This is a genomic window from Lipingzhangella rawalii, assembly GCF_031628175.1.
GTDB lineage: Bacteria > Actinomycetota > Actinomycetes > Streptosporangiales > Streptosporangiaceae > Lipingzhangella_A > Lipingzhangella_A rawalii.
The window spans coordinates 834243-1045838 of record NZ_JAVLVT010000001.1; the positions used below are offsets into that span (position 1 = coordinate 834243).

181 protein-coding genes, 1 pseudogene and 1 riboswitch (1 of these 183 cut by a window edge) are annotated in these 211596 nt (G+C 67.7%); of the genes and pseudogenes, 82 read left to right on the forward strand and 100 right to left on the reverse strand.

The features are described 5' to 3' along the window. The 4 genes from RIF23_RS03725 to mraZ form a co-directional block, all read right to left on the reverse strand. Nucleotides 1–955 carry the 5' portion of a peptidoglycan D,D-transpeptidase FtsI family protein gene (locus tag RIF23_RS03725; RefSeq protein WP_310910877.1) on the reverse strand. The gene continues 725 nt to the left of window position 1, outside the view, so 955 of the gene's 1680 nt are visible here — the first part of the coding sequence; its start codon is at nucleotides 953–955; its stop codon lies beyond the left edge, outside the window. Between the two features lie 311 nt (nucleotides 956–1266). Beyond that, nucleotides 1267–1563, reverse strand: coding sequence for a hypothetical protein (locus RIF23_RS03730; RefSeq protein ID WP_310910878.1), 297 nt, complete (start codon nucleotides 1561–1563; stop codon nucleotides 1267–1269). A 190-nt stretch (nucleotides 1564–1753) separates the two neighbouring features. Continuing rightward, complete coding sequence (gene rsmH, locus RIF23_RS03735; RefSeq protein ID WP_310910879.1) at nucleotides 1754–2755, reverse strand: 16S rRNA (cytosine(1402)-N(4))-methyltransferase RsmH; 1002 nt, start codon at nucleotides 2753–2755, stop codon at nucleotides 1754–1756. Between the two features lie 212 nt (nucleotides 2756–2967). Next, on the reverse strand, nucleotides 2968–3399 hold the full coding sequence (mraZ, locus tag RIF23_RS03740) for a division/cell wall cluster transcriptional repressor MraZ (RefSeq protein ID WP_310910880.1): 432 nt from the start codon (nucleotides 3397–3399) through the stop codon (nucleotides 2968–2970). A gap of 269 nt (nucleotides 3400–3668) precedes the next feature. On the opposite strand from mraZ, the gene RIF23_RS03745 reads away from it, so the two are divergent. Genes RIF23_RS03745 through RIF23_RS03755 form a run of 3 tightly spaced genes read left to right on the forward strand, consistent with a single transcriptional unit; the run spans nucleotide 3669 to nucleotide 8365 of the window. Further along, the gene (locus RIF23_RS03745; protein WP_407659373.1) at nucleotides 3669–4649 is read left to right on the forward strand and encodes an AAA family ATPase; all 981 of its coding nucleotides are present in this window, start codon (nucleotides 3669–3671) and stop codon (nucleotides 4647–4649) included. A 7-nt stretch (nucleotides 4650–4656) separates the two neighbouring features. Next, nucleotides 4657–5901: a DUF58 domain-containing protein gene (locus tag RIF23_RS03750; protein WP_310910881.1), complete on the forward strand. Its 1245-nt coding sequence runs from the start codon at nucleotides 4657–4659 to the stop codon at nucleotides 5899–5901. Nucleotides 5902–5929: 28 nt separating this feature from the next. Beyond that, the gene (locus tag RIF23_RS03755) at nucleotides 5930–8365 is read left to right on the forward strand and encodes a DUF3488 and transglutaminase-like domain-containing protein (protein ID WP_310910882.1); all 2436 of its coding nucleotides are present in this window, start codon (nucleotides 5930–5932) and stop codon (nucleotides 8363–8365) included. A 62-nt stretch (nucleotides 8366–8427) separates the two neighbouring features. Here RIF23_RS03755 and RIF23_RS03760 read toward each other — a convergent pair whose 3' ends face one another. The 10 genes from RIF23_RS03760 to RIF23_RS03805 all read right to left on the reverse strand — a co-directional run bounded on the left by RIF23_RS03760 (nucleotide 8428) and on the right by RIF23_RS03805 (nucleotide 17174). Beyond that, nucleotides 8428–8847 (reverse strand): DUF3040 domain-containing protein, encoded by a 420-nt coding sequence (locus RIF23_RS03760; RefSeq protein WP_310910883.1) that lies wholly within the window; start codon nucleotides 8845–8847, stop codon nucleotides 8428–8430. Nucleotides 8848–9080: 233 nt separating this feature from the next. Beyond that, nucleotides 9081–10433 carry a DNA polymerase IV gene (locus RIF23_RS03765; protein WP_310910884.1) on the reverse strand — a complete coding sequence of 451 codons (1353 nt, stop codon included), beginning with the start codon at nucleotides 10431–10433 and terminating at the stop codon, nucleotides 9081–9083. 40 nt (nucleotides 10434–10473) lie between these two features. Continuing rightward, nucleotides 10474–11259, reverse strand: a complete 786-nt coding sequence (locus tag RIF23_RS03770; RefSeq protein ID WP_310910885.1) for a methyltransferase domain-containing protein — start codon at nucleotides 11257–11259, stop codon at nucleotides 10474–10476. A gap of 47 nt (nucleotides 11260–11306) precedes the next feature. Beyond that, nucleotides 11307–11720, reverse strand: a complete 414-nt coding sequence (gene nusB / locus RIF23_RS03775; protein ID WP_310910886.1) for a transcription antitermination factor NusB — start codon at nucleotides 11718–11720, stop codon at nucleotides 11307–11309. Beyond that, nucleotides 11720–12283 carry an elongation factor P gene (gene efp, locus RIF23_RS03780; RefSeq protein WP_310910887.1) on the reverse strand — a complete coding sequence of 188 codons (564 nt, stop codon included), beginning with the start codon at nucleotides 12281–12283 and terminating at the stop codon, nucleotides 11720–11722. Before efp ends, nusB begins: the two co-directional genes overlap by 1 nt. A gap of 210 nt (nucleotides 12284–12493) precedes the next feature. Beyond that, nucleotides 12494–13567, reverse strand: coding sequence for a 3-dehydroquinate synthase (aroB, locus tag RIF23_RS03785; protein ID WP_310911252.1), 1074 nt, complete (start codon nucleotides 13565–13567; stop codon nucleotides 12494–12496). Nucleotides 13568–13626: 59 nt separating this feature from the next. Continuing rightward, nucleotides 13627–14157: a shikimate kinase gene (locus RIF23_RS03790; protein WP_310910888.1), complete on the reverse strand. Its 531-nt coding sequence runs from the start codon at nucleotides 14155–14157 to the stop codon at nucleotides 13627–13629. A 6-nt stretch (nucleotides 14158–14163) separates the two neighbouring features. Beyond that, entirely contained in the window at nucleotides 14164–15342 is a 1179-nt protein-coding gene (aroC, locus tag RIF23_RS03795; protein WP_310911253.1) for a chorismate synthase, read from the reverse strand. A gap of 44 nt (nucleotides 15343–15386) precedes the next feature. Then, the gene (locus tag RIF23_RS03800) at nucleotides 15387–16358 is read right to left on the reverse strand and encodes an A24 family peptidase (protein WP_310910889.1); all 972 of its coding nucleotides are present in this window, start codon (nucleotides 16356–16358) and stop codon (nucleotides 15387–15389) included. A 96-nt stretch (nucleotides 16359–16454) separates the two neighbouring features. Then, nucleotides 16455–17174: an SseB family protein gene (locus RIF23_RS03805; protein ID WP_310910890.1), complete on the reverse strand. Its 720-nt coding sequence runs from the start codon at nucleotides 17172–17174 to the stop codon at nucleotides 16455–16457. Between the two features lie 440 nt (nucleotides 17175–17614). Between RIF23_RS03805 and RIF23_RS03810 the strand changes: the two genes are divergently transcribed. Next, nucleotides 17615–18172, forward strand: a complete 558-nt coding sequence (locus RIF23_RS03810; RefSeq protein WP_310910891.1) for a YceI family protein — start codon at nucleotides 17615–17617, stop codon at nucleotides 18170–18172. A gap of 23 nt (nucleotides 18173–18195) precedes the next feature. On the opposite strand, the gene RIF23_RS03815 is transcribed toward RIF23_RS03810, so the two are convergent. Then, a complete protein-coding gene (locus RIF23_RS03815) occupies nucleotides 18196–19395 on the reverse strand; it encodes a CaiB/BaiF CoA transferase family protein (RefSeq protein WP_310910892.1) in 1200 nt (399 codons plus the stop codon). Between the two features lie 554 nt (nucleotides 19396–19949). On the opposite strand from RIF23_RS03815, the gene RIF23_RS03820 reads away from it, so the two are divergent. Beyond that, on the forward strand, nucleotides 19950–22214 hold the full coding sequence (locus RIF23_RS03820; RefSeq protein WP_310910893.1) for a protein kinase domain-containing protein: 2265 nt from the start codon (nucleotides 19950–19952) through the stop codon (nucleotides 22212–22214). Nucleotides 22215–22332: 118 nt separating this feature from the next. Here RIF23_RS03820 and RIF23_RS03825 read toward each other — a convergent pair whose 3' ends face one another. Continuing rightward, a complete protein-coding gene (locus RIF23_RS03825; protein WP_407659392.1) occupies nucleotides 22333–22923 on the reverse strand; it encodes a nucleotidyltransferase family protein in 591 nt (196 codons plus the stop codon). 290 nt (nucleotides 22924–23213) lie between these two features. On the opposite strand from RIF23_RS03825, the gene RIF23_RS03830 reads away from it, so the two are divergent. The 9 genes and pseudogenes from RIF23_RS03830 to RIF23_RS20910 form a co-directional block, all read left to right on the forward strand. Next, on the forward strand, nucleotides 23214–23516 hold the full coding sequence (locus RIF23_RS03830; protein ID WP_310910895.1) for an urease subunit gamma: 303 nt from the start codon (nucleotides 23214–23216) through the stop codon (nucleotides 23514–23516). Continuing rightward, nucleotides 23513–23845: an urease subunit beta gene (gene ureB / locus RIF23_RS03835; RefSeq protein WP_310910896.1), complete on the forward strand. Its 333-nt coding sequence runs from the start codon at nucleotides 23513–23515 to the stop codon at nucleotides 23843–23845. Before RIF23_RS03830 ends, ureB begins: the two co-directional genes overlap by 4 nt. After that, nucleotides 23842–25545, forward strand: coding sequence for an urease subunit alpha (locus RIF23_RS03840; RefSeq protein WP_310910897.1), 1704 nt, complete (start codon nucleotides 23842–23844; stop codon nucleotides 25543–25545). Before ureB ends, RIF23_RS03840 begins: the two co-directional genes overlap by 4 nt. 7 nt (nucleotides 25546–25552) lie before the next feature. Continuing rightward, on the forward strand, nucleotides 25553–26278 hold the full coding sequence (locus RIF23_RS03845) for an urease accessory protein UreF (protein WP_310910898.1): 726 nt from the start codon (nucleotides 25553–25555) through the stop codon (nucleotides 26276–26278). Continuing rightward, a complete protein-coding gene (ureG, locus tag RIF23_RS03850; protein ID WP_310910899.1) occupies nucleotides 26271–26993 on the forward strand; it encodes an urease accessory protein UreG in 723 nt (240 codons plus the stop codon). The genes RIF23_RS03845 and ureG overlap by 8 nt, the downstream gene beginning before the upstream one ends. Further along, on the forward strand, nucleotides 26990–27718 hold the full coding sequence (locus RIF23_RS03855; RefSeq protein WP_310910900.1) for an urease accessory protein UreD: 729 nt from the start codon (nucleotides 26990–26992) through the stop codon (nucleotides 27716–27718). Before ureG ends, RIF23_RS03855 begins: the two co-directional genes overlap by 4 nt. 198 nt (nucleotides 27719–27916) lie before the next feature. Then, nucleotides 27917–28333 (forward strand): hypothetical protein, encoded by a 417-nt coding sequence (locus RIF23_RS03860; RefSeq protein ID WP_310910901.1) that lies wholly within the window; start codon nucleotides 27917–27919, stop codon nucleotides 28331–28333. A gap of 126 nt (nucleotides 28334–28459) precedes the next feature. Next, nucleotides 28460–28798 carry a DUF4333 domain-containing protein gene (locus tag RIF23_RS03865; protein ID WP_310910902.1) on the forward strand — a complete coding sequence of 113 codons (339 nt, stop codon included), beginning with the start codon at nucleotides 28460–28462 and terminating at the stop codon, nucleotides 28796–28798. A gap of 346 nt (nucleotides 28799–29144) precedes the next feature. Further along, a pseudogene (locus RIF23_RS20910) lies at nucleotides 29145–29321 on the forward strand (SDR family NAD(P)-dependent oxidoreductase); the annotation flags it as partial. Nucleotides 29322–29481: 160 nt separating this feature from the next. Here the strand turns inward: RIF23_RS20910 and RIF23_RS03875 are convergent. After that, nucleotides 29482–29955: an Lrp/AsnC family transcriptional regulator gene (locus RIF23_RS03875; protein WP_310910904.1), complete on the reverse strand. Its 474-nt coding sequence runs from the start codon at nucleotides 29953–29955 to the stop codon at nucleotides 29482–29484. Between the two features lie 169 nt (nucleotides 29956–30124). On the opposite strand from RIF23_RS03875, the gene RIF23_RS03880 reads away from it, so the two are divergent. Then, entirely contained in the window at nucleotides 30125–31156 is a 1032-nt protein-coding gene (locus RIF23_RS03880; RefSeq protein WP_310910905.1) for a threonine ammonia-lyase, read from the forward strand. Nucleotides 31157–31319: 163 nt separating this feature from the next. Here the strand turns inward: RIF23_RS03880 and RIF23_RS03885 are convergent, their stop codons facing one another. After that, nucleotides 31320–32126, reverse strand: a complete 807-nt coding sequence (locus tag RIF23_RS03885) for an ABC transporter permease (RefSeq protein ID WP_310910906.1) — start codon at nucleotides 32124–32126, stop codon at nucleotides 31320–31322. Then, nucleotides 32044–33012, reverse strand: a complete 969-nt coding sequence (locus tag RIF23_RS03890; protein WP_310910907.1) for an ABC transporter ATP-binding protein — start codon at nucleotides 33010–33012, stop codon at nucleotides 32044–32046. Before RIF23_RS03890 ends, RIF23_RS03885 begins: the two co-directional genes overlap by 83 nt. Before the next feature lie 103 nt (nucleotides 33013–33115). Between RIF23_RS03890 and RIF23_RS03895 the strand changes: the two genes are divergently transcribed. Continuing rightward, the gene (locus RIF23_RS03895; RefSeq protein WP_310910908.1) at nucleotides 33116–33772 is read left to right on the forward strand and encodes a TetR/AcrR family transcriptional regulator; all 657 of its coding nucleotides are present in this window, start codon (nucleotides 33116–33118) and stop codon (nucleotides 33770–33772) included. Nucleotides 33773–34446: 674 nt separating this feature from the next. Further along, the gene (locus tag RIF23_RS03900; RefSeq protein ID WP_310910909.1) at nucleotides 34447–35337 is read left to right on the forward strand and encodes an alpha/beta fold hydrolase; all 891 of its coding nucleotides are present in this window, start codon (nucleotides 34447–34449) and stop codon (nucleotides 35335–35337) included. Nucleotides 35338–35405: 68 nt separating this feature from the next. Here the strand turns inward: RIF23_RS03900 and RIF23_RS03905 are convergent, their stop codons facing one another. The 3 genes from RIF23_RS03905 to RIF23_RS03915 all read right to left on the reverse strand — a co-directional run bounded on the left by RIF23_RS03905 (nucleotide 35406) and on the right by RIF23_RS03915 (nucleotide 38651). Then, nucleotides 35406–36638, reverse strand: coding sequence for an ABC transporter permease (locus RIF23_RS03905; RefSeq protein WP_310910910.1), 1233 nt, complete (start codon nucleotides 36636–36638; stop codon nucleotides 35406–35408). Further along, nucleotides 36635–37585 carry an ABC transporter ATP-binding protein gene (locus RIF23_RS03910; RefSeq protein WP_310910911.1) on the reverse strand — a complete coding sequence of 317 codons (951 nt, stop codon included), beginning with the start codon at nucleotides 37583–37585 and terminating at the stop codon, nucleotides 36635–36637. The genes RIF23_RS03905 and RIF23_RS03910 overlap by 4 nt, the downstream gene beginning before the upstream one ends. Nucleotides 37586–38084: 499 nt before the next feature. Next, nucleotides 38085–38651 (reverse strand): hypothetical protein, encoded by a 567-nt coding sequence (locus RIF23_RS03915; protein WP_310910912.1) that lies wholly within the window; start codon nucleotides 38649–38651, stop codon nucleotides 38085–38087. Nucleotides 38652–38916: 265 nt separating this feature from the next. Here RIF23_RS03915 and RIF23_RS03920 point away from each other — a divergent pair, with 265 nt between their 5' ends. Continuing rightward, the gene (locus tag RIF23_RS03920) at nucleotides 38917–39543 is read left to right on the forward strand and encodes a protein-L-isoaspartate(D-aspartate) O-methyltransferase (RefSeq protein ID WP_310910913.1); all 627 of its coding nucleotides are present in this window, start codon (nucleotides 38917–38919) and stop codon (nucleotides 39541–39543) included. Between the two features lie 114 nt (nucleotides 39544–39657). Here RIF23_RS03920 and RIF23_RS03925 read toward each other — a convergent pair whose 3' ends face one another. From RIF23_RS03925 to fmt, 10 genes are all read right to left on the reverse strand, one after another. Next, a complete protein-coding gene (locus tag RIF23_RS03925; protein ID WP_310910914.1) occupies nucleotides 39658–40818 on the reverse strand; it encodes an XdhC family protein in 1161 nt (386 codons plus the stop codon). Between the two features lie 3 nt (nucleotides 40819–40821). Further along, nucleotides 40822–41997, reverse strand: coding sequence for a vWA domain-containing protein (locus RIF23_RS03930; protein WP_310910915.1), 1176 nt, complete (start codon nucleotides 41995–41997; stop codon nucleotides 40822–40824). Continuing rightward, nucleotides 41994–42977 (reverse strand): AAA family ATPase, encoded by a 984-nt coding sequence (locus tag RIF23_RS03935; RefSeq protein WP_310910916.1) that lies wholly within the window; start codon nucleotides 42975–42977, stop codon nucleotides 41994–41996. Before RIF23_RS03935 ends, RIF23_RS03930 begins: the two co-directional genes overlap by 4 nt. Nucleotides 42978–43217: 240 nt before the next feature. Next, the gene (locus RIF23_RS03940; protein WP_310910917.1) at nucleotides 43218–43730 is read right to left on the reverse strand and encodes a PH domain-containing protein; all 513 of its coding nucleotides are present in this window, start codon (nucleotides 43728–43730) and stop codon (nucleotides 43218–43220) included. Beyond that, nucleotides 43714–44253 (reverse strand): 6,7-dimethyl-8-ribityllumazine synthase, encoded by a 540-nt coding sequence (gene ribH, locus RIF23_RS03945; protein ID WP_310910918.1) that lies wholly within the window; start codon nucleotides 44251–44253, stop codon nucleotides 43714–43716. The genes RIF23_RS03940 and ribH overlap by 17 nt, the downstream gene beginning before the upstream one ends. Before the next feature lie 44 nt (nucleotides 44254–44297). Then, nucleotides 44298–45524 carry a bifunctional 3,4-dihydroxy-2-butanone-4-phosphate synthase/GTP cyclohydrolase II gene (locus tag RIF23_RS03950; RefSeq protein ID WP_310911254.1) on the reverse strand — a complete coding sequence of 409 codons (1227 nt, stop codon included), beginning with the start codon at nucleotides 45522–45524 and terminating at the stop codon, nucleotides 44298–44300. A 128-nt stretch (nucleotides 45525–45652) separates the two neighbouring features. Then, nucleotides 45653–46282, reverse strand: a complete 630-nt coding sequence (locus tag RIF23_RS03955) for a riboflavin synthase (RefSeq protein ID WP_310911255.1) — start codon at nucleotides 46280–46282, stop codon at nucleotides 45653–45655. A gap of 104 nt (nucleotides 46283–46386) precedes the next feature. Continuing rightward, nucleotides 46387–46517: riboswitch (FMN riboswitch) on the reverse strand. Between the two features lie 119 nt (nucleotides 46518–46636). After that, nucleotides 46637–47311: a ribulose-phosphate 3-epimerase gene (gene rpe, locus RIF23_RS03960; protein ID WP_310910919.1), complete on the reverse strand. Its 675-nt coding sequence runs from the start codon at nucleotides 47309–47311 to the stop codon at nucleotides 46637–46639. A gap of 48 nt (nucleotides 47312–47359) precedes the next feature. After that, nucleotides 47360–48886 (reverse strand): RsmB/NOP family class I SAM-dependent RNA methyltransferase, encoded by a 1527-nt coding sequence (locus tag RIF23_RS03965; RefSeq protein ID WP_310910920.1) that lies wholly within the window; start codon nucleotides 48884–48886, stop codon nucleotides 47360–47362. A 15-nt stretch (nucleotides 48887–48901) separates the two neighbouring features. Beyond that, on the reverse strand, nucleotides 48902–49867 hold the full coding sequence (gene fmt, locus RIF23_RS03970) for a methionyl-tRNA formyltransferase (protein WP_310910921.1): 966 nt from the start codon (nucleotides 49865–49867) through the stop codon (nucleotides 48902–48904). A gap of 160 nt (nucleotides 49868–50027) precedes the next feature. Here fmt and RIF23_RS03975 point away from each other — a divergent pair, with 160 nt between their 5' ends. The 5 genes from RIF23_RS03975 to RIF23_RS03995 all read left to right on the forward strand — a co-directional run bounded on the left by RIF23_RS03975 (nucleotide 50028) and on the right by RIF23_RS03995 (nucleotide 55760). Continuing rightward, complete coding sequence (locus RIF23_RS03975) at nucleotides 50028–52127, forward strand: primosomal protein N' (protein WP_407659374.1); 2100 nt, start codon at nucleotides 50028–50030, stop codon at nucleotides 52125–52127. Nucleotides 52128–52297: 170 nt separating this feature from the next. Continuing rightward, nucleotides 52298–52741, forward strand: a complete 444-nt coding sequence (locus tag RIF23_RS03980) for a DUF3870 domain-containing protein (RefSeq protein WP_310910922.1) — start codon at nucleotides 52298–52300, stop codon at nucleotides 52739–52741. Further along, nucleotides 52725–53984, forward strand: a complete 1260-nt coding sequence (locus tag RIF23_RS03985; protein ID WP_310910923.1) for a CaiB/BaiF CoA transferase family protein — start codon at nucleotides 52725–52727, stop codon at nucleotides 53982–53984. Before RIF23_RS03980 ends, RIF23_RS03985 begins: the two co-directional genes overlap by 17 nt. Nucleotides 53985–54013: 29 nt before the next feature. Further along, complete coding sequence (locus RIF23_RS03990; RefSeq protein ID WP_310910924.1) at nucleotides 54014–55204, forward strand: acyl-CoA dehydrogenase family protein; 1191 nt, start codon at nucleotides 54014–54016, stop codon at nucleotides 55202–55204. A 97-nt stretch (nucleotides 55205–55301) separates the two neighbouring features. After that, a complete protein-coding gene (locus RIF23_RS03995; protein WP_310910925.1) occupies nucleotides 55302–55760 on the forward strand; it encodes a nitroreductase family deazaflavin-dependent oxidoreductase in 459 nt (152 codons plus the stop codon). A gap of 126 nt (nucleotides 55761–55886) precedes the next feature. Here the strand turns inward: RIF23_RS03995 and RIF23_RS04000 are convergent, their stop codons facing one another. From RIF23_RS04000 to pyrR, 16 genes are all read right to left on the reverse strand, one after another. Continuing rightward, nucleotides 55887–56660, reverse strand: coding sequence for a DNA primase (locus RIF23_RS04000; protein ID WP_310910926.1), 774 nt, complete (start codon nucleotides 56658–56660; stop codon nucleotides 55887–55889). 32 nt (nucleotides 56661–56692) lie between these two features. Further along, on the reverse strand, nucleotides 56693–58099 hold the full coding sequence (locus RIF23_RS04005; RefSeq protein WP_310910927.1) for a hypothetical protein: 1407 nt from the start codon (nucleotides 58097–58099) through the stop codon (nucleotides 56693–56695). A 501-nt stretch (nucleotides 58100–58600) separates the two neighbouring features. Then, on the reverse strand, nucleotides 58601–59794 hold the full coding sequence (gene metK / locus RIF23_RS04010) for a methionine adenosyltransferase (protein ID WP_310910928.1): 1194 nt from the start codon (nucleotides 59792–59794) through the stop codon (nucleotides 58601–58603). Nucleotides 59795–60263: 469 nt separating this feature from the next. After that, nucleotides 60264–61499 (reverse strand): bifunctional phosphopantothenoylcysteine decarboxylase/phosphopantothenate--cysteine ligase CoaBC, encoded by a 1236-nt coding sequence (gene coaBC / locus RIF23_RS04015; protein ID WP_310910929.1) that lies wholly within the window; start codon nucleotides 61497–61499, stop codon nucleotides 60264–60266. Nucleotides 61500–61521: 22 nt separating this feature from the next. Continuing rightward, complete coding sequence (rpoZ, locus tag RIF23_RS04020; protein WP_310910930.1) at nucleotides 61522–61788, reverse strand: DNA-directed RNA polymerase subunit omega; 267 nt, start codon at nucleotides 61786–61788, stop codon at nucleotides 61522–61524. Between the two features lie 121 nt (nucleotides 61789–61909). Continuing rightward, on the reverse strand, nucleotides 61910–62497 hold the full coding sequence (gene gmk, locus RIF23_RS04025) for a guanylate kinase (protein WP_310910931.1): 588 nt from the start codon (nucleotides 62495–62497) through the stop codon (nucleotides 61910–61912). Nucleotides 62498–62791: 294 nt separating this feature from the next. Then, nucleotides 62792–63112 (reverse strand): integration host factor, actinobacterial type, encoded by a 321-nt coding sequence (gene mihF, locus RIF23_RS04030; RefSeq protein ID WP_310910932.1) that lies wholly within the window; start codon nucleotides 63110–63112, stop codon nucleotides 62792–62794. A 318-nt stretch (nucleotides 63113–63430) separates the two neighbouring features. Next, nucleotides 63431–64159 carry an orotidine-5'-phosphate decarboxylase gene (gene pyrF, locus RIF23_RS04035; protein WP_310910933.1) on the reverse strand — a complete coding sequence of 243 codons (729 nt, stop codon included), beginning with the start codon at nucleotides 64157–64159 and terminating at the stop codon, nucleotides 63431–63433. 209 nt (nucleotides 64160–64368) lie between these two features. Continuing rightward, on the reverse strand, nucleotides 64369–65334 hold the full coding sequence (locus RIF23_RS04040; protein ID WP_310910934.1) for a dihydroorotate dehydrogenase: 966 nt from the start codon (nucleotides 65332–65334) through the stop codon (nucleotides 64369–64371). Nucleotides 65335–65353: 19 nt separating this feature from the next. Continuing rightward, nucleotides 65354–66286 carry a dihydroorotate dehydrogenase electron transfer subunit gene (locus tag RIF23_RS04045; protein ID WP_310910935.1) on the reverse strand — a complete coding sequence of 311 codons (933 nt, stop codon included), beginning with the start codon at nucleotides 66284–66286 and terminating at the stop codon, nucleotides 65354–65356. Continuing rightward, complete coding sequence (gene carB, locus RIF23_RS04050) at nucleotides 66283–69612, reverse strand: carbamoyl-phosphate synthase large subunit (RefSeq protein WP_310910936.1); 3330 nt, start codon at nucleotides 69610–69612, stop codon at nucleotides 66283–66285. The genes RIF23_RS04045 and carB overlap by 4 nt, the downstream gene beginning before the upstream one ends. 48 nt (nucleotides 69613–69660) lie before the next feature. After that, nucleotides 69661–70821 (reverse strand): glutamine-hydrolyzing carbamoyl-phosphate synthase small subunit, encoded by a 1161-nt coding sequence (carA, locus tag RIF23_RS04055; RefSeq protein WP_310910937.1) that lies wholly within the window; start codon nucleotides 70819–70821, stop codon nucleotides 69661–69663. A gap of 3 nt (nucleotides 70822–70824) precedes the next feature. Beyond that, a complete protein-coding gene (locus tag RIF23_RS04060; RefSeq protein ID WP_310910938.1) occupies nucleotides 70825–71358 on the reverse strand; it encodes a PH-like domain-containing protein in 534 nt (177 codons plus the stop codon). Continuing rightward, nucleotides 71355–72647, reverse strand: a complete 1293-nt coding sequence (locus tag RIF23_RS04065; RefSeq protein WP_310910939.1) for a dihydroorotase — start codon at nucleotides 72645–72647, stop codon at nucleotides 71355–71357. The genes RIF23_RS04060 and RIF23_RS04065 overlap by 4 nt, the downstream gene beginning before the upstream one ends. Next, complete coding sequence (locus RIF23_RS04070) at nucleotides 72644–73597, reverse strand: aspartate carbamoyltransferase catalytic subunit (protein WP_310910940.1); 954 nt, start codon at nucleotides 73595–73597, stop codon at nucleotides 72644–72646. Before RIF23_RS04070 ends, RIF23_RS04065 begins: the two co-directional genes overlap by 4 nt. 1 nt (nucleotide 73598) lies before the next feature. Further along, a complete protein-coding gene (pyrR, locus tag RIF23_RS04075) occupies nucleotides 73599–74207 on the reverse strand; it encodes a bifunctional pyr operon transcriptional regulator/uracil phosphoribosyltransferase PyrR (RefSeq protein ID WP_310911257.1) in 609 nt (202 codons plus the stop codon). A 687-nt stretch (nucleotides 74208–74894) separates the two neighbouring features. Between pyrR and bldD the strand changes: the two genes are divergently transcribed. Further along, nucleotides 74895–75389, forward strand: coding sequence for a transcriptional regulator BldD (gene bldD, locus RIF23_RS04080; RefSeq protein ID WP_310910941.1), 495 nt, complete (start codon nucleotides 74895–74897; stop codon nucleotides 75387–75389). A 54-nt stretch (nucleotides 75390–75443) separates the two neighbouring features. Here the strand turns inward: bldD and RIF23_RS04085 are convergent, their stop codons facing one another. Further along, the gene (locus tag RIF23_RS04085; protein ID WP_310910942.1) at nucleotides 75444–75926 is read right to left on the reverse strand and encodes an SAV_6107 family HEPN domain-containing protein; all 483 of its coding nucleotides are present in this window, start codon (nucleotides 75924–75926) and stop codon (nucleotides 75444–75446) included. Between the two features lie 223 nt (nucleotides 75927–76149). Between RIF23_RS04085 and RIF23_RS04090 the strand changes: the two genes are divergently transcribed. Next, nucleotides 76150–76674, forward strand: coding sequence for a YbaK/EbsC family protein (locus RIF23_RS04090; RefSeq protein ID WP_310910943.1), 525 nt, complete (start codon nucleotides 76150–76152; stop codon nucleotides 76672–76674). 117 nt (nucleotides 76675–76791) lie between these two features. After that, nucleotides 76792–77457, forward strand: a complete 666-nt coding sequence (locus tag RIF23_RS04095; RefSeq protein ID WP_310910944.1) for a GNAT family N-acetyltransferase — start codon at nucleotides 76792–76794, stop codon at nucleotides 77455–77457. Here RIF23_RS04095 and metF read toward each other — a convergent pair. After that, nucleotides 77381–78388, reverse strand: coding sequence for a methylenetetrahydrofolate reductase [NAD(P)H] (metF, locus tag RIF23_RS04100; protein ID WP_310910945.1), 1008 nt, complete (start codon nucleotides 78386–78388; stop codon nucleotides 77381–77383). The genes RIF23_RS04095 and metF overlap by 77 nt on opposite strands. Nucleotides 78389–78495: 107 nt before the next feature. Between metF and RIF23_RS04105 the strand changes: the two genes are divergently transcribed. The 3 genes from RIF23_RS04105 to RIF23_RS04115 all read left to right on the forward strand — a co-directional run bounded on the left by RIF23_RS04105 (nucleotide 78496) and on the right by RIF23_RS04115 (nucleotide 81943). Then, nucleotides 78496–79566 carry a polyprenyl synthetase family protein gene (locus RIF23_RS04105; RefSeq protein ID WP_310910946.1) on the forward strand — a complete coding sequence of 357 codons (1071 nt, stop codon included), beginning with the start codon at nucleotides 78496–78498 and terminating at the stop codon, nucleotides 79564–79566. 104 nt (nucleotides 79567–79670) lie between these two features. After that, nucleotides 79671–80936, forward strand: a complete 1266-nt coding sequence (locus RIF23_RS04110; RefSeq protein WP_310910947.1) for a DUF418 domain-containing protein — start codon at nucleotides 79671–79673, stop codon at nucleotides 80934–80936. A 128-nt stretch (nucleotides 80937–81064) separates the two neighbouring features. Next, nucleotides 81065–81943: an SDR family oxidoreductase gene (locus tag RIF23_RS04115; protein ID WP_310910948.1), complete on the forward strand. Its 879-nt coding sequence runs from the start codon at nucleotides 81065–81067 to the stop codon at nucleotides 81941–81943. Between the two features lie 78 nt (nucleotides 81944–82021). Here the strand turns inward: RIF23_RS04115 and RIF23_RS04120 are convergent, their stop codons facing one another. Genes RIF23_RS04120 through uvrC form a run of 3 tightly spaced genes read right to left on the reverse strand, consistent with a single transcriptional unit; the run spans nucleotide 82022 to nucleotide 86096 of the window. Next, on the reverse strand, nucleotides 82022–83038 hold the full coding sequence (locus tag RIF23_RS04120; RefSeq protein WP_407659375.1) for a gluconeogenesis factor YvcK family protein: 1017 nt from the start codon (nucleotides 83036–83038) through the stop codon (nucleotides 82022–82024). A gap of 33 nt (nucleotides 83039–83071) precedes the next feature. Then, nucleotides 83072–83971 carry an RNase adapter RapZ gene (gene rapZ, locus RIF23_RS04125; protein ID WP_310910949.1) on the reverse strand — a complete coding sequence of 300 codons (900 nt, stop codon included), beginning with the start codon at nucleotides 83969–83971 and terminating at the stop codon, nucleotides 83072–83074. Next, nucleotides 83961–86096, reverse strand: coding sequence for an excinuclease ABC subunit UvrC (gene uvrC / locus RIF23_RS04130; protein ID WP_310910950.1), 2136 nt, complete (start codon nucleotides 86094–86096; stop codon nucleotides 83961–83963). The genes rapZ and uvrC overlap by 11 nt, the downstream gene beginning before the upstream one ends. Before the next feature lie 117 nt (nucleotides 86097–86213). Here uvrC and RIF23_RS04135 point away from each other — a divergent pair, with 117 nt between their 5' ends. Then, nucleotides 86214–87326, forward strand: a complete 1113-nt coding sequence (locus RIF23_RS04135; RefSeq protein ID WP_310910951.1) for a mechanosensitive ion channel family protein — start codon at nucleotides 86214–86216, stop codon at nucleotides 87324–87326. Between the two features lie 21 nt (nucleotides 87327–87347). On the opposite strand, the gene RIF23_RS04140 is transcribed toward RIF23_RS04135, so the two are convergent. The 11 genes from RIF23_RS04140 to RIF23_RS04190 form a co-directional block, all read right to left on the reverse strand. Beyond that, nucleotides 87348–88016, reverse strand: a complete 669-nt coding sequence (locus tag RIF23_RS04140; RefSeq protein WP_310910952.1) for an RDD family protein — start codon at nucleotides 88014–88016, stop codon at nucleotides 87348–87350. 35 nt (nucleotides 88017–88051) lie between these two features. Beyond that, complete coding sequence (uvrA, locus tag RIF23_RS04145) at nucleotides 88052–90919, reverse strand: excinuclease ABC subunit UvrA (RefSeq protein ID WP_310910953.1); 2868 nt, start codon at nucleotides 90917–90919, stop codon at nucleotides 88052–88054. Between the two features lie 430 nt (nucleotides 90920–91349). Continuing rightward, nucleotides 91350–92396, reverse strand: a complete 1047-nt coding sequence (locus tag RIF23_RS04150; RefSeq protein ID WP_310910954.1) for a TerC family protein — start codon at nucleotides 92394–92396, stop codon at nucleotides 91350–91352. A 734-nt stretch (nucleotides 92397–93130) separates the two neighbouring features. Beyond that, nucleotides 93131–94174, reverse strand: a complete 1044-nt coding sequence (locus RIF23_RS04155) for a copper transporter (protein WP_310910955.1) — start codon at nucleotides 94172–94174, stop codon at nucleotides 93131–93133. Further along, nucleotides 94171–95400, reverse strand: coding sequence for a putative cytokinetic ring protein SteA (steA, locus tag RIF23_RS04160; RefSeq protein WP_310910956.1), 1230 nt, complete (start codon nucleotides 95398–95400; stop codon nucleotides 94171–94173). Before steA ends, RIF23_RS04155 begins: the two co-directional genes overlap by 4 nt. A 260-nt stretch (nucleotides 95401–95660) precedes the next feature. After that, entirely contained in the window at nucleotides 95661–97358 is a 1698-nt protein-coding gene (gene recN, locus RIF23_RS04165; protein ID WP_310910957.1) for a DNA repair protein RecN, read from the reverse strand. A gap of 36 nt (nucleotides 97359–97394) precedes the next feature. Next, a complete protein-coding gene (locus RIF23_RS04170; RefSeq protein ID WP_310911259.1) occupies nucleotides 97395–98348 on the reverse strand; it encodes an NAD kinase in 954 nt (317 codons plus the stop codon). A gap of 273 nt (nucleotides 98349–98621) precedes the next feature. After that, a complete protein-coding gene (locus RIF23_RS04175; protein ID WP_310910958.1) occupies nucleotides 98622–99431 on the reverse strand; it encodes a TlyA family RNA methyltransferase in 810 nt (269 codons plus the stop codon). Between the two features lie 3 nt (nucleotides 99432–99434). Further along, nucleotides 99435–99659 carry a hypothetical protein gene (locus tag RIF23_RS04180; protein ID WP_310910959.1) on the reverse strand — a complete coding sequence of 75 codons (225 nt, stop codon included), beginning with the start codon at nucleotides 99657–99659 and terminating at the stop codon, nucleotides 99435–99437. Nucleotides 99660–99691: 32 nt separating this feature from the next. Beyond that, the gene (locus RIF23_RS04185; protein WP_310910960.1) at nucleotides 99692–100729 is read right to left on the reverse strand and encodes a hypothetical protein; all 1038 of its coding nucleotides are present in this window, start codon (nucleotides 100727–100729) and stop codon (nucleotides 99692–99694) included. 136 nt (nucleotides 100730–100865) lie between these two features. Next, a complete protein-coding gene (locus RIF23_RS04190; protein WP_310910961.1) occupies nucleotides 100866–101072 on the reverse strand; it encodes a hypothetical protein in 207 nt (68 codons plus the stop codon). Nucleotides 101073–101276: 204 nt separating this feature from the next. On the opposite strand from RIF23_RS04190, the gene RIF23_RS04195 reads away from it, so the two are divergent. The 9 genes from RIF23_RS04195 (at nucleotide 101277) to RIF23_RS04235 (ending at nucleotide 111573) form a co-directional block, all read left to right on the forward strand. Next, nucleotides 101277–102248, forward strand: coding sequence for a bifunctional adenosylcobinamide kinase/adenosylcobinamide-phosphate guanylyltransferase (locus RIF23_RS04195; protein ID WP_310910962.1), 972 nt, complete (start codon nucleotides 101277–101279; stop codon nucleotides 102246–102248). Then, nucleotides 102245–103066, forward strand: a complete 822-nt coding sequence (locus tag RIF23_RS04200) for an adenosylcobinamide-GDP ribazoletransferase (RefSeq protein ID WP_310910963.1) — start codon at nucleotides 102245–102247, stop codon at nucleotides 103064–103066. The genes RIF23_RS04195 and RIF23_RS04200 overlap by 4 nt, the downstream gene beginning before the upstream one ends. 296 nt (nucleotides 103067–103362) lie before the next feature. Further along, nucleotides 103363–104853 (forward strand): leucyl aminopeptidase, encoded by a 1491-nt coding sequence (locus RIF23_RS04205; RefSeq protein ID WP_310910964.1) that lies wholly within the window; start codon nucleotides 103363–103365, stop codon nucleotides 104851–104853. Nucleotides 104854–104955: 102 nt separating this feature from the next. Further along, a complete protein-coding gene (gene lpdA / locus RIF23_RS04210; protein WP_310910965.1) occupies nucleotides 104956–106332 on the forward strand; it encodes a dihydrolipoyl dehydrogenase in 1377 nt (458 codons plus the stop codon). Nucleotides 106333–106483: 151 nt separating this feature from the next. After that, entirely contained in the window at nucleotides 106484–107980 is a 1497-nt protein-coding gene (sucB, locus tag RIF23_RS04215; protein ID WP_310910966.1) for a 2-oxoglutarate dehydrogenase, E2 component, dihydrolipoamide succinyltransferase, read from the forward strand. Between the two features lie 120 nt (nucleotides 107981–108100). Further along, nucleotides 108101–109024: a TIGR01777 family oxidoreductase gene (locus RIF23_RS04220; protein WP_310910967.1), complete on the forward strand. Its 924-nt coding sequence runs from the start codon at nucleotides 108101–108103 to the stop codon at nucleotides 109022–109024. Further along, complete coding sequence (lipB, locus tag RIF23_RS04225) at nucleotides 109021–109758, forward strand: lipoyl(octanoyl) transferase LipB (RefSeq protein WP_310910968.1); 738 nt, start codon at nucleotides 109021–109023, stop codon at nucleotides 109756–109758. The genes RIF23_RS04220 and lipB overlap by 4 nt, the downstream gene beginning before the upstream one ends. A gap of 56 nt (nucleotides 109759–109814) precedes the next feature. Continuing rightward, nucleotides 109815–110756: a lipoyl synthase gene (lipA, locus tag RIF23_RS04230; RefSeq protein WP_310910969.1), complete on the forward strand. Its 942-nt coding sequence runs from the start codon at nucleotides 109815–109817 to the stop codon at nucleotides 110754–110756. An 88-nt stretch (nucleotides 110757–110844) separates the two neighbouring features. Then, the gene (locus RIF23_RS04235; protein ID WP_310910970.1) at nucleotides 110845–111573 is read left to right on the forward strand and encodes a DUF4191 domain-containing protein; all 729 of its coding nucleotides are present in this window, start codon (nucleotides 110845–110847) and stop codon (nucleotides 111571–111573) included. Between the two features lie 56 nt (nucleotides 111574–111629). On the opposite strand, the gene RIF23_RS04240 is transcribed toward RIF23_RS04235, so the two are convergent. Further along, nucleotides 111630–112082, reverse strand: coding sequence for an RDD family protein (locus RIF23_RS04240; protein ID WP_310910971.1), 453 nt, complete (start codon nucleotides 112080–112082; stop codon nucleotides 111630–111632). Nucleotides 112083–112336: 254 nt separating this feature from the next. Between RIF23_RS04240 and glnA the strand changes: the two genes are divergently transcribed. The 4 genes from glnA to RIF23_RS04260 all read left to right on the forward strand — a co-directional run bounded on the left by glnA (nucleotide 112337) and on the right by RIF23_RS04260 (nucleotide 115903). Continuing rightward, nucleotides 112337–113761, forward strand: coding sequence for a type I glutamate--ammonia ligase (gene glnA / locus RIF23_RS04245; RefSeq protein WP_310910972.1), 1425 nt, complete (start codon nucleotides 112337–112339; stop codon nucleotides 113759–113761). A 443-nt stretch (nucleotides 113762–114204) separates the two neighbouring features. Next, a complete protein-coding gene (locus RIF23_RS04250; protein ID WP_310910973.1) occupies nucleotides 114205–114573 on the forward strand; it encodes a hypothetical protein in 369 nt (122 codons plus the stop codon). 475 nt (nucleotides 114574–115048) lie between these two features. Continuing rightward, a complete protein-coding gene (locus RIF23_RS04255) occupies nucleotides 115049–115411 on the forward strand; it encodes a hypothetical protein (RefSeq protein ID WP_310910974.1) in 363 nt (120 codons plus the stop codon). An 81-nt stretch (nucleotides 115412–115492) separates the two neighbouring features. Beyond that, entirely contained in the window at nucleotides 115493–115903 is a 411-nt protein-coding gene (locus RIF23_RS04260; protein ID WP_310910975.1) for a hypothetical protein, read from the forward strand. Between the two features lie 13 nt (nucleotides 115904–115916). Here the strand turns inward: RIF23_RS04260 and RIF23_RS04265 are convergent, their stop codons facing one another. After that, entirely contained in the window at nucleotides 115917–116735 is an 819-nt protein-coding gene (locus RIF23_RS04265; protein WP_310910976.1) for an AfsR/SARP family transcriptional regulator, read from the reverse strand. Between the two features lie 177 nt (nucleotides 116736–116912). On the opposite strand from RIF23_RS04265, the gene RIF23_RS04270 reads away from it, so the two are divergent. After that, nucleotides 116913–117953 carry an ArsR/SmtB family transcription factor gene (locus tag RIF23_RS04270; protein ID WP_310910977.1) on the forward strand — a complete coding sequence of 347 codons (1041 nt, stop codon included), beginning with the start codon at nucleotides 116913–116915 and terminating at the stop codon, nucleotides 117951–117953. Between the two features lie 48 nt (nucleotides 117954–118001). Here the strand turns inward: RIF23_RS04270 and RIF23_RS04275 are convergent, their stop codons facing one another. From RIF23_RS04275 to RIF23_RS04285, 3 genes are read right to left on the reverse strand one after another with little or no spacing between them, the layout of a single operon-like run. Continuing rightward, entirely contained in the window at nucleotides 118002–118613 is a 612-nt protein-coding gene (locus RIF23_RS04275; RefSeq protein WP_310910978.1) for a lysophospholipid acyltransferase family protein, read from the reverse strand. After that, nucleotides 118610–119437, reverse strand: a complete 828-nt coding sequence (locus tag RIF23_RS04280; RefSeq protein WP_310910979.1) for a phosphatidate cytidylyltransferase — start codon at nucleotides 119435–119437, stop codon at nucleotides 118610–118612. Before RIF23_RS04280 ends, RIF23_RS04275 begins: the two co-directional genes overlap by 4 nt. After that, nucleotides 119434–120072, reverse strand: a complete 639-nt coding sequence (locus RIF23_RS04285; protein WP_310910980.1) for a CDP-alcohol phosphatidyltransferase family protein — start codon at nucleotides 120070–120072, stop codon at nucleotides 119434–119436. Before RIF23_RS04285 ends, RIF23_RS04280 begins: the two co-directional genes overlap by 4 nt. Before the next feature lie 669 nt (nucleotides 120073–120741). Between RIF23_RS04285 and RIF23_RS04290 the strand changes: the two genes are divergently transcribed. Both RIF23_RS04290 and RIF23_RS04295 read left to right on the forward strand, forming a co-directional pair. Beyond that, a complete protein-coding gene (locus tag RIF23_RS04290) occupies nucleotides 120742–123057 on the forward strand; it encodes a glycoside hydrolase family 9 protein (RefSeq protein WP_310910981.1) in 2316 nt (771 codons plus the stop codon). Between the two features lie 113 nt (nucleotides 123058–123170). Then, a complete protein-coding gene (locus RIF23_RS04295; RefSeq protein ID WP_407659393.1) occupies nucleotides 123171–126203 on the forward strand; it encodes a bifunctional [glutamine synthetase] adenylyltransferase/[glutamine synthetase]-adenylyl-L-tyrosine phosphorylase in 3033 nt (1010 codons plus the stop codon). Here RIF23_RS04295 and RIF23_RS04300 read toward each other — a convergent pair. Next, on the reverse strand, nucleotides 126200–126883 hold the full coding sequence (locus RIF23_RS04300) for a TetR/AcrR family transcriptional regulator (RefSeq protein WP_310910983.1): 684 nt from the start codon (nucleotides 126881–126883) through the stop codon (nucleotides 126200–126202). The two genes, RIF23_RS04295 and RIF23_RS04300, sit on opposite strands and share 4 nt — an antisense overlap. Before the next feature lie 132 nt (nucleotides 126884–127015). Between RIF23_RS04300 and RIF23_RS04305 the strand changes: the two genes are divergently transcribed. Continuing rightward, nucleotides 127016–127969: a hypothetical protein gene (locus RIF23_RS04305; RefSeq protein WP_310910984.1), complete on the forward strand. Its 954-nt coding sequence runs from the start codon at nucleotides 127016–127018 to the stop codon at nucleotides 127967–127969. 9 nt (nucleotides 127970–127978) lie between these two features. Then, the gene (locus RIF23_RS04310) at nucleotides 127979–129259 is read left to right on the forward strand and encodes an isoprenylcysteine carboxylmethyltransferase family protein (protein ID WP_310910985.1); all 1281 of its coding nucleotides are present in this window, start codon (nucleotides 127979–127981) and stop codon (nucleotides 129257–129259) included. Nucleotides 129260–129287: 28 nt separating this feature from the next. On the opposite strand, the gene RIF23_RS04315 is transcribed toward RIF23_RS04310, so the two are convergent. After that, nucleotides 129288–131174, reverse strand: a complete 1887-nt coding sequence (locus RIF23_RS04315) for a carbohydrate-binding module family 20 domain-containing protein (protein ID WP_310910986.1) — start codon at nucleotides 131172–131174, stop codon at nucleotides 129288–129290. 146 nt (nucleotides 131175–131320) lie between these two features. Next, the gene (locus RIF23_RS04320; protein WP_310910987.1) at nucleotides 131321–133228 is read right to left on the reverse strand and encodes an NAD+ synthase; all 1908 of its coding nucleotides are present in this window, start codon (nucleotides 133226–133228) and stop codon (nucleotides 131321–131323) included. A gap of 146 nt (nucleotides 133229–133374) precedes the next feature. Here RIF23_RS04320 and RIF23_RS04325 point away from each other — a divergent pair, with 146 nt between their 5' ends. After that, a complete protein-coding gene (locus RIF23_RS04325) occupies nucleotides 133375–134736 on the forward strand; it encodes a glutamine synthetase family protein (RefSeq protein ID WP_310910988.1) in 1362 nt (453 codons plus the stop codon). Here RIF23_RS04325 and RIF23_RS04330 read toward each other — a convergent pair. The 5 genes from RIF23_RS04330 to RIF23_RS04350 form a co-directional block, all read right to left on the reverse strand. Further along, entirely contained in the window at nucleotides 134710–137682 is a 2973-nt protein-coding gene (locus tag RIF23_RS04330; RefSeq protein ID WP_310910990.1) for a helix-turn-helix transcriptional regulator, read from the reverse strand. The genes RIF23_RS04325 and RIF23_RS04330 overlap by 27 nt on opposite strands. Nucleotides 137683–138711: 1029 nt before the next feature. Beyond that, complete coding sequence (locus RIF23_RS04335; protein WP_310910991.1) at nucleotides 138712–141666, reverse strand: helix-turn-helix transcriptional regulator; 2955 nt, start codon at nucleotides 141664–141666, stop codon at nucleotides 138712–138714. A 254-nt stretch (nucleotides 141667–141920) separates the two neighbouring features. Continuing rightward, complete coding sequence (locus RIF23_RS04340) at nucleotides 141921–142475, reverse strand: hypothetical protein (RefSeq protein WP_310910992.1); 555 nt, start codon at nucleotides 142473–142475, stop codon at nucleotides 141921–141923. A gap of 963 nt (nucleotides 142476–143438) precedes the next feature. Next, entirely contained in the window at nucleotides 143439–144032 is a 594-nt protein-coding gene (locus RIF23_RS04345) for a TetR/AcrR family transcriptional regulator (RefSeq protein ID WP_310910993.1), read from the reverse strand. A 6-nt stretch (nucleotides 144033–144038) separates the two neighbouring features. Next, a complete protein-coding gene (locus RIF23_RS04350; RefSeq protein WP_310910994.1) occupies nucleotides 144039–145667 on the reverse strand; it encodes an MFS transporter in 1629 nt (542 codons plus the stop codon). Between the two features lie 160 nt (nucleotides 145668–145827). On the opposite strand from RIF23_RS04350, the gene panB reads away from it, so the two are divergent. Beyond that, complete coding sequence (panB, locus tag RIF23_RS04355; protein ID WP_310910995.1) at nucleotides 145828–146658, forward strand: 3-methyl-2-oxobutanoate hydroxymethyltransferase; 831 nt, start codon at nucleotides 145828–145830, stop codon at nucleotides 146656–146658. A 177-nt stretch (nucleotides 146659–146835) separates the two neighbouring features. After that, nucleotides 146836–147873 (forward strand): LLM class F420-dependent oxidoreductase, encoded by a 1038-nt coding sequence (locus tag RIF23_RS04360; protein WP_310910996.1) that lies wholly within the window; start codon nucleotides 146836–146838, stop codon nucleotides 147871–147873. Nucleotides 147874–147909: 36 nt separating this feature from the next. Here the strand turns inward: RIF23_RS04360 and RIF23_RS04365 are convergent, their stop codons facing one another. The 3 genes from RIF23_RS04365 to RIF23_RS04375 form a co-directional block, all read right to left on the reverse strand. Next, nucleotides 147910–148698: a helical backbone metal receptor gene (locus RIF23_RS04365; RefSeq protein ID WP_310910997.1), complete on the reverse strand. Its 789-nt coding sequence runs from the start codon at nucleotides 148696–148698 to the stop codon at nucleotides 147910–147912. Beyond that, nucleotides 148695–149375: an NADPH-dependent F420 reductase gene (gene npdG, locus RIF23_RS04370; RefSeq protein WP_310910998.1), complete on the reverse strand. Its 681-nt coding sequence runs from the start codon at nucleotides 149373–149375 to the stop codon at nucleotides 148695–148697. Before npdG ends, RIF23_RS04365 begins: the two co-directional genes overlap by 4 nt. A 178-nt stretch (nucleotides 149376–149553) precedes the next feature. Further along, nucleotides 149554–150237: a MerR family transcriptional regulator gene (locus RIF23_RS04375; protein WP_310910999.1), complete on the reverse strand. Its 684-nt coding sequence runs from the start codon at nucleotides 150235–150237 to the stop codon at nucleotides 149554–149556. A 197-nt stretch (nucleotides 150238–150434) separates the two neighbouring features. Here RIF23_RS04375 and RIF23_RS04380 point away from each other — a divergent pair, with 197 nt between their 5' ends. Continuing rightward, nucleotides 150435–150848: a DUF3291 domain-containing protein gene (locus tag RIF23_RS04380; protein ID WP_310911000.1), complete on the forward strand. Its 414-nt coding sequence runs from the start codon at nucleotides 150435–150437 to the stop codon at nucleotides 150846–150848. Between the two features lie 164 nt (nucleotides 150849–151012). Here the strand turns inward: RIF23_RS04380 and RIF23_RS04385 are convergent, their stop codons facing one another. Then, complete coding sequence (locus RIF23_RS04385) at nucleotides 151013–151273, reverse strand: hypothetical protein (RefSeq protein ID WP_310911001.1); 261 nt, start codon at nucleotides 151271–151273, stop codon at nucleotides 151013–151015. 92 nt (nucleotides 151274–151365) lie between these two features. On the opposite strand from RIF23_RS04385, the gene map reads away from it, so the two are divergent. Continuing rightward, nucleotides 151366–152217, forward strand: a complete 852-nt coding sequence (gene map, locus RIF23_RS04390; RefSeq protein WP_310911002.1) for a type I methionyl aminopeptidase — start codon at nucleotides 151366–151368, stop codon at nucleotides 152215–152217. A gap of 30 nt (nucleotides 152218–152247) precedes the next feature. Here the strand turns inward: map and RIF23_RS04395 are convergent, their stop codons facing one another. Together RIF23_RS04395 and RIF23_RS04400 are read right to left on the reverse strand one after the other, a co-directional pair. Further along, nucleotides 152248–152514, reverse strand: a complete 267-nt coding sequence (locus tag RIF23_RS04395) for a hypothetical protein (RefSeq protein ID WP_310911003.1) — start codon at nucleotides 152512–152514, stop codon at nucleotides 152248–152250. Then, nucleotides 152507–153454 (reverse strand): hypothetical protein, encoded by a 948-nt coding sequence (locus RIF23_RS04400; protein WP_310911004.1) that lies wholly within the window; start codon nucleotides 153452–153454, stop codon nucleotides 152507–152509. Before RIF23_RS04400 ends, RIF23_RS04395 begins: the two co-directional genes overlap by 8 nt. Before the next feature lie 294 nt (nucleotides 153455–153748). Between RIF23_RS04400 and RIF23_RS04405 the strand changes: the two genes are divergently transcribed. From RIF23_RS04405 to RIF23_RS04440, 8 genes are all read left to right on the forward strand, one after another. Next, complete coding sequence (locus tag RIF23_RS04405; RefSeq protein ID WP_310911005.1) at nucleotides 153749–154729, forward strand: ABC transporter substrate-binding protein; 981 nt, start codon at nucleotides 153749–153751, stop codon at nucleotides 154727–154729. Beyond that, entirely contained in the window at nucleotides 154726–155835 is a 1110-nt protein-coding gene (locus tag RIF23_RS04410; RefSeq protein WP_310911006.1) for a FecCD family ABC transporter permease, read from the forward strand. Before RIF23_RS04405 ends, RIF23_RS04410 begins: the two co-directional genes overlap by 4 nt. After that, nucleotides 155832–156674 (forward strand): ABC transporter ATP-binding protein, encoded by an 843-nt coding sequence (locus RIF23_RS04415; protein WP_310911007.1) that lies wholly within the window; start codon nucleotides 155832–155834, stop codon nucleotides 156672–156674. Before RIF23_RS04410 ends, RIF23_RS04415 begins: the two co-directional genes overlap by 4 nt. A gap of 11 nt (nucleotides 156675–156685) precedes the next feature. Continuing rightward, nucleotides 156686–157519 (forward strand): M55 family metallopeptidase, encoded by an 834-nt coding sequence (locus RIF23_RS04420; protein WP_310911008.1) that lies wholly within the window; start codon nucleotides 156686–156688, stop codon nucleotides 157517–157519. Further along, nucleotides 157512–158960 (forward strand): M20/M25/M40 family metallo-hydrolase, encoded by a 1449-nt coding sequence (locus RIF23_RS04425; protein WP_310911009.1) that lies wholly within the window; start codon nucleotides 157512–157514, stop codon nucleotides 158958–158960. Before RIF23_RS04420 ends, RIF23_RS04425 begins: the two co-directional genes overlap by 8 nt. A gap of 59 nt (nucleotides 158961–159019) precedes the next feature. Beyond that, nucleotides 159020–161137: a prolyl oligopeptidase family serine peptidase gene (locus tag RIF23_RS04430; RefSeq protein ID WP_310911010.1), complete on the forward strand. Its 2118-nt coding sequence runs from the start codon at nucleotides 159020–159022 to the stop codon at nucleotides 161135–161137. Next, a complete protein-coding gene (locus tag RIF23_RS04435) occupies nucleotides 161134–162111 on the forward strand; it encodes a S66 peptidase family protein (protein WP_310911011.1) in 978 nt (325 codons plus the stop codon). The genes RIF23_RS04430 and RIF23_RS04435 overlap by 4 nt, the downstream gene beginning before the upstream one ends. 111 nt (nucleotides 162112–162222) lie before the next feature. After that, a complete protein-coding gene (locus RIF23_RS04440; RefSeq protein ID WP_310911012.1) occupies nucleotides 162223–162705 on the forward strand; it encodes a septum formation family protein in 483 nt (160 codons plus the stop codon). A 216-nt stretch (nucleotides 162706–162921) separates the two neighbouring features. On the opposite strand, the gene RIF23_RS04445 is transcribed toward RIF23_RS04440, so the two are convergent. Genes RIF23_RS04445 through RIF23_RS04465 form a run of 5 tightly spaced genes read right to left on the reverse strand, consistent with a single transcriptional unit; the run spans nucleotide 162922 to nucleotide 168808 of the window. Continuing rightward, nucleotides 162922–163911: an ABC transporter ATP-binding protein gene (locus RIF23_RS04445; RefSeq protein ID WP_310911260.1), complete on the reverse strand. Its 990-nt coding sequence runs from the start codon at nucleotides 163909–163911 to the stop codon at nucleotides 162922–162924. Nucleotides 163912–163964: 53 nt separating this feature from the next. Next, nucleotides 163965–164993, reverse strand: a complete 1029-nt coding sequence (locus RIF23_RS04450; RefSeq protein ID WP_310911013.1) for an ABC transporter ATP-binding protein — start codon at nucleotides 164991–164993, stop codon at nucleotides 163965–163967. Further along, entirely contained in the window at nucleotides 164993–165901 is a 909-nt protein-coding gene (locus RIF23_RS04455; protein ID WP_310911014.1) for an ABC transporter permease, read from the reverse strand. Before RIF23_RS04455 ends, RIF23_RS04450 begins: the two co-directional genes overlap by 1 nt. Then, the gene (locus RIF23_RS04460) at nucleotides 165898–166935 is read right to left on the reverse strand and encodes an ABC transporter permease (protein ID WP_310911015.1); all 1038 of its coding nucleotides are present in this window, start codon (nucleotides 166933–166935) and stop codon (nucleotides 165898–165900) included. Before RIF23_RS04460 ends, RIF23_RS04455 begins: the two co-directional genes overlap by 4 nt. Before the next feature lie 16 nt (nucleotides 166936–166951). Continuing rightward, nucleotides 166952–168808 carry an ABC transporter substrate-binding protein gene (locus tag RIF23_RS04465; protein WP_310911016.1) on the reverse strand — a complete coding sequence of 619 codons (1857 nt, stop codon included), beginning with the start codon at nucleotides 168806–168808 and terminating at the stop codon, nucleotides 166952–166954. A 171-nt stretch (nucleotides 168809–168979) separates the two neighbouring features. On the opposite strand from RIF23_RS04465, the gene RIF23_RS04470 reads away from it, so the two are divergent. The 9 genes from RIF23_RS04470 (at nucleotide 168980) to RIF23_RS04510 (ending at nucleotide 177810) form a co-directional block, all read left to right on the forward strand. After that, on the forward strand, nucleotides 168980–169687 hold the full coding sequence (locus RIF23_RS04470) for a metal-dependent hydrolase (protein WP_310911017.1): 708 nt from the start codon (nucleotides 168980–168982) through the stop codon (nucleotides 169685–169687). A gap of 341 nt (nucleotides 169688–170028) precedes the next feature. Further along, nucleotides 170029–171654, forward strand: coding sequence for an ABC transporter substrate-binding protein (locus RIF23_RS04475; protein WP_310911018.1), 1626 nt, complete (start codon nucleotides 170029–170031; stop codon nucleotides 171652–171654). Nucleotides 171655–171803: 149 nt separating this feature from the next. After that, on the forward strand, nucleotides 171804–172586 hold the full coding sequence (locus tag RIF23_RS04480) for a GNAT family N-acetyltransferase (RefSeq protein ID WP_310911019.1): 783 nt from the start codon (nucleotides 171804–171806) through the stop codon (nucleotides 172584–172586). Between the two features lie 552 nt (nucleotides 172587–173138). Then, the gene (locus RIF23_RS04485) at nucleotides 173139–174155 is read left to right on the forward strand and encodes an ABC transporter permease (protein WP_310911020.1); all 1017 of its coding nucleotides are present in this window, start codon (nucleotides 173139–173141) and stop codon (nucleotides 174153–174155) included. Continuing rightward, nucleotides 174152–175048 (forward strand): ABC transporter permease, encoded by an 897-nt coding sequence (locus tag RIF23_RS04490; RefSeq protein ID WP_310911021.1) that lies wholly within the window; start codon nucleotides 174152–174154, stop codon nucleotides 175046–175048. The genes RIF23_RS04485 and RIF23_RS04490 overlap by 4 nt, the downstream gene beginning before the upstream one ends. Then, nucleotides 175048–175908: an ABC transporter ATP-binding protein gene (locus RIF23_RS04495; protein WP_310911022.1), complete on the forward strand. Its 861-nt coding sequence runs from the start codon at nucleotides 175048–175050 to the stop codon at nucleotides 175906–175908. The genes RIF23_RS04490 and RIF23_RS04495 overlap by 1 nt, the downstream gene beginning before the upstream one ends. Continuing rightward, the gene (locus RIF23_RS04500; protein ID WP_310911023.1) at nucleotides 175901–176695 is read left to right on the forward strand and encodes an ABC transporter ATP-binding protein; all 795 of its coding nucleotides are present in this window, start codon (nucleotides 175901–175903) and stop codon (nucleotides 176693–176695) included. The genes RIF23_RS04495 and RIF23_RS04500 overlap by 8 nt, the downstream gene beginning before the upstream one ends. Nucleotides 176696–176700: 5 nt before the next feature. Further along, on the forward strand, nucleotides 176701–177369 hold the full coding sequence (locus RIF23_RS04505) for an O-methyltransferase (RefSeq protein WP_310911024.1): 669 nt from the start codon (nucleotides 176701–176703) through the stop codon (nucleotides 177367–177369). A 12-nt stretch (nucleotides 177370–177381) separates the two neighbouring features. Beyond that, nucleotides 177382–177810: a hypothetical protein gene (locus tag RIF23_RS04510; protein ID WP_310911025.1), complete on the forward strand. Its 429-nt coding sequence runs from the start codon at nucleotides 177382–177384 to the stop codon at nucleotides 177808–177810. A 765-nt stretch (nucleotides 177811–178575) separates the two neighbouring features. Here the strand turns inward: RIF23_RS04510 and RIF23_RS04515 are convergent. The 3 genes from RIF23_RS04515 to RIF23_RS04525 form a co-directional block, all read right to left on the reverse strand. After that, nucleotides 178576–180603, reverse strand: a complete 2028-nt coding sequence (locus RIF23_RS04515) for a cytochrome c oxidase assembly protein (protein WP_407659394.1) — start codon at nucleotides 180601–180603, stop codon at nucleotides 178576–178578. Between the two features lie 251 nt (nucleotides 180604–180854). Further along, nucleotides 180855–182522 (reverse strand): glycosyltransferase, encoded by a 1668-nt coding sequence (locus RIF23_RS04520; RefSeq protein ID WP_310911027.1) that lies wholly within the window; start codon nucleotides 182520–182522, stop codon nucleotides 180855–180857. After that, nucleotides 182519–184504: a glycosyltransferase gene (locus RIF23_RS04525; RefSeq protein WP_310911028.1), complete on the reverse strand. Its 1986-nt coding sequence runs from the start codon at nucleotides 184502–184504 to the stop codon at nucleotides 182519–182521. The genes RIF23_RS04520 and RIF23_RS04525 overlap by 4 nt, the downstream gene beginning before the upstream one ends. Nucleotides 184505–184790: 286 nt before the next feature. On the opposite strand from RIF23_RS04525, the gene RIF23_RS04530 reads away from it, so the two are divergent. From RIF23_RS04530 to RIF23_RS04555, 6 genes are all read left to right on the forward strand, one after another. After that, entirely contained in the window at nucleotides 184791–186074 is a 1284-nt protein-coding gene (locus RIF23_RS04530; RefSeq protein WP_310911029.1) for an amidohydrolase family protein, read from the forward strand. A 133-nt stretch (nucleotides 186075–186207) separates the two neighbouring features. Beyond that, a complete protein-coding gene (gene ald, locus RIF23_RS04535; RefSeq protein WP_310911030.1) occupies nucleotides 186208–187326 on the forward strand; it encodes an alanine dehydrogenase in 1119 nt (372 codons plus the stop codon). A gap of 155 nt (nucleotides 187327–187481) precedes the next feature. Continuing rightward, nucleotides 187482–188615 carry an enolase C-terminal domain-like protein gene (locus tag RIF23_RS04540; protein WP_310911031.1) on the forward strand — a complete coding sequence of 378 codons (1134 nt, stop codon included), beginning with the start codon at nucleotides 187482–187484 and terminating at the stop codon, nucleotides 188613–188615. A gap of 296 nt (nucleotides 188616–188911) precedes the next feature. Further along, nucleotides 188912–189283, forward strand: a complete 372-nt coding sequence (locus tag RIF23_RS04545; RefSeq protein WP_310911032.1) for a hypothetical protein — start codon at nucleotides 188912–188914, stop codon at nucleotides 189281–189283. Between the two features lie 13 nt (nucleotides 189284–189296). Then, nucleotides 189297–189752, forward strand: coding sequence for a MaoC family dehydratase (locus RIF23_RS04550; RefSeq protein WP_310911033.1), 456 nt, complete (start codon nucleotides 189297–189299; stop codon nucleotides 189750–189752). A gap of 248 nt (nucleotides 189753–190000) precedes the next feature. Next, nucleotides 190001–190615 (forward strand): superoxide dismutase, encoded by a 615-nt coding sequence (locus RIF23_RS04555; RefSeq protein ID WP_310911034.1) that lies wholly within the window; start codon nucleotides 190001–190003, stop codon nucleotides 190613–190615. Between the two features lie 57 nt (nucleotides 190616–190672). On the opposite strand, the gene RIF23_RS04560 is transcribed toward RIF23_RS04555, so the two are convergent. Next, a complete protein-coding gene (locus RIF23_RS04560; RefSeq protein ID WP_310911035.1) occupies nucleotides 190673–191380 on the reverse strand; it encodes an HAD family hydrolase in 708 nt (235 codons plus the stop codon). Nucleotides 191381–191542: 162 nt separating this feature from the next. Between RIF23_RS04560 and RIF23_RS04565 the strand changes: the two genes are divergently transcribed. Further along, nucleotides 191543–193519, forward strand: a complete 1977-nt coding sequence (locus RIF23_RS04565; protein WP_310911036.1) for a Xaa-Pro dipeptidyl-peptidase — start codon at nucleotides 191543–191545, stop codon at nucleotides 193517–193519. A gap of 77 nt (nucleotides 193520–193596) precedes the next feature. On the opposite strand, the gene RIF23_RS04570 is transcribed toward RIF23_RS04565, so the two are convergent. Together RIF23_RS04570 and RIF23_RS04575 are read right to left on the reverse strand one after the other, a co-directional pair. Then, on the reverse strand, nucleotides 193597–193863 hold the full coding sequence (locus RIF23_RS04570) for a DUF2630 family protein (protein WP_310911037.1): 267 nt from the start codon (nucleotides 193861–193863) through the stop codon (nucleotides 193597–193599). Continuing rightward, the gene (locus tag RIF23_RS04575) at nucleotides 193860–194924 is read right to left on the reverse strand and encodes a hypothetical protein (RefSeq protein WP_310911038.1); all 1065 of its coding nucleotides are present in this window, start codon (nucleotides 194922–194924) and stop codon (nucleotides 193860–193862) included. Before RIF23_RS04575 ends, RIF23_RS04570 begins: the two co-directional genes overlap by 4 nt. An 823-nt stretch (nucleotides 194925–195747) precedes the next feature. Between RIF23_RS04575 and RIF23_RS04580 the strand changes: the two genes are divergently transcribed. Continuing rightward, on the forward strand, nucleotides 195748–196374 hold the full coding sequence (locus tag RIF23_RS04580) for a metal-sensitive transcriptional repressor family protein (RefSeq protein ID WP_310911039.1): 627 nt from the start codon (nucleotides 195748–195750) through the stop codon (nucleotides 196372–196374). A 405-nt stretch (nucleotides 196375–196779) separates the two neighbouring features. On the opposite strand, the gene RIF23_RS04585 is transcribed toward RIF23_RS04580, so the two are convergent. Next, nucleotides 196780–198141, reverse strand: coding sequence for an NAD(P)/FAD-dependent oxidoreductase (locus RIF23_RS04585; protein ID WP_310911040.1), 1362 nt, complete (start codon nucleotides 198139–198141; stop codon nucleotides 196780–196782). 416 nt (nucleotides 198142–198557) lie between these two features. Continuing rightward, on the reverse strand, nucleotides 198558–199124 hold the full coding sequence (locus tag RIF23_RS04590) for an SACE_7040 family transcriptional regulator (protein WP_456085731.1): 567 nt from the start codon (nucleotides 199122–199124) through the stop codon (nucleotides 198558–198560). A gap of 131 nt (nucleotides 199125–199255) precedes the next feature. On the opposite strand from RIF23_RS04590, the gene RIF23_RS04595 reads away from it, so the two are divergent. Genes RIF23_RS04595 through RIF23_RS04605 form a run of 3 tightly spaced genes read left to right on the forward strand, consistent with a single transcriptional unit; the run spans nucleotide 199256 to nucleotide 204212 of the window. Beyond that, complete coding sequence (locus RIF23_RS04595) at nucleotides 199256–200875, forward strand: carboxyl transferase domain-containing protein (protein WP_310911041.1); 1620 nt, start codon at nucleotides 199256–199258, stop codon at nucleotides 200873–200875. A 32-nt stretch (nucleotides 200876–200907) separates the two neighbouring features. Continuing rightward, the gene (locus RIF23_RS04600) at nucleotides 200908–203058 is read left to right on the forward strand and encodes an acetyl/propionyl/methylcrotonyl-CoA carboxylase subunit alpha (protein ID WP_310911042.1); all 2151 of its coding nucleotides are present in this window, start codon (nucleotides 200908–200910) and stop codon (nucleotides 203056–203058) included. Further along, on the forward strand, nucleotides 203055–204212 hold the full coding sequence (locus RIF23_RS04605) for an acyl-CoA dehydrogenase family protein (protein WP_310911043.1): 1158 nt from the start codon (nucleotides 203055–203057) through the stop codon (nucleotides 204210–204212). The genes RIF23_RS04600 and RIF23_RS04605 overlap by 4 nt, the downstream gene beginning before the upstream one ends. A gap of 73 nt (nucleotides 204213–204285) precedes the next feature. Here the strand turns inward: RIF23_RS04605 and RIF23_RS04610 are convergent, their stop codons facing one another. The 4 genes from RIF23_RS04610 to RIF23_RS04625 form a co-directional block, all read right to left on the reverse strand. Continuing rightward, the gene (locus tag RIF23_RS04610) at nucleotides 204286–204879 is read right to left on the reverse strand and encodes a GTP-binding protein (protein WP_310911262.1); all 594 of its coding nucleotides are present in this window, start codon (nucleotides 204877–204879) and stop codon (nucleotides 204286–204288) included. Nucleotides 204880–204922: 43 nt separating this feature from the next. Then, nucleotides 204923–205408 (reverse strand): DUF742 domain-containing protein, encoded by a 486-nt coding sequence (locus RIF23_RS04615; RefSeq protein ID WP_310911044.1) that lies wholly within the window; start codon nucleotides 205406–205408, stop codon nucleotides 204923–204925. 22 nt (nucleotides 205409–205430) lie between these two features. Continuing rightward, complete coding sequence (locus tag RIF23_RS04620; RefSeq protein ID WP_310911045.1) at nucleotides 205431–205832, reverse strand: roadblock/LC7 domain-containing protein; 402 nt, start codon at nucleotides 205830–205832, stop codon at nucleotides 205431–205433. 151 nt (nucleotides 205833–205983) lie between these two features. Then, nucleotides 205984–209787: a sensor histidine kinase gene (locus RIF23_RS04625; protein WP_310911046.1), complete on the reverse strand. Its 3804-nt coding sequence runs from the start codon at nucleotides 209785–209787 to the stop codon at nucleotides 205984–205986. A gap of 574 nt (nucleotides 209788–210361) precedes the next feature. Between RIF23_RS04625 and RIF23_RS04630 the strand changes: the two genes are divergently transcribed. Continuing rightward, nucleotides 210362–211596: D-alanyl-D-alanine carboxypeptidase family protein (locus RIF23_RS04630; protein ID WP_310911047.1), on the forward strand; the 1235-nt coding region annotated here is incomplete at its 3' end.

A 211596-nucleotide genomic window follows, 5' to 3' on the forward strand; every position in this document is an offset into this window, starting at 1 on the left:
GTTGGGTCTCGTGGTACTCGGAGTCGGTGAACGTCTCCCCGTGACGTTCCAACGAGTAGGGAACGGTGTACACCGTGTCCGCCGTGGTGATGCCGTTCTCCAGCGCCGCGGCTGCGGTGATCACCTTGTTGGTGCTGCCGGGCTCGAACGCGTCCGCCACCGCCGCGTTGCGGCGCTCCTCCTGGGTGGACTCCTCGAACTCGTTGGCGTCATAGCTCGGGTAGTTCGCCATACCGAGGATCTCGCCGGTCGGACGCATAACGAGGGCGCTCCCGCCGCTGGCCCCGAGTTCGTCGACCTGCTCAGCCAGGGTCTGGAAGGCATGCCACTGGATGTCCTGGTCAAGATGGAGCCGCACGTCCCGCCCCGGTTCCGGCTCCCGCTCCAGGCCGCCTGCCATGGGGATCCGGGCACCACTGGCACCAACCTCCACGTGCTGCTGCCCGGGCTCCCCCGCCAGATCCGCATCCAACACGGCCTCCAGCCCCTCCATGCCGGCCCCGTCATCCCCCACGAAACCGACCAGGTTGGCGGCCCCCGTGTCCTGTGGATAGACGCGCTCGTAGTCGAGCTGGTCCCCGACGCCGGGCAGATCCAAATCCCGCAGTTCGGCGGCCTCGGCCGGGGGAACGTTGCGCGCGATCACCTCATATCGGCCTGGGGTCGCTGCGACCTGTTCCGCCACAGCCTCCGGATCCCGGTCGAACCGGTCGGCCAGCTCGGCGCTCACCCGATCCCGGTCCTCGTCGTTGACTTCGACCGGATCGACGAACACCGTCCGCCGTTCCACCGAGATCGCCAGCGGATCGCCGGTGGCATCCAGAATCTCGCCGCGAGTTGTTGGGATCTCCACCCGTTGCAGGCGCAGATCGGAAGCGGCCTCGGCATAGGTCGCGGACTCGATACCCTGGATCTGGACCAAACGTCCCGTGAAGATCAGCACGACAGCCAACATCAGCACCAGGCCGATCTTGATGCGTCGTCGACCGTCACTCAGACGGAGGGGACGCGGCCCCCGGACCCCGGATGCGGCCGAACCGGCGGACGGTCTGCGTGGGGGCCGCCCGCCAGCGTCTCGAGTTCCCGACGATACCTGCCGCCCCGGGGATCCGGACCGGCCCCCGGGACGTCCCCGTGCCTCGGCGGATTTCCGCCGCCCGGCCGGCGGATCCCGGTCCGGGCGATCCGAGGGGCGGCGGTTGTGGCTGCTGGGACTGGTCGGACGGCCGGGGCGACGCGGTTCACGACGGCGCGGGTCCCGATCGGTCATTCGCTGCCCACCGTGCTGTCAACGCTGTCAACGATCTCACCGGTCTCCGGGTCGATGAACCGTGGCGTCGACCCGGGCTCCATACCGAGTTGCTCGGCTTCCTCCGCCAGCGCCTCGGGAGCCTCCCCGCGCAGCACGTCCTCACGGAGCTGTTCCTCCTGCTGGGACAGCTCCCGATTGTCCTGACGCAGTTCCGCGAGGACATGGGCGTCGTGGGCCAGCGCGGTGTGCAGCACCAGCCCACCGAACATGGCGCTTCCCAGCAGCCCGAGGATCAACAGGACAAAGGGCACACGTGGCGCTTGGGAACGCGTGAGCCCGCCTCGGCGCACCATCGGACGCCGAGGCTGCGGCGGCCGAGACTGGGGGCGAGTGCGCCCGCCGTTGCGGGACGGTCGCCCGGGTGCCGCAGGCCGGTTGCCGACCCTGCTAACCCCGGGGTCCTCAGTCACGCTGCTCATCGTGCCTCCTGGATCGCTGCGCCTACACGGCCGGACGTATCCGCTCCGCAGCACGTAACCGAACCGAGGCAGCCCGTGGGTTGACCTCGCACTCTGCTGCGGTGGCCTGCTCGGCCCCCCGGGTCAACAGCCGTAGCTGCGGCTGCCGTTCCGGAAGGGACACGGGAAGTTCCGGGGGTGTGGTATCTCGGGCCGCGGTGGACAACACCCGCTTGACCGCACGGTCCTCCAGCGAGTGGTAGGAGAGCACCACGATGCGCCCGCCCATGCCCAGCCATGCCACGGCAGGGGGCAGGGCTCGTTCCAGGGTGGCGATTTCGTCGTTGACCTCGATCCGCAATGCCTGGAATGTTCGCTTGGCGGGGTTTCCCCCCGTTCGACGGGCCGGGGCGGGAATCGCTTCCTGTACAAGAGTGGCCAGCCGGCTCGTGCTCTCGATCGGACGCCTGGCACGTTCCCGCTGGATCGCCTGGGCGATCCTGCGGGCGAACCGCTCCTCGCCATAGTCACGCAGAATGCGTGTGAGCTCGGCTACAGAGGCAGTATTGACGACCTCCGCAGCGGTGGGCCCCCGCGTCGTGTCCATACGCATATCCAGGGGGGCGTCATAGGAGTAGGCGAAGCCGCGGTGGGGCTCGTCGAGCTGCGGGGAGGACACGCCCAGGTCGAGCAGCACGGCACTGACCTCCGGGTGGCCGTGATCGCGCACCACGTCATCCAACTCGTCGTACACGGCGTGCACGACCTCGACCCGGTCCCCATAGGAGGCGAGTCGACGCCGGCTGTACTCGACGGCGCTGGGATCCCGATCGATCCCCAGCACCTGGACGTGGGGATGGGTGCGCAGGATCTGCTCGGCGTGCCCTCCCCGACCGATGGTCGCGTCCACGAGTAGGGGACGGCCGGAGGAGCCGCTGGAGGGCTCGAGCGCGGGAGACAACAGCTGAAGTGTCCGTTCCGCCAGCACCGGAACGTGGCCTGCGGGGCCAGTACCCTCCACACGGTCCGCGCTCGGCTCACCCATACGCACGACGCCCCCCGTCGATCGCCGCTGTTCTCCCGGATCCGGCCCGGCCCTCAGCCGTGGCATCCGTCGTGGTGGACCCACGTGATACCACCTGGCGCCGGGGAAGATGCGCCAGCTGGCACGGTGCACGCCTGACGGCCAGACCGGACTGGGATTCACCTCGCGACCCGGCTGACGTGGCCGGCGTCCGGCGCAACAGCCCACCCGGGTCACAACACTCCCGGCAACACCTCCTCTGACAACTCCGCGAATGCCTCCTCCTGCGCGGACTCGTACTCCGCCCAGGCCTGCGCGTCCCAGATCTCCAGGCGAGTGTTTGCCCCGATAACCACGCACTCCCGTTCCAACCCCGCGTACGTGCGCAGTGCGGGCGGAACGGTGACGCGTCCCTGCCGATCAGGAACCTCGTCGGATGCGCTGGCAAAGAACACTCGGCTGTAGTCCCGCACCCCCTTTGCGGTAACGGGCGCGGCGCGAAGTGCCTCGGTGATGCGCTGGAACTCGGCCACCGGAAAGACATAGAGGCAGCGTTCCTGACCCTTCGTGATCACCAGTCCCCCCGACAGCTCGTCGCGGTACTTCGCCGGAAGGAACAGCCGCCCCTTCTCGTCCAGACGCAGGTCGTGGGTTCCGAGGAACATCGGGCCCACCTCCCACGTTCCGATGGGGCAGTTCCCCGCCCCACGCTGCACCACTGTACTCCACTATCCCCCACGGTCAACAGATTCAACCCCATACAGAGAGCGATATTTGCCATGAATTCGCAGGTCACGGACTGTGGGGCGAACTGGCGGCCGCGGGGGGTGTCGCCTCGTTACCCACGGGTCCTCCCGTTCGGCTTTCCCACGCCGGCGATTGCGCCTAGGGTCGATGCCAAGCCCGGCCAGGCAGGGAGGAAAGGTAAGGACACGTGACCCTGGGCACCCCCGCGACTGAACGCGCTACGACCGGTGAGGTCTCCTCGGTGTTCGCGGTCGCCGACCGAATCCGTACCGCGGTCGAGAGCGTCATCGAGGGCAAGAACGAGACGGTGACGATCGCCCTGTCAACACTTCTCGCCGGGGGACATCTGCTTATCGAGGACATTCCCGGGGTCGGGAAAACCATGCTGGCCAAGGCCCTGGGGCGGGCCGTGGACTGCACGGTACGCCGTATCCAGTTCACCCCGGACCTCCTGCCCAGTGACATCACGGGAGTCAACGTGTTTCACCAGGGCACCCGGCAGTTCGAGTTCAAGGCCGGCCCGGTCTTCGGCAACATCGTCGTGGGTGACGAGATCAACCGTGCCGCCCCGAAGACACAGGCGGCGCTGCTGGAGTGCATGGAGGAAGGCCAAGTCAGCATCGACGGCCAGACCTGGCCGCTGGAACCGCCGTTCATGGTGGTGGCGACGCAGAACCCCGTGGATATGGAGGGCACCTACCCCCTCCCGGAAGCCCAGCGGGACCGGTTCATGGCCAGAGTCTCGGTGGGCTACCCGGATCCCCAGGCCGAGCTGGAGATGATCGACACACATAGCGCGGCCACTCCGCTGGACGACATCCGCCCGGCAACGGGGCTCTCCGAGCTGCGGCGGATGATGGCAGCAGTGCGCTCCGTGCACCTGTCTCCGGGAGTGCGGCGCTATGCGATCGACCTCGTCTCCGCCACCCGAACCTCCTCCGCCCTACGGCTGGGGGCCTCACCGCGGGCGACGCTGCACCTGGTCCGGGCGAGCCGGGCCTACGCAGCCCTGGACGGGCGCGACTATGTCATCCCCGACGACATGCAAGCCCTGGCCGGCCCCGTTCTGGCCCACCGCCTTCTGCCCAGCCCCGAAGCGCAGGTGGAACGCCGCCCACCAGAACAGGTCGTGGCCGACATCACTGCACGGCTACCGATCCCGTCGTGAGGACGGTATGCGTTACCTGTGGCAGGCCCTGACCCCACGCGGCCGCGCGCTCCTGGGCGGGGGACTCCTCGTGGTGGCGATAGCCCTGGCGATCGGGGAACGGGACCTGATGCGCGCCGGCGTCCTAGCCACGGTGCTGCCGCTGCTGAGCTTGGTGTCGGTGCTACGTACCCCCACACGCGTCACCCACACTCGTTCCCTGGAACCGCGGCGCGTGGCCGTTGGGGAACAGGCCCGGGTCCGAATCCGGCTGACCAACGTGGCGGGACGGGGCTCCACGGCCTCCCTGCGGCTCATCGACAGTGTTCCGCCCGGCGTGCAGGCACGCCCCCGGTTCACCCTGGGTCGGCTCGCCTCGGGGGAAACACGTGAGGTCTCCTACCGCGTCGCCTCCCCCACCCGGGGGCGGTTTCCGCTCGGTCCGCTCCGGCTTGCCTTCGTCGATCCCCTGGGCTGCGTCACCCTCGAACGAACCGTGGGCTCGGGGACCCACCTGCTGGTCATCCCACGCACTGTGGCGCTGGGTCCCCTCCCCACACGGCAGGACTCCACGGACAGTGGAGCCAACGATGCGCGGTTCACCGCGAGTCCCGGCGAGGATGACACCATCCCGCGCGAGTACCGCCAGGGTGACGACCTTCGACGCGTCCACTGGCCGGCCACGGCACGCCAGGCAACACTCATGGTGCGCAGTGAGGAACACCACTGGCTCCAGCGCAGCACCCTGTTGGTGGACACACGCGCGGGCGCCCACACCCGCCGTGGGACGGGCTCCACCCTCGAGCTGGCCCTGTCGGTCGCCGGTTCCATTGCATGTCGAACCATCGCCGACGGCCAACGACTACGACTCGTCACCAGCTCGGGCACCCTGGACGCCGCCAATCGAGCCGATTCGGTGCTGGACGCGCTCGCCGTGGCCGAAGCGACACGTGCCGCACCCACGCGACCAAGCACACTGCTGTCGGACATCTCGACCCCGGACACGCCCGCCATCATCGCGATTGTCGGGGCTCTGACGAAGACCGAGGTACAACGGCTGAGCCAGCGTCCCGGATCCGCCCGGCGGCGACACACGGCGGTCCTGCTCAGCGAGGCCCCGTGGCCGTCCCCGGAAGCTATGCGCGCCGCCCAGCGGACACTCCGTGATGCCGGCTGGCGGGTCCTCGTCCTGTCCGAACTCGAACAGCTGCCCGCAGCATGGTCCGCGCCGACATCGTCACCGTTCCCCCCGGATGTCGACACGCCGAAATAACGTGCCGTGGAGCGGAAGGAGGATTCCCGTGCGGGTGTGGGCCACAGTCGCGGCCACTCTCGCGACGCTGTTCGCACTCCCCCTGCTGCATCCCCTGTTCGTCGACTCCCGGTGGATCACCGGGCCCGCCATGGTTGTGGCGACCGTTGGCCTGGTCGGTGCGTTGGGGCGGTTCATCAGTCGGCCGCGGCTTCCAGCCGTCGCCGTGCTGGGGCTCCAACTGGGGGCTGTCGTCCTCGTGATCACGGTGCGGCACGCGAGCGAGACTGCGTTGCTGGGCTTCCTGCCGACCCCCTCGACACTGCGTGTACTCATCGAACTGGCCAACGAGGGACGGCTCGACCTCTACTCCGGTACGGCGCCCGTGGCCGACACACCGGGTATCGAACTCGCCGTTCTCCTCCTCGTCGCGGCGTTCGCACTCACCATGGATCTGGTCACGGTCGTTGCGCGAACCCCCACCATCGCGGGCGGGCTCCTCCTCGCCCTCCTGCTTGTGCCCCTGAGCCTGCACTACACCGGCGTGGGAACACTCACCTTCGTTATAGCCGCACTTGGGTTCGTGCTTCTGCTCGCCGTGGAAGGTCGGGACCGCTCCCGCGGTTGGCCGGTACCCCCGGTCCGCAACCCAACAGCCACCACCTCGCCTCCCCGCCGTGAGCGGCCCCCACACCCCACCCGCCCGAACGCGTCCGGTCGCCCCGACGCGCATCCGGGACTTACCTCACAGATCGCCGTTCTGGCCGTGGTGGCCGCACTCCTGATTCCCGCAGCGGTGCCGGGTTTGAGTAGCGACGCAGTGTTCACACTCACAGATCCTCGCCACGCACAGACCGGAACCGTGACCACCACCCACCCTCTCGTCAGCCTGCGCCGGGAACTGCTGTCCCCGGGCGAAGACGAAGTCCTGCGGTACACGAACGACGCGCACCAGGCCACCTACCTACGTACAGCGGTTCTCGCCGACTTCGATGGGGTCGACTGGACGATGGCGCCGGTTCATGCGGGCCGGGACCGACTCCTCGACGAGGGCAGCCTGCCTGCCCCACCGGACCCCTGGAATACCGCGGATCCCCTCCAAGCCGAAATCAGGGTGGCCGACCAGGCCAGAGGGCTGGACTTCCTCCCCCTCCCCCACCCCACGAGCGAGGTGGACATCGCCGGGGACTGGTATGTGGAACCGGACACCGCTGTGGTGTTCTCTCCCACGACGGATGCGAGTGGCAGCACTTACACCCTCGCCGCCCCTCGTCCCGACTTCGACAACACGGACCTAGCCCAGGCGCGGGAGGTGTCCAGCACCTCTGTCGACGATCGCTATCGTGCGCTCCCCGCCGACCTGACGAGCGACGTAACCGAGCTCACCCAGGAGGTGGTCCCCTTGGACGCGGGGCCGCACGAACGCGCCGTGGCGCTCCAGGAATGGTTCACCGGCGGCGACTTCGACTATGACTTGAGTCCCCAGTCCGTGCCGGACGGCACCGATCCCCTCACCCACTTCCTCATCGACAGCCGCGCGGGCTACTGCGAACAGTTCGCGGCCGCGATGGCGATCATGGCGCGAGTCTCGGACATCCCCGCCCGTGTGGCCGTTGGCTACACGGGCGGCAGCGCGGTGGCGGGCACGGACGAATGGCGAGTCACCCAGGAGCATGCCCACGCGTGGCCAGAGCTCTACTTCGAGGGGCACGGCTGGTTGCGGTTCGAACCGACTCCCGCCAGCGCGGACGGTCAGGGAAGTGCGAACATCCCCGACTATGCCACGGTTCCGTCCCCGCAGGACGAAGCGTCGCACAACCGCGGTGGGGACACTGCCCAGGACCGTGCAGGGGGCACCGGCGCCAGTGATGCCCAGGATGGCCCGATCGATGAGGACCTCCTCGAGGATCAGCTCACCGAGGGAACAGCGGAACCCGCCGACGACACGGGCACGGATTCGGACACAGCCGGTGCACTGACGTGGCCGGTCCTGGCCACCGCGGTGGCCCTACTGATACTGGGTACGGCGCCCGCTCTGCTGGGGATGCTCCTGCGCTATCTGGGCCGCGCCCGGGCCAGCACCCCCCAAGAACGCGCGCATGTTGCCTGGCAGGAGCTTCGGTTGGACTGTCAGAGCCTCGGGGTGGTGTGGAATTCGGCGGAGAGCCCCCGGAGCCTCGTCCGACGGCTGTCCCAAGAGTTTTCCCTGGCCTCGTGGGAACGGGACGCTCTGGAGCGAATCGCTCACGCCGAGGAGCAGGCCCGCTACGCTCCCACCGCGCCAGCGCCGCACACCGGAACATCGGGCGATCTGACCGCGTGCGGGCGCGTGGTCCGAGCGGCGCTACGCGCCAGAACCTCGTGGATGCGGCGGCTACGTTCCCGACTCCTGCCCGGGCCCATGGCCGGTCTGGCGTCCCGGCGGTACCGCAGCCGTGCTGTACCGCAACATCAGGGGAAAAGTCGCGGCCCGCGTTCGGCGTGACGGCGACCCACCCAGGTGCCCCCTGCGACTCCCGGAGGGGTCATTTCCTGAGCGGCTCGCGGCTACTCGCCTTCCTGCCGCTTGCGCCAACGCTCCTCGAGGCGATCCATCATTCCGGGACGCTGGGAACGACGCTGCTGTTTTCCGGAAGGTCCGGGGTCGGCGGCCTCCGGGGGTGCGCCACCGGTGGCTCGGCGCCACTCCGACATCCCCCGCACGGTGCAGATCAGCATGACGAGGAAACCGAGCATACTCAGCACTCCGCCGAGCACCAGCTGGTCGGCAACCACGCCCATGATCATGACCCCGGTCATCATCAGGATGACGCCCACTACGAAGCCGATCGAGGCTTTGACGATCCGGCGCTTGTAATGGACCTGCGGGTTCGTCTCACGAACCGTGTTCGCGAACTTCGGGTCCTCGGCATACAGCGCCCGCTCGATCTGGTCGAGCATACGCTGCTCGTGTTCAGAGAGCGGCACGGCGCCTCCCTACGACAGTCCCCCACTGGGGCGACGGGTTCCTGACGACCATTTGATAGCCACTGACATGCTCAGGATACGGCGAATTGGTATCCGGTGAAAAGAAAGGATGCGCACAGCAACAACCCACGTCCCCCACAGTACCCCGCCCGAGGAAGTGCCACACCGCGTCCGTGACCACATCCCGGCAACGGACCGGCGCCCGGGCATGATCCGCCGGGGGCAACCGGCCCTCACCACCGCTCCGGAACGTCGTGTCCGCGTGCACCGGGGTGCGACCGTTGCCCCGATGGCGCTGGGTCTCCGGTCGGCTGTGCGAGCGAGGCGGGTCTCAGTGCGAAGTCCCCGAAACGGCGGGAGGCCTCGTCCATCACCTGTTCCACACCCCGCCAGTCGGGAGCTGTGGCGTCCAGGGTGAGCTGGCGGTGTGCCTGGGTCGACACGACCAACCCCTCCACGCGGATCCCCACCAGACGCAGACGGGCTCGGGACACCTCGGCCGCCTCGTAGAGAATCCGTGCCGTCGCGTGGATCTCCCGTGCCAGGTCCGTGGGTTCCGGAAGCGTACGGGAACGGGTGATGGTGGTGAAGTCGGCGCGGCGGACCTTGAGGGTCACGGTCCGGGCTGCGTGCCCCTGCCCCTCGGTCCGCAGCCGGCGCGCCAGGCGTTCGGAGAGCCGCAGCAGCTCCCGATCGATCACCGCCGCATCCGCAACGTCCCGAGCGAACGTGCACTCCGCGGACAGGCCTCGCTCCTCCGCGGAGCTGGCCGGTTGGACCGCACGTTCGTCCCGCCCCCGGGCCAGGGCGGCAAGATGGTCCCCCAGGGCCGGTCCCACTTCCCGACGCAGTGAGGCGGGAGACACCGCTGCCACATCGGCGATGGTGTGCAGCCCCAGTCGAACCAGCCGTTGTTCGACCTTGGGTCCCACCCCCCAGAGCGCCCCCACCGGCAGTGGGTGCAGGAACGCCTGCACCTGGGCTTCGGGAACGAGGTACACCCCGTCGGGTTTGGCATGCGTCGCGGCCAGCTTGGCCACGAACTTGTTCGGAGCAATGCCCACCGAACAGGTCAGTCCCTGCTCGGCACGAATCCGGGATCGGAGGTGCTCGGCGATCCACACCGGTCCACCGAGTCTGGCGCGGGCACCGCTCACGTCGAGGAACGCCTCGTCCAGCGACACCGGCTCCACGACCGGAGTCACGGACTCCAGGATGACCCGCACCGCGGCGGACACCTGGGAGTAGCGCTCGTGATCGGCCGGGTACACCAGTGCTCGGGGGCACAGTCGGCGCGCCTGGGACATCGGCATGGCCGAATGGATCCCGTAGGCACGAGCGGCATAGTTCGCCGAGGCAACGACGCCCCGAGGCCCGGTCCCCCCGACGAGCACCGGTTGTCCCCGTGCCTCGGGGCGCTCCAACTGTTCGACACTGGCGAAGAACGCGTCCATATCCACGTGCAGCACGCCGCAACCGTGGTCAGGGACGGATTCCGCCCCGAGGTCGCTGGGCAGGGGACGACTACCGTGGTCGGTGGCCATCCCCCGCAGCGGAGTCCCGCGTTCCAGCTGACGTCGACTCATACCTCCACTGTGACATCCCGATGCAGTGTGGAGTACCAGGTCATTCCGCTGCCTCGGTAGTGCCGGGCCGCCGCGCCAGGATGTGCAGATGGGTTGCGATCGCGCTCAGCTCCGGCTGGCGCCCCGCTTGCTGTTCCAGTGCAACGAGTTCACGTACCGTCTGCGGTTCGCCATCGAAGCTTCGTCCCGGCAACAGGTCGGCTACCACCCGGATCCCATGTGTGGCGAGTACGGTCAACCCCGACTCCGCCACGAGTCCGTGCAGCTGCTCGCGGGTGAACCGTCGGGGCATCGGGTCCGTGGCTCCCCACCGTCCATCCGGGGAGCTGAGCAGGCGCCGCGCGTCCTCCGGGTGTCCGGCCAGGGCACGATGCACCACGGCGGCCAAGGCATTGCTGGCGACCAGGCTGACCATCCCGCCGGGACGGAGAACCCGCACCACATCCCGCAGCGCTGAGTCCGGATCCTCCACGTGTTCCACGACGTTGTGCACGAGCACCAGGTGCGCCTGCGCGGGCTGCACCAGCTCGGTCAGATCACTGGTTTCGCCCTGGACCGCGCGCACCCGAACCCCGGCCTCGTTGGCACGCCGTTCGAGCGCGGCCAGGGAGTCCGGGCTGGGGTCGACCACCGTCACGTCGTGACCGAGTTCGGCCAGGGGAACCGCATCCCCACCCGTGCCTCCGCCCGCGTCCACCACGACCAAAGGGGTGCCGAATTCGCGTTCCAGCTCGAGGAGACTGTCCCTGAGATCGTCCCACAGCACCACCGTGCGGGCGGCGCTGGTGGCGTGCCGAGGACGCACGGCGCTGTCGTCGTGGCCCACGCGGTCTCCTCTCGGGTCGGCTGCCCCGGGCAGGCCGGGGCAGGGGGTCAATTCGCCAGCGAGGACTTCTGTTCCAGGATGCGTGACAACAGCCCGTTCACGAAGGTGGGAGCCTCGTTGCTGGAGAGTTCGCGTACCACCGCGACCGCCTCAGCAACCGCAACGCCGTCGGGAATGTCATCATCCCACAACAGTTCGTAGACCCCCATTCGCAACACGTTGCGATCCACGATCGGCATACGCTCCAGGGTCCACCCCACGGCATACTCGGCAATCACCGCGTCAACACGATCCCTGTTCTCGTCGATGTGGGCCGCCAGCCGCCGGGTGAACTCGTTGATCGGAGGTTCGGGCTGCTGCCGCCGCCGCTCCAGGACCTCGGCCACCGACGTGTCCCGAGCCTCGGCCTCATAGAGCACCTCGACCGCACGGATCCGCGCTTTACGTCGCGAACTGGCCATCAGTTGACACGGCCGAGATACTCGCCGGTGCGGGTGTCGACCTTGATCCGCTCGCCGGTGCTGATGAACAACGGAACCTGGATGACGGCACCGGTCTCCACCGTCGCCGGCTTGGTACCGCCGGTAGAACGGTCCCCCTGAACCCCGGGGTCGGTCTGGGTGATCTCCAGCTCCACCGCGGCTGCCAGCTCGATGTACAGGGGTTCGCCCTCGTGGATCGCGACCGTGGCCATGCTGTTCTCGAGTAGGTAGTCGGCGTTCTTGCCGACGACCTCACCCGAAACCGGAATCTGGTCGTAGGTCTCGGTGTCCATGAAGATGTAGGTGTCACCGTCGAAGTAGAGGTACTGCATCTCCCGGCGGTCCACATTGGCGACCTCGACCTTGACTCCGGCGTTGAAGGTCTTGTCGACCACCTTGCCCGAGGTCACGTTCTTGAGCTTGGTGCGGACGAAGGCCCCACCCTTACCAGGCTTGACATGCTGGAACTCGAGGACGCTCCACAACGCCCCCCCATCGAGTTTCAGCGTCATTCCGTTCTTGAGGTCGTTGGTCGTCGCCACGTCTGCTCTCGTCTCTCCACCGGTTGACAACGTACGCGCGCGAGGCCGTCACACCGGAACCGACAGGTCTCCAGCCCGACTGTGGGGTCCGGAACCGTCGAGGTCCATGGTGTGACAACATCCCCGCTGCTGGTCCGAGTCTAGTTGCTCGCAGCCGAGGGCTTCACCGACGCATCCGACACAGGGCCGGCGGTGGTGGCCGCGAGGCCGTCAGCCACTCACCCGCTGGTAGGCCGCGGCCAGCATCGCCTCGTCCGGGACGGCACAACGTGCGGGGCGCGCAAGATCCTCCAGAAGAACGAACCGCAGCGTGGCTCCCCGGGCTTTCTTGTCCCGACGCATGGTTCGGAGCAGCTCGGGCCATGCTGCGGCCGGATAGGTGGTCGGCAGGCCGACACCGCCGAGGATCTCGCGGGTCCGGCGTGCCAGTGCGGGATCGGCTCCGTGGTGCAGCTGGGCGAGCTCCGCAGCGAACACCATCCCGATCGCCACCGCGTAACCGTGTCGGAAGGTGTAGTCCTCAGCGCGTTCGATGGCATGGCCGAGTGTGTGGCCGTAGTTGAGAATCTCCCGGTGGTCGGACTCCCGGAAATCCGTTGACACGACACTCGCCTTCACCGCGATGGCGCGTTCGATCAGGGTGCGGGTATACCGGCCATCCGGTGTCGTTGCCGCGTGGGGATCGGCCTCGACGAGCTCCAGAATCCTCGGGTCGGAGATGAATCCCGCCTTGATGACCTCAGCGAGTCCGGACACGTACTCGGCGCGTGGCAGGGACGGAAGTGTGGCGAGGTCACACAGCACGCCGCTCGGTGCGTGGAACGCCCCGACGAGATTCTTGCCCGCGTCGGTGTTGATTCCCGTCTTGCCCCCGACCGCGGCGTCCACCATGCCCAGCATCGTGGTGGGGACCAGCACCACGGGAACCCCCCGGAGCCACGTTGCGGCCACGAAACCAGCCAGGTCGGTGGTGGCGCCACCCCCGACACCCACGATCGCGTCGGTCCGGGTGAAGTCGGCGGCACCCAGCTGTTCCCACAGTCGGGTCGCGACCGATATCTTCTTGGCGCGCTCCCCGTCGGGCACATCCAACGACGTGACGACGTACCCGGCCGCCCGGAGGGCGTGGCATACGGGCCGCGCCAGTTCCGGCAGTGTGTCCGGATGAATCACGGCAACCTGGCGCGCCCGCGGCCCGACCAGGGACGGCAGCTCGCTGAGAATCCCACTTCCCACCACCACGTGATAGCCGTGGTTCTCGGCAGGTGACGGTGCCGTGCCCATCTCCGATCCGGATCGAATCTCACCCGCGTGCGGCCCCCCCACCGGGATGCGGGTGGCACTCACTCCTCGGCCTCCCCTACCCCGGACTGGGCGAGCCCGAGCACGATCGTGTCCACGATCTCCTCCGGATGCTGGTCGGCGGTGCTGACCGTGGTGCTGGCCAGGCGCTCATAGACGGGGGTACGTTCCTGGAGGAGCTTCTTCAATTGTGCCCGCGGGTTGCCGGCCAGAAGCGGACGGGCCTTGGCCAGGCCCACGCGCTTCACCGCCTCCTCGAACGGCACCTCCAGGTACACGACGTGATGCCCCGCCAGCTCCTGCTGTGTCTCCTCCCGCAGTGCGGCACCTCCGCCCAGTGCAACCACACCAGTGGCGGTATGCAGGGTCTCGGCCACCACGACACGTTCGAGCTCCCGGAACGTGTTCTCCCCGTCCTCGACGAAGATGTCTCCGATCGCCTTGCCGGCGCGGTCCTCAATCACGGCGTCCGTGTCCACGAACCTGACACCGAGACGTTCGGCCAGCAGCGAGCCAACGCTGCTCTTTCCCGCGCCCGGCGCTCCGATGAGGACAGCCAGGGGTGCGCCCATGTCTCCCTACCTGATGGTTAGCGTGTCCAGATAGCTCTGTGCGTTGCGTGTGGTCTCGGTGACCGAGTCCCCGCCGAACTTCTCCAGGAGTGCCTCGGCAAGGCTGAGGGCAACCATCGCCTCAGCCACCACACCGGCGGCGGGCACCGCGGTTACGTCACTCCGTTGGTGGTGGGCCTGGGCCGGCTCGCCAGTCTGCGTGTCCACGGTGTCGAGGGCACGGGGCACGGTCGCGATCGGCTTCATGGCAGCCCGGACCCGAAGTGGCTCCCCTGTGGACATGCCGCCCTCGACTCCACCGGAGCGGTTCGTGCGTCGCTGCGTTCCGCTCGGTCCCGGCTCGATCTCGTCGTGCGCGGCCGAGCCTCGCCGTGTTGCGGTGTCGAATCCGTCGCCCAATTCCACACCCTTGATCGCCTGGATCCCCATCAGGGCGCCGGCGATCCGGGAGTCGAGGCGGCGGTCCCAGTGGACATGGCTACCAAGACCGGGAGGAAGGCCATAGGCGAGGACCTCCACCACACCGCCCAGAGTGTCGCCCGAACGTTTGGTCTCATCGACCTCGGTGACCATGCGGGCACTGGCCTCGGGATCGAAACACCGCAGCGGATCGGCGTCGATGCGGTCCCGATCTCCCGGCCCCGGGAGCTCCGCGGTTCCGGCGCTGATCTCCCCCATGGCAACGACGTGGCTGAGGATCTCCACCCCAAGGACCTGGTGGCACAGGCGCCGTGCAATCTCACCCAGTGCCACCCGGGCAGCGGTCTCCCGCGCACTGGCGCGTTCCAACACCGGCCGGGCTTCCTCATGACCGTACTTCTGCATCCCCGCGAGATCCGCGTGTCCCGGACGCGGTCGGGTCAGTGGGGCGTTTCGTGCGAGATCCGCGAGCTCCTGCTCGTCAACGGGATCCGCGGACATCACCTGCTGCCACTTGGGCCATTCGGTGTTCGCGATCTGGACGGACACCGGGCTCCCCAGGGTCTGGCCGTGCCGGACCCCACCGATAATCGAGACATCGTCCTGTTCGAACTTCATTCGGGCGCCGCGCCCATAGCCGGCGCGCCGCCGCATCAGTGCCGCCGCGAGATCGTCTGAGCTCACCCGAACACCGGCCGGAAGCCCCTCCAGGATCGCGACGAGTGCGGGGCCGTGTGACTCCCCCGCCGTCAACCAGCGCAACATGCCCTCGATCATTTCATGCCACACCGGGTGCTGATGCACGGGTCTCACCCGGGAAGCAGCACCGGTATCGGGCCGGCCAACACCGCGATGAGGAGGCCGGTCAGCAGGAACGGCCCCAGGGGAATCTGGGTGGTCCGCCCAGCACGCCCGGCGAGGAGCAGGAGGAGCCCCACCAGTGTGGATCCGAGGAAGGCGCTGAAGGTGCCCAGCAGGGTGCTGGCCAGTCCGAGCCACCCGAGATAGAGCCCGAGGACTCCGGAAAGTTTGACGTCGCCCCAGCCCATGCCTGCGGGGTGGATCAACCACAGAATCAGGAAGCAGCCGCCCACCCCCAGGGCACCGATCAGGGCGTGGGCGAGCTGGGCCGTTTCGTGCGCGGGTGAGAGAGCCGCCACGGTGAGGAGGGCGAGGGCCACCGGATAGGTGGGCAGTACCAGTGGATTGGGCAGACGTCGGGTACGGGCATCCACGACCGCCAGGAGGACACCCACCGCACCCAGATAGCTGAAGGCCACACGTTCCACACCGGAGGACAGTCCGAGCGCGAGGAGCGCGAATGTTACGGCGGTGAGCACTGGCACGAGCACACCGCCCCGCAGCGAGGCGGCGCAGTGCGGGCAGGCGCGGGTCCACAGCAGACGTGGGGGAAGGGGAGCCCAGGCTGGCCATGGGATCGCACCGAAGCAGTGTGGACACTCCGGTGGTGGGGGAAGGGGTGGGTCTGGTTGTTCCGCCTCTGGGGAACCTTCGTCGGTACGATCGGCCGCACGTTCCGGGATCCGTGTGGTCGACGGGTCCGGCTCCAGCCCGACGGCGCGGGTCTGCCCGGTCTCGTCTTCGGTCACGTCGGCAGCGGTATCGTCGTAGTCCCGGAACAGGGCCACGATGGGCGCGGTCCAGATCCCGACCACCAATCCGAGGCCGGCCCACAGGACTACGAGAACTGCGGTGTCACCGCCGGCGGGTAACACGGGGGAGATGTCGGACACATAGGCACTGTAGGCACACCCGGCCACGACATCCCAATCCTGGTTGTGCGCACGGGTCCTGGCACCCCGTGAATACCCTGCCGGGTGAATGGCGTACCGGTGTGTCGACCTGCCGAGGCCGGGTCAGTCCTCGGGACGGGTCGCACGGACCACGGCACTCAGTTCCACGCCCCCGGGGAGCATGGGGCGAAGCTCCTCGGCGAGACGGTCGGCGACCCGGCGTATCGAGTCGTCGTCGCGGTGTTCCAGTTCGAGCCGCACGCCGATATCGGCGCGCTCCGAGTCCAGCACCCGTACGCGCTCGATACCGAACTCCGTGTGGGTGACCCGGTAGATGGCGGCGAGCACCCGGGTGTCGGACTTCGGTTCCGGAACCGTGCCCTGCTCGGCGAGGACGGAGAGAAAGTAACCCTCCACCGTGTACGGAACCGGGCCGGCCATATCCAGTACCAGGGCATCGGCTCCCTCATCGCATGCGGCCTGACAGGCCTCGCCCACGCTGACCGGAACGGGGCGTGCCCCGGGACGCCACTGACGCATGCTGTCCACACAGGTGAAGGCGAGCATGCCGCGACGCCCGTCGTTGCCCACGAGAATCGGGACGGCGACTGAGCTACCGTGGCCACTGTCGCCATGCTGGGTGGGGTCGGTGGCAGTCGCGGAGCTGCCCTCGGAGGTCGTGACCACGGGCACAAGCAGTCGCGCGGAGCCCAGCGCGGTGAGGACGCGTCGTTGGCTGGCCTGGCCACGCGTGTAGGCCTGAAGTGCGTCCCGCAGCTGTGGGTCCGCGTCTCCGCGGTCATCGGTGAAGCGCTGCGCCCCGGTTATGGTTGGTCCCGTCACGTCACGTGACTCTACCCGGTCTTGGCACACCCTCGGATGGGCCTCCGGGCAGGCCCCCTGGACGGTGCCTCGTTTCGCTACCGCACGCACGACTCCACCGGCCGTTCCGCGGGAACGGTATAGCCGTAGACCACCCACGTCCCCGTAGTGTCCCGCCCCCGACTGGATCCCGGCACCCGGGATAGGGCCGGCCATGTCGGCGCGCGGGTCACCGCTCTTCCCGCATGTCTTCCTGCGTGTCTTCCTGCGTAGATGTCGTTTCGTGGGCCTCGCGCCGCTCCACCCGGACTCGCCGCCATCCACTTTGTTGAAACATCAACATCTTCCCAGTAAGGTACACGCTATCGCCGTGAGGTATGGGGGAACGACCCACGGTGACAACGAAGGTATCCCCGTGACAGCGCGAGCGACTGTCCCATCGACCACAGCAGGAGCAGCAGATGACCATCGAATCCGCGGCACAGCAGATTCCCACCGGCACCTGGACGATCGACACGGCGCACTCCGAGGTGGCGTTCTCGGTTCGACACATGATGGTCAGCCGGGTGAAGGGACGCTTCGAGAAGTTCACCGCGACCCTGACCGTCCCGGAGGACCGCAGCCAGTCCACACTCACGGCCACCATCGACGCCGGCTCCATCAACACCGACCAGGAGCAACGCGACGAACACATTCGGTCCGCGGACTTCTTCGACGTGGCCAACCATCCCGAGTTCCACTTCGAGGCCACCGAAATCCGCCCCCGGGGAGAGGACTTCTCCGTACTCGGAAACCTGACCATCAAGGGCAACACGCGCCCCGTGGAGTTGGCTGCCGAGTTCAACGGAGTCACCCAGGACCCGTGGGGCAATGATCGGGCTGGGTTCCACGCCACCACGGAGATCAGCCGTAAGGACTTCGGAGTCGACATCGAAATGCCGATGGACGGGGGTGGTGTCGTGGTCGGTGACCGGATCCGGATCGAGATCGACGTGGAGTTCACCCGGGACCAGGACTGACGGCCCGCGCCCCGAGGTCTTGCTCAGGAGGCGGCCGTCTCCTCCAGACCCGCCAGCCAGGCCCGCACGCTGTCGTTGTGCTCGCCAAGCCGTGGTGGGGGCTGGTGGCCGACACGGTTTCGGGAGGCCCCACTCGCCGGGTCCTCCAAGCGCAGTGCGGATCCCGGCAGTTCGATATCGCCGAGCGCGGGGTGACGTACCGAAAGTACGCCACCCTGCGCTCGCGCCTGCTCCCACTGGTAGACCTGGTCGATGCTGCGGATGGCTCCACAGGGAATCCCAATCGCGGAGATCCGATCCAGCCAGGAATCACGCGTGTCGGTGGCCAGGACGTTCTCCATCTCGGCATTGAGGGCGGTCCGGTTGTCGACACGTGCAGCGTTGCTTCCGAACCGGGTGTCGTCGGGATCGAGCCCGAGCAGAACGGCGAAGCGCCGCCACTGCTCCTCACTGGCCACCGCCACCTGAAGCATCCCGTCCCCGCAGGTATAGGCACCGTAGGGAGCGATCGAGGGATGGTGGTTTCCGATGGGCTCCGGCCGATCACCGGCCACGCTCCATCGGGTTCCCTGGAAGGCGTGCACTCCGATCAGTGCAGACAGCAGGGAGGTACGGACCACGGTTCCCCGTCCCGTCCGCATACGCTCGTACAGCGCCGCGAGAGCTCCTTGAGCAGCGTTCATCCCGGCCAACAGGTCACCGATGGGCACTCCGACTTTGGTCGGTGTCTGTGGGTCCGGGCCCGTCACACTCATCAGCCCCGCCTCTCCCTGGGCGATTTGGTCGTACCCGGCCCGCCCCCCTTCGGGACCGTCGTGCCCGAACCCGGTGATGGAACAGATGATCAGGCGAGAATTGAGCTCGTGCAGCCGTTCGGCACCGAATCCTCGCCGGTCCAACACTCCGGGGCGGAAGTTCTCCACCAGGATGTCACTGACACGTACCAGGCGGGTCAGAAGCTCCACTCCGCTGGGATCCTTGAGATCTAGCTCGACTGACTCCTTGTTGCGGTTGCAGGAGAGGAAGTATGTGCTGGTTCGTTCGTCCTCCGGGCCAGCGAAGGGCGGCCCCCATCCGCGGGTGTCGTCCCCACGTCCCGGCTGTTCGACCTTGATGACACGGGCCCCGAGGTCCCCCAGCAGCATCGCCGCATGGGGCCCCGCAAGGGCACGGGACAGGTCGAGAACCACGGTTCCGGAAAGCGGTCCGTCTGGGTCTGCCATTGCAACCCCCTAATTGGCTAGGCCACTAGCCCAATAGGGGCACAGTAGTGAATACCGCTCCCCCGCACAAGCCCACGATGCTGGTCTAGTCTGGATACCGGTGCCGTCCACCGGCAGGCGAGCCCCAGGGCGACCCGAGCCACGGCCCACACGCGATCGGGGAAGAGCACACCGTCATCATGGCAAGCCACGACCCAACGGACCCGGATCCCACCGAGCCCACGCGCAGGATCCCCTCCCGGGGCGCACGGGCAAAGGCGACCGCGCCCACGCGTTGGGTGACCGCCCTCCTCCGGCCAGCACCCCAGGCGCACCCGGGTGCCGAGCCCGCGCCGAAACCAGGACCTGCTCCCGATCCGGCGGACACCGAAACGAGTTCCCGGGACGACCGGGACTCCGGGCAAACCGCGCTGCTGCCCCCTCGGGACCACACGCAGCGGAATCGCGGACACCGTCCGGCCGCCCGCGGCACGCCGGGGGCACAGTCGCACCCTCGGGGCATCCGAGGGTTGGCCGCCCCGGCAGAGTGGCTCTCCCGCCTGGTCTCCCGCGCTGTGGTCGGATCCCCCCATGAGCTGGCCTCGACCATCCCGCCCAGCCTGGTCGAGACCTACACCCTGCTCGAATACATCGGTTCCGGTGGGGAAGCGGTGGTCTACCTCGTGGAGCCGCGTGCCCATCCCGGCCACCGTCTGGCACTGAAGGTGTACCGCCCGGGACACGACATCAACCGCGAACTGTTGGACCGGCTGCGGGCACGCCCCACCGATTCCCCCTACATCCCGGCCATCCACGACTACGGATACGCGCGCAGCCCGTGGGGGGAGGACCTGGCCTGGGAAGCCCAGGAGTACTTCCCCCACGGATCCCTTCGACAGATCCTCGACGGAGCACCGTTGGCCGAAGAGCAGGCACGGGACACCGTGGCGGCAGTAGCGGCGTGTCTGCGGTACTGGCAGGAACAGCTCCAGTTCAACCACACCGACGTCAAACCAGAGAATCTCCTGGTTCGCCAGGTTGCCCCTCCCGTGTTCGCGCTCACCGACTTCGGCGGGGCGGTTCGCGCCACACTCAGCCGGGTCTACGGCGGCCTGGCCGTCACCGAGGACTACGCGGCTCCCGAGGTCGTGGAGGGCCGGCGCGAGGCCCCGTCCGCGTGGTGGTCGCTGGGGATCATGGTGCACGAGCTGGCAACCGGACGGCGCCCGGAACGCGGGGACAGCTGGCTGGCCGCCCGCAGTCGCGAGATCGACGTCTCTGCGATCGGTGCCGAGGAGTGGCGGCTGTTGGCTCGGGGGCTGCTGCACCCGAGCCCCGAGGCCCGCTGGGGGTACCAGCAGGTCAACCAGTGGCTCGCCGGAGAACAGCCCGAGGTGCGCCCCCAGCGCCGGTACGCCACGCTGAGCTTCGGGGATGTGGCCCATCAGGATCCCCCCAGTCTCGCCTTCGACCTCCTGGACCGGTCGGAGGCCGGCGCAGTATGGCTGCGCACCAACTGGCGGCAGCTGCGGTCGTGGTTGGATCGCGAGGTCAATGACCACATTTTCGACCGGGAGTACCTCACCCAACTCGAGTCCCATCCGGAACGCGCCCACCTGGCGATCTGTGCGCTGGCGGCCCGGTTCGTTCCGGGCATGCCTCCGCGCTACCGCGGCCACGAGATCACCGCTGAGGGGTTGGGCAGCCTCGCCACGGGAGACCCCAGCCAGCGGGCGGTCCTGCGGGAAGCACTCGAACTGGGGGCGGTCGGTGTGGCCGCCCGGCACTGGTGCGACCACCCGGCCTGCCGAGCCAGCGGCACCAACCGGTGCCGGCAGCTGGAGCGCGCCCAGCACGAGGTCCCACTGATCATGGAACGCGTGCGGGATTCGGTCCGGCAGGTCGCCGACACCGCCCCCACCCAGCCGGGCACCGCGGAATGGGACTCGGCGTGGGCCCAGGCCACGCAGCTGGTATTGGATCCGGAGGCCACACAGCGCTACCGACGACTGTTGCGTACCAGCACCTGGAACCCGCTGCGTTCCGACACGCCCCGCCATGCCTCCTGGTGGCGCGAGCAGCGGCGTAGCGGACTGCGGGGCACCGACGGGGAGGTGTCGGCGCAGGCGGCACTGGTCACCGCCTTCCTGATGCTGCCCGCGGCCAGTACGGCCGGGGCACGCAGCCGCGAACTCCAGCGCGTCGAACGTCGACACCGCTGGCGGGAGCGCTGGCAGCGCACCCGGGCGGCCGTGGCCGGAGCCATCCCCCGTAGCTCGGGCTCCCCGGCCCCCGCTGCCGAAGGAAACGCCCCCGGTGACCAGCAGATCCCCAACCGGCCGGATGAGCGTCAGCGCGCAGTACAGCAACGTCGAACCGAACGGCGGATGCGTCAGGTCCAACGTGCCATGTCGGCCGGACGGTGTCGGCGGCATGGCATCCCGCTGGCCTTCCTGGGCCTGCTGGACGGAGTGGGCACCCTGCTGTGGACAACGGTGGGGCTCTACAGCACCTCGGCCGGGATCGCCACCGCCCAGCGCGTTGCGACCGGATTCGTCGACAGCCCGGTGGGGGGCCTGCTGTCCGCGGTCGGAGGCACGGCGATGGGGCTGTTGCCGGCCGAGATCGGCTACCGGTGGTGGTTTCCGATCGTGCTAGCGGTTCTGCTGTGGTTGGCCTGCCGTACCGCCGCCGCGAGCACCCGCCCCGCGCGCCTCCGGCTGGCCGCCTCCTGGCTCGCGGTCCTCGGCTCGGTAGTCATGACACTGCGCCTGCTGGCCAGCGCCCTGCTGATGCTGACCATGGGGGTGCTCATCCCGCTGAGTCTGCTGGTGGGGTAGGGAGTGTTGCGCGACCGTCGAGGATGCGCGGCCGGACCGGAATGGTTCGCCCCGGACCCACGGCCGGCCAGCCCCGAAACAGTCGCCCCCGTGCCGGCGCGGCGGCGTTACTCATGACTCACACTGGGCGGGAATCGCCACGCGGGCCCGTGGCACGCAGGCGTTCCAGGTCCGCGAGGGTGTCGATGTCCTCCGGGCTGGCGATATCGTCACACGGAATCGGGGTGACCAGATGGGCATAGGCCGTGAGGAACGGGCGCGCCCCCACGTCGCCCTGGGCCATCTCCCGCACGCGTGGCCAGTGCTCCCGGGCCAGCAGCACGGGGTTGCGCCGCTTACCGCTGTAGGTTGCCACCGCGGCCCGGGCACCGGCGGTGTATGCCGCCAGCAGACGCGCCACTGCCTCGGAGGTGATCAACGGCTGGTCCACGAGAACGATAACGACGGCGTCGGCCCCGTCGTCCTCCAGCGCCAACAGTCCGAGCCGCAGCGAGGATCCCATACCGCTGGCCCAGTCCGGGTTGTGCACCTGACGCACCGCTCCGAGATCCGGTTGGACCGCACCGGTGACCACCACCACGGTGGCGCAGCCGGCACTGCGCACGGTGTCGACGCACCGGTCCACCAGGCGCTGGCCCGCGAACTCCACCGTCGCCTTGGGCTGGCCCAGTCGCTGCCCCTGCCCGGCGGCCAGAACCAGCGCGGCCACCGACGTCCCGGTGCTACGGTGCGCTGCCACCCGAGCGCCTCCCCTCGTGCTGCCTGGTACGCACAGTAGTCCCCTCCGGGCGCGCCGGCCAGACGAGCGGTGACAGCTCCAGCCCCCGGCGGGCTCGCCGCGTAATCTGCTCCGTCCCCCGAGCGCGAACCTCCGCAACGGGGTGCTGGATGTTCCACTCCGCGCGGTGTGCGGTTTTAACGCGGCGGGTGCGGTGTAGGAAACATCTGTGTTACACGCGTGCGGCACAGTAGCTCTGGCGTCGTCCCCGGAGGGAGCCCATGTACCTCACCCCGTCCGACACGGAGAAACTCCTTCTCAGTGTGGCCGGCATGGTGGCCCGGGACCGGCGGGAACGCGGGGTACGGCTCAACTATCCCGAAGCCACGGCCCTGCTGTCCTGCTGGGTCCTCGAGCGGGCCCGAGAGGGAGCGAGTGTGGAGCGGCTCATGGTCGAGGGCCGCCAGGTACTCGGCCGCGACGAGGTCATGGAGGGAATCCCCGAGATGGTGCGCGACGTCCAGGTGGAGGCGACGTTCCCCGACGGCCGCAAGATGGTCACACTCACGGAACCAATCCAGTGATCCCGGGAGAGATCTGCGCCGCGGCGGGCGAGCTGGAACTCAACGCGGGCCGGCCACGCCGATTGCTCGTGGTGGCCAACGACGGGGACCGTCCGATCCAGATCGGCTCGCATTTCCACCTGGCCGAGGCCAACCCGGCGCTCCGCATGGACCGCGCGGCGGCGTGGGGGCAGCGTCTGGACCTGCCGGCCGGGGGGTCGCTGCGGATTCTACCCGGCACCGAGGTGGAAGTGGCGGTGGTCCCGTTCGCCGGGGCCCGCCGGGTCCCGGGAATCCGGACCGGAAAATCCCACGAACAGACGAACACCGCAGCGGAGGCCCAGCAGTGAGTTGGATCGCGCGCGCAGAGTACGCTCACCGGTTCGGGCCCACGGTCGGGGACCAGGTGCGTCTCGGCGATACCGACCTGTGGATCGAGGTGGAGCGCGACCACTGCGTCGGTGGGGACGAGGCCGTGTTCGGCGGTGGCAAGTCCATTCGCGAATCGATGCTGCAAAGCACCCACTCTCGGCAGCGAGGCGCGCTGGACCTCGTGGTGACCAACGTGGTGGTGCTGGACCACTGGGGGGTGGTGCGCGCGGACGTCGGGGTGCGCGACGGTCGGATCACCGCGATCGGCAAGGCCGGCAACCCCGACATCGCCGACGGGGTTCACCCCGATCTCGTCATCGGCCCCGGCACCGAGGTGCTGGCCGGGGAGGGTCGGATTCTCACTCCCGGCGGAATCGACTCTCACGTCCACCTACTGAACACCGACGCGTTGCGGGAGGCCCTGGCCACCGGAATCACCACGGTTCTCGGGGGCGGGACCGGACCCGCGGAGGGCTCGAAAGCCACCACGGCCACCCCGGGCAGCTGGAACCTGGGCATGGTGCACCGGGCGGTGGACGACCTGCCGCTGAACGTGGTCCTGTTCGGCAAGGGCAACACCGTTGACGCCGCGAGTCTCGCCGAGCAGGCTCGCGGTGGTGCCGGGTCCTACAAGGTGCACGAGGACTGGGGAGCCACCCCGGCCGCGATCGACACCGCGCTGCGCGCCGCCGCGGAGTGGGGACTCCAGGTGGCGGTGCACACCGACAGTCTCAACGAGTCCGGATACGTACGCCACACGCTGGCGGCGATCGACGGGCGTACCATTCACACCTTCCACACCGAGGGTGCCGGGGGTGGACACGCCCCGGACATCATCACGGTGGCGGCCGAGCCGAACGTGCTGCCGGCCTCCACCAACCCCACCCTGCCATTCACGGTGAACACCCACGCCGAGCACCTGGACATGCTCATGGTGTGTCACCACCTCAATCCGCGGATCGAACAGGACGTGCAGTTCGCCGACTCGCGGATCCGCGAGACCACGATGGCCGCCGAGGGGGTGCTGCACGACCTGGGGGCACTGTCCATCATCGGTTCCGACGCACTCGCGATGGGACGCGGCGGGGAAGTCACCTGCCGCACCTGGCAGCTGGCGCACGTGATGAAGCAGCAGCGGGGCCCGCTGGACTCGACGCTGCCGGCGGACAACGCACGGGCGCGACGCTACGTCGCCAAGTACACGATCTGTCCTGCACTCGCACACGGGATCGAGACGGATGTGGGCTCGGTCGCCGCCGGCAAGCTCGCCGACCTCGTGCTGTGGGACCCGGCGTTCTTCGGGGTCCGACCGACGGCCGTGGTCAAGGGCGGCGGTGTGGTCTATGCCCCGCAGGGTGATCCCAATGCCTCCATTCCCACCAACCAGCCGGTGCTGCTGCGTGAGGGCCTGATGAACGCGGCCGGGGCGCATCTGGCACTGAGCTTCGTGTCCCAGACCGCGCTGGACGAGGGGCTCGGTGCACGGCTGGGCCTCCGCCGCACCCTACGGCCGGTGCTGCCCACCCGCGATCGCAGCAAGGCCGATCTGGTGAACAACACCGCCACCCCCGACATCGCGGTGGATCCGGAGACCTTCCAGGTGCGGATCGACGGCGATGTGGTACACCCACAGCCGGTGGTGGAGGCGCCCCTGGCCCAGCGCTACTCCCTGTTCTAACGCGAGCATGTCCCGCGAACCCCAGCTGCCCGACCCAGGCGCGCTAGGCGCGGCCGAGACGGATCCGGCCGGCGCCGTGGCGCGGCTGCTGCTCGCCGACGCGCGGCTGCCTGCCGGCGGGCACGCCCATTCGGCGGTGCTGGAGGGAGCGGTGGCGGCGGGACTCACCGCCGCAGAGGTTCCCGAGTTCCTCACCGCCCGGCTACGCACGGTCGCACGTACCGAGGCCGCGGCCGCTGTGCTCGCGCACCGCGCGTCCGGGCACGACCAGGTGGACCTCGCCCCGATCATCACGGCCCTGGAGGCGCGCACCCCCAGTGCGCCGCAACGGGAGGCAAGTCGCGCCCTGGGCCGCGGGCTGTCCCGGTTGGCGCGTCACCTTGCCGGAACCCACCCGGGGGTGCGGGCGCTGCCGCGGACCGCGCCGCATCCACCGCGCCCGGTGGCGCTGGGCTGTGTGGCCGCCGCGCTGGGCGTGAGCGAGCCGGACACCGCCCGCCTGTCGCTGTACGAGGACGCCCAAACCGTGGCCGCGGCGGCTCTGAAACTACTACCCGGTGACCCGGTGGCCACCACCACCTGGATCGTGCAGGCCGCGCCGCTGATCGAGGACGGTGTCGGGGCCGCCGTCGCCACGACGGCCCCGCACGAGCTGCCCGCCCGCTCCGCTCCCCTGCTCGACCAGTGGGCCGGGGAACACGCACACACCACGAGGAGACTGTTTCATGCCTGAGACCACACCCCGCCCCACCCTGCGTCTGGGGATCGCTGGACCAGTGGGCACCGGAAAGAGTTCACTGATTGCCACCCTGTGTCGCGCCCTGGCTCCGGAGCTGTCGATCGCCGTAGTCACCAACGACATCTACACCGACGAGGACGCCCGCTTCCTGCGCGCGGCCGGGGTGCTGGCCGACGAACGCATCCACGCCGTCGAGACGGGGGCCTGCCCCCACACAGCCATCCGGGATGACATCACCGCCAATCTCGATGCGGTGGAGGACATGGAGTCCCGATTCGCTCCCCTCGACCTGGTCCTAGTGGAGAGCGGCGGGGACAATCTCACCGCCACCTTCAGCCCCGCACTGATCGACGCCCAGATCTTCTGCCTGGACGTGGCCGGTGGCGGCGACGTGGCGCGCAAGGGCGGCCCCGGGATCGCCAACGCCGACCTACTCCTGGTGAACAAGACCCGCCTGGGGCCGCACGTGGGGGTGGACCCACAGTCGATGGTGGCCGACGCGACGGTGGCGCGCTCGGGAGGTCCCGTACTCGCCCACGACCGCGACGATGCCGACTCGGTGGCCGCGGTATGCGACTGGGTGCGGGCGACCTTGCGCGCCCACCGGACCGGTGCGCACGTACCACAGGATCCCGGACCCATGGCCCCGCACAGCCATGACCACGAGCATGGCCACGGGCACCAGCACGATGGCGCGGGGCGCGGTTGAGCATCCCCCAGCCCACCCGCATCGTGGTGGACGCCGACCCGTGCACGGGCCACAGCCGCACCCGGGTGTTGCAGCCCGGGCGGTTCCTCGCGCCGCGTCCGCTGCGCCCCACCGGGGCAGCGGCTCGGATCGCACTGGTGGGAACCCGCGCCTCCCTGTGCGCGGGGGACGAGCTGGAGCTGCACGTGGAGGCGGATGTCGGCAGCGCGGTGGAACTCGTGGACCCCGGCGGCACCGTGGCCTACCACATGCGGGGCGGCCGGGCCCGATGGGAGGCCCACATCACACTGGCCCGCGGATCCCGGCTGGCCTGGCGAGAGCAGCCGTTCGTGGTCAGCACCGGAGCCACGGTGCACCGCGGGATGCATGCCGAACTGGACGCGGACGCCCGGCTGCTGTGCTGGGAGACCCTGGTGCTGGGGCGCGGCGGTGAGGACGGGGGCACCCTGGACACCCGCACCCGTGTCCACCAGGCCGGTGCGGAGCTCCTGGCCGAAGATCTGGACCTGCGCGCTCCGGATGCCCGCCAGCTGCCGGGCATCCTCGGGCCACACCGCGTCCTCGGGCAGGTGACGCTGGTGGGCACCCGCCCACCCGAGGCCGCCAGCCCGCAGCGGCTGGACCTGGCCGACCCGGGCGCGCTCCAGCGTCAGCTGTGTGCCAGCACCCACGTGTGCGACGCGCAGCTCGCCCCGGTCTGGCAGCGGTGGCGGGAGCTGCTGTAGCGGCGCGCCCCTCGGCCGGCCGGGCAGTGCCCCGGCGACCGGCTCCGAACCCGGGCCACCAGCCCCGGGGCAGCGCCGAACCGTAGGGCTGCACGCGTGTACACAACGGCCACGCATCGGGGCTGTACGGGGTCGCTCTGCTGTCGTACGCTGTGCGCACGTTCGGTGCCGTCACACACTGTTTCCGCGCACACACCGATGGGAGAAGTGCACCTGTGCTTCGGGGATCTCAACCACGAGGCGCTGTGGCATGCCCGGGACACGGGTCCGGTCGTCGAGATTGCCCAAAAGGTGGTGCAGGCCTGGCCGCGGGGCCGCACCCTGGACTATCTGCACCTGCCGCTGGCCACCGGCACCCGCCCGGCCGTTCCGAACGCCCGGGCCCTGCTGCCGCTCACCCGGCTGCGTGGGCTGTCCGGCAACACCCGACTCGTCGCCGGGCTCGTCCACGAGGACCAACATCTCGACATGCAGCGGGTGACCCTGCGTCTGGTGGAGGTGGCGCTCGGGCGCCGGGTGGACGTGGCGGCCTCCTGCGGGTTGGGACACCGCTCGCCCGCCGCGGCCGAACGCAGTCTGCGCACCGCCGCGGCGCTGGCCTACGCACACACGTGACCGTCCGCACAGCGACCGAAACGCGTCCTCGGCTGCAAGCCCCTACTCCCACCACCGTCTTCGGGAACCAACGGCGCAGTTCAGGTGGTCCCACCCCGGACAGCATCCTCCGGAAAGGACGACAGCATGGACACACGTACGATTCAGGTGGGCCTGGGCACGGTCGCGGCGGGAACACTGCTGGCGCTGACAAGTGCCTGTGAGTTCGACCTGTCCTTCGGACAGCAGGCCGTCTCTGGTGACGAGGTGGCCGAACAGGCCGCCACCCAGTTGGAACAGCAGGTGGGGCAACGCCCGGACGAGGTGACCTGCCCAGAGGACCTCCCCGCCGAGGTGGACGCGACGATCCGCTGCGAGCTTACCCACGCCGGCGAGACCTACGGGGTGACCGTCACCACCACCCGGGTGAACGACGACGACGTTGAGTTCGACATCGAGGTCGACGAGCAGCCCAGCGCCTACTGAGTTTTTCGAAAGTTCGGTGGTGTCCGGGGTGGCTGTGGGAACGTCGTGCCATGCCCCCTGACCTCCGTCCCGACTCCGAACCCGGGGAACGCGTCGCATCGCCGTTGACCCGTCCGCACCGAGCCGAGGCCTAGCTGTACTGACCATGGAGGTTGGTGACACCCACCCCGGGTGATCCATACGAAGAGGGCCTTCGGTATCGGTGTGGATTGCGAGATCTACCCCGATGCCGGAAGGCTCTCGATGCCTCACGCTACCCACACCAACGCCAAACGCGCGCCCGCCGGCCGCCTGGCCCTGGCCCGCTGCATCGTCGACGACGGCTGGCCCTGCGCGGTGGGTAGCGGCGCAGTACGACCGCCTGGACGTACTGGTGAGCAACGCTGGCATCGGTGGGTTCGCCGAGAGTGCCGCGCCCAGCCAGACCCCGCTGTATGCCCTGCGCGCCGTCTACGAGGCCAACGTGTTCGGGATGGTAGCACTCACCAACGCACTGCTGCCGCTAGCGAGGTTGGCTCGATGAGCTCGGTCACGACTCCGGGCTACCCCCTGGCCGAGGCTGCACTCCGACTTGCCGGCAACCCGGGACGAAGAGATCCGATCCGTCGCGAGGAAGGACAGTCGGTGCGTAGCTGCGGGGCCCTGGTGGAGATGGCGGCGGTCCCGACCCGGGTGTTTCTGCGTCACGGCTGGGGCAGTGGAACGGTACTGCCGGTCTTGATGGAGTCCAACACGGGAAGCGTGTCGTAGCGGCGCACGTTCTGGTCGTCTCGGAACAGCCGATCCGCCAATGCACGGCATTCGGAGAGGCTTCCGGTCACGAGGACAGCCGCGTAGTCCCATTGCCCGGCCAGGTCGTAGCACTGCTGCACGTGGGACTCGGCGAGCATGCGCGCACGAAACGCGGTGTGGTGCTCAGTGGACTCGTATTCGAGTGTGACCAGGACCACCGCCAGGGTGGTCGGGCCGAGCGCCTCCGGATCCAGTACCGCGACCTCACGTGTGACGACTCCGGCAGCGCGGTAGGCACGAATACGGCGCTGAACCGCGCTGGGAGACAGACCCACCTCCTCCCCCAGGGCGCGCAGAGAGCGCCCGGAGTCTTCCTGGAGGAGCCGAAGCAGCCGACGGTCGATCGAGTCCGGAACAAATGCCACGCAACAATTTTGCGCGCTGGCGCCAAAACTTTCAATCGCGATCACCGTCCCTCGTTCTACGGTGGGCTTGCCGCACACACCCGCACCGAAAGTGTTCCGGTGCAGCCCACTGCCCACAACCGAACCGGGTATGCGGCCCACGCGATTCACCAGCAGGAAGGCCCCACACATGGACGGCACGAACCTCGATCTTGACCTTGACCGAATCGCCCAGGCGCACAGCCGCATCGATCCGGTGTTCCGCAACACGCCGCAGTTCGTCGACCCCCAACTGTGCGCCGCGCTCAACCAGCGGGTAGTGGTCAAGATGGAGACCCTGAATCCGCTTCGGAGCTTCAAAGGCCGGGGCGTGGACCTGCTCGCCCACGAGCTCGAACCGGGAACCCGTCTCGTGTGTCAATCCACGGGCAACTTCGGGCAGGCCATCGGCTACGCGGCGGCCAGGCGTGGCCTGAGCGCGGATGTGTTCGTTCCTTCGGGGGTAAGCCCGGTCAAGCTCGCCAGAATGACCTCGCTGGGGGTGCGCGTGCACGAGGTCGGAAACGGCCGTCCCAAGGAGGCCGCACGCGCGTACGCCGCCGCACGGGAGAACAGTGTGTTCGTGGAGGACGGCCAGCATCCCCGCATCGCGGAGGGTGCGGGCTCGATCGGTGTCGAGCTCCTCACGGCCGGCCCCATCGACACGGTGGTGCTGCCGGTCGGTGACGGTGCCCTCATTACCGGCGTTGCCCGGTGGATGAAGGAGCACGCCCCCCACACCCGGATTGTCGGGGTGTGCGCGCAGGGTGCGTCGAGCATGGTGGACAGCTGGCGGGCAGGTTGTGTCCGCGCGACCGGACGCGCGGACACGTTCGCGGAGGGCATCGCGATCCCCTACCCGGTTCCGGAGTCGGTGGAGCGTATGCGTCTCTTGGTCGATGACATGGTACTGGTGAACGATACGGACTTGCTGGTCGCGATGCGCACCGCCCTGGCGAACCTCGGGGTGCTGCCAGAGCCCGCCGGAGCAGCCGGACTCGCTGCTATCGCCACGCACAACCTGCCGGGCGACGTGGTGGCGACCGTCATTACCGGCGGGAATGTATCGCCGGCCCTGTTCCCCGACATTCTGGCTGCCGGCGAGCAACAGGGGACAGCCCGGAGCGAGGTTGCACAGGCCAATGCCGAACCGACGCGACCGGCGCGACCAGCGCAGTTCTAGTGGCTTGTCACACGGCCGTGGCAGGGTTCGTGCTCGCGAGTCCCGCGGACGACCGCCCCACAAGCGGGAGAAATGAGACACGCCGCTGAGGCGACGCATCCACGTCCCGAAGGCAGCCGGATACTCGACCTGGCAACCGGAGGAAGATCGATGGATTGTGGAATTATCCACGGCGGTTCATCACCCAGTGAGCCAAGGTTAGCCCGAGCAGGCACCATGCGCTCAGTACGGCGAAGGGCAGCACTGAGATCCCCTCGGGGGGCGGGGCGAGACTCTCCCGGATCACCTGGGCCATATAGGCGAACGGCAGAAACGTGTGTGCGGTTGCGAGCCAGCCGGGCAGCCGGTCTGCCGGGAAGTTGACGGGGGAGAACAACAGTGCGAGGAACAGCAGCAGGTTGGTGACCACCTGCACCACCATGGGCGGGACCGTGTAGGCGATGCCGTACCCGACGGCGAGGCAGGTCAGTGCCACGAGCACGAGCGCCGGGGCCAGGAGTGGGTGGATCTGAAGTTCCAGATCGAAACGCAGTGTCGCCGCCCACAGGCCCGCGGCCACCCCCGGCAGTGCGATCCCCACCCACACGGTGGCCTCCGCCGCCAGGGTGGCCGTGCGGGGGACCGGCAGTGCACGCTGGTAGTCGAGAATGCCCTGTGCCTTCTGCTGAGCTACCTGACCCGGCGCGATACCCAGGCCGATAGCGATCAGGGCGAGGGTTGGCGCGCCGGTGGAGAGGAACAGTGCGCCTTCCGGGTCGGCGTCGATGCCCGGGTTGAGGAACGCAAACCCGAAAACGATGCTCACCGAAAGGATGACCTGAACGATCACCATCAGCGGGACGAAGGAGCGCAGCCGCATCAGGGTCCAGCGGGCCAGCAGCCCGTAGCTACGACACCAGTGTGCCGCTTTCTCCTGGCGCGGCCGTTGTGACGTCGGCTGAGGTGGCTCCGGGACCGACGAGATCGACATAGACATCCTCCAGGCTGGTGGGGGTAAGGGAGAACTCCTCGATGTGGCCGTCCGCGCGCAGGCGTTGTGCCCATTCCAGTGCCTGTGGAGCGGTGGCGGCATCGATGGACAGCACATGGCGCCGCCCGGTGCGGCGTGTGGGTGCACGGGTGGGGATCGGCGTCTCCAGCGGCGTACCGGTGGCGACCAGCAGTTCCAGGCGCAGTTCACCGGCGGTGCCCGCTCGCAGCTCGGCAGGGGTGCCCTTGGCGACCACCCGACCGTGGTCCAATACGGCTAGCCGGTCCACGCTGCGTTCGGCCTCCGCCACATTGTGGGTGACCAGTACCACCGCCCGCCCCTCTGCGGCCAGGGTGCGCACTTGCTGCCACAGCAGGCGGCGGCGTATCGGGTCCACGTCGTTGGTGGGTTCATCCAGCATGACCACCCTGCCGGGCTCCACCGCGGCCATCGCATAGGCGGTCAGTCGGCGCACGCCGCCGGAGAGCCGTTCCCCGGTGGTGTCGGCCCAGGCGGTGATGTCCAGTGCAGCCAGCAGAGCATCGGCGCATTCGATGGCGCGGCGGCGGGAGGCCCCCCGGATGCGCCCGAGCATCTGCACGGCCTGCCGCGGGCTCAACCCGTCGAGGGGGGCGTGGGCCTGTGGCATGAGCGCACACTGACGGCGGGCGTGGGCGGGGTTGGCCACCAGATCGACCCCGTCCAGGGTGATTGTGCCCGTGGTGGGACTGAGCAGGCCCACCACCTGGTTGATCAACGTGGTCTTTCCGGCTCCGTTGTGCCCGAGCAACCCGAACACCTCACCGGGCGCCACGTTTAGCGAAACGCCGTCGTTGGCGCGGACCCCGCGGCGGTACTCCTTACTCACCTCAGACAGGTGGAGCATCTACATCCCTCCAGATACTGATTGGTATCCACATACCGATAAGTATTCAGATACTCTGGAGGATGTCAACCGGACGGACATCACGACACGTGGGCGAGGACTCATGGCACAGCGGCTGACCCGAGAGCAGCAGCGCCAGCAGAACCGGCTCAAGCTCCTCCAGGCAGCGGAGCGGGTGTTCGCAGAACGGGGTATCCAGGGCGCGTCCCTGGACGAGGTGGCTGCTGCTGCCGGGCTGACCAAAGGCGCGGTGTACTCCAACTTCGCCAGCAAGGAGGAGCTGATCCAGCAGGTGTTCTGGTACCGCCAGGGCACCCCGGACGCCGCGGAGTTCACCAAGCTGCAAGCCTCGGGACTGCCTGCCGAACAGCTGGTCCAGCGCTACGCCCAACTGTGGGCACGATCCGTCCGCGGCGGGGAACGTGACGACTTCGCGCGGTTGGCCGTGGAATTCGTCTCCTATGCGATGCGCCATCCCGACGCACGGGACAAGCTGCTCGATTTCCTCTCCCCGCAGCAGGAACAGGCAGAGGACCACCCCTTCGCCCCCGCGGGCAGCGAGCTGTCCAAACTTCCTGCCCAGCAGGTCAACACGATTCTGATGGCCCTGGATCTCGGGATGAGCGCGCTGTCCAACCTCGACTCCGAGCGCTACCCACCAGAGCTGTACGGGGTGGCGCTGCGCCTGCTGGCCGGCCTCGGCCTGGACGAGGAGAGCCTCCCCTCTGATGCGACGGGTTCCAGGAACGATCCGGCATAGGCCGGCCGCCGTTGGTGGCTGCGGCACAGCCACGCGGCGGCGAGCTCGGCCGGACAGGGGTGGACCGGGGGCCAGTACAGCCCCCGGCTGCGGTGGCTACTCAGATCCCCCTGGGCGCTGTCGCCCAGGTCCGGCCTCCTGCCAGCGCCGCGGGGATCCGGTCCGGCGCCGAGCCGTATCCCAAACTCCGTTGCCGGTATCACGACAGGTGCGGATGAGTGTCCTCGGGGGCGGCGGCGCGCCAGCAGCGTGCAGGTTCCCTCCAGGCTGCCAGAGCGGCTGTTCTCGATGGCGTTGGTGGCCGAGCTCGCTACCCACCAGTGTGCGCAGCCAGAGCGATAGTCCCGGGAGTGCCGCGTCGCGCACGTCTCCAGGAAGGCCCGCGCCAGCGACAGCATCGCGGGCATGCCCGGAGGTCAAACCGGCGGGCGGTATTGGGCGGACGCGCTTCCCGGAGGTGTTGTCATTGCCCCGGAAACCGTGCTGACTGTCACCCACGTCCGCGTCGTGGTATTGCAGCGATACTCCCCCCATGACCGAGGGCACATTCCGTGCACGCGTAACCGTTGGCTCCCGGACGTAACCCCGCCCCCGGGAGCGGTAGACACGGGGTCGTCGCCGTGGTTGTCTGGGTCGCGTTCCGCCTCAGGGTAGCCGCGAACGAGAGACCACGTATGGGAGGATCGGTGCGCCTGGTGGCCACGGGACTCGCGACGGAGGTCCTGTACCTGGACGGGGTTCGGCTGGAGTACCGGCTGCACCGGGCCGGGCCGCATACAGTGCTGGTGTTCCACGGTGGGCACATGCGCGCGGGGATCGCCCTGGGCGAAAGCGTGTACCATGCGGCCAACCAGACGGTGTTCGTGCCCTCACGCCCCGGATACGGCCGCAGTGAGCTGGCCTCTGGCCCGGGCCCGCGACAGTTCGCCGACACGATCGCCGGGGCCTGCCACCGTCTCGGGATCACCGGGAACGTCACGGTGGTGGGGGTCTCCGCAGGTGGGCCGTTCGCACTGGCGATGGCCGCACGGCACCCTGAGCTGGTGCGCTCGGTGATCCTGGTCAGCGCCGTGGGGCCGCTCCCCTGGCCCGATCCACTGACCCGCACGACGGCCCGCTTCGCATTTCACCCGAGGGTCGAGGCCGCCACCTGGGCTGCAACCCGCAACCTCCTGCGCCTCGACCCACCGGCGGGGCTGCGGGCGATGCTGGCCAGTCTGTCCACGCTGCCCAGTGGGCAGGTGCTCGCGCAGCTACCGCGCGACCACAAGGTGATGCTGGTACGACTGTTCGCGGCGCTGCGCTCCGGCCAGGGGTTTGTCAACGACCTGGACGTTCTCACTCACCCCACCAACGATGCGGACGAGGTCACCCAGCCTGCACTGGTTGTGGCCACCCGCACCGACCGCTCGGTGCCCGTCGAACACGCCGAACGGCTACACGGGCGACTGGCTGGAAGCCAGCTGGTGGAAAGTACTGCCCCAAGCCATCTGCTGTGGTTCTCCCCCGATCGGGCCCGGATCGAGGAGCAGATCCGGGCCCATCTCGCCGAGACACGCCAGTAGGACGGCTGCGCCTGGGCGGAGTGCGGCGCCGGTACCCGTCCGGCATCTATCCGGTACGGGCGACGGGCCTACCGCCTTGCGATCCGCAGGGCCTCCCGCATCGGGATCTTGGATCCGGTGCGCAGCGCCGCTCCGGTGTAGATGCGTGCGGCCAGCCACACCACCCCGATGAGGGCAGCGGCCAGGAATGCCAGCGCCATCAGGTTCTGCCACAGTGCCACCTGCCCGGTGGCCAGCATCATCGGCATCATGAACGGCGAGAACGGCGGCAGCGTGGCCAGCACGCTCACTATCGTGCCGCCGCCGGTGTTGATCGTGACCATGGCCAGGATCAGCGGCACCATGATCAGGAACATCACCGGCTGGATGGCGCTTTGCACCTCTTCCTGGCGCGAGACCAACGACGCCGAGGCGGCCAGCAGCGCGGCGAAGAACACATAGCCCAGCACGAACCAGACCACCAGGGTGATCGCCAACGTAGCGAACGACACGGGCAGGTTGGCAAGGTAGTCGGTGGCCAGGGCCACGCCCACCCCTGCGACCAACGCCACCCCCACCTGGATCAGCCCAAGTGCACCGATACCCAGAATCTTGCCAAAGAGCAGCTGCCAGGGACGCACCGTTGCGAGCAGGAGCTCCACCACGCGGTTGGCTTTCTCCTCCACCACACCCTGGGCAACATAGACCCCGAAGATCAACACGGATATGTACAGCAGGAGCGTCACCGTCATGCCCACCACGGTGCCGACCAGAAACGCCTGGTCCATGCCGGTGGCTCCATCCACGCTCTGTACCCGAACACCAGACTCCAAAGCCTGCTGCACGGCCTGTTCGTCCGCGCCGGTATCGGCCAGGGTGTCTGTGACCTGCTGCTGGATGTAGACGTCGTCGATCAGCCCCAGGATCGCCGGGTCGGGGGTACCCTCGACCACAGCGGCCAGGTCCTGATCCGTTCCGATGAGAGCGACGTCCAGCTCACCGTCCTGGACCGCCTCCTCGGCGCGGTCGCGGCCCGGCCAGTCGCTGGTCTCGACCTGGACCTCGGGTGTCTCCGCGGCCTGCTGCTCCACCTGTTCCAGCACCGGGGCGAGCTCCGGCTCGGCGCTCATCTGGCTGGTCTGGTTCTGGGTGAGCGCGGAGAAGACCATGGGGGCGAGCGCGATCAGGCCGATCGCCACCACCACCCCCAACGTTCCGATGATGAACGCCTTATTGCGTGCCCGGGTGACCATCTCTCGGCGGGCCACCAGCCACACGGCCCGGACCTCCCCCAGAGAGGCACCCGCCGGCTCCACGCTCATACGGTGCTCCGTTCTGCCTCGACGGCCTGTGAGCCGTTCGATGACGCCGCCGGGGCGTCGACCACGTCACGGAACAGCTCCGCCAGCCGTGGACGATAGGGCGCGAAGGACCGTACCGTTCCAGCACCCATCGCCGTCCGCAACAGTTCCTGATCGTCCAGACCCTCAGCCAGCTCCACGATCTGCGCGTCATCGGTAGCTCCCACCTGACGCGCTCCGGGCACCTCGGCCAGCCAGTCGGTCTGTGCCTCGGCAACCTCGACCAGAAACCGGCGCGTGCTGCCTGTGCGGAGTTGCTCGACTGTTCCCTGCGCCACCAAGGTGCCGTCGTTGATGATGCCTACTCGGTCGCACAGCCGTTCCACGAGATCGAGTTGGTGGCTGGAGAACACCACCGGCACCCCCCGGGCTGCTTGTTCCCTTAGCACTTCGCACATCACGTCGATCGCGACGGGATCTAGTCCGGAGAACGGCTCGTCCAGCACCAGCAACACCGGATCGTGGACCAGCGCCGCCGCCAGCTGCACTCGCTGCTGATTGCCCAGACTCAACGTGGACAGCTCCGCACGGCCCTGGGCGGTCAGGTCGACCCGTTCGAGCCAGTAGTCGGCGTTGGCGCTGGCCTGCCGGCGACGCACCCCATGCAGCTCGGCCAGATAGACGAGTTGCTCGCGCACCCCCATCGTGGGATACAGGCCGCGCTCCTCCGGCATGTAGCCGATGCGGCGCCGAGTAGCCAGATGCAACGGATACCCGTGCCAGGTCACCTCACCACTGTCGGCTGCCAACACACCCAGGACGATCCGCATCGCGGTCGTCTTTCCGGCACCGTTTCCACCAACAAATCCGAACAGTTCACCGGAACCAACAGACAGTGATAATTCAGTAAGGGCACGGGTGTGGGCGAAGTCCTTGGTCACACGGTCCAGTACCAGGCCGTCGTGCATCCGTAACCTCCTCGAGGGGGCGTATGGAAAATGCGCTGGGGAAATATGGACCCTACCGGAGCTCCGCTTCCCGGAAACTCCGGTGGTTCACCGTAACGCGACAGCCATGCACCAGCGACGTAGACACCGTCTCACTGTAGCTCGACAGGGAGATCACGGGATACCGCCATCCCCGTGACATCGGTTGTTGGCGGCGTAGTCCTCTATGTAGGTGAACGGGTTTGTCTTGGCGAGGGCGCTTTGTTTCCGACCGTTTCCACCTCGACCTCCCCGCAACACCAAAAAGAGAAGAAACACCGAAACAGAAAACCCCTTCAGAAACACTCAATTTCCCTGACCGTCGGAACCAGAAAATTCCCTGAATCCACAGAACAGAAAATCAAAACAAGATATCGCGTTCTATGAAACCCGGTCACCAACCAGGGAAATTCCAGCGGCACACCGGTCCAGCCCCTTCCTCTGCGATTGGGCATGGGAACACATCGGCACCACGCCCCGGCTACTGCTGCGCTTCGAGGGCGGAGCGGCACCGGGCGCGTGCCTGCCGCGCGCGCCGGGGAATCCAGACCCCGACCACCACTCCGGCAAGGAGCACCAGGAGTACCCCCGCCGCGGTCGCCACACCCAATATGTGCCACACCGTGCCCCTGACCTCAGCAGTGAGCAGCAGGCCGGCCCCGGTCGCCGACAAACCAATCCCCGTCAGGCCAATCACGAGCAGGTGCCACGGACGTCCGCGCAGTGTCTGTTCGGCCAGCAGGACGGACAGCTCGGCGGTGCGCGGATCGGTACTACCCGTGCCGCGGCGCACCACTCGTCGCGCCTGTCGCAGTCGGGCACGGTCCACGTGCCATGGTGGTAACGCCTGCGGCGTTCGCGATGCGATGAGTGTGCCCAGCGCCGCGATGCTGGCCCCCACCCCCAGCGCGAACCCCAGGGCCAGCCGCACCGGGGGAACACTCACCATCCCGAGCAGGGAGGGCACCCCGCCCAGCAACAGCAGAACCACCAGCGCGGTGAGCATCCCCAGAACCAGCCCGAACCGTCCGGGACGCTCGGCTTGCATCCGCTGGATCCGTATCGATACGGGCTCCGATCTCACCACCCCATCACGATCCCAGTACCAGGTCCGGCTCTGCGACAGCACGTACCCACGGAGGCAGCAGAGCCGTTTGTCTAGCCCGTGGAATGGCCCCAGACCGCACGAGGGCCACCCACGTCTTGGTCGCCCGCCACGGAATCCAGCCACACGGTGGCGCTGTCATCCAGAAAACCCACAATAGTGCCCAGGGGTCGAGAATCATCTGGAACCGTCACGCTCGGGAGGCGGCATGTGCGGGGAGAGCCTAGACACCCGTGCCCGCTCGGCCGGGGTGCACGACCCGCGGATTCTGGCAGCCCTAAACATCGTGCCCCGCTCCGCGTTCCTGCCAGCCACCGCGGCCGCGGCCAGCGAGAAGGATGAGGCGCTTCCGATTGGCTGCTGCGAGACCACCAGTCAGCCTAGCCTGTGTGCGCGCATGATCGAGGCTCTGGAACTAGCCGGGACGGACACCGTACTGGAGATCGGCACCGGGGCAGGATACCAGACCGCGCTGCTGTCCCGGTTGGCGAACACCGTGGTCACCGTGGAGTACTGGCCGGAGCTCGCCGAGACGGCGCGGCGGTCCCTGGCCGCCCACGGGGCCGACAACGTCACCGTGTTGTGCGCTGACGGCGGGGCGGGGGCACCCGAACACGCACCGTTCGACGCGATCCTGGTCTCGGCGGCATTTCCCACGGTCCCGGCCCCGCTGACCGAGCAGCTGCGCGAGGGCGGACGCCTCGTTCAGCCACTCGGCCCCGGCGGCGCGGAGGAAGTTACCCTGTTCCAACGCCGAGCAGGGCGACTGGTGCGCCACAGTAATCTCATGCGCGCCCGATTCGTGCGGCTTCACGGCGCCCACGGATACGGATGACCGATCCCACACCGCGCGAACACTCATGGTCTCCGTTCGGAAGGTCAGACTGCCCGAGGATGGCTGAACCCGGTGGGACTGAATCCACTGACGGTGAACACACAACCCCAGTCTTTACATTGTAGATTCGCTGATGCTGGTCTCGGCGGAGGCATCAGCGGCGATCGGCTCGCCGTGGATCCGCCCCGAGGTGACGTGCAGCGGTCGGCCAGTGCCGCCCCACCGGGACTGGATCAGCTCGGCAGCGATCGACACAGCCGTCTCCTCCGGGGTGCGGGCTCCCAGGTCCAATCCGATCGGGGAGCGCAGCCGCGCCAGCTGCTCCTCCGTCACCCCCGCCGCACGCAGCCGCCGCATCCGGTCCGCATGGGTGCGGCGAGATCCCATGGCCCCGATGTATCCGGCCCGCGTGCCGAGTGCCACCTCCAGCAGCGGCACGTCAAACTTGGGATCGTGGGTCAGCACACAAACCGCGGTTCGCTCGTCGACCTCCGCAGCGATCTCGGTCAGGAACACGTGCGGCCACCGCACCACCACCTCGTCCGCGTCGGGGAACCGCGCCGTGGTGGCGAACACACCACGCGCGTCACACACCGTGACCCGGTAACCGAGATAGGAGCCGATGCGGGCCACAGCCGCGGCGAAGTCGATCGCTCCGAACACCAGCATGCGTGGGGCCGGAGCAAAGGACTGCACGAAAACTTCCAGGTCGTCGCCGCGGCGTTCCCCCAGCGCGCCATACCGCAGTATCCCGGTACGGCCCTGGGCCAGGAGACCACGGACGTCGTCGTCCACGGCGTCACACAGGCGCTGCGACCCCAGATCCCCGCTGGCGCTGTCCGGCCAGACCACCCGATGCCGTCCGAAGGCCGACGATCCCGCATCCCCCACCACAGTGGCCACAGCCACCGGCCGGTGCCCCTCGATCCCAGCCAGAACCTCCGCCAGCTGGGGGTGGGTATGTCGATCCACCGGTTCGACCAGGACATGCAGGGTGCCGCCACAGGTCAGCCCCACCGCGAAGGCGTCATCGTCGCTAACACCATAGCGTTCCCGGGCCGGCCGACCGGTCTTGATGACCTCCTTGGCCAGCTCGTAGACCGCGCCTTCGACACACCCACCGGACACACTGCCGATGACGGTCCCGTCGGGAGCCACCGCCATCGCTGCCCCGGCTTCCCGGGGCGCACTGTGGTAGGTATCGATGACCGTCGCCACGGCGAAGGTTTCACCGGAGGCGTACAGTTCGGAGATCGCGTTACGAATGTCGCGCACGGTCTACTCCTCGACCATTCGGGGGCCGGCCGGCACCGGCGCAACGGGAGTACCGCCGATGACGACCTGAGCCAGCTCCTCCAATGCGGCCAGGCTGTGCCCGGACACGAACCGGTCCACATGGGGTAGGGCGGCACGCATCCCGGCCGTCGCCGGAACGTATCCGGGCTGAGCCCGGTGTGGATTCGCCCACACCACCTCGTGGGCCAACCGGGACAAGCGCGCCATCTGCGCTCCCAACAGCTCTGCGCCACCCCGCTCCCAGCCATCCGAGGCGATCACCACCACTGCGCCCCGGGCCATGCCGCGCTGGCCATACAGATCCAGAAACTCCTTGAGTTCCGCACCCAGACGGGTTCCGCCACGCCAGTCCGGGATCGCCGTCCCAGCGGCGGCCAGGGCGCGGGATCCTTCCCGGATCGCAAGCTGGTGCGTAATCCGGGTTAAGCGCGTGCCGAGGCTGAACACCTCCGTATGGCGTGGATGGCCCCGCATCAAGGCGTGGCCCAGCCGCAGCAGCGCCTCGGCGTACGGAGACATCGAGCCGCTCACATCCACCAGCAGCACCACCCGGCGTGGCCGGTGGCCCTGGTTGCGCCACAGCAGCCGGATGGGCTCCCCGCCGCCGCGGGCCACCGCACGCAGGGTGCGCGCGGGGTCGAGCTGACCTCGCCGCGCTATCGAACGCCGCCGTGTGGGACGCCTGCGCCGGCGCACGCGCACCAGCCCGAGAAGGCGAGCCACCTCGGCACGCTCCGGGGCGTCCAGGCGAGCGATGTCCGCGGTCCGCAACACCTCGACGCCACTGGCGGCTCCCCCCTGTTCATCCGGGTCGCGTGGTGGGCCCGCGGCGTCCGCAGCCACCGCATCGGGCCACACGGCGGGACGGGTGAGCGTCACCTCGGCGCCATGGTCGGGGCGCACTGGCGCGGTGTCCGAGAAGTAGTAGGCGAAACAGGCATCGTAACGGGCCAGATCAGCCTGGGTTCCGCACAGGGTGAGGCGCCCCGCCCAGTAGACCGCCGGGCCTACCGTGAGGTCCAGGGCGGCCACTGCCTCAAGGAATGCCTGGATGCGGCGCTGGTCGACGGCCACCCCGCTGCTGCGCACCGTGCGGGCAAAACCAACCAGCGTCGCGGTCGCCCAGTTGGCGGAATTCGTCGTGGCGAACGCGGTCACAGCCGCCCCTGCCGCGTTGCGGTGGTGTCCGTTTCGGCGGACGCACCGTTCAGGAGGGCCCGCAGCCGGCCCCGTACCGTCTCGTGATCCTCACGCTGTTTGACCAGCGCGCCCAGCGAACGGGTCGCCGCGTCTATGGCCGCCGTGTCCTCGGGATCGAGTCCGCGTACCCCCAGCGCGTCCAGAGCCTGGGCCCAGTCGATGCTCTCGGCAACTCCCGGAGGGCGTAGCAGCTCGGCATCCACGTGCTGGGGCTCTCGGAGCCGCTGACTGGCCCGGGCCACGTCCCGAGCGAGCTGGTCCGTCACCTCGGGACGCCGCCGACGGATGATCGCGACCTCGCGAGCAAAGTCGGGATGGGGCATCCAGTGATAGAGACAGCGACGCTTCAACGCATCGTGCACCTCCCGAGTCCGATTGGACGTGAGGACGACCACAGGCGGTGTCGCTGCGCGAACCGTGCCGAACTCCGGAATGGAAATCTGGAAATCCGCGAGAAACTCCAGCAGGAACGCCTCGAACTCGTCGTCCGCGCGGTCGATCTCGTCGATCAGTAGCACCGGCGGCGCCGCGGGCGGAGTCTCCGTGCCCAGCGCGCGCAACAACGGTCGTTCCAAAAGGAACCGTCGCGTGTATAGGCCGGACTCCAGCTCGGCGACCTCGTTGACGCCCGCGGCCTGGGCTGCACGCAGGTGTAGGAGCTGACGCGGATAGTCCCAGTCGTACAGAGCCTGGGTCGCGTCGATTCCCTCATGGCACTGGAGCCGAATCAGGGAGCCACCCAGCACGTGAGCGAGCGCCTTGGCCAACTCCGTCTTCCCAACGCCGGCATCGCCCTCCAGAAACAGCGGACGCCCCATCCGTAGGGCGAGGAAGCACGCGGTGGCGACTCCCTCATCGGCGAGATAATCGTTGTCGTCCAGCTGTTGCGCCAGCTCCTGCGGCGTGTGCGGTGCAAACGCTTCCGCGTCCGCGCTCATCCGGGTACCGCCCTTTCCACACTCCCTACTGTCCGTCAGGTTATGTGGTGGCGACCACACGGGAAATGAGCATGATCCTCCGAAATCCGAGCGCTGCCCTCGTAGGCACGCACGAGAATGCGGGATCAGGCACTCGCGGGACACCGGCACGTAGGGTCACGCACGAACGGAGGCGATGGCCGCACACCCCTCCCGTTGCGTCCCCCCGGATCAGGTTCGGAGTCGCGCACGGTCCCCGTCTCAGTCGGGCGTGTCCTCCGGTGCGGACGCCTCCCCCCACTCAGCGATCATGGTGCGCAGCTGGGCGAGGTGTTCCCAAGCCCGCTGCCCGTCCGCGCTCTGGATACCCATCGCCGGCAGGCAAGTTCCGTCTGCGATATCGACCGAAACCCAGGGCTCGCCCTCGGGCATCCGCGCGTCAATGATCTCCGGCCAGGCCAGAACGCGGGTGCGCACCAGATTCACCACAGTCAACCCACTCTGGGTCGCTACGATCTTGGGACGTGCCAGCAGCGACATCGCCCAGCCCAGCACTCCCCCGAAGGCGACCATGAGTAGGCGGTCGGTGAGCTGCCAGTTGTCCGGAAGGATCACTGCGAGCACGACCATCGTCGTCACCGCCGCCACGATCAACGCATACACCACGATCCGCGCCTGGCGGGGCCGCCAGGTCACGGGCAACCGGCTGTGCGAGTCTCCGGACACCGCGCTCACGTCCGCCTCACGTCCCGTGTGGTCACTGTTGGCTGGCACGCCGTTCCCTTCCCATCTCCGCGGCCGTGTCGTCGGCGCCAGGTGCGGACCCGTCACGTAGGTACTGGAGCAGCACTGCCGTGTCCAGCGCGGCAGCCACCGCCTCCGCGCCCTTGTCTTCGATACTGCCCGGCGCACCGGACCGCTCCTCGGCCTGGTCCTGGGTATCACAGGTCAGAATCCCATTGGCCACGGGCTGTCCGGTGTCCAGCGCCAGACGTGCCAGCCCGTGGGTCACCGACTGGCACACGTAGTCGAAGTGGGGTGTGGCCCCACGGATGACGCAGCCCAGCGCCACCACGGCATCGTGGGTGCGGGCGAGTTCCTGGGCGACCACGGGAATCTCCATCGCCCCGGCGACACGGACCATCGTGGGAGCCGTGATCCCACTGGCCGCGGCCGTGGCCCGTGCGCGCTCCACCAGGGTGTCCACGATCTCGGCGTGCCATCGGGTGGCGACAATGCCCAGGCTGAGGCCCGGTGCGGCAACGGCGCGCACCTCGGGACGTCCGGTTCCACTCATCTCGATTCTCGCACTCTCGGTTGGATTGTCGATCCCGGCCGGGATCAGGTGGCCGCGATCACGTCCGGCAGAGCGTGACCGAGCCGGTCCCGTTTCGTACGCAGGTAGCTGAGGTTGTCGGCGGTGACCGTCGTGGGGAGCGCCTCCCGCTGCGTCACCGCAATCCCGGCACGCTCCAAGGCCGCCAACTTCCGCGGGTTGTTGCTCAACAGACGAACCGAGTCAACCCCGATGTCGGCGAGGATCTGGGCACCGGTACTGAACTCCCGCGCGTCGGCGGGCAGCCCGAGCTGGAGGTTCGCCTCCACGGTGTCGGCTCCCTCGTCCTGGAGTCGGTAGGCGGCGAGCTTGTGCAGCAGCCCGATCCCACGGCCCTCGTGTCCCCGCAGGTAAACCAGGACCCCCTGGCCTTCCTCCGCGATCCGGGCCATCGCCGCCTCCAGCTGGGTACCACAGTCACAACGCTGGGACCCCAACACGTCCCCCGTCAGGCACTCCGAGTGGATGCGTGCCAGCACTCCCGAACCATCACCGATATCGCCAGCGTCCCCATAGACCAGGGCCAGATGTTCGGCACCGTCGACGAGGCTGCGGTATCCGAGTGCCCGCCACGGTCCGTAGGCGTTGGGAATCCGGGTCTCCACCGTGCGTTCGACGAGACGTTCCGTCTCCAGCCGATACTCGACGAGTTGTTCCACCGAGACCAGTCGCAGGTCATGCTCGTCGGCGAATCGGCGCAGTTCCGGTAGCCGCGCCATCGTCCCGTCATCGTTAACCACCTCGGCCAGAACACCAGCCGGCCGGCGGCCGGCCAATCGAGCGAGGTCGACCGACGCTTCCGTGTGGCCCCTCCGGCTGAGCACGCCGCCGTCCCGGTAGCGCAGCGGAAGCACGTGTCCGGGCCGCACCAGCTGGTCGGCGGTACTGTCCCCGTCGGCCAGAACCCGAATCGTGTGGGAGCGGTCCGCAGCCGAGATGCCGGTACTCACCCCCGACCGGGCGTCCACGGTCACCGTGTAGGCGGTGCGCATGCTCTCCTCGTTGTTGGCGACCATGAGCGGTAGGTTCAGCCGGTCCAGGTCCGCCCCGAGCAAGGGAACACAGATCACACCGGAGGTGTAGCGGACCATGAAGGCGAGAAGTTCCGGAGTGGCAGCGTCGGCCGCGAAAATGATGTCGCCCTCGTTCTCCCGATCCGTGTCGTCAACCACCACCACTGGGCGACCTGCGGCGATGTCCGCGACGGCGGTGCGGATATCGTCCAGCAGGATCGGCTCATCGTCGGCTGGCCAGGCCGGGGACTCGGCCGCGGGAGCTCGGCCGGCCCCCGACTGGACGCTGCTCCCCACGGCGTCGCCTCCTGCACTGCGCGAATCACGGAACTGGCTGTCGTGGCTGCTCACCGGGTGACCCCCTGTCCGATCGTGTGGCTCATCAGACGTTCGACATACTTGGCGAGAACGTCGACCTCCAGATTGACCGCGTCTCCCGGTTCGGCGAACCCGAGCGTGGTCAGCTCCAGCGTGGTGGGGACCAGACTTACCGTGAACGACGCGTCGTCGAGCTCGGCAACCGTGAGACTGACACCATCCACGGTCACCGACCCCTTGGCCACGACATAGCGTGCGAGGTGCGCCGGCAGGGAGATCCGCACTGCCGTACTTCCCCGGCCCGGGCTCCGCTGGAGGACCTGCCCGGTGCCGTCGACATGTCCCTGCACAATGTGGCCGTCCAGGCGATCCGCGGCACGGGCGGCGCGTTCCAAATTGACGCGCGCCCCCACCCGCAGCTGACCGAGATTGGAACAGTTCAGGGTGCGATCCATCACATCGGCCGTGAACCGGGTTCCGTCCACCCGGGTCACGGTCAGGCACACCCCGTTGACCGCGATGGAGTCACCGTGGGCGACGTCGCTGGTAACGGTTGGGCCGTTGATCATCAATTGGGTGGCGGCGACGTCGCCGCCGGCATCTGCGTGTTCGGTGACCTCGACGACTTCGCCGAGCTCCGCCACGATTCCGGTGAACACCTGGGAGCCATCCCCTCGTGCCTGGTCAGGCTCCGGGGTGGCGTGGGCGGCCGATACCGCCATAGGCCACGTGCGGGCGATACGGTCCGCCCGACCGTGACCTCACGCGCGCTTCCTCCCATCCGGACTTTCACCGTCGGCACCGGAATTTCACCGGTTCAGCCGGCCGATGGCTTCGGCCGGGTCGCGGACTGTCACCGCCGGTTCGGAGTTTCACCGACCCCGGAGCACGCGTTCATCGTGTCACTGAACAAGTGTGCCACGGCTGAGCATTCCGCGCCGCACCGGATCCACAGCCCGAAATGTAACCTGCCCCACACGCCGGGCCAGGGACCGTTCCCGCGTCCAGCGGCCTCAGGTCGTGCAGCGGTGCGCCTCTTCGGCTCGGGAACGGAGTGCACGCACGGCTTGTGCCGGATCGTCGGCGCTGTACACAGCCGATCCTGCAACGAATACGTCGGCGCCGGCGTCGGAACACCGCTCGATCGTCTCGGCGCTGACCCCACCGTCCACCTGTAGCCAAACGCTACCGCCGGCCGCGTCCACGATTTCGCGGGCACGACGCACCTTCGGCAGCACGACGTCGAGGAAGCGTTGCCCGCCGAATCCCGGTTCCACGGTCATCAACAGCAGCATGTCCATCTCCCCGAGCAGGTCCCGGTAGGGCTCCACCGGGGACGCTGGGTTCAGGGCCAGTCCGGCCCGTGCCCCGTGGCGGCGGATCTCGCGGAGGGTGCGCACCGGAGCGGATGCCGCCTCCGCGTGAATCGTGACACTGCCGGCCCCCGCCTCGGCGTAGGGGGGTGCCCACCGGTCCGGATCCTCGATCATGAGGTGGCAGTCCAACGGCAGTGCGGCCGACTTGCGTAGAGACTCCACGATCGGGAGCCCCAGGGTCAGGTTCGGAACGAAATGGTTGTCCATCACGTCGACGTGCAGCCAGTCAGCGGTCTCGGCGACGGCGGCCGCCTCCTCGGCCAGGTGCGCGAAGTCGGCGGACAGGATGCTGGGAGAGATCTGGATCGCCACGCCGGTGATTCTATCGGGAACCCGTTGTCCAGCGATAACGAGGCGGGACTACTCCCGCCGGCGTAGCAACGCCAGGAAGATCGCATCGGTGCCGTGTCGGTGTGGCCAGAACTGGGCGAACTCTCCGTGCGAACCGGCGGCCAGGCCCGTCAGCGCCTGCGCCTGCTCGGTATGCCGCGGCTGTACGGCGTGGTGCGTCGGCTCGTCCTCCGAGGGCGGAGTGTGCGACACGACCGACAGAATGTGGTCCACCGCGGGCAACCGCTCGATATCGCCACGTCTCGCCTCCACAGCTGCAACGACCTCGGTGGTCTCGGCCCGGTGTGGAGAGCAGGTGACATAGGCGACCACACCTCCCGGCCGCGCCGCCGCAACGGCCTGGTCCAGCAGGTCGATCTGGAGCGGAACCAGGTCTGCGAGACTCTCGGGGGCGCGTCGCCACCGGGCTTCGGGGCGGCGCCGCAACGCCCCGAGTCCAGTACAGGGGGCGTCAACCAGGACACGGTCAAAGGCCCCGGCCTGCCAGGGCGGCCTGGTTCCGTCCGCGACGACGACACGCCCGGCGTCCGCAACCGTTCCACGCAACGCCTCGGCGACCAGCCCAGCACGACCAGGGCGAACTTCGGCGGCCAGGAGCCGCGCGGAACTCTGCCCGGCCAGGTTGGCCAAGAGCGCCGCCTTGCCGCCGGGACCCGAGCAGACATCGAGCCAGCGCTGGTCTCTGCCGTGCAGCGGCACCCGGCCCAGGGCCAGGGCGACCAGTTGACTGGCCTCGTCCTGTACCGCGGCGTGTCCCTGCCGCACCAGCTCCATCCGAGCCGGGTCGCCCTCGTTGAGTTCGGCGGCGTAGGGCGAGTAGCGCCCGGGGTGTGCTCCCTCGGCGACCAGTTCGGAGACCGTGGCCCGTCCGGGTTTGGCGAGCAGGGACACCAGGGGGCGTTCGTTATGTGCGGTGAGGAGATGCCGGGTCTCGGTGAGGTCTGTTGGGGTGTCGGTTTGCTCCCCGAGTGCCTCGGCCAGCGCGGACACGATCCACTCTGGGTGGCTGTGGCGCAGCGCCAGCCCAGCCACCGGGTCGCGGCTATGGTCCGGAGCGAGGATCGCCAGCCACGCCTCGCGGTCACGAGCTCCCACCCTGCGCAGGACCGCGTTAACGAAACGGGCGCGCTGTTGGCCGACTATACGCCGCGCCACGTTCACTGTGGCGCTGACCGCGATATGCGCGGGTACCGCCATCGCAAGCAGCTGGTGGGCACCGAGCCGTAGCAGCGGCAGTACCTCGTCGTCCACGGATCTCAGGGAACGGTCGACGCACGTGTCGAGGATCGCGTCATAGGTGCCCTGGTTACGCAGGGTCCCGTAGGTGAGTTCTGTCGCCAGGGCCGCGTCCCGCCCGCTGAGGCCCTGTTCCGTGAGGACTCGGGGCAACAACAGATTCGCATAGGAATCGCGCTGTGCGACGGCCCGTAGAACGGTGTAGGCCACCCGACGTGCGCGATCCCGGCCTGGGGTGCGCTGACCGTCGAGGTGGGTGTTCGCGGCTGTCTGGTCACCACGTGCCACGGTGCCTCGCATTCTCGAACCGTCCGTTCAGGATGAGCCGGTCGGTGCGCACCCGATACTCCCCAATCGCTCGTCCGGATCGGGGTGGCTTCCCCGGGCCCACTCCACGGCGCTCATCCGCCGCTTCCCCTGGGGCTGGACCTCCCCGAGCACCACGGGATGACTTGCCGTTCCCACGAGGACATCCTGCTTTGTGGCCGCGACCTGGCCGGGCTCCAGCCCGTGCTCGCCTCCGGCCCGGGCGGCGGGGTCGACAGGGCCGAGTTTGAGCCGTGTTCCCCGAAACGTGGTCCAGGCCCCCGGGGTGGGAGTGCAGGCACGGATGAGCCGGTCCACGGCGGGTGCCGGATTCGACCAGTCAACCTGGGCGTCATCCGAGGTGAGCTTGCCAGCATAGGTCACCCCGTCGGGGGGCTGGGGCTGGGGAACGAGGGTTTGGGCGGCGATTCCGTCGAGGGTGCGCACCAGCAGCTCGGCCCCGCAGTTGGACAGCCGCTCCAGGAGGTCGCCACTGGTGTCCCGCGGCCGTACAGGCTCGGTGACTGTCCCGAACACGGGGCCAGCGTCCAGTTCGGGCACGATCCGAAATGTCGTGGCGCCGGTAACGTCGTCGCCGTGGAGTATGGCGTGCTGAACCGGGGCCGCGCCACGCCAGGAGGGCAGCACGGAAAAGTGGAGGTTCACCCAGCCGTATCGGGGAATCTCCAGGGCCGAGCTGGGCAGTAGGGCACCGTAGGCGACCACGGGGCAGCAGTCGGGTGCGAGCTCGCCCAGCCGCTCCAGAAAGGCGGGATCGCCGGCTCGGTGTGGCCGCAGGATCTCCACCCCCGCCCGTTGCGCCCGCTCGGCAACCGGGCTGGGACGGGGTTTGCGGCCGCGGCCGGCGTTGGCGTCGGGTCGCGTCACGACGGCAACCACCTCGTGCGCCGATTCCAACAGGGCGTCCAGGGAGGGCACGGCCACCTCAGGTGTCCCGGCGAACACCACCCGCATCAGCTACTGCCTCGTCTCCTCGTCGCAATTTTCGTCGCACGGCCGGCAGAGCCTCCAGAAATGTCGCCGGCGGCCCAAGTCTAGGCCGTAGTCAGACCGCAGTGGCCCGAACACCACAGTGTCCCGCAGGATCCGCCGGCTGGTCGGAGCGTGCGCATCGATGCCGCCCGGGGTCTCTGGTAAGACGGGAGGCGTGACCGGGACCGCCAGCGAGCCTCGGGACAGCTCCACGCAGTCGGGCGGGGACGCGTTGTTCGATCTCCCCCGGGCCAAGGCCGAGGCGCGGGCGCAGCGCCCGCAACCGCGCCAGCCGGCTGCCGAGCAGCCCGTGGCACGCGTACTCGTCGACACTCCGCTCCCCCATCTCGACCGCCCCTTCGACTATCTCGTTCCCGCGGAGATGGACGTTCGGGTGCGGCCGGGCTGCCGGGTGCGGGTCCGTTTCGCCGGGCAACAGCTCGCCGGGCTGGTCCTGGAACGGGTGGCGTGCTCCGAGCATCAGGGGCGCCTGTCCTACCTAAGCCAGGTGGTGTCCACGGAGGTGGTACTGACTCCAGAAATCGCGGCGCTGACCAGGGCTGTGGCCGACCGGTACGCCGGAACCCAGGCGGACGTACTACGTCTGGCGGTACCACCACGCCACGCACGCGTGGAGCAGGAACCCGCTCCGGAGGCGGCGGGCACCCCCGATGCTCCGTCGCCCGGCCCGTGGCTGGACTACACCTCGGGTGAGAGCTTCCTCGCCGCCCTGCGGGCCGGAGGGGCACCGCGGGCGGTTTGGGATGCCCTGCCCGGCCCCGACTGGGCGACAGCAATCGGCGTCGCGGTGGCAACCGTGTTGTCCCGCGGCCGGGGCGCCGTGGTCGTTGTTCCGGATGGCCGCGACGTCGCCACGGTCGACAACGCGCTTCGGGACCTTCTGGGGCCGGATCATCATGTCGCACTCACCGCGGATCTGGGGCCCGCCGAGCGGTACCGGCGCTGGCTGCGTGTGGTGCGCGGGCAGGTCCGGGCCGCGGTCGGAACGCGTTCCGCAATGTTCGCACCCGTACACGATCTCGGCTTGGTCGTCCTGTGGGACGACGGCAGTGACGTGCACTGCGAGCCACACGCTCCCTATCCGCACGCGCGTACTGTGCTCGCTCTCCGGGCGCACCAGGCCGCAGCGGGAGCTCTCCTCGGTGGACGGACGCGCACGACCGACACCACCATGCTGATTGCCAGTGGATGGGCGAATCCGCTGAGCGCGTCCCGGGACACTGTACGGCGGCGCGCCCCCCGGGTGCGCCCCGCCGGTGACGACACCGAGATCGCACGCGACCCGGAAGCGCGTACGGCGCGACTACCGGCGGTCGCGCTGCGGGTGGCCCGTGCAGCCCTGCGCGATGGTCCGGTTCTTGTGCAGGTTCCACGACGCGGCTATCTGGAGGCCCTGGCCTGTACCCAGTGCCGCGAACCCGCGCGATGCGCCGGATGCCACGGACCGTTGGCACTGCGCAGTGCGCACGCCATTCCGTTCTGCCGGTGGTGTGGACGGATCGCCGGGGAGTGGCGATGTCCGGAGTGTGGAAACCATCGTCTTCGGGCGGTCACAGTGGGGGCGCGTCGAACCGCCGAGGAGTTGGGCCGGGCCTTCCCTTCGGTGCCGGTCGTGACGTCGGGGCGGGAACCGGGCCACTCCCGCGTGGTGCCCTCGGTGCAGGACCGGCCGGCGCTGGTGATCGCGACCCCTGGTGCCGAACCGGTTGCTGCGGGGGGCTACTCTGCGGCGCTACTGCTGGACGGGTGGGCGTTGTTGGGGCGGGCCGATCTGCGGGCGGGCGAGGAGGCACTGCGTCGGTGGTGTAACGCGGCGGCGCTGGTGCGTGCGGCCAGCGCGGGTGGACAGGTCGTGGTGCTGGCCGAGCCTGATCTTGCCCCAACCCAGGCCCTGGTTCGCTGGGACCCGGCCACCTTCGCCGAGCGGGAGCTGGAGGAGCGTCGGGAACTCGGGTTTCCCCCGGCCACCACCATGGCGGCGGTAACCGGCCGCACGGCGCATGTCCGGGAAGTGCTGGATCAGCTTCGTCTGCCCGAGGACGCGGAGTTGCTGGGCCCGGTCTCCATCGACGACCAGGACCACCAGCGAGCGCTGCTGCGGGTGCCCCGCGCCTCGGCCTGGCGCCTGGCCCACGCTTTGAAAACCGCGGCGGCGTCCCGCAGTGCCCGCAGGGAGGAACATGTCACCCGGGTCTACATGGATCCACTGGAGGTCGTGTGACGGGCATGGCGCCCAAAGGTGGTGGCGGCCCGGTGTCCCGGCCCGAGACGGTGCTGATTGCGTGGCCTAACCACGATCGGGGAGACTGGACCTGCTGCCCTCTACGCTGAGGACTGCCGGGTACGGTCGTCCTGCCAGGCGAGAGTCTCCAGTCATCGTGGAAGACACGTATGCCTGTCGACGTGGAGGGACGCTACACAGTGACGCCAGATTCACCTTCGTCACGATACTCCCAGCCCCGGGACGTGCTCGCCGATCCCGACGTGCGGCTGGTTTCCGGGTACGCCCGTCTTCCGGACGCGGTGGCGAGCCATTCCCAGTACGAACGGCTCGGCGTGGTTCTGGCCGTGCGCGGCACCACGGGAGAGATTGTCGCCGCCGACACCACCCTGTTGACCGATCTCGCCAAGGAGTTCTTCCGCGTTCTCGTCGAGGGGTTGTCGGTATACGAGGACGTCTCCGAAATCGTGCAGCGGGTACAGACCCGCTACGCCGGGCAGTCCGGGGGTGCGCTGGCCACTGCCCTGCGTCGGTGTTTGGAGTCCTGCTACCAGCTGCGCACCGCCGACGAACCGAACCACACCGCGGGGGAAGCCGATGAGCGACGCCCATAACCCACTCGCGGGAATCCGCGTTACCGACCTGTCTCGAGTGCTGGCCGGCCCCTACGCAACGATGCTGCTCAGCGACCTCGGCGCCGAGGTTGTCAAGGTTGAGCACCCCGGCACCGGGGACGATACCCGCGCCTGGGGTCCCCCATGGGCCCAGCCCGCCGACGACACGTCCACGGCCGCTCCGCAGGCTGCCTACTACCTCTCGGTGAACCGAGGCAAACGCAGCCTGGCCGTGGATATGAAACATCCGGACGGCCTGGCTGCGGTCCGGGAGCTGTGCAACAGCTCGCATATCGTAATCCAGAACTTCCGCCCTGGCACTGCCGAACGCCTCGGCCTGGGATACACCGAGCTGAGCTCGCGCAACCCTGCACTGGTGTACTGCTCGATCAGTGGCTTCGGTCCGAATCACGATCCCCCGGCCCGCCCCGGTTTCGATGTGGTCGTGCAGGCCGAGAGTGGACTGATGAGCGTCACCGGGCCCGCGGACGGAGAGCCCAGCAAGGTCGGAGTCGCTATCACCGACGTACTCACCGGGCTCAACGCCGCAGTGGCCATCCTTGGGGCGCTCACCCAGGCGCAGGCCACCGGCGTCGGTGCGCATGTGTCCGCCTCTCTTATCAACTCGGCGCTCTCCGGGCTGGTGAACGTCAGCCAACACGCCCTCGTCACGGGAGAGGAACCGCAGCGCCAGGGGAACGCGCACGCGGCAATCGTGCCCTACCAGGCCTTTCCCACCGCGGACACGGAGCTGGTCATCGCGGCCGGCAACGACGCTCTGTACCAGCGCCTGTGTGCCGTGCTCGGCCGGGACGACCTGGCAGGCGATCCGCGCTATGCCACGAACTCGGACCGGGTGGCCCACCGTGCGGAGCTGACAGCCGAGCTCTCGGCGGAGTTCCGGCGTCGTCCAGCGGCCGAGTGGACCAAACTTCTGGTCGCGGCGGGTGTTCCGGTGGGGCAGGTACGGGGGGTGCTGGATGCGATCCGTACGGCCGACGCCGTGGGAGATGCGGCGACGATGACGGTACAGCATCCGCAGTTGGGGGCTCTGGAACTGATCCGTCCGGGGTTCCGTCTGGGTTCCGGTGAGCCCACCGAGACGGGAGCCGAGGTCGCGGCCCCGGCTCCTCCCCTCCTGGGGCAGCACTCGCGGGAGATCCTGTGCGAGCTTGGCTGGTCCCGGGACAGAATCGCCGCGTTGCTGCACGACGGCGCCCTGGGCGTCGCAGACGTCGACTGACACGAGGGACGAGAGAGAGGGACAGGTCCATGAGCACCGGCGGCAAACCCCCCGCGCCCGATCCGCAGGACTTCCTGGGGCTGGACCGGGAGCTGGACACGGACGAGGTGACGGTCCGCGACACGGTCCGTGCCTTCGCCCGTAGCACGCTGTATCCCCACATCGCGGAGTGGTTCGACGCCGGGACCATTCCGGAGCCGCGAACGCTCGCCAAATCGTTCGGAGAGCTCGGCCTGCTCGGCATGCATCTGGAGGGGTACGGCTGTGCCGGCACCAGTGCTGTCAGCTACGGGGTGGCCTGCCGCGAACTGGAAGCGGTGGACTCCGGTATCCGCAGCTTCGTTTCTGTCCAGGGCTCGTTGGCTATGGCGGCACTGTACAAGTACGGCTCGGAGGAACAGCGCCAGACCTGGCTTCCCGGAATGGCCACCGGCGATGTCATCGGGTGCTTCGGGCTGACCGAACCGGACGCCGGCAGCGATCCCGGCTCGATGCGGACCCGGGCCCGCCGCCAGGGTTCCGACTGGATCATCGACGGCACCAAGATGTGGATCACCAACGGTACCGTCGCCGATGTCGCCGTGGTGTGGGCCCAGACCGACGAGGGGGTTCGTGGCTTCGTAGTGCCCACCGACACGCCCGGGTTCCAGGCGAACGTCATCCGACAGAAACTGTCCCTGCGAGCCTCGATCACCGCGGAGCTCGTCCTCGACGGCGTTCGACTCCCCGACTCGGCGCGACTTCCCGAGGTCGCGGGCTTGGGCGCGGCCCTTTCGTGCCTGAACGAAGCTCGCTACGGAATCGTCTGGGGAGCCGCCGGCGCCGCACGCGCGTGTTATGCGGCCGCCCTGGACTACACCGGAACCCGCGTGCAGTTCGGGCGGCCCATCGCGGGATTTCAGCTCACCCAGCGCCGACTCGCGGACATGGTCGTTGACGTCACCCACGCCGACATGACGGCCCTGCGAATCGGACGGCTCAAAGACGCCGGGCAGTGTCATCACAACCATGTGAGTTTCGGCAAGTTCGCGAATGTCGCTGCCGCCCAGCGGGTGGCCAGCGCCGCGCGCGGCCTGCACGGCGCCAACGGGATCACTCTGGAGTATCCGGTCATGCGGCACATGGTCAATCTGGAGACGGTCGCCACCTACGAGGGCACCGAGGAAATCCACGCTCTGAGCGTGGGTCAGGCTGTGACCGGGCTCTCTTCTTTCCGTTAGATGTCGTGTCGTCGCCGTGTCCGTTCGTGGAACCGGTCCGGGCGTACCCGAGTCGCCCTTCTCAGTATGGTGGAAAGGGCGCGACGAGGGAGAGGCGATGACGAACGACACGAGGCGGAGGACATCGGTGCGACGGATCGGCGATGCGGTCGTGGCGGGGTTCGTGCGGTACGGAATCGGACCGCACGAGGTCCAGCTGTTGACCACACGGGGCCGCAGGACCGGATTTCTGCGCACCACGCCGGTCAGCTTGGTGGACAACCTGCAAGGAAGATTCCTCGTGGCCGCCTACGGTCCGGTCGGCTGGGTGCACAACATTCGCGCCGATGGATTCGGCACTCTGCGCCGCGGCGGCTGGATCGAACTCATCAGTGTGCGAGAAGTCCCCGCGGAGCGTGCCGCCCCGGTCCTGCGGGAGTATCTGAGTGGGCCGCGGGCTGCCGTGGTGGGTCCGTACTTCGAGGCACGCGCCGATGATCCGTTGACTGCGTTCATCGCCGAGGCGGACCGTCATCCCGTGTTCGAGATCGTGCGCAGCCAGACCATCCGGGTATAGGCGGCCGCAGATTCGCGGCGGTGGGGAGGGAGGCGCAGCCTCGCCCTCCCCACCGCCGCCCCGTTCTGGGCTCGATCCCCGGGATCCTGGCGTTGGGGGCGCGTGACCCCAGGGATGGGGACGTGACTACTCCGCGGACCCGGCCGCCCTGGTCTCGGGGGAGAACGCCGGCCTGCGGCGTCCGGCCCAGAGTGCAGCCACCCCCAGGCTGGCGGCGATGCCACCGCCCATCAGGATCTGGTGCACTGCGGTACCGGTGACCGGAAGCTGCTGACCAGCATCACTCACACTGGCTGTATCAACGGCTTGGTCGTTGCTGACCGGTGCTTCGACCACAGCTCCCGTGTCCGTTCCGGGTGCCTGTGCCTGGTCGGGCCCCGACTCTCCGTCCGGTTGCTCGACGGGGGGCGGATCCGTCGGGGGCGGATCCGTTGCGGGTGGGTCATCATCCGGCGGGGGCTCCTCGTCCGGGGGATCTTCATCCGGCGGGGGCTCCTCATCCGGAGGGTCCTCCGGTGGTGGATCCTCGGGTGGCGGGTCCTCCGGTGGTGGATCCTCCGGTGGCGGATCCTCCGGTGGCGGATCCTCCGGTGGCGGGTCCTCCGGTGGTGGATCCTCCGGTGGCGGATCCTCCGGTGGCGGATCCTCCGGTGGCGGATCCTCCAGCGGCAGTACGTCCGGCTGTGTCTCTCCCCCAGTCCCCTGAGCGTCCGGAGGCGGAACCTCCAGGTCCGGTAGCGTATCCACCTGGACTGGGGCCTCCGGCAATGGGGCCGCGTTCTGTTGAGCCTCCGGCGTCGGCTCTTCCTCGGTCGCATCAGCCGCCGCAGGCGAGGCCGACAGACCGAAGGCGATCAGTCCGGCAGCCGCCGCGCCCGCGGCGCGCGCCTTGTATGCCATGCATCTCCTTTCTCATTCACCGAGTCTCCCGACTATTCGGGAGACAGTGCATAGAGGTGGTCGTCACCAGCGACCACGGCCCGACCATCGAGTAGACCCCAGGGACGAGCCGTATCCTCGGGCAGCGCCTCTGGTTCCCCCGACGTGTCGACCGCGAACGGTTCATCGTCGATGTCGCCATAGATCACCTCACCGCTCGCCCCGGTCGGGGCGAAGCCCTCGACGACACGGGCATCCCCCCGCTCCAGATCGACCAGGAGTGGCCCATACGCTCCCAAGCCGTCACCGGCGACCCAACGCTGCTCGTGCACATCACCCACATCGACCGGGGCTGCCCCGATCGCGGCGCCGTCCCGGGCATCGTGAACGGCAATGACCGGATCATCATTGCCGTCTGTGGACTCCCACCGAGCCACCACATGCCGGGCGGAGGCCGTAAGAAGGCCCACGAGGTCGCCGGCATCGGTCGGAGCCTGTGGCTCGACAGTCCTCGTCTCGTTGTCGTCAACGGTTGTCCAGGACCATTCCCCGTCCCAGTCCAGGCTCAGCACGGCCTCATCGGTAGCTGCAAGGGCGCGCGTGTCGTCCGGAGCATCAACGGGTTCCAGTGAACCGTCGTGGGGGACGAACACCTCATCCTCACCGGAGACCAAGACGCCTGTGCCAGCGAAGCTGAGGTCGGTGCCGGGGGGAAGATCGAATCGCTCCGGTTCTCCTCCGTCGGCGGGCCACATCCACCACTGGTCGTCTCCGACCAGCACCAGGAACTGGCGATCGCGATAATCCACGAACCGCAACACACCTTCGGCCGAGGGCACGGCCACCGGCAGTTCGGTACTCCACTCCTCGGCTCCGTTGGGTCCCACGACGCGAATTCGCTCCTGGGTGTCGAGCAGGGCGAGGCGCGTCCCGTCCGCGGTGACGGCCGGCCCGATGTCGAGCCGCACCGGCAGGTGCCAGGCAGCGGTGGTCCCGAACCCGGGAGGAGCAGTACGCGTGTCGAACTCGGCTCCGGGGGGCACCTCGACCCGAACCCGTTCACCAGCGTCCTGCGATGCTCCGGGCAGGGTCCAGAATCCGGCCTGGACAGCGAACACGCCACCGGCACCGAGGGCGAGCGCAGCCACTACGGCACCCACGGCGACCGCGCGAGCGCGGCCGCTCCGATTTCGCCTCGACACCTCCGCGGCGGTGCTGGTGTCCGTATCGGACAGGGCACGCACCACCCCATTGGGGCGTGCCAGGAGCCGATATCGGCTGGTGGTGTCCTGTGCCTCAACGACCAGGTCCGCCCCCGTGCGGGCCGCGGCCTCGGTGACCACGGCAAGCGCCGCCCGACGTGTCTCCTTCGCGTTCTGTCCGTAAACCCGGTGTGTGCGACCGTCGACACGGACGTCGGCATGGCTCTCGTCTACTGCGATCGTGATCCATGCGCCCACAGGCCCGGCATCCATCAGCCGACCTCCCGGCGTTGCCGCACACCAGACGGCGCCAACGAGCGCTGTTGGCCCGGAACGGGGAGCACGGTCCTCATGGTTCACTCACACAACATTCCGCATCGCCGGGCTTCAGGGGGCGCGGGAGACCGAAGCCCACCAACCACGCCGGGAAACGACCCCTGCACGGACGGCTCCGCACGGGCCGGGACTTCCGGCACAGCGGGGCATTCACACCATCCGAGAGGATACTAACGCCGGCTACGTGGACGGGGCGCAGGCCCCCCGAACAGCGACACCGCTCCCGACACCGTCCCGCAGGGGCATCCGGGCACGGCAAGGAGACGATCCTGCTTCAACCAGCGATTTCGACCGCGGCAGGGTTGCGGATCACAGCGGTGGCCCCTGTGGCCACATCCGGCCGCGATACACGTTCGGGGCTGTGCCCCACAGTGGAACACAGCCCCGAAACTCCCCGAACTCAGCGGGGAGACGTTACCTGGCTCAGACGCCGGCGGCCGACTTCAGGGCCTCGACGCGGTCCGTACGCTCCCAGGTGAAGTCCGGGACCTCCCGGCCGAAGTGGCCGTAGGCGGCGGTCTGGGAGTAGATGGGCCGCAGCAGGTTCAGCTCACGGGCAATGGCCCCGGCACGCAGGTCGAAGACCTCGTGCACGGCCTTCTCGATGACCTCGGGAGCAACCTTCTCCGTGCCGAAGGTCTCGATGAAGACACCGACCGGGGCAGCCTTGCCGATCGCGTAGGCGGTCTGAACCTCGGCGCGGTCGGCGAGACCGGCAGCCACGATGTTCTTGGCGACCCAACGACCGGCGTAGGCGGCGGACCGGTCCACCTTCGACGGGTCCTTACCGGAGAAGGCACCGCCACCGTGGCGGGCATAGCCGCCGTAGGTGTCCACGATGATCTTCCGGCCGGTCAGACCGCAGTCGCCCATGGGGCCGCCGACCTCGAACCGGCCGGTGGGGTTGACGAGCAGACGGTAGTTGTCGGCTTCGAGACCGTACTGCCGGACGATCGGCTCGATGACGTGCTCCTTCACATCGGGCTGAAGGAGCTCGTTGAGGTCGATGTCCGGGGCGTGCTGGCTGGACAGCACCACAGTGTCCAGGCGCACCGGGCGATTGCCCTCGTACTCCACAGTGACCTGCGTCTTGCCGTCCGGGCGCAGGTAGGGCACGGTGCCGTTCTTGCGGACCTCGGTCAGACGCTCCGCGAGAGCGTGCGACAGCCGGATCGGCAGCGGCATCAGTTCCGGGGTCTCGTTGTTGGCGTAGCCGAACATCAAGCCCTGGTCACCGGCACCCTGGCGGTCCAGCTCGTCGGTGTGCTGCTCCTCGCGGGTCTCGTAGGCGGTGTCGACACCCTGAGCAATGTCGGGGGACTGGGCGTCGATCGAAACGCTGACGCCACAGGAATCGCCGTCGAAGCCTTTAGCGGAGGAGTCGTAGCCAATTTCCAGGATCTTCTTGCGCACGATCGCTGGAATGTCGACGTAGGTCTGCGTGGTCACCTCGCCGGCGATGTGGACCTGACCGGTCGTGATCATGGTCTCGACGGCGACCCGGCTCTTGGGGTCGTCCACGAGCATCGCGTCGAGGATCGCGTCACTGATCTGGTCGGCCATCTTGTCGGGGTGACCTTCGGTGACCGACTCGGAAGTGAAAAGGCGGCGGGACACGTTATGTGACTCCTTGCAGCGGCTGCTGGCTTACAGTTTGGCCACACTGACCGGCCTCCGACAGACCGGTTCTCCCGGCTGTCAGACACCGACCAGCGCGTTCGCTTTCGCCACCACTCTAGTGGGCCGCCGGTCGGCCGCACCGGCCAGGTCATGGTCAGCGGCCTGCATGAGCCGCCACCCCGTCGCCCTCAGCCTGGGCACGAGGACCGCATATCCCCTACTCAGCCGGCACTCTCGCCTTCGTGATGCAGATCACACCATTTTCTTACACCTACCCCCGAATGTCGGATTCCACCGGAAATATCCGTGCCACACTGCGAATCGAGTCGCTCTTTGCGCAACAAATAGACCGGAAACCGCCGAACACGAATATCGCCATACGCATACAGACAATCATGCGGGGTAATCACCGGACGGGCGGCAATCGCTCGATCGCCTCCGCAGTGCAGGCCCGCGAACCGGCGATTCAGTTACTCTGTGTATCCGACAGTCGGGGGATGACGAGGTCCCACACCTCGTCGGCGAGCTCTTCCTTGGGGCCGCGAGATACCGGCCGCTCCGAACCGTCCCGCCCCAGGATCACCGCCTGGTTGTCGGTGGTGCCGAAAGCCCGGCCCGCTCCCACCTCGTTGACCACGAGGAGGTCACAGCCCTTGCTCGCGAGCTTGGCCCGCCCGTTCTCCACGGCGTTGTCGGTCTCTGCGGCAAATCCGATGATGACCGGATGCGTGCGACCCGCATCGTTGCGCTCGCGGGTCAGCTCCGCGAGGATGTCCGGGTTGGCCGTCAGGGGAATCGCCTCGGGGGCTCCCACCGTCTTCTTGATCTTGCTTGAGGTCTGCGAGCTGGGACGGAAATCCGCGACCGCCGCGGCCATCGCCACAGCATCGACCGCACCCAGCACCGCCCAGACCGCGTCCCGCATCTCGAGCGCCGACTCCACATGGTGTACCTCGACACCCGCGGGATCCGGGAGTTCGCTGTTGGCCGCCACCAGAGTGACACGAGCGCCACGCGCGGCCGCTGTCGCTGCCAGCGCATACCCCTGGCGCCCGGAGGAGCGGTTACCGAGGTAACGAACCGGATCCACCGCCTCGCGGGTTCCTCCCGCGGTCACGAGAACGTGGCGCCTGCCGAGATCGGGGGCGGCCGAGCCCCGTCGCAACACGCCTCGGGCCAGGTCGAACAACACCTCGGGTTCTGGAAGCCGTCCCCGCCCGGTGTCGGCCCCCGTGAGACGCCCCACATCCGGATCGAGTACGGTCACCCCACGCGCCCGCAGGGTGGCGACGTTGCTCTGAGTTGCGCTGTGCTCCCACATCTCGGTGTGCATCGCGGGCGCGACGATAACGGGACACCGCGCAGTCAACAGCGTGTTGGTCAGCAGATCGTCTGCGATCCCGTGGGCCGCCTTGGCCAACAGATCGGCCGTGGCCGGCGCGATCAGCAGAAGGTCGGCCGTCTGCCCGAGACGCACGTGTGGCACCTCGTGGACATCGGACCACACATCACTAGCCACCGGATTCCCGGACAGCGCGGACCAGGTGGGTGCTCCCACAAACCGCAAGGCATCGGCGGTGGGAACCACCCGAACCTCGTGCCCTGCCTCAGTCAGTCGTCGAAGCAGGTCGCATACCTTGTACGCGGCGATCCCAGCACCCACCCCGAGTACAACACGCCGAGGCGCAGGCTCCGTTGTCACTGTGCTGAGCTCACTGTCCCGCTCACTGAGCCTCGTAGGGCTCCGCGGTCAGCAGCTGCTCCTTGGTCTCGCGCAAAGCGATCGACAGTGCCTTCTCCTGAACCTGGGTCTCCACCAGGGGACCGACGTACTCCAGGAGACCCTCGCCCAGCTGGGCATAGTAGGCGTTGATCTGCCGAGCACGCTTGGCGGCCATGATGACCAGGCTGTACTTACTGTCGACGACACCGAGGAGATCGTCGATGGGTGGATTGGTGATGCCTTCGGCGACGGGCTTGGTCCCTGCCACGTTGCCTACCCTTCTGTGGATGGTTGGCGGCGGCGTCTCCGGAATCGGAACGCGCGCATCGACAAGCAGGACGAATCGGCGGTGTCCGTCGGGATCGACGGTGGCCGGCGGCCGTGCGGTATCAGACGGACGGCGCCGAAATCAAGGCTAGCAGTTCGTCCCGCACCTCGCGTACATCCGTGTTCACCAGACTCACGTCGAACTCCTTCTCGGCTGCGAGCTCAGCACGGGCGATCTCCAACCGGCGGTTCACCAGGTCCGCCGACTCGGTCCCGCGCCCGGTAAGTCGACGCACCAGCTCGTCCCAGGACGGGGGGGCGAGAAACACGAGCTGCGCCTCTGGCAGGTTCTCCCGAACCTGTCTGGCGCCCTGAAGGTCAATCTCCAGCAGCACGGGCTGGCCGGCCCGCAGGCGCTCCAACACCGGGCTCCGCGGAGTTCCGGAACGATGGCCGGCGAAGGCCGCCCACTCGAGGAGCTCGCCGTCGGCCACCATCTGGTCGAACTCGGCGTCGGAAACGAAGAAGTACTCGACACCGTCCCGCTCGCCGGGGCGTGGGGCCCGTGTCGTTACCGACACCGAGAGCCACACCTCGGGCTTGTGTGCACGTAGCTCGGCTACGACAGTGCTCTTGCCCACTCCCGAGGGGCCAGACAGCACAGTAAGTCGACACGGGGGGCCTTCGGTGACGCCGGATTCAACAGACACGGACTCGCTGACCTCACGGGCGCATACGGCGCGGACGAAACTCTCCCACACTCTCCCACTGCGCGCCCGGCCATCATCGCCACGGTGACAGACGTCGGCGCGAAGCCAGGCCGGACACGGGCGTAGGCACAGGAGCACGCGCCCCGGCGCCGATGCTGGTGTCGCCCGCGGGCTCCGGCCCGGGGTCGCAGACTGGGATTGCCCTCCGTTATACCACCACCCTGGCAGTCCAAGGGCCGGGATCGTACCCCAGCAGGGTACGACCCCGGCCAACGCGCACCGGATTACCAGAGGCTAGTCAAGCTCCCCGAACTCGTTCTCCAGGGCAGCGCGCTGGTTGGCACCCAGCCCCCGGACGCGCCGGGACTCGGCAATGTTGAGCCGATCCATAATCTGCTTGGCCCGGACCTTGCCGACGCCCGGCAGGGACTCCAGGAGTGCCGAAACCTTCATCTTTCCGATGACTTCGGACTCCTGACCGCTGGTGAGGACCTCGGACAGGGAGATCCCACCGTTCTTCAACTTGGCCTTGACCTCGGCACGCTCCTTTCTGGCCTTTGCGGCCTTCTCCAGAGCGGCGGTGCGCTGTTCGGGTGTGAGGGGAGGAAGGGCCACGCCGGGTCACCTCGGATTTCTCTCGATTACGGAGGGCGGACGCATGCGCAAGTTAGTAGGTTCCCCCCTGGTTCGGCAACGCAATGTGGCCTTTCCAGCGCTTTTTCCTTCAATCCATTACTTTTAGTAATTGTTTGAATGCGCTCCGAAACCGAATCGGCCACATCTCCCATCGCTGACCATGATCAACACCGCAGCGCAGAGACCCGCGGACCACTGTGTTGCACACCACAATTGCATCGTGCAGGCAATTCTGGACCAGCCATATTCAGGGCCGCCATAACCACAATGCGTAGCGAGGGGACGGGCTGTGGAGGCTCACGCTGACGTCTGTCCAACCGATCCGGATGCGGAGGAGGCGGCCGCTCCCCGCAGTGACAGACCGATCGAGGACGCGGCCGCTCCCGGATCCGCAGCCCCGGTGATCGGGCGTCCGATCACGAGCAAATCCGCTCCCGCGGCCAATGCGGCCTCCGGAGTGGCCGTACGTGCCTGATCCTGACTCGCGGCACCATCCGGGCGCACCCCCGGGGTGATCATGGTTACATCCGGCCCCACCTCGGCACGCAACGACGCGACCTCGTGCGGGGAACAGACCAAGGCCCGTGCCCCCGACTCGACCGCCAGGACCGCCAGGCGACGGGCAGCATCCGCAGGCCCTCCCGTGATACCCACATCCGCCAGGGCAGCGGCATCGAGGGAGGTGAGCACCGTCACGGCAGCGATCTTCGTCTCGGGCGCAGACTCGACCGCGGCCCGGATCATATCCCGCCCTCCGGCAGCGTGTACGGTCAACAGCGCAGGCCCCGTACGTGCGACCGCACGTGCAGCCCAGCCGACCTGTGCCGGGATGTCATGCAGCTTGAGGTCCAGAAAGACCGACACCCGATTCGCGCCACGCAACGTCGTGACGACCTCCGGTCCATACCGAAGGTAGAGCCCCAGCCCCACTTTCACGGTACTGACATGAGGCGCCACCGCCGCGGCCGAACGGGCCGCCGTCTCGATATCCGGGGAGTCGATGGCGACTGCGATGGGTGCGACCACGTTCCTACTCCTTCGTTCTGGCTAGATGCGTGCTGTGCTGGACAGTGCGCCCCGTCGGCAACGGGGCAACGGCCCGGCGCCGACGCGCACCGAGTGACCCGTCCCCACTCGGTCCCGTCCCGGCGCGGTGACGCTGATCCGCCGCCTGTTGTGGTGCCCCCACCGGAGCGGATCATGCACTGTGGTTCGGTACGTGGCGAAGTCCGAACTCAGTGCGGACGACCGAAGCCACCGGTGCGTAGCGGGGCACCGTCATGCGCACGACCAACCACGTCACTGATCCGGGACCACCCCCGCTCCTCCAACAACCCGGTGAGCTCCCGCAGGATGCGACCACAGGCACCAGGATCATGCAGGCTGGCGGTGCCCACACCCACCGCGCTCGCACCGGCGAGCACGAACTGTAAGGCGTCGTCCCCGCTGTGAATCCCCCCCATGCCGATGACGGGGACCTGTGGCAGCGCCTGGTGCACGTCATGCACGGTCGCCAGAGCGATGGGACGGATCGCGGGGCCGGACAACCCGGCCGCGGCACCGGCTAGGGCCGGACGCGCGGTAGTGGTGTCCACGACCATGCCACGCACACTGTTGATCATGGACAGGACATCCGCTCCAGCCTCCACCACCGCCTCGGCCAGGGCAACGGTGCCCCCCACACTGTCCATCGCACTGGACAGTTTCGCGAACACCGGAAGTCCCGTCGCTGCGCGCACGGCACGGACCACGTCCACTGCCGAGGAGCGGTCCCCCACGAAGTACCGACCATGGTCAGCCTGGTTCGCACTGGCCAGATTGACCTCGACCGCCGTCACCCCGGCCTGACCGTCCAGCCGCTGGGCGAGTTCGGCATACTCGTCGGGGCTTCCCCCGGCGATGGACACCACGGCGCGGGCACCCTGCGAAACCAACCAGGGCAGATCTCGGTCCAGGAACACCTCCAGCCCCGGCCCCTGAAGCCCGATGGCGCTGAGCACACCACTGGGGGTCTCGGCGACCCGGGGGACGGGAGTCCCGGCCCTCGGCCCCGACATCAACGACTTGGTGACCACGGCGCCGAGCCGGGACACATCGGTGAAGAGGGCGAGTTCCCGGCCTGTGCCCGCACAGCCGGCCGCGGTCAGCACGGGGTTCGGCAGTCGGACACCGGCCAGGTCCACCCGCAGGTCCGGAGTCATCCGGGCTCCTCGTCCATCCTCAGCTGACCTCCCGATCCGAGCCGGTCAGCGACGGGGTGGCGTCCACGGGCTCCCGGTCGTGCTGGGGCCGGGCGGCCACCGCCCATCCCGGCGCGCCGAGAGCATCGAAGGGAATGGTCCCCACGTCGTCGAAACGCACCTGTTCTCCACGGAACACAGGGCCGTCCACACAGGTGCGCACCATGCGCGTAATCTCATCCGCATCCGTAACGGGCAGCACGCACGACATGCAGATCCCGGTCCCACAGGTCATCTGCTGCTCCACCGAAACCTGAACCGGAATGCCGTGGGAGGTGCCCATCGCGGTCACCGCCCGCAACAGGGGCAACGGACCGGCGGCGTAGACAACATCGGCCGGCGCCTCGTGCACGACTCGTTGGACCATGTCGCTGACGCGGGCCCGCTCCCCCAGCGACCCGTCCTCGGTGGTCAGGGTCAGGCTCTCCCCAAGCCGCTGTGCCGAATCACCGCCCAGGATGCGTGCCGCGGTACTGGCACCGAGAACGAAATCCACCCGGCACCCTCGACGCCGCAGTGCGCGGGCCAGGGGAACCAGGGACGCACCGCCATGCTCCTCACCGGCCAGGACACAGTTGACCGGGTCCCGCGGTAGCGGGTACGGACGTCCGAGGGGCCCGACCACATCCACCAGGTCCTGAGCCCGGCGTTCCGCGAGCCAGGCGGTTCCCGCTCCCCGCACGGCAAACCGGAACTCGACGGTTCCCCCGTGGTCGGGCCGGACCTCGTAGATGGAGAAGGGCCTGCGCAGCATCATCCCGGAGCGGTCGTCGCCCACCGCAACCGCGACGAACTGACCCGCGCGGAACCGTTCGGCAACGCCGGGCGCCACCACTGTGAGCGCGTGGTAATGATCGACAGGTCGTGCCGCCAACACAGGGACACGCATCTGCACCGGCCGGAAGTCGGTCACGCGTGTCTGCCCTCCACAGGGTTGGCTTCCCGCAGCGCCCGCGCGTGCTCCTGAAGGGAACGCACGCCGAGACTTCCCCGGGTCAGGGCCTCGATCCCCTGGACCGCAGCCGCCAGTCCCTGAACGGTGGTCACGCTGGGCACCGACCTGGCCACGGCCGCAGTGCGGATCTCGTAGCCGTCCAGCCGGGGCCCGGATTGTCCGGCACCACCGAACGGGGTGTTGACGATGAGATCGACCGCACCCTCGTGGATCAATTGGACGATCGTCGGTTCCCCGTTGGGTCCCGGACCCGCGCTGTGTTTGCGTACGGACCGGGCCTGAACCCCGTTACGACGCAGCACCTCGGTCGTACCTTCGGTGGCCAGGATCTCGAACCCGAGATCGGCGAGGCGTTTGACCGGGAAAATCATCGTTCGCTTGTCCCGGTTCGCCACGGAGACGAAAACCGTGCCCGAGGTGGGCAGGGGCCCGAAGGCTGCCTGCTGGGATTTGGCATAGGCGGCACCGAAATCGGCGTCCAGACCCATCACCTCCCCGGTGGAACGCATCTCCGGCCCGAGCACCGTGTCCACGTTCTGTCCATCGGCAGCGACGAAGCGGCTGAACGGAAGCACCGCCTCCTTGACCGAAATCGGCGCGTCCCAGGGAAGATCGCCCCCGTCCCCCGTCGCCGGAAGCATGCCTTCGCTCCGGAGTTCCGCGACGCTGGTGCCCAACATGATCCGCGCCGCTGCTTTCGCCAAGGGAACTGCGGTGGCCTTGGAGACGAAGGGCACGGTCCGGGAGGCGCGAGGGTTCGCCTCCAACACGTGCAGGACTCCGGAGGACACGGCATACTGCACATTGAGCAGCCCCCGAACCTCGGTGCCCCGCGCGATGGCCTCGGTCGCGGCGCGGATCCGGGCAATGTCCTCGTGGCCCAAGGTGATCGCGGGCAGGGCGCAGGCCGAGTCACCGGAGTGGATACCGGCTTCCTCGATGTGCTCCATGACTCCGCCGAGGTAGAGCTCTTCACCGTCGAACAGGGCGTCCACGTCGACCTCGATGGAGTCGTCGAGGAACCGGTCCACCAGGACGGGGTACTCGGGGCTCACCGCGGCGTTGCGCTCGATGTAGTCAGCCAGCATCGTCTCGTCATAGACGATCTCCATCCCGCGTCCACCCAGCACATAGGAGGGACGCACCATGACGGGATAGCCGATCTCCGCCGCGACGTGCCGGGCTTCGGTGAAGGAACGCGCGGTGCCGTGCCGTGGTGCGGGCAGGCCCGCCTCGGCCAGGACCTTGCCGAACGCGCCGCGGTCCTCGGACAGGTCGATGCTGTCCGGGGTCGTGCCAACAACGGGAACTCCGGCGGCGGTAAGTTCCCGGGCCAGCCCGAGTGGGGTTTGCCCTCCGAGCTGCACGATGACCCCGGCCACCGGGCCGGTAGCCTGCTCGGCCCGCACCACCTCAAGTACGTCCTCGCACGTGAGCGGCTCGAAGTACAGCCGGTCGCTGGTGTCGTAGTCAGTGGAGACCGTCTCGGGGTTGCAGTTGACCATGACGGTCTCGTATCCGGCTTCGGAGAGGGCCAGGCAGGCGTGGACGCAGCTGTAGTCGAACTCGACGCCCTGGCCAATCCGATTCGGCCCCGAACCAAGGATGATGACCTTGGGACGTGAACCCGTCGGAACCTCGCTCTCCTCGTCGTAGCTGGAGTAGAGGTAGGGCGTGCGCGCGGCGAACTCGGCGGCGCACGTGTCCACGGTCAGATAGACGGGATGGATCCCCAGGGCGTGCCGCAGCTCGCGGACAACGTCCGGGGACTTGCCGGTGATCTCACCGATCTGGACGTCGGAGAAACCGAGTCGCTTCGCGGACCGCAGGACCTCGGCGTCCAGTACCGCGGCGTTTGCCAGCTCCCGCGCCTGTTCCTCGAGGCACAGCAGCTGGTCCACGAACCACGGGTCGATGTGTGTGGCTTCGTGCACCTGCTCGGCGGTGGCCCCCGCACGCAATGCCTGCTGTACCTGACGCAGTCGATGTTCCGTGGGTGTGGCCGCGGCACGCAGAAGTTCGTCACGTTCGGCGGCTCCACCTGCCGGTCCAGCCCAGCTCAGCCCCACTCCGGCTTTCTCCACCGACCGCATCGCCTTCTGCAAGGCCTCCGGGAAGGAACGACCGATCGCCATCGCCTCACCCACCGACTGCATCGTGGTGGTGAGTCGCGGTTCGGCCGCGGGGAACTTCTCGAAGGCGAACCGGGGCACCTTGACCACGACATAGTCCAGGCTGGGCTCGAAGCTGGCGGGCGTCTCGCCGGTAATGTCGTTGGGAATCTCGTCGAGGGTATAGCCCACCGCCAGCTTCGCCGCGATCTTGGCGATGGGGAACCCCGTGGCCTTGGAGGCCAGCGCGGACGACCGGGACACCCGAGGATTCATCTCGATCACCACGATCCGCCCCGTGTCGGGATGCACGGCGAACTGGATGTTGCATCCTCCCGTGTCCACACCGACCGCGCGGATGACGTCAATACCGATATCGCGCATGCGCTGGTACTCACGGTCCGTCAGGGTCATGGCGGGGGCGACGGTGATGGAGTCACCGGTGTGGACACCCATGGGATCGAGGTTCTCGATCGAGCACACCACGACGACGTTGTCGTTGCCGTCGCGCATGAGTTCCAGTTCGTATTCCTTCCATCCGAGGATGGACTCTTCCAGCAGGACCTCGGTGGTCGGCGACAGGGACAGCCCTGTCCCCGCGATGCGGTGCAGCTCCGTCTGATCATGGGCGAACCCCGAACCGGCACCCCCCATAGTGAAGGAGGGACGGACGACCAGGGGATAGCCCAGCTCCTCGGCGACCCGGTCACACTCCTCCAGGTTGTGGCAGATGCGGGAACGCGCCGAGGACGCTCCCACCTGCTCAACGATGCCCTTGAACGTCTCCCGGTCCTCACCGGCAGCGATGGCCTCGACGTTGGCCCCGATCAGCTCCACGCCGTACTGCGCGAGTACCCCCGAGGAGTGCAGGGACACCGCCGTGTTGAGGGCCGTCTGGCCACCGAGCGTGGGCAGGAGCGCGTCCGGCCGTTCCCGGGCAATGATCTTCTCCACCATCGACGGCGTGATCGGCTCGACGTAGGTGGCGTCGGCGACCTCGGGGTCCGTCATGATGGTCGCGGGATTGGAGTTGACGAGGATCACGCGCAAGCCCTCGGACTTGAGTACCCGACAGGCCTGGGTGCCGGAATAGTCGAACTCCGCGGCCTGCCCGATCACAATCGGGCCGGAACCGACAACGAGAACTGAACTCAGATCACTGCGACGCGGCATGGTCTTCCTTGCTAGACATTGGTTCGGGACGGGTGCGGTTACCGGGTCTCATCCCGGTGTCACCGCCCCGGCTTCACGCTGCGCCATCAGTTCGCAGAACGTGTCGAACAGTTCGGCTGCGTCGTGCGGCCCCGCGGCAGCCTCCGGATGGTACTGCACACTGAACGCCGGACGGTCCAGCAGCCGCAGCCCTTCCACAACGCCGTCGTTAAGGTCCACATGGCTCACCTCGGCACGACCGAAGGGCGTGTCAAACGGACCGTCCGTGGGAGCGTCGACAGCGAATCCGTGGTTATGGCTGGTGATATGCACCCGCCGGGTGTGCACGTCCTGCACCGGCTGGTTGACGCCGCGATGCCCGAAGCGCAGCTTATAGGTCCCCAGTTCGAGGGCGCGCCCCAGTATCTGGTTACCGAAGCAGATGCCGAACAGCGGAACACGTGCGTGGAGGACCCCCCGAACAGCGGCAACAGCGCTGTCGGCGGTGGAGGGGTCACCCGGACCGTTCGAGAAAAACACCCCGTCCGGCTCCAGCCCGAGAATCTGGTCTGCCGTTGCTCCCGCCGGAAGCACGGTCACCGTACAGCCACGCTCCGCGAGCCGCTGCGGCGTCATTGCCTTGATCCCGAGGTCGACGGCTGCCACCCGGAAGCGGCTCGGCACTCCGGCCGGTGGGTCGACCTGGTACGGCTCGGTGGTGCTGACCTCGCCCGCCAGATCCGCGCCGGACATCTCGGGGCTCGTACGTACCCGCTCCACCAGCCGCTTCGGGTCCGTTTCCACGGTGCTGATGGCCGCACGCATCGCTCCGCGATCCCGCAGGTGTCGGGTGAGTGCCCGGGTCGCGGGCATCGCGATCCCCACGACTCCCTGGGCACGCAGTTCCGCGTCCAGCGTGCGCTGCGCCCTCCAGTTGGAGGGGATCCGCGCGGGCTCGCGTACCACGTAGCCGGCCACCCAGATCCGTCCCGATTCGGGGTCGTCGTCGTTGACCCCCGTGTTGCCGATATGTGGTGCCGTCATCACCACGATCTGGCGATGGTAGGAGGGATCGGTCAGTGTTTCCTGGTAACCGGTCATTCCGGTGTTGAACACTGCCTCTCCGAAGGTCTCCCCCGAGGCCCCGAAAGAACGGCCGTGGAACACACGCCCGTCCTCCAAAGCCAGGATCGCCGGCTGGTCCGCTGTCGCGTCGGTGCGAACAGCCACGTGTCATTCCCCCTCGTTGGGCGACGGCCGCCGCCCTGCCAGCAGGCCGTGAACCGCGGTGACCCACTCCCGAGCTCCCTGTTCCGTACGGGCGGAGAGGTGGGTCCGCAGTTCCTGCTGCTCGTGTCGCCAGTTGATGTAGATGTCCTGTTGCTGCGGTGGCACTCGCGCCGGATGGTCCCCATCCGCATTGGTTCCGCCCACCACGGTGTCAATGCGCTCCATGGGGATGAGGAAACCGCGCACGGCTGCCGCGGCAACGACCACTCCCTCGGCACGGACGTGGACAACAGCCGGTGACATGGTCCGCTGTCGACTACGCAGTACCTCCAGGATGGGTTTGAGTTCGCCCCAGCGGTCCATCGCCTTCGTGCCGAGATACCAGCCCGGCAGGGCGGGTATCAGGTCCCTGCCCGCGACGCGTTGCTGTGCGGGCAGGGACGGTATTCCCGGGTGTCGCCACGTCCGCCAGACCCCGTATGCGACGGCCACCATGGCAACCGTGCCCACGACGGCCCAGTAGACGACGTCGTTCATGTCAGTTTCCCGCCCAGAAGTGTGGGCCGGCCACGCAGGAATGTGGCGGTAACGCGCCCGGGCAGCTCGAAACCGCGGTAGGGCGTGTTGCGGCTCTTGGACGCGAACTCGGTCTCGTCGACGTCCCACGATGCCGCGGGGTCGTACAGGGTCAGGTTCGCGGGCTCCCCGACGGCCAGTGGCCGGCCATGGTCAGCCACCCGGCCGATCCGGGCCGGGGTGTGCGACATGCGGTCGGCGATCTCGGCCCAGCCCAGCAGTCCGGTGTCGACCATCGCGCGCTGGACCACCGGCAGCGCCGTCTCCAGACCGAGCATGCCCATCGCGGCGCCCTCCCACTCGGTTTCCTTGGCCTCGACCGGATGCGGGGCATGATCGGTGGCCACGCAGTCGATGGTCCCATCGGCCAGGGCTTCACGAAGAGCCTGCACGTCGGCTTCGGTGCGCAGGGGCGGGTTGACCTTGTAGCAGGGGTCGTAGTTCTCGGCCAGGTCATCGGTCAGTAGCAGGTGGTGTGGAGTCACCTCGGCAGTGACCGGGCATCCCCGACGCTTGGCCTCCCGCAGGATCTGTACCGACCCGCGAGTCGACACGTGACACACGTGCAGTCGCGAGGAGACGTGCTCGGCGAGCAGACAGTCCCGGGCGATGATCGCCTCCTCCGCGACCGCGGGCCATCCCAGCAGGCCGAGCCGGTCGGACACCACGCCCTCGTTGAGCTGTGCCCCCTCGGTCAGACGTGGCTCCTGGGCATGCTGGGCGACCACACCGTCGAAGGCACGAACATATTCCAAGGCCCGGCGCATCAGCAGTGCGTCCGACACGCACAGACCGTCATCGGAGAAGACCCGCACTCGGGCGGCGGAGTCCGCCATCGCCCCCAGTTCGGCGAGCTGGTGTCCACCCAGGCCATGGGTCACAGCCCCCACCGGACGCACGTCGCAGTACCCGGCCTCCCGTCCCAGACGCCACACCTGCTCCACAACGCCAGCAGTGTCGGCGACCGGGTCCGTGTTGGCCATGGCGTGGACCGCGGTGAACCCCCCCATCGCCGCGGCACGACTGCCGCTGGCCACGGTTTCGGCGTCCTCCCGCCCGGGCTCGCGTAGGTGCGTATGCAGGTCCACGAGGCCGGGCAGGACCACCGCGCCCTGCGCCGATACCGAATCAGCCCCGGGCGCGGTGAGTCCGGAGCCAATCTCGGCGATGAGACCATCCCGGACCAGGATGTCGGTCGCCGTGGAACCGGGGATCCGAGCCCCCGTCACCAATATGTCGGTGGCCGTCATTGCGCGCCCTTCTCCTCCAGCGTTGCGGCACCGATGCCAGATTCGGAGCCTCCCAGCAGCAAGTACAACACGGCCATGCGTACGCTCACTCCGTTACTGACCTGCTCGGTGACCGTGGCCTGCGGCGAGTCCGCCGCCTGAGCACAGATCTCCATACCGCGCACCATCGGACCGGGATGCATGATCAGTGCGTCGGAACGCAGGCGCTCCAGGCGTTCGGGTTGGAGCCCATAGCGGCGGCTGTATTCGCGTGTGGACGGGAAGAAGGCATGGACCATGCGTTCGGCCTGAACGCGCAGCATCATCACGACATCGCTTTTGGCAACGACATCGTCCAGGTCGTAGGAGACGGTGCACGGCCAGGTGTCCACGGACCACGGCAGCAGGGTGGGCGGTGCCACCACGGTGACCTCGGCTCCCAGGGTGTGCAGCAGCAGCACGTTGGAACGGGCAACCCTGCTGTGCCGGATGTCGCCGACCAGGGCCACCCGAAGGCCCGCGATCCGGCCGAGCCGTTGACGAATGGTGTAGGCGTCCAACAGGGCCTGGGTCGGATGCTCGTGGGTGCCGTCCCCGGCGTTGAGTACCGCTCCATCCACCCACGTGGCGAGGCGATGCGGTGCGCCGGAGGCTCCGTGCCGGACAACGACTCCGTCCGCACCCATCGCCTGGAGCGTCAGGGCTGTATCTTTGAGGCTCTCCCCCTTGGCCACACTGGAGCCCTTGGCCGAAAAGTTGATGACATCGGCGGACAGCCGTTTCGCGGCCAGTTCGAAGGATGTTCGGGTCCGTGTGGAGTCCTCGTAGAACAGGTTCACCACAGTCCGGCCACGCAGTGTCGGAAGCTTCTTCACGGAGCGCTCGGACAGCTGTGCCATCTCGGTGGCAGTGTCCAGAACCAGAGTCGCCTCGTCGTAGCTGAGATCCGCGGCGCTGAGCAGGTGCCGCATGTTATTCCCCTCCATCCGGCCGATGCCCTGCGGGGCCAATCAGCACCGCGTCCTGACCGTCCACCTCGTCCAGCAGAACGGTGACACTCTCCTGTAGGGAGGTCGGCAGGTTCTTTCCCACATAGTCCGCCCGGATCGGCAGACGCCGATGGCCACGGTCCACCAGGGTCGCCAGTTGGACGGCACGGGGCCGTCCGATATCACTGAGCGCGTCCATGGCCGCCCGCACCGTCCGTCCGGAGAACAGGACATCGTCCACGAGGACCACGACGCGATCGTCGACTCCGTCCCCGGGAATATCGGTGTGCCCGAGGGCACGCGGCGGCGCCAGGCGCAGGTCGTCGCGGTAGAGGGTGATGTCCAGCGATCCCACCTGGACGGTGTGCTCTGCGATCTCCGCATGGGCTCCCCCATCGGAGTCGAGCGCGTCCGCAGCGGCGGCGGTAGCGGCGTCCACGCGTTCGACACGGCGAGCCAGCCGGTGTGCGAGGGGAACGCCGCGGCTGGGGATCCCGAGCAGCGTGACGTTGTCGGACCCCTTGTTGCGCTCGATAATCTCGTGAGCGATTCGGGACAGCATCCGGCTGATCTCCGAGCTGTCCAGCACCATACGGGCCTGAACTGCGGTGGAGTCGCCGCCCGGGCCGCTCGACGATCGTGACCGCGCCTCGGCGGACTCGTTTCTGGGCGTGTCAGGACACACGAATTGGACCTCCTTGACCGCCTCACGGGACGGATCGTTAAAGGATGTCGACGATGAGAACCCACCTCGCCACAGCGTTTCCGGGGTTCCGGGGTTCCGGATGTTTCCGGGGACTTCCGGCGCGTCCAATGCTCGGGCACAGATGGGACCGCGGGCCAGGATACCAGGGCTGAAGCCAGGACGCTGCGACGACATTCCGACAGAACCGACACGATGTGTGATCCTCGTCACTTCCACTGGCGTTGGGTATGGCCGATGCGACAGACCGACCCCAGAGCCGCTGAGTATGGGAATCAGAACCGGAAGGCCCACACCACAGGGAATCCAACTCATCCACGTGGTCCACTGCGTCCCCTTTGCGGGTGAAGAACGACTTCGTTCACTTCTGTCCCTTCAGTCACCCAATGAGACGCGTTTTTCCCGAACGGCTTGACCCAGAGCGCCCAGCGCTCTACCGTCACTGTCTGTAACTAAACTCAGTGAAGCCAGACGGACCGATCCTGTAAGGCAACCACGGTTGCCCGGGCGTAGTTCCGACCAACCCAGGAACGTTCTGGCATTGCTGGCCACACATCCGGTCGGGAGCGACGAGAGATGCCATCGGAATACGCGAAATCGCTGGGTGCACGCCTACGCGCCATTCGGACCCAGCAGGGCCTGTCCCTGCACGGGGTGGAAGAGAAGTCACACGGCCGCTGGAAGGCTGTTGTGGTGGGCTCCTACGAGCGCGGGGATCGGGCCGTCACCGTACAGAAGCTGTCCGAACTGGCGGACTTCTACGGGGTCCCCATGTCCGAGCTTCTTCCCGGAGGCGCCGCACCTGCTCCCCTGGGACCGACCCCGAAGCTGGTCATCGACCTGGAGCGCATGCAGCAGCTCCCGCAGGAGAAGGCGGGCCCGCTCTCCCGCTACATCGCCACCATCCAGAGTCAGCGCGGGGACTACAACGGGCGTGTGCTGTCCATCCGCCAGGAGGATCTCCGTTCCCTGGCCGTGATCTACGACCGCTCTCCCGCCGATCTCACCGAGGAACTCATCAACTGGGGCGTACTCGACCCCGAGGCACGCCGTGCCGTGGAGTCCTTCTGACTCGCTGTGGGCACCTGCCAGACCACTCCTGGGCGTAGCGCCCTGCCCACTGTGCTACGCCCCGTGTTCCACGGAACCGTCGGGTACGGACACCGACGACCGTAGGACGTCCTCCACCACCGCCAGGAAGGTGGTGGCATCGTTCATGAGTTCTGTTGCGGCCCCCGGATTGAGGGCACTGGGCAGTCCCGCCTCTACGGCGGGCCGCTGGGCCGCACTGGCACTGAACCGGAGCGCCCAGCCGTCCAGACTCGGCTCGGCTTCGGGGAGCAGCTCCCATACGCTTCGGGGACGCTGGCGTTTGCGCCGTGTCCTGTGGCCACACTGAGCAACCACCGCTGCCGCAGCGCGCAATGCGGCGAAATGCGCGTGGAGAAACCGCGTGCTGGGATCTGGCGCCTGGTGAGCTGTACGCAGATACCAGCGAGCCGAGTCGAGGGCGGATCGGGCGGCGGGCAGCAGGGATCTCCGTGCTTTCGTACCCGCAACAGCCGGGTCGTGTTGGGACGAGGGTATCGACGGCACCGATTCGGACATGGCTCGTCCTCCCGCGATCGGTGGGCGCGTGGTTGAGCGAGAGGCTTCCCCTCCCCCCGCCCAACCACGGGATTCGAACTCTCGTTCGAATAGGTTCTATTATCGTACTGAGCACGGGGCCTGTCAACCGCCCGTCAACGCTCACAGCGGCTGTGACCTGCACGCAACCGGTTCGACTGGACTGTGGATCGTGCTTGCGGCAACCGCCCGTAGAATCGCGCCCATGCATCCGAACGCCCAGAAGGTCGCCGCTCGCCTCTCGGAGCTGGGAGTGTCCGGGGACGTGACGACGTTGGCGCAGCCGGCCCCCACCGCGGCCGCTGCCGCCGCTCTGGTGGGCTGCCCGGTGGGAGCCATCGCCAACAGTCTGGTTTTCGCGGTCGAGTATCCGGCAGGTAGCAACGAGACGGGGGGTGGCTGCGCGACCACGGCCGTGCTGGTACTGACCAGCGGAGCCCACCGTGTGGACACTGGCCGCCTCGCCGAGCTGTTGGCCGACTCCGGCCCGGCCCAACCGGTCGTGGGCAGAGCCACGCCGGAGTTCGTCCGCACCCACACTGGCCAGCCCATTGGCGGTGTCGCCCCGGTTGGCCATCCGCGCGCTCTTCCCACCGTCGTAGACACGTGGCTAGCGGACCACGAAACCGTGTGGGCCGCGGGCGGCCACCCGCACACGGTGTTTCCCACCACGTTCTCGGAACTGATCCGGATCACCGGGGGAACGGCGGCCAACGTGGGTACGGACTGAGCTAACCCCACCTCCGGACACCACCGTGATCGGTAGCCAGCCGATGCCTCCGACCGGGAATACTGGTTGGTGGACAGGGCACCGGACAACCAGGTAGGCAGGCGGGCGAACACAGCAATGTCCACAGCTCCCGGAACAGGTGACACGAACCGGTCGAACCACACCGGTGCCACAATCCCCCTGCACGAGCTGGGCGCGGCCTCGTTCGTGACGATGATTCCCACGCTGGTGGACATCTATCGCTGTGCCATGCAGCCACCGGACTACCAGTTGATCGGGCGCCGCGAGATCATGGAACGGCACACGACCATCCCGGGATTCCATGCGGTGGCTGCGGCCGGCCCCACCTCCCCAGACGCTGCGCCCAGGATCGTTGGCTTTGCCTACGGCTTTCCCGGACGTCCCGGACAGTGGTGGTTTGACACGGTCACGGCGGCACTGCGAGACCGTGATGCAGCGGCACGGTCGTCGCTGCGGGAACCGTTCGAGATCGCGGAATTCCATGTCCACCCCGACTGGCAGGGCCAGGGTGTGGGACGCCGGCTACTGGAACGCCTGACGGCGGTGCGCTCCGAGCGCACCGCCGTCCTGTCCACCCACTCGGGGGACTCACGTGCCCGAAAGCTCTATCGGGCCTACGGATTCACGGATATCCTGACGGACTTCTACTTTCCAGGAAACCCGGACCAGCCGTTCACGATCATGACTACCTGGCTGCCCCTACCGGAACTCCAGCCGCACCCAGACGCTGGTACACCTCCCGCGTCGCGGTTGACTGGTTGAAGGTGATGAAGTGGATCCCCGGCACTCCCTCACTCAGCAGCCGCTCGCACAGCTGCGTCGCGTGATCCAGGCCCAGCGCGCGCACAGCTTCGGGATCGTCCTTGACCTTCTCGAACTCCTCGGCCAGGTGCGGCGGGAACGGTGCGCCGGAGAGTTTCTCGGACATCTCGATCGTGGAGTACTTCGTCACCGGCATAATCTCCGGAATGATCGGCATGTCACAGCCCTTTGCCGCCACACGGTCCCGCAGACGCAGATACTGTTCGGCTTCGAAGAACATCTGCGTGATTGCGTAGTCCGCGCCCGCCTCGTGCTTCCGGACGAGGTAGTGCACGTCGGTCTCCACGTCGGGGGAACGCGGATGCTTATACGGGAAGGCGGCGACGCCAACGCTGAAGTCGCTGACGCTCTTGATCAGCCGCACCAGGTCCTCAGCGTACTCCAAGCCATCCGGGTGCTTCACCCACTCCCCGAGCGGGTCACCCGGAGGATCCCCCCGAAGCGCCAGAATGTTGCGCACTCCCACCGCGGCGAATCGGCCCAGGAGGTGGCGTAGTTCGGCCACCGAGTGGTTCACCGCGGTCAGATGCGCGACCGGCAGCAGGGTCGTGTCCGCGGCGATCCCCTCGGTGATGCCCACGGTCCGGTCCCGCGTTCCGCCCCCGGCACCGTAGGTGACGGACACGAACGAGGGCCGCAGTGCCTCCAGCTCGCGAATGACCTGCCAGAGCTTGCGCTCACCCTCCGGTGTCTTCGGCGGGAAGAACTCGAAGGAGAAGGTGGGCTTTCCCGCGCTGAGCAACTCACGGATGTCCCGTGGCCGCTCGAGCGGCTCGGCCGCACTGTCGGCCGCACTGTCGGCCGCACCGTCGGCAGTGCCGGAAATGTCGTTTTGGTCGTTGCGGTCAGTTCGTTCGAGAGACCCAAGCATGGTCTCTACCATAGGTCACCGCATTTTCGAGGTCACGAGCACCCCATACCCTCGCTGCGCAACGCCCCGGTCACCTGGCTGGTGTCCACGGACAGTAGGCTGCGAGCATGGCCTCTGTTGACCCTGCTTCCATCGCTGCGGTCCGCCCGTTCGTCGACGCCGAACTCAAAACCTTTCTGGACCAGCGTCGTACACACCTCCTCGAGATCGGCCCCGAGCTGGAACCGCTGCTGGACTCCCTGGAACGCATGATCAGTGGCGGCAAGCGGATCCGTCCCGCGTTCTGCTACTGGGGATGGCGAGGCGCCGGAGGGCCGGAGGTTCCAGAGATCCACACCGCCGCAGCGGCGCTGGAGCTACTCCAGGCCTGTGCCCTGCTCCACGACGACGTGATCGACAACAGCGACACCCGGCGTGGACTACCCGCGACACATCGCCAGTTGGCCGACCTGCACCACAGCTCCGGGTGGGGTGGATCGGCAACGGCGTTCGGTAACGGCGCCGCGATCCTGTTGGGAGACCTGTGCCTTGCGTGGAGCGACGAACTGTACACGAACAGTGGCCTCTGCCGGGATGCGATAGCTTCCGGGCGTCCCGCCTTCGACGCGATGCGTGCCGAGGTCATGGCGGGCCAGTATCTGGACATGCTCGAACAGGCGCGCCAGACCGAACATGTGGATGCCGCACTGCGGGTCATGCATTACAAGGCGGCGAAGTACACGGTGGAGCGTCCACTGCACCTGGGAGCGCAGCTGGCCGGAGCTTCCGATGACCTGGTCGCGGCCTACACGGCCTACGGGCGCCCCCTGGGCCTGGCCTTCCAGTTGCGCGACGACATTCTGGGGGCCTTCGGCAACCCGGAGCAGACCGGAAAGCCTGCGGGCGACGACTTCCGGGAGGGCAAGCGCACCGTCCTTGTCGCCGAGACACTGCGCCTGGCCAACCCCGACCAGGGCACAGAGTTGCGCAACCTCCTCGGGGATCCCGACCTGTCCGAGGAGACGGTCTCCTGGCTGCGGGATGTGATCGTCTCCAGCGGGGCCCTGCGGGCCTGTGAAGACCGCATCGCGAACTACGCCGCGGAGGCACAGGCCGCCCTGGACGGTATCCGCATGCCCGAGGAGGCACGCCGCGGCCTGGAGGAGCTGGTGGCAGCCGCCACCGTCCGCGACACCTGACGTCCCTGACCCACGGGCCACAGCTGTATCTCCGAGCGAGTGTGGAGCGCGGGTCGCCCCCGAGACCGAGACATAAGCCCGGACACTGCGGAAAGATGACCTCCATGGCCTCCGTCGACCCCTCCGTTCCACCACCGGACCGCTCGAGGGAATCCCCTCGCGGCCCGAGCACAGCCACCGAGCGAGCCCTGGCCCCCGACCTGGCCCGTGGCTTCATGCTGCTACTCATCGCCGTGGCGAACACGCCGTGGTACCTGTGGGGCCGCGACTACACGATGTCGTCGATCCACCCCCCGGACGGCGCCTGGTGGGACCAGCTCACCCAGATCGTGATCATCACCGCGGTGGACGGGCGTATCTACCCGATGTTCGCCTTCCTCTTCGGCTATGGGATGGTGCAGCTGCTGCTGCGCCAGGAGGCCGCGGGTGTTCCGGAACGGGCGGCGCTGGCCCTGCTGCGCCGGCGCAACCTCTGGCTGTTGGTGTTTGGGTGTGCCCACGCGGCCCTGCTGTTCATGGGAGACATTCTCGGGGCCTATGGCCTGGCCGGACTGGTGCTGGCGGCACTGTTCCTCCGCCGCAGTAACCGCACCCTCCTGGTATGGAGCGCCGTCCTGGGGATCGTACTGCTGCTGTTCCTCGCGTTCAGCCTTCTCGGCGCCTACGCCGCCGCAGTACTGGGCGAGCCGGTGGAGCAGGGCTTCACCCCCTACAAGTTCGCGGAATCCACCATGGCCGAGGACAGCTACCTCCACTCGGTCGTGGAGCGCCTCCTCGTCTGGCCACTGCTCGTCGTCATGCAGGGATTGCTGGGGCTGGCGGTTCCGATCGCCATCCTCCTCGGATTCTGGGCGGCCCGACATCGGGTCCTGGAACAGCCGGAGCAGAACCTGCGCCTGTTGGGGTGGACCGCATTCGTGGGCATTGCCGTGGGCTGGCTCGGGGGAGCCCCACACGCAGTGACGCACACCGGCCTGGTGCCGTTCCCCGAGGACGCCATGTTCGTCTTTTCCACCCTCATGCTGCCCACGGGACTCGCTGGCGGCGTCGGCTACGTGGCCCTGTTTGGCCTGATCGGCTACTGGCTACGGAACCGGCCCTCCGGCCCGGTGACAACCGCGGTCTCGGCTGTGGGCAAACGGTCCCTGTCGTGCTACCTCGCACAGTCGGTGGTGTGTGCACCGCTCCTGGCCGCCTGGGGGCTGGGTCTGGGGGCGCACCTGCACAGCAGCAGTATGGCGCTGTTCGCGGTCGCCGTCTGGCTGGTGATACTCCTCGCAGCCTGGGGGCTGGAGCGCGCAGGCCGACGCGGGCCAGCCGAAGTCCTGCTACGTCGGCTCACCTACCGCACGGCACCCGATTCCCGCTGATCCCACCGATGGCCGAACGGACGATTTCCGGGCCGGAACGGCGCAGCCGCGGGGATGGGAACACACCTCCATCCCCGTCCGCGTGCCATGCATGCGAACAGCGCCAGCGTCGCGCAGGATAGGGAGACATGGGTGACGAGACGACGCGCACGATCGGGGTGACCGGCGCCACTGGCGCCATTGGCGGACGTGTGGCCGCCCAGCTGGCTCGCGCAGGGTTCGGGCAACGGCTGATCGTCCGGGATCTGAACCGCGCTCCGGAGTTGCCGGGATCAACGGCAGCCATGGCCACCTACGGCGAAACCACCGCGTTCGAGCGCGCGGCCCGTGGCGTGGACACGCTGTTTCTCGTTTCGGCGACCGAGAGCGAACACCGGGTCGAGGACCATCTGAGCGCCGTCGACGCGGCGCTGGCCGCCGGTGTGGACCGGATCGTCTACCTCTCGTTCCTCAACGCCGGCCCCGCTGCCACCTTTACCTTTGCCCGGGACCACTTCTACACCGAGGCACATATTCGGGCGAGCGGGGTGCGGCACACCTTCCTTCGGCCCAGCCTCTACCTCGACCTGGTGCCGCATTTCGCCGACAGTGACGGTGTGATCCGAGGGCCGGCTGGTCAGGGGCGCGTTGCCTGGGTTTCCCGGGACGACGTCGCGAACGTGGCCGTGGCGGTCCTGACCGGCGGCGTCGAACACGACGAACGTAGCTACGCCATCACGGGCCCCGAGGCGGTCACCCTCTCCGAGACGGTGTCCCGGCTGTCCTCGCTGTCCGGGAGCGTGGTCAGCTATGTTCCCGAGACCTGGAGCGAAGCCCTGAGCTGGCGACTGGCCTCGGGCGTCCCACAGTGGCAGGCCGAGGGCTGGGCGAGCTCCTATGCCGCGATCGCGGCCGGTGAGCTGGACACGGTGAGTACAACCGTGCCGGATCTCACCGGATATCCGGCACAGTCGATCGAAGGCTTCATGCGCCGTCACCCCAGCGCACTCGCCGACATCCATCGCTGAGAGGCCGTTTCCCGCACCGCCCCGTGGGGCGTGGTCAACCGTTGTGCAGATGCGTCCGACTCGTTCGGGCACGCCGGGTCAGTGGGCTCGGAAGATGTGCTCGAACGCTTGGGCAAAGCGGTCGTGATCGTGGACGGGGCTCGCGGACTCGGCTGCCAGCTCGGCGAGTTCGAGTCGCCCCCCCATCTGGCGAGCGGCCCGCTCCAGCTGGTGCCGTTCCCGTTCTCCCTCCAGGATCATCGGATCAGCCAGGACGGAATCGACACGCAGATCGGGAGCGTGGGCCGCGAGCACATCGAGGTAGGTGTGTGCGGCGAAGCCGTCGGTCTCCCCCGACTGGGGTGAGAGGTTGAGCGCAACCAGCCGCCGAGCCCGGGTACCCAGGATGGCGTCGGCGAGTTCCGGGACCTGTAGATGCGGCAGAACACTGGTGAACCAGGACCCGGGACCCAGGACGACCCAGTCCGCTTCTCGCACTGCCTTGACCGCCTGCGGACAGGCCGGCGGTGCGGGCGGCACCAGGGAGATCGACCGAACCCGGCCGCGGGTACTGGCACAGGCCACCTGCCCGCGTAGTGTGCTCACCTCATCCGGGACATCCGGATCCACACCGGCTACCTCAGCCTCGATATCCAGGGGAATCGCGGACATGGGCAATACGCGCCCGTGTGCGCCCAACAACTGGCCCACCCAGTCCAGGCCCGCGACCGCATCCCCCAGCAGCTCCCACAGCGCAACGATGAGTAGATTCCCCACCGCGTGCCCGTGGAGCTCCCCCTCGGAGCGGAACCGATGCTGGACGACCTCACTCCAGGTGTGTCCCCACTCGTCGTCACCACACAGTGCGGCCAGAGCCATCCGCAGGTCCCCCGGCGGCAGCACACCAAGCTCGCGCCGCAGTCGACCGCTGGACCCCCCGTCGTCAGCGACCGTGACGACGCCCGTCACGTCAGTGGTCACGCGGCGTAGCGCGGACAGTGATGCGAACAGGCCGTGTCCGCCGCCCAGGGCCACCACGCGGGGTGGGCACGGTCCGGCGCCTGAATCCGCCGTGAAGGACAGGGAGTCCTGCTCCCAGGGGTCATCGCGTGGCATTCCGTGTGGGCACCCCCGTCCGGTGCGGCTCGGTCATTCTCGGCCAAGGTCCCGATGGTCAACCTGGACCTCAACCCCCTCATCCGCCAAGCGGGAGCCCAGCTGTTCGGCGAGGGCGACACTGCGATGCTTCCCGCCGGTACACCCCACCGCCAGGGTGAGGTAGTGCTTGCCCTCGCGTAGGTATCCGGGCACGAGCAGACGAAGCACTTCAGTGTAGGCGTCCAGCAGTTCCTTCGCGCCCCGCTGCGCCAGAACATACTCCCGGACCGCGGCGTCCTGCCCCGTGAGTGGCCTCAGGTCGGGGATCCAATGGGGGTTGGGCAGGAACCGACAGTCGATCACGAGATCCGCGTCCACCGGAAGTCCGTACTTGTAGCCGAACGAGACGACGTTGCCGCGCAGCTGTTCCTCACTGTCACCCTGGAAGTGCGAAATGACCTTGGCTTTGAGCTGGTGCACGTTCAGGTCAGAGGTGTCGACCACCAAGTCCGCGTCCCCGCGGATAGTACGGAGGACCTCCCGCTCCTCATTGATGCCGTCGGTGATGCGCCCCTCCCCCTGCAACGGGTGCCTGCGCCGCACCGCTTCAAAGCGACGGACCAGGGCATCGTCATCGGCTTCCAGGAACATCACCCGGGCGGCGATCCCTCGGTGGCGCAGCTCCTCCAACATGGTCAACAGATCCTGGGTGAAGGCCATGCTGCGGACATCCACCACAGCCGCGACTCTCGGCACGGCACCGTGGGTGCGCCCGGCGAGGTCAATCATCGTGGGTAGGAGCCCGGGCGGAAGGTTGTCCACGACAAACCAGTCGAGGTCTTCCAGGGCCCGTGCCGCTGTACTGCGTCCAGCGCCCGACATTCCGGTGACGATCACGATCTCGGTCGGTAACGTCCCGGGCAGGCCACCAGAAACGGGACTATCCCCCATCATCCCTACTTTCGTTGTCTGCTCGCGTTCGGCGTGTCCGCGTCTGGTCATCCGAGCCACCGGACTCGGTAAGGGCCTCGTGCACCGCCTGCGCGGTTGCGGGGCCGATCCCGGACACCTCACTGATCTCGGCGACGGTCGCCTCACGCAGTCGCCGCAACGAACCGAACCTCCGGAGCAGGGCCTTGCGCCGCCCCGGTCCGACTCCCGGAACCTGGTCCAGGGCGCTGGTCGTCACGGTCGCGGACCGCGCGCGCCGGTGGTAGGCGATCGCGAAACGGTGCGCCTCATCCCGAACGCGCTGTAGTAGGTACAGCCCCTCACTGGATCGGGGAAGGATCACCGGGTCTGGGTCGTCGGGCAGCCACACCTCTTCCAAGCGCTTCGCCAGGCCACACACGGCCACATCATCGATCCCCAGCTCAACGAGAGCTCGATGTGCGGCCTGGACCTGCGGCCGTCCTCCGTCCACAACTACCAGGTTAGGTGGATAGGCGAAACGCTGCGGCTGCGGCGCCGACCGCGCTGTGGACGTCGGGGCACCCGCGTCGGTTTCGGATCCAGCGGTCCCCGCTCCACCCTCGGTGTCGCCCGGCGTGTCCGATGTCGGTTTCGATGTGTCGGCGATACCAGCCGCCTCCGCTGCCTCGGTCATCCCGGCCAGCGCTCCGCTGCGCTGGCTCTCGTCCAGATAACGCGCGAACCGGCGGTGGACCACCTCGTGGATGGCTGCCACGTCATTGGGACCGGAGGCATCGTGGTTCGTTCCCCGGATCCGGAACCTTCGGTACTCGGACTTGCGGGCCAGCCCGTCCTCGAACACGACCATGGAGGCCACGGTGGCGTCCTGTTGCAGATTGGACACGTCGAAACACTCGATGCGCAGCGGGGCTTGGTCGAGCCCCAGAGCGTCGGCGATCTCGGCGAGGGCGGTGCTGCGTGTAGTCAGGTCACTCGCGCGCCGCGACTTGTGCCGGGCCAGGGTCTGCTCGGCATTGCTACGCACCGTATCGAGGAGGGACCGCTTATCGCCCCTGCGGGGCACCCGGAGCTCCACTCGGGACCCACGAAGCTCGCCGAGCCAGGCGGCAACGGCCTCGGCATCCGCGGGCAGCGCGGATACCAGGACCTCCCGCGGGACCGCCGGGCCCTCGTCCGCGGTGGTGTCCCCGGACCCGGTCGATGCCGTCCCCGGTACGCCGCCGTAGAGCTGGGTGAGAAACTGCTCGACCAGCCCCGCGGTGTCGGTGTCGTCCACCCGGTCCACCACCCAGCCGCGTTGCCCGCGGATTCGCCCCCCACGTACGTAGAACACGTGGGCTGCGGCTTCCAGGGGCTCCTCGGCCAACGCGACGATGTCGCAGTCGACGTTCCCACCGAGCACCACGGACTGCTTCTCCATGACGGTGCGCAACGCCTGGGCGTCGTCACGGAGCCGGGCCGCCCGCTCGTAGTCCTGCTCCTGTGCCGCGGCACGCATCTGCGACTCCAACTGACGTAGGAACCGGCTGGTGTCCCCGGCCATGAAGGCGCAAAAGTCCTCGGCAAGACGGCGGTGCTCCTGGGCGTCGACCCTGCCCACGCACGGTGCGGAACACTTCTCGATGTAGCCGAGCAGGCAGGGACGTCCCGTGGCGCGTGCCCGCCGGAACACCCCCGCCGAGCAGGTCCGGACCGGAAATACCCGCAGCACCAGGTCCACGGTCTCCCGGATGGCCCATGCGTGCGAGTACGGACCGAAGTAGCGAACGCCGCTCTTGCGGCTGCCGCGCATCACCTGGATCCGGGGAAACTCCTCGTTCAGGCTCACCGCGAGATAGGGGTAGCTCTTGTCGTCGCGATAGCGAATGTTGAATCGAGGGTTGTACTCCTTGATCCAGGAGTACTCCAGCTGCAAGGCCTCGACCTCGGTAGTCACGACGGTCCAGTCCACGTCGGCGGCGGTTTGGACCATCGTCTGGGTGCGGGGATGTAGTGCAGCAAAATCCTGGAAGTAGGAGGAAAGCCGCGACCGCAGACTTTTCGCCTTACCAACGTAGATCACGCGGCCGGTGTCGTCCCGGAACCGATACACGCCAGGAGAGTCCGGGATCGAGGCGGGCTCCGGACGGAAGTTCGTCGCCATACCCCCATTCTGGCGTCCGACCGTGACGACCCGCACCCACGAAGCGGCCTGACAGCAACGCTGAGTCCCCTAGGTTTGTACACAGTCACGATTCCATCTCAGAGGGGGTCGACCTCCGTGCCATTGGTGTCCTGGATCATGCTGGGCGTCTCCGTGGCCATATCGGTCCTGCTGGTCACAGTTCTGCATTGGCTGTTGACGCACCAGCTGGCCAAGGTATGGCGCCTTGCCGAGCCACTGGTGCGCCGATGCCGCTACTCCGCCTACGCGGCGGCTGTGGTCATCGGAGTCAACTTCGCACTGCCGGCTCCGGGTGAATTCGACAGCTGGGTCTGGTACCGCAACTTCGACCACGGTATGACGATCGCGATGATCGCCTCCCTAACCTGGTTGGCGCTGTCCGTGGCCTACGCCCTCACCGATGGCGTCCTGGAACGTCTGCGCGTGCACGACGACGACACCGATCGGGCAGCCCGGCGGGTGCGGACCCAGGTCCGCGTTCTGCGCCGGGTGATCTCCTCGACGATCATCGTGCTGGCCACGGCGGCGATTCTGTTCACCTTCGACGAGATCCGGGCGCTGGGCGCCGGGCTGCTCGGTACCGCTGGTCTGTTGGGCATCATCGCCGGTGTCGCCGCCCAGGCCACCCTGGGCAACGTCTTCGCCGGCCTGCAACTGGCCTTCAGCGACGCCCTCCGGATCGACGACGTGGTCGTTGTCGAGGGCGAATGGGGCCGAGTTGAGGAGCTCAGCCTGACCCACGTCGTCGTGCGGATCTGGGACGAGCGACGGCTGGTGCTACCGGTATCCCACTTCACCACCAGCGCGTTCGAAAACTGGACCAAACACGGCGCCACCGTCACCGGGAAGGTTGTCCTCCGGGTCGACTGGCGTACGCCCGTGAACGAACTGCGCGAGCACGTGGGCGGCTACATCGCAAAACATCCGCTGTGGGACGGTCGACGCTGGTCTCTACAAGCGATCGACGTCCTCGAGAGCGGCGTGGTCGAGCTGCGGGTCGTCGTCACAGCCGCCGACTCCGACGCCCAGTGGGACCTGTGTTGCGACATCCGCGAACACATGTTGGCCTACATCGGGGAACACCATCCCGAAGCCCTGCCCCGGCGTCGCGCCGAGCTCGAGGGCGAGGACACGTCCCCGTCCGCGAGCCTGGTCGACGAACGGGCCCGGAGGCAGTCCATCATCGGCGGAACCGACGTGGAGGACTGAGCCAGCTACCGGTGCAGTGGGTCAGCTACTCGGATCGTTGGCAGATCGGGACGGGAACTCCGCACCGTCCGGGGGATCGGAGCGTACGACGACGGTATGCACGATCTTGTCGTGCAGCCCCTGTCGAGCCGGATAGTCCCACAATGGCCACAGCATCGCCAGCAGGGTCAGCAGGGTCAGCACCACCACGATACTGAACGGGGCCCAGGCAAGGGCGGCGACGAGGTTGAGTAGAACGGCTCGCGATGCGGCGGTGGCGGGATCGACCCCCATCGGCACGGTGTCCTCGTGCACGGGCCGCACCCGGACGCGCATCAGCATCTTGCCCGGAGTCTGACCGCTACGGACCACGAAGAATGTCTCGTAGGCGACCCAGGCTCCAAAAACCATCAACGCCAGGACCACGTCGCCAATCAGCAGCTCGTTCGCCCCGGCACCAACCGCGTCGAACGGATCAACCTCCCCCTGGTTCAGGGCCTCCGGGTCGACGGGTTCGGGCTGGGAGACGGGCAGATTCATCACGTCCCGGACCAGCCGTTCGACCACCAGGCTCAGCACCGTCGTCATGATGAGCGTGTCCACCAGGCGAGCACCAACCCGGCGAAACCAGCCCGCCGGCGCGGAGGTGGCGCTCCGCCCCGCCGCCCACTGCCGGAATCGGGGATCGAACGGGCCTTGGCTTTCGCGCACCGGAACACCGCCTCAGGTTGGGGACGAGGCTTATGCTATCCGTCCAGCACTGACCGCAGGAACTGCCCCGTGTAACTCTCCGGAACCGCCGCGACCTCCTCCGGTGTGCCCGTGGCCACCACGGTTCCGCCACGCGCTCCCCCTTCGGGCCCCATGTCGATGACATGGTCGGCAGTTTTGATCACGTCCAGGTTGTGTTCGATGACCAGGACCGTGTTTCCGTTGTCCACCAGACGGTTCAGCACGCCCAACAGCCGCTGGATATCGGCGAAGTGCAGTCCGGTGGTGGGCTCGTCCAGGACGTAGATCGTGCGTCCGGTGGAGCGCCGCTGTAGCTCCGCGGCGAGCTTGACTCGCTGTGCCTCCCCCCCGGACAGAGTGGTTGCCGCCTGTCCGAGGCGTACATAGCCCAGGCCAACATCGTTGAGTGTCTGGAGATGCCGCCGGATCGCGGAGATCGGCTCGAAGAACTCCAGGGCCTCCTCTACCGGCATATCCAACACGTCGGCGATGCTCTTGCCCCGGTAGTGCACGTCGAGGGTCTCCCGGTTGTAGCGCGCCCCGTGACACACCTCACAGGGGACGTACACGTCCGGAAGGAACTGCATCTCGATGCGCAGCGTTCCGTCACCCGCACACGCCTCGCACCGCCCCCCCTTGATATTGAAGGAGAACCGGCCGGGTTGGTATCCGCGCACCTTCGCCTCGGTGGTCTGCGCGAACAGCTTACGGATGTGGTCGAACACCCCGGTGTAGGTCGCCGGGTTCGAGCGCGGGGTACGCCCGATCGGGCTCTGGTCCACGTGCACGATCTTGTCCAGCTGCTTGACCCCGTTGACCCGGGTGTGCCGGCCCGGGACGATGCGCGCCCCGTTCAGCTCCCGCGCCAGCGCCCGATACAGGATCTCGTTGACAAGCGTGGACTTTCCGGATCCCGAGACTCCGGTGATGGTGGTGAACACCCCGAGCGGGAACGGCACGTCGATGTCCGCGAGGTTGTGCTCGCGGGCACCCTTCACGACGATCTCGCGGCCCTTCGTGCGTGGCCGGCGGGTCGGTGGCACCGGGATGTGCCGTCGCCGGGCCAGATAGTCTCCGGTCACCGAGTTCTCGTTGGATACGAGCTCGGCCACCGGACCGGAGACCACCACGTCACCACCGTGCTCTCCGGCTCCGGGGCCGATGTCGACAACCCAGTCACTGGACCGGATGGTGTCCTCGTCGTGTTCGACCACGATCAGGGTGTTTCCGATGTCTCGAAGTCGCCGCAGCGTATCCAGCAACCGGGCGTTGTCCCGTTGGTGCAGCCCGATCGAGGGCTCGTCCAGGACGTAGAGCACGCCCACCAGCCCGGAACCGATCTGGGTCGCCAGGCGGATGCGCTGGGCCTCGCCTCCGGACAGGGAGCCCGCTGACCGCTCCAGATTGAGGTAGTCCAAGCCCACGTCCAGGAGGAATCCGAGCCGGGCGCTGATCTCCTTGAGGACTTGGGCGGCGATAACCTGCTCCCGCTCGCTGAGCTCCAGGTTCCGGAGGAACTCAGCGCAGTCAGCCAGCGGTAGTTCGCTCACCTCGGCGATGGACTTTCCCCCGACCGTGACCGCGAGGATCACCGGCTTGAGCCGACGACCGTGACACGCCGCACACGGAACCACCCGCATGTAGCCTTCCAGTCGTTCCCGACCGGAATCGGTCTCGCTTTCGGAGTGGCGACGTCGCACCCACGGCAGCACCCCTTCAAACGAGGTGTAGTACGAGCGGGTGCGACCGTACCGATTGCGGTACTGGACGTGGACCTCGGTGTCGTGCCCCTCAAGCAGGGCCTTTTGCGCCTTTTTCGGCAGGCGATACCACGGGGTGTCGAGGTCGAATCCGATCGCGTCGGCCACCGCCTGGATCAACCGACCGAAGTGCTCCTGGGCGTGCTTGCTCGACCACGGGCTCAACGCTCCCTCATTGAGGGTCCGTTCCGGATCCGGGACCACGAGTTCGGGATCGACCTCCATCCGGCTGCCGATACCGGCGCATTCCGGACAGGCCCCGTAGGGAGAGTTGAAGGAAAATGAGCGGGGTTCCAGCTCTTCGAACGACAGGTCGTCGTAGGGGCAGTAGAGGTGTTCGGAGAACACACGCTCGCGCTCCGGACTGTCCGGTGGGCTATCGACGAAGTCCAGAATGATGGTGCCCCCGGCGAGCCCCAGCGCCGTCTCGACAGAGTCGGTGAGCCGCTTCTGGACCGAACTGGTGTCGTCGCTGTCTCCGTCGCTGCCCTTGACGACGAGCCGGTCCACCACCACCGCGATGTCGTGTTTCTCGTACCGCTTGAGGGTGGGGGCTTCGTCCAGGCGAACGAGGGCTCCGTCGACCCTGGCCCGGGTGAACCCCTTGGACTGAAGGTCCCGAAACAGTTCGACGTACTCGCCCTTTCGTCCCCGCACCACCGGCGCGAGGACCTGAAACCGGGTTCCGGCCGGCAACTCCAGCACCCGGTCCACGATCGCCTGCGGGGTCTGTCGTGCGATCGGCCGGTGACACTCGGGACAGTGTGGTTTCCCGATCCTGGCGAAGAGGAGCCGCAGGTAGTCGTGGATCTCGGTGATCGTCCCCACGGTGGATCGTGGATTGCGGCTGGTGGACTTCTGGTCGATCGACACCGCGGGGCTCAGCCCCTCGATGAAGTCCACGTCGGGCTTATCCATCTGGCCGAGGAACTGCCGGGCGTAGGCGGACAAGGACTCGACATAGCGCCGCTGCCCCTCGGCGAAGATCGTGTCAAAGGCCAGCGAGGACTTGCCCGACCCGGACAGTCCGGTAAAGACGATCATCGAGTTCCGGGGAAGGTCCACCGAGACGTCCTTGAGATTGTGCTCTCGGGCGCCACGCACCACCAGCTGTTCCGCCATCGAGTCGCGCGGAGGCCGACCTCCGCTACCCCCTTCACAAGCGATCGTGCACCAACCATCGTCGGCCCACACCGCCCCCCAACGGGGCCGGCGTGCCGCCAGGCGCTACATCCCTAACTATGACCAGCAGCAACGCATTCCGCCCTCGGACGGTGCGACCGGACACACCGGCAACGTTACCGCTCAGCGCCTCCGCCCGACGGGCACGTTGGTCACCGTCGCGGCAGGCGCGGAGCCACTCTATCCGAACTTCTGTTCGATGCGCGCGCCGTTGCGGAAACTCGGTGTGCAGCCCTGCGGAGTCGCGAACGGGTCGCGTTCCCTTGAGAGCGTCTCCCGCCAGCAGTGGTCCGCTCAGGGATCTACCGGTGGGTGTCGCGTTCGCATTCCACCACCCTGCGGTGGGCCGAGTAGCGGAGTTTGTGGCTGGTTAGTCCCGCGAATCAGCGGTTGAGCAGGGCCAGCCAGAATACTCGGACTCGGAGCTCGACGCCGGGGCAAGGTCCTGGCGTGAGTCCCGCGCGGATCGCCACAGGCTGGCCACCACGGTGACGGCCATGACGCTCACGATCACCGAGAGAGACACGGGAATACCGACTTCGGGGACCGCGACGCCGTTCTCGTGCAGAGCGTGCAGCAGCATCTTCACACTGATGAACACCATGAGGGCAGCCAACCCCCAGCCGATATAGGCGAGCCGGTCCATGAGTCCGGCGAGCAGAAAGTACAGCTGGCGCAGCCCCATCAACGCGAAGGCGTTGGCCGTGAACACGATGTAGGCATCCTGGGTGAGACCGAAGATTGCCGGGATCGAGTCCAGCGCGAAGACGAGATCCGTCACTCCGATCGCGACGATGACCAGCAGCATGGGGGTGGCGAACCGGCGGTCGCCCAAGCGTACGGTCAGCCGCGCCCCGTGGTAGGTGTCGGTAACCGGCATCACTCGCTTGACCGCACGCACGACCGCACCGTTGGTGTAGTCATCCGTGCCGTGTCCGTTCGAGAGCTGTTCTCGCAGAATCTTCCAGGCCGTGTACAGCAGTAGGGCGGCGAACAGGTAGAACACCTCGCTGAAGGCGTTGACGGCCTGCGCTCCCACAGCGATGAAGAAACCGCGCATAACCAGAGCCACAACGATACCGACCAGCAGAACTTCGTGCTGGTACCTGCGCGGAACGGCGAAGCCACTGATGATCAGATAGAAAATGAAGAGATTGTCGACACTGAGGCTCTTCTCGGTGAGAAAACCCGCGTAGTATTCCCCGGCGGCGGTTGCACCACCGAACATCCAGACGCAACCGCCGAAGACCAGGGCCAATGCCACGTAGAACGTTGCCCACCAGGCGGCTTGTCGAATCCCGAACTCACGTGGACCGCGCGTCTTGCTCCACGGATGGTCAACGATCGCAAGATCCGCGGCGAGAATCCCAATGATTCCGCCGATCGTTGCCAACCACACCCACAGGGGGACATCCATCAGGCCTCCGGCAGCTCAGACCCACGTACCTCGGTACCCGGGCATACGCAACTGACCGGAGGTCTCTCCCGCTCCGACCTGAACGCCGAAGCCGGCGACACCGGGAGGCTTCTGTGCACTCCGTGATGACGAGGCCGCCGCTATCGGGATACTCCCCTCACAGGTGTGGCGCCGGGCCGCATCGGCAGAAACCCACCCGACTCCACTGCTCCCAGGATGCCATGTCCCCCGCGATCCGCAACCACTACCCCGGAGCCAGCGGCGCTCCCCACACACCAGGGTCACGACGGCGGGTACGGGTGCCCGGCCACCGACACCACAGCTCCCAACGGACCCAGCCCCGGTGGCCCTCCTACCTCCCCAGCGGATCTCGATCGCGAGTAGCCGCCACCAGAGTCCTTCCCAGGGGCGGTCGGGCCCGAGTGTCTTTCCTGCCGGCTGGCGGACGTTCAGCCACGGCAGACTCGTCCCAACGTCAACCACAGGCCTCCCGCCGTGGCGGTACCTCTCCACCTCTCCGCCTCTCCGCCTCTCCACCTCTCCACACCACGGCCAACGTGGTGGGAGGCCCGGGGGGTTGTCCTGTCCCCTGGTGAATTGGAGCCAAGGGCGGGCTCGCTCGAGGAAGCCTGGCGTCCGAACTCCGGACCAGTACCGGCACGTGCGGGGCTCAGCACCGGGGCGACACGTCGGGCGGGCACCCCAGCCCCGCCAGCACCAGCCGAAGAACCGGCCTAGGTATCCTCCACCTCGTCGGAATCATCCGCACCGTCGTGCGCCAGGGGCTCCCGTTCCGGAACCTCCGCGGGGAGGAAGGACTCGGTGTAGGGTCCCACCCCGTAGCGCCCAAGGCGCCCGTCTACCGTGCTGGCCACCGCCAGAGCTGTGGCGACGGCACCCGCACTGGTGTCCGCGGAGTCCACGGTCGTGATCCGTGTCTGGGCCTGGTAGACGCGTTCGATCAACCCCCGGTCGGCGGTGGTCGGTGGCCCCGCGACCACGGCACCGCTGGCACCGACCGTGGCAAGGGCCTCCCCCAGGGCGAGCATCGCCGTGTCCGTATCCGTAGAGGTGTCAACGGCACCGGAGTCGTCTGTTGTGGGCGCCGACGCTCCGGAGGCTACGAGCACCGCGATGTCCGCACCGGCTTGCGGGTCCCCAACCGTGGTGACCAGTCCGGCCTGGTCGAATCCCTCCACGACGGTGCCAGCGTCCAGCTGGGCGCTGCTCTCTTCGACAGCGGCATCGGTGTCCCCCTGACCGGGCTCCGCCTCGGCACCGGCCGGATCGAGGAGGGCGTGCGCCAGCTGGGTTCCGGCCCTGCGGTGTGCATCGCCATCGGGCAGGTCCACACCAGACGCCAGCTGGGTGGTCAGCTCGTCCAGAAACACACGTTCCTCAGGGTCCACATAGGTCTCCGTCAGGCGAAGCTGACCCGTCACGGTGGCCCCCGCCTGATCGAAGCGGTCGATGAGCTCGCTACTCACCCCGTCCTCGGCTCCCGGCGCCTCGACAAGGACCACACGGACCCCGTCCAGGCGCCCGCCGAGGATTTCTCCGGCGTAGGCGTCGAGGAGCTCGTCAGCCCCGGCGACACGGCTCTGGGCCAGATCCCGGTGCTCCTGCATCTCCGCAAGCTGTTCCCGCGTCTCGTTGGCGTCACTGGAAAGTCGCTGCATCACCGGGTCCTGCAACACGGTTGTTCCCAGGACCAGACCCACCGTCAGCGCGAGCAGCACGGCAACGATCGACACCACGTGATATCGGAAACCGATCACGGGATCACCTCACCCAGCCAGGTACGAAACGTCTCCCAGGAGGCGTCCTGGGCCTCGAGGTACACCTGTCCGACGGGAGTGCTGTAGCCGGCGACGAGGACCACCAGCAGCGCGGCCACCACCAGGGTCAGGAGTGCGGAGACGGACACCCGGCTGCGGTGCAGCCTGCTGGCCGCCCGCGCGTCGACCAGTGTGCCGCCCACGCGCAGCTGCGCGAGAAACGTTCCAGCCACGAGCGATCTTCCCCCGTCGAGCAGCTCCGGAAGCGAGCGGTGCATCCCCGCGGTCACGATCACCGGTGCGCCGGACCCGTCCGCCAGCAACAGGGCAGCGGCAACGCTACTGCTGGCCGAATGGAGCACCGGAACATCACGCTCCGGCCGCGCGAGGCGCTCCCGTCCGGGGACCGGCCCGTCCGCGGCCGCGTGGGCCACGATCTCCGCCCCGCAGTCCACCACCCTCTCGGAGAGAGTGGTCAGATCGGCGAGGACCAGGTCCGGGCGGTATCCGAGCTCCAGCAGTGACTCCGCCGCGTCGTCGACAGCCAGCAGTAGGGGCCGGTACTCCCGGCGGTAGGCACGCAGGAGGTCCAGGTCGTGACGAAGGTGTCGTCCCCGAACCGCGACCACCACGTGGCGACCCGAGAGTGGGGTTGTGAGCTCGGGGATTCCGACACCATCGAGATACAGGGCGCTGTCGTGCCGCAGGCACTCCCGGGCGCCGGCTGCCAGGGCCTCCAGTTGCACGCACATTCCGGCGCGGGCTTCACTGGTGGCCGCGGCGAGCCAGGCCGCGTCCCGCGGGGTGCCGCCCGCGAGTGGCACGGATCCTCGGTAGAGGGTCCCCTCTTCCAGACGCAGCCGCTCCCCGTCCACCACCCGGCCGAAGACGGACGGATCGACCTCGTCGACGAGCGGAATCCCCGCATCCATGACCACCTGCGGCCCGAGATTAGGATAACGGCCGGTCATACTGCTGGCGACGTTGAGCACCGCGGCAACCGAGTGGTCCACCAGGTACTGGGCGGTGTCCCGGTCGAGGTCGACCCGGTCGATAACCGCGATATCACCGGGACGCAGTCGACCTGTGAGGGCTTCCGTCGCGTGGTGCAGCCGAACGCGGGCGTGGATCGCCACGGTGGCCGTCGACGGCCCGTTCCGTCCCCCAGCCTCCCGGCCATGCTGCTGGCGGTGCTGCGCCTTGGTCCACCCGGTACGTAGTCCCATCACGCAGCATCGTTTCAGAACACAGGGTCATTGTCCGGAAACCGATAGTCACGGCGTGTTTGCCAGAGTGCCGCACCTGTGCCGGCATGGCCCGTGCCCAACGCCCCGGGACATCGCGCCGAGAAAGTGCCCGGGGAACAGCGGTGTGTGCGAGGTTGGAGCAGATAGTGTTGCTGCGGGGTGAGCCCTACGGGCCTTGGTCCGGTCCCCGAGGCCCCTCCCCCGGGTGTTCGCCACCACCGCGGTTCACACGCGTGGATCTAGGCTTCGCCACCGTTGGCGGCGGCGAGCAGTTCCTCCGCATGCGCGCGCCCCAGTTCGGAGTCCTCCAGCCCGGCCAGCATGCGGGCGAGCTCGCGGCGCCTCCCCTCGCGGTCGAGGCGGTGAATCCCACTTTCGGTGACGAGACCGTCATTGGATTTCTCCACCACGAGGTGGGCGTCCGCGAACGCGGCTACCTGGGGAAGATGGGTAACCACGATCACCTGTGCGGTCCGCGCGAGTTGGGCCAACCGGCGACCGATCTCCACGGCGGCCTTTCCCCCAACTCCCGCATCAACCTCGTCGAAAACGAACGTGGGCACCGGGTCGGCGCCGGCAAAAACCACCTCGATCGCCAGCATCACGCGGGATAGTTCCCCACCCGAGGCGCCCTTCTGGAGTGGCAGTGGGGGGGCGCTCGGATGCGCCGCGAGCTGCACCTCCACCTCGTCGCGCCCCTGCGGACCGAACTCGCTCCCCGTGGTCACCTGCACCGATACCGAGGCGTGTGGCATCGCCAGGGCCCGCAGCTCCGCGGTCACCGCCTCGCCGAACCGCTGGGCCGCGTCGCCGCGCAGCCGGCTGAGAGTGTCGGCCTGGTCCGTCAGCCGCTGGGCCAGGGTGTCCCGTTCGGTCTGGAGCTCGGCGATGCGTTCGTCGTCGCCCTCGAGGTCGGCGAGGCGCGCGGAGGCATTCTCCGCCCAGGAGAGTACCTCGTCGACGGACGCACCGTACTTGCGCATCAGCTGACCCAGTTCGGCACGTCGCTCCTGCACCGCCGCGAGACGGGCGGGGTCGGCTTCCACCGACTCCGCGTAGGAGGCGAGTTCGGTGGCCGCGTCGGAGAGTACATAACTCACCTCGTCGAGCCGGTCCGCGACCGCCGCGAGTGCAGCGTCATGCTCGCGCACCGCCGTCAGCGCCTGCCGGGCCGTGGCCAGGATCCCGACCACGTCCGCGTCGATCTCGGCGGCGGGATCGCCCACCAGGCCCGCATGCGCGGTTGTCGCCGCGATGCGCAGCTCCTCGGCGTGGGCCAACCGCTGCTCCTCGGCCTCGAGTTCACTGTCCTCGCCGGGTTTCGGGTCGGCAGCGGTGATCTCCTCAACCCCGAACCGCAGGAGGTCGACTTCCTGGCGACGTTCCTGCGCGCGGGTGGTCAGCTCGTCGAGCGCCTCCTGGACCTCACGGTGGCGCCGGTAGGTCGTGGCGTACTCGGCGAGGGCAGTGCGCAGCTCTGGTCCAGCGTAACGATCCAACGCGGACCGTTGCCGGTCGGTGCGCAGCAACCGATGCTGATCAGACTGGCCGTGCACGGCGACCAGTTCGTCGGCGAGCATGGCGAGCGTACTCACGGGAGTGGACCGGCCTCCGAGCGTGGCGCGGGATCGGCCCTCGGCGGAGACGGTTCGGGCGATGATCAGTTCCCCGTCCTCGACCGCCCCACCGGCCTCGGCCACTCGCTCGGCCGTGCGACCGTCGCCGGGGACAGTCAGCCGCCCCTCGACCAGCGCCCGCTCGGCGCCGGGCCGGATCCGGCGCGGATCGGCGCGCCCTCCGAACAGCAGCCCGAGCCCGGTAACCACCATGGTCTTACCGGCACCGGTCTCTCCTGTGACGACAGTCAGCCCCGGAGACAGCTCCAGCACCGCCTCGTCGATCACACCCAGGCGTTCTATTCGGACTTCCTCGAGCACCGGCCCTCCTGCTCCCGCTGTCGCTGGCGCGTGGGACTACGCGTCGTCACGCCACTCTGCGCGGCCACGCCAGCCGGCCACAGGCAGCCCGAACTTCGCGACAAGCCGGTCGGTGAACGCTGCCGTTCGCAGCCGGGCCAACCGTACCGGCATCTCTCCGCGCGACACCTCGATTCGTGCCCCGGCCGGCAATTCGACCATACGACGTCCATCACACCAGAGCACCCCATCGGCCGTGTCGGGGAGCACCTCCAATGCAACGGTGCGACTCGGTGAAATGACGAAGGGTCCGGCAAACAGTGCATGCGCCGCGATGGGAACCACCAGCATTGCCTCCACCTCCGGCCACACGATGGGGCCACCGGCCGAGAAGGCATGGGCGGTGGATCCGGTTGGCGTGGCGCACACCACACCGTCACACCCCCACCGGGAGAGGGGACGACCGTCCACCTCCAAAACCATCTCCAGCATCCGGCGTGCCGCGGCCTTCTCCAGCGTGGCCTCATTGAGCGCCCAGGTTCGCGCCGTGGGGGTGTCATGGGAACGTCCACCGTTGTAGACGACGACGTCCAGCGTCATCCGTTCCTCGACGTTGTAGTCCTGGTCCACCACGCTGTGCACAGTGGCGGTGATGTCTTCCCGCTCGGCCTCGGCGAGGAAGCCGATGTGCCCGAGATTGACCCCGAGCAGGGGGGCGCCGGACCCCCGCACCATCTCCGCCGCCCGCAGCAGCGTCCCATCGCCGCCCAGCACCATGACCAGTTCCACCCCGTCGGCCACACTGGCACCGGCTCCGGTCGGCACCGGCTCCACGGGCTTCAGGTCGATACCGGAGCGCTTCAGGTCCAGCAGCTCCGATTCCAGCATCCGTACCGTCATGCCGGCCTCGGTCAGCCGCTGGTGAACCAACTGCACGCTGCGCAGTGCCGCCCGCCGCCCCGTATGCGCCAACAGCAGGATCCGTCGGCATGACGTCTCTCGCTCCGCCACCCCCGAGACCCCGGCAGCATCTGGTGCAGCCGTGTCGGTGTGTACGTCACCCTCTGCTGTTCCGGCTCCGTGCCCGCCCGCGTCCACCTGCACCTGCCCGCCTGGTCCCGATGTCGGCACTCCCACTCCTTCTGCGTCCCCGGTATCCGCCTGGTGACCGCCTACACGACCGTGGCCCACGGTGCGGCGCCGTTGAGCACGCGTGTCGCTGCGGGCACGTCCCGCACCGGCCAGGGTGTGGCCTGCCGGGAACACGAGCACGATCCCAGCGTCTCACTGTGGACCGGTGGCGACAGCCCGGTCCAGGTCCTGCTCCCGGAGCGGTCCGGCACCGTCGGCACGTTCGGCGAACCAGACCAGATACTCCACGTTTCCGGACGGCCCCGGCAGGGGGCTCGCCGTCACGCCCCGCACCCCGAGCCCCAGCTCCGCGGCGGCACGCGCCACCTGCCGCACCGCACTCGCGCGCAGTTCGGGGTCGCGGACAACCCCTCGGGCTCCCACCTGCTCCCTGCCCACCTCGAACTGTGGTTTGACCAGCAGAACATAGTCAGCCCGTGGTCGTGCGCACCGGTGCAGGGCGTCGAGGACCAGGCGCAAGGAGATGAAGGACAGGTCCGCGACGACGAGATCCACCGGGTCGCCCACCTGACCCGGATCCAGATCACGAACGTTGCACCGCTCCAGCACCGTCACCCGGGGGTCCGAACGCAGTGACCAGTCCAGCTGCCCGTACCCCACATCCACCGCCACCACGTGCGCGGCACCGCGCCGCAACAGCACATCCGTGAAACCACCGGTACAGGCGCCGGCGTCGAGACACCTGCGTCCCACAACGGGAAATTCGAAGGCCGACAGCGCGCCGAGCAGCTTATGCGCGCCACGGGACACATACTGTGGCTGTGCGCTGTCCTCGGCCGAGACGACGACCGGCTGATCCAGGCGGACCTGAGTGGCGGCCTTGGTGGCCACCACACCGTTGACCCGGACCCGCTGCTGTTCGATGAGCTCCGCGGCGGCGGAACGCGAGCGCGCGTAGCCACGCCGGACGAGTTCGGCATCCAGTCGGCTGAGCCTGGGCATCGGTCAGGTGTCCGTCCCAGGACCGGAGCGATCCTCGACCTCGGACAGGGCGTCGACGAGATGTCGGTGGATTTCGTCGAACACCGCCACATGGTCAGCCGTGGGACGGTTCCCGAGCTCCGCGAGGCGCTCGCGGGTAGCGCGTGTCACGGATCCGTCGGTGTTGGCCGACTCCTGTTCCACCCCGTCCCGCACCGGGCATCCACCTTCCTGGCTCGTCGTCGCCACCAGGGGCGCTCCGGGCACCAACCTACCTGGACTCAGGTTGAGTCAGCGTCGCCGCGGGATCCGGAGGCACCCGTGCCGCCGGATCCGCCTGCCTGCCCGCTGCGCTTGCCCGTCCCCTTCGTGGAGCGGGCCTTTCCACTCGATGCGGTCGTCGACTTCGCCTTGGTTGAGCGATTCTTACCGCCGGTAGCGCGCTTTGCCTGCTTCGCGCCCGCGGCCGTGGAGGTGGTCGCCGAGGATCCCGAACTGGCCTCGCCGTGAGCCTCCTGGGTTGTTTGCGTGGCCGTGGCGGCTGCCGACGTGGGCGTGGCTTGCGTCGCAGCGGCCGTGTCGCCCCGATCGGTTCCCTCCGCATTGGTGGCGGAGTCTGTGTCGGGTGTACCGGCCGCCGTGGTTGTGCTGACGGCACCGGAGGTGCTCCCCGGGGAGGCTCCATCCACCCGGGTTGTCGGAGTCGCTTCCTGTTCCGGTCCGGTTGCGACGCCAGCCGGAGTCTGGCCCGTGGTGGTTCCGGCTGTGGGTTCCCCGGCGCTTTCGCCCGCGGTGGCTGTCGCCTGTGGATGCTGTACGTGCTGCGGATGGTCGACGACGGGGTTCTCGGCGGCACGATGCTGCGGGACACCGGCGACCGCATTCCCCACACCCGCCCCCAGACCATCCGTGGTACCCACGTTCCGGGCCGCAGCCCCGGCACCGGATGGGCGTGTGGCGAGACGTCGTTCCAGATCGGCGATCCGTCGCACGGCCCGTTCGTACTCGGCACGCGGGACGACATCCAGGTGCGCGACCTGGCGGCTCACCTCCTGCTCGATGAGTTCCGTCAACCGAGCTCGGTTGTACGCGCTGGTCTCCACGAGCTGCGCGGCGAGGGTTTGGATCTCCTTGCCCGTGCGCCCGCCGACGGGGCTGGGTTCCCGGTTCTCGTCCGTACCCTGCTCCCCAGCACCGGATCCGGCCGCCTGCTGACTCTCGCGCAGCAGTGTTCGGGCCGCCGCCACGGCCCGCTTACGGGTGAGTTCGGTGAACCCACTGGCGGCGTCGAGATAGGTCCGAACCACGTCGATCACCATGAGCCGTGCACTCCTCCGTTAGCTGCGAACTCTCCCGGTGGCACGACGCTATCGCCGACAGCGCCCCGCATGGGCCCGATCACCGCAAGGAACATCCCGAGAGAAACAGGTGGGAGCGCACCCGTCCCGGGCCCACCTACTCGGCGGCGAGGCTCATGGTGTAGACGACCGTGTCATCATCCTGCACCAGTGTGACGTGGGACGCACCGGCCTCGGCGAGGTCCTGCCAGTTCTCCCCCAGCCAAGTCTCGGCGTCCCCCCGCGAGGGAAACGTCTCGGTGTTGATCTCCCCCAGATCCAGTACCTGGCCGTCGCTGCCTGCACACCGCCACGTCCACGCCATGAGCCATCCCTGTCCGTCTCGACACATCCCGGGGTGTCGAGCCTAACGTGTGGACGTCGGTGAGCTTCGGTGCACACATGCTGTTTACTGTCGACCGTGCGTATTCGACTGTCCGGAACCGGAGGAAGCTCCGGTTGGCCGGCCCCCAGATGCCGATGTGCCTCCTGCCGGCACGCGGAGTCCAACCGGCGGGCACCGACATATGTGACGGTGGACGACACCTTCGTTCTCCCAGACCCGGCGAGCCACAGTGTGCCCAGGGTCCCGGACGGATACACGGTCGAGCCGATCGACCACGGAACCCTGGTCTGCGGTCCCGAGGGGGACCGGCTGTTGTACGCCCATGCCTCCCCGGTCTGCGCGGCCGCCGACCAGGTCGACATGGTTCTGGTCGACGTGGTGACGAGCCCGAGCGTGACCGGTGCGCTACGCCGGTGTGGCGTGGTGGGCACCAGCACCGCGGTTATCGGCCTCGGTGGGGACCACCGGGTGCCCTCCCCACAGGAGCTGGAACGCCGGGGACGGATGTGGGGGGCACTGATCGCCTCAGACAACCAGGAACTCCGGTGCCCGCCCACGGCGTGGCCCCCACCCCGCACCCGAGGGCCGCGCCGCACCCTGGTCCTCGGCGGTGCCCGGTCCGGCAAATCCGCCGAGGCGGAGCTGCGGCTCCAAGCCGAACCGGAGGTGACCTACGTGGCCACCGGGCCGCTCCCGAGCGCGGACGACCCGGCCTGGCAGCAGCGGGTGGCACTGCATCGGCAGCGCCGTCCGGACTGGTGGCGCACCGAGGAGACCCTGGACGTGGCCGGCCTGCTGGCTACCAGCACCGGCGCTATCCTTCTGGACGGTCTGGGCAGCTGGCTCGCGGCCACCATGGACAACTGTGGGATCTGGCGCGAGGAGACGGGGCCGAACGCGGTCGGGGCGGGAGCACCTCCCCCCGAAGCGGCCACGGCGGAAGTGTGGCGGCGGGTGGAGGAGCTGGCAGAGGCCTGGCGTCAGACCCGCGCCAACGTCGTGGCCGTCAGTGACGAGGTCGGCTGGGGCGTGGTCCCCGCCACCGCCAGCGGGGGGCTATTCCGAGACTGGTTGGGCCGCCTCAACGAGAGACTCGCCCACGAATCTGAGGAGGTCCTCCTCACGGTGGCCGGTCGTGTGCTGGAGCTGTCGTGACCGCGGCGTGGGGCGCGGGGCTACGTCTGGCTGTGGGAACACTGACCGTGTTTCCGGTGCGTCCTGTGGACGTGAACCGCACTGTGGCGGGCTGGGCCATGCTCTTCGCGCCCCTGGCCGGGCTACTTCTGGCGGTGGCATCCGGAATCCTCCTCGGCGGGCTGCTGGCGGTGGGAACCTCCCCCCTGCTGGCCGCTGTCCTGACACTCGGACTCCTCACCGTGCTGACGCGCGGCCTGCACCTGGACGGGCTTGCCGACCTCGCGGACGGGCTGGGCAGCGCGCGCCCCGCCGAGCAGGCCGTGGACATCATGCGACGTTCCGACATCGGGCCGTTCGGCGTGCTCTCCCTGATCTTCACTGTGGCGATCCAGGCAGCCGCACTGAGCCACATCGCGGCCCTGGGAACAGTCACCGTGGCCGGGGCCCTGGGGGGCGCTGTGATCTCCGGACGCCTTGCAGTGACCTGGACGTGCCGCCGGGGCGTACCCGCGGGACGCGCTGAGGGACTGGGGGCGATGGTCGCGGAGTCGGTGTCTGCGCGCGGAGCTGGAACCGTCGTGGTCCTGGTGCTCCTGGGGTGTTCCATGGTTGGAGCGCTGGCAACCACCGTGGGGACCACTCCGGTGGGAACAGTGTGGATGTCGGTGGTGCTACCGCTGGCCAGCCTTGGCGGCCTGGCGACAGCCGAGGCGTTGCGTCGCCACGCGGTACGCCGCCTGGGGGGGATCACCGGAGATGTCCTCGGCGCCGTGTGCGAAGTCGCCACAACCGCCACCCTGGTCCTGAGCGCGGTGCTGCTGTCCTGGATCCCATGAGTGTCACCGGCCCGGGCACGCGGTCCCGCCCGCACAGGTCACGGCCATCGGCCAGAACCCGGTGGTGCTGTCGCCGACCTCACACCCGGCCGGGACAGCGCCTGCACAGCCAGCTGAAGCGGCTCGGACACACGGGGCCACTGGTTCCATCGATCACACGAAAAACCCGCCCTACGCACGCCCAGAAGAACGACGAAAATTCTCCCGACAGCCACTTTCGGCATTCCTTCGGCATGGCGAGCGTTGTCGGGACGTCGCGTGTCCACTCGGGATGCGCACGGACTAGCATCGGGGGCGTGAGCACCACGTCAGTCACCCAACAGTCCCCCGTCACCATCGCTGCCGACGCCGTCGTGGTCGGCTACTACACAACGGATACCGGCCTGGAGCCAGCCCCCGGCGCCGAACCCGTGGACGCCTCCGTCACCGGCGGGCTCTCCGCGGCCCTCACGACCCTCGGCGCCGACGGTAGCGAAGGTTCCGTGCACGCCGTACCCAGTCTGGGATCCACCACCGCACCGCAGATCCTCGCGGTCGGCCTGGGCGCCCGCCCCACCGACGCATCCGCTCCGGAGCGGGATGTGTTGCGGCGGGCCGCCGGTGCGGCCCTGCGGGCCATCAGTGGCCCCCGCACGACCGTAGCCCTGGCCCTGCCGAGCGCCACCGCTGTCGATGCCGAAGCGGTGGCCCTGGGCGCGCTGCTGGGCAACTACTCCTTCCAGCGCTACCGCGGCACGGAGACACCGACGACCGAATCGCTGCGGATCATCAGCACCGCCGAGGGCGCCAAGGCGGCCGTTGAGCACGGTCAGACCGTGGCCGAGGCGGTCTCGTTGGCGCGGGATCTGGTCAACACCGCACCCGCCGATCTCGTTCCGGAGGACTTCGCGGGGGTCGCGGAACAGTGCGCCCGCGAGTACGGCCTGGAGATCGACATTCTCGATGAACAGGCCCTCGCCGAGCAGGGCTATGGCGGCCATGTCGGGGTCGGGCAGGGTTCGGTCAACCCGCCCCGCCTGGTGCGCCTGTCCTACACGCATCCCGCGGCCACAGCCACACTGGCCTTCGTGGGTAAGGGCATCACCTTCGACAGTGGTGGCCTGTCCCTCAAGCCCAGCAACGCCATGGACTGGATGAAGTCGGACATGGGCGGCGCCGCGGCCGCGTTGGGGGCGATACGGGCCATCGCCGCGGCCCAGACCAAAGTCAATGTGGTCTGCTATCTGGCCTTGGCCGAGAACATGCCCAGTGGCACCGCACAACGCCCCTCGGACGTCATCACCATCTACGGCGGACGCACGGTCGAGGTGATGAACACCGACGCGGAAGGGCGACTGGTGCTTGCCGACGCCCTGGTCCGCGCGCAGGAGGACCACCCGGACCTCATCGTGGACGTGGCCACACTGACCGGGGCCCAGCTCGTAGCCCTGGGGACCCGCGTGTTCGGAATCATGGCCAACGACGATGACGTTCGCAGTGCCGTTGCCACGGCCGCCGCGGACGCCGGGGAAGGGGCCTGGCCGATGCCGCTGCCCGAGGAGCTTCGCAAGGGTCTGGACTCCACGGTTGCCGACATTGCCAACGTGTCCGGAGATCGGTGGGGTGGCATGCTCGCCGCGGGGGTGTTCCTCCGGGAGTTCATCGCCGAGGGCGTGCCGTGGGCCCACCTCGACATCGCCGGGCCGGCCTTCAACCAGGGCGAGGCCTATGGCTACACGCCCAAGGGCGGAACCGGTGCAGCGACCCGCACGCTCGTGCGTGTCGCCGACGCCTATGCCGCGGACTGACCCGACCGTTTCCGGTGGTGACCGCTGTGGTGGCCGCCGGCAGCCGTGGCCGAATAAGCGACACAACCCGACATGAAACACGACATAAGGAGTGTCAACCCCGTGAGTGAGAGCGGCGGCACCTTCGACCTCGTCATCCTGGGCGGCGGCAGCGGCGGCTATGCGGCGGCCATCCGTGCTGCGGAACTGGACATGAGCGTCGCGCTGATCGAGAAGGACAAGCTCGGCGGCACATGCCTGCACTACGGCTGCATCCCGACCAAGGCCCTGCTGCACTCGGCGGAGGTCGCCGACAACACCCGCGAGAGCGAGTCCCTGGGCGTTCAGGCCACCTTCCAGGGCATCGACATGGCCGCCGTGCACAAGTACAAGGACAAGATCATCAGTGGCACCCACAAGGGGTTGTCCGGGCTGATCTCAGGGCACGGCATCACCGTTGTCGAGGGTGAGGGCAAGCTCACCGCCCCCAATCAGGTCACCGTGAACGGTGCCGTGTACGAGGGGCGCAACATCCTGTTGGCCACCGGTTCGGCACCCAAGACGCTCGGGCTCGACATCGACGGCACCAAGGTCATCACCAGTGAGGAGGCGCTACGGCTGGACCGGGTACCCGCCTCCATGATCGTGCTCGGTGGCGGGGTCATCGGGGTCGAGTTCGCGAGTGTGTACCGCTCCTACGGAGCGGAGGTCACGGTCGTCGAGGCCCTTCCCCACCTGGTTCCCACTGAGGAGGAGTCCAGTTCCAAGCTGTTGGAGCGGGCGTTCCGCCGGCGGGGCATCAAGTACGAGCTGGGGACCCCGTTCGAGAGCGTGAAGACGACGGACAACGGTGTCAGTGTCTCCCTTCAGGGTGGAAAGTCCCTGGAGGCGGAGGTTCTGCTGGTTGCCGTGGGACGGGGCCCGGTCTCCACCGGCCTGGGCTACGAGGAGGCCGGCATTCGGATGGACCGGGGCCTGGTGCAGGTCGACGAAAACCTGCACACGGGTATCGGGAACATCTACGCCGTCGGTGACCTCACCCCGGGGCCACAGCTGGCGCACGTGGGCTTCGCCGAAGGCATCTATGTGGCCGAGCAGATCGCCGGCCTGAACCCGGTTCCGATCGACTACGACGGCGTGCCCCGCATCACCTACTGCGAGCCCGAGGTCGCCTCGGTGGGGCTGACCACGACGGAAGCCCAGCGGCGGGGCTACGAGACGACCGAGTACACGTTCAACCTGGCCGGGCTCGGCAAGGCCAAGATCCTCGGCACCCAGGGCGCGGTCAAGGTGATCTCGGCCAAGGACGGACCGGTCCTCGGAGTCCACATGGTGGGTAGCCGGGTTGGCGAGCTCATCGCCGAGGGACAGCTGATCTACAACTGGGAAGCCCTCCCCGCGGAGGTCGCCCAGTTGATCCACCCGCACCCGACCATGTCCGAGGCACTGGGCGAAGCACACCTCGCCCTCGCCGGAAAGCCGCTCCACACGCACGACTGACCGAGGGTGTTGAAGTGGGTGCGGGCACACGGCGGTGTGTGTGCCCGCATCCGGAGCATTCGTCCGGCCGCCGGCCTACGCCCTGGAGTGGTTCAACCGAGCGCTTCCGGGCCGCTGTCCCGGAACGACGCGAACACACCCGACCGAACCCATGCAAGAGGAAACCATGTCCACTCCGATCAAACTTCCGAACCTCGGCGAGAGCATCACCGAAGGAACGGTCACGCAATGGTTGAAGCGTGAGGGCGACTCTGTCGAGGTCGACGAGCCCCTCCTGGAAGTGTCCACCGACAAGGTCGACACCGAGATCCCGTCCCCGGCCGCGGGTGTCCTCACCAAGATCCTGGTCAACGAGGACGAAACGGTCGAGGTGGGCGCCGAGATCGCCATGATCGGCTCGGCGACCGACGACGCCCCTGCCGATTCCGCTGCCAGCGCCCAGCCAGCCACCGAGCCCGCGGCTGCTCAGGCCCCGGCGCAGCCGGAACCCCAGCAGCAGTCCCCGGAGCAGCCCGCACAGCCGGCCCAGCCCGCGCAGCCCGCACAGCCCGCCCAGCCCACTCCCGCCGCACCGGCCCAGCCGCAACCGGCCTCCGCCAGCGCACAACCGTCGACGAGCTCCCCGGCGGTGGACGTCGGGATGGTTAGCGGCACCTCCCCCGGCACCGACGCGGGCGGCCAGCCCGAGGGAGACGGAACGAGCGAGGCCTACGTCACTCCGCTGGTGCGCAAGCTCGCCGCCGAAAAGGGAGTCGACCTTGCCACGGTGCAGGGCACCGGAGTCGGAGGCCGCATCCGCAAGCAGGATGTTCTGGACGCGTCCCAGGCGCGCTCCGCTGCTTCTGCTTCTGCCGCGGCCGCATCGGCCTCCACGCCAGCCGCGGCCCCGGTACGGCCGAGCCCTGGCACACCGGACACCTCACTGCGGGGCCGCACCGAGCAGATGACCCGCCTGCGGCAGACCATAGCTGAGGGCATGGTCGAGTCCCAGCAGGTAGCTGCCCAGCAGACGCAGGTGATCGAGGTCGATGTCACCCGCATCGACCGACTGCGTGACCTCGCCCGCGGAGACTTCGAGTCTCGCGAGGGGGCGCGTCTGTCCTTCTTCCCGTTCTTTGCCCTGGCCACGGTCGAGGCTCTCAAACAGCACCCGAAACTCAACGCGGTGATCGACGGGGAGAAGAAGGAGGTCACCTACCACGCGGTGGAGAACCTCGGGATCACGGTGGACACCGATCGCGGGCTGCTGGCCAGCGTGATCAAGGACGCGGGTGATCTGAACTTGGGCGGGCTGGCCCGCAAGATCGCGGACCTGGCGACCCGCACCCGGTCCGGTGACCTGAGCCCCGATGAGCTGAGCGGGGGGACCTTCACACTGACCAATATCGGCCGGGTGGGGGCCCTCTTCGAAACACCGATCATCAATCAGCCTCAGGTCGGCATCCTGAGCGTCGGTGAGGTTGTGAAGCGACCGGTTGTCGTGGAGGACCAGCAGCTCGGCGAGGTCATCGCCGTGCGCTCCATGGTCTATCTGGCACTGAGCTACGACCAGCGTCTGATCGACGGAGACGACGCGGCCCGGTTCCTGGCCACAGTTCGGGAACGGCTCGAGGAAGGCGCGTTCGAAGCCGAACTCGGTCTGGGCTGAGACTGGGCATCCCGTGTCGCCAGGTGGGGTGGCTGGACGGTCACCCCACCCCCGGCCCGCTCCCCGTACCCGGAGAGTGGTGGGGAGTAGTCGTCCCGTCGAGTGGGTATCGCCGCCTCCATGAGAATCGCGATGACCGGCGCCTCGGGACTAATCGGATCGACCCTGGGTTCGTCCCTGACCGCTGACGGCCACGAGGTCCAGCGACTGGTGCGTCGCAGCGCACGCACCAGTGACGAAGTGGCGTGGGATCCGGGCCGGGGATACGTCGACACCGACAGCTTGGCTGGCGCTGATGCCGTCGTGCACCTCGCAGGTGCCCCGATCGGTCCACGACGCTGGACCAGTGCGTATAAGCGCCAGATTCTGGAGAGTCGCACCACTGGAACACGAACACTCGCGACTGCGCTCGCGACGATGCAAACTCCGGTGCCGCGCCTCCTGTCCGCCTCCGGGATCAGTGTGTACGGCGACTCCGGGGACCGTGTCGTCGACGAGGATTCCGACCGTGGCCGGGGATTCCTCCCCGAGGTGGTTCGCCTCTGGGAAGCGTCCACAGCGCCCGCCGAGGATGTGGGAATTTCGGTGGCGCACCTGCGTACCGCCGCCGTGTTGAGTACCGCGGGTGGCCTGCTGGGCACGATGCTTCCCCTGTTCCGACTGGGCCTGGGGGGCCGGCTTGGCACCGGCCGTCAGTACCTGAGTTGGATCGCCCTGGATGACCAGGTCGGTGCCATACGCTTCCTGCTGCATCACCCCGAACTGCGGGGGCCGATCAACCTGTGCTCGCCCGAACCCGTCACCAACACCGAATTCACCCGTTCCCTCGCCGCAGCCCTGCGGCGCCCCGCCCCCTTCGTGGTGCCCGCGCCAGCATTGCGTGCCGCGCTGGGACAGTGTGCCGAAGAGATGGCCCTGACCGGGCAACGGGCCCGCCCCAGTCGGCTTCTGGCTGCGGGATATTCCTTCTTGCTGCCGAATTTGGACTGTGCACTATCCGACATCCTCGCCCGACAGCGCACAGGCGTAGGCTGGGAGGCGTGAGTGAACTCGTATTCGCGTGGCTCGGCGAGGCGCCGCTGCCCTACCAGGAGGGCTGGGACTTGCAGCGCCGGCTGCACGCGCGTCGCGTTGCCGACGAGATCCCCGATATCTGCCTGCTGCTGCAACACGAACCGGTCTTCACGGCGGGTAAGCGCACCGGCTGGTGGGACCGGCCCATCGTGGACCCCGGAGCTCCCGTAGTTGATATTGACCGGGGTGGAAAGATCACCTGGCACGGACCGGGGCAGCTCACCGGCTACCCCTTGGTCAAACTCGCCGACCCGGTGGACGTGCTGGGACACGTGCGCAACCTCGAAGAGGCCATGCTGCGCACCCTGGCTGACTTCGGCCTGTCCGGGAAGCGGGTGGAGGGCCGTACTGGTGTGTGGCTGGAGGCGGATCCGGAGCATGGCCTCATGGAACGCAAGATCGGGGCGATCGGCTGCCGCGTGGCTCGTGGGGTCGGTATGCACGGTTTCGCCCTGAACTGCAACAATGATCTTTCCTGGTACAGCAGGATCGTGCCGTGTGGAATCCCCCCCGAGGAGGGTGGGGTCACCTCGTTGTCCGCGGAGCTGGGTCGGGAGGTGGAGGTGGCTGATGTGGTCCCGACCGTGGAACGGCATCTGGCCGCGGTGCTCGGTGCACACGAGCATCGCCACCATGACGGCGTGCCCGGCTGGGCCGACGCCGGACCGAGTTCGGATGAGCCGACCGAGCTCGCTGGCGCCTGAGACGGACACGCCGAACGGCACCACCCGAACAGGGATGTGGAAAGGATGGGTTGGCGTTGACCTCTGTCGCACCGGACGGACGTAAGCTCCTGCGGATCGAGGCCCGGAACAGCGAAACCCCGATCGAGAAGAAGCCACCCTGGATCAAGACCAGGATGCGGATGGGCCCTGAGTACACCAAACTGCGCTCACTCGTCCGCAGCGAGGGCCTGAATACCGTGTGTGAGCAGGCCGGGTGCCCGAATATCTACGAATGCTGGGAAGACCGGGAAGCCACTTTCCTCATCGGTGGCGACCAGTGCACGCGACGCTGCGATTTCTGCCAAATCGCGACCGGCAAGCCCAGCATGCTGGACCGCAAGGAGCCGATGAAGGTCGCCGACTCGGTGCGCACTATGGGGTTGCGCTATGCCACGGTGACCGGGGTCGCCCGCGATGATCTCGAGGATGGGGGTGCGTGGCTCTACGCCGAGACCGTCCGTAAGATCCACGAGCTGAACCCCGGCACGGGCGTGGAGCTCCTGATCCCGGACTTCGACGCCAAGGATGACCAGTTGGCCGAGGTGTTCGGCTCACGTCCGGAGGTGCTGGCGCACAACATCGAGACCGTACCCAGGATCTTCCGTCGGATCCGTCCCGGCTTCCGCTACGAACGCTCCCTGGAGGTGATCACCCGCGCCCGGGACGCTGGATTGGTCACCAAGTCCAACCTGATTCTGGGGATGGGTGAGGAGCGTCACGAGATCACCGAGGCGATGCGGGACCTGCACGAGGCCGGATGTGACCTGCTGACCATTACCCAGTATCTGCGCCCGTCCTCGCTGCACCATCCGATCGACCGCTGGGTCACCCCCGAGGAGTTCGCCGAACTCAACACCGAAGCCGAGGAGATCGGCTTCGCCGGCGTCATGTCTGGTCCCCTGGTGCGCTCCTCCTATCGTGCGGGGCGGTTGTACCGGCAGGCCATCGCCAAGCGCACCGAGGCCGGCCAGGCGTGAGACTCCGGCCCCACCGTGACCAAGGTGCAATCCGGGAGGCCCCGCGGGGCCTCCCGGGCACTGGCGTGTGGCCAATATCCTGGTGAACATGGCGAAGCAGTCCAAGGACACCAAGACGGGCAGCGCCCAGACCGGCGAGAAGAAGCCCGGCCGGCTCAAGCAGATCGGCATGATTGCGCGAATGCTGCACCGGCACAACAAGAAGAGTATCCCGCTCGCGGTTCTGGTCGCCGTGGTGGTGCTCGGCCTGGCCGTCCTTGGCGGAATTCTGACCGGGGCTGTGCTGTGGTGGACCCTGATGGGCGTCCCCATCGCGGTCCTGGCCGGTTTCATCGTGTTCAGCCGCAGTGCCCAGCGGATGCAGTACACCATGATGGAGGGGCACCTCGGCGCGGGCGGCATGATTCTGGACAACATGCGCGGCAACTGGTCGGTCAGCCTCGGGGTCAACGCCAACCGCAGCATGGATGTCGTCCACCGGGTGGTGGGCCGCCCTGGAGTCGTGCTCGTGGGCGAGGGTGATCCCGCACGCCTCAAGCAGCTCCTCCTCACGGAGAAGAAGCGTGTTTCTCGCGTGGCCCACAACACCCCGATCTACGAGCTCCAGGCGGGGACCGGTGCGGGGCAGATACCGATTTCCCAGCTTCAGCGCAAGCTGTTCAAGCTACCGCGGAACCTAAACAAGGCCGAGGTCACCGAGCTGAACTACCGGCTGAAGGCGATGCCGCCACCGGTACAGATGCCCAAGGGGCCAATGCCCAAGGGCGCGAAAATGCCGAAGATGCCCACCCCGAAGGAGCAGGGCGGACAGTCCTAGGGGTCGCCAGCAGGCCCTGGGGGCGTTCCGGGCCGCCGTCTCGGGTGCCGGCGGCCTCAGATCCGGGCGCTGACGGTTCCGGCGATCCGGTCGTGCAAGCCCCGCCGGTCCTGGTCGGTGATGGCAGCAGGTATCACCAGGCACAGGAGCAGAGTACGAACCACGAGGGCAGTCGGCCAGGGCAGGGCGCCGCCACCTGTCGATCCCATCCGGATGCCGACCACACGCTTGCCGACGGTACTTCCCACCAGCATCTGGAGGAGGACGGCCTGGATCGCGTAGACGGACAGCACGGCGTAACCGTAGCTGGCCGCGGCCGGGCTCAGCCCCAGAACCGTGTACACGACCACGCTGCACAGTCCCCAGTCGATCCCGAGAGCGATGAGGCGACGCCCCGTTCCGGCTACCGACCCGGGGCCGGTCTCGGGCATGCCCAGCCGCTGACCGGGATACTCCGAGTCGTCCACCGGGGCCGTGGGATCTGGATCGCGCGCGCCTTCGCCTGTCATACCCCCACGGTACTGCGCAGGGGCACACTCCCGTTCCCGGCCCCGATACCCACGCCCTGACCTGCACGAACGTCACGAGATCCAGGGCTGTATGCGACCTGGTGCGGACGTAACACGCGGGAAACACGCGAGACATGGTCGGGAAACGGCCTGGTCGTAGCGTTGTGGGCGAAGCCGTAAGGGAGCACGACCCCAGGGGCACAGCGTCGTTCACCCGGGTGCAGGGCTCCTCGTACATCGCACGGAGGTACGTCTTGTTCAGTAGCGCCCAGGAGCTCCTGGCCTATGTCCGGGAAAAGGACATCAAGTTCGTCGACGTTCGGTTCACCGACCTGTTCGGCTCGACGCACCACTTCTCCCTGCCCACCGAGGAGGTCGACGAGGGGGTCTTCGAGGAGGGCCTCATGTTCGACGGGTCCTCGATTCGGGGCTTCCAGGCGATTCACGAGTCCGACATGCTGTTGCTGCCGGACTTCTCCACCGCGGTGGTGGACCCCTTCCGCCAGCACCCGACACTGAACCTGACGTTCTTCGTTCACGACCCGTTCACCCGCGAGTCCTACAGCCGTGACCCGCGGAATGTCGCTCGCAAGGCCGAGGCCTACCTCCAGGGCACCGGGATTGCCGATACCGCGTTCTTCGGCCCCGAGCCCGAGTTCTACATTTTCGACGACATTCGGTTCGAGACGAAGGCCAACGCGAGCTTCTACTACATCGACTCGATCGAGGGCGCCTGGAACACCGGAACCGAGAACGGGAGCTCGAACCTTGGTTACCGTCCGCGGTACAAGGGCGGCTACTTCCCCGTCGAGCCGGTGGACCACTACAGCGACCTGCGTTCGACCATGGTGCGCAACCTGATCGACTCCGGGGTCCCGGCGGTGATGCAGCACCACGAGGTGGGCACCGCGGGCCAGGCTGAGATCAACTTCAAGTTCAGCACCCTGCTGTCCACCGCGGACAACGTGCAGCTGTACAAGTACATCGTCAAGAACACCGCCTATGCGGCTGGCAAGTCGGTGACCTTCATGCCCAAGCCGGTGTTCGGTGACAACGGCTCGGGCATGCACTGCCACCAGAGCCTGTGGAAGGACGGTGCCCCGCTGTTCTTCGACGAGTCCGGCTACGGGCAGCTGTCCGACACGGCGCGGTACTACATCGGTGGGCTGCTCGAGCACGCCCCGGCGCTGCTGGCCTTCACCAACCCGACGGTGAATTCCTTCCACCGCCTGGTTCCCGGCTACGAGGCCCCGATCAACCTGGTCTACTCGCAGCGTAACCGCTCGGCCTGCATCCGGATTCCGCTCACCGGAGCCAGTGCGAAGGCCAAGCGCATCGAGTTCCGGGTGCCGGACCCGGCCGCCAACCCCTACCTGGCGTTCTCCGCCATGCTGATGGCGGGTCTCGACGGGATCAAGAACAAGATCGAGCCGCGGGAACCGGTGGACAAGGACCTCTACGAGCTGCCGCCCGAGGAGGCCACCTCGATCCCCCAGGTTCCGGCCTCCCTGGACGACGCCCTGAACGCCCTGGAGAAGGACCACGAGTTCCTCCTCGAGGGTGGCGTCTTCACTGAGGACCTGATCGAGACCTACATCGACTACAAGCGCACCGAGGAGATCGACTCGCTGCGGCTGCGCCCGCACCCGCGCGAGTTCGAGCTGTACTACGACGTGTGATTTCACCTCGGAACGCACGTGGGGCCCGTGGCCGCGACTGGCGGCCACGGGCCCCACTACTGTCCAGCCGATTCCGGCGGATTCCGGAACCGGACGTTTCCGGTGCGTGGCTGTTCGCGCGTTCCCCCGCCCCCTGTGGGGCCAACCGTGCGCGCTGGGACACGTCGAGTCAGCGGGATATGCCCACTCCGAGCCCGCTCCCTGGACCGAGCGGGGGCGTTTCGGACGACAAGGAACATCCGCACCTGGACCGGATCGTCCTCGCCCAAATTTTCCGAAACAACGAACAAAAAGCGTTTACACAGCGCGTGAATATCAGTCCACACTAGTGTTGTGTTCACCAGAACATTCCTGCCAGCGCAAATAATTTTTCGAAACTTGCGCGTCTCAGGAATTCCTGGATGAAACAACTTACACAAACACATGTGGGATGGCTGATTTTCATGCGCATCACGACGTTCGCAACCCAGGCCGCGACCGTAGTCGCCAGTGGTCTGCTCCTGGTGGCCACCGCATCCCCGGCCGCGGGCGAGTCCGGACCGTCCGTCGCTCCGGAGAGCTCCACCTCGGCGTCCATGTCGAGCCTGGCGGAGTGTTCGGAGCACTATGCCAATACGGCCTACTGGGCCGACTGCGAGGGAGGAAGCCAGACCAGCCAAGCCCGGGTTGCCGGCCTGTGCGAACAAATCTGGGGTGGGCATAAGTGGCGCTACTCGCACTGGTACACGATCCCGGCCGGTGCCAGTGAGACCATCGGTGCTGGCTACGACTGCAATATCGCTGTGCACGACGCCAAGGTCGAGGTCCGATAGGCACGCGTGCTTCCGCAGCGGACGGAGCAGCCCTCGTTGGTCGCGTGGGTGGAGTCACCGAACCGGCGGCCTCACCCACGCACTCCCCGACGCCCGATCGCCGTTTTGGGTGGCCAGGCAAGGGGGACCCGGCCTTCGACCCGGCAGGGCTGCCGCACGCCACGGCCGGCGGGGGTGGTAGGCGCTGCCGCGGTCGTCGGGTGGCCTGTGACATCTAGCTTCACATCGGGGCCGTGCTTTTCACGATCGTGGTGGTGCCGTACCTGATGCCGGCACCACTGGTGGGATCGACCCGCCGTGCGGATGTCCAACCCCCTGACGTCTGCCATTCCGGGGAACTTCACCGGAAAAGCTAATCGAAAGCGTTTCCACATCCACACGACAGTGCTGCTGCCTACTGTCGGACTCGACGGCGGCGTCGACATCGGTGTTCCGAACGCAGCCGCGGCTGCGCCAACGAAAGGGAATGTGGATTATGCGCGCGACGAGATTCATCGGTTCGATCGGGGCGGTCCTGCTGGGGAGCGCGCTGCTGCTGCCGACGGGTGCAGCGGCCGACAGCGCCCCCGCGCATACCGGCCCGACCCAGACATGGTGCGAGTACGAAGTGGTGTCCTCTGGCGGACACACCCAACTCAACGTGCGCGCCGAACCCGACCCGGGCTCGGAGCTGCGTTACACGATTTCAGCCGATCAGGGACACACGGTCATGGCTCGTGCCGACGAGACCACCAATGGCTACCGCGACATGAACTACTCGCTGAACTACTCGCAGTGGGGGCACACCGACCTCCTCCGCAATGTCGGCAACTGCGAACAGCATCCAGATCCACACTGACCGCTGCTGCTGGACACACCCGCCCCGTCCCTCGTCCAGGGACGCGGCGGGCCCCGGCCACCGCCGTTCGGGAGGCAGACCATGTGGACCGCACGAGAGTCCGCGCTGAGCACGCCGCATGCCGCGGCATGTTCCCGAATGCGCAGGCTCGCGCTGGTTGGCGGTGCACTGGTCTGCGCGGCCCTCATCGCCGTGCCGGCCGTGGCCATGGCAGACCCGTCCGGCGCCCCGCCCACGACCACCACCCAGGTCTGGTGTCACTATGCGGCGGTCCCCGGTGAGCACGGGGATACAGTCCCCGTGTATCCGGGCCCGGACGTCGACACAGGCTACGAGGGGCAGTTGACCGTGGGCGACGTAGTGTACGGTCGCGCCGATCACGTCACGAACGGTTTCCGCCAGCTGGGCGGCTTCGCCGGGACGGCGTGGGCCGAGGCGGAGCTACTGCACCATCGCGGACACTGTGACACCTGGGCCGAGCCACCACCGTGAGGGCCCGTCGGGCTCAGTGGACCCCACCGAGGGGAACCACCTCCGGTTGTTGCTGCGCGGCCCAAGGTGCCTGCACGGGGACTGTTGCGGTGAGGGTCGGGCACTGTCCGAGGATGGCCTGCTCCATCCGGCGCAGTCGCTGCCCCGGATCCAGGCCCAGCGAGTCGCACACCCGGTCCCGGTAGGCACGGTAGACCTCCAGTGCCTCGCTCTGCGCCCCAGACCGGTACAACGCCAGCATGAACAGCTCGTGCGGCCGTTCCCGTAGCGGATACTCGACGACCAACTGCCGCAACCCCGCCACCACCAGCTCGGGCCAACCCGCCGCCAGGCACAGCTCGGCGTAGCGCTCCCAGGCGACCAGATGGCGTTCGTTCCACCGGGCCGCGGCGCTCTGTGCGGTGGCACTGTCCACCCCGTCCAGGGCGGGTCCGCGCCACAGCCGTAGTGCCCGCGCCAGCAGAGCCACCGCGGTGGTGAGATCGCCTCGCGCCACGGCTTGTTCCGCTTCTCGCTCCCAGACGCAGAAGCGTGCGGCGTCGAACCCACATCCGTCGAGATCCAGCAGGTAACCGGGGTGGCGAGTGCGGATTCGTCGCTGCATGGTGTCCCGGAAGGTGGACCGCAGTTGGGACACGCAGATCTGGATTTGGTTACGCGCGGTATCCGGCGGCCGTGCGGCCCAGACATCGTCGATGAGTCGCGTGGCCGACACCGGGGTTCCGTGGGACAACAACAGAGTGGCGAGAACGATACGGTTGCGCTGCCCACCGAGCTGCACCGGTCCGGCTGCCCCGCGCACGTCCACCGGCCCAAGGATTCTGAAGTCCATGCCCTGCCCCTGGTCTCGTTGCTCCGTATTCCTCTCGTCGTCCCAGCGTGACTCCAGGTCCCGTGGCGCCGGGACACGTTTTCCCGAGAACGACATCGTGACCGGATGTGGACAACGGGATAGTCCGCGGCGGGTTTCGAGGGTGAACGCTCCGGTCTCCGGAAACGTCCTGGAAGTGTGACGCTGCGCATCCACTTCACTACGGACGATCTCCTGCGGATCCGACTGGCGGACCAGCCCGAGCCGCAGTGGGAGCTGGTCAATAGTGCGCACCTGCTCCAGAACCGGGACGGGCACCTGGTGTTCGGCACATGGCGCGGTGAGATGCGCTCCCGAGTTCTGGCCAGCAGCCAGGCACGCACAACGTTGGACCTGCTCACGCGACTGGCACCGTGTTCGACCTACTTTCCCGACTTTCTGAGTCCACTGGCCGAGCACCCGGACCCACCGGCGGGAATCGAACGTGTGCTCGCGACACCGGGGGACCAGTTACACCGCGAGGTAACGCTGCTGTTCGGAGGAAACCAACCACCGGGCTGGTTCAACGGGCTGGCCCGCGCCGAATCCGGAGCGCTGCGCGCACTCGGTATGCTGCTGGACCAGTACCAGCGTTGGGCTCTGTTGCCGTGGTGGGAAACAATTACTACTGCCGTGGGCCGGGACCTGCACTACCGACGCCAGGCTCTGGTACGGGGCACGGAGGAGCTGCTGGCGTCGTTTGCTCCGCTCATGCGGTGGCATCGACCTGTGCTGGAGGTCAGAGGGTACCCGGTGCGACGCGAGCTGCATCTGCGTGGACGGGGCCTCCTGCTCGCACCGTCGTACTTCTGCTGGCGTCAGCCGGTCACCTACGCCGACCCGGAACAGCCGCCCGTTTTGATCTACCCCATCGACCGCTCCGAACTGTGGCAGCGGGAGCTGGAGCACCGCTCCACCCCGGGCACCGAGCTCGGTTGTCTTCTGGGCGGGACGCGGGCCAGGATCCTGGAACTGATCACCGAGCACGGGGAAACCACCACCACAGGGCTGGCGCACAGTGCCGGCATCTCCCCCGCCGCGGCCAGCAAGCACACTGCGGTGCTCCGGGAATCGGGGCTGGTAACCACACAACGTCACGGAAAACAGGCGCGGCACCAGGTCACCCCCCTCGGCGCGCAGCTGCTGCGGGGATCCGGCCCCGAACGGCGACCGCCCCTACCACTACGGGACTACGTGTAGTTCGACGAGCGTGCGACACTGTCATGTGGTACTCCGGTCGCCGCACTGCTACCGGGGTCGGGCCGTGCTGGCGGCTGGACCGGCCAGCAGGGTGGCGACCGCCGAACGGGAACGCTCGGCCACCACCCGTGGATCGGCGGTGGTATCGAGCGGGGTCCCGAACCGGACCCGGACCCGACGCCGGCGGCGGGGTCCCCCATCCGGCGGGCACAGGCTTCGGGTGCCGCTGACAGCAGCCGGAATCATCGGCACCCCGGCATGGGCGGCCAGCCGGGCGGCTCCACTGTGGAAATGGCCCAGGTCGCCGCCACGGGAGCGTGTCCCCTCCGGATAGACCACCACGATTCCCCCGCTCAGGAGGATCCAGCTTGCCGCGGTCAGGTCCGCTCCGCCACCGCCGTCGCGCCGCACGGGGAACCCTCCCACCAACAGACGGCAGGCGATCGACCGGAGGGGACGCGCGAACCAGTGGTCTGCCGCGGCCGCGACCGCCACCGAGCGGCGCGCCCCCAGAGCGGCAAGCAGGGCCGGAGTGTCGGCGTGTGAGCTGTGGTTGGCGACGACCACACAGGGACCGGACGGGAGCACACCCGTCACGACGAGTCCGCCGGTGAGTGCGAGGACCAAGCGCCACAGCAGGTACCGAGCCAGGACGATCATGACAGCACCACCGCAATCGCCAGGGCCAGCAGCATGGAGTCGATGCGGTCGAGAATCCCGCCGAACCCCGGCACCCAGGAACCGGTGTCCTTGACACCCGCCCCACGTTTGAGCATGGATTCCACCAGGTCCCCGGCGGGTGGTCCCACCAGCACGGCGAGTACCAGAGCTGGGGTCAGCACGGGGACCAACAGGTGCAGTGCGGCCAAGGCGGCGATACCGGAACCGGCACCTCCGAGCAATCCGGCACGTGTCTTGGCGGGAGACAAAACGGAAAGGGGGGCACCGCCCCACCGGGTGTGTCCCAGCGCCCGCCCGGCACACCACGCCCCAACATCGACCACAGCTACCGCCACCAGGAGTGCGAACACCTGCTCACCGTCCAGCACCACGATCGCGGACAGTGGGGCCAGCCACACCAGCCCCAGGATCGCGAACGCCGCGCGACGCGCACCGTCGGTGACCTCCCCCGTGACGACCGGGGCGAGGGCGAGCGATATCAGCCCGCCGGCGCACACCTGGAGCCAGGCGAACGGTGCGAGCCAGGCGGTGATCGGCAGGACTCCCAATGTGACCAGCAACAGGACACGTTGGCCGCCGCCGAGGCACGTCAGCCGCCCGTACTCCACCGCGGCGACGACTCCCACGGCGGCGGCCAACGCGGCGCTGCCGGGGGAGCCGAACGATAGTGCCACAACAACGAGTACCGCGGTCACGGTCCAGGTCATCCAGCGTTGCACGAGCTCGCGGCGTCGGGACAGGCCCACCGCGAGGCCGCCGGCGGTCAGCACACCGGCCAGATAGGGAACCGCGGCGGCGATCATGCGGCCACCTCCGGGGACACAGGTGGCCCCGACCGCACCGTTGCGTCTAACTGCGGGGTGGCTCGATCCCGGCGGCACAGACGAACCAGCCGAACGATGGCCGTTAGCAACGCACCGGTCGCGAGGGCCACCAACCACCACGGCGATCCCGAGGCAGCGAAGCCGACGAGCAGCACACACCGTTCGGTCTTGCCCGCGGGCCCGCCCTGGAGACGCGGCGCGCCGGCTGCGGCTCCAGCGAGGGACACCCACGAGGGCAACAGACTGGCCCCAGCCGCCACAACCACCAGCGTTCCGGGGGCCAGCACCAAACAACCCGCCAAGGTGGCGAGCTCGGCGAGCCGGTCTCCCAGTTCGTTGAGCACGCTCCCGGCGCGGCTCGTGCGGCCGCGCTCGCGGGCGATCGCACCGTCGAGATTGGCCGCGGCGAGTCGCGCGGCCAGCGCCACGGTGACGACACAGGCCAGCCAGAGTCCGGGACGCAGTGTCGCGAGGGCCGCACCCGCCACGGCTCCGCACCCCACGCAGGCCGCGGTCACCGCATGCGGGCTGACCCGCCAGGCGACCAGGACCCGTCGGATTCCGGCGAGTCGGCGACCGTACCACGGTTTGAGGGCGTACAAGGTCGTGTGCATGGCCCCAGCCTCCACCGTGGATGCGCCCCGGGTCCTGAGCACGCCTGCCGGATCCGGGTGGCAGAACGTACTCAGACCATCGTGAGTAGGGCTACTCAGCCCCCGGCGCGCACAACTCGCCGACATCCCGTCGGCACCGTTTCCGGTTGACCCGATATCGCCGCCGGGGAGCACCCCTCGTCGTGGTATCACGCGGTACCAGTAGGGGCCGAAGCGGAGGTCGCCCACCGCGGTCCCCCGCCGGCTCATCCCAGGCGCGGGGCCGTCCCCACCATGAGGAGGCGAGGAGGTGGGGAGATGGCCGTGCGTACGATCTCGCGCTGCCGGGAACCAGCACAGAATTCGGCTGCGTACCGCAGCCCGGATCGGTGGCCGGGAGCAGTCGATTTTCCAGCACCGTGTGCAGTGGCCTCACAGCGGGGCTCCCGCTCCTGGGTCCAGCCTGGCCGCTCCCCCGTCGGCGGTGATCCGGGGCTGGTGCCACCTCGGCGTGTGCGGACGCAAGCTACGAACCCGCTCCGGCTCCGATGGATCGCCCAGCGGGCCTCCACGGCGTGTCAAGCATCAATTGCCTCACCTTCGAGACAGTGACCCACACCACAGGTGTGACTAAAATGCCCACACATGTGGGAGCGCTCCCATTCCCCCTGACGAAAGGCTACACACATCGTGCACTTCACAGCGCCAGGGCGACAGTGCGGCGGCACTCTCGCCACGGTCACCGTGTTCGCACTGCTGGCCAGCCTCATGCCCGCCAGTCCCGTTCAGGCACGCGCCCACGATCCGGACACCGGACCATCCGTACGTGTCAACCAGGTCGGGTACCTTCCCGAGGGGCCCAAGAACGCCACGGTCGTCACCGAGGCTGACAACCCACTGGAATGGCGCCTACACGATGGTTCCGGCGCGGAGGTAGCCAGCGGCCAGACCTCCCCCGCCGGCTTCGACCCCTCGGCCGGACTGGACGTGCACACGGTGGACTTCAGTGACGTCAGCGCCACAGGAAGCGGCTTCCATCTCGCCGTGGACGGCGAGGAAAGCTATCCCTTCGACATCGACTCCCGCATTTACGACCAGCTACGCCACGATTCGCTGGGCATCTACTACACCCAACGGTCCGGCATCGAGATCACCGCGATCGAGGCCGACGGCGAACTCCACAAGGAGGAGTACGAACGTCCCGCCGGACACGTGTCCGAGTTCGGCGGCGACGATGTCAACCAGGGAGATCTGCACGTGCCCTGTCTGCCCAACGACGGGGTGGAGGACCACGAGGGCACGCCCCAGGAGGGCGGCTACACGCACTACGGCGACGAGGGCTGGACCTGCCCCGAGGGCTACGCCCTCGACGTCGACGGTGGCTGGTACGACGCCGGCGATCACGGCAAGTACGTGGTCAACTCAGGCATCTCGGTCTACCAACTATTGGCGACCTACGAGCGCACCCACACCGCGGGAGTGGTCGACGAGGGCGCACTCGACGACGGGACCCTGCTGATCCCGGAACGTGACAACAGCATCCCCGACGTTCTGGACGAGGTGCGCTGGAACCTCGACTGGATGCTGGCCATGCAGGTCCCCGAGGGCACCGAGATGGATATCGGCGGCGAGACCGTGGACGCCGGCGGTCTGGTCCACCACAAGCTGCATGATGTGGCCTGGACCGGTCTGGACACGTTGCCGCACGAGGACCCGATGCCGCGCTACCTGCACCGGCCCTCCACCGCGGCCACCCTCAACCTCGCCGCCACGGCGGCCCAGGGTGCCCGTGTGTTCGAAGCCCACGATCCCGACTACGCCGACGAGCTACTCCAGGCAGCCCAACGAGCCTGGGATGCGGCCCGAGACACCCCGGAGATCTACGCGCCCAACACCAACGAGCTGGACAGCAACCCCGGTGGGGGACCCTACGATGACGAGAACGTTGGCGACGAATTCTACTGGGCGGCCGCCCAACTGTTCCTGACCACCAACGCCGATCGGTACCGCGACGCGGTCCTGGACTCTCCGTATCACGTCGGGGGTGAGCACGCCGACATCTGGCGGGACACCGGGTTCGACTGGGGCTTTACCGCGGCCGCCGGCCGGCTCGACCTCGCCACGGTACCCAACACCCTGCCGGACCGCGATGCGGTCATCGACTCCGTGGTCGAGGGCGCGGACACCTACCTCGACGTACAGCGAGACGAGCCGTTCGGGCACCCCTACAACCCCGGTGACTACGACTGGGGATCCACCCACCAGGTCATCAACAATGCGGTGGTGATCGCCGCCGCCTACGATCTCACCGGGGAGACCATCTACCGGGATGCGGCGCTGGAGGCGGCCGACTACGTACTGGGACGCAACGCCCTGAACAACTCCTACGTGACCGGCTACGGCACCCACTACTCGGAGAACATGCACAGCCGATGGTACGCCTCGGCCGACCGGCTGCCGCCCTTCCCCGACGGAAAGATCGCCGGTGGCCCCAACTCCGGGATCCAGGACCCGGTGGCCCAGGATCACCTAGCGAACTGTGCCCCACAGACCTGCTATATCGACGACATCGGATCCTGGTCCACGAACGAGACCACGATCAACTGGAACGCCGCCCTGGCATGGTACTCCTCGTGGGCCGCGGACATGGGCACCGCGATGGACGCTCCGGATCCGCACACCAGTTGTGCAGTGGACTACACGGTGCACGGCAGCTGGCCCGACGGGTTCATCACCCAGGTCTGGGTGCAGAACCTGGGCCCGGACACGATCGAGGACTGGACGTTGACCTGGACGTTCCCTGGATCTCAGCACATCGATGACAGCTGGAACGCCGACGTTACCCAAGACGGCGCGCAGGTGACGGTGGCCAGCGGGGACCACAACGCGGTGCTCCACACGCCCGATGAGGGAAAACCACGACACACCTTCGGATTCACCGGTCGTGGCCCGGCCGGCCACCCCGCGGAGTTCCACCTCAACGGTGAGCCGTGCACCACTGGCTGAAGCAGACCCTCCAGGATCGGGGTGTCCGCCGCCACTCTCGGGCGGACGGACACCCCGAATTTCACGCCGGGGCCTGCACCCCCGTCCGTCCCCCTCGATACCGTTGAAGCGTGATCGCACGCGGCAGACAGGAAACAACCACCGGAACGCTGGCCCGGCAGGGCTTCGGCGATGCGGGGCGGGCCAGGGAGCTCCTGGACAGCACCGGACTCGCGGACCACCCCAGCATCCTGGCGGACCTGACGGCCGCCGCGGACCCTGACCTGGCATTGCTCGGACTCACCCGGCTACTGGAAAGCGTCGCGGCGCCCGGCGAATTGCTGGCCGCGCTCGACGGAGAGTCCGACCTGCGTGCTCGGCTCACCCGCGTACTCGGTGCGAGTCGAGCCCTGGGCGACCACCTGACGCGCCACCCCGAGGACTGGCGCGAGCTGCGGGGTCATGACGCGGCCCGCCAACCCGGCGCCGGCGAGTACCGCGCCGGTCTGCTGCACGCCGTCGGCGCCGATCCCTCCGGCGCCTCCGTTCCGGTCGCGGATCTCGCGGGCCACCCCACAGCCCGGGTGGCCACCGCACTCCACGCCGCCTACCGTCGCCGGGTACTGCACCTGGCCGCCCGCGACCTGACCGGGATCACCGAGCTCGACGATATCGCTGCCGAGCTGGCCGGGCTGGCCGCTGCGGTCCTCGAGGGGGCGCTCGCGCTGGCCCGGGCCGAGGATCCGGCCGCGGCGCGATTGTGCCGCCTGGCCGTGGTGGGCATGGGCAAGTGCGGAGCTGGGGAACTGAACTACGTGAGCGACGTCGACGTGGTGTTCGTCGCTGAGCCGGCCACCGCCGATGCCGGCGAGCAGGAAGCGCTGCGCGCGGCCACTCGACTCGCCACTTCCATGATGCGTGTCATCAGTGAGCCAGGAAGCGAGGGCACGCTGTGGGAGGTGGATGCGGCGCTGCGACCCGAAGGTAAGAACGGTCCGCTCGTGCGCACCCTGGCCAGCCACGTCTCCTACTATGAGCGCTGGGCCAAGACCTGGGAGTTCCAGGCGCTACTTAAAGCGCGTCCGATCGCCGGGGATGCCGATCTGGGCGAACAGTACCTCGCCCAGATCGCTCCGATGGTGTGGCAGGCAGCGGACCGACCGAATTTCGTGGACGATGTGCAGGCGATGCGACGCCGGGTGGAGGCCCACATCGCTCCGTCCGAGGCCGAACGCCAACTGAAGCTGGGCCGGGGCGGGCTCCGGGACATCGAATTCGCGGTACAGCTTCTCCAGCTGGTACACGGTCGAAGTGATGACAGCGTACGTTCACCCGCGACCCTGACCGCCCTGGCCGAGCTTTCCGCAGGGGGCTACGTGGGCCGCGCGGACGCGGGCGAGCTCGCCGAATCGTACCGGTTCCTGCGGCGCCTGGAGCACCTCGTGCAGCTGTACCGACTGCGGCGCACGCACCTGCTCCCCGATCCGAACACCGACGAAGGGCGGAGGGACCTGCGCCGGATGGGTCGCGCCCTCGGACTGCGGGGGGACCCCGCCGCGGAGCTGCTGGCCGCCTGGCGCCGGCACACCGCCGAGGTGCGGCGACTGCACGAGAAACTGTTCTACCGCCCGCTGCTGAACGCGGTTGCTCGACTCCCCGAATCGGAAGCACGGCTGAGCCCCGAACAGGCTCGCAGCAGACTGGAGGCCCTCGGTTTCCTCGATCCGGCCGGCGCGCTGCGGCATCTGGAGGCCCTGACCCAGGGGGTATCCCGTAGCGCCGCGATCCGACGCACCCTGCTTCCGGTCATGCTGGGCTGGTTCGCCGACTGTCCCGATCCCGACGCCGGCCTGCTCGGGTTTCGGCAGGTGTCCGAGGCTTTGGACAATACTCCCTGGTACCTGCGCCTGCTGCGGGACGACGTCCGTGTGGCCGAGCGGATGGCGCGCCTTCTGGGTACGAGCAAATACGCAACTGAGCTCCTGCTGCGGGCCCCTGATGCGGTGGCGATGCTTGCCGATGAACGCGACCTCGCGCCGCGTCACCGTGCGGAACTCCGCACCGAAGCAGCCGCGATTCTGCACAGGCACGCCTCGGCCGAGGGGGCCGTGACCGCGCTGCGTTCCCTGCGGCGGCGGGAACTCCTGCGCACCGCCACAGCTGACCTTCTGGGACTGAACGACGTGACGACGGTGGGCACGGCCCTCACCGAGATCACGGCGGTCACCGTGGATGCCGCCCTGCGGGCGGCTATCGCCGAGGTGGCCCGCACGCGGGACGCACCCCCACCGGTGCGGTTCTGTGTGGTGGCGATGGGCAGATTCGGTGGTGGCGAGCTCAGTTACGCCAGCGACGCCGACGTCCTTTTCGTCTACACCGCACGGGCGGGAACCGACGCCGAGACCGCGGCCGCTTCGGCTCGGGCGATCGCGGCCGAGCTGCGTCGCCTGTTGGAGCTTCCGGCGGCCGATCCACCCCTGGTCATCGATACGGCACTGCGCCCCGAGGGCCGCAACGGGCCGGAGGTGCGCACCCTGTCCTCCTACGCCAACTACTACACCCGGTGGTCGGCGCTGTGGGAGTCCCAGGCGCTGCTGCGGGCGTGGCCGGTCGCCGGAGATTCGGATCTCGGCGCGGAGTTCACGAATCTGATCGACCCGCTGCGTTATCCGGAGGACGGAGTCAGCGAGTCGGGGATCCGAGAGATCCGCAAACTCAAGGCACGCATGGAGGCCGAACGCCTTCCACGCGGCGCGGATCCGGCCCTGCACACCAAGCTGGGGCCGGGTGGATTGTCCGACGTGGAGTGGGTGGTGCAGTTGTTGCAGTTGCGGCACGCTCATCGGTGTCCGGAACTGCGCACCACCGGGACTCTTCGGGCATTGGAGGCGGCCCGCGATGCTGGACTCGTTGAAGACGAGGATGCGGACACCTTGGCGGCGGCCTGGCGGCTGGCCAGCCGTATCCGGGATGCGGTGACCCTCGTGCGGGGCAAGGCCGGGGACAGTATCCCTACCGATGTCCGGGCCCGGGCCGCGTTGGCCCAGGCGCTGGGCTACCTACCGGCCGAGGATGAGGGCAGCGCGAGCGAGCAGCTCCTGGAGGACTACCGCCAGCACACACGTCGGGCGCGCGCGGTCATGGAACGGTTGTTCTACGACAGCTAATCCTCCTGTGCTGGCGCAGTGCTCTCGGTGTGCTCCGTGGCGGTTCTGGTCCCCTTACGGCCGGGTAGGCGCAGGGTGAGCAGTTTCGCGCGTGGTGCGAGCTCGCGGGCGAGGTCGAACACCGCTTCGGTGCGTTGCTGGTCCTCGTCGAGGACCGAGAACAGGTTGATCCCCAGGTAGAGAGTAATCGCGGCGTTGGCGACGTCTGGCGCGGGCAATAACCGTCCCAGCGGGGACCCGCCGAGGACGCGCTCCCATTCGGCGGCGACGAAGTCCATCCACGGCTGTGCGCGGCGACTGATCTCGGGGCGTAGCTCCGGCTTGCTGACGCTGGCGGCCACCAGCTCGGCGAACAGGGTGAGGTGGCCACCAGCCGCGTCGGCGCGATAGATGTCCACAGCCACCTCGACCAGGTCTTCCAGGGTGTGGGCCTGGGCGGCGCGGGCACGGTGTGCTGCCATGCGTTGCTCGGACGAACGGTCCAACGCGGCCAGAAGCAGCTGGTCCACACTGCCGAAGTGGTAGAAGACCAAGGCCGAATTGACTCCGGCGGTGGTGGCGATACTGCGCGCCGAGGCACGGGCGTAGCCCTGTTCTCGCAGCACTGTGCCGGCCGCCTCGACGAGCTGGTTGCGCGTGTCCCTGGCGGGGCGGCGCTTTGGGGCAGCGTGCTGGGCCATGACCCTCCTCGGGACGCGCGAATCGGTAACCAGTCGGGGTTCCCGAAGGAAATCTAGCAGATTGACCAACTGATTTAATCATGTGATTAACTAGGAGGGTCCGCACCCCCGACATGGCGGAAGGTGTCTCGCATGACTGTTTCCGAGCCTGCCCCCGAGCCGGATCCACGTCCCGAGTACCACTGGAAACGACGCTTGGCCCTGGGCTGGATCCTGCTGGCCCTGTTCGCCGCGATGCTGGCGGAACGCATCCTTCAGGCCGGTGGCCTGGAGGAGACCGCCCTGTTCTATGTGGGCCTCCCCGCACTCATCGCATTGCTGGTGACCTTCGGTGCCCGCCCCCGCTCCCCGGTCGGCGTGGCCCTGTGTGTCACCACAATCGGCCTGGCCCTGGCCGGGCCGCTCCTCAACGAGGGCGTGGTCTGTCTCATCCTGAGCGCCCCCCTCTTCTACGGGATTGCCGCGCTCCTTGGCTGGATGGTCGGGCGCGACGCCCGCAACGGTGGCTACCAGTCCCTGCTCGTCCTGCCCCTCCTGGGACTGGTCAGCCTGGAAGGTGTCGCCGAGACCAGCCTGCTGACCCGCGAGACCACCGGCCGCGATTCCGGCGTCGTCGCCGCCTCGGCGGACGAGGTACAGGCGACGCTGGCCGCACCTCCCGACTACGCGGAACCGAGGTCACGGTTCCTCCGCACTGTCCCCTTTCCCACCCCGGTTCGGGCCACGGGCCACGGACTCGAGGTGGGTGACCACCGCACGGTGGAGTTCACGGACCGCGAGAGTCTCGGGATCGGCGCCGAACCCCAGGAACGCTCGATGGAACTCCGGATCGTGGACAGCACCGTGACCGACACTGGGGGGCACGTGGTCTTCACCGTTGAGACGGACAGCACCCTCGCACGGTGGCTCGATCTCCACACCGCGGAGGTGACCTGGCAGGAACGGTCCGCGGGGACCGAGCTCAACTGGCAGTTGCACTACACCCGCACCTATGACCCCTCCTGGTACTTCGGTCCACTCCAGCGGTACGCGATGGACGAGGCGGCGGGCTACCTCCGGAACACCTTCACCCCGGGCCGGGACTAGCCCGTGGTCATGGACGATCCTGCGGTGATCCGGGCCGTCGCCCTCTTCGGCCCGGTGTTGCTCACCGTTGGGGTGGGCGTGGCACTGCGCCCCAACCCCGGCGAGCACGACCGGTGGGTCGCAGCGCTCCTCCTGGCCAGCGTGTGGTGCGGGGTGACGCTGTACCCGTTGAACCTCCTGGCCGTCCGGATGGACTGGTGGCACTTCCAGGCCGCGGGTGCAACCCTGAACGGAGTTCCGGTGGACCTGTGGCTGGGCTGGACCGTGCTGTGGGGCACCCTGCCGGCACTTCTCGTCCCCCGCGTGCCGGCCACGCTGGTGGTAGCTGCGGCCGCCTGGGTGGACGTTGCCCTGATGCCACAGGCAGCTCCGGTTATCGCGCTCGGACCGGGATGGCTGCTAGGGGAGGCGCTCGGGCTTCTCCTGTGCTTGGTTCCGGCCACCCTGCTGGCCTCCTGGACGCGCCGAGACCGCCGCCTCGCATTCCGTTCGTGGGCGCAGATCCTGCTCGCGGGCACGGTCCTGGTCGCGGTGTTCCTCCTGGGCTGGGAGCCGGCCTGGCCGGAGCCGGTCCCGGCGGTGGCGGTACAGCTGGGGCTGCTCGGCCTACTACCGGGCCTGGCCGCGGCCCGGGAATTCGCCCGCGCCGGGCACGGGACCCCACTGCCCTACGACCCGCCACGGCGGCTGGTGACCACCGGCCCCTACGCCTACGTGCGCAACCCGATGCAGTTGTCGATGAGCCTGCTATTTCTGGTTTGGGCTGTAACAGCCCTGGATTGGCGCCCTCTGGTTGGGGTCGTCGTGATCGTTGGATACGCAGTGGGACTGGCCTCCTGGCACGAGGACCAGCAGTTGCACCGCAGCTTCGGGCCACAGTGGCGTCGGTACCGCGCCCAGGTGCGTCCCTGGGTTCCCCGGCTGCGTCCAACGGACCGAATATCCCCCGCGGTGGTGTACGTGGCCGGGGATTGCGCCCTGTGCCGTGGCGTAGGCCGGTGGGTCACGGTGCGGCGGCCCGTCGGGCTGCGGATTGAGCCGGCGCAGGCCCATCCCGAAGAGTTGCGGCGCCTACGGTACGAGAACGCCGCCGGAGTTACCGACGTTGGGGTGGCGGCTCTGGGACGCACCCTGGAGCATCTCCACCTGGGGTGGGCACTGGTGGGCTGGGTCCTGATCCTGCCCGGGGTGTCGCCTGCGGTCCAGCTGGCCTCCGATGCTTTCGGGGCGGGGCCGCGGCTACCGGCGGATCCGCCTCGGCACCGCGGTGCCGAGGCGGATCCGGAATGAGGCGATGGGCCTCACGGCACTGGAAACCTCAGCCCTGGTTCCAGGTCACGGCGGTGTCCGCACCGGACCACACCCGGTTGTCGATCTCATCTTCCCAGGTGACGGTCCCGTCCGGGTCGAGTTTCACCAGTTTCCACTCCGTGCCCTCGGGCACGTCCACCTGCACGGACCACTCGGGGTAGGTGTCGGCGTCCGTGTCGAGGTGCAGCCCCTGGTGTGGGTCCCAGTTCCCGAGCTCGGCGTGGTTCCCCACCATGGCGACCTCCTGGCCGTACCAGGTCTCGACGGTGGCGGTGAGCTCCGCCGATCCCGGATCGGGGTCCGGGTCGGAGCCTGCGCACTGGTCGCCTTCGCACGGTGTGGCCAGTGCCAGAGCGCCGTCGGCCGGGATCTGCGCGTGTACCTCGCCGTCGGCGACCGTCACCGTGTCGCCGGCACAGCTGCCGTCCGCGCCCAAGGGCCCCTGGGCAAGGTCGCAGTACTCGCCATCATCCAGATTCGTGGCCAGGGTGGCCTCCCAGGCCTCCCCGGTGGCGTTGAACGCGGCCAGACCGACCTCGCCGCGGTCGAAGGCAAGCCGACCATCCCCCGCACTGGTGGCACTGGTGACGGGAGCAGCCCCCACATGGTTGCTGAAGGTCACCAGTCCGGTGACCATGGGGGCCCGGTGCTCGCAGATCCAGTCCTCGCTGTCGCAGTCGGTGTCTGCGGTGAGCGCCCCGGCCGGATTGCCGTCCTGCGGTTCGTGATTGGGTGGGCCCTCGGCCTCCCCGCCGTCGAGCTCGAAGTCGTAGCTGGACATCACCTTGGGGGTGCCGTAGTCGTGGGCCAGCAGATAGGCGGTGGCCAGATAGTGGCGCTCCCCGTCGTGGTAGGTCAGCAGCTCCTTTCCGTCGCTGTGCCCGTCGCGCTGGATGTCGTGGTTGTCCACGAACACGGTGGCCTCGTTCGCGGCCAGGCCACCCGGGGTTCCCACATCGCCGAGGTCGGCGATCTGGCCCTCGCGGAAAGACTGGGCGACGTTGGCCTGGTGATCGAAGTTGGTCACGTCGCCGTACGGCGTGTAGGCGGTGTAGGGGATCGTCGCGTCACCGTAGACCTCGTGGAAGAAGTCCGGCTGCTCCCCCGCCCCGGGGTATCCGTCGGGTACGGCCGGGAGCGCATCGATCATAGCCTCCAGGTGCTCCTCCTGGATGTGCTTGGCCGCGTCCACGCGGAAGCCGGATACTCCCATGTTCACCAGTCCGGCCAGGTAATCGATCACCGGTGCCCGCACGTCTGGATCTGCGGTGTTCAGATCCGCCAGTTCCAGCAGCTCGCAGTCCTGCACCTCATCGCGGTCGTTCCAGTCCTCGATCTCCCGCCAGCAGGGGCCGAAGTCGTCGTAGTCGAAGCTTGCGGTGCCATCCCCGAACAGATCGGGGTAGGAGTACTGCTCCCACTCGGTGCCGTTGCTGCCCACACCGTCCCCAGGGCCGGTCATGTGGTTGATCACGGCGTCGACGTAGATCTTCACGTCGTGCTCGGCACAGGTGTCGACCATGTTCTGGAAGTCGTCGGCGTCCCCGCGGCGCGTGTTGTCCAGCTGGTAGGACACCGGCTGATAGTCCTGCCACCAGGGGTACTCGCCCACCTGGCCCCGGTCGTCCTCCTCGGACTCCGGAACCACAACGTGTTCCTGGGGCGGGGCGACCTGCACGCCGCTGTAGCCGTTCGGCCCGAGGTACTCCGCGCACTCCGCGGCGATGGAGTTCCAGTTCCACTGAAACAGGTGCACAAGCACCTCGTCGGTATGGTCACCGGTTTCTGCTTCGTCTGGTCCGACCGCTCCGGGAAACTCCGCCGGGACCTGACCGGCAGCCACAGCCGGGGCGGGTAGGCTGCCGGGCTCGGCGAACGGCGGGGGGACCTCCATGGGGGCAGATCCGGGGGAATCTGAGGTAGCGGTTGCGGAACTGGGTGGAGCAAGCAACGCGGCGACCAGGCCGAGGCCGAGTGTCGCCGCGAGCGTGGCGGAACTTCGCCAACCGTGACGCATGGCGCCCTCCGGGGGATGTGGAGTTACAAACAGCGATTGCATAGACCACGCAAAATATGCAAGATCTTGCGATCATGTGCGCAAAATAACACTTGATCGTCTGTCCGTGAACCCTCTCCCCAGCGCAACGACGTGTGGCCGTGCATCCCCGAGTACTCGGGGATGCACGGCCCCCGACGGCACAGGGGGGGCAGCCCAACACCAAAGCTCCACCGGTTGGTGATCGGAAGGCGGCGGTCCCGACCGAAGTTGCGGCGACTCACCTTGGGCCCCGGCGGGTACTGGCGGCGCTTGTACTCCGCCCGGTCCACCATCCGGATCACCCGATCGACCAGCTGGGCGTCGTGACCCGCGGCGACCAGCTCCCCACGACCGAGATCGGTGCCGACATAGTCATCCAGCAGTGCGTCCAGCACTGCGTAGTCCGGTAGTGAGTCGGTGTCCCGCTGGTCGGGGCGTAGCTCGGCGCTGGGTTCCTTGACGATCGAGTTCTCCGGGATGGGCGGGGTCTCGCCGTGGCGCTCCGCCTCGGCGTTGCGCCAGCGCGCCAGTTCCCAGACCTGGGTCTTCCAGATGTCCTTGATGGGTGCGTATCCGCCGACCGAGTCCCCGTACAGCGTGGAGTAACCGGTGGCCAGCTCGCTCTTGTTTCCCGGCGCCAGCACGAGGTGACCCTCCTGGTTGGACAGGCTCATCACCACCACTCCCCGAACCCGGGCCTGGAGGTTCTCCGCGGCCAGCCCGTCCAGATCGAGCTCCCCTTCGTAGGCCTGCACCAGGCCAGCAACCGGCACGGTTCGTCCGTGGATGCCCTGCCGCTTCACCAGGTCCTCGGCGTCGCTGACCGAATGGCCGCTGGAGTAGCGGCTGGGCATGAGTACCGCGTGCACGGCCTCGGACCCCAGGGCGTCGGCGGCGATCGTCGCCGTCAGTGCCGAGTCGATACCACCGGAGAGTCCCAGCAGCACCGAGGGAAAACCGTTCTTCCGGACGTAGTCTCGCGTCCCTGCCACCAGGGCGGCGTAGATCTCGGCCGGGTCCGTCAACCGCGCAGCATGCCGGGCGGCGCCCGCCGGCGACTCTGCCCCAGTCCGCACGGTCGCGCTGAGGGCGTCTCGCTGAATCGTGATGCCGTCGGCCGCGATCTCCCGTTGCGGGGGCGGCGATGCTGTCGCCGCGCTCGGCAGTTCGAGGTCACACACCAGCAGTTCCTCGGTGAACTGCGCGGCGCGGGCCATAACCTCACCGGTAGCGTCCACCACCAGGGAATCTCCGTCGAAGACGAGCTCGTCCTGGCCGCCGACAAGGTTGACATAGGCAAGGGCCGCACCTGCCTCGCGGGCACGGCGGCGGCACAGTTCCAGGCGCACGTCGTCCTTGTCTCGTTCGTAGGGCGAGCCGTTGAGTACCACGAGCAGCCCCGCCCCGGCCTGGCGGACCGCAGCCACCGGTCCGCCGTCCTGCCAGAGGTCCTCGCAGATCGCAAAGGCCACGTCCACCCCACCGATCGTGACGACGGGAAAAACGTCGCCCGGCACGAAGTACCGGTGCTCGTCGAACACGCCGTAGTTGGGCAGATGGTGTTTGGCCGACACCAGGCGCACCACCCCCTGCCAGAGCACGGCCAGCGCGTTCCGGGGCCGGCCCGTCCCCGGTTCCAGAAAGCCCACGACGACCGGAAGCTCACCCTGCCCGGCCTCGGATAGCCGGACGGCGAGACGCTCCAATTCCGTCTGGGACGCCGCAGCGAACGAGGAACGCAGCGCGAGGTCCTCCACCGGGTATCCCGTGAGGGTCATCTCCGGGAACACCACCGCATCCGCCTGTGCCTGCTGCGCCCGTCGAGCCTCGGCGAGAATTCGTTGGCTGTTTCCCTCGAGGTCCCCGACGACGGTGTTGATCTGTGCCAGTGCAATCGTCAAACGTGCCACATCCTCGAGCCTAGCCAGCCCGCGACCGCACCCGCGCGGCGGCCCACCCGCTGGCGTCAATTAATCCGCAGGTAACACAGCTGGGGCACGATTCCCCCTAAGGTGGCAGGTACATCAGTGTCGGCAGGCAACGAGGAGGGTGCACCGTGGACCGACAGCAGGAGTTCGTACTGCGAACCCTGGAAGAGCGTGACATCCGGTTCGTACGCCTGTGGTTCACTGACGTGCTGGGATATCTGAAGTCGGTTGCGGTCGCTCCGGCCGAACTGGAGGCGGCCTTCACCGAGGGCATCGGATTCGACGGCTCCGCGATCGAGGGATTCGCCCGTGTCCACGAGGCCGACATGCTCGCCCAGCCCGACCCCTCCACCTTCCAGGTGCTGCCCTGGCGGAACGAGCCGCACGGCACGGCGCGGATGTACTGCGACATCCTGATGCCCGACGGCTCCCCCAGCTACGCCGACCCGCGCCACGTCCTCAAACGCCAGCTCAGCAAGGCGTCGGATCTCGGCTTCAGCTTCTACACCCATCCCGAGATCGAGTTCTATCTGCTGCGGAACAAGCCCGGGCCCGGGGAGCTCCCCGAACCGAACGACGACGGGGGCTACTTCGACCACACTCCGCACAACAGCGCCTACGACTTCCGGCGTAACGCCATCATGATGCTGGAGAACATGGGTATCTCGGTGGAGTTCAGCCACCACGAGGGCGGGCCGGGCCAGCAGGAGATCGACCTGCGGTACGCCGACGCGCTGACCACGGCCGACAACATCATGACCTTCCGGCACGTCATGAAGGAGGTCGCCCTGGAGGAGGGCGTGTACGCAACCTTCATGCCCAAGCCGTTCACGGAGTACCCCGGTTCGGGGATGCACACCCACATGTCCCTGTTCGAGGGGGAGCGGAACGCCTTCTACGAGCCGGGGGCCGAGTACCACCTGTCCAAGATCGGGCGAAGCTTCATCGGTGGACTGCTCGCCCACTCCGCCGAGATCAGTGCGGTGTGCAGCCAGTGGGTCAACTCCTATAAGCGGCTCTGGCACAACGCCGCAGCCTCGGCGGGTGCGGGTGGGGAGGCTCCCGCCTACGTATGCTGGGGACACAACAACCGCTCCGCACTCGTCCGGGTCCCCATGTACAAACCGGACAAGGGCAATTCCAGCCGCATCGAGTTCCGCGCCCTCGACTCCGCGTGCAACCCCTACCTGGCCTACGCGGTGATTCTCGCCGCCGGCCTCAAGGGAATCGAGGAAGGCTACGAATTGCCTCCCGGCTCGGAGGACGACGTGTGGGCGCTTACGCCGGCCGAACGCCGCGCCCTGGGAATCCAGCCCCTCCCCCAGAGCCTGGACGAGGGTATTCGCGCGATGGAGCGCAGTGAGCTGGTTGCCGAGACGCTCGGGGCGCACGTTTTCGACTACTTCTTGAGGAACAAGCGGGAGGAGTGGCAGGAGTACCGACGCCAGGTCACTCCCTTCGAGCTACAGCGTTACCTGCCGATCCTCTGAACTGCTGGCGTCGGGGGCTGAGCCGTCCAGGCCCAGCTCCCGGGCCCGCGCCGCGGCCGCGCCCCGGTTGGGCACCCCAAGCTTGCCCAGCAGGTTGGACACGTGCACACTCACCGTCTTCACCGCAATCGACAACTCCGCAGCGATCTGCGGATTCGACCAACCGGCAGCCACCAGGCGCAGCACCTCCATCTCCCGCCGCGTCAAACCGGCCACGGCCGGTGAAACTCGGGACGGTGCGCCCGTCATCCGTTCCCGCAGCTTGCGAGCCTCGTGCGTTACCTGATGCGCCCCGGTGGCCGCACCCAGTGCGGCGGCCTCGTCGAGTCGCTGGTGTGCCCCCGCCTGGTCTCCCAGGGCACAGGCCTGCTCGGCGGCGTGGGTCAGCATCCTCGCCTGGGATACCGGTCGTTCGGAACGCTCCAGCCGCACCGCCAGGACGTCGAAACGGTCCCGGGCGGTGGCCGGATCGGGGCACAGGTAGGCCTGGGCGCCGCGCTTGCTGTTCACCAGCTCCGGGATCCGGGGCTCGGGGAGCTTCGTGACCAGACTCCACAGGCGCTGGCGGAGCGCCTCCCACTCCGGCCCCTCGCCGGATCCGTCCCGCCGGGCCGTGTAGCACAGTTCGCCGCCGGCATCCAGCAGGTCCCAACAGTGCACCACGTCCTGTCGCCACAGGGGGGAGTCCAGCAGCTCGTGCACCGTGGCGCGTGCCGCCTCGAACCGGCCCTCGGCCAGGTCCAGCAGCACGGCGATCACGGACCGGGGAAGGACGTAGCTGAGCCGCACACTCTCGTCGGGCAGTAGGTGTCCGCCCACGCTCAGGTGGCGACGCGCACGTTCCAGACTCCCCCGCTGGATAGCGATGATGGCGCGCTGCGCCTCCAGGGTTTCGATGTGTCGTGGCACGCGCATGGTGGCCGCGGCCGCCTCGGCCTCCTGCTCCGCGGCATCCAGCTCGCCCAGCTCGGTCAGCGCCGCCACCACCCCGAGGGTCTGTTCCTCCGGGAGGCGTAGCTCCCGCGCACGGCGCACCCCTTCCCGGTACACCCGCAGGGCGTCGCTGGAGCGGCCGCTCAGGCGCAGCACGATGCCGGTGTGCTGGATGGTCTGGAGCTCGGTGATGGGGCAGCCGTGGCGGGAGGAGAGCTCTCGGGCGCGGGCCAGCATCTCCAGACCCTGGTCCGGATTCTCCTGGTCCACGCCGTGCATCCGGCCCAGCACCGCGAGAACCTCGGCCTCGCTGCGTTCGTCCTGTGCGGCGCGGGCCTGGTCCAGCGCCTTCTCCCCCACCGTGAGCGCCTCCACGGTGTCCCGACGCATCATCAGGTCGGCGGCCAGGGTGCCCAGGAACCGGGTACGGTCCGGATGGTTCTGCGGCAGGGTGCGCAGCGCCTGCCGCAGGTCGGCGAGTGCCCGGTCGTAGGCGCGGTCCTTGTTGGCCTCACCGCGGGCGTGCAGCAGCCGAGCCAGGCACACCGCGTCGGCACGCGCGGTGGCGGGGTCGATGTGACGGGTCATGCCCGCGGTCAGTTCCGCGATTCCGGTGTCGGCCAGATCCGCTCCGCGCCCCGGGTCACCCGCGCGGATCGCGGCACGGGCGGCCAACAGTACCGCCTCCACGTGTGTTGTGCCGGTGCGCTGTGCCGCGTCGGGAACCTGGTCCCACAGCTCCAGGACACGTTCCAGCATGCGGGAGCGCTCCGGATAGGCCAGGGCCTCCCCCGCGGCCTGCGCCGCCGTCCAGGCCGCGCCCAATGCGCCGGGCAGATCGTGGGCGGCGTAACGGTGATGGGCGAGTTCGGTGGCGACCTGCCGGGGTGGTAGACCCGTCGCTCCGTTCTCCAACGTGTCGGCGTAGCGCCGGTGCAGTCGCATTCGTTCCCCCGGCAGCAGGGTGGAGCGAACCGCCTCGGCGAGGAGTGCGTGGCGAAACGCGTACCCCTCGCCGTGGATCCGGAGCACGTTGACGCCGATCGCGGCGTCCAGTGCGGCCTCCAGCTGATCCTCGGACAGCCCACTCACGGCGGCCAACAGGTCGTGCCCGATCCAGTGGCCACCCACCGCCGCGGCCCGCACCACCTGACGGGCAGTGTCGTCGAGGCTGCGCAGCGGGCCCAGTAGCAGCTCCCGCGGCGCCGCGGGTATCTCGGTGCCCGCCGCGTTCCCGTGCTCCAGGAAGGACTCCACGAACAGGGGGTTGCCGCCACTGCGGGCGCATACCAGGTCGAGCTGTTCCGGTTCCAGGGGGCTGCCACCGCGCAGGTCGGCCGCCTGTTCTGCGACCTCGTCGCGGCTGAGGGGGTCCACGTCCACACGCCGCACGACGGGCAGGCGCTCCAGTTCCCCGAGCAGCCGCCGCATCGGATGGGTGCGGTGCAGCTCGTCGCTGCGGCAGGTCACCAGCAGGTGCAGTGGCAGATCGGTCATGTTGTGCAGCAGGAACACCAGGAGTTCCCGGGTGGAAGAGTCGGCCCAGTGCAGATCCTCCAGCACCACCACCAGCCCCTGGGGGCGGGCGGCACACTCCAGCAACACGAGGACCTCTCCGAAGAGGATGGTGCGCTGCTCGTCCCGTCGCTGCGGCGGCTCTCCCAGTTCCGGGAGTAGTCGCGCCAGCTCCCGCAGGTGGGTGATTCCGGCGCCGGGGGTGTCCGCGGGCTGGGTCTTCCGCACGAGCTGCCGCAGCACCGTCACGAAGGGTGCGAACGGCAGCCCGTCGCTGCCCAGGGCGGGACAGTGGCCGGCAGCGGCCCGAACGCTCGACGTTCCCGCCTGGTACTCCCGCACCAGGCGGGACTTACCCACCCCGGCGTCCCCCGTGATGAGGGTGGCCGCACCCCGCCCCGCGGCCGCCTGCTGCCCATCGGCGTGCAGGGCGGCGAGTTCGGTGTCCCGGCCCACGAACCGGGGCTCCCGTCGACTGCGCACCATATGGTCCAGCATGTCATCCCCCGGGGACAGAAACACCCCCGCCGTGAAGCGCCCCACCTGTGCATGCCGGCGACGGCAGGAACCTAGGCTTGGGGGCACCACCCAGCCGCCAGGCCGGTTTGTGTAGGCACTGTGGACTTCGTCGCGCACGGAGTCCTGTCCTCGTCCCTCGAGGCATCTGCGCCTTGTGGAGGCAGTTCGACCTTCCGTCGCTGCCTTCTGCGGATGCGACGTACCAGACGTTCTCGAGCAGCGTCTTGCTCCAGCTCCTGACGGTGCTGTTCAGCGGCCGACGCCGCGAAATCCGGATGCATGTGTTCTCCTCCTTGCTCGCCCGCCCCCGTGGACCGGCATGTTCCATAGTCGAGCTAAGGCACACATGTTCGATATTGGGTTAATGACGTATTTCGTATGGGGATGGGCTGGTACGACTCCCTAAGGTGGCGCTAAGGCTCCGGCTAAGACCCCCTTAGGACGCCGTAGCGCGCCTGGGCCATATCGGGGCTTGCACCAAACCGAATATGGGGAACACGTCCCCGCAACTCCTCAAGTACAGGAAGTCCGAGGAGACGGAGCGGCGGGGTGGCCCGGAGGTACGTCGTGGTTGGCGACACGCCCGGCCGGGCGTCTCCGCAACCGCGTCCGCCCCAGGACCACCACCCGGGGGCCACACTGGTCAACGCCTGCACCACCCCGGTCACCACCGACCCACGCCTGGACAGCACCGGTCGAATTCACTCCGCTGAGGCATGGCCGAATCGGGGACCCAAGTCGGGTCCCCGTCCGGTTGCCATGCGGCTCGCCCCTCGGCCCCATCGGGCCGTGGTGCCGCCGGCGCGGCACATCCTGGGCGGATGCGTCGCCGGGGCCGCAGCCACAGCGTCGGGGTACGTGGCGACTGCGTCGGCTGCGCAGCCGGATCTCGGAGCGGCCGTGCAGCCGAATGTCCACACCCCGGCTGCCTGGTCGACGCTCCCGACCTCTGGGACGCCAGGGAACCACGGGAGCACACGCGCCCACATTCCTGTCCGGCGCACGTCCCTATCCGGCATCGGCCAGATATGGCTCCAGTCCGAGCTCCCGGGCCCGCGCCGCCGCCGCGCCCCGGTTGGGCACCCCAAGCTTGCCCAGCAGGTTGGACACGTGCACACTCACCGTCTTCACCGCAATCGACAACTCCGCAGCGATCTGCGGATTCGACCAACCGGCAGCCACCAGGCGCAGCACCTCCATCTCCCGCCGCGTCAAACCGGCGAGGTCGGCCGGCACCGTAGCGGTGTCGGAGATGTCGGATCCGGCCAGGCCCAGACGCTGGCGGATCTCCGCCAGCCAGCGCAGGGTGCCCCCGAAGCCGTGATCCACGGAAATGCGGTGCGCATCCGTCAGCAGCTCCTCAGCCACCGCGATGTTCCCGCCCAACCCGGCGGCCTCGGCGGCCCACCCGCGAGCCTCCGCACTCACGTGCCGGATTCCGGTGGTATCGGCCTGGGTGATGGCGGCTTCCATGTGCTTTCGGGTCCGGTCCGGGTCGGTGCTCAACAGACCCGCCGTCATTGTCTGCCGCAGCCGCACGCGGGCACCGGCCGTGCGGCAGCGTGTGGACTCTCCCCGCAGATCCCGGTGCAGCTCGTCCCACCACGGGTCGCTCCCGGTGCGGCCACCGGTGAACATGCGCCACACCTGTGCCCCGCGTTCGACAACGGCCCAGCAGTACTGAATCTCCGGCTCGTCTCCGGAACAGCGGCGCAGTTGCCACACCTGATGGGCAGCCTGCTCCAGCCTCCCTTCGGCAATAAGTAGCTGCAACTCCAGCAACTGGCGGGACAGCCGCACCGACGGGCGCAGCAGGTCCCCGGGCTGGTGCCGGTCGGCCTCGGCCAGACGTTCCCGTGCCGCGGCCACCTCGCCACGGTGTAACGCGACCTTGGCGTATTCGCTGTACAGCATCCCGGTGCCACTGTCTCCGCTGGAACGCCGCAGATCCGCCAGCGCCTGCTGTTCGGCCTCGTCGAGCCGCCCCAGCTGGCGCAGCACCGCCACACGTCCACCCCCCTTGTTGTGGGGAATGCCCAGTTCGCAGGCACGCTCCAGGCGCACGGTGTGCGCCTGGAGCGCCTCCGTGAGATGTCCGTCCAGCTGAAGCAGGGTCGCCTCGTTGTAGCGGGCACGGAGCTCGGTCCGCGCCCAGCCATTCGCGCCGCCAAGATCCCGAGCGTGGCGTAGTTGGGCCAACCCGTCCCGGAACCGCCCGTGCTGGGTACCGGCGATCGTGCCCAGGGTGATCAGGGCCTCGGCCGCACTGTGCTGGTCACCTTGTTCACGGGCCAGCTCCTGGACGTGTTCGGCGACCTCGACTCCCTCCTGGAAGTTCCAACGCACCATCAGGTCTGCGGCCAGGGTCGCCATCAGCTTGGGACCCTTGGAATGGTCGGAGGGCAGGATCCGCAGGGCCTGACGCAGATCCGCCACAGCCTGGTCGTAGGAGCGGACCCGCAATGCGTCGCCCCGGACGTGCAGCAGATCGGCGATGCGCACCGCATCGATCCGCGGCACGTGTTCGGCCCGCAGCTCGGCGAGGATCCCTCCGGTCAGCTCGTCCAGCCCGGCCGTGGCCAGGTCCACGGCCCGTTCGGGCTCACTGGCCGAGACGGCGGCGCGGGCCGCCTGCAAGCGAACCTCCACCCGGTCCACCCCGGTTCGCTGCTCTGCATCGGGCACCTGGTCCCAGAGTTCCAGCACCCGCTCCAGCATGTGGAGTGCCTCCGGGCGGGACACCACGGTGTATCCGGCCTGGGCCGCGGCCCAGGATGCACTCAGCGCCTCGGGCAGATCGTGGGCGGCGTAACGGTGATGGGCGGCTCGGACGGGACAGCGGTCCCCCACCGGTGGGGAGGCTCCTGCATCTTCGATCGCTGCTGCGAAGCCACGATGTAACGTTCCGCGTTCCCCGGGCAGTAGCGAAGAGTAGACCGCCTCGGTGAGCAGCGTGTGGCGTAGGACGTACTCGCTGCCCTCCGTCCGGAGGACGTTGGCGTCGACAGCCGCGGCGATCGCGGCGTCGAGCTGGTCCTCGGGAACCTGCTTCACTCCGGTGAGCAGGCTGTGGCTGACCCGCCCCCCGGCCACCGCGACCATCTGCACCACGGTGCGGGCCGGGCGGTCCAGGGCCCGCACCGGCCCCAGCAGCAGTTCGCGGGGAGTTTCTGGCACCGGGGCCTGGGCCAGGTTGTCGTAGGCCAGGAACGACTCCACGAACAGGGGATTACCGCCACTGCGGGCGTAGACCAGGTCAACGTCCACGGTGCTGGCGGCGTTGTCCCCGCGTAGCGCCGTCACCTGTTCGGCGACCTCGGCACGACTGAGCGGGTGCAGATCGACGCGCATCACCTCGGGAAGGCGGGTGAGTTCAGGCAACAGCCGCCGCATCGGGTGCGTGCGGTGCAGGTCGTCGCTGCGGCAGGTGATCAGTAGGTGGAGGCGCAGCTCAACCAGATTGTGCAGCAGGAACACCAGCAGGTCCCGCGTGGAGCGATCCGCCCAGTGCACATCCTCGATGATCAGGGCGAGCCCGGACGGAGTGGCCACGTGTTCCAGCAAGGTGCGGACCTCGCCAAACAGGCGACCTTGGTGATCGTCGTCCGGAACTGTTGGGGCAGGGCCGAGTTCCGGCAGGATACGGCGCAGCTCCCACAGCTGGTCGAGGAGCTGGGGCTGGGTTACGGCGAGTTCCCGGGCCAGCGGCCGCAACGCGGTGATGAACGGAGCGAACGGCAGACCACCGATCCCCAGCTCCGGACAACTGCCCAGGGCCACCCGCCCCAGCGGCGTGCGTGCGGTGTACTCGCGCAGCAGCCGGGACTTGCCGACGCCGGCCTCTCCGACCAGTACCACCGCCGACCCCGGATCCGGCCCACCGCGGGCGCGGTCTGCGCCCGCCAACAGCATCGTGATCTCGTCGGTTCGGCCAACGAACTGGGAGTCGGTGCTCGGGACCATACCGTAAGAATGCCAGGTTTACCCTCGGTTCGCGCAGGGGTTTCTGGCCCCGCACCGCGGGACTCCGTGACCACCGCTGTGCTCCGACGCTCGTTGCTAGGGCACTCTGGAACGGCCTGTGTCCCCTGCCTTCTGGGCATTCTGGCCGGTTGCTGATCAAGGGAACCTGACCGGCCCAGCCTGTCCTGCGCACATGAGACGCAGGGAGTTGTCCGGTTCTGGCCAGACACCACAACGGGGCCTACCCCCGGCCCTCACCCCGCCGCCGCGGAACCACCAAAGACATACCCCAAAGTCACCAACAACGTGAACCACACGAGGGAGATCAGGAAAATCACACCCAGCTCCCGCAGCCGGTGCGTGCGCGACCAATACACCACCGGCTCCCCCGCATCCGGATACTCCACCCCCAACGGATACCCCTGCCGCTCACAAAACCGATAAATCCGCCGCCGAATCCACGACCCCATCCACTCCCCCGTCACATAACCCAACACCGACGACCCAAACCCCACCGACCCCAACACCTCACCATCCCGAACCACCACCCGCAACCCCGTCCCCGCATCACTCCGCACCTCCGCCACATGCCGAACATCCACCACAGCCACATCCGTAAAACACCGCACCACAAACCACCCACCCGACACCACCACACACCCCCACCACATAATCCGAAAAGCGAACCACGTAATAGCAGTCGCCAAGACAGTAAATATCAGGACATAAGATATTATGTTCCCCGCCTCTGCAACCTCTCGTGAATTTCCATACATCAGACTTCCAAAAATTCCATAGAATCCTATCACAATTGAAAAACACCATACATAGGCAGTAGGCTTTCTAAATGACTTATGATTTTTTCTAAACACAATACGCCCTAATATTATTAAACTGGAATTTTATAGATGATTCTAAATTAGAAATCCCAAGACAAGGAGTCACTCTTACTGCCTCGAAATCATCCCATCACGGCCAACACCACTGGGCCATAACACCAATCGTCTAGTACTGAGTTGATACGGCTAGCCCAGGACTATCCTGCAACCCGGCTATCGCAGCGTTACCGCCCATATTGACACCCGTTGCGGACCAATCCATCGAGCCATCCGGCCTGCGCTGGAACGCAGTATCGCCCCACCAGTTCCGCTGGGTCCGCGACCACTGATCCCGCAACCCACCAAGATTCCTCGGATGGACTGGTGAGGCTCGGTTCGTCGGCTGCGCTCGTTCTCGGAGATACGGCCACCGACACGGTCAGGGCAACAGCGGTCACTGTGGCCAGGCCACAGTGCCGCAAGCGGGGCATGGGGGATGACACGATCGTCCTTGCGGTATTACGGGGGATGGCCGACTCCGTACACACCTAGGAACGGAGCTGGATACCGAAAGCAAGGACTATCAATCGTCATCACAATTCACCAATGCCGCATTGTGAAATGTAACGATATTGGTCCTCTCATCTGCGCCAGCAGAGGAAACATATACGGCACCGTTACGCCCGCGTTTCAAACAAACACGAACGTCACTGCCGGGGCCACCGTGGGTGTTTACTGCCCGCACACCAATTGCAGGCCGCTGACAGACGTCGTCAGCCCCGCCACACCATCCAACCCCACCGGCAGGAAACGCTGCCGCCAAACACATCCCACCTGCCCCACACCACAGACACGTGCACCACACTCACCGTCTCCACCACAGTGGAACAACACCGCAGCAGGGCGCGCTGCAACCGTGTCCCGCGCCCACCGGGGGCTCACCCAGCCAGAGAACTATCCGTGCGCACGCAAGCCGTCACACACCGTGTCCACAAGTAGCTCGGCTCGCTGGCGAGGGCTCTGCCCGGTGTCCGAACGGCTACTGACGAAAGCCCCACCGACCAGCAGGTTCAGTACCGTCGTCAGATCCAGATCCGCACGCAGTTCCCCGCGGGCGATCCCAGCGCGTAGCGCCTGGTATACGACTTCGTTGCGGGGCGCGAAGACGTCGCGTCGGATACGAGCTGCGATCTCGGGGTGGGTCTCGCTCATCATGAGCAACCGCACTCCCTGCTCCAGCGGGCTCTGTAGGTCCCCGCACACCACGGTGAACACGGCGACCAGGTCGTCGCGGACCGACGCGCCCTGCCCGACCTCGGGAAGGGGGGACCGGAGGGTCGCCACAGCCTCGGTGAACAACTCCTCCTTGCCGGACCATCTCCGGTAGATGGTTGCCTTTCCAACGCCGGCCCGCGAGGCTACTGCCTCGACCGAAACCGCAGCGACGTGCTTATGTTCACCCAACAGTTCCAAAGCGGCCCGCAGGATGGCGGTGTCGGCCTCCGGACTGCGGGGTCGACCAGGGGCACGCGTGGGCTCGGTGTTCACTTGGGCTCAATCACTGCGGCGGGTGGATACGGACTCGGGGGCCCCGGTGGCTCCGGGGTTGGACGCCGTGGCCGACTCAGCGGCCCCAGGTGCCCCGCGCGGATCCGGCTGCTGGGTCACGTCCTGCGGCCGCGCCCGCCGTGGAAGCCAGATCAGCACGGTGACAGCACTGATGAGAGCGACCACGAGTGAGCATAGCGCGGAGGTGTGCATTCCAGCCAGAAAGGCGTCCTTGGCCGGCTGGACGAGTTCCGCCTCCAGCCCCAGTGCCCGTGCGGTACCCAGGGTCTCCTCGATAGAGGAGGCCGCATCGGCCTGTGCGTGTTGCGGAAGGACATCCAGATGCTCGGAGATCTGACCGCGGTAGACCAGAGATACGACCGAACCGAGCACCGCGACCCCCAGGGCAACCGCCACCTGCCGGGCGGTGTTTTGCATCGCCGAGGCTGCCCCGGCCTCGTGTCGCGGCACCGTCGACATGATCGACTCCGTCGCCGGTGGCATGACCAGTGCCATCCCCGTTCCCTGTACGAAGAAGATCGCACACAGGGCGAGCACAGGGGTGGCGACATCAACTGTGGCGTAGCTGCCCAGGGCCACCGCAACAAGCAGCACACCGACCGTGCCGACGAGCTTGGGACCGAATCGGGACACCAAGGTAGAGCTCAATGGGGCGAACACCGCCTGGGCGGCGGCCATCGGGATGAGCAAGAGCCCTGCCTGGAGCGGATTGAACTCCTGGACGCTCTGTAGGTAGAAGGACATGAAGAACACGACGCCAGCCATGGCGAAGAACACCAACATGATGGTGGCAACCGCCACCGCGAGACGTGGGTCTCGGAACAGGCGCACGTTGAACGCGGGATGATCGATCCGCGCCTCATAAACCACGAAGGCGGCAAGTACCGCTAGGCCCGCGCACAGAGCCAGAATGGTCTCCGGGTGGAAGCCCTGACCGCGTTCGCCGATACCAATGATGCCGTACACGAGCAGTACGAGCCCGATGATGGACAGGAGGACACCCACGGGGTCGAGCCGTCCCGGCTCGGGGTTGCGCGACTCCGGAGCCAGCCACAGGATCATGGCGACCGCGAACACGGCAACTGGCACGTTGATCAGAAAGATCGACCCCCACCAGAAGTAGGTGAGGAGGAGCCCACCCAGAGGCGGGCCGATGGCCATGCCCATGCCGACCGCTCCGGCCCAGATTCCGATCGCACGGCCGCGCTGCTCGGGGGAGAACACGTTGGTCAGGATCGCCAGCGTCTGGGGCATGATGCCCGCCGCCCCCAGCCCCATCAGAGCCCGCGCCGCGATGAGCTGCTCTGGGGTCTGAGCGAAGGCGGACACCCCGGACGAGGCGCCAAACACGACGAGCCCCGCCACCAGCATTCGTTTGCGGCCCCAGCGGTCGCCCAGTACCCCGAAGGTGAACAACAGCCCGGCGAAGACCAGGGTGTAGGAGTTGATGGCCCACTGCAACTCACTCTGGGTGGCGCCGATGCCCTGCTGTGGGTCCGCGATGACACGGAGGGCAACGTTGAGGATGGTGTGGTCGAGTACCACAACCAGTAGTGCGAGCACGAGCACGCCCAGGATGACCCAGCGGCGTGGATGCGCAGCAGCCTGATCCACGAAACGTCCCCCGAAAATACGACATCACTGGCCGCACCATTTAAATACGAAACGATCTCGTTTCGCAACCGGGGTGCTGCGGACGTACATGCGACGATGGAGCCACCTGACCCGTCCGGGGACGCCACCGGCGCCTCGAGACCATGGAGAGGAAACACGTATGTCCACGACCCTCTACGGAGGCTCGGCCAGCGCGAGTGACCGCCGGATCACCGTCCGTGACCTGGCCGCGGCCAAGCAACGCGGAGAACGGTGGCCAATGTTGACGGCCTACGACGCCCTGACCGCACGCATCTTCGACGAGGCCGGAATCCCGGTACTCCTCGTCGGGGACTCCGCGGCGAACGTGGTCTATGGGTACGACTCCACAGTTCCCATCACCGTTGAGGAGCTGTTGCCACTCACGGCGGCCGTATCCCGCGGCACTGCGCGTGCTCTCGTGGTGGCCGATCTTCCGTTCGGCTCCTACCAGAGTTCGCCACACCAGGCCATGACGAACGCAACCCGCTTTCTCAAGGAGGCGGGGGCACACGCTGTGAAGCTGGAAGGGGGAACGCGCGTAGCTGAGCAGGTCGCGCAGCTCACGTCTTCCGGCATCCCGGTGATGGGACACCTCGGGCTCACACCGCAGTCGGTCAACGTGCTGGGCTACCGAGTGCAGGGGCGCGGGGAAGCCGGCGCGCAACTCCGCGCCGATGCCCAGGCACTGGTCGAGGCTGGGGTGTTCGCCCTGGTCCTGGAGTGCGTCCCCAGCGAGCTGGCGCGTGAACTCACCGCCGAGTTGTCCGTGCCCACCGTCGGCATCGGTGCGGGCAATGGGACCGATGCCCAGGTGCTGGTGTGGCAGGACATGGCAGGTCTCACGCAGGGCGCCCCAGCCTTCGTGAAACAGTACGCCGACCTGGGCGGGGTCCTCGGCAAGGCTGCCACGGACTTTGCCGCCGAGGTCGTCGAGGGCTCCTTCCCCGACGAGCAACACTCCTACGCCTGAACCGACCCTCGATGCGGACCAGTGACGCCGGTCCGCCGCACCACCCGGTGTTTCCCACCGGCAGCGGGGAGGCGTGCCCACCTGTCGTTGGCCGGGCATGCCTCCCCCACCTTTGGCTACTGGCTAGTAGCATTCGGGGTGGACATCCGTCGACCCCGCCCACACCAGGGAGTCACCGTGCGCATCGCCATGCCCCTCCAGTACGCAGGGGACCTGAAACAGGCCACGAGTCTCGTGGCCGAACTGGAGAAGGTCGGCCTCGACCGGGCCTGGGTCGCCGAGGCCTACGGCTTCGACAGCCCGACCACTATGGGGTACCTCGCCGCCCGAACCGAACGGGTCGAGATCGGCGCGGCCATCCTGCCGCTGTACACCCGAACGCCAACCCTGATCGCCCAAACCGCCGCCGGTTTGGACTACGTGTCGGACGGCCGGGCCGTGCTGGGCCTGGGCGCGAGCGGCCCCCAGGTCATCGAGGGCTGGCACGGTGTTCCCTACACCCGCCCCCTGGGACGGACCCGAGAAATCGTGGACATCTGCCGCAAGGTCTGGGCCCGGGAGGACCGGCTCACCCACGAGGGGCGTAACTACACCCTCCCTCTCCCCCCGGACCAGGGCACCGGCCTGGGGAAGCCACTCAAGATCATCAACCACCCCGTCCGTAGCCAGATCCCGATCTACCTGGCCTCCCTGGGACCGAAGAACGTGCAGCTCACGGCGGAAATCGCCGAAGGATGGCTACCGTTCCTCTTTGTCCCGGAGAAGGCCAACGACATCTGGGGGGAGGCGCTCGCTGAGGGCAGGGCCAAACGGTCCACGGAGCTGGGTCCCCTCGAGATCTCCGCCGGAGGCATGCTTGCCATCGGTGAAGGCGAAGAAACCAAGAAACTGTTGGACCTCGCCCGGCCACTCATCGCGCTGTACGTGGGCGGTATGGGAGCCAAGGAAACCAACTTCTACGCCCAGCTGGCCACCCGGTACGGATACGGCGCGGAGGCTGATCACATCCAGGAGCTGTACCTGGCGGGCAAGAAGGACGAGGCAGCCGCGGCCGTGCCGCAGGAGCTGCTGGAACTGACCAACCTGGTGGGGCCTGCCTCCTACGTACGGGAACGGATCGCCGCCTATCGGGAGGCCGGGGTGACCGAACTGAACCTCACTCCTGTGGCCGACGACCCTGTCCAGCTCATCGAACAGGTACGCAGCTGGGTGTAGCCGCACCGGCCCGGCTCCGGGGCGGCCGGGCCAGGCTCACCCGGGTGCGGGGATCCGCTGGGCCAGCTGCCGGGTAAGCACGTCCCGGGCTGTGCCCAGAGACGGCCCATACCAGGTCAGATGCCGCCCCGAGACCAGGGCTGCCGGTAGCGCCGGGAAACACTCCGGGCCGTCGTTCCCAGCAAAGGCGTAGGGTTCGTCCGGGAGCACCACCACATCGGCGCCGCCCGCGTTGAGCTCGGCCAGCGACACCTTGGGATAACGGGCCTCCGCCGTGGCGTAGAGGTTGGCGATACCGAGCCGGGCCAGTACATCGCCGGCGAAAGTATCGCTACCGAGCACCATCCAGGGACGGCGCCAGATCGGAACCACAGCGTGTTCCCGTGGTGCGGGAACACCGGCCAGCACGTCCTGCCACACCCGGAAAGCATGATCCAACCATGTCGGTCGGGGGTACCCACAGACGGTGACCATCCGGTGCAGGCTATGCAGGGCCTGCGGCAGGGTACGGATGTCGGTCACCCACACGGGGACCCCGGCGGCTCGCAGGGCGGCCAGGTCCTCGGGTCGATTCTCCTCGGCGTTGGCTAGAACCAGGTCCGGTTCCAGGTCCAGGATCCGGTCCAGGTCCGGGTTCTTGGTGCCACGAACCCGCACGACGTCCAAGCTCCGGGGGTGGGTGCACCATGCCGTGGCCCCCACCAAGCTCCACGGTGCGGTCGCGGCCAGGGACTCCGTGAGGGATGGCACCAGGGAAACCACGCGCCGCACCGGTCCGGACACGGCGACGTGGTTCCCGGTGTCGTCGATCTGCTCACCACTCAAACGTCGGTAACCCGGATTCCCGCATGCGCCTTGTATCGACGGTTGATGGCGATCAGATTCGCCGTGAACGCCTCCACCTGGTGGGCGTTACGGAGCCGGCCCCCGAAAATGCCCCGCATCCCGGGGATCTGGTTGGCCAGGGCACGCACGACGTCGGTGGCCTCCCGGTCGTCGCCCAAGACCAGCACGTCCATATCCAGGTCATCTACCTCCGGGTCCAGTAGGGCCGTGGCAGAAACGTGGTGGAAAGCTGCGACGACCCTACTGTCCGGAAGGAGCGCCTCGGCCTGCTGTGCGGCGCTGCCCTCGTCGACACTCAGCGCGAACGGTCCGCGCTTGTCGAACCCCAATGGATTCACGCAGTCCACGACGATCTTCGCAGAGAGTTCCTTAGCGACGGAGGCCAACAGTTCCCGGTGCCCCTCCCACGGCACCGCGACGATAACCACCTCCCCCGCATCTGCTGCGGCGGCATTGTCCAGCCCCCGGATGCCGGAGCCGAGTTCGGCCGCCGCCTGCTGCGCCCGTTCGGCGCTGCGGGAACCAATAACGACCTCATGGCCAGCCAGGGCGAGGCGGTGGGCGAGCCCACGTCCCTGGTCGCCGGTTCCACCCAGAACCGCGATGGAAAGCCCGGAGATGTCCGGGACGTCGTGTGGATTGCGCTGTTCGGTCATGGAATCGATCATCCCAGGCCCCCGGGCGGCCTCGAAGCAGCACCCCACGGAATGTGGAGCACGTCCGGCCACTGCCGAGACCAGATGCAGGGGCGGGTCGCGGGCGCCCATAACCCGCGATCACTGCCGCCCACCCCCCGGGGGGCCGGTTCGCGACCCGCACGCCCATGTTACCGAGCTACCTAGCGCGAGGCTCCCCCGCACTGTCATCGGCATTCCGCGCGCCGTGATCCACGTGCTTCGAGGGAGCCAACCGCGCGGCTGCCTCGTTCTCCTGAGCCAGTCGCCGCAAGGCGACGAGGACCGGAGTGAGCAGCAGGGATCCGACGAGTGCCCGCTCCGCCTGGTCAATGGGATCCTCCTGATGCATCATCTGGTCCAGATCGATGCGGGCGGTCTGGTCCGCCAGCTCGGCATAGCGGCGAAGAATCTCGGTATCTGGGGGGAAACCGAGGCGTCGTAGCGCGGCCAGGGCCTGGGCGAGCTGCGTGCGGTGCGGGGATCGCTGGCTCACCTGCCAATCCATAGCAGCGATAAGCTCGCTCGCGTGGCTCGTGGCAGTGGAATCCGGAGGCTCCGCCTCGGGCATGGGGCTGGGCAACGCATGGTGCACCTCCCCCAACTTGGCGAAGGTGTCGGTGTGTGCGTCCACCGCTGCCAGCACCTCCCGGGTCGCCGCGACAGAGAGCCCAGCCACGTTGACCAGGGCCCGAATCAGGCGCAGGCGACGCAGATGGTCCTCACCGTAGACGGCCTGTGTCCGCCCCGTGGACTGACCGGGTGGTAACAGTCCCTGGCGTAGGTAGTACTTGATCGTCGGAATCGGCACCTCGCTGCGCCGGCTCAGCTCCGAAATCCGCATCCGTGCGCTCCCGCTCCGTTCCGCGTCACTGGTACGACGACCCTGCTATTCCTACGTGCACCGCCTGCCGCGCAGTGACCAACCAGGACAGCACATCCCTGCGTGGCCGTGGACCCCACCTATTGGATAGTATAGCTATCCAATAGGTGGGGTCCACGGCCGCATCCGCTGTCCGTACGCCTTCAGGAGGTTCCCAGATGCCCACGCTCGGATGGATCACCCCCAATCCAACGCAGGGACACGAACGTGCCCTCATCCTGGCCTCACGATTCGAGGTGGCCCACTGGTGGCAGGTCCCCGGCTTCCTCCGATTCTCGATACGTGCCTGGCGCCAGGTTTCCGCCGCGCCGGGGGCGCTCGGCGCATCCCTACAGGCACAGCCACTGCGCCGGGTTTTCTGGACCCTGTCCGCCTGGACGGATGAGGAAACACTACGCGCCTACGCCCGCAGTGACCCGCACCGCGAGATCATGCGCGCGGTGCGGTCCAGTACCCGAACCGCCACGCTCGTACGCTGGACGCTGCCGGTGGACCAACTGCCGCCTTCCTGGGGGGAAGCCCGGGACCGGCTCGCCGCGGCAGCGCACCGGAACGGTGTCAACGGCGACTGAACAACGCCGATGCGCACGCGGCGTCCACCAATGGAGCGCCCGTAGCCAGAAACCACATGGCAACTGAGGCCCATACGTGCGTTCGTTGCCCCGACGTTGCCGGACCCCACAGCAGCTCCAGCAGCGCACCCCCACGTCCACGACGTGGCCCTGACACTGTGTTCTCAGGACCAGGGCGGGTACTGCTCCCGTTCCCTGTCCCCCCACGGATCGTCGGCCTCCGCCTCATCCTCGGCTGCCCAGATCTCGTTCCGGGCTGTGGCCGTCTCCAGCGCGGCCGCAGCCTCGGCCTCGGTGGCGAAGGGACCCAGCCGGCGCCGGTCGGGACACCCCGCGTCGTACTCCGGTCGGTCATGTTTGAGGCACCACCACCAACGCGGTGGTGTATCCGGGTCGTCGTCACCCGGTCTCGTCCGGGGCCCCATTGTCGCCTCCCGCCCTGTCGGCCTTCGGTGCCCGTCGTTCCCATTCTCGCTCCTGGCCGGTGGGCACGCCAGGACGACTAGACTGCGGAGACATGACGACCCCGCTGGTTCCAGGCCGTATCTCGCCGCAACGTTCTGTCCCGTCCCGCATTCCGCGTCCCGAGTACGTGGGACGCAAGCAGCCTCGGGAGGGCCTACTGGGCGATGTGCAGGATGCCGAAACCATCGAGGCGATGCGGGTCGCCGGGCGCATCGCCGCCCAGGCGCTCCAGGAGGTCGGTAAACATGTGGTTCCCGGAACCACAACCGACGAGCTGGACCGGGTCGGGCACGAGTTCCTGTGTGACCATGACGCCTATCCCAGCACCCTCGGCTACCGGGGTTTCCCCAAGTCGCTGTGTACCTCACTGAACGAGGTCATCTGCCATGGAATCCCGGATGACACCGTGATCCGGGAAGGCGACATCGTCAACGTGGACATCACCGCCTACATCGGGGGTGTCCACGGCGACACGAACGTAACCTTCTTGGCTGGCGACGTTGACGAGCAATCGCGACGCCTCGTGGAGCGCACCCAGGAGGCCATGAACCGTGGCATCAAGGCCTGCAAACCGGGGCGGCAGATCAACGTGATCGGACGGGTCATCGAGTCCTACGCGAAGCGGTTCGGCTACGGCGTGGTCCGCGACTTCACCGGGCACGGAGTCGGACCGGAATTCCACTCGGGCCTGATCATTCCCCACTATGACGATGAGGACGCCGACACGGTCATGGTCCCCGGGATGACCTTCACCATCGAACCCATGATCACCCTCGGGGGAATCGACTACGACATGTGGGAGGACGGCTGGACCGTGGTCACCAAAGACCGCGGGCGCACTGCGCAGTTCGAGCACACCATTGCGATCACCGAGGATGGGGCGGAGATCCTCACCCTGCCCTGACCACCCGGGCGGCCAGCGAGCGGAACCAGACTATTCCCCGTCGAGGTGCTGCACTGTGGCGGCCCAGCGGAGCCAGCGGTCCAGCTCCTCGGAATCCCTGCACTCCAGGACCCGCTGCCGCAGCTCCGCAGGCACCTCGAAGCCACGCGCCTCCAACACAGCCAGCACGTCCTCCTGCCGGCCCTCTTGGCGGCCCTCCTGCCGGCCCTCCTGCCGGCCTTCGGCGACATACCTGCGGGCGAAGTCACTCTTCCAGGGATAGCCCGCGAGCGAGCGCGGACTGCCGCCCTCAGTCAAGATGCTCGACCGTGGCGGCCCAGCGCACCCAGCGGTCCAGCTCCTCGGAATCCCTGCACTCCAGGACCCGCTGCCGCAGCTCCGCAGGCACCTCGAAGCCACGCGCCTCCAACACAGCCAGCACGTCCTCCTGCCGGCCCTCTTGGCGGCCCTCTTGGCGGCCCTCCTGCCGGCCCTCCTGCCGGCCCTCCTGCCGGCCTTCGGCGACATACCTGCGGGCGAAGTCACTCTTCCACTCGTAGGTGCTGGTGGCCAAGATCTCCTCCAGGTACTGTCTCGCCGCGGCGGGTAGTGCCGCGAACACATAGTCAGCATACAAAGGGCGACCTTCCGCATCCAGACCGTCCAGAGCCGCGGGAAGCGCTTCCAGAGCTGCCAGGTCGGCCGTGTGTCGGACGGCTGCGGAGAGAACGGTCAATTCGGGTTCACGCCGGGCAACATCGGGGTCAGTGATCAGCGGTAGATCCGTCAGTGGAAGCACCACGGGACGAACCTCGCCGCATCCCAGGTCAATCGGTTCGGAGTAGCGGTCGGCCAGTGCTTGGTCCGGGGTGAGGGCCAACAACAGGACCGGGCAGCGTAGCCGATGTCGGACGTTCGTCACATAGGCGGGCCAGGAGTAGTACTTTCGGTCGTCTCGACCACGTTGGGCTTCCACCACGATCGCCATCAGCGATTCCGGTGTGGCCCCGTCACGGTTTGGAGTGTCCTCCAGTACCACAACGGAGTCACTCAACAGTTCGGCCGGTGCGGTGGTCGTGGCTTCACCCGCCTCGCACCGAGCACGGACGTAGGCCGGCAACGGTTTTCCCGAGGCACAGCGGTAGAGCTTGGCGGCCAGCTCGGGGCTGAACCGGATGAGATCGAGTGGAAACTCGTGTTCCCAGGAAGGCATGTACAGAACGTAGTACATCAGTTCCGAACCGCGCAGGAGAACCACAACTCGGTCAGACTCCGTTCCCCGGCCGCACCCCCTGAGATCTGACACCCCCGGAATTGGTACAGTTGTTGCGATTTCCCCCGGGATACGTGCAGGGAAAGTCCGGTGTGAATCCGGCGCTGACCCGCAACGGTGTGTGTGCTGCGTCGCAGCGCACAAAGCCCGATCTCCTGCCGTATACCCGAGGCTTCACTGTTGTCGTCGCGGTCTGCGACACGAAGCCTGACGAGGCGGGACGGTTGTGCTCCCACCGCGTCAGGACCGCGTGTCCCGACCGCACCGAGGAGTAGCCAGATGCCCCCCACTCCCGCGATGCGCCTACTGTCTCCCGCTCTGGCGGCGTTGCTTCTCGCCAGCGCCTGCCAGTCACGCGCCACGGAGAACGACGCCGATCCGGCCATCGAGGTCACCAGTTGTGACCGCACCCAGATTCTCGACGAGCCGCCGGAACGCATCGTCTCCCTGAACACGCAGGTCACCGAGACCCTGATCGATCTTGGTGTGGACGACCGCATCGTCGGTATCGGCTGGGAACGCTATGACCATCCCGAGCAGTACACCGATGCCTACAGTGCGCTGAACGGGCTGGCCGACACCCACCCCACGCTGGAGCAGATCCTGGAGGTGGAGCCGGACCTGGTCATCGGTGGGCAGTCCAGCTCCTTCGACCCGCAGGAAGGCCGCAGCCGCGAGGATCTGGAATCGCACGGGATCGCGACCTACCTGTTCGCCGAGGGATGTCCGGACGGTGACCTGGAACTGGAGGAGGTCATTGCCGACTTCGAACGGCTGGGAACCGTGCTGGGTATCGAGGACACGGCCGAGGAATTCGCGGCAGACATGTCCACAGATCTGGAGGCAGTCGAGGACCAGTTGGCCGCAGCCGACGTAGAACCGGTTCCCACGTTCTTCTACCGCAGCGGGGAACGAACGGCCAGCACCAACAACAGCGACGGCATCCGACAGATGATCCCGGACCTGGCCGGCACCCGCAACGTCTTCGCCGAGCTGGACGACCGGGTCGCGGAGGTGAGTTGGGAGCAGGTCGGCGAGAACGACCCGGAAGCCATTGTGATCTTCGAGATGGGCAGTGACGACGGCACCATCGACGACAAGATCAACTTCCTGAAGGAACAGCCGATCGCCCAACACACCGAGGCGGTGCAGGAGGAACGGTTCGCCTCGGTGTCGCTGCGGGAGCTGTACCAGGGCCCACGCATGGTCGGGGCTGCGCAGCGCCTCGCCGAGGACCTACATCCCGAGGCCTTCGCGTGACCAGCACCGCACCCCCGGCGCGGCCCCGAGACGACGGGGCCGCGCCGGCCCGGAACACCACATCCGCTTCCCGGGACCGTTCCCAGCGTCCGCTGCGCCCGGTCCTTGTGGTGCTGGTACTCGGCCTGGGCGGAACCCTGCTGTTAGGGCTGTCCTTCGGCTCGGCCCGAATCCCCCTCACCGAGGTGTGGGGCATCCTGCTCGCCGACGTCATCCCCGGGCTCGGGCAGCAAGATGTCTCCGCCATGCGTCAGGCGATCGTGATCGAATCCCGGCTTCCCCGGGTCCTGCTCAGCATGGTCGTGGGGGCGTGCCTGGCCGTGGCCGGCGCGGTGGCCCAGGCCGTGACCCGCAACCCGCTGGCCGACCCCTACCTCCTGGGTGTCTCGGCCGGCGCCGGGTTCGGGGTGGTCACCGTGGTCGTGCTCGGGTTCGGTGTCGGCGCTGTGGGTGCCTACACCCTGCCACTGGCCGCTTTCCTCGGCGCACTGGTCCCACTGTTGCTGGTGCTCCTTCTCAGTGGCGCGGGCCGGGACGCCACCATGCTCATCCTGTTGGGTGTGGCCGTGGGGCAGATCTTCCAGGCCCTGATCACCTTCGCCCTTCTGGTCATCGCCGACGACCACGAGATCGCGGGAGTACTGCACTGGCAGGCGGGGGGCTTCGGCGACGCACGCTGGGGATTCCTGCCGGCCCCCACACTGTCCCTGGTCCTGGTGGCCACGGTCGTGATTCTCGGGGCGCGCTGGCTGAACCTGCTTCAGGTCGGAGACGAGGGGGCTGGTGCGCTTGGTATGAACGTGCAACGGTTCCGTCTGCTCATGCTGGTTGCCGTGTCCCTGTTGACGGGGACGGCGGTGGCTGTCGCCGGGGGGATCGGCTTCATCGGTCTGATCGTCCCGCACGCCGCGGTGTTCCTCGTCGGGTCGAACGCTCGCCGATCCATCCCGGTCGCCGCCCTGGTGGGGGCGCTCGCCCTGGCTTTGGCCGACCTGGTGGCCCGCGCCCTGACCCCCGCCACCGAGTTCCCGGTCGGGGTGGTGACGGCCCTGGTGGGGGCGCCGGTGTTCGTCTACATGCTCTACCGCCGCCGGAGGAAGATGTGAGCACAACTGTAGGAGTTCGGGACCTCGAGGTGAGTCTGTCCGGGACGACCATCGTGCGCGACATCGACCTGGAGACGGCCTCCGGCGAGATGGTTGGGCTCGTGGGTCCCAACGGAAGCGGCAAGACCACCGCGCTGCGTACCCTGTACCGCGCGCTGCGGCCGAGTTCGGGAAACGTCGAGGTGGTCGGGCGCCCGGTGGCCACCTATCGTCGCCGCGAGCTCGCCCAGCGACTCGCGGTGGTCACTCAGGAGTCGGACCAGTCCGTTCAGCTTCCGGTGCAGGAGGCGGTGGCGCTCGGGCGGGCCTGCCACCGGGGATGGCTCGAACCACTGACCGGAACAGACCGGGCCGTGGTCCGCCAGGCTCTGGAGCAGGTGGGGTTGGGGGCGTTTGCCGACCGGGAGGTGGCCACCCTCTCCGGTGGGGAACGCCAGCGGGTCGCGATCGCCCGCGCCCTCGCGCAACGGCCCCACGTGCTGGTTCTGGACGAACCCACCAACCACCTCGACCTGCACCACCAGCTGGCCATTCTCGAACTACTCGAGGAGCTCGCCCGCGGTGGGATGGCGGTCCTGCTCACGCTGCACGACCTCAGGCTGGCGGTCGAGCACTGCGATCGGCTGGTGGTGCTCCAGCAGGGGCGCGTGGCCGCGCAGGGGCGCCCGGACCGGGTCATAAACGCCGAGCTGCTCCGCGAGGTCTTCGGAGTGCACGGGCAGCTCCGATTCGACGATTCCGGTCGCCCCCGTCTGGAAATCAACCGCTCGGCTGGAACAGGCGCCCCGACGGCGGACGCGCGACGTGGAGGGCTGCACACCCGGACGTCGACAGCCTAGGCTCGGATACTGTGCGAATCCTCATCTCTGCCGATATGGAGGGGGCAACGGGCACCACCTGGCCCGCAGACGTCGAACCGGGAACGCCCGAGTGGCAACGGTGCCGGCCGATGTTCACCTCTGACGTCAACGCCGCGATCGCCGGCCTACACGAGGGCGGCGCCGACGAAATCCTGGTCAACGAAGCCCACTCCACCATGCGCAATCTCCTCCTGGAGGAGTTGGACTCCCGGGCCACCATGCTCACCGGACGCCACAAGGACCTGACCATGGTGGAGGGGATCCAGTCCGCAGACGTAGCGGGGGTGGTCTTCCTCGGCTATCACGCCGGGGCCGGGGCGGAGGGTGTCCTCGCCCACACCTACCTGCCCAACTCCATCACGGGGGTGTGGCTGGATGGTGCGCCCGCAAGTGAGGGACGGTTGAACGCTGCGGTCGCTGCCGAGTACGGGGTTCCGGTGCTGATGGTCACCGGGGACGACCGGGCCTGCGCGGACGCGGCCAGCTACGCTCCACACGCAGCAACGGTTGCGGTCAAAGACTGTGTTTCCCGGTACGCCGCCGTGTGCCGTCCACCGGCCACGACCGCGGCGTCTATCCGAAAGACCGCAGCCGGGGCGATGGACGGTGCCGGACGGCTCACCCCCAGGTCCACAGGCCCCCACACCGTCGAAATCGAACTGGACGCCACCCACCTGGCCGCGACTGTGGCCATGATCCCCACTGTCGAACGGACCTCCGAGCGGCGGATTCGCTACACGGCCCCCACCGCCCACGAGATGGTGCGCTGCTTCAAAGTGGTCACCACCCTGGCCGCGACCGCGATGGAGCATCGCTTTGGTTGACCACACCCAGTGCGAACAGTCCCTCCAGCTGCTGGACACCGAGGTCGTTCGGATTACCAGCGAACTGATCCGGATCGACACCACCAATCACGGCCAGGGCCATGGCTGGGAGCGTCCCGCCGCAGAATATGTGGCCGAGCAACTCACCGATGCCGGACTGAATCCAAGGATCCTGGAATCGGCGCCAGGCCGCGCCAACGTCCTGGCACGCGTGCACGGCACGGACCCGGACCGGCCGGCCCTCCTCGTCCACGGGCACCTCGACGTCGTACCCGCCGAATCGGCGCTGTGGAGTGTCCCCCCGTTCGCCGGTGCCATCGAGGCGGACCTGGTGTGGGGACGCGGCGCCCTGGACATGAAACAGGCGCTGGCTATGACCCTGGCCACGCTTCGCCACTGGCACCGCACCGGAACGCGGCCACAACGCAGCCTCGTGCTAGCGTTCACGGCCGACGAGGAGGATAGCGCCGCCTATGGTGCGGCCTGGCTGGCCCGCGAGCACTCCGCGGAATTCGCCAAGGTCAGCGACGCAATCGGCGAGTCCGGGGGCCACACCTACCACGCCCATGACCTCCAGGGCGCACCGGTTCGGTTGTACCCGATCGGGGCGGGCGAGCGCGGCACGGCCTGGCTACACCTCACCGCATACGGACAGGCGGGGCATGGTTCCCGCATGAGGCCACCTTTCCGGAACGTCCGCACGCATGATTCCGCCCCCGGGGCGGGCCATGAACCCGCCGAGGCGAGCGACCGGGTCGATTCGAGCAACGCGGTCAGTGCACTGGCCGCGGCTGTCACGCGGATCGCAGCCCACTCATGGCCGGTTCGCCTCACGGACACCACCCGCTCGTCCCTACACGCAATCTCTGCCGCACTGGGCATGTCGGCGGACGTGGCCAGCGCGAACTTCGACGCACAGCGCGACCTCGACGGCGTACTCGACCGAATGGGCCCCGCAGCCGAGCTTCTGGGCCCCACCGTGCGCAACAGCACCAATCCCACCATGCTGGCCGCTGGGGACAAGCTCAACGTCATCCCGCAGCGTGCCCACGCCGGTGTGGACGGCCGGGTCGTCCCCGGGACCGACGCAGAATTTCGCGCCACTCTGGACCAGCTCACCGGCCCGAGGGTGGACTGGGAGTTCGCCCACCGGTCCACACCCGTGGAATCGCCCGTGGACACCGCCACCTTCGCCGCGATGCGTGCGGCGGTACACAGCCAGGATCCGCAGGCCCACGTGGTTCCCGTGTGTCTGTCGGGAGGAACGGACGCCAAGCACTTCGCACCACTGGGCATTACCGGATACGGATTCGTTCCCTTGGGATTTCCCTCGTGGTTCGACCAGCGGGGCCTGGTGCACGGGGTGGACGAGCGTGTCCCGGTGACTGCGCTGCAATTCGGCGTCCGAGTCCTGGACCGGTTTCTTCGTACCGTGGCGTGACGCGACGGCCAAGGTCCCCGTCCCGACCATCGACAGAATCGACAGAGGAGTTTCCCATCGTGCCCACCCGGCTTCCCTACGGCACCTGGCCTTCCCCCATCGACGCGGCCACCGTCGCTGCGGGCGAAACGACACCGAACTGGCCCCAGGGACTCGCGGAGGAGGTGTGGTGGACCGAGCCTCGCCCCGCGGAGGACGGCCGGGTCACGCTGTGTCGGGTCTGGCTGGATGAGGGTGCGGGTCCCGCCGAGGATCTGTTGGGGGCACCGTGGAACATACGCAGCCGCGTCAACGAGTACGGTGGACGCCCCTACACCGTGGTGAGTCGGCTGGATGGCCCGCTGGCCGTGTTCGTGGAGTTCAGCGACCAGCGCATGTACCGCATGGAGCCGGGACTGGTGCGCCACCCGGAGGAGATGGTGTCGCGTGCCGGGCCGTCCCCGACTCCCCTGACCCCTGCTCCGGACCGCCACGCGGGGCTGCGGTATGTGGAACCGATCGTCCCGGAGCTGCCGTCCCGTGGCGCCCGGGCCGAGTCGGAGCCGTCCGGCCTGTCGGCTCATCTGGACGTCGAGCCGGAGTATGACGACGTGTGGTGTATCCGTGAAGTGCATCACAGTGACGACCCCACCGACGTGTCCCGGGACATCGTCGCGATTCCTCTGGACGGGAGCGCCGCGGACGACCCGCAGGCCATCCGGGTCCTGGTGGACGGTGACCACTTCCTGGCCTGCCCCCGCGTGTCTCCCGACGGGCGACACCTGGCGTGGCTGGGGTGGAATCATCCGGACATGCCCTGGGACACCACCACCCTCTGGGTCGGGGACATCGCTGCGGGCCACCACCGAACCATCACCAACGTACGCCGTGTGGCCGCAGCACCGAACCAGTCGATCGTTCAGGTCGAGTGGGCCAGTCGGGACACGCTCTATTACTGCGCCGACCCCGACGGCTGGTGGAACATTCATCGACAACGGATCCCCGAGACCGACGAGCCACCCTTGGACGCGGTGAACCTGTGCCAGCGGGAGGAAGAGTTCGGTGGGGCACTGTGGCAGCCGGGAAGCACCTGGTTCCTTCCCCTACCGTCGGGAGACCTCGTTGCCACACACGGACGTGCGGCCATGTCCCTGGGCCGGCTGAACCCAAACTCGGGCCAGCTGGTCGACGTGGATACCCCCCACACGGAGTGGTTCGGCAAACTCACGGTTGCGGGTCCCGCCCCCGGCCGGATCGTGGGGGTGGCCGCCGCCCCAGACCGCCCCAGCGAACTCGTTGAGGTCGCACCGGTGGAGGGCACCTGGCGCGTACTCAACCGATCTGTGCGGGAGGCCGCCGCCCCTGGTGACCATCTGCCCCGCCCCGAGACACGGACCGTCACCGACGCCTCCGGCCAACCGGTCCATGCCACCGTCTACCCCCCGCACAATCCCGATGTCTGCGCGCCCGAGACCGAACGACCGCCCTACGTTCTTTTCGTGCACGGGGGCCCCACGGGACGGGCTCCGGTGGTGCGCAACTTGGAGATCGCCTTTTTCACGAGCCGGGGCATCGGGGTTGCCGAGGTGAACTATGGCGGATCAACAGGTCACGGACGCGATTACCGGGAACGCCTTCGCCACAACTGGGGGCTGGTCGATGTCGCGGACTGTGTCACCGTAGCCCAGGCCCTGGTAGCACAGGGGGCCGATCCGCAGCGCCTGGCCATTCGGGGCGGCAGCGCCGGTGGCTGGACGAGTGCCGCTGCCCTGGCTGGAACGGACACCTTCGCCTGCGCAACCATCAAGTTCCCGATCCTGGACCTGGTGGGCTGGCGGACGGGAGAAACCCACGACTTCGAATCCCAGTACCTGGAGAGCCTCGTGGGCCCCTGGCCGGACACCCGCGACCGCTATGCAGCCCGGTCCCCGGTGAACCAGACCGACCGCATCTCCGCGCCGTTCCTGCTACTGCAAGGACTGGACGATCGGATCTGCCCGCCGGTGCAGTGCGAACGTTTCCTGGAGCGAATCCGCGACCGCGCACTCCCCCACGCCTACCGCGCCTTTTCGGGAGAGCAGCACGGTTTTCGCCGCTCCGAGACGATCGTCGCGGCATTGGAGTCCGAGCTGGGTCTGTACTGCCGGGTCTTCGGATTCGACCGCACGGACATCGCGGCGCTGGAGTTCGACCAGTGAGCCGGCGCCGAGCCGATTCAGACCGTACGGGCCAGGCCGGCCTACGTCCCCTCCGTCGGCCCCGCCCTCTCGTGGCGGGCGATCAGGTGGCGGTGGTCGCCCCGGCCGGCCCCGTGCCCCGGGACCGGCTGGACGCGGGGGTCGCAGTGTTGGAGTCCTGGGGGCTGCGGGTCACGGTTGCGCCCCACGTTCTGCATCGCCACTCCAGATTCGACTATCTCGCCGGAAGCGACGTCGACCGTGCCGCCGACCTCCAGCGCGCCTGGACGGATCCCGACGTCGCGGCACTCCTATGCGCCCGGGGTGGGTACGGCGCGACCCGGGTCCTGGAACGACTGGACTGGGCCAAGCTGCGCTCGGTGCCACCGAAGATCCTGGCCGGCTACAGCGATATCACGGCGCTGCTGCAAGCCGTGGGTACCCGCCTGGGTCTGGCCAGCCTACACGCCCCGATGGTTGCCACCACGGCGTTCGGCACGGACCCGTCGACCCAGGACGGGCTGTACCGGGCCCTGTTCCGCCCCCAGGACCGCATGGACGTGACGTCGAGTCAGGCGTCGGTCCTCAGGTCCGGACAGGCCCGAGGGGTGACCGTGGGCGGCTGCCTGTCCCTGTTGGCCGCAACAGTGGGGACTCCGTTCGCTCCGCCGAACGTGGCCGGCGGCATCCTGATTCTGGAGGATGTAGCGGAGGACTGCTACCGGTTGGACCGGATGCTGACCCAGCTACGCCAGTCGGGCTGGCTGGACGGGGTCGCCGGGGTGGCTGTCGGCTCCTGGAACGAGTGCTGGCCGGACACTGGAGTCATTCAGGAGATGCTGCGCGAACGACTGGGCGACCTGGGGGTTCCGATCGCCGTGGAGTTGGGGTTCGGGCACGGGCCGAGCACGCACACGGTCCCCGTGGGGGCAGTGGCCGAGCTGAACGCGCGAGCCACACCGCCGGTCCTGAGCGTGGATGGGGCATCCCTCTGATCGGGTCGGGGTTCCCAGCCTGCGACCGCGACCATGAGTCACACGTCGACACGACACGGGACCGGCGCTATGTTGTCTCGGACATATCAGACATCCCCCTGGAGCGTTCACATGCCATCCCCATACTCCCGGTGTCGACCCTTTCCCGTTGGTCGCACTCCTGTCGCCACTCTCGCCGCTGCGGCCGCGGCGATAGTCACCATGACCGGCTGCGGCCTACTCGCCGCCCAGTCCGACGTGTTGAATCTGGACGTTGGTGACTGCATCGCCGATCAGAATCTACAAGGGGAAATCTCCGACATCGAACTTGTCCACTGCGAGGATCCGCACTTCTTCGAGGTTTATGCGGTGCGGGAGCTACCGGATGGCCCTTATCCCGGTGACCAGCACATAGCGACCGAGGCCGACGAATTCTGCTACACGGAGTTCGCCCCCTTTATCGGGAACGACTACGAGACCTCCGTGATCGAGTTTGACCATCTAACCCCAACCGAACAGTCCTGGGACCGGGTCAACGATCGCGATCTCGTGTGCCTCGCCTTCGAACTGGACGGTTCGCAGGTCGAGGGAACGCTACAGAACGCCAACCGGTGAGCCCCGTCATAGGCAGATCGGCCGGGCCGGTGTTCGAAGTCGTTGGTTCCTGTGCAGTCGGTCGTAGTGGTAGATGCGGTCTCCGAGGCCGCTGCCGCCGGCGGCGTCGGGGCTGGGCGCCCTCACCCGCACGATGGCCAACGGGAGTGCGGGCAGGGTGCGGGAGGAGCGTCCCAGGCCAGGCCCAACCTCGCTCCTAACTCCACAAGGCAGGCCCTAGCTGACGGCGTGGGCCCAGTGGCAGGCCACCTGGTGGCCGCCCGCACCGTCGAGGACGGGTGGATCCTCGGTCCGACACCGTTCGGCGACACCGGCACGTTCCGCCCGTCCTGACTCCAGGATGGGACAGCGGGGATGGAATCGGCACCCCGCGGGAATCCGGGCAGGGTCAGGCGGCTCACCCGAGAGAACCGTCGGTGTCGTCGCCGGGGACTCCGGGAGAACCGAGAGCAGTGCCTGGGTGTAGGGGTGTCGGGCCGCGGTCAGGACCGTGTCGACCTCGCCGATCTCCACGATGCGTCCCAGGTACATCACCGCCACCCGATCCGCGATGTTCCAGGCCAACCCGAGATCGTGGGTTACCACCAGGGCGGACAGTGCGAGTTCGTCTCTCAGACGCAGCAGGAGTGCAAGAATCTCGCCGCGGACCGAGGCGTCCAGAGACGCAACCGGCTCGTCCGCCACAATGATCTCGGGCTCCAGTACCAGTGCTCCGGCGATCACAACCCGTTGACGCTGCCCGCCCGACAGCTCGTGTGGGTAGCGCAGGAACATGCGTTCCGGGGGCCGTAGCCCTGCGTAGGCCAGCGCGTCGGCCACCAGCTCCTGTTCGTCGGGGCGGGTGCCATAGTGGATCCGCAGCCCCTCGGCCACCGCCTCGTAGACCGTGTGTCGAGGGTTCAGTGAACCGGTCGGGTCCTGGAGTACCAGCTGCACGCGTCGACGATAGGCACGCAGTGCCCGCATCGAGTAGGCCAACGGCCGGCCGTCGAACCGTACCCGGCCACGGGTAGGCCGTTCCAAACCGAGCAGGGTGCGAGCCAGTGTCGTCTTGCCGGAGCCTGACTCGCCCACCAGTGCCACGATCTCTCCCGTGTGCACGTCGAGATTCACCCGGTCCACGGCCACGGCCGCGGGCCGGCCCAGCCGCCCGGGAAAGACGGTGGCGAGGTCCACGGCACGCAGCCCGGCCTCCTGCTCGACCATGTGGGCCGCCGCCCCCGAACCGCCGTCGCCCGGGGCGGTGTCACCGTGTGCATTCACAGTGTATCCGTCTCCTCTACCACGTTCCCGTGTTCAGGTTCCGGTGTCGGGGACAGCACCCGCACGCATGCGGCGGCCCGCGGTCCGGTGTGTACATCCGGGACTGGCCACAGGACCGGGTCCACCGTGGCACACCGTCCCTCGGAGACATCGCATCTGGGGCGGAAGGAACACCCGGTGGGAAGCGCCGCGGGGTCGGGGGGATCACCGGGCAGCCCGTGCGGGCGGCGACGGGCACCAGGGTCACCGATCGTGGGGAACGCCGCACGGAGACCCACACTGTAGGGGTGGCGGGGGGCGCGGAACACCTCCTGGGCCGGCCCTTCCTCGACGACCCTCCCCGCGTACATGACCATGAGTCGATCGCACGTGTGCGCCAACACAGACAGGTCGTGACTGATCATCATCAGGCCGATCCCGTGCTCCCGCACCAGGCGACCCAACAGTCGCAGTATCTGCGCCTGGATCATGACATCCAGCGCCGTGGTCGGCTCGTCTGCGACGATAATGCGAGGATCGCAGGCCAAAGCCATGGCGATCATGACACGTTGCCGCTGCCCGCCGGACAACTCGTGAGGATAGGAGCGGGCGTGCTGCCGAGCTAGCCCAACCTGCTCCAGCAGTGTGTCCACACGGGTCCGTGTCGAACCAGCGCCCCCGGGGGGCGACGCGTGCAGCAGGATCGGCTCGGCGATCTGGTCGCCGACGCGGTGTACGGGGTTCAACGAGTGCATCGCCCCCTGGAACACGATCGAGGCTCCGGCCCAGCGCACGGCCCGCAGTCGTCCCCAACGCATCGTCAGGACGTCTTCGTCCTCGATCTGAAGCTGGCCGGTGATCTGCGCCGTACGGGGAAGCAGCCGCAGAACCGCGAGCGCAACCGTGGATTTCCCGCACCCGGACTCTCCGGCCACACCGACGGTCGCCCCGGGCAAAACGTCGACGTCGACCCCCCGAACCGCAGGCACGCTCCGGTCACCCGAGCCATAGGTGACACACAGGTTTCGGATCACAAGCCCACTCATCACCGCTCCCGCAGCCTCGGGTTCAGCACCCGCTCAAGTGCACGGCCGCACAGGGTGAACGACAGTGCAACCGCGGCAATCGCGATCCCCGGCGGGAGCACGTACCACCACAGTCCCGCACTCACCGCACCTGCACCCCGTGCATCCTGGATGATCCCACCCCAGGACACCACGGTCGGGTCGCCCAGCCCCAGGAAGGCCAGGGTGGACTCAGCGATGATGGCGCTGGCCACCAACAGGGTGGTCTGTGCCAGGACCAGTGGCATGACGTTGGGCAGCACGTGCCGGGTCATGATGTGAACGTGTCCAGCTCCCAGTGCCCGCGCACGTTCGATGTAGGGTCTGGCTTCGACGGCCAGGGTCTGCGCCCGAACAACGCGGGCCGTCGGCGGCCAGGCGGTCAGTCCGATCGCGATGACGATGGTGAGCGTGCTCCGGCTCAACACCGCGGCCAAGGCTATGGCCAAAACGAGCATCGGCACGACGATGAACCAGTCGGTGACACGCATGAGCACGTTGGCCACCCAGCCGCCGAAGTGGCCGGCCACGATCCCCACCAGGGAACCCACCGTCACCGAAACCAGGGTGGCCAGGAAGCCGACAGTCAGCGAGACTCGCGCTCCCCAGATCACCAGATCCAGGACCGAACGCCCAGCGTCGTCGGTCCCGAGGGGGTAGGACAGGCTGGGCGGATCCAGGATCGGTCCCGTGGCACGGGTCACGCTCAGTTCGTCGGTGTCGATCAGGAGCGGCGCGCCCAGGGCGATCAGACCTATGGCAAGCAGGGCCCCCAGTCCGACCACACCCGCACGGTTGGCGCGGAATTCCACCCAGAACTCGGCGAGCGCCCTCCTCCGTCGCTGCCAAGCCAGGGCACGGGGCCGACGGGCGGGCAGGTCCCGGCTCATCCGCGCACCCGTGGGTCGAGGACGGGATACACCAGGTCAGCAAGCAGGTTCATCAGAATGACCGAGGCTGAGAAGAACAGGAACATTCCTTGGACAAGCGGTAGGTCGGGAACTGCGAGCCCCTCGTAGAACAGTCGGCCCAACCCCGGCCAGGAGAACACGGTTTCGACCAGGATCGAGCCCGCCACAACCTGCCCCAGATTCAGAAAGATCAGGGTCACCGTGGGGAGCAACGCGTTGGGGACGGCGTGTTGCCTCCGTACCAGTGCGTCCCGGAGTCCCTTTGCCCGGGCGGTGAGGAGGTAGTCGTTGCCCTTCTCGTCCAGCAGTGAGGAACGCATGATCATCAGGTACTGGGCATAGATCACCGCGACCATGGTGGTGACGGGGAGCACCATGTGATGGGCGACGTCCAGCACGGTGGGCAGCATCCCCACTGTGTCGGTACCTCCCATACCTCGGGTGGGGAACATGCTGGGTAGCGGCCCCAGCCCACCGGCGAACACGGTGATCAGAAGCAGGCCCAGCCAGAACGTGGGGACCGACCACAGCGTCAGGGCGATTCCGGTGTTGATCCGGTCGACGCGTTCCCCGTTGCGCCAGCCGGAGTGTGCGCCCAGCCACAGGCCCAGGATCGCGGCAATCACCGTCGCGGTCCCGGCGAGCAGGATCGTGGCCCAGAGGCGCTCGGCGATCAGCTCGGCAACGGGAGCGCGGTACAGGAAGGAGTCACCGAGATCGAAACGCAGCACGTTGAGACAGTAGTCCAGAAACTGTTGCCACAGCGGTTGATCCAGTCCGAACTCTCGCCGCATCGCCGCGATCTGTTCCGCACCGATGGGCTGGTCCCCGGTCATGGCCCGTACCGGATCTCCGGGCAACAGTCGAAACAGGAAGAATCCGGTGACCATCACGGCGAACAGCGACACCAACGCACTGACGACGCGGCCGGCGACGTAACGGGCGGCACGAAGGACGCGGCCGCCGCCGGACTCGTCGGCGGCCGCCGACGCGGATGGGGCTGTCTCCCTCACCTCTGCCCCGCCGATGTCATTCGCGATCCTCCATCGTTGCCGCACGGCGTCGCCACATCAGCAGGCCGATTCCCACCAGCACCACGAGTACTGCGGCACCGATTCCCGCCAGCATTGTGGGGGAGGTTCGTTGCTGCTCGTGGGCTGTCACGGGTTCGGCGGTCAGCCAGCTCCAGTAGCCGTCCTGCCCCCACAACTGTCCCCCCGGGTCGGGCTGGGGCTGCATCCCGGCGACCCGGTCGGTGCGATAGGCCTCCAGGGAGTTGGAGTAGGCGATCACGTTGACCACAGCCGAGGTATAGAGGATCTCCTGCATCTCGGCGACGAGCTCGACCCGCCGGTCCTCGTCGTACTCGGCGATCTGCTGATCGTACAGATCGTCGTACTCTTCGTCACAGAACCAGGAGTCGCTGCTGCGGTCACCTCCGGGTTCGTCGGGACGCGTGTCGCACCGGTGAATATTGAGTACCGGGCTCGGGTCCGGGTTCACTGACCAACCGGTGAAGATGAGATCGTACTCGCCGGCGTCGAGTTGTTCTCCGATCTGTCCGGGGTCCACGTAGTGGCCGGCCACGTCAATCCCGATGTCGGCCAGCCATTCCTCCATGTGTTCACCTGTGGTGACGCGGCGGGGATCGTCGGCGTGGACGTGCATCCGGAGTTCGAGAGGATCCCCGTTCGGAGAGACACGCACTCCGTCGTCCCCCAGCTCGTAGCCGGCATCGTCCAGCATCGCGTTGGCGTGCTCGGGGTCGTGGTCGATCCGGGTGTCGTCGTCAGGGACCCAGTGGTAGTCGGCATACCGCTCGGGAATGTAGCCCTCGGCTGGGATGGCGTGTCCGCCGTAGGAGCGCTCGACCACCTGATCCTTGTCGATCGCGTACATGATGGCCTGGCGCAGCGTCTCGTCGGTCAGGGCGGGATGACCGTCGCCCACGGGCTCACCCCCGGTGGTCTCGGCTCCCGGGTTGATGGTGAAACCCTCCCAGCGGCGGCCAATACCATCGTTGACCTCGATATTGGGTTCCTCCCGGAGCGCCTCTACCTGAGCGGGCGCCAATCCTTCCACGAAATCGACGTCCCCGGCCCGCAGTGCCTCAATCTCGGCGTCCTTGTCCGCAAACCACTCCAGAACGATCTCGTCGAAGTTCGGGCCCTCCTCCCGCCAGTAGCCGTCGTTGGCCTCCAGTCGGGCGAAGTTCTCCGTCTCGTACTCCACCAGCTCGAAGGGGCCACTTCCGATGATGGGGTAGGCAGAGCCGTCCACCTCGGGAAGCTCCCCGAAGTCCTCCTGACCGGACCAGACGTGCTCGGGGACGATCGGAACGGACAGGTGTTCCATGATGACCTGTGGCTCGTCGATCTCGATTTCGAGGGTGTGATCGTCCACGGCGGTGACGCGGTCGAAGTTCTCGACCTGGTCCCCGTTGGCGATGGCCGCCGTCTCTTCCTCCATGATCGTGGTGAACGTGAACGCGGCGTCGTGGGCCGTCACGGGCTCACCGTCGCTCCACTCCAGGTCCTGGCGGATGTGGTAGGTCCAGGTGCGTTCGTCTGCGGAGACCTCCCAGTCCTCCGCCAGGGCCCCGATCACCTCGTCGGTCTCGGGATCGTAGGTGGTCAGGAAGTGATAAACGAGCCGGTTGACCGAGGTGGACAACAGGTAGGGGGTCACGAAGGGGTTCCAGGTGTCGATGGTCTGCGACACGGCGATGGTCAGCCGTGTGTCCGCGGAATCGTCCGCGCCGTCCGCGCTGGCGGCGACCTTCACGGGTAGCCCGATCGCCGCGATCGCCAGCGCGGTGACCGAGGCAAGGAATCGAGGTAGGACCCGGTGCCGGGGTACGGCCACGGAAACCGTGTTGTGGGGCATCGGCCTCGCCCTCTCTGGGGGGACTCTGAAGAAAACTTTCTTCAGTACTCGTATTTTCGGTGTTTATCACCGCCCTCCGGGGACGTCAACGGAACTCCACACTTCTGTTACGCACCGGCCCCGCCATCTCCGATTCGCCCGTAAACCCCGCCGACCGTAGGGTTCTGTGCCATGATGGGGCATACGCACGCCCTCAGTGGGGCGGCAGGATGGATGGCAGCGGTTCCGCTCGTCCAGGACACGGAGCTGGCCGGAATCTCGATCCAGCTCGGGCCCGGAGAGATCGTGGCCGGCGCACTCGTCTGCGCGGGATCCGCACTCTTGCCTGACCTGGACCACCGTAGCGCGACGATCACCCAGACGTACGGCATTGTGACCCGGACACTGAGCCGTGTCATCAACTGGGCCTTCGGTGGACATCGAAACGGCACGCACTCTCTGTTCTTCGCGGCCCTGGCGGGCGTGGGGGCGGGTGCGCTGGCCTTGGTCAACGAACTGGCCGTACAGATCTTCGTGTTCCTGATGATCGGGATCGCCCTACGTGGCCTCGGCCTCGGCGTTCCCAAGAACCAGACCGCCTCCGAGGTCATCAACGCACTGGTCACAGCCGGAATCGTCCTCGCCCTCTACTCGGCGGGGGTGGACTACGCCTGGATGGGGCTCGCGGTCGCCTTCGGCTGCCTCCTCCACTTTCTCGGCGACATCCTCACACACATGGGATGTCCGCTGTTCTGGCCGATCAACACCTATCGTGTCGGCAACAACATCGGGTTCAGCACCAACGGAACGGTCGAGCAGTACCTGGTGACCCCGCTGCTCACCATCGCCGTCATCCTCTACTCGATCTACCTGTTCCCCTGGCCAGACCTACTCCCCTGACCCAACACCTCTCCGACACCGGAACCCCGACCACATATTAGTCAGATCATAGGATGACTAAATCAATATACGAGCATATGAATATATGACTACATGAATTCTCCATATCCCACAGATAACAGAACGGACATTTCTTCACGCGCACCTCCCCTCTCACCTACTTTCAGCGGACGACTTCGTTAATCTGGCTCATGCAGGACATTTCGCCATTTATCTCGTACTGGCGTTCCTGATCACGCGTATCCACCGCACGCGGGGAGCACACCTCCGGGCACCCCGCGGCCCACAACTCCCTGGTGGATCCGCAGTACCGGACTTACCGAGCCGCTGAAAGGGCACGGATGACCTCCGCTGACCGCACTTCCTCCCCACACGTCGCAATGAAGCGACCCCGTCTCCGACGGATACCACTCCTGGCCACCACATGTGCCGGGGCCCTACTCGCCACCGCCTGTGGCGCTCCGGGTGGCGACGCTAGAGACGATGCCACCTTCCAGCACCTCGTCTCCGGAAACATGATGATCGAGTGGGATCCCGCCCTTGCATACTCCGGAGAGCCCAAGGTCCTACGCAACACCTACGAGACTCTCACGTACTACAACTCGGAGACCGAGGAGATCGAGCCACTGCTGGCCGAGACCTGGGCGACCAGTGACGATGGCCTGGAGTGGACGTTCGAGCTGCGGGACGATGTCACTTTCCATTCTGGGGAACCGCTCACCGCCGAGTCGGTCAAGGCAGCCATCGAGCGCACCGTTGACGTGGACGGAGGGCCGGCCTACCTGTGGAGCTCCGTCGACGAGATTGACGTAGCCGACGAGCACACCGTGCGGTTTCAGCTGGACTATCCGGCTCCCCTCGACCTGATCTCGGCCAGTGCCTACGGCGCGTCGATCTACGAGATCCCGGAGGACGGAACAGAGTCGGGCGCTGACGCCTACACGGGGGAAAGTTACGGGACTGGCCCCTACACCGTCACCGATTACCAGACCAATGCGGAATACGAGGTCACCCTGGAGGCATTCGATGACTACTGGGGCGGCTGGGAAGACAGCCACTTTGATGGGGTCGAGTTCCGGGTGGTCGAGGAAGCCGTGACCCGTGCCCGGTTGGTGGAACAGGGCGAGGCCCACTTCGTGGAGTCACTGCCCCAGCCGTTGGCCGATGAGCTCACCAATGCGGAGGACCTAGACATCCTGGAAACCGCATCGTTCCAGAACATGTTCCTGAACATGAACACCGAGGTCGAACCGCTGGACGATCCACAGGTCCGCGCGGCCATCGCCCACGCATTGAATCGCAATGCCTTCTCCGAGAGCAGCGATGGAGACCTCGTCCCACCCAGCGGCCTCGCCCCGGACGGGGTCTTCGGTGGTGGTGAGCACAGCGAACTGCCAAGCTACGACCCGGATGCGGCCGAGACGCTGATGGAGGACGCGGGATACGACCTCGACGCCGACATCCTGGAACTGGAGCTCACCTATACCGAGGACAATGAGATCCAAGACATCATCGCACCGCTGCTCCAGGATCAACTTTCGGATATCAACATCGAACTCGACGTTGTGGGGCTCCCCCACGAAGCCAATCTGGAGCGCGCGCAAAGCGAGGATCCGGACGAACGTCAGGACCTTCGACTGGTCAACTGGTGGCCGGACATGCCTGACGCCAGCTCGTGGTACGAGACGCTCTTCCAGACAGAGGAGGAGCCCTTCGCGAACACCAGCTACTACTCCAATCCGGACCTAGATGACATGATCGCGGGCATCGGGGAGCTGACCGCCACCTCTGAGGAGGAGGCCCTGGAAGAATACGCGCAGATGGAGGCGATCATCCTTGAGGATCTTCCCGCCGTCCCGCTGGGGGAGGTTTCCTACCGGCGGGTAATGCACAGTGATATCGACGGATACGTAGACAACCCGTTGTACGCACACGTCGTGCACGTCCACGACCTCGAACGCCCCTGACCATCAGTAGGTCTGCGGGGCTGGACCGCGGGCTGCCCGGGCCACGGGGACCGCGAAAGCCGGCCCGTAGGTCCAGCCGGCGACTGACGCCGGTGCGGGGCCGACCCCGTCGAGGGTCGGCCCCGCCGCAATGCTAGTGCTAGTCAACCATGAACCTCGTGATCACACCCGGCTCCGAACGCCCCCACCTCCTCGACGACTCGCGCCGCTTCGCCTCCGGTTTCCCTGACTTCCTCCAAGGAGACCCATATCGCGACTTCCTCCGTAAACCAGATGGCAGCCGGGACTTCGCCGAATACGCCCTGACCGCAACGCTGCCCGATGACGATGAGCATCCGGTGGCCCTGGCGGCCATGCTTCCCTTCCGTATGCGTCGGCGGGAGGACGGCACGTGTGCTCCACTGCCCGACGACGGCTGGGATGGTGTGGTCCGCTGGAACACCTACGACCGCCTGTACGGCTACACGCCCGATACGCTCGCGGCCCTTGCGGTGGCGATCCATCCCGAACTCCGTGGGCACAACCTGGCTGCCACCATGGTCTCGGCCATGCGAGACCGGGCTCGCGAACTCGGCTTCACCTCCCTGGTTGTTCCCCTCCGCCCCCCGCTCAAGGCACAGGAGCCCAGGATCCCCATGGCCAGCTACATCGCCCGCACGCGCCCCGATGGGCTGCCCGCCGATCCGTGGATGCGCGTTCATGCCCGTCTCGGGGGGCAGACGGTGGGTATCGCTCCGGCGGCGATGGTGGTCACCGCCCGCCTGGATCGATGGCGGGAGTGGACCGAACTGCCTTTCGATACTGCTGGTCCGGTCGAAGTCCCCGGTGCGCTGAGCCTGGTCCAGGTCAACCCGGACGAGGACTACGCCGTATACGTGGAACCGAACGTCTGGATCCGACATGTCCTGTCTACGTCCGAAGGTAACTCGTGAGTACGGAATTACCTGATGCCACAATTCGCACGTTTGCCGGATTCCGATAGAATCGCGCCGGGTGATCTCCACCCGGCCTCCGGTCGTTCACCTACCGCTGGTCCAGGTACGAGCGGCTCTGCCACGCTGGAACGATGGCCGGACGTGCCGCAGGCCTGGGGCTGTCAACAGGCAGCCGGCCGTACCCGCCGCCAGCCCCTGGCAGATTCGCCATTCCCGACCGAGGAGGAGTTCCAGGTCCCACATCAGCCACCATTCCACCCCAGCACTTCACACGATTGCGCGATGCATCGCCTCCCGGATGGAGACCGTCCGACCCGCACACGGCGATGCGGGGCCACAGCAGCGGACGTTCCCACTTCCAGGACGGCCGATCACACTGAACCATCGACCCTCCAGCACCGGCGGGCAACGGCCGGGACCGGTTCGGTGCACGGCTCGGCCATGTGAGTGGGCAGACGGCATCCCAGCTGACCCCGGACCGGTCGTCTCCCCCAGTCTGGGGAAGCGACCACCACCCTCGCCCATACAACCTGGCACGGAAACAAACCTGTGATCGCCTACACCCTGCGACGTATCGGGCTGGCGGGTTTTGTCAGCCTCGGCGTGGTTCTGCTGACCTTCGCCATCGGCCGGATCGTTCCCGGAGACCCGGCCGGAGCGTGGGCCGGACCACGCGCCGGCCCCGAACAGCGGGAACGCATCCGCGAGGAGCTCGGTCTGGACGCCCCCGTTCCCGAACAGTTCGTCACCTACATCTGGGGGGTTCTCCGCGGTGACTGGGGCGTGTCGGTACGCACGCACCGTCCGGTGCTGGAGGACCTGTCCATCCTGCTCCCGAACACCTTCCAGCTGGTCTTCGCCGGGCTGTTCCTGGGCGTGCTCCTGGGTGTACCCGCAGGGCTGCTGGCCGCGCACTGCCACAACCGACTCCCGGACTTCGGGATCCGCCTGGGTGGTCTACTCGGGGCCGCGATGCCGGTGTTCTGGCTGGCCCTGATGCTCCAACTGCTGTTCTCCTCCAACCTGGGCTGGCTCCCGATCAACGGGATCTATGACCGTTCAGTGGAGAACGCGTACCCCCTGAGCGAGGTCACGGGCGCTCCCGTGGTCGACAGCCTGATCACCGGCAACTGGCCGATGTTCCTCAGCTCGTTGGAGCATCTGATCCTGCCAGCCATCGTCGTGGCCGCCTACCCCTTCGCCATCGTCACCAGGATCGTGCGCGCGAACGTACTCGACACGCTCGGTGAGGGGCACATCCAGCTCACCCGGGCCCTGGGCTTCTCCGAAAGCGCAGTGTTGGGGAGATTCGCCCTGCGCTCCGCATGGAACCCGGTGCTTCAGGTCAGCGCCCTGATCTTCGGCTCCTCACTGGTCAACACCTTCCTCGTGGAGTCGGTGTTCACCTATCCGGGCCTGGGCAACTACGCGGCGGCAGCCGCCAAGGTCCAGGACATTCCCGCGATCGTCGGCGTCACGCTTCTGGTAGCGCTGTGCTACCTCGCCGCGAACCTCGCGGTCGACCTTCTGCACGCAGCACTCGACCCTCGGATCAGGCTACGGTGACCACTACAAGCCCCACGCACCCGCCGCTACCCACGCGCGTGCTCGCCGAGGCGCGCCGCTCCCCCGTACTCGCGGTAACAATCGTCCTGTTGATCCTGGTCGCACTGGTCGGTGTGTTCGCCCCCTGGATCGCCCCGTACCCAGAGGACGCGCTCGGCAACACCGCACCCGACCGCTCCTATATACCGCCATCGAGTGACCACTGGTTCGGCACCGACCACCTGGGGCGCGATGTCTTCTCCCGGGTGGTCTACGGCACCCGCTTCGGACTCGTCGTCTCGGTCGCGGTGGTCTGCATCTCGCTGGTGATCGGTATCGTGATCGGCCTGCTGGCCGGCTATATCGGAGGCTGGTGGGACGAAGGACTGATGCGCGTCACTGACGTGTTTCTTGCCGTACCCGGCCTGCTGTTGGCCCTCGCCCTGGCCAGTGCGCTGAATCCCGGCCTCATCGGAGCGACCATCGCCCTCAGTGTGACCTGGTGGCCGTGGTACACCCGCATTATCCGCGGGGAGGTGCTTTCCGTGATGGGACGTAAACATATCGAGGCATGTCGAGCATTGGGGCTGAGCCACACCCGCGTGCTGCTACGACACGTCCTGCCCAACGCCCGCACCTCCCTGATGGTCCAGGCCTCCACCGACTTCGGTAGCGTCCTGCTGGCCGTCGCAGCCCTGTCCTTCCTGGGACTGGGGGCCCAGTCCCCAACACCTGACTGGGGACTGATGGTGGAACAAGCACGCACGCACTTCTCCACCCACTGGTGGATGGGCACTTTCCCGGGGTTGGCGATCCTGTTCGTGGCCGCCCTGTTCTACCTGCTGGGGGACGGGCTTCGCGATCGCCTGGACCCGAAGCACACCACGAGCACCGGTAGCGGGGGGACGACGTGATGACCGAACCCACCTCCACGACCGGCACCGGAAACCCCGGGCCGCCCCATAGCCGCCTGGCCATCTCCGGGCTGACGATTTCCTTCGGGTCAACCCCGACGGTGTACCTGGACTCGCTGACCGTCGGGGACGGCGAAATCGTCGGACTCGCTGGCGAAAGCGGAGCCGGTAAGTCCCTGACCGGCCTGAGTGTTCTCGGGCTCACCCCCCGGATGGGCGCGTGGCTCACCGGCAGTATCCGGCTGGATGGCCGCGAACTTCTGACTCTTCCCGAGCGGGAGCTGCGCCGCCTTCGGGGTGGCACCATGGCACTCATCCCGCAGAGCCCCGCCAGTGCCTTCAACCCCCTCCTCCGCGTCGGTACGGTCATCACCCGTGCGTTGCGACTGCACGGCGACACCCGTGCCCAGGCCCGGCAGCGGGCCGAGGCGGCGCTGGAGCGGGTACGCCTGTCCAAGGAGCACCTGCGCAGATACCCGCACCAGCTGTCCGGCGGCCAGCTCCAGCGGGTGGCTATCGCACTGGCGCTGGCCCTGGGGGCCCGCTTTCTGATCGCGGACGAACCCACCAGCGCTCTGGATGTCACGGTGCAGGCCGAGATCCTCCAGCTTCTCGAGCGGCTACGTGCGGAAGAGGGTTTGTCCATCCTTATGGTCAGTCACGATCTCGCGGCACTCGCTGGCTTGTGCGACCGGATCGTGGTCATGCGCGACGGCCGTGTCGTCGAGGACCGCCCCACTCTGGAGCTGGTGACCAGCCCAAACGATCCCTACACTGAAGAGCTCATCGATGCGGTCCCGCAGCTGGGGCCGGCCCCGGGACCAGCAGAGGCAGGAAGGGCAGGAACCGACGATGCTTGAGGCGCGGGGGCTGACCGTCCGGTTCGGCTCGACGGTGGCGGTGTCGGGAGTTGACCTCACCATTCCCCGAGGCCCCTACGGAGTCGGACTGATCGGCGAGAGCGGATCGGGAAAGACCACGATCGGTCGCGCCCTGTTGGGGTTCGTCCAGCCCAGCTCCGGAAGCATCCACTACGCGGGGCAGGAACTCCCCCGGCGTCGGGTGCCCGACAGCTACCGCCGTGCGGTACAGGTGGTACTCCAGGATCCGGACGGTGCGCTCAATCCGCGAATGCGTATCGGCGCCCAGATCGCGGAGGTCCTGCGCACGCACCGCATGGCGACCCGCGCCCAGGTCCCCGGTCGGATTCGCGAGCTGCTCGCCGATGTCGACCTAACGGCTGAGCACGCGGAACGGTTTCCGCACCAGCTGTCGGGGGGTCAGCGGCAACGCGTGGGTATCGCGCGGGCCCTGGCTGTGCGCCCACAAATCATGATCCTGGACGAGCCGACCAGTGCCCTGGATGTCACCGTGCAGGCGCGGATCCTGGACCTCTTCGAGCGACTGCGGCGCGAGCACGCACTGTCCTACCTGTTGATCTCGCACGACCTGGCCGTGGTGCAACGGCTGTGCATGCACACGATGGTGATGTACCACGGCGAAATCGTCGAGGAGGGCCCGACCGAGAGGGTCCTCAACGCACCACAGCAGGGCTACACCCAGCGGCTCCGCAGCGCTGTGCCCCAACTTCCCTCTCGGGGCCACGCTTCCGGTTCCGCCCATGCTCTGAGGGGAGCGCTAGGCTGAGATGCGTGACACGCACAGCCCTTAATCTCACACCGGACCTACACACGTACGCCCAGGCGCACAGCACGACCGAGGATGGTCTCCTGGCCGAACTCGCTGCCGAGACGCAGCGTCTCTTCCCGGACCGCACCAGTATGCAGATCGGTGCGGACCAGGGTGTGTTCATGACCATGCTCACCCGGGTCATGGGAGCCCGCGACGTGGTGGAGATCGGCACCTTCACCGGCTATTCCACGATCTGCCTCGCCCGGGGGATCGCACCAGGCGGATCCGTTCTGGCCTGCGATGTCAGCCCGGAGTGGACCTCCGTGGCCCAGCAATACTGGCAGCGCGCCGGCCTTGGGGATCGCATCAGCCTACGGCTTGCCCCCGCGCTGGACACACTGCGTTCGCTGTCCGGCGAGCCGACCTTCGACCTGGCCTTTGTCGATGCGGACAAGGAGAACTACATCCCGTACTGGGAGGAGCTCCTGCCTCGTATGCGTGCGGGTGGTGTCGTCCTGGCGGACAACACCCTGTGGCGCGGAGAGGTTCTCGCTCCGGACAGCCCGGATTCCCCAGCCGCCTACATCCATTCCTTCAACGAGCACGTGCACTCCGATGATCGGGTGGAGACGGTGGTACTCACCATCGGGGACGGCCTGACCCTGTCCCGGGTACGTAGCCGGGACTGAGACAATGGCCGGGTGAGTTTCCTGGTCACTGTCCTCCTGTTCGGCATCGTGGGCGCAGTCATGCTCTGCGCACTCCTCGGACTGGCACTGCCCCGCCTGGCACGGTCCGGATCCCGAACCCGGATCCTGTTCGGTGCGGCACCCCTGGCGGTTCTGCTGCTCGTCGCGACCAGCGCCGCCGTCGGGGTTCTCTCCGCGGCGGACGCCGGTTTCGGCACGGCGTTCCTGGCCGCGTTCACGGTGCTCGCACTGTGCTATGCGGCGAGTTCCCTGCTGGTGCCCCTCCTGGCCCGCAACAGCGCCCAAGCCAATACCGATGGCGGGAGTCGGGCCGGTCAGCTCGGAGCTGTCCTGACCGCGCCGGTGACGGTCCTCGGGGCGGGCCTGGGGTGCGCTGCCCTTGCCGGGGCAACAGCTGGAGTCGCCCTCCTGATCACCTGAGTCACATCCGCACTTCCCTCGCTGGGCCCGGGCGCTTCCAGGAGAAACCGGTGATACGCGGTATCCGTCGAGATTCCGGAGTCACTCTCGGTCCGGGGCTGAGGGCTACAGGACCGGCGTCTGCACTGGGAACAGTCGCTGTGGGGTGGGTCGGTGTGCGTTCCATCGGTTTGGGACGGAGGATGGCCACACGTTGGCACCGGTGCCGTATGGGGGCTGGGAGTGTGGCGGCCCAGCGCGTTTCCCGGGGGCGTTCTGGGATTTGGGGACGTCCTCGAATCAGGAGCGCGCCCTTCGTTGGGCTCCGCATCGGCAGATCCGGTCAGGACGATCAGGAGCGGCCCCGAGGCCAGTCCGGCACGCGTGACACCTCCACGGCACCCCTACCGCACGCTGGCCGTGGTTCGGGGGAGCGCCCCAGGCACGACGCCGCCGGTGGCCACAACGGTCGGTGCGGGTTGCCCTCCCTCGGCAGCACGGCTCCCACGGGTTCCCAGGCCGGGTGATCACCCGGCCTCCTGACGTGCTCTGTTCGTAGCCGGCCTCACCCGCACACACCATGGCCGAACTGCTGCGGGCAGCCTGGTGCGGGCAGCGCTGTGTCCCCCTGCGCCGGCGTCACGGCACAGTCGGCACCCACCTGGGCAGAGGGACACTCGAGTTCCGAACCTCGGAAAGACCGTTCACCGTGCCTCCATCCAACAGTGACTGCGCAACCGTGGCCCGCATCCCGTGTGGGGTGCGAGCCACCAGGTCGAGTCGCGCTCAGCGGCCGTCCTGTCCAGCCTGCCGGTTCAGCCGGGCCAGGTAGGCGTTGTAGGCGTCCATGTCGGCATCGTCGGAACCGCCACGCTTGCTGTGCCGTTCCCGTCGCCGTTCCTTGCGCTCCTCGTCCTTGCGCCACTGGAACAGCAGGGCCAGCATCACGAACAGGGTCGGCACCTCACCCAGCCCCCAGGCGATACCGCCCCCGCTCTGTTGGTCTTCCAGCACTCCGCCATCGTCGTCCAGCCACGGAATATCGGATGCGAAGATTCCGTACCACTCCATCCCCAACGGCTGGGCCAGGCTCATGATCGCAACACCGAAGAACGCGTGCAGCGCCATCGTCACCAGCAACACCAGGATCCGCATCAGATGTGGCATCCGTGTGGGCAGGGGATCCACCCCGATGATGATCCAGTAGAAGAGATAGCCGACGAGTAGGAAGTGCACGCTCATCGCCATGTGCCCGATATGGTCGAGCATCAGGGCGCCGAACAGTGGGGTGAAGTACAGCCCGTAGGTGCTGAGCACGAACAGGGGCACCACGAACAGCGGATGGGTGAGATAGTAGGCACCCGAGCTGTGCAGCAGCACCGTGATCCACTCCCGAGGGCCACGGTCGCCCCGGCGTTGCGCCGGGCGCAGGGCCCGCAGTGCAAGGGTGGCCGGCCCGCCCAGCACCAACAGCATCGGGGTCAGCATGGACAGCACCATGTGCTGGATCATGTGTGTGCTGAACAGCACCACACTGTAGGTGGCCACCCCGGTGAGTTTCACCGCAACAATGGTGAGTAGGCCGAGAAACCAGGAGATCGTCCGGCCCCAGGGCCAGCGGTCTCCGCGCCGGAACAGGCGCACTACACCGGCGGCGTAGAGCCCGCCCGCCACGACGACCAGAGTGGCGAAGAACAGGTCCGGGCGCCACAGGGTGAGCATGGTCTCCCAGGTGGGTTCCGGGGGCATGGGGAAGCCCAGAACGGCGCGCATGGCGTCGGCCGTGTAGGCCTCGGGAGGCTCGGGTGTCTCCACCCGGGTGAGTGCCACAGACAACCCCAACACCGCGGCCATCACCGCGACCTCGACCGCGGCGAGCCGCAGAAACGCAGCCGAACGCCCGCTGGAGATCTCGGGAACCGTGCGCGTGCGGTGCAGCCAGCCCAGGTATCCCAGAAGTACGAACAACAGGGCCTTGGCCAGGATCAACAGTCCATAGCTTCCACTGACCAGGTCCTGCACGCCGTACAGGCGGCTCGCAGCGCTGGCGAGGCCGCTCACGCCCACGCCAATATAGGCCCACAGGGCCATACGGCTATAACGCTGCACGGCCGTGGGCACGTGAGCCTCGGCATCATCGTGCCAGCGCAACCCGTGGTAAAGGAGGGCTCCGAGCCCACCGACCCACAGTGCGATGGCGATGACGTGGAGGGCCACGGCGCTGATCGCCAGCTCGTGGAACGGTGAGGAGGAGGCGTGTCCGGTCAACGGTGGCGGCATCAGCGCGAACAGGGCGAGGGCCAGCAGCCCCAGGGCTCCCCCGGCGGAACCGGTGGTGCGGGCCAGGAGAGCGATGGCCGTGGTCACGAGGATGACAACCATCAGGGCCACACCCGGGGGGACGCTGCTGGCGTAGCTGGTGAGCTGGTCGCCGAGGACGTCAAGAACGGGAACGGCCTGGAGGTCGGACATCTGGAAGACGAGGGTTGCCACTGCCGCCAGCATCCAGACCAGGGCCGCCCAGGACGCGGCCCGGACGTAGGTCTCGCTGCGGTGCGCGAGCACCCCCCGGTCCGAGGGCAGGAGAAACACCGCGAGCAGGAGCAGACCGACTGTGGCCACACTCGCGAGGTTGAGCACCTGTTTGCTGATCGGGAGTCCCCACTGGGTTACCGGGCCTGCATCCGGCAGGGCGGCGATCGGTTCCGCGGTCAGTACTCCCCCGAGGTACAGGGCGAGGATGAGGGCGCCGAAACAGGTACCCAGAGACACAAGGGCGATCCGCACGATAGCCCCAATGTCCTGGCTGGTCATTGAGTTGGTGGTGGAGGTCACGCGCGGCGCTCCGGTTCGGTCGAGGGTTTCTGCCGAGGACGCTGACGCTGCCTCGTGGGTAGGAGACGCCAGCGCGGCGAGCACCGCACCGGTGGACACGTCGAACGCCCCGGGGCGACGTTACGACGAGTGAACCCGCCCCGTGCTCCGTGGCCGGGGCGAGTGCCAGCGCGGTAGCCACCGCGCTCCAGGGTAACGAACTACTACAGTGTGTCGAAGAGGGGTGGATCTCACCGGCCGTTTCGCCAGAGGAAGAGCCGCCGCAGGAGGCGGCGCGGATGGGTCCGCGTCGCCCATCGAATGCGGCGTTCCAGGCGGTCCGCGCGCTGTTTTTCCCGTTCGGCCCGCCGGGTGGCCGTGTCCAGACGGGTACGCCAGTCCGCGGGGGGTTCCTCAGACTCGTGCGCGTCGTCGCCGGTTTCGGTGAAGACGCGCCCCTGGCTTCCCTCGGTTCCGTGCATCCAGTACAACCCGTAGACGTCGGCCACCAGGGCGTCCAGCTCCGGGTCGGCGGGATCACCGCGACGACGACCGGCCAGGTGCGCCGCGCGCGCGAAGGCGGCGGTCCGCTCCAGACGCGGGGTGGCCCCGGCCCCGGTGACGCACAGCAGCCCCGCCCCCTGCCGGTTGGCTTCCTCAGTGAGGATCCGAACGGCACTTCGGCTGGGGCGCAGCGTGGCGGGCCAGAACAGCCGAAAGGTTACCTGCGGATCGGGATCCGCCGTGTGAAAGCGCACCCGGCTCTCCGCACGGAAGGTCTCGTGTACGAGTCGAACCTCCCGCAACGGCTCGTCCAGTGGGGCGCGTCGTTCGCTTCCGAGTTCCGAGAAGTCCCCGACCAGGGTGATGCGCACATCGGTGAGGTCACCATCCAGGAGGGCCTCCACCGTGGGGCGCACGTCGGCCGCGCTCACCATTCCGGTACTCAGGCCGGTCACGTCCAGCAGGATGTCCACGTAGGGCACCTCCCACTGCCGTCCACGGGTTCGGCGACGGCTCTCCAGCAACGGCACGCGGTTGGCGACGTAGGGGTGGCGCACAGCCGTTCCCTCGTCTCGGCGCGACTGCATCTGGGACCGCCCGAGGTGCCAACTGGAGGAGTCCGGGTCCGGGACGAACACGGCTCCGGTTTGGCCGACTCGGTAGGCGAACTCGGTGTCGCCTCCGAGGACCATGGCGGGGTCCATACCGCCGGCCGCGTCGAACAGCGCGCGACGCAGCGAGCCGGTGGCGCCGACGAACACGTGATAGGCCATGTGTCCGGCGGTGCGTAGCTGATCGCGAGCGTTGCTGTAGCGTTCCACCCAGTGCGCCTCGGCCTGCTGCTGGTCGAATAGCTGGCTGGCCTCGCCACGCCGCACTCGGTCATACACGTGTTCCGGATCGAGCTGGCCCGGCTCAACGAAACGCTTGTGTCCCAGAACAGCCACGTAGTCGGCCAGGTGGTGCCACCGCAGCTGCGACTCGACATGATCGTGGTAGGTGAGCATGTCCGCGTCCAGGCGCAGCAGCACGGTTCCCTCCGCGGCCGCCACCCCGGTGTTGACGGCGTGTGCGGATCCCCAGCCGGATCCCGCGGGCAGCAGTACGGTCCGCTCTGGTCGGATCTCGGGCAGGTGCAGCGGAGCAGAACTCCCGTCGGCGCCGTCGTCGACCACGATCACCTGCATCAGGTGGGCCGGGTAGGTCTGTGCGGCCAGTGCCGCGAGGGTGAGATCGAGCTTGTGTTGGCAGCCGCGTGCCGGGATCACCACACTGACGTCGAGTGTGGGCTCCCACGTCCCGAGTTCGGGCGGGCGCAGCGCGGAGTAGTCGTTGCGTCGCAGCAGAGGACGGGCCGGGTCACGGTGCGGTTGCTGGCTTCCGGTGGTGGCTGGGACACGTTCGGTCAGGGTCAACGCACCGCTCCTGTCAACTCGGGGATTGGTCGATCACCGGGGTCCGGCTCCAGCAGGGCACTCGGGCGCCAGCCCGGCCACTGTCCGGTGGTGCGGGTCAGGAAGTACCCCACTCCCTCGGACCAGGTGTGCCCCGAGGCTTTGCGTCGCAGCACGTATCCCAGGCCGTGGGTGCGGTAGATCCGGCCACCGTTCTTGGTCACCGCGGTGAACAGCTGGGTGTCGATGGCGCGAGGCAACGGCCGAAAACCGCCGACCTCGGTTAGGACAGTCCGATCCGCCAGGAACGCCCCGCCGGCCACGTACTGCCAGGCTCGTTCGGTCACGGTTCCGCGCCGCACGGTGATATCGAGTTCCTCGAGGTAGGTGTATTCCTGTCCGGAACCCGCGATGTCGGCGCCAGAGTAGTCCTTGGCCAGAAGCAGATCGGCCAGATGCTCCGGCCCGTACCAGTCGTCGTCATCCATCTTGGCCACCAGTGCGCCACTGCTGCGCTCCAGGGCGGTGTTGAGTACCTGGCCGTAGAGCTGGTTTCCCGCAGCTTCGGTTGTGATGAGCTGGTGACCGTGGTCCTGGAGCCGGTTCCGGGCCTGTGCCAGTACGGGGGCCAGACCCGCCTGTTCGGCGGAGAAACCGTGCAGGGTGAGCAGCACCTCCATGGTGACCCGGCGTTGTCGGCACACCTGGTTGAGAGCGAACTCGACCATCTCCGGGCGCCGGGTGCACAGGATCACCGAGATCGTGGGCTGCGGTGGCTGCGGGGCTCCCATGCCGCTACCGATCCGGCGCCACCATGCTCGGCTGCCGTGGGTGCGCAGTGCTGCCCGGCGTAGCAGCACGCTGTGTTCCTCCCGCAGGTGGTCGTCGCGCAGCTCTGCGGCGCTGCGCGAGCCGAGCAGTGGGGGCAGGTCGTCCCCCAGGCCCGAGGCCCACACCGGAACTTCCGTGCTGACCAGGGGAACCCCGGCCGCGGCGAGATGGGCCACGGCGCGGGGAGCGGTCACGGGGCTGGGCTCCACACCCCAGTCAATGTCCACGCCCCGTGTCTGGCGCAGTCGCGTGAGGTCGACATCGGTCACGGTGCCGCATTCCGGTATCCGCACCAGGGGCCGGCCCGCCTGAACGATGGCCCATCCGTCCTGCCCCCGCCGGAGGCAGGCCATACGGGCGGGGGCGGTTCCGGTTCGCGGAGACCGGAGAAAACCGACGGGATTGACGGTTCGCTCGTCCACGGGCGGTAGCTCCGTAACAGGGACACCCGACGCCGCCGCGCGAGATCGAGGATCCACCCGCTCGACCACCCGGACACGATCGTCGGTCCATTCGGGCCGGTCGGACGTTGCGTCGCGGTGGTGTCGCAGCACCATGTCCGCGGCGGGCGTGACCCGAAGGGTGGGGACCGGCCCGTCGTAGGTCGAAACTCGGCACCCCGGGTCGCCTGGACGCCACCGCGTGGCCTCCGCCAACTGCTGCGGTTCGGCCGCAAGAGCCACGAGCGGGTTGGGGGCCTCGTGGCGCCGTGCTCCGCCGAGGGCCCGTGCTACACCGGAAACGATGCTCCCTGTGGCGACGGGCTCCAAGAAGAACACCTCCAGGGACCAGGCCCCGCCCGGATGCCGACGCAGCTGCATATCCTCCAGGTGGTTCCACTGCCCTTGTCCAGGGTGAGCCGGAAGTGGCGGCCCCCAGTGGGCCGGAACGGAGGTGAACGCGAGTAGCACGTGCGGGGCCAGTGGAAGCCGGTCGGCCAGGGAGACCAGTCGCCGCAGATCGGTGGGGCTCGCCAGGATCAACAGCACGAACGATGCCTGCTCCAGATCGAGGCTCTGCACATCCCCGCCGCGGTCCAGGTCCACCACACGGTCGTAGGCACGAATGTGTCGACGGCGTAGCCGCGGTGGCGTGGTCAGGCCGATGTGCGCCACGAGGGCGGGATCATCTCCACGGACACGCGTCGCGTCGCGCAGAAGACGTGGGATCACGGACAACCTCCGAGCGGCCGGTAGGGACGGCAGGCGGCCCCGGCGACCCGAGGCGGGGATCCGGAGACCGGAGCGGCCTCGGGGCCGCTGGAACGTAGCGGGCTGGACCAGTCGGGTGGATTCGGCGATTCGGCCACCTCGATGGTCCGGCGGTGCCGACAATAGCGGGACATCACGTGGACGCACGGGCTGCGCACCGCAGCTGAACGGGGTGTTCTCCGAAGGTTCGCCGAGCGCTCACGTGCGTGACAGGCAGGCGTACCCGCAGGGAAGGGAGTGACAACCGATGCGGCCCTACACTGTGCGCTCACAGCGGGTGGCGACCCCTCAGGGGGTGGTGCCGGCCGTGGTTACGATCTGCGATGGTCAGATCTCGGACGTCAGCGTCATCGACGGTCACGCCAGGGGGCTCGGAGGTGAGGTCGATCTCGACCTCCAGGACACGGCCCTGTTGCCGGGGCTGGTGGATCTGGACGTGCGGGCCGGTGGCCCGGCCTCCGAGCTGGAACGGACCTATGCTGAGCTTGGGGCAGCGGCGGTTCGTGGCGGCGTCACGACAGTGGTGGTTGCTCCGGCTCCGGCCGAACCCGCGATAGTCGAGCCCGCCGCCCTCGCTACGCATCAGCACGCGGCGTCTCGGTCCGCGCAGGTGAACGTGTGGCATCTGGGCGGTGTCGCTCCAACCAGTTCGCCCGCGGACCTGGCCGAGCTGCGGGCAGGCGGCGTCCTCGGCATGTATGGCTCCCTGGCGGACGGGGGCGCTCCCGACCTGGACTGCCTCGACGACGCACAGCTGCACAAGGCGATGGCCGAAACGGCGGCACTCGATCTCCCGTTTCTGGTCCACGCCGAGGACAAGGAGGAATGTACCGGAGGCCCGGGCCCCGGGGAACGTCCACCCCGGGCGGAGCGTCGTGGCGTGGAACGTGTGATCGCGGGAGCACGGGTCACGGGAGCTCGGGTACACCTCACCCCGTTCACGGCTGCGGAGTGCGCCGCACTGCTGGAAGCGAGCCGGGCGCTGGGGCTACGCCTGAGTGCCCAGACCAATCCCCACTACCTGTGCCTGCCGGCTGAGCAGATTCCCGATGGCGGCCACGCGCTCGGGTGCCGGCCTCCCCTACGGTCCAACGCGAACCGCCAGGCTCTGTGGAGCGCACTCCTCGAGGCAAACAAACCGGAAAGCACCCGTGGCCGTTCGGGCCCGACCCCCCGGACTCCCCTACCGGGGCTCAGCAGTGTCGGTTCGGGGCATCGTCCCGCGACCGGCCTGCACACCGTGGAATGGTCCCTGTCGGCACTGTGGACCGCGGCGCGGCGCCGCGGCCAGGGATTGGCGGCACTGGAGCGCTGGACCGCCCGATATCCCGCCCAACTGATCGGGCTGGGGCACCGAACCGGGCGGATCGCCCCGGGCTACAACGCGGATCTGGTCGCGTTCGCGCCCGAGGAGCACTACCGGGTACCGCACGACGCAGGGTCGCTCTATGCCACTCGACAGCTCCAGGGGCGGGTGGTCGGCACCTGGGTCTCCGGACAACGCCTCTACGACGAGCTTTCCAACATGTAACCAATATCGGTAACTGGCTTCCATGTTGCTGGTAGCAGCCGGCACTGTCCGAGGCCACAGTGGAAGGAGGTGTCAATGACGATACAACGTCGCGTTGCCTCGCCACCGGCCGGCAACGCCCGAAGGAGGAACTGTGCGCGTCGGCATCCCCCGTGAGGTGAAGAACCACGAGTATCGGGTGGCGATCACACCGGCCGGGGTCCACGAACTCGTGGCACACGGCCACGAGGTCCTGATCGAACGCGATGCGGGTTCTGGCTCCCAGATCTCGAACGAGGAGTACACCGCGGCGGGAGCCCGCATCGTCGACTCCGCGGATGAAGCCTGGGGCCACTCCGAGCTTGTCCTGAAGGTCAAGGAGCCGGTCCCCGAGGAATACCACCGCATGCAGCCCGGCCAAACCCTGTTCACCTACCTGCATCTGGCGGCCTCCGCCGAGTGCACGCGGGCCCTGGTGGATCGCTCTGTCACCGGCATCGCCTACGAGACGGTACAGCTTGCGGACGGCTCGCTGCCACTATTGGCTCCCATGTCCGAGGTGGCGGGGCGGCTGGCGCCGCAGATGGGTGCCTACACGCTCATGCGGGTCAATGGTGGACGCGGGGTACTGATGGGAGGCGTCCCCGGAGTACGTCCCGCCCGGGTGACCGTACTGGGCGCCGGCGTAGCGGGGCTCAACGCCACCCAGATCGCTGCGGGTATGGGAGCAGATGTCACCCTGCTCGACCTGAACGTGGCGAAGCTGCGCCACGCCGATGCCGTGTTCAACGGCCGCGTCCAGACCGTGGTCTCCAACTCTTTCGAGGTGGAACGGGCCGCCCTGGAGTCGGACCTGGTGATCGGGGCGGTACTGATCCCCGGAGCCAAGGCACCCAGCCTCATCAGCAACGAGCAGGTTTCCCGAATGAAGCCTGGATGCGTGCTGGTCGACATTTCTGTGGACCAGGGCGGCTGCTTCGAGGACAGCCGGCCCACCACCCACGCCGAGCCCACGTTTCGGGTGCACGACTCGGTCTTCTACTGCGTGGCCAACATGCCCGGGTCGGTGCCCAACACCTCTACCCACGCACTGACGAAGGAAACACTGCGCTACACGCTGGCGCTCGCGAACAAGGGCTGGCACCAGGCACTCGTCGATGACGCGGCCCTGGCCCAGGGGCTGAACACCTTCGCCGGAGAGCTGACCAACAAGGCCGTCGCCGAGGCGCACGGACTGGCTTCGCGTACCGTCGCGGAAGTACTGGACGGCTGACGACGGCTGACTCAGCGCGGCAACAGACAGAGCGGCCCGACGCACACGTGCGTCCCGGGTGGGCACGGACCGGTGGTTAGGTGCCCAGGTCACGGTTAACCTCGAATCGGGAGACCGTGCCCACCCGGGAACCGTGCCATGAGGAGGCCAACGGCGTGTCACGCACTGAGCCCGCGACACTGCGCCGCGTCGCGACCGTCGAGGCCAACCGGCTGCGGCTTCCGGCGCGGCTGGCAGGTGCGGGAACCGGGTCCCCCCGGGGCGGTGATGTCCGGGAACGGATCGTGGTGCGCCTCAGCGACACCGCAGGTCGAGACGGCTGGGGTGAGATTCCCATCCAGGACGAGGTCCCGGATCACATCTGGAACTCGTTGGTCACGGACTACGCGCCCCGGCTGCTCACCCACACCTGGACCCGGCCCACCGACGCACAGCATGCCTGGACCGATCTGCCCTGGGCACCCACGGTACAGGCGGGCCTGGACACCGCCTGCTGGGTGCTGTGGAGCCGGCAACACGCCACCCCGCTCGCGCACAGCCTCGGCGGGAACCGCACCGCAATCCCAGCCGGCGCGACCTTGGGAATCCAGCCGGACCCCGAGTTGATGGTCCGTGCGGCCAACCGGCAGGTGGGACGGGGCATTCGGCGCCTTCGGGTCGAGGTGGCCCCGGGTCATGACCTCGAACCGATTCGTGCCCTGCGGGAGAGCTACCCCCATCTGGCCCTCCAGGTGGCCTGCGGTGGGCGGTATCAGGAGTCAGCCGAGGACCTGCGGACGCTACACGGTTTGGACTCCCTAGAGTTGGTGGCGATCGAACAGCCGTTCGCGGCGACTGACCTGGCGGCGCATGCACGTCTCCAGCGGGAACTGAGGACCCCCCTGGCCCTCGGCCGAGACGTGGATTCCCTGGCGACGCTGGACGCCGCCATCGCCGCCCGAGCCGTGCGGGCACTACAGCTGCACCCGGCGCGGTTGGGAGGCCTGACTCAGGCGCGTCGCGCCCACGATCGGGCTGTGGATGCGGGGTGGCAGGTCTGGTGTGGCGCGGACGGGATGGCGGGTCCCGGCCTGGCTGCCCAGACCGCGTTGGCATCGCTGCCCGGGATCACTCTGCCCAGCGACATCCCGCTGCCCACGGAACGACGCGGCCGCTGGCTGGTGGATCCACCGATTCGTTCCCACCACGGTCTCGTCCCGGTTCCCCTGACCGAAGCGGGTCTCGGTCATACGGTCAACGAGGCCGTGCTGCGCGAGCACACGGTCACCTCGACCGTCCTGCACGGCTAGCCCAGGGCTGTGCGGTGGAGACGGGGCCCGTGCCGTGTGCCTCGCACGCCAGCTGGCGTGCAGTAAGCCGTGGTGGATGAAGTTGCGGGAGGATCGCCGCCAGGCCCCATTCCTTGTTCCCGGCCCCATCGTCTGGAGCCGCCTCCGGATGCCTGGGCCACCTCAATCCCACCCCGCAGGGTGGGCGTGTGCTGCTGCCTTGCCCCGTGTGCCTCTTGTGCTGGAAGATCAGGGATCGGCAGGATCCAACCGGATTCCTGCCCCGCTCTCGTGTACGGAAGGACCCGCACCAGCTGGTGGCACTGTACGAGGTTCACGCCCGCAAGTGGCAGAACGCCTGGGAGCTTCGAGTCGAGGGTCTGGGTCTGACCTGGTCACCGACCCTGATCGACGCCGAATCCCGGGCCCGCGAACACATCGCCTCAAGCCTGGGGGTGAGCGAAGGTTCCATTCACGTGGATCTTGTGCCGCGCGTCAGTGACGAGCTCGACCAGCTCGCCTTGGAGGCGCGACGCACGGTACACGAAGCCGAGGAGGCCCAACGGGTCGCCGCGGCCAAGGCCCGCGAGGCGGTCGCCCGGCTCACCGACGCCGGGTTGAGCCCTGCGGACATCTCCCGGTTCCTGGGGCTTCCCCAGGAACGAATCACCAGACTGACCGAGCAGTAGCGAGGACATACGCATGCGCAGTTTCGAGGACGTGACCGCCCTCCTGGATGCCACGGGCGAGACGCTGGGACACAGTGAGTGGGTGGAGGTGGCCCAGGACCGGATCGACACCTTCGCCAATGCCACCGAAGATCACCAGTGGATCCATGTCGACCGGGAGCGCGCCGCGGAGGGGCCCTTCGGCACGACGATCGCGCACGGCTTTCTGACGCTCTCGTTGCTTCCGGCGCTCGCCGCGGAGGTCTATCACCTGGAGAAGGCTCCCAGCATGGGCATCAACTACGGCCTGAACAAGGTGCGGTTTCTCCAGCCGGTCACCGTCGGTTCCCGAGTTCGGGACAACGTGGTCCTGACGAGCGCGCAGCAGACCGAACGTGGCATCCTCGCCACGATGCAGCACACGGTGGAGATCGAGGGGCAGGAGCGGCCCGCCCTGGTCGCGGAGACCCTCACCCTGTTCGTCCCCTGATCCACCGATGCGTGACCGCTGCGGCGTTGGGCAGACTGGCCGGGAGATTCCCGGCCCATCGGTACCCGGGGAGCGGCCACGAACGGACCACGCTCGGCGGACAACCGTCCGGCGGGGACGAGTATTCCCCGCGGTGGCTGTCAGGATGGCAACACGCCACTGCGGGTGACCTGGCTGATAATTTTCTTCCTGAGCGTGAAGTCACACGTCTCTCACCACAAACACGACCAGAATCGGAAGGTGCGAAGATGTCCGCGCCCTATTCGCTTCCTGACCTGCCGTACGACTACGGTGCGCTGGAGCCGCACATCTCCGGCAAGATCATGGAGCTGCACCACGATAAGCACCACGCCACCTACGTGAAGGGTGCCAACGACGCGCTGGAGCAGCTCGCGGAGGCACGGGAGAAGAACAGCCTGGGCACGGTCACCAAGCTGGAGAAGGACCTTGCGTTCCACCTGGCCGGGCACGTCAACCACTCGGTGTTCTGGCCGAACATGTCGCCCGACGGCGGGGACAAGCCCCAGGGCGAGCTCGCTGCCGCGATCGACAACTTCTTCGGCTCCTTCGACGCGTTCCGGGCGCACTTCTCCGCGGTCGCGACCAGCATCCAGGGCTCCGGGTGGGCGATCCTCGCCTGGGACACCCTCGGCCAGCGGCTGAACGTGCATCAGCTGTACGACCACCAGAACAACCTGTCGGTTGGGCTGTACCCGCTGCTGATGCTGGACATGTGGGAGCACGCGTTCTACCTCGACTACCAGAACGTCAAGGGCGACTACGTCCAGGCGTGGTGGAACGTCGTGAACTGGGCCGACGTGCAGCGGCGGTTCGAGGAGGCCCGCAAGGTTCAGCTGGGCTGATCCAGCGGATCTTCTCGTCGCCACGCCGGGTGGCTGTTTCGGCCACCCGGCGTGAGGCTACGTCCCCCAGGACAACCGGCGCAGGAAATCCACAGCTTCGGCGACAGAGTCCACGACTGGGTGGCCGGTCGCGGCCAAGCGCTCACGAGCCATGAGCCCCCGGGCCACGAGTACCGCCTGCGCCCCGGCAGCGCTGGCAGCATGGGCATCGTCGTCGATGTCGCCGATCAGGACGACGCGCGACGGATCCTGCTCCTGGCCCCGTAGATGATGCACCAGGTGTTCTGCTTTGGAGTCGTGGGGACTGTCGAACCGTCGCCCGTCCACCCTGGTGAAGTGTGGTGTGAGCCCACGCTGGCCCACCAGTGGCTCCAGGTGCTCGTGGCTGGCCATGGATAGCAGGGACTGCGATCCGCCGTCGCCGCTCCACTGCTTCAGGGCTCGGGGCGCCTCCGGCACCAGTCCACAGTCCGGAAGATGCCGCAGATACTCGGCATCGTAGATGACCTGCACCTTCTCCCATTCCGCATCGCTGGGTTCGTGCCCGAGCAGCTCGGTGTAGCACTCCCGCAGGGGCCGACGGAAGACTGTGCGCCAGTACTCCAGACTGACCGTGGGCAGGCCGAACTCGATGCAGACCTGGTTGAGCGCAGCCATATTGGCGTGGTTGTCATCCAGCAGGGTGCCGTTCCAGTCCCAGACGATGTGTTCGACCTGCTGGAGGCTCGCGTTCCCACCAGCCGTAGTACCTATGTCTCTGTGCATCACCCTTGGCACTCTAGCGGCCGGCTCTGACGATCCACCCCCCGATACCGGACTCCCCCATCCGGAATGACACCTACTCGCGACTGATCCGCGCCCGAATCGTGACCTTAGCGGCTTGGGATGACGCCAGCCCTGCCCAACGACCCCGAGGGAACAGAGCACATGCGATCTCCCCACCGCCCGATCGGGCGGATCGCCAGTGTGACCACCGCGACCGTACTCATGGGAACGGTTTTGATGGCGCCAGCCCGGGGCGACACCCCGGAACTGACGGTCACCGACGAACGCACCCAGCCCGTATTTGACTACGCCGACGCCGTGTACCAGGAAGTCGATATCGAGACCGATGTGGACAGCGACGGTGATGGCAACCCGGACACGGTGCGTCTTCGTGTCCTGCGCCCCGGCGAGACCGAACACGGACTCCAGGTAGCAACCATCATCGAGCCCAGCCCCTACTGGGCCGGTCTCAATCCCCTCGACTTCTACGATGTCGACCGTGACGACGAGGACGCGGGAACGGTGCCTCCGACTGGCCCTCGCCCCAAGCTCATCCCCGACGATCACGACCGGACTGCGTCCATCACAGCCCGGGACGAGCCGAATCACCTGAGCGGTTACTACGACAACTATTTCCTGCCCCGCGGCTACGCCGTCGCGCAGCTGGACAGCCTGGGATCCAACGATGCGACCGGCTGTCCCACCTCTGGTGGACCGAACGAGACCGCGGGAGTGCGCGCGGCCGTGGACTGGCTCAACGGCCGCACCACCGGCACAGATCCCGAGGGTAACAAGGTGACCGCTACGGACTGGTCCACCGGCAACGCGGCGATGACCGGTATCTCCTACAACGGGACACTGTCCATCGCGGCCGCGACCACCGGTGTCGAAGGGCTACGCACCATCGTCCCCCAGGGCGCGATCTCGTCGTGGTACGAGTACTTTCGCGAGAACGGCGCTGTGCGGGCGCCCGCCGGGTTCCAGGGCGAGGACGCGGACGTGCTGGCCGAGGCCGTGTACACGCGGGACGATGACGAGATCTGCGAGCCCGTTCTGGAGAGCATCACCACCGACCAGGCCCGGCACACCGGCGACTACACGGACTTCTGGGACGAGCGCAATTACCGCAACGACGTCTCCGAGATCTCGGCCAGCGTGTTTCTCGCCCACGGCCTGACCGACTGGAATGTCAACGCGGACCAGGCGCTGCGTCTGTGGCAGAAACTCGGCGAACACGAGGTGCCACGCAAGCTGTGGTTGTACCAGGCCGGGCACGTCAACCCGTTCAACCTGCGGATCGAGGAGTGGCTGGACCAGCTCCACGCGTGGTTCGACCACTGGCTTTACGACCTGGACACCGGGATCATGGACCATCCCCCTGTGGACGTGCAGAACGCCGATCTGGGCTGGACGACCCACGAGACCTGGCCAGTCGCCACAACCCAGCCGGTACGGATGCACCTGAATGGAGCCTCTCCGAACGCGGACACCGCCACGGGGGGCTTGACGCCACAGCCCGGACCGGGGCGCGGACCACAGGAGTCGTTCACGGATGAGGGACGCACGGTGACCGCGGACGAGCTGGCCGCCGCGCCGGAATCCAGTTCCGGCGATCACGCCCTGGTGTATCTGTCCGAGGAACTGTCCGAGGATGTCCGAATAAGCGGCACGCCCGAGGTGTCCCTGCGCGCGGCCATGAACGGTCCTTCGCCCTACCTGACAGCCCTTCTGGTGGACTACGGCACCGACACCCGGGCCACCGGCGCCGTGGAGTACGACCCGGACGAGGAGGTGTGCTTTGGCGACGGGGTTCCAGCCGATCCTGGATGTACCATCCGCAGTTATCCGGTCACCGAGACGAGCGAGCAGCACATTGTGACACGCGGATCGCTGGACGCGCGTAACCGAACCTCCCTGGAACGGGGGCAGCCGGTGGTCAGCGACCGGATGTACCGGTACTCCTGGCAACTCAACACCCAGGACTATGTGTTCCAGGAGGGACACCGGATCGGGGTTGTCCTGCTGTCCACCGATCACGACTTCACGCTGAGATATCCCCCGGGCACGGATGTGACCGTGGACACCAACGCTGCGTCGATCACGCTGCCGATCGCACAGGGGCGTTCCGTGCTGCGTTGATTCGCCTCCGGCGCGTGTTCTCGGTCGCCACCACCCAGTTGCGGGAGAGCACGCGCCGGCAGGCCGGACACGCCAGGCTACTGCTGGTAGTTCTCTACTTCGGACACCGGTCGCGGGTGTGCCTGCCGTGGATCCTCGCCGTATTCGGCATGGGCGCGACGCTGCCGCAGCAGATCCCAGCACTGGTCCAGGGACTCTTCCAGAGTGCGCATTCGACGGCGCTCATCCGGGGTCAGACGATGCTCGGGCCGCTCGCGCAACGCCCGCTCTTCAGTGACCAACTCCCGAATCTCGGCCAGAAGATCACTGTCTGATTGGGTAGCGCCACCCTCGGTCTCACTCATGTTCTTATCGTCCGACCCGCGGACATCTGATTCAAGGTGCAACGCGTGGGAGCCCCGGCCGTGGGTGGGGCTGGCCGGGGCTCCGGGAGTCCCCAGGCACGCCTGGGGGGACTGGCCGACCTACCGCCGTCACCGTCACCGCCGCCGTCACCGCCGCCGTCACCGTCACCGTCACCGCCGCCGTCACCGTCACCGTCACCGCCGCCGTCACCGTCACCGCCGCCGTCACCGTCACCGTCACCGCCGCCGTCACCGGGCTCACCGGTCAGATCAACGGTGCTTTCGGCGAGGGTGAGATTGGCAAAGTCGCCCTCATATAGGACGTCACCCTCGGTGTCGTAGGCGGTACCGCTCATCGAAACGTCGATGCGGGCGTGCGCGCGAGCCTCCCCGGTCTCTTCCACCACAGTGCTTTCCACCAGGAAGTCGACCGCGCCGACGTCCGCTCCGAAGTCAGCCTCATCGCCGTCCAAGGAGAACTCAATGGATTCGCCCGGATTGATTTCGTTTCCGTAGAAAGTCAGGTCGGTGTTGACGGTGTCGTCATATTCGGCCGAAATGTTTCCGTCCATATCGATCTCGGCACTGGCACCCGCGAATACAGCGACCGCGTACCCGTAGAAATCCCCGGTCGGCTCGGGGGAAACTGCACCGGGAGCCACTCCCTCGGGGAGCACCAGATTCAAGTTTGCGAGCGCACTGGCGCTGCCGTACTCAGGATTGACACTGCTTTCCTCGAAATGGCTGGCACCGGCCTGTCCAACTGCCACGCCGTCGTGGAACTCCAGTGCCCCGTCGGGATCGCTTTCCCCGTCCCACTGGTTGAGGCCCTCGTTGTTGGAGGTAGCCATCCCGATAGACCCGCTGTAGGCCTCCGCAACAAACCCACCCGCAGGAAGCTCGATGTGCACCGCGGTAGCCCGGGCCGGAGCACCGTCATCGGCACTGAGAGGGGCGGCGCCCAGAGCCACGAACATCCCGGTCGCGAACACGGCCGCACAGGACTTGGTGACGATCGGCCGCGTGAACCACGTCGCCTGCGCCACATTGTTGGACATCATTAAAGTTTCTCCTTGACAGGAAGTACCACATGCAGAGGCCCGGTCACATTCGGGCCCAACGAATCCGGAGAGGCGGCATTCTTCCGTGCCAGCCGAGGGGGAAACTCACCACGATCCACGACCGAACCCCACCGCAAAACACCTCGGTACGAACCAGGAGCGTGAATCGACGTGCACGACTGTGGTGACATCGGTGCCACCGGCACAGAGGACCGCTCGATCCCCAGGTATCGCGGTTCAGGGCGACGTTGTGGACCTTAGCACGAGGCATACGCTCGCTGTAAACGGGATCTCTGCGATCTCCGCAACCACGTGCAGCCCGGGAAATCCGAGCAGTTGGGGCACAGTTTTCACGATGGTCGATACGGAGTGATGCAGATCAGGACACCACGGCCACACGACCTGCACAGAAGCCACTCCAAGAAAGGGAACCCCAGCCGCGCACGTGACTCTTCCTGTTCCACGATGGGCGGATACCTGCCCCTGGCCGACTCTGGTCAGATGACTCCAGGAACCCACGTGTCTTCGCTATACGTCCCAGTAGACGCCACGTGAATCCGCAATATACCTCCACAGGGTATTTTGGAATGCATGCTGGGGCACCCGCCGCACCGGACACGAGCCCGGCTGCCGATAGCTACGGCGAGACCAAGGGGAAGCACCCCGAACACCATGCCGCCCACGCCACCGCACAGGGTGAGGCCGGAGCCGAGCGAAGGTGCATGCGGTTTCCGAGGTGATCGCACGACTCGTACGTTCGTGATCCGCACCAAGTGAAGCCCTGCGCTGCGACAACATAAAGCACCAGGTATATTCCGGACGAATGGAGACCACGACCAACCACCGTGCGGCGCGGCTCGAGCAGCGCCTCGCCGTACCCGTGGTACTCGCGGCCCTGGTGTCCGTCCCCTCCATGCTGTTGACTATGTGGGGAAGCGGAAACCTGGCCGCGATCGGGGCTGTGGGGAACTGGATCTCCGGCGTGGTGCTGTGGGCGGAATGGATCCTGCTCATCCTGCTCGCGGAGGACAAACTCTCCTGGATTCGGGACCACAAGTGGACGCTCACAGTGGCCGTGGTCACGGTACCCGCGGTGGTTCTGGCACTGGGCCCCATCCAGGTCCTGCGGGTCATTCTCATGGTAAGCGGACTGCGGGTGCTGCGGGTCACCCGAATCGTGGAGGCCGGCGGAGTGCTGCAACGGCGCCTGCGGCTATCCAGCGTGTGGCGCTGGGTCACCTACGGGCTGGTCACCCTGGTGGCCTCGCTGTACGTTCTCGTGGTGCTTGCCGATCCAGACTCGGAAAGTCGCCGTCTTCTGCGGGAGGCGCTGGACCGGTGGGGACCGTGGCCACTGGTGACCGCGTGCATGTTGATTGCCGGTGGCACGGTGGTGGCAGTGCTCTACTACCGCAGTCGCCCCGAGCCTTCAGGGGACTCAGAAAGCTAGGAAAAGGTATGGGCACGGGCTCGGACCAGGCCGTGGCTGCTCGCAGAACACGGCCGCACCCGGACCTGACCCGCGTACCTAGCCCCAGGGGACAGTACATCTGGCCCGTTGGGCCATGGCGCGCGGCAGCGCCGCCAGACGTGAAGGACAGCCCGTGGGCAGGCCGGAGGAACGCACCCCACCATCCCCGGGACAGAATGCCAGTGACGACAACGGCCCACCCGTCAGCGCCGTCCCTGCCGCCGGCGGCGTCGCGCCCGGGGGGCGCTTCCCCACACGACGGCGAGCCGGCTTGGGGACGGAGTGGGGAATGCCCCAACCCCGGCAAACGGGACTGCGGGCAGGGTGCGGGACGAGCGGCCCCAGTCCAGGCCCAGCCTCGCTCCAAACTCCACATGGCAGGCCCTAACCATTCGGATCTGTGGCCGACAGCTGCTCGATCTGCCGCCGGGCCTCATCCGGCTGGACACACTCCGTTTCCTCTGCCACACCCATTGCTGCGCGGGAACCGCTGAGGAAGCCGAGGCGAGACACCTCTCCCCCGAAAGCCGTTCGGATCGCCCAGTTCGCTGCCACCCGGGCCCGGGCGGGCCCGGACGCCAGCGCGTACAGGTGGTAGCCGCGGGTCAACGCGAGTGCCGGCGTACCGGTGAGATCGATCCCAAGTGGCTTGGCGACGGCGTCACGCCCACTGAGATCAACCAGGAGCCCCAGGTCCCGGTACCGGTAGCTGCGGGTCGGCCTTCCCAGAAGCGAGGCGATGACATTGTCCGCCGCCACGGGCCCCTGCCGGCTGGCTGCCTGTGCGGTCGGTGGACACAGCGCACCGTCGTCGGAGCTCATATCGGGGACTGCCGCCGAGTCCCCCAACGCGAAGACCTCCGGATGGCTGGGTGTGGCCAGGTCCGAGCCCACCGTGAGTTTTCCCTTCTGGGTGGGCAGGCCGGTCGCAGCCATCAGCGGACTGGGCTCGGTCCCCGCAGCCCAGATCAGGGTCCGACTCGGGAGGACCCGGCCATCGGTGAGTGTGACCTTGTCCGCGCTGACTTCGCGAACACTAACCCCGAGGGACACTCGGATACCCCGGCTACGCAGCAGATTCAACGCGTCATCACCGAGATTCTGCCCCAACTCCGGCATCAGCCGGTCCGCGACGTCAACCAGGTGCCAGTCGACGCTCTCCCGAAGCCTGGGATACCGACGCATTCCCTCCTCACAGAGCAGCTCCAGGGAGGCCGCGGTCTCGACGCCGGTGTATCCTCCGCCCACGACAACGAACCGGCAGCGTTCTTCCCGTTCGGCCGGGTCGTCACTGGCATTGGCGAGTTCGAGTTGCGCGAGGACGTGGTCCCGAAGGTACACGGCTTCGGCGAGTGTCTTGTTGCCGACGGCATGCTCCGTCAAACCGGGGATGGGGAACTGGCGCGTACGGCTGCCCGGAGCGAGCACCAATCGGTCATAGCGAACGGAAGTGAGCGCGCCGGAGATCGTACGCACCAGCACCGCGCGCGCCTGCACATCCACCCCGACCGCGAAGCCCGGAACCATCCGGGTCTGGTGCAGGAGCCGGTGCAGCGACACCGAGATGGACTGCGGAGTGACGAGGCCAGAGGCAACCTGGGGCAGGAGTGGCTGGTAGAGCTGGTAGTCCTGGGGCGTCACCAGGACAAGTTCGGCACTGCCCCGCGGCACTCGACGTTCCAGTCGCCGTAGACAGTTCAACCCGGCAAAACCCGCACCTACCACCACGATGCGCGGACGCGACATCGACCTCACCCCCCGTTGTTGGACACCGGTGTCCAACGCCGGAACTGCCCGAGTATGGCCGAAAGCAAACCCCCACTGAGCTGAGTTGCCCCTGTAACGGTAATGGTGGTGGGTTCCGACCCTGTTCATGTCCAGGCCGGGACGTCTCCATGCGTGGCCCCATCCCAACAGCGTCTCCCCTCCCGGGGAGTTGCGAACGGTTTCGCCCACTGGGGGTGTCCAGGGATCATGGGGCCGGGAAAAGCCGACGCCAGACTGGGCCGCGCGGCGCTGTCTCCGGTCACATCCGCGCGAATCACTGCCCGGAAGCAAACCCATGTCCCCAGCATTGTGGCAGCCGACCGAAACGTTGGTCGGTATTCGGCGATTGTTTTCACCTGGCACAAACCGTGGCCCCTGCTGCGGAGTGGCAGGGTCTAGGCCAAGAGTGCGGCGCGGCCCATGGATCGAAGCAGCGTGCTCATCTCTGCGAGGGCCAGATCGCCGGCGCTGTGTGGCGTCGAGTTGAGGAGTCCGAAGGTCGCGTGCGCCTTGGCGCGCAGCCGGCCCTCGGGAATGTCCGGGCGCAACTGCCCCAGCACTCTGACCCAACACTCCACGTACTGGCGCTGTAGGCGGCGCACAATCCGCCGCTGCTCGGGTGGAACATTGTCCAGCTCCCGATCGTGCACGGTGATGAGGGCCGGCTCGGTGAGCGCGAACTCGACGTGTCCCGCCAGCAGGGCGTCGAGGGCATCGTCGGGATCAGGGGACCCGCGCAACCGTTCGTCGGCCCCAGCGAGGAGTCGTTCGCTGACGTCGATCAGTATCGCAGCCAGGAGTGCATCCTTGCCGGGAAAGTGGCGGTACAGGGCCGGCCCTGTCGTGCCCACCGCGCGCCCGAGATCCTCGATCGACACACCGTGGAACCCACGGGTCGCGAAAAGTTCGGCTCCGGCCATCAGAATCGCCGACCTGCGGGTGCTGGTCTCGTGTGTTCCCACGCTGCCGCCTCCTGCGGTTCCACCGCGATCCGGATGTCCCACACTCTGGACACCGATGTTAGTGATCACTAACATCCCCTATGTTAGCGACCACTAACAGCCATGCCGCACAACCGTCCTTCGGAGGCCCAATGAGCAGCGGACCCGCGCCGGGAGTCGACCCCGAAAGCTCCACGTTCGCGGCCAACGATGCCACCAACCGCGCTTTGGCCAGAGAACTCCGGGAGCGTCTGGCCACAGCAGCACTGGGAGGGCCGGAGAAGTCTCGGATTCGGCACACCGAGCGCGGCAAGCTGCTGCCCCGGGAACGGGTGAACGCGGTTCTGGACCCCGGTTCCCCCTTTCTGGAACTGTCGCCACTGGCAGCCTTCGGCATGTACGGCTCGTCCGACTTCGAGGCGCCTGCTGCCGGGATCATTACCGGGGTGGGACGTGTCCGGGGACGCGAGGTCGTCATCGTCGCCAACGACGCCACGGTCAAAGGTGGCAGCTACTACCCGATGACGGTCAAGAAGCACCTGCGCGCCCAGGAGGTCGCACTGCACAACCGGTTGCCGTGTGTGTATCTCGTCGACTCCGGTGGGGCCTACCTGCCCATGCAGGACGACGTGTTTCCGGACCGGGAACACTTCGGACGGATCTTCTATAACCAGGCAACCATGTCCCAGCTGGGAATCCCGCAGCTGGCAGCGGTCCTGGGCTCGTGCACCGCCGGTGGTGCCTACGTTCCGGCGATGAGCGACGAAGCCGTCATCGTCCGGGACCAGGGCACCATCTTCCTGGGCGGGCCGCCACTGGTCAAAGCCGCCACGGGAGAAGAAGTCACCGCGGAGGAGCTCGGAGGTGGCGAGGTCCACGCTCGGGTGTCTGGGGTTACCGACCATCTGGCCGACGACGACCCACACGCGCTGTCGACGGTCCGCGAGATCGTGGACACGCTGGCACCACCCGCACCCCCGGCCTGGGAGGTGCGCCCGTCCGCCCCGCCCGCGGCGGACCCGGAGGAACTCTACGGACTCATCCCCACCGACACCCGCACCCCCTACGACGTGCGGGAGGTAATCCGCCGCGTCGTGGACGAAAGTGCGTTCATCGAGTTCAAGGCCGAATACGGAACCACGCTGGTGACCGGGTTCGCTCACATCGACGGGCATCCGGTGGGCATCGTCGCCAACAACGGAATCCTCTTTGCCGAGTCGGCACTGAAGGGAGCCCACTTCATCCAGCTCTGTGACCGGCGGGAAACCCCTCTGGTGTTCCTCCAGAACATATCCGGGTTCATGGTGGGTCGGGACTACGAGGCGGGCGGGATCGCCAAGCACGGAGCGAAGATGGTCACCGCGGTCGCGTGTGCCCGGGTCGCGAAGTTCACGATCGTGATTGGTGGCTCGTTCGGCGCGGGCAACTACAGCATGTGTGGCCGTGCCTACTCGCCCCGCTTTCTGTGGATGTGGCCCAACGCCCGCATCTCGGTCATGGGTGGGGAACAGGCAGCATCCGTCCTGGCGACGGTCCGTAGAGACCAGCTGGACGCCTCCGGGCACGAATGGTCCCCCCAGGCGGAGGAGGAGTTCAAGGCACCTATCCGTGAGCAGTATGAACGGCAGGGCAACCCCTACTACTCCACAGCCCGCCTGTGGGATGACGGAGTTATCGACCCCGTGGACACCCGCACCGTGCTTGCCCTGGGGCTCGCTGCGGCACGACACGCTCCGCTCGACTCTCCGGGTTACGGCGTGTTCCGGATGTGAGTCAGGGCAGCACGAGAGTAGGGATAACGAGAATGACCGTTGAGACAGGCCCGAACCGCGACGACAACGACGACAACACCGTCCTGATCGCGAACCGCGGCGAGATCGCAGTGCGGATCGTACGAACGCTGCGCCGGCTCGGAATGCGGTCGGTCGCGATCTACAGCGACGGCGACCCCGATTCCACCCATGTCACTGTCGCCGACGACGCGGTCCGCGTGGGTGGTGCGCGCCTGGCCGACAGCTATCTCGATGCGGATGCAATCATCGCCGCCGCACAGCGCAGTGGCGCCGGAATGATCCACCCCGGATACGGCTTCCTGTCCGAGAACGCGTCCTTCGCCCGCGCCTGTGCCGAGGCCGGCCTGGTGTTCGTGGGGCCACCGCCGGAGGCCATCGAGGCGATGGGAGACAAGATCAGTGCGAAGGCAACGGTCGCCGAAGCGGGGGTCCCCCTCCTACCCGGATTCGCCGAGACCTCCGGGCAGGCGATGTCGGACGGGGACTTCGCCGCGGCCGCAAGCGACGTGGGTTTCCCGCTGCTGATCAAGCCCTCTGCCGGCGGTGGTGGCAAGGGCATGCGGATAGTCCAGTCGGCCGAGGACCTCGCCGCGGCAACCGCAGCGGCGCGCCGCGAAGCCAAAGCGGCCTTTGGCGACGCGACCCTCCTGGTGGAACGCCTCCTCCAACGGCCCCGCCACATCGAGGTCCAGGTCCTCGCGGACCGTCACGGCAACGTGGTGCACCTGGGTGAACGCGAGTGCAGCCTACAACGACGCCACCAGAAAATCGTCGAGGAAGCCCCCTCTCCCCTACTCACGGAGGAACAGCGCGCCGAGATGGGAGCAGCGGCCGTGGCGGCGGCACGTGCCTGCAACTACGTGGGGGCGGGAACCGTGGAGTTCATCGTGGCCAGCCCCGATCCCTACTCCGACCAGGCTTCCGCACAGCCGCTCGAGTACTCGTTTCTGGAAATGAACACCCGCCTCCAGGTGGAACATCCGGTCACCGAGGCGGTCGTGACCGTGGACGGCAGCCCGGTGGACCTGGTCGAACTTCAGCTCCGGGTTGCCGCCGGTGAGCCACTGCCGTTCTCCCAGGAGCGAATCGTGCTGCATGGCCACGCGGTGGAGGCACGCATCTACGCGGAGGACCCCGCCAATGACTTCCTCCCCACCGGCGGCCCGGTCCTCCTCCTCCACGAACCGGACCTGCCCGGTGTCCGGGTCGACTCGGGAATCTCCGTCGGCGAGACCGTCACGACGTCCTACGACCCGATGCTTGCGAAACTGGTCACGAAAGCAGAAAACCGCCCGGCCGCCCTGGCGCGGATGGATCGGGCGCTGTCTGCCTACACCCTGCTCGGATGTGGCACCAATGTGGATTTCCTGCGCCGCCTACTCCGACACCCGGAGGTCCGATCCGCTCATCTGAGTACCGAGCTGACGGAACAGGTGCGCGCAGACGTACTGCCCTCCACTGCCGTCCATCCTCCGCTGGAGTGCTACGTGGCCGCCGCGATCGGGCGTCAGCTCTCCCTGCACCGGGAGTCCCCGTCCGGTAACCGCTTCGCCCTCCCGGACGGCTGGCGACTCGGAGAGCGGGCAGAGACCACCTGGCGGTTCCAAGGAACCACCGACAGTGCCCCCGTTCCCGTGCATCTGCGTCCCGACGACACCGCACCTGCTGGCCGAGCTTTTGACGCGACCGTGGCAGACACACGCCTCGGCAGGGTGATGGTGGACCGTTGTGCTGCGGGAACCGAACTTCGACTCACTTTCGAGGAATCCTCAGTGCGGTACCAGCATGCCGAATCCGACGGGGAGATCTGGCTCGGCCGCGACGGGGCCACCTGGCGCCTACGGGAAGCGCGGCGCCTCCCCTCGCTTCGCGTAAACGAAACCGTCGCGGACGGCACGGTTCGCAGCCCCATGCCCGGAACCGTGCTGTCCGTGGCCGTGCCCCCGAACAGCCACGTCGAAGCCGGAAGCGCCCTCATGGTCGTGGAAGCCATGAAGATGGAACACACCATCACGGCTCCGGTCAGCGGGGTCCTCACCCAACTGAGTGCCCACCCCGGCACCACGGTCGCCATGGACGCGGTCCTGGCGGTCATCACCCCGGATCCCCAAAACCCGGATCCGGAACGATCCACGTCATCCCACGAGGAGCACACGCCGTGAACAACCCACATCTGACCTCCGAACTGGAAGAACTGCGCCGCAGCGTCGAGGAGTTTGCGCGCGCCGAGGTCGCCCCTGTCATCGCCGACTACTACGAACGCGAGGCATTCCCCTATGACATCGTCGCCAAAATGGGACAGATGGGGTTGTTCGGGCTGCCGTTCCCGGAGGAGTACGGCGGCATGGGCGGCGACTATACGGCACTGTGCCTGGCCCTGGAAGAACTGGCGCGCGTGGACTCCTCCGTTGCGATCACCCTGGAAGCCGGGGTCTCCCTGGGTGCCATGCCCATCTACCGCTTCGGCAGCGAGGAACAGCGCGCCACCTGGCTGCCCCAGCTGTGCTCGGGACAGCGTCTGGGCGCGTTCGGCCTCACCGAACCAGGTGCGGGCTCCGATGCCGGGGGAACTCGCACGACTGCACGACGCGACGACGACACCTGGATCGTCAACGGAACCAAGTCCTTCATCACGAACTCCGGCACCGACATCACGGCCCTCGCCACCGTCACGGCGGTAACCGACAGGCCCCCCGAGGGGGGTGTGGAAATCTCCACGATCCTGATTCCCACAACAACCCCGGGACTTCGCATCGGACAACGATATTCGAAGGTCGGCTGGTGCGCCTCGGACACCAACGAACTCGTCCTGGACGACTGCCGTGTCCCGGCCGAAAACCTCGTGGGGGAACGTGGGCGGGGATATGCCCAGTTCCTCCGCATCCTGGATGAGGGACGTATCGCGATCGCAGCCCTGTCCGTCGGACTCGCGCAGGGCTGCATCGACGAAAGTCTCCGCTACGCGACGGAGCGGGAAACCTTCGGACGCCAGATCGGCGGATACCAGGGTATCCAGTTCAAGATCGCCGACATGCAGGCGCGAACCCACACCGCCCGCCTCGCCTACTACGACGCGGCCGCGCGGATGCGGGCCGGACTCCCGTTCAAGCAGGAGGCCGCGATCGCCAAACTGGTGGCCTCCAACGCGGCCATGGACAACGCTCGGGACGCGACACAGATCTTCGGCGGGTATGGCTTTATGAACGAGTATCCCGTAGGCCGCTTCTACCGGGACGCCAAGATCTTGGAGATCGGGGAGGGGACGTCCGAGGTGCAGCGAATGCTCATCGCGCGGGAGCTGGGGCTACCCAGCTGAACGGCCACCGCCGTGCTCCGGCACCAACGCACCGGAGCACGGCGGGCGACCGGTACAGACGCCCCACCAGGATCTACCCCCAACTGGCCTGCCCGCCGGTCGCGGTCGTCTGCTGAGGTTGTCCACCGGGATCGCCAACGCTGATCGCGTGCTCCACCAACTGGATGAGCGTGGCCTTCGTGGACTGGCGGTCCCGCGCGTCGCACTGAACGATGGGAATGTGGTCGCTCAAGGTCAGCGCTTCCCGCACCTCCCCGGCCATGTGCGGATAGTAGCCGTCGAAGCCGTTGATTGCGACGATGAACGGGAGGCGGGCCTCCTCGAAGTAGTCGATTGCGGGAAAGCAGTCGGCCAAACGGCGAGTGTCCACGAGAACGACGGCGCCGATCGCGCCCTTGACCAAATCGTCCCACATGAACCAGAACCGGTGCTGGCCAGGGGTTCCGAACAGATAGAGGATCAGGTCCGAGTCAAGCGAGACCCGGCCAAAGTCCATCGCAACGGTCGTGGTCTGCTTATCCGGCGTCTTAGCCAGGTCATCCACGCCCACACTGGCACTGGTCATGACGGCCTCGGTCGTCAGTGGGACGATCTCCGAAACCGAACCGACGAAGGTCGTCTTACCCACGCCGAAACCGCCGGCGACAATGATCTTCACCGACGTCATCGCCGACGCTGCCGCCGCTGCGTTGCCATCGCCGCCGGTCGGGCTAGAGCTTGCGAAGTCCACTGAGCACCCTTTCCAGCAGGTTGACATTGGGGCGGCTGTCGCCTTCGACCGATGTCCGGACCTGGACCAGTCCCTGATCTGCCATGTCTGCCACCAGCACCCGCGCCACTCCGAGTGGAATGTGCAACAACGCGGAAATCTCCGCAACGGAGCGCCACTCGCGGCACAGGTCACTGATGGACTGACACTCCGGAGTCAACCCTCCCGGGTCCGAGGTGGCAGCGGCCGTGGTCGAGATCAGTGCCTCCAGCGGCAGCTCAGCTCGGGGCTTGGTTCGGCCGCGAGTCACGGCGTAGGGCCGCACCAGGGAGCTTGACGCGGTGTCGGCCGCCGGCTGTGGACCGGGACGGGCTGTGGTTGGTGGAGTCGAACGAGGACCGGCCTGTGCACCGCCATGCGACTCGCTACTGGGCGAGGGCGGTTGCTGGCCGAACCAGGATGGACTACCGGGATCTGTGGGGACCACCTTCTCCTCCTGTCGGTGGCGACTAGCGGGAACCGGTGCTGCGCACCGCCGGCGTCAGGGCCCGCCCCGCACGGTCCACAAGCAGGGTCATCTCGTAGGCAACAAGCCCAAGGTCACACTCCGCCGCGGCGAGCACCGCCAGCACCGAACCGTCGCTGACGGACATCAGTAGCAGTAGCCCCTGCTCCATCTCAACCACGGTCTGGGTGACAGCACCACCTTCGAACACCCGGGAGGCGCCTTGGGTGAGGCTCGAAAGACCAGAGGCGATCGCCGCCAGCTGATCGGCCCGGTCGGCTGGAAATCCTGACGACGCCGCCAATGGAAGCCCGTCTGACGAAACCACGATCGCATGCGCGACGTCCGGCACGCGATTCGCGAAATCAGTGATCAGCCAGTTGAGCTCATTCACCGGTTGACTCATCTGCTCGTGTCTCTCCTGTCAACCCCGAGCGGTGGATGGTCTAGCCACTGCCGGGGGATCATCACTTGTGGCTACCAACGTCGTCCTCTACTGATCATATGGACTGTACGATCTTTCCTCCTCCGGGTCCCGGCCGGTGCCCGACCTCGCCTTACTCCTGTTGCCGGTCTCCCCCGGCGGAATCCTGCCGTCCCTGCCGAACCCCTCGTTGCAGACCCGCGAGCCTGCTGCGCACCTGCTCGGCAGAACGGGAGGGTAGCTGCTGTTGGGTCGCCGGATCCGGAGCAGCACCCGGAACGAGATTCGCCTTGGGCACCCGCTTCGGTAGGCCGGCGTGTGTGATACCACTCGCCGATGGCTGGTTCACGACTTCGGCGGCCTGCCAGCCAGCGTCCGCCTGTGAGTGCCAGGTCTCCTCCGCGGGCGGCTCAGCGCCGGCTGCCGCCGCACCGTTCCCCTGCGGATCGGGCACTTCGGCTTGGGGCGCAGCCTGCGGCTGCTGATCGCTGGCACCGGGATGTCCCCCCGGTCGGGGTGGTTGTGGCTGCTGCTCCGGCTCCGGCTGCATGGCCTGCATCGGTCCGGTCTCCGGGGCGGTGGCGGGTCGCACGGTACGCCGACGGAACCAGTTGGACTCGATCGCGTCGTAGATCGGCAGCTGGGGAGGCTGTCCGCCAGCGTCCGGCGTCTGTGGCAGCACCGTGTTGTGACTCGCACTGCTGCTGCCCGGATTCCGCGAGGACAGATGGGCAGTGGAACCGTATCCCTCACGCACCTCGAACTGGGAACCGATCCGTGCTCGGCGCAACGGCTCGTTGGGCTGTTCCGGAGGACGGTTCCAGGACGCTGCGGAGGGCTCCCCCGAACTGTGCCCCTGCTCCGCGGGACGCCCGGTATGGTCTCCGGTCCCTGGCGGAGTCGTCGCGGCAGGCGGGGGCGGGTCTGCTGGCCGTCCTGGTGGCGTCGCATCCTCGGTGGGCTGGTACGCCGATGGCTGGGCACCGGTCGGCCACTCTGTGGGCTGCTGCGGCCGCTGGGGCTGTTGGGGCTGCTGCCACACCGCCGACGAATCCTCAGCCCCCGCAGCCGACTGCACCTGCTCACCCGGACGGTGCTGACCCGAATCCGACGGCTGGAACACCGAACCCCGCGCCCCAGAGGACTCCCCAGAAACCGGCCCCTGCCACTGCTGCGGCTGCTGCGGCGCACCAGAACCAGGCCCCGAGCCCGCCTCGTGCTCCGCAGGCCACTGCTGCGGCTGCTGGGGCTGTTGGGGCTGCTGCCACACCGCCGACGGGTCCTCAGCCCCCGCAGCCGACTGCACCTGCTCACCCGGACGGTGCTGACCCGAATCCGACGGCTGGAACACCGAACCCCGCGCCCCAGAGGACTCCCCAGAAACCGGCCCCTGCCACTGCTGCGGCTGCTGCGGCGCACCAGAACCAGCCCCCGAGCCCGCCTCGTGCTCCGCAGGCCACTGCTGCGGCTGCTGGGGCTGTTGGGGCTGCTGCCACACCGCCGACGGGTCCTCAGCCCCCGCAGCCGACTGCACCTGGTCCTCGGGGGCGCTGGGGCGTGTCCACAGATCCTGTCCGCTGGGCGGGTGCTCCTCCTGCGGACGTTCCTCCCGAGCGGCTCCTGCCGCCCCCGGGCTGGACGGGCGCTGGGGAAGCCCGTTGGGCTTGTCGCGCTGCTCCCAGACCCCACGTTCCGGTTCGGGGGCCTGCCAGTCCGAGCTGGGTTCGGGAGGAGCCGGTGTCGCGGCGAAAGCGGCCGTGGCCTCAGCATAGGTGTCGGGGACAGGGCTGCGCCCGATCCCGGCCCCTCGGTCGGGACCGGCCCTGTCCGGACTGATCAGGAGATCTGCGGGCAACACGGCCATCGCGGTGATCCCGCCCCCCTGGGCCTGGCTCAGCCGCACGTGAATACCGTGCCGGGCCGCGAGACGTCCCACCACGAACAGCCCCATTCGCCGGGACACGGAAACGTCGATCACCGGTGGCTGCGCGAGGCGTTCGTTGATGGCCTCCAGCTCCTCGGGGGGCATACCGATTCCCGAATCGGTTACCTCAAGCCGTACGTCGCCAGAGTCCAGCGCCTGCGCGGTCACGAGGACCGGCGCGTCATGCGGAGAGAAACTGGTGGCGTTCTCCACCAGCTCCGCCACCAGGTGGATGAGGTCATTGGTGGGGCGGCCCAGCACCTGGATGTGCGAAGGAGCACGCACATTGACACGTTCGTAGTGCTCGACCTCGGAAATGGCGCCGCGCAGCAAGTCCACCAGCGGCACGGGCTGAGACCACTTGCGGGTGTTCTCCTGCCCCGAGAGCACCAGCAGGTTCTCGTTGTTTCGCCGCATCCGGGTGGCGAGGTGATCCAGCTGGAAAAGGTCGCCCAGGCGGTCAGAGTCCTGCTCGCTCTGCTCCAGCCCTTCGATCAGCCGGAGTTGGCGCTCCACCAGGGTCTGGCTTCTCCGGGACAGGTTCACGAACATCGCGTTGACGTTACTGCGCAGCGAGGCTTCGTCAGAGGCGAGACGCAGGGCGACAGTGTGCACCTCGTCGAAGGACCGGGCAACCTCACCGATCTCGTCGCTGGAGTGCACGGGAGTCGGGGCGATCTGCGGTGTCGCTCGTCCGCCCTCGGTTTCGCGCATGTGCTGAATGGCGTCCGGCAGGTCCTGTTCGGCAACCCGCAGGGCGCTCTCCCGCAGGCGACGCAGGGGCCGCACCATCGACCGGGCAACGACCAGGGTGATACCGAAAACCAGGAGGACGACGAACGCGATGGCGCTCGACTCGAGTATGGCCGACTGCCGGGCGTCATCCCGCAACGCGGCCGCCTCCTCCGCGACCCAGCTGCCAAAGGAACCCTGGGCCGCCGAGCCGCGCTCGGCCACCGCCTCGTGGACATCGCGGTCGACACCCAGAACCTCGTTCATGTGGCTCCCGGACGCGGCAACACTGTGCAGCAAGGCGTTGGAGGCCTCCGCGGATTCCTGGTAACGGTCCGCGGACTCCTGGGTACTCAGCTCACCCAGGGACTGCTCGGTCCGGGCCCGCATCATCGCTCGCAGTCGAGTGGTCCCCATCTCGCTGATCTCGGAACCGCTGAAGAGTTCCACGAAGTGCATGCGCTCGTCCACCGTGGCCGTGGACATGAAGTTCTGGATCTCGTTGTCGTGGCTGCTGCGGGCGCTCGCAATGGCGTCCTGACTCGCCCCAGACAGGTCTCCGGTCAGCAACGCGTTGAGCATAAGGGCCGACTCGTAGGAGAGGTGCTCCTGGGCCTTGGTGGTGGCGCTGAACGTACGGACACTCTCACTGAGCTGCGGCTGGTCGGTTCCTTCGGCAATCTCCTCGATAAAGCTGAGCAGCGGGGTGATGACCTGGCGGTACCGCGTGACGGCGGACTGCACCGTCAGCGATGTCGCCTCATCGCGAAGCTGCGTAAGGTTCTGCTCCTCGATTCCGTCGAGCGCGTTCTCGAGCTTGCTGCGAGCGAGATCACTTCCGGGATCCTCGAGATCGTCCGCGAGGGAGAACACCACCTGGGCGGTCTCGTCGACGACCTCCATCTGCTCCGCGCGCTCGTCCCCCCGGTCGCGGCTCGAGTCGGCGAGATAGGCGGCGGTCAGTAGCCGTTCGTGCCCGAGCTCGTAGGCCAGCTGCGAGACTGCCATCCCCAAGGTGGCGGTCTCCTCGATCCGTTCGTGTGTACGCCAGTCCGCGAAACTCTCGTTGATCCGAAGACCGCCCAGGGCTACCGCGATCACGGTCGGAATGACGATCAGCGCGACCAGGCGGGTGCGTACTCGCCAGCTCGACAGGGCCCATCGACCCGGTCCCTGCCGCGCCTCGGCGTCGCCCGGGTTCCGGGACGCGCCACCTCCCTGGCCGGACCTCTCGGCCTGGGCAGCCGACTCGGCTCGCTTCTTCGCGCCTCGTGCCAGCACTGACCCTCGCAACCTTCCTGTCACCGCTCCGGGTGGCGGACGCGTCCTCACACGCCACGCCCACATCGCCGACGCCACTGGATGGGACCACCAACCACACCGGGCGCCTACCGTTTCGGGGCGCCCACAGGCCGGCGGGGGCTGTACGCAGGTGCTCGACGGTCGTGAGCTCCGCCGGAACACGGGGAGTGAACCTGCACCGATACGACCGATAGCGTACCAACCCGGCCAGACAGCACCGAGTTGTCGATTCCACTCAAGTCTGGATCATTCACGGATTCTCCCACCCGTGTCCAGACGCCGGACAGCCAAGATCAGCTTCTCCGTACGCACGTTCCTACCATTTTGCTCCGTTTCCGCCCACACAGTCCACACATAACTTTTTGAACACGCCTGCCGGCTTCCGGGCACGGCATGGCCAGCGGTGGCAGTGTGGACACGCCCCCCTAGGCAGACGGTTCACCCCGAGCCGAGGGAGGTAGGCATGACAGAGCGCTGTGGTCCGGGACAGACACGCCCCCTCCGCGCTGCGGTAGTGACGTTGACGATCGTGCTCGTAGCTCCACCAGGAGCGATGGCCGCAACGACTACACCTGCGGAAACGATCACCCCACGGTCGGCCGGATCGCCCTCTTCCGAAGGCGAGGATCACACCGACTCGCTTGCCAGCCTCCAGGTGGAACTCGCCGAGGTGTCCGAAGAGCTGGAAGACCTCCAGGAGACTGCGGACGACGCGATCCGCGCCTACGTCACAGAGCTGGAACACCTGGACGAGGCCACCGAGTCGCTTGAGGGCGCCGAGACCGCCTCGACCCTGGCGCGCGCACGGTACGACGACACCCGCACAGAGACCGTGCAGTACGCGATCTCGGCCTACCAGGGAACCGAGTTGGACCTGGCCCAGGCATGGCTGGATGCCGAAGGCCCCGAGGACGTCCTGGCTCGCAGCGCACACCTCACGGTGCTCTCGAACGCCCAGGAGGCCACCGTAGACCGAACCCGCGCCTCGCGCGTCGCCGCAGACACCGTTCGCGACCGTGCCAGGGATGCGGAGGAGGAGCAACGGGCTGCTGCCGACGATGCCGAGGAGGCCAAGGACGCCGCTCTTGCGGCCGTAGCCGAGCAGGAGGAGATCAAGGGCGACCTGCTGGCCGAACGGACCGAGATCGAGAACCGCTTGGCGGAGGCCCGGGATGACGACCAGAACGCAGCGCTGGAGCACCAGCGGGAAACGGCGCAGGAGCAGGCCGATTCCGCGTCAGAGGGCGACGGGGCCACACCCGCGCGAACAACCCCGGACCTTGAGGTGGCCCGGGAAGGAGACGGAACCACCAGCAGCGATACCGCAGCCGACTCCCCCGAGACAACCGTGGTTCCGGACGAGAGATCCGAATGCACCGGAGGAGACGCGGAAGCCCACCCGAACGGACAGCTTCCGGACTCCGTGCTGTGCCCACTGCCCCAGGGTGGCGAACGCCTACGCGCCGACGCAGCAGCAGCGTTCATCGACCTGGACGGCGCCTTCCGCGCGGAGTTTGGACGGCCCATGTGTGTCGCGGATTCCTACCGCCCGTTCGATACACAGCTTCGCTTGTTCCATGAGTTGGAGGAGGGCATGGCGGCACCGCCGGGCACCAGCGTGCATGGTGCGGGCCTCGCCGTGGACCTGTGCGGCGGAGTTGAGGACGAGTCGTCCCCGGAACACGCCTGGATGCGGGACCACGGCCCAGACTTTGGCTGGCACCATCCCGACTGGGCGCAGGACGGTTTCGAGCCCTGGCACTGGGAGTTCGACAGCGACGAGGCCAA

Bases quoted from the DNA above. Each gene is read 5' to 3' on its own strand.
- rsmH (WP_310910879.1), bottom strand. From the start codon at position 2,755: ATGGGTGAGCCGAGCGCGGACCGTGTGGAGGGTACTGGCCCCGCAGGC.
- mraZ (WP_310910880.1), bottom strand. From the start codon at position 3,399: ATGTTCCTCGGAACCCACGACCTGCGTCTGGACGAGAAGGGGCGGCTG.
- RIF23_RS03750 (WP_310910881.1), top strand. From the start codon at position 4,657: ATGCGTTACCTGTGGCAGGCCCTGACCCCACGCGGCCGCGCGCTCCTG.
- RIF23_RS03765 (WP_310910884.1), bottom strand. From the start codon at position 10,433: ATGAGTCGACGTCAGCTGGAACGCGGGACTCCGCTGCGGGGGATGGCC.
- nusB (WP_310910886.1), bottom strand. From the start codon at position 11,720: ATGGCCAGTTCGCGACGTAAAGCGCGGATCCGTGCGGTCGAGGTGCTC.
- aroB (WP_310911252.1), bottom strand. From the start codon at position 13,567: ATGGGCACGGCACCGTCACCTGCCGAGAACCACGGCTATCACGTGGTG.
- RIF23_RS03790 (WP_310910888.1), bottom strand. From the start codon at position 14,157: ATGGGCGCACCCCTGGCTGTCCTCATCGGAGCGCCGGGCGCGGGAAAG.
- aroC (WP_310911253.1), bottom strand. From the start codon at position 15,342: ATGTTGCGCTGGTTGACGGCGGGGGAGTCACACGGCCCCGCACTCGTC.
- RIF23_RS03810 (WP_310910891.1), top strand. From the start codon at position 17,615: ATGACCATCGAATCCGCGGCACAGCAGATTCCCACCGGCACCTGGACG.
- RIF23_RS03815 (WP_310910892.1), bottom strand. From the start codon at position 19,395: ATGGCAGACCCAGACGGACCGCTTTCCGGAACCGTGGTTCTCGACCTG.
- RIF23_RS03830 (WP_310910895.1), top strand. From the start codon at position 23,214: ATGTACCTCACCCCGTCCGACACGGAGAAACTCCTTCTCAGTGTGGCC.
- RIF23_RS03845 (WP_310910898.1), top strand. From the start codon at position 25,553: ATGTCCCGCGAACCCCAGCTGCCCGACCCAGGCGCGCTAGGCGCGGCC.
- ureG (WP_310910899.1), top strand. From the start codon at position 26,271: ATGCCTGAGACCACACCCCGCCCCACCCTGCGTCTGGGGATCGCTGGA.
- RIF23_RS03860 (WP_310910901.1), top strand. From the start codon at position 27,917: ATGGGAGAAGTGCACCTGTGCTTCGGGGATCTCAACCACGAGGCGCTG.
- RIF23_RS03865 (WP_310910902.1), top strand. From the start codon at position 28,460: ATGGACACACGTACGATTCAGGTGGGCCTGGGCACGGTCGCGGCGGGA.
- RIF23_RS03880 (WP_310910905.1), top strand. From the start codon at position 30,125: ATGGACGGCACGAACCTCGATCTTGACCTTGACCGAATCGCCCAGGCG.
- RIF23_RS03885 (WP_310910906.1), bottom strand. From the start codon at position 32,126: ATGTCGATCTCGTCGGTCCCGGAGCCACCTCAGCCGACGTCACAACGG.
- RIF23_RS03890 (WP_310910907.1), bottom strand. From the start codon at position 33,012: ATGCTCCACCTGTCTGAGGTGAGTAAGGAGTACCGCCGCGGGGTCCGC.
- RIF23_RS03895 (WP_310910908.1), top strand. From the start codon at position 33,116: ATGGCACAGCGGCTGACCCGAGAGCAGCAGCGCCAGCAGAACCGGCTC.
- RIF23_RS03900 (WP_310910909.1), top strand. From the start codon at position 34,447: ATGGGAGGATCGGTGCGCCTGGTGGCCACGGGACTCGCGACGGAGGTC.
- RIF23_RS03905 (WP_310910910.1), bottom strand. From the start codon at position 36,638: ATGAGCGTGGAGCCGGCGGGTGCCTCTCTGGGGGAGGTCCGGGCCGTG.
- RIF23_RS03910 (WP_310910911.1), bottom strand. From the start codon at position 37,585: ATGCACGACGGCCTGGTACTGGACCGTGTGACCAAGGACTTCGCCCAC.
- RIF23_RS03915 (WP_310910912.1), bottom strand. From the start codon at position 38,651: ATGCAAGCCGAGCGTCCCGGACGGTTCGGGCTGGTTCTGGGGATGCTC.
- RIF23_RS03920 (WP_310910913.1), top strand. From the start codon at position 38,917: ATGTGCGGGGAGAGCCTAGACACCCGTGCCCGCTCGGCCGGGGTGCAC.
- RIF23_RS03935 (WP_310910916.1), bottom strand. From the start codon at position 42,977: ATGAGCGCGGACGCGGAAGCGTTTGCACCGCACACGCCGCAGGAGCTG.
- ribH (WP_310910918.1), bottom strand. From the start codon at position 44,253: ATGAGTGGAACCGGACGTCCCGAGGTGCGCGCCGTTGCCGCACCGGGC.
- RIF23_RS03965 (WP_310910920.1), bottom strand. From the start codon at position 48,886: ATGCGAGGCACCGTGGCACGTGGTGACCAGACAGCCGCGAACACCCAC.
- fmt (WP_310910921.1), bottom strand. From the start codon at position 49,867: ATGCGGGTGGTGTTCGCCGGGACACCTGAGGTGGCCGTGCCCTCCCTG.
- RIF23_RS03975 (WP_407659374.1), top strand. From the start codon at position 50,028: ATGCCGCCCGGGGTCTCTGGTAAGACGGGAGGCGTGACCGGGACCGCC.
- RIF23_RS03980 (WP_310910922.1), top strand. From the start codon at position 52,298: ATGCCTGTCGACGTGGAGGGACGCTACACAGTGACGCCAGATTCACCT.
- RIF23_RS03985 (WP_310910923.1), top strand. From the start codon at position 52,725: ATGAGCGACGCCCATAACCCACTCGCGGGAATCCGCGTTACCGACCTG.
- RIF23_RS03990 (WP_310910924.1), top strand. From the start codon at position 54,014: ATGAGCACCGGCGGCAAACCCCCCGCGCCCGATCCGCAGGACTTCCTG.
- RIF23_RS03995 (WP_310910925.1), top strand. From the start codon at position 55,302: ATGACGAACGACACGAGGCGGAGGACATCGGTGCGACGGATCGGCGAT.
- RIF23_RS04000 (WP_310910926.1), bottom strand. From the start codon at position 56,660: ATGGCATACAAGGCGCGCGCCGCGGGCGCGGCGGCTGCCGGACTGATC.
- RIF23_RS04040 (WP_310910934.1), bottom strand. From the start codon at position 65,334: ATGACTCCGGACCTGCGGGTGGACCTGGCCGGTGTCCGACTGCCGAAC.
- carB (WP_310910936.1), bottom strand. From the start codon at position 69,612: ATGCCGCGTCGCAGTGATCTGAGTTCAGTTCTCGTTGTCGGTTCCGGC.
- RIF23_RS04060 (WP_310910938.1), bottom strand. From the start codon at position 71,358: ATGAACGACGTCGTCTACTGGGCCGTCGTGGGCACGGTTGCCATGGTG.
- RIF23_RS04065 (WP_310910939.1), bottom strand. From the start codon at position 72,647: ATGACGGCCACCGACATATTGGTGACGGGGGCTCGGATCCCCGGTTCC.
- RIF23_RS04070 (WP_310910940.1), bottom strand. From the start codon at position 73,597: ATGCGGCACCTGCTCAGCGCCGCGGATCTCAGCTACGACGAGGCGACT.
- pyrR (WP_310911257.1), bottom strand. From the start codon at position 74,207: ATGGTGCTGGACAGCTCGGAGATCAGCCGGATGCTGTCCCGAATCGCT.
- bldD (WP_310910941.1), top strand. From the start codon at position 74,895: ATGCCATCGGAATACGCGAAATCGCTGGGTGCACGCCTACGCGCCATT.
- RIF23_RS04085 (WP_310910942.1), bottom strand. From the start codon at position 75,926: ATGTCCGAATCGGTGCCGTCGATACCCTCGTCCCAACACGACCCGGCT.
- RIF23_RS04090 (WP_310910943.1), top strand. From the start codon at position 76,150: ATGCATCCGAACGCCCAGAAGGTCGCCGCTCGCCTCTCGGAGCTGGGA.
- RIF23_RS04095 (WP_310910944.1), top strand. From the start codon at position 76,792: ATGTCCACAGCTCCCGGAACAGGTGACACGAACCGGTCGAACCACACC.
- metF (WP_310910945.1), bottom strand. From the start codon at position 78,388: ATGCTTGGGTCTCTCGAACGAACTGACCGCAACGACCAAAACGACATT.
- RIF23_RS04105 (WP_310910946.1), top strand. From the start codon at position 78,496: ATGGCCTCTGTTGACCCTGCTTCCATCGCTGCGGTCCGCCCGTTCGTC.
- RIF23_RS04110 (WP_310910947.1), top strand. From the start codon at position 79,671: ATGGCCTCCGTCGACCCCTCCGTTCCACCACCGGACCGCTCGAGGGAA.
- RIF23_RS04115 (WP_310910948.1), top strand. From the start codon at position 81,065: ATGGGTGACGAGACGACGCGCACGATCGGGGTGACCGGCGCCACTGGC.
- RIF23_RS04120 (WP_407659375.1), bottom strand. From the start codon at position 83,038: ATGCCACGCGATGACCCCTGGGAGCAGGACTCCCTGTCCTTCACGGCG.
- rapZ (WP_310910949.1), bottom strand. From the start codon at position 83,971: ATGGGGGATAGTCCCGTTTCTGGTGGCCTGCCCGGGACGTTACCGACC.
- uvrC (WP_310910950.1), bottom strand. From the start codon at position 86,096: ATGGCGACGAACTTCCGTCCGGAGCCCGCCTCGATCCCGGACTCTCCT.
- uvrA (WP_310910953.1), bottom strand. From the start codon at position 90,919: ATGGCGGAACAGCTGGTGGTGCGTGGCGCCCGAGAGCACAATCTCAAG.
- RIF23_RS04150 (WP_310910954.1), bottom strand. From the start codon at position 92,396: ATGGATGTCCCCCTGTGGGTGTGGTTGGCAACGATCGGCGGAATCATT.
- steA (WP_310910956.1), bottom strand. From the start codon at position 95,400: ATGGGACTACGTACCGGGTGGACCAAGGCGCAGCACCGCCAGCAGCAT.
- RIF23_RS04175 (WP_310910958.1), bottom strand. From the start codon at position 99,431: ATGCCCAGGCTCAGCCGACTGGATGCCGAACTCGTCCGGCGTGGCTAC.
- RIF23_RS04185 (WP_310910960.1), bottom strand. From the start codon at position 100,729: ATGGTGATCGACGTGGTTCGGACCTATCTCGACGCCGCCAGTGGGTTC.
- RIF23_RS04190 (WP_310910961.1), bottom strand. From the start codon at position 101,072: ATGGCGTGGACGTGGCGGTGTGCAGGCAGCGACGGCCAGGTACTGGAT.
- sucB (WP_310910966.1), top strand. From the start codon at position 106,484: ATGCAAGAGGAAACCATGTCCACTCCGATCAAACTTCCGAACCTCGGC.
- RIF23_RS04220 (WP_310910967.1), top strand. From the start codon at position 108,101: ATGAGAATCGCGATGACCGGCGCCTCGGGACTAATCGGATCGACCCTG.
- RIF23_RS04235 (WP_310910970.1), top strand. From the start codon at position 110,845: ATGGCGAAGCAGTCCAAGGACACCAAGACGGGCAGCGCCCAGACCGGC.
- RIF23_RS04240 (WP_310910971.1), bottom strand. From the start codon at position 112,082: ATGACAGGCGAAGGCGCGCGCGATCCAGATCCCACGGCCCCGGTGGAC.
- RIF23_RS04250 (WP_310910973.1), top strand. From the start codon at position 114,205: ATGCGCATCACGACGTTCGCAACCCAGGCCGCGACCGTAGTCGCCAGT.
- RIF23_RS04255 (WP_310910974.1), top strand. From the start codon at position 115,049: ATGCGCGCGACGAGATTCATCGGTTCGATCGGGGCGGTCCTGCTGGGG.
- RIF23_RS04260 (WP_310910975.1), top strand. From the start codon at position 115,493: ATGTGGACCGCACGAGAGTCCGCGCTGAGCACGCCGCATGCCGCGGCA.
- RIF23_RS04265 (WP_310910976.1), bottom strand. From the start codon at position 116,735: ATGGACTTCAGAATCCTTGGGCCGGTGGACGTGCGCGGGGCAGCCGGA.
- RIF23_RS04275 (WP_310910978.1), bottom strand. From the start codon at position 118,613: ATGATCGTCCTGGCTCGGTACCTGCTGTGGCGCTTGGTCCTCGCACTC.
- RIF23_RS04280 (WP_310910979.1), bottom strand. From the start codon at position 119,437: ATGATCGCCGCCGCGGTTCCCTATCTGGCCGGTGTGCTGACCGCCGGC.
- RIF23_RS04285 (WP_310910980.1), bottom strand. From the start codon at position 120,072: ATGCACACGACCTTGTACGCCCTCAAACCGTGGTACGGTCGCCGACTC.
- RIF23_RS04300 (WP_310910983.1), bottom strand. From the start codon at position 126,883: ATGGCCCAGCACGCTGCCCCAAAGCGCCGCCCCGCCAGGGACACGCGC.
- RIF23_RS04305 (WP_310910984.1), top strand. From the start codon at position 127,016: ATGACTGTTTCCGAGCCTGCCCCCGAGCCGGATCCACGTCCCGAGTAC.
- RIF23_RS04310 (WP_310910985.1), top strand. From the start codon at position 127,979: ATGGACGATCCTGCGGTGATCCGGGCCGTCGCCCTCTTCGGCCCGGTG.
- RIF23_RS04315 (WP_310910986.1), bottom strand. From the start codon at position 131,174: ATGGAGGTCCCCCCGCCGTTCGCCGAGCCCGGCAGCCTACCCGCCCCG.
- RIF23_RS04330 (WP_310910990.1), bottom strand. From the start codon at position 137,682: ATGCTGGACCATATGGTGCGCAGTCGACGGGAGCCCCGGTTCGTGGGC.
- RIF23_RS04335 (WP_310910991.1), bottom strand. From the start codon at position 141,666: ATGGTCCCGAGCACCGACTCCCAGTTCGTTGGCCGAACCGACGAGATC.
- panB (WP_310910995.1), top strand. From the start codon at position 145,828: ATGTCCACGACCCTCTACGGAGGCTCGGCCAGCGCGAGTGACCGCCGG.
- npdG (WP_310910998.1), bottom strand. From the start codon at position 149,375: ATGACCGAACAGCGCAATCCACACGACGTCCCGGACATCTCCGGGCTT.
- RIF23_RS04375 (WP_310910999.1), bottom strand. From the start codon at position 150,237: ATGCGGATTTCGGAGCTGAGCCGGCGCAGCGAGGTGCCGATTCCGACG.
- RIF23_RS04380 (WP_310911000.1), top strand. From the start codon at position 150,435: ATGCCCACGCTCGGATGGATCACCCCCAATCCAACGCAGGGACACGAA.
- RIF23_RS04385 (WP_310911001.1), bottom strand. From the start codon at position 151,273: ATGGGGCCCCGGACGAGACCGGGTGACGACGACCCGGATACACCACCG.
- map (WP_310911002.1), top strand. From the start codon at position 151,366: ATGACGACCCCGCTGGTTCCAGGCCGTATCTCGCCGCAACGTTCTGTC.
- RIF23_RS04405 (WP_310911005.1), top strand. From the start codon at position 153,749: ATGCCCCCCACTCCCGCGATGCGCCTACTGTCTCCCGCTCTGGCGGCG.
- RIF23_RS04440 (WP_310911012.1), top strand. From the start codon at position 162,223: ATGCCATCCCCATACTCCCGGTGTCGACCCTTTCCCGTTGGTCGCACT.
- RIF23_RS04445 (WP_310911260.1), bottom strand. From the start codon at position 163,911: ATGGTCGAGCAGGAGGCCGGGCTGCGTGCCGTGGACCTCGCCACCGTC.
- RIF23_RS04450 (WP_310911013.1), bottom strand. From the start codon at position 164,993: ATGAGTGGGCTTGTGATCCGAAACCTGTGTGTCACCTATGGCTCGGGT.
- RIF23_RS04455 (WP_310911014.1), bottom strand. From the start codon at position 165,901: ATGAGCCGGGACCTGCCCGCCCGTCGGCCCCGTGCCCTGGCTTGGCAG.
- RIF23_RS04465 (WP_310911016.1), bottom strand. From the start codon at position 168,808: ATGCCCCACAACACGGTTTCCGTGGCCGTACCCCGGCACCGGGTCCTA.
- RIF23_RS04470 (WP_310911017.1), top strand. From the start codon at position 168,980: ATGATGGGGCATACGCACGCCCTCAGTGGGGCGGCAGGATGGATGGCA.
- RIF23_RS04475 (WP_310911018.1), top strand. From the start codon at position 170,029: ATGACCTCCGCTGACCGCACTTCCTCCCCACACGTCGCAATGAAGCGA.
- RIF23_RS04480 (WP_310911019.1), top strand. From the start codon at position 171,804: ATGAACCTCGTGATCACACCCGGCTCCGAACGCCCCCACCTCCTCGAC.
- RIF23_RS04495 (WP_310911022.1), top strand. From the start codon at position 175,048: ATGACCGAACCCACCTCCACGACCGGCACCGGAAACCCCGGGCCGCCC.
- RIF23_RS04500 (WP_310911023.1), top strand. From the start codon at position 175,901: ATGCTTGAGGCGCGGGGGCTGACCGTCCGGTTCGGCTCGACGGTGGCG.
- RIF23_RS04515 (WP_407659394.1), bottom strand. From the start codon at position 180,603: ATGACCAGCCAGGACATTGGGGCTATCGTGCGGATCGCCCTTGTGTCT.
- RIF23_RS04530 (WP_310911029.1), top strand. From the start codon at position 184,791: ATGCGGCCCTACACTGTGCGCTCACAGCGGGTGGCGACCCCTCAGGGG.
- RIF23_RS04550 (WP_310911033.1), top strand. From the start codon at position 189,297: ATGCGCAGTTTCGAGGACGTGACCGCCCTCCTGGATGCCACGGGCGAG.
- RIF23_RS04555 (WP_310911034.1), top strand. From the start codon at position 190,001: ATGTCCGCGCCCTATTCGCTTCCTGACCTGCCGTACGACTACGGTGCG.
- RIF23_RS04560 (WP_310911035.1), bottom strand. From the start codon at position 191,380: ATGCACAGAGACATAGGTACTACGGCTGGTGGGAACGCGAGCCTCCAG.
- RIF23_RS04565 (WP_310911036.1), top strand. From the start codon at position 191,543: ATGCGATCTCCCCACCGCCCGATCGGGCGGATCGCCAGTGTGACCACC.
- RIF23_RS04570 (WP_310911037.1), bottom strand. From the start codon at position 193,863: ATGAGTGAGACCGAGGGTGGCGCTACCCAATCAGACAGTGATCTTCTG.
- RIF23_RS04575 (WP_310911038.1), bottom strand. From the start codon at position 194,924: ATGATGTCCAACAATGTGGCGCAGGCGACGTGGTTCACGCGGCCGATC.
- RIF23_RS04580 (WP_310911039.1), top strand. From the start codon at position 195,748: ATGGAGACCACGACCAACCACCGTGCGGCGCGGCTCGAGCAGCGCCTC.
- RIF23_RS04585 (WP_310911040.1), bottom strand. From the start codon at position 198,141: ATGTCGCGTCCGCGCATCGTGGTGGTAGGTGCGGGTTTTGCCGGGTTG.
- RIF23_RS04595 (WP_310911041.1), top strand. From the start codon at position 199,256: ATGAGCAGCGGACCCGCGCCGGGAGTCGACCCCGAAAGCTCCACGTTC.
- RIF23_RS04600 (WP_310911042.1), top strand. From the start codon at position 200,908: ATGACCGTTGAGACAGGCCCGAACCGCGACGACAACGACGACAACACC.
- RIF23_RS04610 (WP_310911262.1), bottom strand. From the start codon at position 204,879: ATGACGTCGGTGAAGATCATTGTCGCCGGCGGTTTCGGCGTGGGTAAG.
- RIF23_RS04620 (WP_310911045.1), bottom strand. From the start codon at position 205,832: ATGAGTCAACCGGTGAATGAGCTCAACTGGCTGATCACTGATTTCGCG.